We start from the raw sequence: 230,686 nt of genomic DNA, 5'->3' as shown, positions 1-230,686 counted from the left end.
TACAGTTACAACAGCTTCTTTATCACCCAGAGGAATTACTCCAATACCTGGAATTTCATAATCACCGGAGGCTTTTTCGTCCATAGCTTTGATCACAGGATACAGATAGTCATATAGACCACCAACCAATTCTGTAAAGCCTTCCGTATCTTTAGAGATCGATTTCAGGAATCCTTTTAACAATGCCGGAAGCTCATCACCAGTCACTTCGGTATGTAACTTCGTCATATTCACCTGCTGGCCATACACAGCCTCACTAACGGGTGTTACGCTAATTGCGCTTGGATTAGGAAGATTCTTCACCACAAACTTCGTTAGCAGCTTACTAAGATCTTCAGCTTTAGTCAGATCCAATCCAACTTCAGCAAAGACCTCATCATAGCCTTGAACCGGGAAGTAAAACGGTTGTTTTGCTCCTTCAACCGTAAAGACTAAAGTTTTTTTGTCCATAAACAATGAGAATGGAATATTCAATTGTTTATAGCCGATCGTTCCATTGGCAGATACATTACCATTCTCTTGTAACTTTGCATTGCTAATACTCAGGGAAAAAGAATTTATGAGATCGACCATTTCCTTATCTTCTGCGCTAATTCCTTCTGAAGGTTCAGCGTTCATAGAAAAAGTCATACTGGATTCTGATGATTTAACATCGACATCCCCGATCAATGCCTTATTAACATCGAAACCTCCAACCGATTGACAACCGGCCAGAACAAGCAGCAGTGCGACAAAAGGAATAAACCATTTTGCCCTAGCTTTCATTCTCCTCATAGCAAGTCTCCTTTTTTTAAGATTTTTTGAAATCAATCCATTATCTCAGCAAAGGCAACATTTGTAAATCAAAGTATTACTTATTGTAAAAATACTATAGATTCAACAAAGTTCGCCATTCGACAGAAACCCATTCATTGTATATTACGCCTTTAAATAACGCTAAAATCAGTAGATGCGCAGGATAAAAAGACCACCACACCCAGCGTGGTACCCGGTGACGCTCTAAATATCCCCAAAGTGCAGGCGCCAAAGCAATCAACAGCGTTGGTAAAATACTAAGCATTTGCACAACCCAATAATTATAAAACATGTAGAACAGATTAAGTGCCAAATGTGCTACAACAAGCCAATATGACTTCGTATAACGGAATATCAATACTAGCAGCAGGCCGTACGCATTATAATCTATCGGGAAATAATCCATTAACGCGATAGCTGCAATGACGACTGGTATTCCAAGCCATGGAGTAGGCAGTTTATCTAAAATAACCAATACGGTTGCGGATAACAAAAGCGTAAACACCACGTTCCATCCACCAGGATTAATCGCTAAATTGTATGGGATCTGAGCAATAATAGCGATAATGAGCAGTCGGAACAAGTATTTCGGTCTGGATGATGTATGGATATGGCCCTGCACAAGCCCGTAACAGTAGATTGGAAAGGCTATTCTTCCTACATATCTCCAAGCAATATCCTCTGAAAAAAAGATATAGCCAATATGGTCGATTAGCATCGTCAGCATGGCGAGAATCTGCATATCAAACCTCCTTAAAATAAGTTGATATCATACATTCGCCAATGAGTACTTCATCTCCTTCGCCTGTACACAAATGATGACTGCAATAAAAGAGAACTGAATTTCTGGTTTCTTGCCTCTTGACTTATGGGGTGCAATTGAGTACTATGAACGAGCAACATCATATGGCAATGATCAAAGACATGATTTCCTATACGAACTGTCCAGAGAGAGAGGTCTAGGCTGAAAGCTTCTCCAGTACACGATTGTGAAGTTACCCCTTTGTAGCCGTGGCGCTGAATCCGCAGATCTAAATTTTGCGGTAGTATGTGGCACCGACTTATCCACGTTAAAGGATACCAATGAGGTCCTATCCTTGTGATAGGTCGAATTAGGGTGGAACCACGAGCTGAACGCACTCGTCCCTTTCTGGGAGAGATGCGTTTTTTTGCGTTCACCACTAACAATTTTTGAGAAATGGAGGCTAACAATCATGGAGATCAAGGTAACACTGCAAAACGGAACAATTAGAGAGGTACTGCAAGGAACGACGATTAAAGAAGCAGCAGGTGCCATAAGTACCAGTCTGAAAAAAAATGCTGTAGCTGGAATAATCGATGGAAGATCCGTTGATCTAAACCAAACGATCGAACATGATTGCCAGCTCGAAATTGTTACGTTGGATAGCAAAGAAGGCCTGGAAATTTATAGACACAGTACAGCACATATCATGGCGCAGGCCATAAAACGTATATATGGAGACAAGGGTGTCCAGCTCGGCATAGGTCCAGTAATCGAAGATGGCTTCTATTACGACATTGATATTGAGACACCTCTATCCACGGATGATCTTGTAGCAATCGAACAAGAGATGGCGAGAATTATTCAAGAGAATCACCCGATTGTCCGCCGTGTCGTTCCCCGCGCTGAAGCAATCAAGCTTTTTGAAGCGATGAATGAGCCCTTAAAGCTGGAGCTTATCCGTGATCTACCGGAAGACACAGTATTGTCTATTTATGATCAAGGTGAATTCTCGGATCTCTGTCGAGGCCCACATCTTCCCTCAACTGGCTTGGTCAAGGCTTTTAAGCTGTTGAATGTAGCAGGTGCCTACTGGCGTGGAGATTCGAATAATAAAATGCTGCAACGTATTTACGGAACTGCTTTTCCTAAGAAAGCTCAACTTGAAGAGCACTTACTCTTTCTTGAAGAAGCTAAAAAACGTGATCACCGTAAGCTCGGCAAGGAACTGGAATTGTTTATGTTCTCTGAAGAAGCTCCAGGTATGCCCTTCTATCTTCCCAAGGGGATGACTATCCGTACAGAGCTTGAAAATTTCGCACGTGAATTACAAAGACAGAGAGATTACGATGAAGTTCGTACACCACTGATGATGAACAATCGGCTTTGGGAGCAATCCGGACACTGGGATCACTACAAAGACAATATGTATTTCACCAATGTAGACGAAACAAAATTCGCACTCAAACCGATGAACTGCCCGGGTCATATGATGATCTACAAAAATAATCTACATTCTTACCGAGAGTTGCCTATCCGAATTGCCGAATTTGGTCAAGTACATCGCCATGAGTTCTCTGGGGCACTTAACGGGATGATGCGTGTTCGTACGTTCTGTCAGGATGATGCCCATCTCTTCGTATTACCAGAGCAGATTGAGGATGAAATAAGCCGGGTAATCTCACTGATTGACCATATTTATCAAGTGTTTGGCTTTGAGTACAAGATTGAATTATCTACTCGCCCGGCAGATTATATGGGATCAGAAGAACTATGGGATCTAGCTGAACAATCTTTACAAAGTGTATTAGACAATCTCGGAATCGATTATCGTGTGAATGAAGGTGATGGCGCATTCTACGGACCAAAGATTGATTTCCATATCTTAGATGCGTTAAAACGAAGCTGGCAATGTGGAACCATCCAACTAGATTGGCAAATGCCAGAGAAATTCGATCTTACTTACATCGGGGAAGATAACCTTAAGCACCGCCCGGTCGTAATCCATCGCGCTGTTTATGGGTCGATTGATCGTTTTATGGGGATTATTACGGAGCATTATGCCGGAGCATTCCCGCTATGGCTAGCACCCGTTCAAGCGAAGTTATTGCCCGTCTCTGAGAACTACGTTGCTTATGCATTTCAGGTGAAACAATCCTTAGAACAAGCTGGCATTCGTGTCGAGGTTGATATCCGAAATGAGAAACTAGGTTACAAAATTCGTGAAGCCCAACTTGAAAAATCACCCTATATGCTCGTTCTCGGTGAGAATGAGAAAAACTCTGGCAGTGTTTCTGTAAGAAAACGTGGTGAGGGTGATCTTGGTTCAAAGAGTATCCAAGAGATTATTGAACAGATTAGTGAAGAAATAGTTAGTAAAAAATAAAGCTCTGCTTCAAATTAAACGTTAAAGGGCTGTCTATTCGTAGAAATGTACGAACAAGACAGCCCCTTTTTTGATCACATATTAATATTCACAGGGACACTATTTCACGTACAGACGACTGCTTTCATCCCAATACTCGCCTGGTTTGAGACTGAATAAGCCGATCTCATCCGCTGGCAGATCTACCATTGGTGCATTAACCAAGTTGATTTGCGGCTCTGGGCAGAAGAACTGCTCAGAAGCACCATTATTCCAGATCATCCACTGCTTGTATGAAGTCCCAACGTCATAAACTAAAGTGACTCCAGCTTTGCTGTCGGTAAGCTCCATCCGGTTACGTCCATTCTGAGCTACAGCTGTGTAATGGTTGTCCATCGAAGCGAAATAAGGATTCACACCTTCATCACGAAGCTGAGCTTCACCTGGCTCCAGCTCTTGAAATTTACCAGTCGGCAGCATACGGTCGTTCAATTCCCAGCGATTACCGATGGTCGCTTTTACAAGGTAGTCTTGTGGTGTGCTACCTGGTGCGAATGGTGCATTAATCGCGGTATGGAATGCCAACAAGCAAGGCATCTCTTCATCACCATCATTATGGACTTGTACCTGTTGAGATAAGCCACCTTCACCAAGGGTATAACGTAGTTTCATTGTGTATTTAAACGGCAAGTATTGATAAGAAGGATGGTTCTCATCCACTTTGATGAATACGGTTACGAAGCTTTCGGTCTTACCGCTACCGAACTCTTCCACTTCCCAAGCTGCCGTATGTAAAAATCCATGTAAATGGTTGCCTGTTGCGACTTCATTTACCGGGAGTTGATAAGTTTGACCATTCCAAGGAAATTTGCCATCTTCATAACGATTCGGAGGAAATAATACAGGAATACCATGGATGCCTGGACTTGCTTTGAAGGCTTCCATTTCCTCAGCTCCCGGTTCATGCAAGAAACGGTAACCGTTTTCGGTATCACGGAAACAGATCAAGTTGCCACCGAAGCCTGGTAAGATAGCTGCCTCATAACGGCCAGCTTTCAACCAGATGGCTGCTTCTCCTTCATATTGTCCTTCATAGGCTGTGATAGACATAATAATGTGTTCTCCCTTCCAGTGTCTGATAATTGTCTCTACTTGATAGATTACCACATCTGGTCATGACGTGACATGCCCTTTTTTAGAGCTGTTCCACTTCAACGCTCATGACATGATCAATTTTCTTCACATCATAATAAATCTCTGTAGCGTAATCTTTATCCGGCGCTGAGATCACCATATCGATCATTTGTCTTCCATCTTCCAAATCCTTAATTTTCATTCTGCGGATCGCCCGGGATGGACTTCTAGTACTTCGTTGGGTACTAACCTGAGGTCTCTCAATTTTTTGGATCACTTCAGTAAGGACAAAATTAGCTTCCATGATGATTCTCACCGAAACTTCATGCTTGTTAAGCACTTCAGGACCAATCGAACGAATTAAATGAGGAACTAAATTCACCGCAAACATTAGAAGAATAACCGCATATGCTGCTTCAATATAGAATCCTGCTCCCACAGCTATACCAATCCCCGAAGCTGTCCAGATGAGTGCTGCCGAGGTCAAACCTGATATCGCATCACCGCCTCTACGCAGGATAACACCAGCCCCCAAGAACCCTATCCCACTGACAATTTGAGCAGCGAGGCGCATCGGATCCATATTTGGATGCTCAGGACCTGCAAACTTATCAAAGGCATGAATAGACACTACAGTTACAAGACAAGAGGCAATACTAATGACCATACTGGTCCGAATCCCCAGCGGTTTCTGCTTGATCTGTCGGTCAATCCCGATGAACAGCCCGAACAGCATGGCCACTAGCAGCTTAATTAATGATTCAATATGAAAATCCATAGTTCATTCTCCTTTCTCCACAGATACTCCATTATAACGGAAAACGGAGATTATGATTAGCTTTATTTTACAGCAAAAAAACGGCACTCCTATCCTCCATGTATATGCGCAGACAGCTTATATAATCCGCATAACGAAGAGGATAGAATCCGTTTTGGTGAAAGATTATTTAACCATGGAGCAACGATTCTGCACCGTCACAATAAATCTCAGTTCCTGTAATATGATCGGAATCCTCGGAGGCCAGAAAAAGTGCCAGCTTTGCAACTTGATCAGGACGCCCAGGACCTTCCTCTAGCGGTTGATCCCCTTCCGGAAATTCGACAGGGATCTTTACCTCTTTGAGATCCTCGGATGGAAAAGTGTTGTCATCTATATTGGTCTTAATAGCCCCAGGACAGATTGCATTTACGCGAATTTGAAATTGAGCCAGTTCTAATGCTGCCATTTTCATAAAAGCAACCTGACCTGCCTTTGTCGTACTGTAAGCAGAAAAACCGATGTTAGAAAATACACGATTTCCGTTAATGGAGCTGTTAATCAGGATGCTGCCACCGCTTTCTTTTAGATGCGGTATCGCATATTTAACAGTCGCGAAGGTTCCACGAAGGTTGATGTGAATCGTCTGGTCCCAAGACTCAATATCCATCGTTTCAATGGGCGTCATGGCTCCATTAATCCCTGCGTTTGCAAAAACAACATCAAGACGACCCCATTTCGCGGCCGCCTTGTTTATGGCAGCTTCCACTTGTGGGGGTTCAGCAACATCGCATTCAATTACGAGAGCTTCTCCGCCTTCTTTCTCCACTTGTTTTCTAACCTTTTCTGCGTTCTCAACAGTTCTATCCAGCAACACAACTTTGGCTCCGTTACGAGCGAACTCAAGCACAGTTGCTCTTCCAATGCCGGAACCACCTCCTGTTACAATCGCTACCTTACCTTCCAGCTTCTTATCTGCCATGTTTAAGTATCCTCCTTCTTGTCATGCAAGCCTTCCAGTTAAGTTCTTTCCTTAACCTTAACCTCGCATACAGAAGTTGAATCGATAGATCTTTAATACCCCAAAGGATTATTTTTATTCACCCTGCCGAAGATGGATAATGAGATCATTTAATCCGGCTTCACGGATGCCCTCTACAATAAGATCAGCAAGTAGACGTGCTCCTAAAATCTGAAAATGTGTATTGTCTTGTACGCCAACTGGATGCAAGATATATTCTCCCGGATAGGACCACATGAACAGATCCTTCGTTCCTTCCACACCATAGGCTTCAAAAAGCTTACGACTCTTCTCCGCCAAATCGATTAGGGGGATCTGCTCAGTCTCAGCCAACTCTTTCATTGCCGTTAAATACTCTCCATGACTGTCTACTATAGCTTCAGCAGGATCAAATCTCCGCCTATGTACAGCGGTCACCAGTACCGGGTAGGCTCCTGCTTTCCTAGCAACTGTAATCATCCGCAGCAAATATTCTTTATATGTAGTGAAAGGTTCGGTGTGTCTATGTTCATCCCCTTTTGAATCGTTATGACCAAACTGTATGAATATATAATCTCTGGGCCGAAGCACAGTAGAAATATTGTCCAAATGCCCTTCCTCAATAAAGCTCTTGGAGCTACGTCCTGAAATGGCTCGATTATCCACTACAAGACCTGCTTTGAAGCAGCGAGGCAGCAACTGGCCCCAGCCAGCATAGGGATAACCAGCTTCTCCTTGATCGGTCACCGTAGAATCACCAGCCAAATATAAGACGAGCGCTTCGTTGTCAGGCTCAATGTCGAGAGCATTTATTCGAGGCGCAATACCTGAGAAGGAGAGCTTTAGCTGACCACCCATGATTCGCATCGCAAATGATTCTCGTATATACTGACCTGCCGGGACGTTCAATGTATCTAATACGTACTTACCATCACCTGCTCGAATTATTGTACTCGTATCTGCTAAGGAGTCACCAAGTAACAAAGAAATCCGGTAAATCCCATCAGGAATATCTAACAGGAAGACTGCCTTCTGCGGAATGCAGAAATCACTTCTTAATGTATCTGCTCCTCCCCTGGAACGCCCGAATACTGTCGAGTCTGAAGTAAAACCAAATTGCGCATCCGGAGAGTATCGTGAGTCCGGCCGAATTTTGGTGTAGCCGGACGCTGTATCTTTAATCCCAAAGTCAAAATGATAGCTATCCAAATTCAGCCGCACCTTTCTTCATTAGATATTTTATCCTTTCAAACCACTGGTGCTGATTCCTTCCACAATCTGCTTTTGAAAGATAAAGAAAATAATCATGACGGGTGCCAAGCTAAGAACGGACATGGCAAACATGGGTCCCCAGTTGGACACGGACTCACTGTCGAGGAACATTTTCAGCCCCATAGAAACTGTATATTTAGATGGAGAGTTCAGGTACAACACTGGCCCAAGCAGGTCTTCCCAGCGCCAATAGAAGGAAAAGATCGCTGCAGTAGCCATAGATGGACGGATGAGTGGGAGAATGATTCTGAAGTACAGACCAAATTTCCCGCACCCATCAATCGTAGCCGCTTCGTCAAGTTCAACAGGTATTGTCCGAATAAACTGCAGCATTAGGAAAATAAAGAACGGAACACCGAAGAACTGTGGAACCACGATCGGCTTGATACTATCGAGCCATTCCAATTTCGCATAGATGATATATTGCGGGACTAGCACTACATCTGAAGGAAGCATAAGCGTCATCATCATGATACCGAACCATAAGCCATGCCCTACAAACTTATTACGTGCAAATCCGAAGGCTACCAGTGAAGAAGAAACCACCGCTCCTAGAGTGGCTACAACGACAATAATTAATGAATTCTTTATGAAGACACCAAAGGAATATCCGGCAATCCCTTCCCAGCCTTTAGCATAATTCCCCCATACCCATGGATCGGGAAGAAGCTGCTGAGCGGTAACGAATACAAGCCGGCTCTCTTTAAAAGAGCTCATGATCATCCACAAAATCGGATACAGCATAATGATAGCGAGGCCACCGATAAGAATGTGATACAGCGGCCATTTCAGTTTCATTTTCGCCATGGATTATTTTCCTCCTTCCGATTCGTAGAAGACCCACGATTTGGATGTCTTGAACAAAATTCCGGTCATGATGCCGACTAGCAACAACATCACCCACGCCATAGCTGAAGCGTAACCCATGTTATTAAACATAAAGGCCTGACGGAATAGATATAGAGAATACAACATCGTACCGTCCATTGGTCCGCCTTCACCTTTAGAGATAATATAAGCTGGAACAAAGGTCATAAATGCACTGATCGTCTGCATGACTAGATTGAACAGAATAACTGAGCTTAGGAGGGGCATTGTAATCTTAAAGAACTTTCTGAAAAAGCCTGCTCCATCTACACTAGCTGCCTCGTACATTTCACCAGGAATATTCTTTAGACCTGCCAGAAAGATCAACATGGATGAACCAAATTGCCACACGGATAAAGTGATCAACATAATAAGCGCAGCGCTCGGATTACCAAACCAACTTACTGGACCAAGGCCGAAAAAACCGAGCATGCCATTAATAATTCCAGTATCACTAAAAATATTACGCCACATGATGGATACCGCCACACTGCCACCTATAATAGAAGGTAAATAATAAGTTGTACGATAGGCTCCGATCATGCGCGATTTAGTATTTAGAATCATAGCCACAAATAATGCAAAGGTGAGACGTAAAGGCACACCAATAAATACGTAAAGCAGCGTCACCTTTAATGAATGTAAATATTTCGGGTCATTCGAGAACATTTTGATGTAATTATCAAATCCGATCCATTTAGGTGGAGCGAACAAATTGTATTTGGTAAATGAAAGATAAAGAGAAATGATCATCGGGATCAGTGTGAAGCAAAGGAAGCCAATGACGAATGGACTGATAAAGGCATATCCTGTAAGGTTGCTTCGTAAACTCCGGTCTGTTAGCTTCTTTTTCTTAAAAGCCAGCGGATTCGAAGGAAGGGGATTCGTGGATGCCAAGGGTCTCCAACTCCTTTTTATGTGAATAATAAGGGAAACGGACTGCCGCCTAACCAAATGGCATGCCGTTTCCCATGTTAGACGCAGTATAGTTATCTGTTACCTTCTATTACCGGCTGGAGAGAATAGCGTTCGCTTCTTTTCGGAACTGTGCGGCGGCGGCGGCTGGGTCAATCTTGCCGAAGTTCATTTGTTCAGCAAGGTCTGTAAGGAGTGCTACTACCTCTGGCGATCCAACTGGCGGACTCATTGGAGAAGTAGTAGGCTCCATGTCAGCTACGAATTTAAATACTTGCTTACCGGAATCCGTTAATTGTGAAGCTACAGATTCTTTGATTTTGCTTGAAATTGGCACACCACGTTCGCCTTTGATTAAATTGTTGGCTTCGGGATCATTAATCCAGAAATCAACGAACTTCGCTGCTTCTTCCTTCACTTTTGAGTTAGAAGTAACCGACCAATACATACTTGGCTGCATGTAGAGTCCTTTTTCCATATCCGGACCAGGCATTTGTGCCAGTGCCATAGGGCGATTTACAGCGATTTGCAAAGCAACATATTGGTTCGACCATTGCCATACGCCGATGCCTGTTCCTTTAACAATATCAGACTCTTCGATAACGCCTTTGTTTTGGCTCAGTTTGTCTTGGGATGGAACCGCTCCATCTTTAATTAAACCAGACAACATTCCGAAAAAGTCAGTGAACAAGGCATCATCCTCATATCCAAGCGCTGAACCATCATTGTTATAAAGTGCCAGCCCTTTTGTACGCAGATAATAGTTGAAGAATACGTCAGCTGCCATAGAACCGTCGATATACAGTCCAGCTGATTTAGCTTTCGCAGCAATTTCTTTGTATTGATCCCAAGTCCAGTTCTCAGGAATGGAATCCACCCCTGCCTTCTTTAGCAATTCTGGGTCATATTGAAAACCAAGTACGTTAACGCCTAATGGAATTCCGAATTGCTTCTCATTGATTACCCCAGTACTAAGGACGTTCTCATTCACATCGCCGACTTGTATCTGAGAGTTCAAATAAGGCTTCAAATCTTCGAGCTGTCCGTTAGACCCATATTGATTAATATAAGAAATATCCATTTGAACGATATCAGGAAGTCGATTCGCTGCTGCTTGAGGGGCAAGCTTCTTCCAATAATCATCGAATGAAGCATATTCAGGTTCAATCGTTACATTCGGGTATTTGGCTTCATACATATCAATCACTTGTTGTGTATAAGAATGCCGTGTATCTCCACCCCACCAAGCTATACGCAGAGTTACGGGTTCTGCTGAAGTTGTAGCTGCGGGTTTCGTTTCTGAAGGCGTGTTTGTAGCGGAATCCGTAGCGGCAGCACTATTATTGTTATTACCTCCACCACAACCAGCTAACATCGATGACAACAACAATGGTACGGCTAGTAAAGCGAATCTCTTTTTCAAATTCATGTCCCCTTTTCCTATAATAGTATAAAGGCTCTGATCCCTTTAGGTAGCGCTTTCATGTATAAATCTTCTCAAATATTCAGTAATTGTTGAATACAAAAAACCGTCTTGTTTGTTCAATAATCAGTTCCCTTGAGAGGGTTTCATAAATTCTGTGGGTGTCTGCCCAGTTACTTTTTTGAACACTTGACTAAAATACTGTGCATTCCCACCGAAGCCGAACATTTCAGCGAGCTCAAATACTCTTACATCACCACTATGCATAATGTGTTCTGATGCTTTAGTAATCCGGTAATTGGTAACGTAATTAGAGAATTTCTCCCCCGTGATTTTCTTGAATATTTTCCCGAGATAATCAGGATTCATATATAACATCTCAGCAGCGACTGAGCTAAGTGACAGTTCCGCATTCTTATAATCATCCGCAATAATTTTGAACATTTTATCTACGATTAAGGATTGGCGACAGCGAAAATGACGATCATACATCGCTGTCAAACGAGCAGCAGCATCTTTTACATAGGCTTTAAGACCACTTAAAGTCCTGATCTCAGCCAGTTCCACCATACTTGAAGTAAAGGTATTTCTTTCATCAGGGACGGCTAGACGTATCATCGCAGAATACAATTGTAAAACATAAGATCGCGTTACATTAATATCTACACGCTGTTCAGCTAGCAGATTAAATAACCGCTCTAATTCAAATTCTACTGCACTTTGTTCGCCCGCCTTAATCAGCAGACAGATTTGCTCTTCATCTAGTTCAATGTCATTTCTTCCGCTTAATTCATCACTAGGAATATCACTTCCTGTGATCAAACCTCCCTCTTCCATATAAAAACAGTGGTTAAGGCATTGCAGAGTCTGACGATACAATCTCCGTGAATGTATCATGAAGTCCGCATCACTAATCGCAATGGTTACATCCACTTTATAAAATTTGTAGAACATTTTCCTTACATCAGAAATTCGTTCAAGCAGTGTACTATTCAGCGCAGCCTCTCCTTCGACTTCCATTAGTGTCAGAATAAATCCGCCTATCCTTGTACTAAGCAGCGTTTCTTGCAGCATATCCTGTGCAATATTTTGCAAAGCAAATAGTTGCTCATATTCATAAGAACCTTCCAGTCTGAACAAGATCAAACGCACCACTTTGTCATTTAATTCGATGCCTAGCAGCTCCTGATAATACTCTAAATCTTGACTCCCGTACGTTTTGTTAGAGATCCATTCCTTCAAAAATTGTTCCTTTACATGCGGTAGAACTTTAGTAAAACGTTGCTTCATATCATTTACAAATTCCATCCGGCCCTTAAGTTCATCGAGCTCTGCTACCAGTTCAACTAACGCATCATGAATTTGATTCTCGTTGCACGGCTTAAGCAGATAATGTTTCACTCCATGCTGCATAGCGATACAGGCGTAGTCAAAATCCTTATACCCCGTCAACATAACGAACTTTACCTCAGGAAACCGTTCACTGCATTTCTGCACCAAGCCTAGTCCATCCAATCCGGGCATGGAAATATCAGTAATCACTATTTCAGGGCGAAGCTCCTCTATTTTCTCTAAGGCTTCTATCCCGTTTCGCGCAGTACCCACAAGTTCCGTTCCTGCCTGTGCCCAGTCCACTACCTGAGATATGCCTTCTAGTATCAACCGTTCATCATCAACCAGCAGTAACTTATACATTCTCTTGCACTCCTTTTAAATAAGGTATACGTACATGTATTGTCGTTCCTTGACCTGGCTCACTTTCAATCACTGTACCCCATTCTGGGCCAAATACGATTTGAATACGCTCTGCGATGTTCGCTAACCCAATGCCTTCGCCACGTGTCTTAACTCTTCCCTGCTGTAAATCTTTGATGAACTCGGCACTCATCCCCGGCCCATTATCACTAACAAGAATATCAAGGCCCTGTTCTTCCTCACTTACGGTTATAGAAATCGTGCAAGGCTCGATATTAGGCTCCAATGCATATCGGATCGCATTCTCGATCAACGGCTGAAGCGTCAGCTTCGGAATTAAAGCGTCATGCAAATGCTCTGGAAAATCCATGCGAAAATCAAGTCTCTCGTCAAATCGTGTCTTCTGGATAATGACATAATTGCGCACAATGGTGAGCTCTTTTTCAATCGTAATCAACGGGTCTTTAAGACCAATCGAACTGCGAAACAAATAGCCAAGCGCTTCTACCATTTCAGAGATTTTAGCTTGCTTGTTCATCTTCGCTAACCAATTGATCGATTCAAGTGTATTGTACAAAAAATGCGGATTGATCTGTGCCTGCAGTGCTTTAAGCTCGGTCTCTCTAATAATGAGCTGCTTCGCATAATTCTCATCGATAAGTTCTCTGATTCTGCGGATCATCATTTTAAAGGTTCTGTTAAGCTGACTTACCTCGTCCTGCGCAGTTTGTGAAACGACACCTAGCGACTGTTCCTCCAGATTATCCAGATCTCCCTTTTCGATTTGTTTCATTTTTTTGGTCAGCTTTGAAATCGGGCGTACAATACTTCGGGCTAATCGATAGCCTAAGAGCAATCCAATTAGTAATATGAGCGCGAATATGATGACGACCAATTTTTTTACAAAAGTAATATGTTTGAACATCTCATTGAAGGGGGTCGCATTGATATACATCCATTCCATATAAGATGATTTAGTCTTCGTTATAAAATATGTTCCTTCTTCATACTTAGCCGTACGATAAAGTTCGGAACGTTCCGTTTCCGCTTTAAGCTCATTTGGCAGCAACATTGGAGTTTGGGGATAAACCGCTAGCCCTGAAGCCGCATCTGCAACAATCAACTGATCGCCATCCGAAGTGTTACTAGTGCTATCTGCAATAATACGATCAATCCGAATTCGAATGACTAACGTTCCTAAATCGTCCAGCGTAAAGGTTGATCCGGTGTAAGATTTAATCTGCCGAACAGCCAGGAGTGAATTCTTATTCCCTTGGGGATACCACACAATACTACCGCTAGCTTCCTTAGCCAGAGGCTTTAATTGATCCTGGAGATCCTGTGATACACCTTCCCGATTACCCGCAGTCATAGCGCCGCCATTCGTATCCAACAACATCATGGAATAAACGTATTTCTCTGCTCCTGCAAAGGCAACTAACCTGTTAATGATTTTATTATGTAGGACCTGCCGCTCATATGGTTGAGGATCATCCTGCAACTGGCGAAGACATTCCTGAATTTGCTCATCAGAGACCACTGTAAAAGAAAGTTGTTCCAGCTCTCTCAAAGTACTCTCTATACTGATAGATGACATTCCCAGCACTTCAGATGCCTTTTCATAGATTTGCTTGTCATAAATTCGATAAACATACTGCAGGACGGTTAAAGAGAACAGAAAGGACAGCAGCAGCAAAAATGAAATGATCAATATCATTTTATTAAAAATTCCTGAACTCCTGTAAGCGCTAACATTCTTCCAAAACATAAGCATCCTCCAATTCACTCCAAACCCTTATTATGGGAAGTAATATTTATCATCACTATATCCTATCATAAATGATATTGAAGCATTTGGGAAAACTTACAACAAAAAGGACTTAAAGCGAAATCCAGAGTCAGAATTCACTTTAAGCCCCTATCCTGAGCCTAAGATACTCCTATAAAAGACTAACCAAGCATCATTCGATCATCCGCCAGTTTATGACCACTGATGGTCTCAAATTCTCCCAGCAGGCGTTCTACCGTAAGATCCTTTTTCCTTGTTTCATCAATATCAAGGATAATACGGCCTTTATCCATCATGATAAGACGATTGCCAAGACGTATAGCCTGCTCCATGTTATGGGTAACCATAAGCGTAGTCAGCTTCATCTCACGGACGATAGACTCTGTCAGTTTAGTAATCAGCTCCGCTCGTGAAGGATCAAGTGCCGCTGTATGTTCGTCTAATAACAAGATTTGCGGCTGGGTAAAGGTTGCCATTAGCAAACTCAGTGCTTGTCTCTCCCCACCAGATAATAACCCTACCTTTGCTCGCAGACGATTCTCCAATCCAATCCCGAGACGACTTAACTCCTCACGAAACATCGTCCGTCTCGCTGCATTTACACCAAACGATAGTCCTCTACTCTTCCCTCTTTTGTAAGCCATCGCTAAATTTTCTTCAATCGTCATCCGTGGAGCCGTACCTGCCATCGGGTCCTGAAAAACCCGTCCGATCCAGCGACTGCGCTGATATTCTGCTAAATGGCTGATCGAATTCCCTTCAATACTTGCTGAACCAAGATCCGGCTTCATCACACCAGAAATAATGTTCATTAGCGTTGATTTACCAGCACCGTTGCTTCCAATAATGGTAACAAAGTCACCGGGAAGAAGCTCCAAATCAATGCCAAGTAGCGCGATCTTCTCATCCGGTGTTCCAGGATTAAACAGCTTAGATACGTTATCCAGTTTAAGCATCGATGGTGCCTCCTCTCTTGCTGCTAAACGCTTGTTCAGCTAATTCAAGCGAACGTTTACGCGCCATATTCTTCTGCTTCAAGAAACGCTGAATCGATGGGAATACAAGTGCGAAAATAACGATAATCGCCGTAATCAGCTTAAGATCCGAAGGTCTCAACCATGGTACATACAAGGCTAGTGCAACTACGATTCGGTAAACAATAGATCCCAGAACAACTGCCAACGTCGCACGGAATACATTTCCAGCACCGAAAATGGCTTCACCAATGATTACCGAAGCTAATCCGATAACAATCATCCCTATTCCCATTGAGGAATCCGCAAAAGTGGAATACTGAGTGATCAATGCACCTGAAAGTGCCACCATTCCGTTGGATAAACTGACTCCGAGAATTGTCGTATTATCTGTGTTTACACCCAGACTACGGATCATTCTTGCATTATCTCCGGTAGCCCTTAAAGCAAGCCCAAGATCAGTACGCAAGAATAAATCCATTAGAATTTTCACGAATAAAACAATAAAAGGAAGAACAAGAAGTGGATTGATGGACGAGAACAACGTGGTATCACCCATTAGTGACCAGTTAGGTTTACCGCCAAAAATTCTCAGATTGATGGAATAAAGTGCGATCATCATTAGAATCCCGGATAACAATCCATTAATCTTGCCCTTCGTATGTAGTAGACCCGTACACATTCCTGCCAGCATCCCACCTGCAATAGCAGCAAGCGTGGCTAACCAGGGTGCATAACCATTGGTAATCATAACGGCAGCAATAGCGCCGCCAGTAGTAAAGCTTCCATCTACAGTCAAATCAGGAAAATCCAAAATGCGAAAAGTAATATACACCCCTAAAGCCATAAATGCATAGAGCAACCCCATTTCCACAGCCCCGAGCATTGAATCATACATAGAAGTCTTCTCCTTTCAAGCATCAAGGGGCGCCCTCATGGAATCGCCCCTATAGAATGTCTTATTGAATAATATTGTTAGCTTGATCGGTAACTTCTTTTTTCATCGCATCCGTCACATCTATACCTTGTGCGGCAGCGGCTTTAAGGTTAAGGATAAGATCGAGCTTTTCTTGCATCGTTACTTTCATATCTGCTGGCTTTTTACCATTCTTCAGAATGTCCACTGCCATTTGTCCAACTTGGTAACCATGGTCGAAATATTTGAAGCCAACGGTTGCAAATGCGCCTTTTTCAACGGTATCCCGGTCGCTGGAGAAGAACGGAATTTTCTTATCATTAGCTGTTTGAATAATCGTATCAACAGCACTCACTACTGTGTTATCCAAAGTAATGTAGAATGCATCTACACGACCAGCGAGTGATTCAGCAGCTTGCTTCACTTCAGAAGTATTTGTGATGGCTGCCTTCACAAGCTCAATGCCATGTTTATCCAGCTCTTTCTTAGCAATATCCGCCATAATTACAGCATTTGGTTCACCCTCATTGATAACAATGCCCAGCTTCTTCACATTAGGAAATTGAGTAGCAATGAATTGCATTAATCTATTAATAGCTTCAGGATTCGTATCTGATACACCAGAAACATTTCCACCTGGGTGCTCCAGATCAGTTACGATCTTTGCATCGAGTGGATCAGTCACTGCTGCGAACAGTATCGGAGTGTCCTTACTTGATTTACTAAGCGCTTGAACAACCGATTGAGCAGAAGGTGTCGCAATAGCCAATACCAAATCATTAGTGTCAGCAGCAATCTTCTGAGCAATGGTCAAGTTATTCGCAGGGTCAGCTTGAGCATTCTCAAGGTCAACCTTCAGGTTCTCTCCTTCAACAAGCCCGGCATCCTTCAAAGCAGCAAGAATACCTTCGCGTGTAGCATCAAGTGATGGATGTTCAACGTATTGCGAAATTGCGATTTTGTACGTTTTGGAATCAGCGGTTCCGGCATTCGTTGGCGCATTACCAGTGTTTGTTGCGTTTCCTGAATTTACAGCGGCATTATTGTTGCCACAGCCAGCAGCTACTAGCATGAAGCATAAGCTTAAACCTGCAAAAATGTTTCTCTTTTTCATTAAAGTACCCCATTTCATTAGATTATTAACGCGTGCATCAAAGTGAGCGACTCAGCATTATTACTTTTATCGATAAAAGCATTAAAGCATAAGCTTACACGTACCTCACAATAATGATGGAAATCTATTAAACCTATATTATATGGAGGTTGTTTATCCGTCAATCACTTATCCTACTTCCATAGATTACAAATTTTATAGCGCATAACTCACCAATATAGGAAGGACTTGGTTATGTCTTACAGTGATTGCCTTCGGCCTCATTACATAAAAAAAAGCCCCCTGCACAAACTTAAACTACAGTTTGAACATGGAGCGTGTCAAATGCCTAATAACCACAAAAAATTACTATCCACTGCTACTGTATTGCTCGCTGCCGTTTTATCAAGTACCGCATGCGGTTACTCTTCACAATCACAAAAACCCAAGGTAAACGCCGTAACTCCCGATGGCATGCAAGCCTCAAGTTATTATGAAAAGTCCGCCATCACCGATGCTCAAGGAAAGTACTGGATTCCACTCAAACCTGCGATTACATCACTCGGCTATCGAATGAAAGATGATGCAACTCATGGGGGATACACCAAAATTGGCTACAGTGATGTTATGTATATGCTGCGCCCTGGCTCTACTCAAGTCTTCTCCCTAGGTGAGAAAATCACATTACCGCAGGCACCTAGACGACAAGAAGGTCAAATCTATATCACACCGTTAGCTCTATCCAAATTTCTTCAAACGGAGGTGGGTTGGAATCCTCAGTCTGGTGAAATCAACATAGCCACACCGACCGACCATGAAGCTATTATAAAAACACCATCTGCTAAATCATTAAATGAAGCTAAACCATTTCACATTCAAAGTATTTCTGAAGCAGACAAGAAGGAATTAGTTACTTATGCCAAAAAATTCTTAGGTGTGCCTTATGAATTCGGTACCGGGCCTTATGAAGAGACTAAGAAATTTGATTGCTCTTCTTTTACAAGGCATGTATTCAAACAATTCAGTGTAAACTTACCGCGTTTAGCCAAGGATCAAGATAATATAGGTTCTCGCGTGCAACGCAGTGCACTAGATGTCGGCGATCTTATATTCTTCACTGTCCCAGGTCGGTTTGAAAGTGACGCTATACCCGGGCATGTCGGTATTTACATTGGGGATGGAAAGTTCATTCACACCTGGGGTGATCCCGGGGTTCAGATCAGTGAGCTTGACTCAGGGTATTGGAGCAACGTAATCCTGCATATGCAGCGCATTCTGTAACCCACATTCACTGGCTAAAGGCACCTATTAAGAAAGCCTGAATCCTCCACTATGGAAGGGTTCAGGCTTCTTTGTTGCAGCATAAATTGGTATTCTTAATCCCAGTTCTTGCCCTTGCCACTTAAACGTACAAACAGCTTTACAAACTCTACAATCACTATAATCGCCAGTGCTGCAGCAATTACAATTCCCCACTGTAACCCGCTTAAATGTGAGACACCAAACCAGTCATTCAGTCCTGGGATGATGATCACCAGCACCAGCATAAGTGTAGAGATCAGTGATGCCCACAGCATATACCGGTTGCTGAACCAGCCAATCTGGAACAACGATTTCGTATTGGATCTGACGTTAAATGCATGAGAAATTTGCAGCAATCCTAATGTGGCGAATGCCATCGTAACCGCAATTCCCTCATTGTAATGGGTATGTGCCCACTGGTATACAAACAACGTAAGCGCCGCCTCTAATATCCCCTGGTAGATGATCCCGATTCCCACGCCACCAGCAAAGATACTGCTGCTGGCTTTGCGTGGTTTCTTCGACATCAAATCATCCCCCGCCTTCTCAAGCCCAAGAGCTAATGCCGGTAGGGTATCGGTAACAAGATTAATCCACAGAATATGAATTGGCTCGAGTATACGCCAGCCGATCATGGTTGCAATGAATAGCGTAAGCACTTCCCCAAGATTGGCTGAGAGTAGGAACTGGATGGCCTTACGGATATTGCTGTAAACCTTCCGTCCTTCTTCAACAGCAACAACTATGGTCGTAAAGTTATCATCAGCTAGCACCATATCTGAGACGCCCTTAGCTACATCCGTTCCTGTGATCCCCATCCCGACGCCGATATCTGATGATTTAAGCGCAGGAGCATCATTCACACCGTCACCCGTCATGGCAACAATCTTCCCTTTTTTCCTCCATGCCTTAACGATCCGAACTTTATGTTCAGGAGATACACGTGCATAAACCGAATAATTAGTGACTTTCTCAGCAAATTCCTCTTCACTGAATTTATCCAGCTCACTGCCGGTCAATACGCCCGTCTCATCTTCGATAATACCTAATCTTTTAGCAATGGCCGCTGCGGTATCTCGATGATCTCCTGTAATCATTACAGGTCTAATCCCTGCTTTACGGCAGATAGCTACCGCATCCCGTACTTCCTCTCGTGGAGGATCAATCATACCGACTAAACCGATAAATACAAGTTCTTTCTCCGTAGCTTCCGGGGAGAGGTTAGTCGGTAGCTGCTGTTCATCTCTGAAAGCAAATGCCAGCACCCTCAGTGCATCATTCGCAAGCATTGTATTACTTTCCATGATATGTCGTGAATGTTCATCATTAAAAGGAACGATCTCTCCATCCACGAAGATATGGCTGCATTTGGACAAAAGCACATCTGGTGCACCTTTCGTTAATACACGATAACGTCCGTTCTCAACTTCATGAATCGTCGTCATCAGCTTGCGATCGGAGTCAAATGGCAGTTCATTTTTACGTGGGAATTTCTTTTCTAAATCCCTTTTGTCAGTACCTATACTGAGCGCATAGTCCACTAACGCTGTTTCCGTAGGATCCCCGATAATCGCTTTACCACTCTTTGTTTGCGGGTCCTTAGCTCCTTCATTCCCTCCAGGTACTTCAGAGGAATTTCCTTCGTCAATGCTGGAATCATTACAAAGCGTCATAGCCTGAAGCAATAGTTCACCACCCGGTGTCCCTTCAACACCTTCAGCAGCTTCTTTCGTAGTTCCATTGACATGCACTTTTTCGACAGTCATCTTGTTTAGAGTCAAAGTACCTGTCTTGTCAGAGCAAATAATTTCGGTGCTTCCGAGCGTCTCTACAGCGGGGAGTTTGCGAATGATCGCTTTACGTTTAGCCATCCGCTGCACTCCGAGTGCCAAGATAATCGTCACAATTGCTGGCAGTCCTTCAGGAATCGCTGCTACTGCAAGTGAGATCGAGGTGAGAAGCATATCCAGCAGCTCTCTACCCTCAAATATACCGACGGCAAAAATGACTACACAGACACCAAGAATAATAAAGGTGAAATATTTTCCTAGTTCATCCAGTTTCTTTTGCAGCGGTGTTACATCATTCTCTTCCTCCGAGATAAACCCAGCAATCCTGCCGACTTCAGTCTGCATTCCTGTAGCTGTGACGACACCAACCGCTCTACCGTAAGTTACATTGCTGCTCATATATGCCATATTGGTGCGATCCCCGATAACAATATCGCTTCCTTCAAGCACACCTACCTTCTTTTCTGAAGGTAATGATTCTCCGGTTAATGCGGCTTCCTCTGTTTTCAAAGAAGCAGCTTCTAACAGTCTAATATCCGCCGGAACTACATTTCCAGCTTCCAGCAATACGATATCCCCTGGTACGAGATCTTCACTTTTAATCTCTGAGACCTGACCTCCACGTCGCACTCTGGCATGCGGAGAGGACATACTTTTCAGGGCATCTAGCGCCTGCTCTGCCTTATTTTCCTGAATAACGCCAAGTACCGCATTCAGGATGACTACCAACAAAATAATGACTGTATCTGTCCATTCTCCCAAAACCCCAGACAATACTGCCGCCACTAGCAAAATAAAGATCATTACATTTTTAAATTGTTCAATAAATTTTCCTAGCAGAGATTTGGTTTTTGCTTCTTGAAGTACGTTCTTCCCATACTGCTCCAGAAGTTTAGCGGCTTCACCGGAAGACAAACCATCTTTCCTTGTTTCCAGCCTTTTGAGCACTTCTTCCTCACTTAGTGTATGAAAAGGTACCTGCCCCTGCGATTTTGGATCATTTGAGTTCAAGACAATAGCCTCCTTCCGGGATTGAGATTCTGGTAAAACCTCTCATATGAGTCTTACCCAAAAAAGGCATGGTGATTCTAGAACGTTATGTACAATTTTAGAAATTAAGCTGTTCCGTCTGCTTGACTCGATCAAAGCTCTTGAATCTAGTCCCTTGATAAAGGAGTTCTCCTCGATCCCCTTCTACAATCAGACCAAAATCCTGATCTCGAACCTGCAATTCCAAGCGTCCACCATCCTCAAACTCAAACGTCACATAATAACTAGTATGTGCGCTCGATTCACCCGAACCACCCCATACCTCAGTCCGTTTCGTCACAGCTTTAGAGCTAGCTTTTATCAAGGGGCTTGCGTTGTTGGCTATCCAGCTTCTCACTGATTTATAAATTATAAAAACGAAAACACCTAGAATAAACAAAGCAAATAATTTAAAAAATAGGGGCATCTCATGAATGAAACTTCCGAAAAAGCTTCGTTTATCAAAACCGTTAAAATCCTGCCATTCGCTCAAATTTATTCCTCCTGACTGATACAAGATAATAAAAGTCTTCTTTTCTACGAAATACGTCATTTTTCCCGTTCGGTTTCTTGTTTTCATCGTTTTCAAATGAATTTTTTTCACAAAACAATTTGGAAACAAATGAAAAGGTATGGTATGCTTTTTATACTACATACAGTTGGGAGGTGTTATTTCGGTGCAATATATAGCGCGCTTGTCACTACTTTGGTTTCTTCGTATAGTCCTAATTCTAGGAATGATGTTTTCTTTTCCACCGGTTTGGTCTGGCGGATTATTCACTACGGAGCAAGAATCAACGACAACCGAAATTGAACGCTACGAGCGAAAGTTTATAGCTCCCGTAAGGACGGTACCCCAAATAACTCCTCAAATAGGAGCCATCAAAATAATTGAACAGTGGGGAACTAAATCTGTTGCGGTAGCCGCGATACTCCCTGTGCTTTCTTTTGTATTCCGTCCTGTGATCTATAAATTCTTGCTTCGACTGCGACTGTACCTGTTAAAATTCACTTCTCACTTTCTAATATCACGCAATGCGAATTTCATCTCTACCTTAAATGATTGTTACTGAAGGTCATTTAGAACTTCCATTGATAAAAATTCGAAGAAAGCGAAATAATTATAAGACACCTAAATGCAGGCTAGAATTTCATGGATTATAGAGAATCGGATTTACCGGGAATCGGTAAAAATTTGTTATGCAAACTTACTTCTAGCATAGGAATCAAAATGGATCTATAAATTATTGGATACAGTATATAAATTAAAGAAGTGACATGCTGCTAAAATTATCCCAAAAAGCTGTCGCTCTCTACGAAAATGAATAAAGTTGTTTCCCCTGCTAAAGGAGGAAAAACATTGCAGACTAAGACAACACAACATAAACAATTACGTAAAAATTCAGTATTCCGAGTTCTAACCGTTATTGCAGGAGCACTACTTGCCGCAGTAGGATTAGAGTTATTTCTCATACCACATGGGCTTGTAGTTGGTGGAATCACAGGTTTATCGGCATTATTCGCTCATACCACTGAAATGCGGCTGGGATTGTTTCTTTTTCTATTCAATCTACCTTTTATATTCATGTCTCGAAAGCAAGTGAATCTTCGCTTTGCTCTGTATACCGTTCTAGGATTAGCTTGCTTGACCATCGCTTCTCTTGCTCTACACCGTTTTCCTGCAGTGATTAGTGATCCTTTACCTGCTGCTATGGCAGGTGGCATCTGTTTAGGACTCGGTATCGGTATATCTGTCCGATTTGGTGGTGTGAACAAACATGCAAGTGATCAAGGATATTCACTTCTGAGTGGTGGACCGCCAAAGTCAACCGAAGTCGTCATCATGATTCTGAACTGTGCTATTTTGCTTATAGCAGGCACACTATTTGGCTGGGAGCAAGCCATGTACTCCATTATTGCTTACTTATTGGCCTTCGAAGGTGTGAGATTCTCACTCCGAGGGTTATCCGATTCACGCGCTGCATGGATTACCAGCAATTGTTGCATGGATATCCAGGAAGCGCTCGAAAACTCATTAAATCGAGAAGTTGGGCTGGCTGAAGGCTCCGGGCAAAATGGAGAGCTGAGCACATTGTTTTGTCTCATCAACAAAATGGAAGAACATCAATTGCGGACCATCGTCCTTAATTGTGATCCTGACAGCCAAATTGTGCTCAAATCAGCTGCTAGTGATCAAAGATTGAGTAATCTGCCATCCTAACTAATAGGGCAGTATGATGAGCATGGTGAGTAGGCCGATTACGTCTTCTTATGTTTGAAGGTACACTTTATTATTCCACGTAAGATAAATAGCGTTTCTCCCTTGTATGGGGGGAGCGCTACTTTTGCGTTATCAACCGAGGTTCTTTCGCTAGAATAGCGAAATCCTGCAAAAATACATCTTTTGGCTCAGATATCCGCTCCATTAAGCCCAAATACTGCAAATGTACAGGAATATCCTCATTTATAGCTCGAAAGCTTCTTCTGACGCAAGAATTCCTGCTGATTTGCAGGAATCAATACTTTAACCCTCCTCGTATCATCTAAAGATGTACTATTGCAGGATTTTCGCCGGAAAATTATTGGTTAGTCTACATTCGTCAGTCGGCGTTCATTAATCAACGTTAATGAGCCAGTGTTAGTTTGTCTGCTTTTCCCTAGAATTCATCCTTGATTCACACAAAAAAAAGCTGTCTCAAAAGCAGCATTCACTACTTTTGAGACAGCCTCTACTCCTTTAGCTAGCTGAGAATTAGACCTAAGATCTAGCCTATACTCGCTAGCACACTTTCCTAACGGAACATTCCCCACAAACGGATCAAGTGGAAGGTGTTGTTTGGATCAATTTTCTGAGCGATAATAAATTTCACAATTTGGTCTTCCTGCGTCGAGGTCAGTTTCTCGTTCAGTACACCTGACGCATTCCGTACCAACCTGCGAACAACTGCCGTGTCCTGTAGCTCTTGTTTCGAGACGCCGTTAATCATATTTTTAATACGATCTTTGACAGTCGCGTTTTTCATCTTCAGCTTGATGCGTTCCACGAGCTGAGGGCTAATTCCGAATTGTTGATAACCCAAGTGTAGCACCTCCCGTCATATCCAATCTTTCACAGTATATGAGGCTTCGGAGCTAGATGTGCCTACTTAGTCAATTAATTCCCCTTGGAAAATTTGCTCGCCTTGTAAATAATGCCGAAGAGGTGCATATTCAGGAGATGTCCAGAACTTCTCATCCTTAAGCAGCTCTGCCACATCATCACGCGCCTGCTCCAGCACTTCAAAGTCAGCCGTCATATCCGCCAAGCGAAACTCCGGTAATCCACTCTGCTTGGTTCCAAAAAAATCACCTGGACCACGCAGCTCCAAATCTCTCCGCGAAATCTCAAATCCATCATCGGTGTCCGTCATAGCAGTCATTCGTTCACGCCCGATTTCAGATTTCGGATCAGCCACTAGTACACAATAAGAGGCATGCTGACCTCTACCAACCCGTCCACGAAGCTGGTGCAGCTGTGATAATCCGAACCGGTCTGCATCCATAATAATCATCAACGTGGCATTAGGAACGTCTACACCCACTTCTACAACCGTTGTGGATACTAAGAGTTGCAGTTCATTGTTGTAAAATGCTCGCATCACTTCATCTTTTTCAGCTGGAGACATCTTTCCATGCAAAAGCCCAACTTTATAGTTAGGAAAAGCTTGGCTCATTTGAATATGTAAATCTATAGCATTCTGTACATCCAGTTTCTCCGATTCTTCAATGAGCGGACAGATCAGATAAGCCTGACGTCCCAGCTCTATTTCACGCTTAATCAGATTTAGGACACGATCCATGAGATCATGCTTGACCCAATAACTAGTTATTGGCACTCGGCCTTTCGGTCTTTCCGACAGCGTGGATACATCCATATCTCCAAAAACAGAGATCGCAAGTGTACGTGGAATAGGTGTTGCAGTCATCGTAAGTACATCCGGATTATATCCTTTACGCCGCAATACACCTCGCTGGTTTACACCAAACCGATGCTGCTCGTCCGTAACTACAAGACCCAGATCACGGAAAAATACATCCTCCTGAATCAATGCATGCGTCCCTACAACAATATCGAGCATCCCCATTTGTAGTGAAGCTAACAATTCTTTACGTTTCCGTCCAGTTACACTCCCTGTTAACAGACCAACCGTAATTCCAAACGGCTCAAACATCTTCGTAAGTGAACGCATATGCTGCTCTGCTAAAATCTCAGTGGGCACCATAAGCGCACCCTGAAAACCAGATCGCACGGTGGCAAAAAGCGCGACGGCAGCTAGTACCGTTTTGCCGGAACCCACATCACCTTGAAGCAGTCGATTCATGCAATATGGTGATCGCAGATCATGTAAGATCTCCAGCTCCACTCGTTTCTGAGCATCTGTAAGCTCAAAAGGTAAGCTGCGAACAAACTGGCGCACGGTTGCGTTATCTACAGTATGGACTACACCATCCATCCTACCGCGATTAAGTACCCGGAATGCCTGCATCTTCAACTGGAACAGAAACAACTCCTCATACACCATCCTGCGGCGTCCCTGCTGCCCTTCACGCGTATCCTCTGGCCTATGAATGGTTGCAATCGCCCGTTTACGAGGCATAAAATCATATTGCCGCATAATAGAATGTGGTAGTATCTCGGGAATTAAATCTCCATACTGTTGAAGCGCCTGATTAATGCTTTTCCTGATCCACGACTGCGTGATCTTTCCACCGATGGAATAGACCGGCTGTAGAGTCCCTGTCTTCCCTTCCCCACGATCGGGAAATTCAAAATCCGTCACTGTAATTTGATTTCGCTTCTGATCCCATTTACCTGTGAGTACAATTTCTCTCCCCACAGTAAGTTGCTCACGCACGTAATGACGATTAAACCATGTAGCTGTGAACATCCAAGGCTCCGCAACCATTTTACAACTAAGTCGTGACTTGCCTCCAAAACGTTGCAGTACAGGGATACCGATCACTTTAGCCTCTGTAGTCACTTTATCCCCATGTTTGGTTTCACTCAGCGAGCGCGGGCGATAATCCTCATAACGGAACGGATAATACTCTAACAAATCCTTTACTGTAAAGACACCAAAGGCGTGAAGCTCGCTTTGCTTTTGAGCACTCACGCCAGTTATGTTTTTTACTTCAATTTGATTTAATGACAGTGTCATATTCATCCCTCATTTTGCAGGCCAAATGAATACAGCTAACGTACCGTTTCCGACATGGCTGCCCACGACAGGGCCGACGTTCGTCAGCACTTTCTCTTCTAGTGTAAAATGTCCTGACAGCTCTTTCAGGAACTCTTCACCGGAAGCCGGTTCAGCCGTATGACCCACGGCCACATTGATTTTGTCTACACCTTGAATATCCTTCTTAAATAATTCAATCATACGGGCAATAGCCTTCTTACGGCCTCTAACTTTTTCTACCGCATATATTATTCCTTCTGCATCAATAGACAGGATCGGCTTAATATTAAGAAGCGTTCCCAGAATGGCCGAGGCCTTTCCGATTCTCCCGCCTTTTTGTAAATATTCAAGTGTATCTACCAAGAAGTAAAGCTTACGAGATTGGCGCAGACTTTCTACAGCTTCAAGAATCGCTTCGGGACTCTTATCTTCAGCAGCCAATCTGGCGGCTTCCACCACCATAAATCCAAAACCGTAAGAAGCGGAGAGAGAATCTACTACAGTGATCCCTTCTCCCTCTTCCTCCAACATCGATTTAGCCAATAGTGCTGATTGGTACGTACCACTTAGTCCAGAAGAAATATGAAACGAAAGGATAGGACTTCCCGGGTAACGTTCCAAAATATCTCGATACACATTCATGTATTCAACCGGTGAGGGTTGAGAAGTAGTCGGCAACTGTGACGAGCGGGGAAGTCGCTCATAGAACTGCTCCGGCGTCATATCCAGATTGTCCCGGAAAGCCTCTTCGCCGAACATCAAAGTCAAAGGGACGACCTCAATGCCATACGCTTCCGCCATTGCTGGCGGGATATCAGATGTGCTGTCGGTGACGATAATGGTACGATTCATGGATTATCTCCCCCATACTATAATTTTGCCAACTACGTAATTAGCAAGTTGCTCCTGAATTGTTATAGAACCCTCAGCATCTACCTATGGCTCTACGGAGAAAAGATAATAATAAAGGGGTTGGCCACCCTCATGAATCTCTACTTCCACATTCGGGTAAGTCTCTTCCAGCCACTCGCTTAAGGAATCTGTGACCTCAGAATCAGTTTCTGCTCCAATAAGGATCGTAACGATTTCATCGCCATTCTCAAGCATGTTGGACAGCAGCGCCTGACTTGCAGCTAACAGATCATCTGCGGCAGCGACAATTTTGGAGTTCGAAATTCCGATAAATTGCCCGGATTTAATCTCCAGATCATCAAAGCTTGTATCACGGACAGCATTTGTTACTTGTCCCGACTTGACCTGTGAGATTGCTTCTAGCATGTTCCCAGAATTAGTCTCCACGGAATCCTCTTCTTGGAACGCAAAGGCTGCAGCGATTCCTTGAGGAATGCTTTTACTTGGAATAACCGTAATCTCACGTTCGCCCTCCAAGAGATCTTTAGCTTGCTGAGCGGCAAGAACAATATTGGAGTTATTCGGCAGAATGTATACATGCTTCGCAGATATCGAAGAAATCGCGTTCACGAAATCCTCTGTGCTAGGGTTCATAGTCTGACCTCCAGCTAGGACAACATCCACACCGAGGCTTTTGAAAATATCTGCAATCCCAGCGCCTGATGATACTGCGATGAATCCGTAAGGTGCCAAATCATCTGCTGGTGGTTCGGCTGGAGCTGATTGTACCCGGCTCTGTTCATCCGGCATATCGGCGAAAACATCTGGCATAGGTGCAATATCCATCCCTGCAGTTAACAAGTCACGATGTTGCTCACGCATATTGAGAATATGAATCTGCGTAATTTCCCCATAGAGAAGTGCCAGATTCAAAACTTCACCTGGAGCCTTGGAATGCACATGCACTTTAATGGTTTCATCATCCGAAATTACAATAATGGAATCACCATTTACTGACAACGCTTTCCTAAAGGTTTCCTCATCAAAATCCGTTCTCACGTTACCACCTAACTGGCGATTAATGAAGAACTCCATATCATATAGAAATTCTATGTCCTCTGTAGAAAGCTGTGATTGTGCAGAAGACTGTACAGAAGACAGTTCGCTTTCAGGTTTCTTTAACACCGGTACCGGTGTTGGCACGACTGGTGCCTGAGGTTGTCCTTTTACAGGTTCAGACACACCGGAGCTTCCGCTCGTCAGATGCTGGTGAAACCCTTCATAAATATAGACCAGTCCTTGACCGCCAGAGTCTACGACACCGACTTGCTTCAAGACAGGCAATTGTTCCGGTGTATAGGCTAAAGCTTCCTTTGCTTTGGCCAATACCTCTGTCATGAGCTCTGTAACATCTGTAGTTCGGCGAGCATAGTAGACAGCATGTCTTGCAGCCTCTTTAGCCACTGTAAGAATAGTTCCTTCTACAGGCTTTACAACTGCTTTATAGGCTGCGTCAACTCCGCTTTGCAATGCAGCAGCAAATTGCTGTGTGTTTAGCTCATCATGTTGAGCTGCAGATCTGCTAAAGCCTCTGAACAATTGAGATAAAATAACTCCGGAGTTCCCCCGTGCGCCCATTAACAAGCCCTTAGAGAGTACACCTGCACATTGACCGACAGACGTTGTATTATTTTTCTTCAATTCATTCGAACCTGCGGTCATCGTCAAATTCATGTTAGTTCCGGTATCTCCGTCTGGAACCGGAAAAACATTTAGGGAATTGACGTGTTCTGCATGCTGTTGCAGCTTATCCGCTCCAGCCAATACCATAGCGGTAAAATCTGTTCCGTTTATAGAACGCTTACTCAATTGAGAATTCCCCTTCCTAACTTCATGCCTAATCATTCTATGATTAACAGGACATAATGCACTAATTTACATTGTACTATAAGTATTAAAAGAAATAAATGTTTTTGAATCGGTTGACGTAGCAAAATTTGCTGTGATATTATAGATAAGTATTGTTTTATGCAGGTGTTAGGAATAAGGAGGTGTAATCTATGTCCCGCAAATGTGCAGTAACAGGCAAGAAACCGAGCAGCGGCAACCACGTGTCTCACGCCAATAACCGCAACCGTCGTTCTTGGGGAGTTAACGTTCAGAAGGTCCGTATCCTCGTGAACGGTAAACCAAAACGCGTGTACGTCAGCACCCGTGCTTTGAAAGCCGGTAAAGTTGAACGCGTTTAGTCTTTTGCAATTTTAAAGACCGAGCGATCACTCATATGAAGCAAAAAGCACCCTTTACATTTGTAAGGTGCTTTTTTTCATGTTTTCTTTTCTGTTCCAAGCCCAAGATCAACTCTTCTGAAATGTGTTCAAAATCGCTTTAACAAAACCTCCCAAAAACCTTGGCAGCTTAAACGTGTAAAATTTCATGGTTTACCCTCCCATCAATTCATGCCGTACGCAGGAGACTTTCTTCTTGTTCTAACGGTAACGTACTGCAGTCCTCCCTGCCAAAACAAAAAAGGCTACATGAGATTTCTGCTCATGTAACCATATTTATGCGTCGAGGACTTGGCCTATACCTTTAGTCGTAATAGCCTATTTTTTTAACGAAGTGCCGCTTCCGCTGCTTCTCGAATCTCAAGGATCGCTGCAGCACGATCACTCCGGCCAAAAACTGCATTTCCTGCAACCAAAACATCCGCTCCTGCACTGACAACCAATGGCGCTGTAGCTTCCGAAACACCACCATCGACTTCAATAAGTAGATCTGGATTGACTTCATTCGCCCATTCTCTAATTTGAGTAATTTTGCGCAACGTGTTAGGAATGAATGCTTGACCTCCAAAGCCAGGATTGACAGTCATCACGAGAATCATATCCACATCCTCAAGCACCTCACGCACCGCTGATGCCGGTGTGCCAGGATTAATAGCTACTCCTGCCTTAAGACCCAATTCCTTGATCTGATGCACCACACGGTGTAAATGAACGCAAGCCTCTGCGTGGACAGTAATCACACTAGCGCCTGCGGCAGCAAAATCAGAAATATAACGTTCTGGAGACTCAATCATTAAGTGAACGTCTAGTGGAAGCTTGGTATGTAACGAGACCGCTTTTACGATTGGTGGACCAAGCGTTATATTCGGCACAAAATGCCCGTCCATTACATCCACATGGATCCAATCCCCGCCACTGACCTCAGCTTCTGCAACCTCTGAACCTAAACTTGCGAAATCGGCAGACAATATAGATGGTGCAATTCGTATCATGACTTAGTACCTCCGCTTTTTATCTTTCATTTCATTAAAAAATAATTTGTAATGTTCATACCGGCTATCAGCGATATTCCCAGCTTTCCATGCCTCGATAACTCGGCAGCCTGGTTCATGCTGATGACTACAACCACGGAATTTACAATCCCCAGCATAGTTAGCAAATTCACGGAAACAAGTAGAGAGCTCTTCAACCCCAAGCTCAAGAAAATCAAGCTGACTAAAACCAGGGGTATCCGCTACAAATCCGCCCCCGCCAATATCCATCAATTCTACATGGCGGGTAGTATGACGACCACGGCCCAGACGTAAGCTGATCTCACCTGTCTCCAGTTTAAGTCCTGGCACAATACGATTCAATAAGGTCGACTTTCCTACCCCAGATTGTCCGGCAAATACACTAATACCACCAGTAAGCCGCTCTCTTAGTTCATCACTGCCAGCTCCTGTAATTGAGCTTGTAACCATCACTTCATAACCAATATCCTCATAGAGCTCTTTAACATACTTAGTGGCTTCACCATTATCATTAGCCAAATCCTGTTTGGTCAGAACGATTAAGGGTTCCAGTCCCGAGTGCTCAATATGAACTAGGAACTTGTCCAATAGATTCAGGTTCATATCAGGCTCCCGCACAGAAAATAATAGAACGGCAAGGCTTACATTCGCTACAGGTGGACGAATTAACTCAGATTCTCTAGGGAGAAGCTCATCCACCATCCCTTCACCATGCTCAGTCAGCATATAGATCACGCGGTCACCTACAAGAGGAGCGATCCCCTTTTTCTTAAGTATGCCTCGGCCTCTGCATTGAACTGAAACTTCCTCTGTTGCAATTAATCCTTCACGAAGCGGTTTTACGTAATAATATCCGCTTAACGCCTTTACTATTATTCCTTCAGGCATACATAGTGAGCCTTCCTCTCCTGATTTTGCGAAAATGACCCAAGTTTGAAAATCCCCGGGTCACTTCGCTGCCACAACTATTCAAGCACTTCTGCCCTGATTAGTTATCGCTTTTATCTTTAGATTTGTCTTTGTTTTTATTATTATGCTTGTCATCATTTTTATTACTGTTCTTGTTGTTACCACTATTGGTCGATTCATTATTCACCGAATTGTTAGTAAGGAATCCCGTCTGATTGACTGATCCAGTATTAGTAGACCCTTCGTTGTCTGAACTTGGAGGCAGGATCTCAGGCTCAATGGTTGGTTCAGCAGTAGGTGTAGGATCTATCGGTGTCTGAGTCGGCTGCGGAGTCGGAACCGTCGGTGGTTCAGGTTCTTGCACCGTGCCATTCTTGGCATCAATATATGGAATCACATAAGTGTCTAAAAGCACACCATCTCGGGTAACAATAACAGAGCCATCTTTATTCGGAGCAAGCACTAGATTAACGGACAGCACTTGGCTCTTTCCAATGGTACGCGTTCCCCAATCTTGTTTTTCACCATTATTGCGCGCATCAACGAATTCAATTCGAATCTTGCTCTTCTTTCCATCCTGTGCAGGAGCTACTGGTACATTAAAGGTATAATTCAGGGCTTCAGGTGGATAACCTGTACTTAAGTAAATCGTAATCGCTGTTCCAGGTGGAACAGAGGTACCTTTCTCATAAGCCCAAGTTTTCGTTACCTTACCTTCATCAACTGTGAAGCTGGATTCTTCCTTTACATCTCCGAGGACCAGTTTGGATTCTTCCAAAAGCGCCTTAGCTTCACTCTCCGTCTTACCGATGAGGTCTGGCATCGTGACACTTTCTTCTCCTTTGCTAACGTAGAGGGTGATTGAAACCGTCTTTGGATCAAACTCGCTGTCAATGGCTGGGTCTGATTTTACAACCTTACCCACCTCCATATTTTCATCGAAGAGAGGTTCATTCTTAATTTGATTCTGGGGTACACCCTTTGCTATTAGCGCTTTAACCGCTTCGTCAAAGCTTAAATTTGTAACATCTGGCATCTTAGTTAATGGTTTCGCCGTATTCACAGTTAGTATTAGGGAGGCTCCCTTTTTCACTTTGGCGTCCTTTTCCCTACTTTGCTTCATGACCACATTCTCTTCGAAATTCGGACTGTAGTCATACAGTATAGGATCAGCAACCTCAAGCCCCAAATCCTCAAGTTCAGTCTTCGCTTGTTCCAGCTGTTTACCGACCACGTAAGGAACCGATACCTCAGGAACAACTAATTGGGATTTAACGTACCACACGAGACTGGCCATAGCCAGCAGTAACACTAAAGTTAAGCCAATCCATAATGCAGGTTTAGTCCATTGTTTTTTACCTTTTTTCACAGGTACCGGATCGTCATCATCATCTTCATCATTATCCATCCGGTCGTGGCGATGATTACGATTTCCATTGCTTCTTTGGATCGGTTTAATCGCTGGTATGACCCGCGTTCGATCCTCGTCTTCCTCATCGTTAAAAAGAACTTTTGCTTCACTACGGCGTTCCGGCAACAAGCAGGTTTCTAAATCCTGCAGCATTTGCTTTGCAGACTGATAACGCTCTTCCGGATTTTTACGCATCGATCTTAGAATTACATTCTCAACGCTTTGCGGAATAAGTGGATTTATGAGCCTTGGCTCTTCAAACTCTTCTTGCAGATGCTTTAGAGCTACGCTAATCGGACTCTCCCCTAAGAATGGAAGACTTCCTGTAAGCATTTGATAGAGTACAATCCCTAATGAATACAGGTCGGATTTCTCTCCTGTTGATACACCTTTAGCATGCTCTGGTGAGAAATAATGAACGGAACCTACTACAGAGCCTGTCTGAGTAATGGTAGTAGATGTTACCGCGCGAGCAATACCGAAATCTGTTACCTTCACCCGGCCATTGCGCCCGATCAATATATTATGTGGTTTAATATCCCGATGAATAATTTGATTCTGATGAGCGTGATCAAGTGCATCACAGATTTGTGAAGCGATCCTTACGGACTCGTCAACCTGTAATGGCGCTCGTTCTTTTATAATTTCATTAAGATTCTTGCCCTCAATATATTCCATGACAATATAATGAATTTCGTCTTCTTGTCCTACATCGTAAATACTAACCACATTCGGATGAGACAAAGATGCAGCTGATTGCGCCTCACGCCTAAAACGGCGGATAAATTCCTCGTCATGAACAAATTGATTACGCAATACTTTAATGGCGACGTTTCGGTTTAAAAGAATGTCATGTGCTCTATAGACGAGCGCCATTCCACCTCCGCCGATCCGTTCGATGACTTGGTAACGGCCGCCCAGTTCGTGACCGATCATCAATCCCACTCCTTTGTTTCGGGCACAGCGGCCTCTCCATGATGTTCTAACAAAGCGACGCTAATATTATCGCCGCCGCCAGCAAGCAGTGCCAACTGAAGTAAGCGGTCCGCTCTTTCCTCTAACGGTATCTCATGTATTCCCGCTACCTTGCCCAAATGCTCATTGTTAACAAAATTACTTAAACCATCACTGCAGAGAAGCAAAAGTTCCCCAGGTAGCAGGGTAACAGGGGCTAAATCAACCAGCACCTCAGCATCTGTTCCAAGTGCTCTCGTCAGCACATTCCGTCTCGGATGATTATCTAATTCCTCCACACTGATCTGACCGTTCTTGAACAGCTCATTGACTAGCGTGTGATCTTCGGTTAATTGAACTGCTGCACTGTCCTTTATTAAATAGGCTCTGCTGTCTCCGATATGGCCAATATATCCGTTTGAACCATTCATCAGGGCAGCAACGACAGTAGTACCCATATTGTGGTACTTCTCGTCGCTGGAAGCCTCCTTGAAGACAGTGCTGTTAGCTTCCAAAATAGCAGCTGATAACGCATCACGCAGTGCTTCGTCCTGAAGCTCAGGCAGGAGCCCGTCTAGGGTATTCCTCATCGTCTCCAAAGCAAGCCTGCTCGCGGTTTCACCAGCCTGATGTCCACCCATCCCATCGGCAATTATGCCGAGTGTATAACCGTGGCGCGTCGCGCCGATCCAGACCGAATCCTCATTGACAGAGCGCACTCGGCCAATATCGCTGGCATGAACTGTTCTGATCAAATATCCTCACCCCAACTCCATATGTTTGGCACGCAGCTGTCCGCATGCGGCCGCGATATCATGGCCTTGCTCACGGCGAATGGTAACATTCACGCCGTTGTCAGCCAAAATACGTTGAAACTCAAAGATATCATTGCGTGAAGTACGTACATATTTCCGCTCTGGCACGTGGTTTACTGGAATCAAATTGACGTGGCATAGCATGTTCTTAAGCACACCTGCTAATTCCTCAGCATGCTCCGGCTGATCATTCACCCCGCCGATCAATGCATACTCAAAGCTGACCCGTCGCCCCGTCTTAGCTTGATAATAACGTAAAGATTCAATCACATCATCAAACGGAAAGCGACGGTTAACTGGCATTAGCTTCGAACGCAGTTTGTCGTTAGGTGCATGAATCGAAATCGCCAAATTTATTTGTGTATCTTCTTCTGCAAATTTATAAATGCTCGGCACAATCCCGCTAGTGGAAACAGTAATATGCCGTTGTCCGATATTTAGACCTTTCTCATGAATCATAAGACGCAAGAATCTCATTGTTGCATCATAGTTCTCAAACGGCTCACCAGTACCCATGATAACAATACTGCTGACACGTTCACCCCGCTCATCCAAGATCTGTTGAGAGCGTACAACCTGAGCTACAATTTCACCCGCTGTCAAATCACGTTTCAATCCACCAAGCGTAGAGGCGCAGAAGGTACAGCCGATTCGGCAGCCTACTTGAGTTGTTACACAAACGCTATTTCCATAATTATGTTTCATGATAACTGTCTCGATCGCATGATCATCATGCAATCCAAACAGGAATTTTACTGTTCCATCTTTCGATTCCATTTTAGTAATCTCAGTGAGCGCTGCAATGGAGAATTGCTCGTTCAGCTTCTGACGAAGTCCTTTAGACAAATTGCTCATGGATTCGAAGTCACTTACACGTTTTACATACAACCAATCAAAAATCTGTCCACCACGAAAAGCAGGCTCACCGTTATCTTTCGCCCACTGCTGTAACTCTTCTAAAGAAAAATCATATATTAAAGGTTTCATTATTATTAGCACCTGTTCTTTCATAAGGATATGCGTATTATTTCTCATTCTTCCTATTTTAACACAAATTTCAGAGACGGTAAAAGAAAATAGCCCGCCGTACGTTAGCCCGGCGGGCGGAAGATACAACGATTGTCAGTAAATTTGCTATATTACAAGACTCTTTGAAGCTTGGAGATATAGAACCCATCACTGCCATAATGATGTGGCAATAACTGAATCCCCTCACCTACAGCCAGCGCAGTACCTTCCAATCTCCCCCACAGCGGGGAAGCAAATGTTATAGAAGTGAAATCAGGATTTTGCTCCAAAAAGGCAGCTACAACCTCACTATTTTCCGTTTGTTCAGTCGTACAGGTACTATAAACCAGAACACCACCCGGTTTCAACAGTTTAGAAACCGACTGCAGCAGCTGACCCTGCAGTGATGCTACACTTACAACATCCTCAGGCTGCTTACGCCATTTGAGATCTGGCTTACGGCGGATTACACCAAGCCCAGAGCAAGGCGCGTCCAAAAGAATTCTATCGAAGGAATGATGCTCTAAGGTAAGCTCCAGCTCCAGTGCATCTGTACTGCCTGTTACTACGCTTTCGAGACCTAACCGTGCAGCTTGATCCGAGATAAGCTTAGCTTTATGTGGATGCAGATCGTTAGCGAAAATAGATCCTTCATCTTTCATCAGCTCGCCCATGTGGGCCGTTTTGCCCCCAGGCGCGGCGCAGCAATCAAGCACTCTCATTCCAGGCTCAGGTGCAACAGCTTCAGCTACAAGCATGGAGCTTTCATCCTGAACAGATAGATATCCATCCCGGTACCAGGATGAAAGAGCCAGATTACCGCCGCCTTTTACAACAATACCATAAGGACTTACTTCAGAAGCAGAAGCTTGCAGACCTTGTTCAATCATCTGACTCAACAGGGCTTCACGGCTAATCATCGTAGTATTTACGCGTACACTGACAGCAGGTGGCTCATTGTTAGCAGCACAAATAGCTTCCGCAGTGTCAACACCATACTCCGTAATCCAGCGTTTCACTAACCATATAGGATGGGAATACTGAATAGATATCCGTTTCGCAGGACCCAATCCATCAGGTATTACCGGCAGATTTCCAGCGCGCAGCACACTACGAAGCACGCCATTAACCATACCCGAAATTCCTTGATGGCCCTTTTTCTTAGCTATATTAACAGCCTCATTTACAGCTGCATGAGATGGTATGCGATCCAGGTACATAATTTGATATAAGCTTAGACGCAGTAAATTACGCACCCAGGGCTGCAATTTAGCGATCCCTTTGCTAACAAATTCCTCGAGCACATAATCAAGTGTATTCATCCGAGAGATGGTTCCATAGACAAGCTCTGTAACTAGTCCAGCATCTTCTCTGCTAAGTGCAGACTTCTGCAGACTGCTGTTCAGCAATAAGTTGCTGTAAGCCCCTTGTTGTTCGACCTTAACCAGGATATCGAGAGCGATATCGCGGGCAGAAGCTGTAGCAGCATTACCTTTATTTCCGCTACCGCCCTTTTTACCACTCACTGCTTTATGATCGTTACTATTTTTATTACCAGAGTTATGACTTACTCCTGATCGGCCCGCACCGTTACCGCCCGCGCTCAACCTAGCACCATCCCTGGTTTCATGACACCGCCACGGCTAAAATCCGCAGCGCTCATCGCTTTCTTACCAGCAGGTTGAACCGTAGTTAGCAGCAGACTTCCGTCTCCTGTCTTAACCTCGACACCATGTTCAGTGACCGAAAGTACCGTTCCTGGCGCACTATCAGTTGATTTCTGCTCAGCAGGAATTTTTGAAGCCCATACTTTGAAGGTCTCTCCATTCCAAAGCGTAAACGCACCGGAAAAAGGTACTAATCCACGAATTCGATTATAGTTATCACGTGAGCCAGCGTTCCAATCCAAACGCTCATCCTCACGATTTAGGTTAGGAGCAAAGGTCGCTTGACTGTCGTCTTGCGGAGTCGCTTGAACAAGGCCGTTTACTAATCGCGGCATTTCAGACTTCAAGAGATCACGTCCAGCAAGGCTAAGCTTCTCGAACATCGTGCCGGAAGTATCCTCATCCTCGATAGCCACCTCGACGCGCGAGATCATATCTCCAGTGTCAAGTCCTTCAGCCATATACATCAAGGTAACGCCGGTAACCTTCTCACCGTTAATGATACTACGTTGAATCGGTGCGCCACCCCGGTATTTAGGAAGTAGTGAACCATGAACATTCACACAACCATTACGCGGCAAATCCAATACAGCTTTAGGCAAAATTTGACCATAAGCAGCTGTAACAATCAGGTCAGGCTCATATGCAGCTAACTCTGCGACAGCCTCAGGTTTGCGCATCCGTTCAGGCTGGAGCACAGGTAAACCGAGAGATAATGCGGCTTCTTTAACTGGTGAAGGAGCCAAGATCTTTTTACGTCCTTGCGGTCGATCTGGTTGGGTGACGACTGCTACAACTTCATAGCCTTCATCCATCAGCATTTGCAAGCTTGGTACCGCAAAGGCTGGGGTTCCCATGAATACAATCTTCATATCCTCACTCCTCAGTCTCATTGCGTTCAGCTGTCATCTCGTATACTTTTTCAGCGATATCGGTAAACAGTACTCCGTTTAGATGGTCAATCTCATGTTGAAAAGCCCGAGCAAGTAAACCACTGCCGGTAATGGTAATTTCTTTTCCCTCACGGTTAAGACCACGTACGGTTACTGTCTCTGCACGGCGTACATCACCATTTAATCCGGGAATACTAAGACATCCTTCAGGTCCTAGCTGCTCCCCTTCTGTACCGATGATTTCCGGATTAATCATTTTGATCAGCCCGTGCTCTTCATCTGCATCCACCACAATTAGGCGCTTCAAAATGCCAACTTGTGGAGCTGCCAGCCCTACACCTTCAGCGTCATACATCGTATCAGCCATATCATCTAACAATTTTTTAACATTAGGTGTAACTACAGTTACTTCTTTTGCTATTTTGTGCAACACTTCATCCGGTTCCTTAACGATCATACGTATCGCCATTAAAAACACCTTCCCGTTCTGTACATCTCTATATTTAGAGTTTATTGATCTAGCTCTTTTTTTACATTGTAACATGATAACGATTTACATCAACATTTGCGGATCAACATCAATGCTGATCTGAAGCCCTGTATCCCGTACAGAATCCTCCAACTCCTCAGCCACTTGTCGAACAAGCCCTATCACATCGATGGCGCCGCGCCATTTTATCATACATTGGAATCTATATCTACCCTTTAAGCGAGGGATTGGAGAAGCTACGGGACCTAACAGATCTAGTACATCCGTGGTTAGCTTATCTAGACTCCCATACCATCTTAGATTTCTGGCCTTCCCCTGCAGATTCATAGCGTAATTCTCTGCCATCCGGAGTAGTAGCGGTAACTGCTCATGGGATAATGTAACGAGTATCAGTCTGCAATAAGGCGGATAATGTAGCCCTCTGCGATGCTTCAGCTCTTCCCTTACAAAAGAGAGATAGTCATGCCCGCTAGCATGAATAATAGAATAATGCTCTGGTGTATAGGACTGAACAACGACCTCACCCGGAAGCTGATGCCGACCTGCTCTTCCAGCAACTTGTGTAAGCAATTGGAAGGTCTTCTCCGCTGCACGAAAATCGGGCAGGTTCAACGCTGAATCTGCTGTAATTACGCCAACAAGAGTTACGTCAGGAAAATCCAAACCTTTTGCTACCATCTGAGTGCCTAGCAGAACATCCGCTTTTTTGTCTCTGAATTGATTCAGCAGCTTCTCATGCGAACCTTTTTCTGTCGTTGTATCCACGTCCATACGAATCACCCGTATCCCAGGAAACAACTTACCAAGCTCTTCTTCCACCCGCTGCGTCCCCGTTCCGAAGAACCGGATATGCTCACTTCCACACTCTGGACAAAGCTTAGGTGCCGGTTCAGCATGACCACAATAATGACAACGCAAATTGTCACTACGACTATGGTACGTTAATGAAATATCACACTCGGGGCAGCCTGCTACATATCCGCAACTCCGGCACATAACAAACGTCGAGAAACCTCTACGGTTAAGCAATAACACGGTCTGTTCTCCACGTTCCAATCTTTCAGCCAATGCAGCATGAAGCTTTCGACTGAACATTGAGCGATTACCTTCTTTAAGCTCCTCCCGCATATCCACGACATTTACCTTCGGTAGTTCGTTACCAAGCGCGCGGGTAGGCATCTCTAGAAGGACTGGTGAAAAATGAATATCACTCTGCGCTCTAGCAGCATGATAGCTTTCTAACGAAGGCGTGGCGGAGCCTAAAATCACGGCTGCCCCACACTGTTCGGCTCTGCGAATCGCTGCATCACGGGCATGATATTTCGGATTTTCCTCCTGCTTATATGAGGTTTCATGCTCTTCATCCATAATAATCAAACCTAGGTTAGAGAACGGGGCAAACACCGCTGAACGGGCGCCAACGGCAACCGTAGCCTTTCCTTCACGGATTTTGCGCCACTCATCGTAACGTTCGCCAACAGATAATCGGCTGTGCATTACCGCGACACCACTTCCGAAGCGCCCTTTAAAGCGCTCCACCATCTGCGGCGTTAATGCGATTTCCGGGACGAGCACTACGGCCTGTCTACCTTGATCCAGACAACGTTTGATACATTGCAAATAGATTTCTGTCTTACCGCTCCCCGTAACGCCATGTAACAGAAAAACTTCATGGAGCTGTTCTTCTAGCGTTCGTGAAATACGTGTGTATACAATCTCTTGTTCTGCTGTAAGTGGCAGAGGCGTAGTAGGCTTAAAATCACGTCCTTGATAAGGGTCGCGATAGACTTCGATTTCACTGATTTCGATAAAGCCTTTTTCCTCTAAACCGTTCACGGTGCTTGCCGTCACTTGAAGTGCAGACAAGACTTCCTTAAGCGCCATTGGGAGTGTAGCTTCCCTTTCAATCAGAAAGCTAAGTACTTCCTTCTGTCGCGCGGACTTTTTGGGGAATTTATTCAACGCCTCACGAGCAGCGGTGATCCCTATCGCAAGATCTACTGCTTTCAGCTTCTTCTTGCCCATTTTATCTTTAATCGATTGGCTCTCTACAAGAACTCCACGTCTTAGCATGAACTTCACCGTCTCCGCAGCCTCCGGAAATGCACGGGTGAGCTGCTTCATGGAAACTTCGCCATTACGTCCGATAAACTCAGTAATTAGTCGTTCCTCATTCCCTGTATCTGCAAACATAGGGAATAATTCATCATCAGAAAATGCTGCTTCTTCTTCCACATCTCCTAGCGAAATCAGTCGTTCTGCCTTCCCTTTTAGAGCAGTGGGCAGCATCGCTTGCAGGGCTGAAATTCGTCTGCATGCATATCTTTTACTCATCCAGTCCGCTAGCTCAACTAATTCAGGAGATAAAGGTGGAAGCAAATCCAGCACCTCTTGAATAGCCTTAAGACCAGGATTCACTACTGTTTCACCTGACTCCAGAGAAACGACAAAGCCTTGCACCGTGCGGTGTCCAAACGGTACTGCTACTCGGCTGCCCACTTCAATCCATAACTTTAGTGATTCTGGAATACTATAATCAAATGGCCGGTCAGTGCTGCGTACAGGCACATCCACAATGACCTTGGCAATATCCATTATAATGAAGCTCCAGTAATCCGCTCTGCCACGAGCGTCAGCAAGCGGCGAGCGACCTCATCCTTAGACAATTGTGGCAATTCGAGCACCAATCCATCTACATCATAAATCGATACAATATTCGTATCCGATCCGAATCCGGCTCCTGCAGCCGCTACATTGTTTGCAACAATGAGATCGCAGTTTTTGCGGACCAGCTTGTCCTTTGCATAAAATTCTGTGTTTCCCGTCTCCGCAGCAAAGCCGATCAAGAACTGCTTGTCTTTGTTCTTACCTAGCGTTTCCAGAATATCCGTTGTTTTTATAAGCTCAAGAGTCAGTGTATCTCCACTTTTTTTAATTTTGGATGGCTCACTTTGCTTAGGCCGGTAATCCGATACAGCAGCCGCCTTGATCATGATATCGCAGCTATCCCACTGCGCAGTAACCGCATCGTACATCTCTTGTGCAGATTGAACACGAATGACATTCATATCCGGGTCCTGCGGAGGCGCTTCATCTGTTCGCGCAGCAATCAAGGTAACCTCAGCACCCATTGCACGTGCAGCACGTGCCAATGCAAAACCCATCTTACCGGAGGAATCATTGGAGATATAGCGTACCGGATCAATCCGTTCTACTGTACCACCAGCTGTGATGACGATCTTTTTACCCTTGAGTGGACTAGACTTCACACTTTCTTGCAACGCAAAAAAATCCTCAACATTACTTACAATAGTCTCTGGTTCCTCTAAACGTCCTTTACCCACGTAACCACATGCCAGCAGACCTTCTCCAGGCTCAATAAACTGAATACCTCGTTTAGCGAGGGTATCCAAATTGCTAAGTACAGCGGGATGCTGATACATATGAACATTCATAGCCGGTGCCACCATTATAGGTGCAGTAGTAGCGAGTAACGTTGTGGATAACATATCATCCGCAATTCCGTGCGCCATTTTAGCAATAATATTTGCAGTTGCTGGTGCTACTATCACAAGGTCCGCCGAATCAGCCAAATCAATATGCGAGATGGAGGATGGGTCCCGTTCCTGGAATGTATCGCTATATACTCGTTGCTTCGACAGTGACTGTAGAGTTAATTCTGTAATGAACTGCTTTGCCGAAGCTGTCATAATGACATGAACCTCGGCTCCTTTTTGGACAAGCTTACTGGTCAGGGCTGCTGCTTTGTAAGCGGCAATTCCCCCTGTAATCCCAAGTAAAATAGTCTTCCCCTTCAAGCTCTTCAACATGATCTCCCCCCTGTTCCCTTCTCTTACAACGAATGATCTATTTCTTAAACTTCTTATATTTTGAGAAAAAAATAACAACCTTCCGGTTGTCAGAAACAGCCCGGTCTTGGGCTATCAGCATTCATTAAAGACCCATAATTGCTCCATAACCCAAGAAGAAACGGCATCGCCTAATAACAAATAGGCGGTATCCGTTTCTACAAAAGGTCATATCTAAATAGGCTTGAGACTACTCTTCACCACGGGTAAGCGTAATGCGATCTTCGTAAATTTCCTCAAGAGCAACACCGACGAATTTATGCGATCTAGGGTTCTTCACATCTGTCTTGCCACCCTCACGCAATTGTCTAGCACGACGTGCTGCGGCTACAACGAGCGAATACTTACTGTCAACCTTGGTCATCATTTCATCAATTGATGGATATAGCACAGGGACACCTCTTCATAGTTTACTGGTAATACCTTCAGCCTTGCAGCATTCATTATCTAACTTTACAATGTTCGGCGATAATAATGCTTTCTATTCTCTTACAGGCCAGATCAATCTCATCATTTACAACAGCATAATCATAATGCTGCATTAGATTAATCTCATCCTCCGCTACAGTCATGCGGTGATCGATCACATCTGGATGTTCCGTACCCCGTCCGCGTATGCGGTCCTTCAGCTCATCCATAGAAGGTGGAAGAAGGAACACAAAAATACCTTCAGGAAATTTTTCTTTAACTTTGAGAGCTCCCTGAACCTCAATTTCGAGAATAATATCTTTGCCGCTATTGAGAGTTCTCTCTACAAAATCACGTGGAGTACCGTAAAAATTACCTACGTACTCCGCATATTCAAGCAGTTGATCGGCTTCTATCATAGCCGAAAACTCCTCTTTGCTTTTGAAAAAATAATTCACGCCGTCTTCCTCACCCGCACGCGGACTGCGAGTAGTAGCAGAAACTGAGTAGACAAGTTCGGGCATCTTCGGTCGTAGCGCAGTACATACAGTACCTTTACCCACGCCGGAAGGTCCGGATAATATGATGAGCAATCCTTTTGACATAATACACTCCATTTAGTTGTTATTCGTCGTTGTCGTCATCTTTACTGGATAAGCGATGCGCTACAGTCTCCGGCTGTACAGCCGACAGAATGACATGATCACTATCTGTAATGATTACGGCACGAGTCCGTCGGCCATAGGTGGCGTCGATCAACATATGTCGATCTCGAGCCTCCTGGATAATGCGTTTGATTGGTGCAGATTCCGGACTGACGATGGAAATAATGCGATTGGCGGACACAATATTCCCAAAGCCAATGTTGATAAGTTTGATTGCCATGTTCCGGTAGTTCCCCCCATAAAGTTCTATGCTATTGCCTGTTCCCGGTTACTCTATGTTTGCCGCTTGTTCACGAATCTTCTCCAGCTCAGCTTTCATGTCTAGCACAAGACCCACGAGTGTTAAATGATTACATTTCGATCCGATTGTATTCGTCTCCCGGTTCATCTCCTGAATGAGAAAATCCAGCTTGCGTCCTACCGGTCCTTTCCCCTTCAGGAGGGTTCTGCATTGTTCGAAATGACTATACAACCGGGTCAACTCTTCATCAATATTACAGCGATCTGCAAAAATAGCGATTTCCATCCCGAATTTATGCTCATCAAAAGCGAACGTCCCATCATTTAACTCATTTAATCGATGACGAAGCTTGTCACGATATTCAATGATTACAACAGGTGCAAGTTCGACCATTTCAGCATGCATGGATTCGAGATGATTGAGACGCTGTTCAATATCAGCGGCTAGAAAACTGCCTTCACGGGCGCGCATCTCTAGCAGAGACTGCAAACTCTGCTCAAGTCCCGTCTCCAACATTTCAGAGTAGTCTTCTAAGGCCGCGGACACGGCACCCGCAGCCTCATCTTTGCTTTCCATAATACCGGGTATAGAAAGTATATCACGTAGAGTCAACTCACCGGACAAACCATACTCGTTCTTAAGCTGATCTGCTGCCTTAAGATAAGTCATGACAGTAGAGCGATTCAGAACCGGTCCGGAAGACGACTCATCGTGCTCTCTATTGATGGTAACATCTATCCTTCCCCGTTTGACGTGCTGCTGAACCTTTCTTCTCAGCACATCCTCATAACCCGTCCAATCCCGGGGCATCCGCAGTACAACTTCGCAGTACCGGTGATTCACCGATTTCACTTCGAACATAATCTTGTAGCCGCCGAATTGCAGGGACGATTGACCGTATCCGGTCATGCTAAATGACAACGGAATCACATCCATTACACTATTGTAATTGATTATTACTAGCGAAACAAGGGGGACAATTTACGTCCTGATTTCTCCCATACATACTCGATCAACTGTGTACTCATATCATAGAACATAAACGGTGTCATCAAATAGATCCCATTGAAATGGGCAGTTGCAACATCTAACAACTCTTTAGCGATGGCGACCCCTTCAGCTCTTCCTGCTTCTCCTTCAAGTCCCTTCATGCGATTCCGGACATCATCCGTAAGCTGGATTCCCGGAACCTCGTTATGCAGGAACTCTGCATTACGCCCACTAGCCAGTGGCATCACACCAATAAACACAGGAATATCCAGATGTGCAGTTGCCTCAGCGATCTTTACGATAAGCTGCTGATCATAGACAGGCTGAGTCATAATATAATCAGCACCAGAGGCAATTTTCTTCTCCAGTCGCTGTACGGCCTTATCTAAATGTTTCACATTCGGGTTAAAGGCAGCACCAATAACAAAATTTGCTTTCTGCTTCAAAGGTTTACCTGAAAAGGAAATGCCATCATTCAACTGCTTAATCATACGAATAATCTCAAAAGAGGTTAAGTCGTAAACCGAACTTGAGCCGGGAAGATCTCCGAATTTCGCTGGATCTCCAGTCACCGCTAACACATGATCAATTCCTAGCGCATCAAAACCCATCAAATGCGATTGGGTACCAATCAGATTGCGATCGCGACAAGCAATATGCACTAGTGGACGGAGTCCAGTTTTAGCATGCACCAAATGGCCCAAAGCCATATTACTCATCCGTGTAACAGCCAGTGAGTTATCGGCGAGTGTCAGCGCATCCGCACCTGCTCTTCTCAACGCTTCTGCACCCTTCATGAACTTGCCGATATCCAAATCACGAGGTGGATCAAGCTCAACGATCACCGTATGACGTTCCTTGACTAGATCAAGCAGGTTCGGCTCACGACCATCTCTTCCCTCATCTTCGCCAAAATGCTCCTGCAAAGATACACGCTCCACAGTCGGAAGCGTCGGTTCTGGAAGTGGCTGAGGTACGTAATCTTTCAATGCGGAAGAAATTTCAGCAATATGCTGCGGAGTAGTACCACAGCAGCCCCCAATAATTCTGCAACCCATTTCTGCAAAAGTAACTGCCATTTGTCCGAAATATTCCGGTGAGGCTCCATACCGATATTCTCCATCTACATAATCCGCAACGCCCGCATTCGGATAGACCGAGGTAGGCAGAATAAGATTGCCTTGTACCGCTTTTAGTGCTCTCTTAATCCCGTTTGGGCCAGTATTACAGTTAAATCCGATGATATCCGCTCCATCACCTTCTAAGATCCGGAAAGCCTCTGGTAACGTCAATCCATCTAATGTACGTGCCGATTCATCCACAGCAAATTGGCAAATGACTGGGAGAGTACTATGTTTACGTACTGTTCTTAGCGCAAGATGCAGTTCCTCGACATCGTAAAAGGTTTCTAGCATAACGCCGTCTACTTCTTCTTCTAACAAAGCTGTAATCTGCTGTGTAAAATACCTCTTCAACTCTGTCGATGAGAGATTTGCACGCTTACCGGCGCGAATAGAGCCTACAGCACCTAATACATAGCCTGTATCTCCAGCAGCTTTACGAGCGATTCTTACTCCGGCGCGATTAATTTCTTCAACCTTGGACTCCAAACCATATTTGGACAGCCTGTCAAAATTCGCTGAGAAGGTGTTGCTTTCTAGCAGCACTGCTCCTGCATCGATATAGCTGCGATGGACATCTTCGATAACCCCCGGAGAGGTCAAATTTAATTCTTCGTAGGAAATGCCGACAGGGAAACCCTTCTGATATAAATAGGTACCCATCGCTCCGTCTCCGACCAATACTTTGTTTCCCCATGCGGAACGTAAATCCGGCTTCACTGCAAGATCCTCCCCTGTCACATTAGGTTCTACTTTAGTTTCATACTAATGTAACATAAATCGCTATGGATGATAAGCTTTCATAAGAAAAGCAATCAACCCCCCAGTGGTATGAATGATCAAGTATTAAAAGCCTCATACTAACGTTAAAAACAATAAAAGGGGTATTTAAGTGAAGAAAAAAACAAGAAAGTTTCTGATCCGAAAATACACGGTAATTCTACTCTTATGCATTCTCTGCTTATTATTTCTGTATTTGGGAGATTGGATGTACGGATATGGTCTGGGCAATATCGGTTATATTCTAAATTACTTGCTATATACCCCCTCTGAGAAAGTCGCTGCTTGTATTTTATTGCTATGCCTGATTATTCCCGATATCCTAGCCTGGAAGACGGGGCATCAACCAGAACGAGGAGGGGAACTGTGACTTCTTATCGCTGTAATAATAATTAGGAGCAATGGAATCAACACCATAAAGAAGGGAAAGACCGTGTATAGCAGTTTCCCTCCCTCTTCAATATGTTCTGTGAAGCTTCGGGCATTCAGCATCGAACTGAACAGGATTATTAGAGCTACCGGATACACCATTCTTCGGTAAGGAATCTTGAACAATTCTGAAATCCCAATAAGTGCTGCTGCAAAAAAAACAGACAATTTGAAAAAAACACCGATTATTAGCACCATGACAATTAGAATATCTACACGTTGAATAAAATCGGAGATAGAGATCTTACTGATCGTAGGCATTAAGGGGAACGGAGAACGCCTGACAATATCTGTACCAAGCACCGATATATTTAAGGCCATGGTCATACTTAACAGTATACCTGATACAAATATGCCCGCTGCGATTACCCAAGGACCTTTTTTAACGTTATTCAGATAGGGCATAAGCATAGTAAAACAGATCATTTCACCAAAAGGGAAAATGTAGTTTTGATGTAAAACAGAAGAAACAATTGGCTTAATTCCATTCTCAAAAACAGGGAGCAAACGGTTCAAATTAATGGAGCCCGAGAACATTAACATGCTCGAACAAAATAAACCGATTAATATCACAATCACCGCAAACACCAACGAAGTTCGGGACAGCACTTCTACTCCTTTATGCAATACATAAGCACTAGATAATACCATTAACATCGCTACAATGAATAACGGCGTCCTGTGCATAGTAGCCATAACTAGCATAGAGCTACCATCTCGCAGATCACGACCAGCCAAATTAAGAAATATCACGATATAAGCTATGGATATCAACGAACCCACATATTTACCAAATAGTTGCCGGATATATGCCGTAAGGGGCAGATTCGGAAACTTTCTATAAAGATAGGCATATCCTGCAAAAACAATTAATCCTATCAAATTCCCCAGCAATATGGAAATCCAAGCATCCTTATCAGACTCCATTCCAAGATTCACTACCAGCGCCGTCCCTAGTTCAAACAACACTGTCAGGGTGAAAAATTGAAGTAGTCCTATTTTTATATTTCCCATAGCTGCCCTCCTAAATTATCATTTCTTTTTGGACTGAAAGGAATCACTCCGCATGTCGGTATGCCGAATAACTATATCCACATTAAACTTGATCTCACAGGTTGCAAATATGCTATCCCAATGATCTTTTACTTGCTTCCACCCCCGCGGATTCTCTCGTTCTACAACTTCACCAAATCCAAGATAATCGCTTTTTAACGAACGAGCTGCTGAGACAGCTGCATGTAACTTATCATTGATACTCTGTTCTAGAAGTTCCGAAAGATTATTTAAGACCTTGGGATCTGTCAAATCCAAAGCATTAGGCGATTCTTTTAAACCTGCCTGCTCAGTGATATTTATTGTGATTACCGGATGCTCCGCGTCCTTCGCATCAGCATGAATATGTACCTGAGATAAATACACGATGAACGCTACATATTCATCCTCACCAATCGAAACCACTACTGGAATTTGTGTAATTTTATTCTTTAGCAGGGCAGTGCCCATAGCTTCATCACCTCGTAGCCAGCCTTTCAGCTTGTCCTCTTTAAATGCAGCGAAGTCTGTAACTCTAAGAATGGCCTCAGGATCTATATTTTTCAAACTGTCGTTATTATCTTTTTTGTCCAATTCGCCTGTTACCATTACCCCATTGACGATAGGCCCACCACCTGGAATTTGAATACCACGAATTATATCGTCTACTTCCATACGGTAATTATATCCATACTGTTTAGAGGTCGTCTGCAGCTTCTCCACTAGATCATTGGCGGGTATTTTGCCAAACGTAGTCATGGTCGTCATACTATCTACCGCCGGCTGTCCCTTTGATATAAAAATAAAACTGCTTAGCCTAGTTTCACTCTCTCTTTCTAGGACATCCATCATATCTTTGATACCTTCGCGAGCAAACTTCTCCGAAATAACGATCACTCGGATATGTCCTAAGGACAAGAAACGCGCAGTCTGACGCGAGGCATTAGCCAGCGCTTCAAACATTGTACGTCCACTGCCTTTATATACTACGACTGGCGAAGTACCTCTGGCGTTCTCGCCAGAGATTTCGTCAGCAATTATAATCTGAAAAGATAATACATATTTTTCCTCATCTGTAGGACCTCTATCAATAGCCACTCCAGAAACGATTGCCCTTCTATTTAACTCCACACTGTCCCAGCAGCCTGTAAGACTGAGAAATATCAATAAACATAGCAGGACAACCCCAATAAAAATAGTGCGATTACTCTTCATCCTGCGCTCCTTTTTTTGGATGCTTTGCCCCAGTAGATTTTTCAAGGATTTTAGGAGAAACATTCTGTTCATGTCCTGTTGAGATCTTCTTTCCTTCCGAAATGCCTTCTTGCCTCTTTGTTGTAGAAACTCGCTCCGTTCTCAAAGCCCATAAGGGCAGTCTTAAGAACGCATCTTTTTGACCATGTGAGGATATAGGCACAATAGGGGATAGATAAGGGACACCGAATGAACGCAGACTATTCATATGTGCAAGCAAAACAATTAAGCCTAAAGTAATCCCATAAAAACCAAACATACCGGCCAGCACTAAAAATCCGAAACGGATAATTCTTCCTGATATCGCCATGTTATACGCAGGTATAGCAAAGCTCGCAATCCCTGTCAGCGCTACTACAATAACCATAACCGGTGTGATAATTCCTGCTTCCACTACTGCCTGACCCAAAATAAGCGCCCCTACAACGGATACAGTCTGTCCCACTGCACGCGGCATCCTTACTCCAGCTTCTCTAATGATCTCGAACGCTCCCTCCATCAGGAGTGCCTCCACAAAAGCAGGAAAAGGTACATTTTCACGTTGTGATAATAGATTGATTAACAGGGTTGTAGGAATCATCTCATAATGGTAAGTGGTTAACGCTATATAAACGGAAGGCCCAAGAATTAGTACAATAAAACTGATATATCGAACAAGACGCATGAGAATTGTAATATCGAACCTTTGAGCATAATCCGAGGCAGACTGAAAAAACAGTGTAAATACCGCAGGCAAAATCAATACAAACGGGGTGCCATCTATAATGATCACAACCCTACCCTCTAATAGGTTCGTCGCTGCAACGTCAGGCCGTTCACTATTATTAATAGTTGGAAAAGGTGTGAAGGTTTTATCCTGAATCAGCTCTTCGATATAACCTGATTCCATGATGGCATCGACATTAATCTGTTGTAGCCGATTTCTCACCTCTTCTACCAACTTCTCGTCTGCATTGTCTTTAATGTACATGAGGGCCACATCTGTGTGAGTTACCTTTCCGATCTTTAAATGTTCTAGTCTTAGCTTAGAAGACTTAATTCTTCTCCGAATCAAGGAAATGTTCGTAGCTACAGATTCAACAAAACTATCCTTTGGGCCTCGCACGACTAGCTGGGTGGATGGTTCGCTGACGGAGCGAGCTTCTCCTCCCTCGGTCTCACACACAATTGCACTGTCATAACCTTCAATCAGAATGACCGTTTTGCCAGAAAGGATCGCCAGTAGAACCTCATTCCACTCCTCTTGCAGCTGTGCTTGACCTATTTCCAAAGCACGGTTCAATACGAATTCCTTAAGATCATTTGTTGCAGAGATGTTCTCTTTGAGCATTTCGTCTGTGATTCCGAGTAACGAACCGATTACGAATTCATCGACCGTTTCCTTGTTGACAAGACCATTAAGATGAATCGCTGCTGCTTGAACGGGGCTCTCACCTCCGATCTTTACCTGACGAATTTTGAGATCAGGACTATGACCCAACTCATTATCTATTTGGTCGAGCGTTTGGTCCAAATCATCGGTAAGCCTCGGAATTCGAGTATCTTCATGACCTGAGGCTCCTTGTTGTTCCTTAGCGGATTTGTTTCTTCTGTTTATCCCGTTTATGTTCAACAAGGTCCCCCCTTTTTTTCAATCTTAGGGGTATTATTCTCGGTTATCCCTTCCATTATTCGGCTACATAAAGTCGCAAGGATGTGGAAACACAAAAAGACAGCCCAAGAGATTACTCTTAGGCTGCCTTTTTAAGTGTTTTTCTAAATGGCTACACTGCCTGTGAATGCAACCTCGGCAGGACCTGTCATATACACATGGTTATCCTCTTCGTTCCATTCAATATAGAGATCGCCACCCTTTAGACTAATCCAAGCCGCCCGGTCTGTCAGACCATTGAGCACAGAAGACACTAAAGTTGCGCAAGCTCCAGTCCCACAAGCAAGTGTTGGTCCAGCTCCGCGTTCCCATACCCGCATATCTACTCTGCCTCGATCCAGAACCGTCGCGAACTCGACGTTTACCTTTCTCGGGAACAATGGATGTACCTCTAGCTTAGGTCCCCATGTCGCAAGATCGAAAGAAACTGCATCTTCTACATAGATAACGCAATGAGGATTACCCATAGATACTGCAGTAAACTTAAATTCGGTTCCATCCGATTCAATCCGCTCTGAGAGCACGGGTTCTGCATCAATAGCTACCGGAATTTGAAGACCGGACAATACAGGTTCACCCATATCAACCGTTACAGTTTCCACTACACCGTCTTTTACATTCAAGGTAACCTTTTGTTCTCCGGCACCAATCGTTTCAATAACAATCTGCTCGGAGTTTACCAGGCCATGATCGTAGACATATTTGGATACACAGCGAATGGCATTTCCGCACTGCTCTGCTTCCGAGCCATCAGAATTCATAATGCGCATCATGTAATCGCCGCGTTCAGACGGAAGGATGTATACAAGTCCGTCCGCACCAATTCCGAAGAATCGATTGCATAACGTTACAGCAAGATCCGCTGCATTACTTGGTAGCTCTTGCTCGCCGAAAACTACGATGAAGTCATTGCCTAGGCCGTGCATTTTTGTGAATTCCATTGAAAGTCCACTCCTAAAGGTTATGTTAAGTTAGATACGAGCTGTTAACTGCAACAAGTATACCTTTAGGAATGGAGCGTTACTATTAACTTTATGCCGAAATTTTTGTACTTTTTATCATCGAATTACTGCCGCTACGACCTCGATTTCGTTTACCGCCCCAAACACTGCCAGCCCCCATCAAGAAGGTCGGAATTCCCGCTGTTACGAATACTAGACACCATTCACGGAAATTAAGCGGCACTGTTTTGAAGACGGGCTGGAGAAATGGAATATACATAACAGCCAGCATCAAAATCACGGATGACAATACAGCAAGAACTAGGTACTTATTCTGGAACGGATTTCGATGGAACACCGAACGAGAACTGCGGCAATCGAAGACATGAATCAACTGAGCCATAACGAGTGTTGCAAAAGCTACAGATTGTGCTCGAATCAGCTGCGCTGGATTCTCTGGTGCTACACGTAAGGTTAGCCAAAATGCTCCTAACGTACATAAACCGATTAAAAATCCACGGCTTATGATCTTCCACCCTAAACGACGGGCAAAAATATTTTCCTTTGCACCACGCGGCTTATGCTCCATTAAGTCCTTCTCAGGCTGGTCAACACCAAGCGCCATCGCTGGCAGTCCGTCTGTCACCAAGTTGACCCATAAAATTTGAATAGGCACTAATGGCAGAGGCAGACCGAGCATCATGGCAAAGAACATGGTCAAGATTTCCCCTACATTTGATGCGAGCAGGTATCGAATGAATTTACGAATGTTCTCATAGATGTTTCTACCCTCTTCAATGGCGGCAACAATGGTTGAGAAGTTGTCATCCCCTAGCACTAATGAAGATGCTTCCTTGGTCACATCTGTTCCGGTGATCCCCATAGATATTCCTATATCTGCCGCTTTAATGGCTGGAGCATCATTGACTCCGTCTCCGGTCATAGCCACAACATGACCACGGCGCTGCAAAGACTTCACGATACGAAGCTTATGCTCTGGAGAAACGCGGGCGAATACGTACACATTATCCGATACTTTATCCAGCTCATCATCATCCATCCGAGTCAGTTGAGCCCCTGTTAATACTGTGCCCCCACGTTGCAGAATTCCTAATTGGTGAGCAATGGCCTCTGCAGTCGTTCCGTGGTCCCCAGTAATCATCACAGTCTTAATTCCTGCTCGGCGTGTGACGCTAATGGCATCGCGAACTTCACGCCGTGGCGGATCAATCATTCCAGCCAATCCGATAAAGACAAGTTGGCACTCCGCATCCTTTTCACTATCCACATGTTCACTTGGACGCATATCACGATAAGCCATACCTAGGACACGAAGTGCACCTGAAGCCATTTGCTCATTGGCATCAAGTACTTTCTGCCGCAATGTTGGCGTTAAAGGCACGACACCGCCCTCCCAGAGCATATACGAACAGCGATTAAGCAGCACATCAGGCGCGCCTTTCGTACATACCATCCGTCCTCCGGGATGACCAATAATAACTGACATTAACTTCCGCTCGGAATCAAAAGGAAATTCCTTCTCACGGGAGTAGGTTACGGCTAGCGTCTGGGCGGTCAAACCCATCTTCCCTGAAAGCGCTACTAGAGCTCCTTCCGTTGGATCTCCTTTGAGTTCCCAGATCGATGAGCTGTCAGAAGATTTATCAACTACAATGCCCTTATCCTTCCCTTTACGCTTACCTCGCACTTCGGTCGGAAAGGTCTCAATAATCTCCGCATTACTGCACAAAGCACCCACCTGTAGCATCCGTCTTAAACTTTGATCATTTTTGAGATCTACCGGTTTACCTTTCTCCAGAACCTGTCCGTTCGGAGCATAACCTTCACCTGTTACTTCAAGGCCACGTCCGCCCGTCCATAATCTGGTCACCGTCATTTTATTCTGAGTCAATGTACCCGTCTTGTCCGAACAGATGACGGATGCGCAGCCCAAGGTTTCCACTGAAGGTAACTTACGAACGATAGCCTTTCGTTTGATCATCCTCTGCACGCCCAGCGCAAGTGCGATGGTTACAATGGCCGGAAGCCCTTCCGGAATCGCAGCGACCGCCAAGCTTACCCCGGCCAAGAACATTGCTGTGGCAGGCTGTCCATGTAAAATACCGGCTGCTACAACTACAATAGTTAAACCTAGTGATACATAGATCAAAATTTTTCCTAACTGCTCGAGACGATGCTGAAGGGGAGTCTCCTGAGATTCTGTATTCTGGATCAGGTCTGCAATCTTACCCATCTCTGTGTCCATACCCGTACGAATTACGATTGCTTTACCAGTACCCCTGGTTACCATTGTGCCCATGAACCCAAGATTCTTCTGATCGCCGAGCGGAATCTCCTCCGCGCGGATCACATCCGAATGCTTCGAGACAGGCAGTGATTCCCCAGTTAGCGCGGATTCCTCCACATATAGAGAACTGCAATCCAGCCATCGAATATCCGCGGGTATTCGATCACCACTCTCCAGCAAGACAATATCACCTGGTACTAACATCTTTGCTGGAATAACCTCGCTGTTCCCCCCACGCAGTACTTTGGCAGAAGGTGCGGAGAGCTGTTTTAAAGCTCTTAGCGAACGTTCGGCGCGGAACTCTTGAACAAACCCAAGGGCTCCGTTTAAAAGGATAATCGCGATGATCGTGATGGCATCCAAATATTCGCCAAGCAAACCGGATACGAGCGTCGCACCCATAAGCACAAGCACCATGAAATCCTTAAACTGGTTCAACAGCAGGGTAAACGGGGATACGGTCTTTCCTTCGGACAGCTCGTTATACCCATTTTGCTTCCGTCGCTCCGCGGCATCCTCTCCACTGAGGCCCGTCCTCGGATGGACATTGAACATTTTCTGCAGCTCTTCTGCACCGAGCCGGTGCCAACTGTTTTGTTCCATGACTTTTCTTTCCCTCCCGGTCGTTTCTTGACTTCCGGCGGCGCACAGCTTTTCCACCTGTTCATGACCAAGTGTATTCAAGGTCGTCCAATAATATCACCGCCTAACCAATTCCCCTTTTGCGCGAATGTCCCAAAGTATGGCATCATAGAGAGGTAAGCTTAAACGTCTTCGGTGTTCTTATAAGGGCGGTAAGCGTTTAAACAAGAAATATAAGATATAAAGTATGATGTGAAACTTATACTTTCTTATATTTTCAGAAATTCAATTCACGTCGACAGGAGAGCTTTATCATGGCATTAGACGGCATTGTTACCCGAGCTATCGTGCACGAACTGCAATCATTCATCGGTGCGCGTATAGGCAAAATATATCAACCGAGCAATCACGATCTTATCTTCAACCTGCGGGGTGCCGGTGGCGGCGGCAAGCTATTGCTCTCTGCTAATCCGACATATCCGCGTCTGCATCTTACAGAAAGAAGCAGCATAAACCCATCAGAAGCACCTATGTTCTGCATGCTCATGCGTAAGCATTGTGAAGGTGGGGCTATTGAGAGTATCACTCAGGTAGGCATGGAACGAATTATTCACATAAATGTTAAGACTAGAGATGAGCTTGGAGACGTTTCTGCCAAAAAGATCATCATAGAGCTCATGGGACGGCATAGTAATATCATCCTTACTGAGCTCAGCACAGGAACGATCATAGACGGCATTCATCATGTTACTCCATCAATCAGCAGCTACCGGATCGTAATGCCCGGTGTCGCTTACACAGAGCCTCCTCAGCAACACAAGCTGAACCCTCTGGAGATCGATAAAGAACGATTTCTCAATTTGATCTCAGCTGCTGAAGAATCCGCTCTACTGGAAGAAGATGAGAAGGAGGCCGAACCGGAAGAAATCATTGAAGGTGAGCTCGCCAACCTGATTACAAAAGAAGAGGTTGAACAGAAACCTGACGGCTCAGGCGGTCCTTCCCCATCAGCTGACCCGGTAGGCTGGATGGTGCATGCCTTCAGCGGAATGAGTCCACTTGTTGCCGGAGAGATTGCTCTTCGTCTCAGAAATGACCTTGCGATAGGTGTTACACAGGGATCTGCACCAGAATTTCCAACAAAGTTATGGGACGCCTTCCAGTCTGTAATGGGACCTGTCCATAATTGCGAATTCTCTCCTATTTCAGGTGCGAATACGAAAGGGAAAATGATTTTTTCCGCGATTCCGTTATCTCTATTGGGTGAGAATGCGAAGCAATATAACACGATTAGTGAGTGCATGGAGGATTATTACGGGGATAAAGCTGAACGTGATACGGTGAAGCAACGGGTAAGTGATTTGATCCGTTTCCTGAGCAACGAACGTAGCAAAAACGTTAAGAAGCTTGCCAATCTACAGAAGGATCTAGACGAAGCGCAAGACGCAGATCGCTATCGTATTTGGGGTGAATTGCTATTCGCGTCCTTACATGCCGTGTCCAAAGGAGATAAAGAAGCCTCTTTGGTCAACTATTATGACGAAAATCAGGCAGAAATGGTCATCCCACTCGACCCTTTATTAAGCCCATCGGATAATGCACAACGTTATTTTAAAAAGTACAACAAATATAAAAACAGCCTCCTTGTCATTAATGAGCAGCTGATTAAGACCCATGAGGAAATATCCTACATGGAAAGTTTACTTCAACAGCTTGCCCATGCCTCATTGAATGACATTGAAGAGATCCGCGACGAGCTTGTAAGTCAAGGATATCTTCGCGACCGAAGCAAAAAAGGCAAGAAAAAGAAAAAAGCAACCAGACCTACATTGCAGGTCTTCACCTCGTCTGAAGGCATCGACATTTATGTCGGAAAAAATAATTTACAGAACGAATACGTCACTAATCGACTGGCTTCACCTAATGACACTTGGCTGCATACCAAGGATATTCCTGGTTCTCACGTTGTCATCCGTAGTGAGGAATTTGGAGATGCCACACTGGAAGAAGCCGCCCAGCTTGCCGCTTATTACAGTCAGGCGAAGCAGTCAAGCAGTGTGCCTGTAGACTGCACACTGATCCGCCATGTCCGCAAACCGAGTGGCTCGAAACCCGGATTTGTGATCTATGATCATCAGAAAACATTGTTTGTCACTCCAGATGAAAATCGCATTAAGAGTCTTCCAAATACGCTGAGAAGCTAAATAACAAAAAGAACCGGCTGTCGTCCATTTGTGGATGACAGCCGGTTTTCGTTTTTCAGTATATTATGTTCAACTGATTGAACTTAGTTTTGACGTAACATGCCAGCAACCTTCTTCAACTGTTCCAGAGCTTCAACAGAAACCGTAACACTACCGATATCTCCATGGAATACAACACCTTGACGAGCACCATGAAAATCCGAGCCACCGGTTATAATTAAGCTGTATTCTTCAGCCATGGTTAGGTAACGCTCTGAATCAGCGGGTTCGTGATCCGAATGATAAACCTCAATCCCTTTAAAAGCCCCCCGCTCCATAATCCCTCGTACTAACTGGTCGTCACCATATAGGCCTGGATGCGCCAATACTGGAGACCCACCCGCCTCGATAATCCAATCACAGGCTTCCTCGGGCGTGATTCGTGGGGGTGACACGTAAGCCGCTGCACCTTCGGCTAAATACTTATTGAACGCATCTCTCATATCCGTAGCTGCTCCAAGACGAACCAGCTCATCAGCAATATGTGGTCGACCAATACTCTCATCAGGCTTCAGTTCCCGTCCAATTCCCGCGACAACTGCCTCAAGCGTAATTTCAATCCCAAGCCCACGTAATTTTGAGAGGATCGCATCATTCCTTAGTGCCCGGGTTTCTCTTAGCCCTTCCAAACGGGAAAGAAACAACTCATTTGCTGGATCTATGTAGTATCCAAGGACGTGAATATCTTTTCCTCCAGCACGAGTGCTGATCTCTACACCCGGTACAACAGTGATTCCGTACTTCTCTCCTGCTTCGAGAGCTTCCTTCACACCAGCCACAGTATCATGATCCGTAATGGCAACTGCGATTAGTCCCTTCTCTTTAGCGAGACGTACATTTTCCTCCGGTGGCTGCATGCCATCAGAGGCTAGAGTATGCGTGTGAAGATCGCATCGTGAGGCGTCAATATTCTCCGGTCTGTCGCCCTTCAGTTCATCCAGTCTAGTTTCATTCTCCAATTCTATCACCTCTATCGCTAGTTTCTAAGTTTCCTGCCTCTGGTCATATTGCTTTAGTTATCATTCGAATGCTCGCGCAAAAAAGTCAAGAACGTCACTGCAGAAATTGGCAGCAGTGTCGATTTTAGATGAATGGCGTAGAATTGTCTTTTAAATGAGGCATCCGAGATATTCACGATTTTCAGTAGTCCAAGCGCAACCTCATGTTTAACAGAAGAAGTCGAGATAATAGTAACCCCAAGACCTGCCTCCACTGCCGACTTCACAGCACCCGTACTACCAAGCTCCATCACTATTTTCATCGATCCCGGATCAAGCCCCTTCGAGAACAGCTGCTCTTCCATCACACGCCGCGTTCCTGAGCCCTGCTCACGCAGGACAAAAGGGTGCTGAAGCACCTCCTCCAAAGTGACCTCTTGCTGCTCTGCAAGCGGATGATCATAGGGCACAATCAACTTCAATTCATCCCCCATCACCGGCTCAATCACCATATCAGGATGTGTTACCGACGCTTCAATTAAACCAAAATTCAACTGATGTTTTAGGATTTCCTCCATAATTTGCGAGGTATTCATGACCTTCATCATGATTGAAATGTTCGGATATTGCTTTCCAAAAGGACCTAAGAGCCGTGGCAGCACATACTCCCCAATGGTAAGGCTTGCCCCAAGCTGCAAGCGCCCTTCCAACATATGCGTAAACGCCGACATCGCTTGATCCGTCTCCCGCATCAATTGGATACTGCGCAGCGCGTATGGCATTAACGTATGACCTGCTTCGGAGAGCATGATTTTTTTGGTAGAACGATTGAAGAGCTTGGTTCCAAAATAATCCTCTAGCGCCTGTACTTGCATGGTCACTGCTGGTTGAGTCATATGTAATGTCTGTGCCGCTGCCGAGAAGCTTCCTCGCTCTAAGACAGTATAAAAAATATGTAATTGATGAAAGTTCATGCTCTGCAACTCCTTGTGCTGTCTATAAAAGAAACTTAAGTAAGGGATTATGTACGATATGAAGCTTATATATTCTTATTTTCAAAAAGGACATGCAGCCACCGCCGCATGCCTCCTGTTCGCTCTTTATACACTATTTACGTTTACGCTTCTTCTTCGTTAGCTTAGTGCGGCGGGAATTGCGCAGCAGCGAAAAGTAAGTTTTTAAATCTCTCAACTGTGGAGTCGCAGAGATTCTACCAAGAAACGAAACGATGATCATAGAATATAATGGCTGACCTGAAATATCTTTTTCACCTATCAATTCCGTGAACTCAGCGATTACTACAGAGTCATCGTCAATTAAATACGCGTTAAAATCACTGTCTGAAAAGGGCTTGAGCCGATTCTGCATCAGGCACTGCCACATCCATGCGGCGACCTCTTCGTCATCGCTTACACCTTTACCGATCCGGTCCAAATAACGACTCTTCGCATGATTTGTTATAACGATGTCAGCGACCCTGTAGTCGTTCAGCATGATGTGGAAGGGCTCGTAAGAACTGGGCCAATCCGTCCCTTTGTTGCGCATCATCATCACACTCCACCATAAGGGTCTTTGTATGTACTTAATGTTGTCATCTTACCTCATTGCTGAAAGTTGTACAAGTTCCAGAGCACGGAAGAAACCGCGGTTACCCGAGAGCTGCGCATAAAAAAACAGGTGCTACTTAAGCACCTGTTCACCTCCAAGAATTACATACCGTAATTACGGGACTTGTCCGGCCCATTACTGGTATACTCTGTCTTAATTTCGTTTCGATAGGATCTTTCGATCTTACGAACGTAGGAGAGTCTGCGGACATTCTTCATAACTTCCTCGGCACGTTCTGCATTTACATACATCACTGCATAATGCATTTTCCGAGAAACATAATGTAATGTTCCGTATTTCTCAAGGTTACGTGCCGCTTTAACGTCACTTACCCAAATGATGTATCCTGTCCGTTCCGCAAACATAAGCTAAACCGCCTTTCTCTCTCTAAATCCTAAGGGAAGCTTATCCGCAGGAGCATTTTCCCCCGCTACCGCATCCACCTTTAGGGGAAGGATCATTGCTTGGTACTTTAATGCTATCCGATACTGAAAAAGCAATCGCTTCCGACATGGAATGCAGAATGTCATCAAGAGTCTTCTCCGCCTGCTTAAAACGAGCGACCTCTTCAAACTTCTCCAATTCCGCTTCTACTGCCGAAACCTCATCCTTCGCTGAATGATAGTTCGGATGAAAATGTCCGAATCGCTGTGTTTCTTCAAACAACTCCTTCTTGGCTTGAAGCTGTTTGACCATGGCCTGAATTTCTGGGTTCGAATCAACCCGTCCTTTCCAGTATAAGTAATCCGACACTTCGGCGGATTGATTAATCATATCGCCTAATTCATAGGCGTATGTCAGCACTTCAGCCATATCGACCGTATTTAATTCCGCTACGCTCATGAACTCAGCTCTTTTCTACGTTAATGTTCTACCGAATTCAGTAGACTTTTCTATCATACCATAATCACTCGCTTCAGCAGAAGAGGAATTTCTTCGCCTTTTGGGAATTACTAACTTCATTTCCTTCCAGTCTTCAGGGGTCAGCTCTATTTCCTCAACCGTTTCACCATCGTTATACAGCAGATGTCCTGCCACTTTCCAAGGATTACCTTTTATTCTGGAGGGGATGAAATCTAACATTTGGTCCTTTAAGGAAAACCGCACCTTAATTCCCCATTTCAACCCTTGTTCCATTACTTTCTGAGCGGTTGAGCTATGATAATGGCGCCATTCCTTGCTCCAGATCTGTGGTACATTTTCTCCACCTAATAAGATATCCTCCTCCTGCTCAGGAGAAATAACTGGTAGGTTTAAAAAGGGATTCCCTCTGTCGAGTAGCCTTAGTTCAGCATTTAGTTCTGGAAGTGAATACAACGCTTGCCCGGTTTCGGCTTCTTGATGAAAAGAAGTCCATTCAGCATCCACCTCTTCCTCATGTCCTCCAATCATCCTAGAAGGGGCCAATCCTGCTAAGAACAGCTCCTTACGCATCTGCTCCACAGACTCCGGAGATACAAGGAAATGAAGCGGTCCGATACGTTTAAGGCTCTCTTGCAGTCGCGGATGGGCTGCAATAGCCGCTCCGTCCTCCTCCGTCTGACAAGTCAACAGAATCACTTCAGAGAGTGATGTTCGGCCAATGCTCTTTCCCCATTGCTCTAAAGACAGCTCTACCACAGATGGCAGACCACCCAGTGCATGATCTTTAATCCAAGCTATCGCTTCTTCTGGAGGCATCCCTCGCTCTGATGCATGCACTAGCATCTCACGAGTCAGTCGGAAGCTCCACATCGTATCTGTTTGCAGAAGTTCAGCGCATTCAGCTAAAATCCAGCGCACAGTATAGAGAACATCCGGTGGAATCAGGACTTCAAAATCGGGCTGCACAATAAACTGGTCATTCGAATGCTCTGACACAGAATCAGGGGAGGACTCACTACTGTACATTAGCTTCGGTTTTGCAGCAGTCCAGCGAAAACACTGGATACCCTCAGGCGTGCTCCCCAGTTCACACCATCCAAAGCCTGTTAGACAACGAAGCCAGTTCAAGCTTGATTGTTCCAGCTCTTTCCGGGAAACTGTTCCGGTTAAATTCATATCTGCCATCCAGTCCAGAAGCTCAGGCAACGCTGTCCATTTCTCTGATACAAAAGCATTGCTGGATATTAAATAGCGAAAATGCTGATCGGCAGGCCCAATGCTTCCAAAACGATGAATAACAATCCCATACAGGATGTCAGTCATTCTTGTCTCAGGAAGTTGCAACCAACTTCCCAGCATATCCTTGTCCAGTCTATAGCCTGTTTTCAGCCTGGTAATAAGCCCAAGACACAACATGATATCTACTACAAGAGCCGCTGACAGAGCATCCATTTCATTCGAAGGAGTGCCCATAGAGAGCCCCGCTAAATGCTTTTCCTGAAAAGAAAGCTGAGCCGCTAAACGATTTAAATTCTTTTTATGAATAATTCCCTTAGCGGTCAAAGGCAAGCCTTCACGAGCCATGAACAGCAAGGCCCGAAACAGATCTACTGCCAGTCCAGCACCCGCCTCCATGGATAGATTCACTGAATAACCCTCAATAAACTTAGGCTGGTATGGGAAGAATTCTTGTTCTAGCACTAATAATTGTTCAACAGGAATCTGATACAGCTTCTCCCCCAATATTTTATGCCTCGCAGTTAACAACCCCGCGCGCCGCAGTTCATTCATTGCAAGCTTTTGCTCTGCCCGGCAGAGCGTCGTAGGACGCCACCGCTCTTCTTTCCCCTCGTCAAAGGGCTGGGCCGCGTAAGCAGCACATAATCGCTTTAAGACCTCTAAGGCTTCCGCTGATAGCTGGTTCAATGGATCGTTCGCTCCTTTCCGTTCGGCACCATTTTAACGACATATTCATACCCCTGTTCTGTTAAAAACATGCGGCGGCGCATAGCGAATTCCTGCTCCCGGCTATCTTCAGATACCAGCGAATAGAAGTACGCTTTGTTCTCACCCGCCTTCGGACGCAAGATTCGACCCAAGCGCTGGGCCTCCTCCTGCCTGGATCCAAAAGCTCCTGAAACCTCAATAGCAATCGACGCATCTGGCAAATTCACCGCAAAATTCGCTACTTTAGAGACAACAAGCACCTGTATTATTCCCTCGTTAAAAGCTGCATACAACTCATCTCTTTCTCGCTGCTTCGTTTTACCCGTAATCAGAGGTGCACCGATCTTATCCGCCAGTTCAATTAATTGGTCGAGATACTGTCCAATAACCAGAACCGATGATCCCTGATGGGCTTTTAGAATCTCGACTATAACCTCAGCTTTTGCAGGATTGCATGAGGCCATACGAAATTTCTCTTTCGCTTCCGCATACAAATACTTCTGTCTCAGCTCAGAGCTCATCGGTACGATCATCTCGACACATTCTACCTCTGCAATCCAGCCCTGCTGCTCCAGCTCCTTCCAAGGCATGTCGTAACGCTTAGGCCCGATCAATGAGAATACGTCCCCTTCCTTCCCGTCTTCTCTAACCAGAGTTGCAGTGAGACCTAGTCTTCTAGTAGCCTGAATATCTGCTGTAGCCCGGAATACTGGAGCTGGAAGCAGATGAACCTCATCATAAATAATCAAACCCCAGTTGCGTTCATTGAACAGCTTCATATGGAGAAAAGGACCGCCTTTGGATTGACGGTGCGTTAATATCTGATAGGTAGCTATAGTAACAGGCCGCACTTCTCTTTTTTCACCGGAGTATTCGCCAATAGACTCATCAGCCAAATCGGTTCGCTCAAGCAGCTCATCTACCCATTGTCTTACCGAAGTTGTATTTGAAGTTAAGATCAGTGTTTCGCATTGTAGACTTTCAAGAACGGCCAGTCCCACTACCGTCTTACCCGCTCCACAAGGCAACACAACTACCCCGCTGCCTCCCTGCCCTTCTATGCCTTGAAACATCTGGACAGCCTCCTGCTGATATTCACGCAGTCTAAAAGCTTCACCTTTCGCTCCATCCTTTGCGTGATTGTGAGACTCCTTCCAGGTCAAACTTAGAGCTTGTCCGACATGATAACCAGCATAATCCAGTACAGGGTAGCCTAGTCTCATCAGCTCTTGCTTTAAAAGCCCTCGGTTCTCCGCACGGCATGAGCTTTCTAGTGGATTTATTCTCTGCAAACCTAACTCCTTTAGACCTGATTCATTAACTAGTCCATTCAGAATCTCAGCTGTCTCAGCCCTAAGCGTAATGAGCTCATTCGAAGTCTCCTGACCGTGAAGGGTGAGCTTCCCATACCTAGAGAGAAGAGTTGCGATCTCGTCCTCCAGCCCGGCAGGAACACCCCAGCGCGCGAGTTGATGAAGACTTGAAATAATCGTTTCAGCTGTATAATTAAGCGCTGCTGCATTCCATAATGATAATGGAGTGATTCTATAAGTGTGATAAGCCGGAGGACTCTTTACGAGCTCTGCAAAGGTTCCCAGTTCTTTCCTTGCCTTCTCAAAACCAGGATGTGCACATTCCAGTAGAATCGTCCGATCCCTTCGCACAATGCAAGCCCCTGTTTCATTCATAACGTTCCCTCCCCAATCATTAATTTTATTCAAGCCTGCGCTATGTAATCTGCTTACATTCATACAAGCAAAAACGCCTTCGGCATCCCAAAAGGGCGTTAAGCGTTTATGCGAGAAATATAAGGATAATGTATAGTGTGAAATCTATATTTTCTTAGATTTGAACAGGAAAAAGCTCATCCCCGCATAACGGTCATGAGCTTCCCTATCAAACTATTTAATGTAAATGCTGCTGCGAAATATCATGAAGCGCTTCGCCAGCCTCGTCCGCAAAAATGTTGCGCACAGCCAAGTCACCGATGGACACTACACCTATCAGCTTCTGGCCACTAGTCACAGCCAATCTGCGAATTTGCCAGCTCGACATCAGTTCTGCAGCCTCATCTACAGATGCATTCTCTGAGACGGTCTGAATTTCTCTACTCATTACCTTTTCCACAGCTGTTGATCCAGGGTGTTTAGCCGCGTAACCTCTAATCACTAGATCACGATCTGTAATTACACCGAGTAATGTCTTATTGTCTTCATTATCAATGACTGGTATAAATCCAGTGTCATGCTCTCTCATTTTAACAGCGACTTCATACACATTATCCAGTAGTGTAACTGTTACTGGATCCTTCGTCATAACCTCTTTCACTGTCTTCAAGAACGAACCCTCCTAAACGTAATCTCCATGTTATGGAATAGGTTCTCCTCTATGAAACGAAATTATACGATTGTCTTCTCTTGCAAACAGGAATTCGCCATAGCGATCAATAATTTCATCCCATGCAACATAGCATCCTCGTCAAAATCAAACTTGCTATGATGATGCGGGTAAGCTGCATCTTTGTCTGGATTCCCAGCCCCTACGAACATAAAGCAGCCAGGAATTTCTTTTACATAGTAGGCAAAATCCTCAGCTGGCATCAGCTTTTCCATGCGAATCACTTGAACAGCTTCTCCTAGTGCTCCCGGTGCCACCTCGGAAAAACGCTGGTATTCCCCCTCGTGATTTACGAGTGGCGGATATCCCATAACATAGTCTATCTTAGCTTCTGCACCGTATGCGCCAGCTATTGAAACTGTCATTTCTTCGATTCTGCTGCGGATCAGATAACGGGTCTCCTCGTCGAACGCCCGTACGGTTCCTGTAATGCGACAACGCTCAGCTATGACGTTCTGGGCGAATCCCCCTTGAATGGTTCCTACACTGAGAACAGCGGGCTCCAGCGGGTTCACAGAGCGGCTTACGATGCTCTGAAGCTGAGTCACAAGCGCTGCCCCGGCTACAATACTGTCTATCGTGCGATTCGGCATACCGCCATGTCCGCCCCTGCCGATGATATCAATGAAAAATTCATCAGCAGATGCCATAAGAGGTCCTGGCGCACTGCCCACGGTCCCCATTGGAAGCGGAGTCCACAAATGCAAACCATACACCGCATCCGCGCCTTCCAGCACGCCTTCGGCAATCATCCCCTGTGCTCCACCCGGGCATACTTCCTCCGCAGGCTGAAAAAGAAAACGCAGCTCCCCTTCTAACTCTTCAAGGCGGCTGCTATAGTAAAAGGCTACACCCAGCAGTATTGAAGTGTGTCCATCATGCCCACAGGCATGCATAACCCCTTCATTTTGCGAAACGTAGTCATTCTTATTCTCCTCTTTAATAGGTAGTGCATCCATATCCGCGCGAAGGACTACCGTTTTCCCCGGCCGATGTCCTCGCAATATACCTGTTACACCATACCCGGACGTGCTTCTTCTAACTTCGATGCCGAATTCTGCTAACTTGTCTGCTATAAATGCTGACGTTTCCTTTTCATGAAAAGACAACTCCGGATGACGGTGTAAATGGCGTCTCCATTCCACGATCTCCGGCATGAGCGAATCAACCGCTAAGCTCTTCATACGTTCTCCATCCCCTTCTTCATAAACCCGCATCAATAGCATGCGACAGCAGTCCTGTACACTTTGTTCCAGCCGTATACGGCTATAATTCTTTTATTGTAGCAGAAACGCAAAAAACTGGGTATCGTTAGGAGGTGCCTACTCTTGCACAACGTTTAGAAACATACTATCATGAGGTAGAACATCAGCAAACGGATCATGAATTCATCATTATACTTCATAAGGGGGATATGCGTGCTATGATTTTTGAGAACACGGGCCTCGTAGGATTGAAGAGTGATCTTCTCTATCTGGACGAGAGTGCGACAAAGGCTGGCTTCATTCGCTGGCAATGGGAATACTATCGTGCCACTTACGACTGCAAAATTGAAGACCCACAGGATGGTGGCGAATACTTTCTACGCATCAACACTCGCGCTGTCGAGGGGAAGCTGGAGAAAGCTGATGCCGTACTTGCAATTGAAGCCGTATACTTAGGGAAAGCAACATTCCCCCATGGCCTGGAGTATGACTCCCCGGTACCTAAACCAGTATTGGACACTGCTGCTACTCGGATTCTCGAATTAAAGCAGATGTTGGAGGCTTGAGTAACAGAAAGGGAAAGACGAAACAAAATGTCAGCCTGCCCAAAAGAGGAACACCCGATTTCCAACTACTTATCTTAACACTACTACTTGTGGGTTTCGGTCTAGTCATGGTCTTCAGTGCTAGCTCCAGTTTGACCTTAGCAAGCTCGAAGTTCAGTAATGACCCTCTATTTTTCATGAAACGCCAGATGATATGGATCGTACTTGGAATCGTTGTTATGTTTACAGCCATGAACATTCACTACAGTAAATTCAAGAAGTGGTATGTGCCTATCTTTATCATCACCATAATTCTCCTGCTATTTGTAGCCTTTTCCGAAAGAATCAATGGCGCCAAGAGCTGGTTAAGTATCGGGACGCTAGGGATCCAACCTACCGAGCTGGCCAAAATATCAATTATCCTGTATCTCTCTGCACTAATTACCAAAAAAGGTGAACGGTTTAGAGATTTCCGTACAGGATATATCCCTGTAATGGTCATTGTGGGTATAGTTGCCGGACTTATTATGATGCAGCCAGATTTGGGCTCATGCCTTATTCTCGTGGCTACCAGTGGACTTGTCATTTATGCAGGCGGTGCCAGCATGAAGCATATCCTGGGCTCTATTGCACTCTTGGTGCTAGGGGTAGGAATTGTTATGGGGGCTAAAGCAGCGATTGATTCCCTTTCCCCCGCAACCGACAAAGTAGCCGCCAATCAAGACTATAAAAAAGGCCGTATTCAAGCTTTCATAGATCCCTATCAGGATCCTGAAGGCGAAGGATATAATATTATTCAGTCTTTGACCGCTCTCGGACAAGGTGGAGTCAGTGGCTCTGGCTTTGGCAAAAGCATTCAAAAGCTGGATTATCTTAAATACCCGTATACGGACTTTATTTTCCCTGTGATTGGTGAAGAATTCGGCTTTGTAGGAACGGCATTATTTCTGATGTTATATCTGTATTTTATCTGGCGAGGTATTTTAATCGCATTAAGGTGTAAGGATCCCTTTGGCACACTAGTGGGCATTGGTATTATGGGCCTCATTGCCATTCAGGCCTTTGTCAATATTGGTGGTGTAACGAAGACGATTCCGCTTACTGGTGTAACCTTGCCATTTATCAGCTACGGCGGTTCTTCACTTCTTGTGAGTATGCTGTCCATGGGAATTATGCTGAGCATTTCAAGAGAAACTAATCTTCCAGCTAAAGAGGAAGTCACGAAATCTGTAACTACGGTTAGACAAGTTCGTTCCCGGTAAGATTCATAAATCCGGATGTAATGGAATATATAAAAAAGCAGTCCAAGTTAAATATCTTGGACTGCTTTTTTGTGTACAAGCACTTTTGCATTAAGCAATTTCATCGTTCTTAAAGGCTACGCCTTCAACTTTGACATTCACTTCAACAATATGAAGTCCAGTCATGCTCTCCACAGCTTCGCGTACGTTCTGTTGAAGCATCCGGCACACTTCATGTATCGGAGTTTCATAGAGAACTATAATACGCAGGTCTACTGCTGCTTCTAGCTGTCCCACTTCAACGGTAACGCCCTTTTGGACGTTCTTGCCACTAAGACGCTTTGCCCAGCCCTCTGATAGGCCACCTGACATGGCTGCAATACCTGGAGTCTCCAAGGCAGCCAATCCGGCAATTTTCGAGACGACGTCATTTGAAATTCGTATATTTCCCATTTCCAATTGAAGTTGTTCTGCCATGCCATATCCCCCCTTAACTCATTATCAATTATTGTAATTCCTAAACAGGCTAAAAAGCAAATCAGTTTCTCGCTTTCTCGTTTACACTTAGGAATAATTTGGGTATATTGATTATGAATTGATCCTGAATACATAGATTGGAGTGTACTTTACATTGAAAAAATGGATTTCACCAGCTTTGCTGGCAATCACCTTTATCCTTAGTGCCATAGGACATTATGCAGATTGGGACCACACGCTTCAGTTCGTTCTCTCTGCAGTAGCCGTTGTGTTTGTGGCTGGCTTTCTGGGCCGCGCCACAGAAAGTGTAGCACATTATGCTGGACAGCGGTTAGGCGGCTTCCTAAACGCTACCTTCGGTAATGCCGCAGAGCTAATCATTGCCTTTTTCCTAGTGAAGGAAGGACTGTTTGACATGGTGAAAGCCAGTCTTACCGGTTCCATTATTGGCAATCTGCTGCTTGTCCTAGGTTTAAGTATTTTCGCTGGCGGAATGAAGTTCAAAGTACAGAACTTTAACGTAACCCTTGCCGGTATGAACGGCTCCCTTATGATCGTAGCGGTGATCGCTTTATTTGTACCGGCTATGTTCTTCAATACCCATTCCATAACTGAAAAAGATACAGACGTGCTGAGTTTAATCGTTGCTGGGCTGCTCATCGCTTCGTACATGGCCTGGCTGGTCTTCTCCATGATTACACACAAGAAACATCTAGAGGACGTTACAGAAGCCGGTAAGGAAGAAATGGCTCATGAGCATGCGCCTAAGTGGTCCAGAAACAGATCCATCCTTTATCTACTTCTTGCTACCGTGATGGTAGCCTTTGTGAGTGAGTGGCTGGTAGGGACGCTTGAGACACTAACTGAGCGCTTTGGATTTAGTGAACTGTTTGTAGGCGCCTTCCTCGTGGCAATCATCGGTAATGCCGCAGAACATAGTGCAGCCATTATGCTAGCCATGAAGAACAAAATCGGTGCGGCAGTAGAAATCGCTGTCGGGAGCAGTCTTCAAATTGCACTATTTGTAGCGCCTGTACTTATCTTCGCCAGTTATTTCATGGGTGATACTATGGACATTGTGTTTACAACGATCGAAATTGTCGCCATTGGTGTCGCGGTCTTTATTGCCAAATCAATCACTCAGGATGGTTCGACCAACTGGTATGAGGGTCTCTTGCTATTAACGGTTTATCTAATTCTCGGAGTCTCCTTTTATCTAGTATAAATACCTACCTATTCATTCTATAATTCTCAAAAAAAACGCACATGAGTGACGATCTGTCCTCATGTGCGTTTCTATGAATACTATAAATCAAAACTTATTCTTCTTTTGCTTTGTTATTCAATGCCTCATAGAGTACTGCTAAATTCCGCTCCAGCTTACTCAGCACCATTTTACCGGTAATCTCTGGCACCAAACCTGCTCTAACCGCAAAATCGACCTCTCTTGAGAAACCGTACATTTGGGTATCAAGCACTTCCTCATAGAGAGGGCAGTAGCGTGTTGCCAGATTTTCCATCTGCACTTCAATAAGTTGCTGAATTTTATCGGCATCTTCTTGTAGAAGATTGATCGCTTTAAGATTAAACTGTTCCTGTAATTCCGACGAAGTCATGCCTCTTCCCCCCCATGTCCAAAAGTTAAGCTGCTTTTACTATTTTACTTAATATTAGTCGAAATCGGATATCAATACAACAATTCTGTTTATACTAACCATTTATTTGAAATAAGCAGCTATGTTGTTTATAAGGGCTGGCATTAATTCCTCATCTATTTCTAGAAAAAACGCCCCACCGTAAATCGGTAGGACGTCTTTACATACAACTATTACTCAGCTACAACTGTAAAGTTCAAACCGTGTTTAGCAAAAACTTCACTCATTGCCTTCTTAGCTTCTTCTGCATCTGTTCCGTGAACATGAAGCTCGTAGCTTTGGCTTGATACCAAAGTCGTGAACAAACCAAGGATACTCTTAACATCAATGTACTTGTTGTCCGCTTGAAGAACGATTGAAGAGTTGAACTGACCTGCCGTTTGAGCAATATCAACGATTGCCGCATTGTTACTGGACATAGAAATCCCTCCGCAACTTGATTATGAAACATAAGTCATTTGTAATCATTTCTTATGATACCTTGAATCCGCTTACTTGTGCAAGGTGTTTTCTTACTTTTACAGCTTATTTCAAGTTTTCAGGATTCAGACCTTCCAGTTCTGGTAACACGAAGATTCCATCCTTACGGATTAATACATCGTCAAAATAAATCTCCCCGCCGCCATAGTCTGGACGTTGGATTAATACAAGATCCCAGTGAATGGAGGACCGGTTTCCGTTATCTGTAACATCATATGCTTGTCCTGGTGTAAAGTGCAGGCTGCCTGCAATTTTCTCATCGAACAGAATGTCATTCATTGGGTGCAAAATGTAAGGGTTAAAGCCTATGGCAAATTCTCCAATGTGACGTGCGCCGTCATCTGAATTCAGGATTTCATTCAAGCGAGCGGAGTCATTGCTTGTTGCTTCAACAATTTTACCGTTCTCGAATTTGAATTTGATATTTTCAAAAGTCACTCCGTTATAAACGGATGGTGCATTATAGCTGATCGTTCCATTTACAGAATCACGAACAGGAGCGCTGTAAACCTCGCCATCCGGAATATTCTTTTGTCCAGAGCATTTCTCTGCACCGATTCCTTTGATGGAGAACTTAAGATCTGTTCCAGGACCTGAAATATGTACCTTATCTGTTCTGCGCATGAGATCAGCCAATGCATCCTGAGCCTTGTCCATTTTGGCGTAATCCAAATTACACACTTCGAAATAAAAGTCCTCAAATGCTTCTGTACTAATATTTGCAAGCTGAGCCATACTCGCATTGGGATAACGTAATACTACCCACTTCGTATGCTTCACGCGTTGTTCACTATGCACTGGATGGGAATACAAAGAATTATACAATTTCATATTTTCTTCTGGAACATCGGACAGGTCATTTACATTCTCACCTGCACGGATGCCGATATAGCAATCCATTTGCTTCATCCGGTTCAAGTCAATTTCAGCCCATGTCTGAAGACTCTCACGTGTTGCATATTTAAGCATGCTGCGTAGGACTGTACGATCTGTCAACTGAACAAAAGCATGACCGCCAGCTTTACCGATTTCCTCAACAACAGCTTTGATTAAATCTCTTTCATTGCCAATCATTTCTACAAGCACGTTCTCGCCTGGCTGAACATCTACGGAATAACCTACAAGATTTGCCGCCAGCTTTTGAATTCTGGGATCTTTCATTGTGTACTCTTCCTTCCTCTGTCTGAAAAATAAGCATGCTGTTCTATTGTAGCACGCCCTTTATGGAGCGCAAGACCTGCATAACCATGTAAAGATTAACGGTAACCTGTGAAATCCACCTTAGATACATAAGTTTCATTTTCAGATTTATTCATCATTTCACCGGAATAGCTTACTTTTCGATTCAAGGTAAGCCTTCTGGGAAGATTATGCTTCTTATCAACCGTTAGGTGGTAGACCGTTTCTACATTAGCCTGTTTCAGCTTTTGCTGTAGCTCATTGTTTTTCTTCTGCCACAGCTTCTCCAAAGCTTTCATCACTGCCTGATCAGCCTCTGCGTTGTTCTCAGCGGATTCGGGGACTTTAGGACGAAGGTTCTGCATTTCTTTCTCCAATTCAGCTGACAGCTGCTTCCTAGCCTCTGAAGGCGTCAATTCGATTCGCAGCACACTTGTCCCTCTGCCAGCTCCAGCCTCTTCGGTTACACTCGTCTCCATGGACTCAAGCTCCTCGAGTTGCTTTAGCGGATTTAGCGCAGGTAATGGATTTCCCTCCTCCGAGGAATTTTCAGTAGTCTGAAGTTCCCATCTGCCCTCTTTTTTCTCTAACTGACTGTAATAAGGTTTCAGAGCATATGCGCTACTCTTTAAGTCTTTAACGCCATCAGCTGCTGTTTTTTTGGTCATGGATTTATCTGGAAGAAGCGTGTACAGCTTGACCTTTTTATGATCCTCCACTGTGCCTCCGTAGAACAATAAGGATTCAGGGACCGTTGTTCCCCCTTGTTTCAGCACATTTGCCCCTTCAAAAACAACCTCATCACTTCCAGCCATCCCTGCCAACGCCAAACTTAAATCTTCCTTCGCAGGTTTGTCTCTTATGACGCTACATCCGCTACATAACAGGCAATACAGTGTCAGAACTAGAGGGACTCCTCCCTTAAGTAATAATAGCTTTCTCACGGACCTCAGGCCTTTCTCGGAGTATTTTGCTTAAGTACAACCCACGTATAGGGTTCTCCCTTCCTGCAAGCCTTATACCGCAATTAGAGCCAGAATAACTGTGCATATAAAAAAAGAACCCATGAGGCTTACCTCACGGATTCTTAATATTGCTATCATTTTCTTTCGTATCAAAAACAACTTGGTTCCGGCCGTTATTCTTAGCTTTATACAGCGCCATATCCGCTCGATAAAATAATGACTCAACACTTACTCGATCGTCCATCCAGCTCCATTCCGCTATTCCGCAGGATACCGTTACACTAGGTTCAGTTTCTTCCATAACGCGTTTGCGTATACGCTCAGCTACATAACCCGCCTGCTGCATTCCCATTAACGGTAAATAAACGGAGAGTTCCTCCCCACCCCACCTCGCAGCAATGTCGCCTTGACGGATGGAAGATTTCACAATTTCACTAACCTCTTTTAGAATCTTATCGCCTTTTTGATGACCATAGGTATCATTCACGATTTTGAACTGATCAATATCCACAACAATTAAACAACCGCAGAAGTCCGTTGACTGTCTTTCTTTTATCTCTTCGTCCAAATAATGACGAGCATAGAGACCTGTTAGGCTATCTCTATTCGCAAGACGTCTGACTTCAGCATGTAGCCTGGCGTTACCTACTGCTAGACCAATATGTCCCGCCATCGCCTGCAATAGCCTGTAGTTGTCATAGGAAAAATAATGAGAATCTCGATGTGCCAGCATAATCGCACCTCGCACTTCTCCACCTACACTAAGAGGTGTGGCAATCAACGACTGCGAACCGGTAGCATTCATTAGTCGGGAAGTTGTCTTAGGATTATCTATGTAGTCAGACATGATCAGTGACTCACCTGTGGAATACACCTTTCCACCTAAACCTGCCCCTACTTCTAATACTTCATTCTGCAATGACGGATGGTTGCAGGCAATAACTTCTAGGCCACCCTTTTCCTCATTCATATGTAAGATACAGCAGTAATCTGCACCAAACATTTCAAGTAGCTCTTCAAACGCAAATTGAAAAATATCGCCTAAACGCAAGCTTTGATTCAAACGCTGGGTAAGCTCATTACTCATGCGAAGCTCACGGATTAGCTGATTGGAGCGCTCATAAAGCTTGGCGTTCTCAAAAGCAGTCCCTGCCGTATCGGCTACCATTGTGAGAAACCGCAAATCAACGTCAGGGAAGATTGGATTATCCATCACCATATGGAATACCCCATAAACCCCCTGCTTACCACCTAACGGAAGCCCTATTTCTACATTTCGGTGATTTTCATCACTAGTGTGCAGCGCAACACGTCCATCCTTGAACGCCCTGGCACAGACATCATCACTGGACATGTGGAAAGGTAACGGTTTGACCTGCGGATTAGTGCTGCGATGATCTTGTGACATATACAGGTCGAGTCTGGCTCCAGGATACATCGCAGAGATGCTATCAATGACTTCCGAAAGTACAGCATCTACATCAATATTGTCATGCATCCGCTGAACAATCTGAAATAACAATGAACGACGATTGCTTTCACGTTCTGCATGAATATGGGTACTTGCAAGATCAGCTACAAATATATGTTCAAACTTATGATAAAAACAGGTGCGGTAATGCAGCGACATAGCTTCTGCAGTATCTCGTCCACCCATTTCATATTGTTGCGTAGGCATAGAACAGCCCAAAAATGCAAAAATTTTATTGTCGACGCGAGTGAATAGCGGTATGGTAAAAAAACTCAGATCCTTACCTTCTACGGTTAACGGAACGGCAGAGATTGTTTCTGAAATCAAGCTAGAAGCCGCCGCCTGTTCCCACTGCTGCCTCCATAGTTCTTGTTGATCCAAACTATTGTTTATATATTTTCCTTCAAAATTCAGCACACACCATTCCCATGATCTAGAGAATGGAAGGACATTGAGCCCACCAAACCATTCATTGAAACTGTCTGCAATCAAATTTGCTAGATAAGGGAAGTCATGCGTTACTATTTCCGTTTCCCTAAGCCAGGCGGTGGGATCTTCGGAATCTCTACTAGCGTGTAAGTTGTCCTGTAACAGCATACGGCTGTCTTTATGGACGTATGCTTTCTGCTCTGACATAACGAAGATCCCCTTTGCATCTTGATTAAGAAAACTATCTTCCCTAGTAACAACTAATTAACTATATTTTACTCCCTTTCTTTGTGCATTGCATTATATTTTCATCATTTCCGGGACTTTTTTTTAGGACCAAAGAACTATCGACAAAGATTGACAAAAACTCTTTTAATAAGCGCTTGACTTTATATACTGTATTCATATAATATTTATTGTTGAACAAGACTGTAACAAGTCTTACTTGGGCGTAACGTTGTGTCACCCTCACGCATTTCGTTACTGCCAGGGCAGCGGCTGAACTTCCCTGGCAGTGTGGAAGCCATTAATGCTAATCACGGATACGAAATGCGGCGCAAATAGGCCCTACCCTGAAATTTCAATTATAAAGGAGTCTACTATAACATGGCACGTTACACCGGACCTAAATTCAAACTCAGCCGCCGTCTGGGAATTTCCCTTAGCGGTACAGGAAAAGACTTGAAACGCCCTTTTCCACCAGGACAACACGGAGCTAACCAACGCAGAAAAGTAAGTAACTACGGAATGCAGCTTTTGGAAAAACAAAAACTGCGTCACATGTATGGTTTGGGAGAGAAACAATTCAAAACTCTCTTCACTAAAGCACAAAAGCTTCCAGGTCTTGCGGGCGAAAACTTCATGTTCTTGCTTGAAAGCCGCTTGGACAACCTAGTTTACCGTCTTGGATTTGCTAACTCCCGTGCTGGTGCACGTCAGTTGGTATCCCACGGACACGTAACTGTTAACGGCAAAAAAGTCGACATCGCTTCTTACCGTGTAAGCTTGGGCGACGTTATCGGTCTTCGCGAAAGAAGCCAAAGCATGGCTTCCATCAAAGAAGCTCTTGCTAACCGTTCCCACCTTCCAGCTTACCTGGAATCTGCTGAAGGATCTTTCGAAGGTAAATACATTCGTTTGCCAGAACGTTCCGAGCTTTCCCAGGATATCGATGAGAAACAAATCGTCGAGTTCTACAACCGTTAATATCTCGCTTATAGCGAGTATGACCAAAGCCTCCGGATTTATCCGGAGGCTTTTTGTTATTCTAATAGGTAATGAACACTCCGACTGCATTCAAAATCGCCAATTTGTGCTATAATAATTCCGTTAAAAGGAGGAATTATCGTCGATGGTTCAAGAGAACAAGAAAAAAAACGTAAAGAAGCCTTCACCCCGCAGATCTGGGCTTAGCAGGTTCGGTTCTGTAGTTAAGTGGATGTTTATTCTTGGCATAATAGGCATTCTGTTCGTCGGTGGTGCAGCAGCAGGATATGTCACTTCCATGGTGAAAGATGAACCTGTTCGCTCTGAGGAAATGATTCAACAACAAGTCGGACAAAATGCGATCACCGGATTCGCATACTTCCGTGATGGCGCACCGATCGGCCAGCTTCGTACAGAAGAAGATCGAAGGCTCATTCAATACAACGACATCCCCCAGATTATTATTGATGCAGTTCTCGCTATAGAGGACAATAATTTCAATGAGCATAATGGCGTGGATTTCAAAGGCACCTTACGTGCCGTCAAACAAAAGATATTAAATGAATCCGTTCAGACCGGAGGCAGTACACTTACTCAACAGCTCGCAAGACGTGTATTTCTCAATCTGGATCGAACAGAAGATCGTAAAGCAAAAGAAATTCTACTTTCACTTAGACTAGAACGCTTCTTGACCAAGCAAGAGATTTTAACGGCTTATCTGAACAAGGTTCCGTTCGGTAATGGCTCGAATGGCTATAACGTATTTGGGATTAAAGCTGCATCCAAAGGTATATTCGGTCTGGATGATCTAGACAAGTTGAATATTGCCCAAGCGGCGTATTTGGCCGGTCTTCCACAGCTCCCCTCCGCTTATTCAGCATTCAATGGTGTTGGAGAATTCAACGCAAAGGCGTTCAATAGAGCTATGGATCGTCAACAGCTTGTACTTCGTCGTATGCTAGAGGAGAACAAGATCACTACCTCCCAATATGATGAAGCACTCAAGTTTGATATTAAAAGCTCTCTCGCTCCTCACACTAAGAAAGCCTATGCTACATATCCATACCTAATGATGGAGACGGAGCGTAAAGCATCTGAGATTCTTTTGTCACTAAATGAAAAGAATAACAGTACAGCTGATACCACTAGCTCTAGTGATAATGCCGTACTTCTTGAGGAAGCAAGACAACAGTTAATGACCGGCGGTTACCGAGTCTATACCACGATTGATAAGAAAGTATACAGTGCAATGCACAGTATTTCCGAAGATAGTAGTAATTTCACCAAGGACAGCAAAACAAAAGGTGTTGAACAGACGGCTGGCATTTTGATCAACAACAAGACCGGAGCCATTCTCGGTATGATTGAGGGCCGCGATTTTAATATCGAGCAAATGAACTACGCAACCCAAATGGTCCGGCAACCCGGCTCAACGATGAAGCCGATTTCAGCATACTTACCTGCCTTAGATGCAGGACTGATTCAACCTGCTGGAATCTTAGATGATGCTCCAATCATTTTGAAGGATGGCGGGAAAGGCTTCCATATCCCTAAAAATGCTAACAATCGCTATCAGGGTTTAGTTACGGCTCGCTATGCACTTAATAAATCCCTCAACATACCGGCGCTTAAACTATTTAACGAGAAGGTCGGAATAGAGGATGCTTGGGCCTTTACTAAAAAGCTAGGGATCACTACACTCACCGAAGATGATTACAGAGCGCAGACTGGGGTTATAGGTGGTCTTCGATACGGTACATCCGTTGAGGAATTAACCAATGCCTATTCCGCCATTGGCAATAAGGGAGCATTTAATGATGCTTATATGATTGAGAAGATCGTGGATTCGGAAGGCAAGATCGTTTATCAGCACAAGGTTAACCCTGAACAAGTATTCTCTGAGCAAACTGCTTATCTAATGACCGATATGCTGCGTACAGTAATCACAGAAGGTACTGCAAGCACAGTAAGAAGAGATTATAAACACTTTAAAGACGTTCCTATTGTAGGTAAGACTGGCTCCACTCAGAACTATGGAGATGTCTGGTTCATGGGCTACACCCCTGATGTCACACTTGGCATGTGGGTTGGTTATAAGGAACAAATTAATACCCTTACAGGAGATACACAAAAACGACAAGCACAGACCTTATGGGCTAAAGTCATGAATGCTGTTATCGATAAGCAGCCAGACTTGTTCGTTACAGACAAATTCACACAACCTGAAGGAATTACCAAAAAGACAGTTTCCGCATACAGCGGTAAGCTGCCAACGGCTCTAACTGACAAATTCACAACGGATCTTTTCAATGCGAAATATGTACCTAAAGAGAGCGACGATGGGATTTCCAAAGCCAAGTATATTACTTACAATGGCGTCAACTATATCCCACTCGAAGGTACACCGGAGGATTTCCTGAAAGAAAAAATCGTCGTTAAACGTGAAAAGCCGATCCAGGAATTAGTTAAGGAACTCTTGGCAGCCTTCCCTAAGATGAAGGAGCATAAATCCCTGGAGTATTATATGCCAGCCGATGCTAAGACAGATTTCCCTACTGAAGTCGATCCACGCGTGGACGACGGTACTTCGCCTTCTGCTCCTGGAAATGTAAGTGTCTCATACAGCACTGGAAAAGCTGTGATCAGCTTCTCCCCAAGCGGCTCTCCAGATGTAGTAGGGTACCGCTTATACCGTTCTTTAAACGGCGGGTCTTTCCAGAAGCAAGCTGTAATTATGGCTGACGAGAGCAAGGTATTCTCGCCAGGAACTCCTGCGAGTGCCAATGCAACATTCTATGTCAGTGCTGTTGATGTCGCAGGTAATGAGACAGCTTCTGGTAGCGTTGCTGGAGGCACTACACCAACTCCGGAAGCAACACCAACTCCAGATCAGCAACCGGAGACAACGCCTCCTACAGGCTCTGAGAGTACACCAGGAGAGGATATCGAGATTCCTGGAACCATTCTACCTACGCCTACTTCAACGCCATCTGGCGAAGGTAGCAGTAACGGAAACAGTAATAGTGGTACAGCCGGCAATACGACTGGAAACCATTAACCGGTAGTCCGAAGAATAACTTCACACAGCAAAACACCGTTCCCTTGAATTCTTTAGGGAACGGTGTTTTTTTATGATCCATTCTAATCTTCTATCGTTGATAAATCGCCAGTTGGGAGATGAAGCTCCCAAGCCTTTAATACACGCCGCATGATTTTACCTGATCGTGTCTTAGGAAGTTTATCCTTAAATTCGATCTCTCTCGGCGCAGCATGCGCAGACAGTCCGGCTTTAACAAATGCCGCGATCTCCTCTTTGAGAGCAGCTGTAGGAGTATAGCCTTCCCTCAGCGAAATGAAAGCCTTGATAATTTCCCCACGCACCAGGTCTGGTTTACCAATTACACCCGCTTCTGCCACAGCAGGATGCTCTACCAATTTACTCTCCACTTCAAAAGGTCCTATACGCTCACCAGAAGAGTTGATAACGTCGTCAATCCGTCCTTGAAACCAGAAATATCCATCATCATCCATATAAGCAGAATCACCAGAAATATACCAACCAGGAATGCGGAAATACTCCTCATACTTCGCCTTATTGTTCCAGATCGAATTCATCATGGATGGCCAAGGTGTCCGTATTGCAAGATTCCCCATTGAGAATGGTGGGAGAACATTGCCTCGATCATCTAAAATCGCTGCTTCAATGCCTGGCAACGGACGGCCCATAGAACCTGGTTTGATATCCATTCCAGGATAATTACAGATCAGTTGCGCTCCCGTCTCTGTCATCCACCAGGTATCATGAATGCGCTGATTGTAGAACTTATCTCCCCACCGCACCACTTCAGGATTTAACGGTTCTCCAACAGACAGGACATGGCGCAGGCTGCTCAAATCAATTCCCTGAATTGAACTCTCTCCTGCCCCCATCAACATACGAAATGCTGTAGGTGCACTGTACCAAATACTAACCTTATTTCGTTCAATCGTCTTATACCAATCCTGAGGACTAAAGCGTCCCCCTCTCACGACATTCGTTACCCCATTTAACCAGGGAGAAAATATTCCGTAAGATGTTCCTGTCACCCAGCCTGGATCAGCTGTACACCAGTAAATATCATCTGGACGTAGATCCAGCACCACTCTACCTGTATAATAATGTTGAATCATTGCTCTTTGCACATGATAAACGCCTTTAGGTTTTCCTGTAGAACCAGATGTATAATGCATGATAAGGCCATCGTCCAGGTCAAGCCATTCCAATTCGAGCTCAGAAGACGCGTTATCCATCTCCTCAGTGAAACCTAAGTTACCTTGCTCGATATCAGTGGTACCGCCTACTAGAAAAATATGACGCAAATTCGGAAGCTCATCTCGCTTCACACGATGAAGTAGTTCAGGTGTAGTAACCAAAGCAACCGCACCACTATCCTCCAGCCGGTCCTTAACTGCTGTTTCCATAAAGGCTTCGAACAGAGGGCCCGCTATTGCCCCAATCTTCAGAATACCTAGTAAGCTAAAATATAGTTCCGGTTGACGAGGCATAAAAATAAATACCCGATCTCCCTTCCCGATACCATATTTACGCAATACATTTCCGAACCGATTCGACCGTTCCTGCAGATCGGCAAATGTATAGGATTCATCCCGCACCGCATCACTGTAGAGCAGGGCCGTTGCCGCTCCCCGTCCTTCTTGAACGTGGCGATCCACTGCTTCATGTGCCATATTAACCTTTCCAGTGTCATACCATGAGAAGTTACGTTCAACATCCTCCCACTTAAAATTGGCTACTGCCTGGGTGTAATCAGACATATTGGAGCTCTGCACACGGCCAGGCAAAATTTCGCTATGGACTTGACCCATCACTCTTGCCTCCCTCACTCGTTTGATTTAAGCTTTAAGGGTAAGACTCTTCTCTTAGATAATGATGTCAATGCAATGAATGTGAATTTTTTATGTCTGAATTAGTATAACATAGCAAACGTTTACATTCCATATTTTATCATCCGAAAGGAGCACGGCTATGGAGCATCGTAAAATCCCTGTTTCCCATACGCTTTCATATAAAGGTAGAACAATAACAATAAGTGGCCCCCGATCTCCAGAGGACCTTAAAGCCCTCCACATGCATCATGATCTTGACGCCTTCCGCAAGCCGATTGAACAGCACGAAGCTCTCATAGAGATTGCTAGCCTGCCAGAAGGACGTATAATTACAGCTGTAGAAGATGGCACTATAATTGGCTATGTAACTTTTCATTATCCGGATGAAATGGAGCTTTGGTCACAGGGTGGAATGATGGATCTAATTGAGCTTGGAGCTATTGAGGTGAGTAATGATTATAGGGGAGCCGGACTAGGCCGGCTGCTGATTTCCACTGCTTTTGAGCAAGAGCAATTGGAGAATTGTATCGTCTTTACAACAGAGTATTATTGGCACTGGGACTTAAAAGGAAGTGGGCTTGATGTGTGGGCTTATCGTCAAATGATGGAGCGGCTAATGAAAACTGTAAATATGGTTTGGTATGCTACGGATGATCCCGAAATCTGTTCACATCCAGCAAACTGCCTAATGGTTCGTATTGGACAAGAGGTACCTATGTCCTCACAGGAGACTTTCGACAGGGTACGCTTTAGACAGCGCTTCATGTACTAAACGAGTATTAAAGGTGCTGCAGCATATATTCTAAGATAGAATGTGAGCGCCCTGAGGCTTCCACCGTGAACTCCTTAAAACTCACATTTGCTGACCCGTCAGACTTATCAGACATCGAACGAATAATAACAAAGGGAGTGGCGTTCATCACACACACTTGTGCAACCGCCGCCCCTTCCATCTCCACGCACGCTCCGTCCAATTCCTCTCTTAATTTAGCTACAATCTCCGCATTAGAAATGAATTGATCACCTGAAAGTACTTTGCCGACCAAGTACTTTTGGCCTAACTCGTTACACGCCCTCTCAGCAAGTAGCACCAATGAAGGGTCTGCCTGAAAGACAGAATTATCCTGATAAGGTATTTCACCTTTTGAAAAGCCAAGTGCTGTAGCATCCATATCATGCTGAACACAAGTAGATGATATAACAATATCTCCAATATTCAATTCAGGGTGCACAGCCCCAGCAACCCCAGTAAACAACACACGAGACACACCAAAGGAATCAATTAGAATTTGTGTCGTAACTGCTGCATTTACTTTACCTACCCCAGATTTACAGAGCACTACAGACTTTCCTAATATATTTCCTATGTAATAATGAATTCCTGCCTTGACCTTCGTCTCCTTATTCTCCATCCTTTCTAGTAATAGCTTAATCTCTTCATCCATCGCACCAATTAATCCGATTATTTCAGGCAAAGATAACGCCTCCTCCGATGATTTACTCTGTAAAAAACATAAAAAGCTCCAAAAGGAGCTTTTTACGGAAGTACTGTTTAGTTCTTAAATTACTTATTCAGATGATTAACAGACAAGCGGAGAATCGTTTCATGAGGCAAGATAACCCGCGGATTCTCAACCGTCTCTTTCTTCATGAGTTTCGTCAAAAGTCTCATTGCTACCGCACCTAGGTCATACATAGGCTGGGCTACAGTTGTCAACAATGGACGAACCATCGAAGCCATACGGATGTTATCCACACTAATAATGGAGAAGTCATCCGGTACCTTCAGGCCTTCATCCTGAATACTGTGAATTGCACCAATAGCCATCTCGTCGGTTGCGGCAAAAATAGCGGTTGGCTTCTTCTTGAGTCCAAGGAAATACTTCATGGCTTCGACACCGGATTCATAGCGGTAGTTACCGATACGTACCAAGTCTTCTTGATACTCGATTCCAGCCTGTTCAAGTGCCTTCTTATAACCATGGAAACGTGCATATCCATTCGCAGGATCCTGGAGTGTACCACTGATCATTGCGATTTCTCGGTGACCGTGACGAATCAAAGTATTCACTGCATCAAAAGCAGCGGTTTCATGATCGATGTCAACGGAAGGATAAGTTCCCTTCTCATCCCGTGTAGCACATAGGACAATCGGAACTGCAGAAGTCTGGAAAGCTTGAATATGTTCTTCGGTTACCGTACCACCCATGAAGAGCAGACCATCGACCTGTTTCTCCAAAAGGGTATTGATGACACGGATTTCCTTTTCTTTACGCTTATCCGCGTTACACAATATGATATTGTAATGATACATGTTCGCGATATCTTCAATCCCGCGTGCAATTTCTGCAAAAATCGAGTTTGAAATATCAGGGATGACAACCCCAACGGTTGTCGTTTTCTTACTGGCAAGTCCTCTCGCCACGGCATTGGGACGATATCCCAAACGCTCAATCGCTTCAAAAACTTTCTTCCGGGTCTGCGGTTTCACGTTAGGGTTATTGTTCACAACCCGTGATACCGTAGCCATAGATACGCCTGCTTCTCGAGCTACATCGTAAATGGTTACCGTCAAATTACTCTCTCCATTGCGATAAATTTTATCGTTCGACTAATTAAAAATATGATACGACACTTTGTACAATTGTGCAATGATAACGCTTCATTTTCCTTTCAAAATTTCTTTCAAGGCTGAAGACGTAACCCCTAATTACAATTTTTGACTAGTGTAGGTTTCCCTATTCACGAGCACAATCATGTAACTTCTATCTATCGTAACAAAAAGTGAGTGAAAAATCCAACATTCCGTGAAAGTTTTTCATTATTTTCACAGAATGTTTTAATAATTTGCGTTTTTAGTCGTTTGGAACGTTAATTGAGACAGTCTTCGACTAGTTTCTTCCATCCAATTCTGGTCTTTAAGCCCCTCAGCTAGTCGGTATAGATCAAGTAACATATCCACTCTAGCCTGAATTTTCTCTCGGATAGCCAACTCTAATTCTTGAAATCCTCCGACAATAACCTCTGTCAAAGCTTCTTTTAGGACACTAGCTAATTCATTTCTTTGAGTAAACGAAAAATCTTGCCTTGGCACATCCGCGTTCAATTCTTTCACTAACTTTCCTAAATCTGCTTTAATAAACGACAAGGGCTCATAACTAGTACATTTCGGACAAGTATAGACAGGGACATGTGTAATCTTCACCCTCGTATTAAAAATCAATGAATGCATATGTAAGTTCATGAGGCCACCACAGCTACACAACTTCTCCATTAAGTTATCTGTATACATCTTCTACACCTCTTGCAAGAAATGAATTAAGTACAAAGTATGACTTTTCAATTTCTATATTCGACCTCCCTCGATTAAAACCCTCTTAAATTGCATATAATGATTAAATTGGCAATTCATCTATAATTTACAATCCTTTAGATGACTTCGTATTTTAAATTTGATAGAATATGAAGGATCATGTGATACGAAAGGAGCTTAACAAAATGAGACTAGATGGAAAAAAGGTCATAGCACTCGTAGACGATGAATTTGAAGATTTGGAGCTCTGGTATCCCGTGTACCGAGTAAGAGAAGAAGGCGCTGAGGTTCACTTGGCAGGTTTGGAAAAAGATAAAACATACATCGGCAAATATGGTGTGCCTGCAAAAGCAGAGTACTCCTGGGACGATCTTAATGCCGCAGATTATGACGGGATTTTAGTTCCTGGTGGCTGGGCCCCTGATAAAATCCGTAGATACAGTGCCGTACTAAAGCTAGTACAGGATTTCAATGCAGCTAAGAAACCTATTGGGCAGATTTGCCACGCAGGCTGGGTATTAATTTCCGCTAAAATTCTGGAAGGTGTAACCGTCACCTCCACACCCGGCATCCGTGATGACATGGAGAATGCCGGAGCGATATGGAAAGATGAAGCTGTGGTTACGGATGGACATATTATTTCTGCTCGTCGCCCGCCAGATCTGCCGCCCTATGGCAAAGCTTTTTGTGATGCGTTAGCAGGGGAATAAACAGTAGAAATAAAGTTTAAAATCAAACAAGCCCTGTCTCTCAATTTGAGGAACAGGGCTTTTGATTAATCACTTCGCAGTCTCTTTCTGATTATCTAATCCTCACAGAATCCGTCTCCATGATCATATTTGGATAATTTGTAAACCTAAAGGTCAAGGGTTGGGGCAGCTTTTCCTTGCCTACGTTAAGAAAATAAGTTACTGTTGTTCCTTTAGCATCCTCACTATACTCTCTATATCTAGAGTAATTATCAGAATCTCGAACAAGCCAATGTCCGCTTCCAGCGCTATCAACAAAATTATCGTCTATCCCAAAACCGGTTGCTTCATGCAACTCCTCAACTTTTTTGGGAATCAATAAATCCAATACTATAATCCCCTTCTCTTCGTCCGCGGTCCGTTTTGAAATCGTGAGATAGTTATCCGGTACCTTTAGAATTTCCTGTGTTTCGGTGTTAATCACAAGCTCGACCTTTGATTGATCTAGAGCGGAGATTCCTCCAACTTCTAGTTTGATTGGATCATCAGGTCTCATATTGTCATTGTGGTAAACATAAGTTTTCAAGCCCCCGCTTACTGAAGAAACACTATTTGCCCATATTTGTTCCTCTTGATGATCCCCTTTTCCAATAACTAGCTTAGGTGTAAGCAAATTAAAAATCCTCATTGTATTCTCTCTTCCAAAGGTTTCCCGCATATAAATCCCTGTAGGTCCAATATAGACATTATCCATTTTAATTTCCTGTCCAGCGATAGAAATACTTTTCTTCAGATCAACGACCTCACCTTGAAAATAATCTTTTTCAGCACTCATCGGAATGTTAACACTCAAGTTTCTTATATTTTTACTCATTAGAGATTGATCTGCATTTTGTGGCATGATTGTTAATGTAATATTTAGTTCTTCCGGTAGCTTGTCCTGATACTTATCCCATACAATTTGCTCAAACATTTGAGTTGTTCCTGGAGAACCATCCTCCGGCTTCCCATACGTGCTAAATCCACTGTAACCAGTCAGAGAATTAAGATCATTTCTGCCTCTTTTCAACGTTAATCCCATAGTCTGCAACTTCTGATCTGTATTATTCTGGATTGTATAAAGCACAGCAATACCTCTATGATCTGCGATGATTCCGTTAACAGTCCATGTTATCCCATCTACCTCAGCAGAGGAGATATTTACCTCCTTCAACATACCTGCATCAAGTGCTGATTTAATCGTCAGATTATTAGCAATAATGGGTCTAAACACCTCAAGCGATCCCCAGCTTTTTGGTGGTAACTGCGCCCGTACAGGATTGGCCATCTGATTTACCCATGGGACAATAATCAATAAGGCAATAGCTAAGACCGCCAACGTAATAACAGCGTATCTTTTTCTAAAATATAACCCTTTTTGGTTACCTAGCTGCATCCCCTTGCGAATCGCGGCATCTAGTTTAACTTCCGGGATTTCCTCAGCCTCGACATTAATTTTATGAAAATATTCGTTAAGTAGCTTTTCTTCAGACTCAGCCATAAAATAGATCCCCCTTCCGTTTCATTCTGTCACGCAGTTGTTTCAGACCTTTGTTGAGCCATGTCTTTACCGTACCCTCCGGTTTATCGAGCACCTCTGCAATTTCTGCAAGGGTCATATCCTTGTAATATTTGAGTACAAGCACCTGGCGATACTTCGGCTTAACCCCATCCAGCGCTTGTTCCATGTCCAATCTGCGGTCGCTTTTCATCTCCATAATCCCTATATCACTTCGAGTAGCTTCTGTGACAGCATTCCTCTTTCTGCGCTTCAACTCATCATTACAACAATTGATCAGAATGCGTGTTAACCAAGGAACAAACCTTTCGGAGTCCTTTAAGCTTTTACGTTTAATCCATGCGCGGCAGGTTGCCTCCTGCAGTACTTCTAACGAATCCGCCTCGTTTCGCAGATAGCTGTAAGCAATGCTGTAAAGCTTTCTTTTCTGTTCAGCTACCAGCTCGTAGAATGTATCTTCTTCCGTAGCAACTATTTCCATTTCGTCTTTAATAATGTGTTCCATCCTTGTTTTGTCCTCCCCCCTTGCCTTCACGCATAAATCATTCCTGTACAACACGCTCTATGTATAGACTGCGCCGAAGCGGAAACGGTTTTGTTTTTTTATAACAATCTAGTACAAAAGAAAAAGGCTCGGCAAGAATGCCGAACCTTGATGTGGTCTTGATGATGTAGCGCATGATAACTATGAAGAAGCTTTCTCCTTTGTTTCCACGCTCGTTCCAAGCGTAATACCGCTTTTCTGAGCATAAGCACTTAGGATTTCTTCCGTTTCCGAGCTTGTACGATGATGGAAGCAAGCTTTGGCAACCCTTGTAGCGTCTATAGCCAGTGTATTCAGGGTACGGTGCTTAACCTTCAGCAGTGCCTGTGGCGACATGCTTAGATCACTAATCCCTAACTCCAGCCAAAGTGGCAAAGAACGCTCATCTGCCGCCATTTCACCACATACACTAATATCTATTTTTGCATTACGCGCTGCTTCTACAGTCATACGGATCATTCGCAGAACCGCTGGATGATATGGATGATACATATGCGCAATTTGTTCATTCATTCGGTCTACGGCTAGTACATATTGCACCAAATCGTTCGTACCGATACTGAAAAAATCAACTTCCTCCGCCAGTAAATCCGCAATCATAACCGCAGCTGGAACTTCAATCATAATTCCGACTGGAATATTCCGATTAAACGGTATGCCCCGTAGCTCCAGTTCAGCCTTCACTTCTTCCAGTACAGCTTTTGCTGCTTGTACTTCTTCTACGGAAGATATCATAGGGAACATTAGCTTTACATTCCCATATGCGCTCGCCCGCAAAATGGCGGTTAGCTGAGTTTTGAACATATCTTGTCGATTCAAGCTGATTCGAATGGCACGATAGCCAAGGAACGGATTCTGTTCTTCTGGCAGCTGGAAGTAATCCAGATGCTTGTCCCCGCCTATATCCAGCGAACGGATCACAACCATATTGCTGCCTACCTTCTCGACAACCTGTTTATACACTTCGAATTGTTCATCCTCCGTCGGAAAAGAACTGCGATCCATATAAAGAAACTCTGTACGGAATAGACCTACACCCTCGGCTCCATACTTGAGCGCTAAATTCAGTTCTTTGACGGAGCTGATATTACCGGCCAATCGCAGGTTTACGCCATCTTTAGTGACGGCATCGACTGTAGCAAGCAATTCCAGTTGTTCTTTCTTTTTATGCTGCTTATTCCGAAGAGAAACATATTCATTGATCGTTACCTCATCAGGATGAATTTGCACTGATCCGGTGTCTCCGTCTATCACGAGCATGTCTCCGGTCTGAATTGGGTTAGATAAATTATTCTCCAAACCTGCTACGAGCGGAATGCCCAGCGCACGAGCCATAATGGAGGAATGTGAGGTTTTACCGCCCATCATAGTAACAATACCTAGAACATAAGTTGGGTTCAAGTGAGCTAACTGGGAAGGAGACAACTCCTTCGCTACGAGAATATACGGCTGTGTATCCGATGGCAGCGTGACCTCAGGAGCACCTAAAAGATGCTTTAACAGACGGTTACCGACATCCTTGATATCAACCGCCCGCTCCTTCATGTATTCATCATCCAGCAGATCAAACATCGCTACAAAATGATCAATCGCTTCCTTAACAGCCACTTCCGCCGCCTTATATTGGCGTTCAATAATCCCCCGGATTTCGCTCATAAACACCGGATCATCCAAAATCGCCAGATGAGCATCAAAAATGCTGGATTCCTCCGGACCGACTACTTCTCTGAATTCTTTTTTGATGAATTCAATCTCGTCCTTAGAGGTACGGATACCTTCGTATAAACGCTCAAACTCCTTAGCTAGATCCACTGGGTTCACTTGTGTGTCTGGTAAGCTCCACTCCCAGTTCGGTAAGACAAAGGCCTTCCCGATAGCTACACCTGCTGCTGCGCCTATGCCTTGTATCATCCTTCTATCCCTCCAACGTTACTTTCATGTAAGACTACGGACATTACTGAAGATTGCCCCTTTTTAACATTTTTAAATGGAGCATAGCTCCATGATTTTACTCGATCAGGATTCGTAATCACCATTGGTGTAGCGAGTGAAGCTGCATGCTCACGCAAATAAGCGAGGTCGAATTTAACAAGCAATTGACCTGGTTCCACGCTGTCGCCTTCTTTTACAACCGCCTCAAATGGCCCTTTAAGCTGCGAAGTGTCGATCCCTATATGCATAAGTACCTCCAGCCCTTCCGGCGTAGCAATACCAACGGCATGCATTGTAGGATAGACGTGCATAACCTTCCCGAATACAGGCGAAGTCAGCTCCCCTTTTTCCGGCAAAAATGCAACTCCATCACCCACCAGCTTCGCTGCAAAGATGTGATCCGGCACTTCCTCAATGGGCATCATTCTACCCTGCATCGGAGAACTGAACAATACCTGAGGCAAATCACGAAGCATTAGCTTATTAATCTCCTCGCGGATCAACTCTGAATACGTACCAAATACTACCTGGACATTCCCGCCACCGAGCTTGATAATCCCAGCGGAACCAAGACCTTTAAGCGCCCCTGTATCTATAAATCGATCATTATGGACGGTTAGCCTCAAACGAGTGATACAGGATTGTACTTGTACGATATTCTCCTTGCCACCAAGCGCCTCCAAGATCAATGGTGCCTGATAAGGGATATTGCCTGCCCAATCACCAAGTTCGGAACCTTCTTCACGCCCTGGTGTCGGGATCTGAAAACGGCGAATCGCCCAGCGGAACAAATTATAATACACAATCCCATAACCAATACCGATCGGAATCAAAAGCCAAGCCCTCTGTGACAGATGCAAATTCAAAAAGAAGTCAATTGCTCCTGCCGAATAAGAGAACCCGTGATGAATTCCCAGCATATACGTCAGTACCATAGCAAGGCCAGACATTACAGTATGTATCGCGAATAAATACGGAGAAGCAAACAAAAACGCGAATTCAATCTGCTCCGAAACCCCGGTCAGAAAACAGACCAAAGCCGCTCGCATAAAAGTCTTTGTAATCTTAGGCTTCAAGTCCTCGCGCGCTTCCTGAATAATTGCAAAAGCAATGGCTGGCAGTGCGAACATCATAATCGGAAACAAACCCGCCATAAAAATGCCCGCCGTAGGATCGCCTGCAAAAAAACGTGGCAAATCACCCTGAACGACAGTGCTACCATCAGGAGTTGTAAAGTTTCCAAACTGAAACCAAAACACATTGTTGAGAATATGGTGAAGACCGAAGGCTGTTAGTACTCTATATAGCACTCCATAAATAAAAACGCCAAAGCCGCCTGTCTGCAATATCCCTTGAAAAAGATCATCCAGTCCTCTTTGCAGCAGTGGAGAGATCCCTAACATCACCCATGCAAAGCCAGCCGAAAACAATCCCATGAACAGCAAAACAAAACGCGAACCTCCAAAAAACTGTATCGCCTCTGGAAGCTTGATATTTTTGAACCGGTTTTGAGCGATACCGGCAACTATACCCAGCAAAATTCCGATAAGTGTTGCAGGTTGTACAAGCCCGTCTCCCATATGGGTAACAATCCGGTCGTAAGTGAACATTCCAGCCAGTGCTGCAAGACCCGCCGTTCCAGCTTGATTGGATAATCCCCATGCTACACCCACAGCGAACAAATAAGGCATAAAATAAAAGATTCCCTGCCCAGCGTATGTAGCCACTTCGGATACCGAAGAAAGTCCCCATGCAGACCAAGGTAAGCTGCCCAAACTAAGCAAAATGGCTGCCGCCGGCAGTACCATGGTAGGAAGCATTATGGCTCTGCCCAATTGCTGCAATGATCCGAGCCAATTCAAGGCTACCCTCTCCTTTCTTTCTATATTGAATGGTAAGCGCTGCGGGGGTTTTTGTCAAAATAAACTGAAGGAAAAGATCAGGATATATTTAAAACAAATACACACTCACTCCACAATAAAATCACCTAGAAACACCATTCTATGGGCTCAGGATTCCAAAGCACTAAAGCAAACAATGCTAAAGTTGGTTAAAACCGATAAAAGTTACTCTGAATGAATGTGCGTCTCTAATAATACTTCAAGTGTATGAGTTATATTTATTGAATGAAGTTTTGTCTGCTGACTGAGTCTCTTTCTTTTGCTGCCGATGATAAAAGAAGATGTTAGTTGTACTTTGTACAACTATTTATATCCTATAAAAACTGAAATCCATATAAGTGTACTTTGTGCAATTATTTTTAATAATTCCACCATTTTCCTTACCTTTGGTGTGTAATAAGTGTACAAAGTACAACTAAACCACAATAGAATAGAGATATTTCCGATATAGTTGTATATAGTGCAATTATTCTCCCACTCCTACCATATTTGATCTGGTCGCATAGCTTTCACTTCGTATTGTCGAACCCGTTCTCCCGTAATTACAGGCTTTATTAGCCCCTTTTCACTCAACGAGTGCAACAATCTGCGCGCCGTTCGAAAGTTAATGCTGAAATGAGTGGTCACATCCTTTGGACGGATCGCCCTACCCAGTCGCCAAGCCAACCGCAGAACCTCCTTCTCCTCAGACAAAATATCCACGCCTGCAGATTTGCGCGCCAAATGAGGTGCCAGCACCAATTGCAAAAGCATCCGACACACCTCGGGGCGGTGCTGAAGATCATCAACAGAAAAATGAATCATTTTCCACCCCATTCCGGTCAGAAAAGTGTCCCGATTAACTGCGTAGTTGAATCTCTCGCGGTCCATGTCCTTCACATGACTTTGAAACCCGTCGCACTCAATCCCGAGACTGCCGCCGCTCTGCGGAAGAAAAGCGAAGTCCAGAAACTGAGATTTACGATTCCAGTCGTACACTTCGTATTCTGGATGCAAATCATCAAGGCTCTCAAACAATGGCCACCATACATTCTGCAAGAACAACTTCTCCGCATAATTATGCCCTCTAACCAGCCTCCCCCTTCTTTCTCCTGATCTTTCAGTCAAGTGCTTGTTAATGAACATACCATGTGCTTCTTCAAATTCCATTATGGTATCCTCCCCTATAAAAATAAAAAAACGCCCTTCACCGCAAATTATGCGGATAAAGGACGTTCTTCGTCTAACTTCAGTATAACAAGCTCAGTTAGTGATTTGCATTAGAAATTGCACAGTCTGTACAGCGAATCGTAATCAAACGATGCTTTTGATCTTGGCTGTTCTTTAACATTAAATTCGCAACTACTTCAGCGTCAAAAAATTTAGTTCGCTGGTTTGTTAGTTTGTTCTTTTGTCTGTCGGCTCGTATGCTCGCCGGTTCATTGTTCTCTCGTTGTTGGTTCGTTTGTTGATTTGTTTGTCGGCTCGTAAGCTCATAAGCTCGTCAGTTCATCGTTTGCCCGCTCGTCGGTTCGTTCGAAATCCCTTGATACACGCTCTGATCATCATTTTTCAATAGTCAGATAAAGTGTTGAACTACCGAACCTTATGCCCGAGTACGCCCATGCATCGTGATCGCTTCTTCGACCTTGATACAACGGTCCATAATCGCCGTCATACCGTTCTCAGCGGCGATTTCAGCGGCTTCCTGGCTGATTATACCCTGCTGAAGCCAGAGCACACGTGCGCCGATTTCAGCGGCCTCCTGTGCGACCTTTGCGCAGTATTCGCTTCGACGGAACACATTAACAATGTCCACCGGCTCTGGAATTTCCGCTAACGTATGATAGCACTTTTCTCCCAGTATTTCACCATCAACCAATGGGTTTACAGGAATGATCCGATATCCCCGACTTTGCATAGCACCCGCGACCATATAGGAGGTACGGTCTGTTTTGTCAGACAGGCCAACAACTGCAATATTACCAGCAGAAGCAAGGATATCTCCGATCTGTTCCCGACTTGGATTCTCAAAGCTCATACATAGTGCCCCTTTCCATAGTTACACTTTATGATCCTTATTTAACTGAAGCTAAATTCGCTAGCTCCCTTACTTCTATTGTACCCACTCCACATTCGCACCAAGCGCACGCAGGTGATCAAAGTATTGCGGATACGACTTAGCGACATGGTGAGCATCCTTGATCAATAGTGGTTTACGCGCTCGTAAACCTACTACTGACAGCGCCATAATTACACGGTGGTCGTAATGCGCGTTAATCGTCACACCACCTTCGACGCCTTCAGGCATGCCGTGAACGATAATTTCATCGCGGCGTTCCTCAACATTGGCTCCTGCACGAGTCAACTCTGCCAAGTAATCAGTTATACGATCACATTCCTTATACCGAAGGTTCTCAACGTTATAGAATCGTGAAGTGCCTTCAGCAAATACGGCAGCAGCTACCATAGCCAGCACCGCATCGGTTGCAGCATCTCCGTCGAATTCAACAGCTTTTAGAACGCCGTTCCCTTGTACGTGAACTGTTCCCTCTTTATGAGTAAGCGGTACTTCCATCATACGCAACACATCAACAATGGCTCTTTCTCCCTGCTTACTCTGTTCCACAAGTCGATGTACCTTAACATCTGACTTTGTAACCGCAGCTGCTGCTAGAATAGCCGCAGAGCCAGGATAGTCACCTTGAACGGTATACGTTTTTGCCGCATAGGCTTGACGACCTGGCACTTTAAAGGACATATAATCATCCGCCGCATGAACCACAATTCCAGCCTGCTCCAATACTTCTAGCGTCTGACCTACGACAACCTTTGATTTCAAATCATCAAGGACAATAATTTCACTATCTTCTTCAAGCAATGGTGTCAAGAATAATAGAGCACTTAGGAACTGGGAGCTGACAGCACCTGAAACTGTAATTCTACCCCCAACAGGTTTGCCACCGCGGATCGTGATCGGCAACTTACCTTCATTATGCTCTACCTTCACACCAAGCTGTTCTAGAGACACGATCAGGTCGTCATGTGGACGTTTGCCCAAGGAGTCAGGATACGTATTAACGAATGTGACCTCAGGGCTTAAAGCAGCTACAGCCATTAGAAAACGTAATACTGCTCCTGCATTCCCCACATTAAGCTCCTTAACATCCTTAGGTTTGCGACCAAAGCCTTGAATCACAATCTTCTCATCATCTTCTGTGAGTACAGCTCCCAAATCTGCAATACAACGACGGATGGCATCGCTATCTTCACTATGTGCCGGATGATAAATCGTACTTACGCCTTCTGACAATGCGGCAACCAGCAAATAACGAGTGGTATAGTTTTTGGAAGAGAGGGCCCCAAATTCTCCTTGCAGGGATGGCGTTGGCCTAACAATAACGTCCATAATATAAACTCTCCTTAGTAGATATAGTTGTATGTAGTGCTCGTTTGACAGGGTATTCCATGCTTGTGTTATCATTAAACCATTCTTCTGATGAAAAGAGGTCACAACCATGCATAATGTTCCACAAATTACACCGCAAGAATTGCGGCAGTGTCTAGAGACAGGGGAAGACCTTGTACTCATCGACGTTCGTGAAGACGAAGAGGTTGCCTTCGGGATGATTCCCGGTGCACAGCATATCCCCATGGGAGAAATTCCACACCGCACTGAGGATATTCCAAGCGATGCCAAAGTGATCTTTATTTGCCGTTCCGGTGCTCGAAGCCAGCGTGTCTGCGAATATCTACAACAGTTTGGCTATCATGCTACAAATTTAAGCGGCGGTATGATTGAATGGAATGAAACACTCTCTTAAAAGCTCAGCCGCGGTAATGCATTAAAATATATTGCGACACTTCTGCCGCTGTCAGTCCCGTTGTATCGACCGTGTAATGCGCGAACAGGTAAGCTTCTCGACGGTCTTCCATGATACGTCTAACCCGTTCTTCTGCATTGCCGGCGAGCAGCGGACGATTCTGATCTCCACTAACGCGGGCAATAATCTCTTCTTCTGTTGCCGTTAGCGCAACCACATGCCCTTTACTCAGCATTAAATCTGTATTCCCCGGCGCCAATACCGCGCCACCACCAGTAGATATTAATTTATTCTCAGACTCTAGCATACGCTTTAGTACTGCTGTTTCCACGCTTCGAAAGTAATGCTCTCCATCTTCCGCGAAAATTTCTGCAATACTTCGGCCTTCAGTTTCAACAATGACATGATCCAGATCAACCAGCTCGTAACCCAGTTCCTCGGCCAAAATAGCGCCTACTGTTGACTTCCCCGTTGCCATCATCCCTACTAAAATAATGTTCTTATTTCTTTGCTCTTCGTTGAACCCTTTAAATTCTTCTGTATCCCCAGTCATGTCTATCCTCCAACCGCGATATTTGTCATATCATAACACAGGGTCAAAACATTAGACAATCTGCTTCACATAGTAAATACACATCAAAACTTCAACAAAAAAGGCCCGAAAGCCTCCCCATTTCTGGTGAAGCAATTCGGGCCACTTTTTTAAAATATAAGAAAGTACAAGTTTCATGTTATACATTAACCTTATATTTCTCGCATAAACGCTTCTTACCGTCCTTTAGGGACGCCGAAGGCGTTATTGCTTATAACCGTAATAAACTAGATTATTCTGCAGACATCCAGTTGTGGTGGAAAACGCCTTCTTTGTCTACACGTTTGAACGTATGTGCGCCGAAGTAATCGCGTTGAGCCTGAAGCAGGTTCGCAGGCAGTCTCTCTGTACGATAGCTATCATAGTAAGCCAATGCGCTGGAGAATCCAGGTACTGGAACACCCATCGTTACAGCTGAAGCGATAACTTTACGCCATGCGGATTGATAATTATCCATAACATCCTTGAAGAAAGGATCAAGCAATAGGTTCTTAAGATCTGCATTGTTCTCGTAAGCATCCGTGATGTTTTGTAGGAAACGGGAACGGATAATGCAGCCACCGCGCCAAATTTTAGCCAACTCGCCATATTTCAGATCCCAACCGTATTCGTCGGAAGCTACGCGAAGTTGAGCGAAACCTTGAGCATAGGATACGATTTTACTTGCAAACAATGCTTTACGCACGTTCTCGATGAATTCAGCTTTGTCACCATCAAATGGTGTAGCTTCTGGTCCGTTAAGCACTTTGCTTGCTTCTACGCGCTCATCCTTCATTGCAGAGAGAAAGCGTGAGAATACGGATTCGGTAATCATGGACAAAGGTACACCAAGATCCAATGAGCTTTGGCTTGTCCATTTACCAGTTCCCTTTTGGCCAGCGGAATCAAGGATCACGTCAACCATTGGTTTACCAGTTTCTTCATCATACTGAGCAAAAATATCTGTAGTAATCTCGATCAGGTAGCTGTCGAGCTCACCGCTATTCCACTCTTTGAAAATGTTGTGAAGTTCTTTTGCATCCAGACCTAGAACGTCTTTGAGCAGCTGGTAAGCTTCACAGATCAATTGCATATCACCATATTCGATACCGTTGTGCACCATTTTAACATAGTGTCCCGCACCGTCTGGTCCGATATATGTACAGCAAGGCTCACCGTTAACTTTAGCTGAGATTGCAGTTAGGATTGGTTCAACTAGCTTATACGCGCTTTCTTGACCGCCAGGCATAATGGAAGGACCTTTTAGAGCTCCTTCTTCACCGCCAGAAACCCCAGTTCCGACAAAGCGGAAACCTTTTTCTTCTAGATATTTACTGCGACGAACCGTATCAGGGAAATAAGCATTTCCTCCGTCGATAATAATGTCGCCTTGATCAAGATGCGGCAACAGTTGCTCGATGGTAGCATCAGTAGCTTTACCAGCTTGAACCATGATCAGAATTTTGCGCGGTGTTTCCAGCGAAGCTACAAATTCCTCAACCGAAAATGTGCCTACGAGGTTTTTACCTTCCGCCTCAGCAAGAAGATCATGTGTCTTCTCCGGTGAGCGGTTAAACACGGATACGGAAAAACCTTTGCTTTCGATATTTAGAGCCAAATTCTTGCCCATTACCGCCAAGCCAATAACGCCGATTTGTTGTTTTGCCATCTGGTCCTCCACCCTTTGCACCCTATATTTTTGGGAAATCCATTTCTCGCAGTATAAGAATACCACCCTTTATCAGAGACAGCAAAGCCTGCCCTGCGAATAAAGATCAAATTCATCGACAAAACCATTGCCAATATGAAAATGATCACAATGACTATTTTAACGTTTTTAGCGCCAGAAGTGAACCCCTGTCTGCAAGTTCTAAAACAAATCTAAGACACCCCGAAATTCGGGGTGCCCCTAAGCAACTTATTTCGGCACCTTGTTTACCATTCTAACATATACAATTCCTTCGTCAAAAAGGTAAGCTGAGCTCGGCATTTCTCCGCGCGAATCATATCCTCAGCCTTAATTGCATCATTTAATCGATCCAGCTGCTCATCCACTTCAATCCTACGCTGGCGAATTCGTTCCTCTCCTTCAACAGAATAATAGAGCTTGGTCAGCTCCTCATCTGTGAGCATAGGACCCTTCTGGTATAAGACTCGCTGCTGATAACCCGAGATTTCAACAAGACGGATCACTTCACCGAACAAAATATTTTCAATAATAATCTGACGGTCCCGGAAGCGCTTTACAATGGCATGGCCTCGCATGTCCCCAATTAACTTCTCCATCCATTCTGACAAGCGAGCATCACGAATCATATAGTCACCCACGAGTTTATAGCCATCTTTGATCCTTTGAAAACGTAATTTCACCAGTTTACGACCCGTACGGACCGAAATTACAAAGACCTGTTCGTTCTCGCTCCAATATAGGGAATAACCTTTTTGAATCAAATCCTTGATCAGGTCCTGGATATGCTGTCTGTCGAAACGCAGCTCCAGGTTACAATACTCCACCTCGTCGTTTTTGTTCACGGCACTCCCCCCTAACTGCTTCACATCTGCAAAGCCAACTCAATTGTTGAATTCTTGATTATTTATGGCTGCCGGACCTCTTCAAGTAGTAGTTACTTTTGCGTTCGTCTTAGTCTTATTTTATACTTCAGTTTATGTAGCGGTAACTTGGTTTATTGACTATTTTTACCCGCAACAGACTTTCTCCAAACGCTGATTGAATTTTTATTTCTTTTAGTCCTTTTAATTCCTAAAAAAAGCCGCTGACAACTAATTCTCAGGTTGTCAGCGGCTTTTCACATCTAAGGTCAACTAGTTTTAAATTTCAACTTCGTTCTGTGTACAATTAGTAAATGCAGCCCAAAGAGCATCAACATTACAATTGCACTCATCAGAAACGGAACACCGTGACCTACATGGTCCCATAGTCTCCCTGATATCACGGGTCCTGCCACCATCCCTGAGCCTTGCAAGGTCAAGAAAAGCCCCCATACAGTCCCTCGTTCCCCTTTAGGCACTTGCTTAGCCAGAAAGGCATTCCATGCCGGGAGAATAAGCGCGTAGCTTATACCGACCAATGCCACCGCGATAAAAGCAAGCGGGAGCCAGCGTACCTGTGAGAACAGGGCAAGGGAAAAGGCGGCGAGCAAAAAGCCAATGTTCAGAAACACAGTTGTTCCTATTCGGTCTACCAGCTTGCCTGCTGGAATTAGAGCGAGCACCGTAATCCCACCACCGGCAATCAGAAGTAGGCTAAACTGATTTGGACTAACATGAAGCTCCGTACGTGCAAACAAGGTAACTACAGGCGTCATCAAGCCAATGGCAAAAGCCTGAAGAAATAAGGCCGGATATAGTAGGCGACTGACTTTAAGCGTCGTTCTGACCTGATGTAGTGTTCTTTTTATACTTTCTAACGGACTAATTTTTTTACGTTCAACGACTCCACCAAGCCCCTCCATGTCCCTAACAACTGCATGAGTGCCACTTGACGAGATTCTTTTAGGTAGAAATAGGGCAACTACAACTACTACAGCAGCACACCCTAGCAGGACCAAAAAGGCTACACGATAGCTTTGTCCACCCTGATCCATCAAAAAATTCACTACAATCGGACCGATTCCCGTTCCTGCGAGCGATGCCATCTCTACAGCACCCATAGCTGCACCACTGCTGCCGCTTTTAGTAGATCCCGCCAATTCCGTTATTCCGGTCATCACACAAGGCCAAAGCGGGGATGTCCCGATCCCAAGAATAAGACAGGCAATCGAGAGCGTAACTGCTGTTTTGGCATATATTATCATTCCAACAGCTACTAGGATCAACAACAAGGCACTTGTCATGGTCCAGCGAAATCCTATGCGCTCCATAACCCAGCCAGAAGGACTGCGGAATAGATTATCCCCCAAATACTGGAGTGCAAAGGCAAAGCCTACTACCGTAACAGATAGACCCAAAATATTCTCCATATATACGGGTAACAAAGCGACAAGTAGCGACCCTTTAACAAACTCAACTAAAAAAATAATTACCCACATCTCCATGATAAATGGCGACGTCAAACTGATATGTGTACGTTGCGCAGCTTTCGTGGACATTCTATCACATCCAAATCCTAGTATTCTGTAGATTGTTTTGTTATACTGATGCTTGCCTTAAATTTTAATATTCGCGAAAGGTTGTGACAGCATTAAATGAATCAACACCGTACTCCCCTCTTCACAGCTTTAAAAAAGCATGCCGCCGGCAATCCCGTTCAATTTCATATCCCGGGGCATAAGAAGGGGCTAGGAACCGATGCCGAATTCCGTGAGTTTATCGGCGATAACGCTCTATCCATCGATCTAATCAACATCGCACCGCTTGATGATTTACATCAGCCAACTGGAGTAATCCAGGAAGCTCAGAAGCTGGCTGCGAAGGCTTTCGGCGCCGACTATACGTATTTTAGCGTACAGGGCACGAGCAATGCCATCATGACGATGATCCTCTCTGTCTGCTCACCGGGTGATAAAATAATTGTGCCGCGCAACATTCATAAATCTGTGATGTCGGCCATTATCTTCTCCGGAGCCAAGCCTGTGTTTGTCTCGCCTGTTCAGGATGAGAATCTCGGGATAGATCACGGCATAACGACCAGTTCGCTGGAACGAGCGTTAAGGCGTCATCCAGACGCCAAAGGAGTTCTAGTAATCAATCCCACGTACTTCGGTGTATGCGCCGACCTGCGTTCGATTGTCGACCTGGCTCACCGTTACGGTGTACCCGTATTGGTGGACGAGGCACATGGAGTACTGATTCATTTTCATGAGGATCTGCCGGTATCGGCCATGCAGGCCGGAGCGGACATAGCTGCCACTAGTGTGCATAAACTTGGCGGCTCCATGACGCAAAGCTCGGTACTGAATCTTAATGCTAAGACGGGTCTGATTAACCCGCAACGGGTACAGACCATTATGAGCATGCTGACTACAACATCTACCTCATATATTTTATTAGCGTCTTTGGATACATCAAGACGTAATCTCGCGCTGAACGGTCATGAAATGGCGGAAAGAACCATCAGACTGTCCAACTACGCACGCGAAACGATCAATACGATCGAAGGCCTGTACAGCTTTGGAAAAGAGATCCTTGGGACAGAAGCTACATTTGATCATGACCCAACTAAGCTGAACATTCATGTGCGCCATTTAGGGATCACAGGATACGAAACCGAAAACTGGCTGCGCGAGAAGTACAACATCGAAGTAGAACTAAGTGACATGTATAATATTCTTTGCCTTATTACCCCAGGTGATACCCAAGAATCAGTAGATAAATTATTAGCTGCACTTCGGGTGTTGTCCGCCATTCATTACAGCAAGGGTGAAATCTACGAACTTAAGGTTCAGGTTCCAGAAATTCCACAGCTTGCTCTGATTCCAAGGGACGCTTTTTATGCGGATACGCAGTTAGTTCCATTCCGTGAATCTGCTGGCTACATTATTGCAGAGTTTATATATGTATATCCGCCTGGAATTCCTATTCTTCTCCCTGGCGAGGTTATCACTCAGGATAACATCGATTATATTATTGACCATGTGGAGATCGGACTTCCGGTTAAAGGTCCTGAAGATCGCAGCATCACGAACATAAAAGTGATTGTAGAAGCCGATCCTATTTCCTAAGATCCATTATTTTCCTAAAAAACTTCATTCATTTATACAAAAACCCGATACCATAATAAGTATCGGGTTTCTGTATATAAACATCAACTGTCATATACACAATAGAACAGCTTAATTTAGTCGCTAAAATCTATTCTTGCTGAGCAAGCAGATTGTTGTAAGCTTCTTCAACAGCTTTCCATTCTTCTTCATCTTCGATATTGTACAATACCATTTCTTCGTCTTCTTCTTCCATACGCAGAATAATGCCATCCGCTTCAGGATTTTCCTTTTCTAACAGCAGCGCGTATAGTTTCTCACCGATGTCGAAAGTTTCAACCAATACCATTTCAACATCTTCGCCCTGCTCGTTCGTCAAGGTCAGCACAAACTCCTCGTGCTCATGGTCGTGATCATGCCCGCAACCGCATGCTTCACCATGCTCATGTTTGTGATCGCTCATTGTAATACCTCACTTTGAATTGTATTATCCTACATCTGGTATACTACCACGTTAGATTAGTTCAGGTCAATTTAGAACCCTTAATTAAGAGCTGTAATTACCTTTTCTGACACAAGAACGTAATCCGCATTTTTGGAAGCTTTCATGTAGAAGCCTACCCGATATTTGCCGGTTTCTTTAAAATCATAAGTAAACTCCGAGGTCGGAAACCAGAAATTATCCTTCTGCGAGCCTTCAAGCTCCTGCGACTGAATATCCTTAACATTACCAGAGGGGTCCGTTATTGCTACTTTTACAGCTGAAACCTCTTCTGTTAAGCTATCTACCTGGGTTAATATTTTAATCTTAAGCTTGCCTACGTTTACGTTACCAAAGACCGTATTATCCTTAAAAAGAACAATATGAACATTAGGCTTAAGAATCGTCACTTTTCCAGATCCATCCCAATTCACTACCCCGCCCGCTTCTCTTGCGGGAATATATGTTTTTCCATCAATCAAATAACCGCCGTCTACAATTTCCGTCCCGTTGTTCCATACCCTGATTTTCTTACTCACAGAATCGGCGAACAATAAGGAGCCACCCATCAAGGAAAAAGCAAACACACATAAAGTGACTTTTTTCCATCTATTCATTTGAAACCCTCCAAATAATTCATGCTATTAATGTATACTTACTTTGTCTCAGCAAGTTGCGCTAATTGTAGGTAAATATTTCATTCATCTTCCGAAAAATGATATTATGTACTTGTTCAAAGTTGATATATTAGCTAACAGCGATTTCAGGAGGGTACTTTCTTATGAGTCTGAGCCTACAAATGCTAGGAACTGGCAATGCTTTTGCAAAAAACTATTTTAACAATAATGGCTTGCTACTAGCTGATGATTATACCCTACTGATTGATTGCGGGATTACAGCCCCACTTGCCATGCATACCATCGGGAAATCCTTCCGTGACGTAAACGCTACTCTAATTACGCATATTCATGCGGACCATGTTGGAGGTCTGGAAGAGCTAGCACTTACACTAAAGCACGTATACGGGAAAACTATGAGATTAAATTTACCTGAGACGCTTGTTGAGCCACTTTGGAACAACACCTTAAAGGGTGGATTATATCAAAAAGATGCAGTAGCCTCCCTGACCGATATCTTCGAGGTTAAACCTATGAAACCCGGAATTACGTACAAGCTCGCTCCTTCTCTTACGCTCGAGATCATACATACGCCGCATATTCCTGGCAAAGATAGCTATTCCCTTCTAATAAATAATGAGATTTTCTACAGCGCGGACATGACTTTTCAGCCGGATCTACTTATACGCCTTGTCCGTGAGCACGGCATCCGTATGATTCTGCATGACTGTCAGCTTGGTGGATCAGGTGTTGTTCACACCACACTGGAGGAGTTAATGTCATTACCTGAAGATGTTCGACGTATCATCAAGCTCATGCATTATAGCGATGAACAACCTCAATTCGTCGGGCTTACTGGAGAGATGGAGTTTATTGAGCAGCATGTAATTTATAAACTCTGATTATGATTAAAAAAAGACCGTACATTGACGTCCGATGACGTATGTACGGTCTTTGCCTTTAGAACTATGAGAAACTCGGAAGATTATCCAAATTGTTGGTTGGATCCCCATCCGCGTCGCCGCGAATATAAGTTCCTCCGTCTTTACCTTTAAAAGCATTCACTCCGGCAATATTTCCGGCCTGTACTTCTTGAAGCGCTTGATCATACGCCAGGACACGTCCTGTAGAGGTCTGGAAACTGGTTAAATCTCCGTCTCCATTTTTCTGTACAGCTACGAAACTTTCGCGTTCGTTATTTGGCACTTCAGCTCGCCCCTTGCGCTTGGATTTGCCATCATATGGCACATCCTAGCTTGCTTCATGGAACGGTAAATTATGTGCACTATTTTTAAAGAGTTTTCTGCATCCGTACATGTAGAATACCTGCGTCATAAAAAGGTTCCGTAGAAATCACTTCATATCCTAGCTTCTTGTAGAAATTCTCAGCTTGGCACTGTGCATCAAGAATCGAAGCTTCCAGTCCAAGCTCCCGAGCAAGCTCTTCCATAGCTAGCAACAGAACACGTCCGTATCCTTTGACTCGATAATCTTTCAGTACGGCGATACGCTGCATTTTGGCTGTACCTGCTTTGTAATAAATCAATCTTCCCGTAGCCACAGGTACACCTTCATCTATAATTAGAATATGGTGCGCATTCGGACCGATAACATCGTATTCATCAATTTCTTCCTCAGCCGGTACCATTTGTTCCTCTACAAATACTTTGGTACGAATATCCAGCCCCATTTGAAGCTGTTCCTCTGTAGTTACCCGTAAGATTTCTGCCGCCATGTTAGTCCCAAACTCCTCTCTCTATGTATCCAACGATAGTTGTCTATTATATAAAAATTCGACTAGAAAGAAAAGCCTGAGCATGAGAAATCGTCTTCTACGCTGCTCTAATCTGCAGAATATACTTCTTCAGGAATCGAACGATTGTATGTGTCTTGCATCACTGGTGACAATGGAGGGTACTGACCTTTTGGCTTTCCATCTAGGTTGGTCATTTCTTTGATTTCCATGACTTTTGTTGGCTTCGCCTCGGAACATCCTCCCAAAACCATCAGTAACAGCAAACAAACGCCGACTTCCCATTTCAAAAATTTAGGCATGGTTTTACTCCTTTCACCGTTCAACTGCGGTTATTCTCATTACAGCTTTGACGGTTCATGAGTTTTATAAACCATTGGATCACTTCATTGCCCGATTCTAACCCTTATAGATTCACATTTCCAACGACATGGACCATGTACATCATTCCTGCCAGAAAGCCAGCTAATACAAAATAAGCGATACCGTATTTCCAGCGTGAGCTAACCGGCACATCGTAATACTTATCGTTCTCGTAGACCGAATAGCTGATATCACAATTCATCTTAAGATGAAGCCCATTCTCTAAGGTCACAGGCTCTAGCTGCGAGATACGTACCTTTTCAATGATGCATTGTTGCGGAAGCGTAGCTCTACCAATATAGTTCAGTTGATCCCATCTCACCCCTACATACTGCTGTCTTTCCAAATCACTGTAAGTAGTAAAAGGTAAATCTCTTCTATGCTCTGGTCCTGGAATCATGTAGCCTGCATCTCTAAGTGGCTCTACTGGAATTAAGAAACTCTTCGTTACAGAATAAAGGCGATTGTTAGTGCGTCTCTTCACATATTTGTTATACAGATCGTAAGCAAATAACGCCCAAATAATAAAGAACAAGATCGAACGCATATAGATGATGATGGCTAAACCACCCACGAGCCCCACAAGCCACAGCCAGCGCGTCACCGCGGTTGCAATACGGCCACCGTCAAGCGGGTGAATCGGCAGCAGATTGATCAGATTAAGTAAAAAACCTATGTAAGCCAAGGAATAGAGAAGTGGACTATCCATGTAATAAGCCGCCCCAAAAACGGCTGTAGCCCCAATGGTTCCTAAGATCGGACCTCCAAAAGCAATATAAGCTTCCGTCTGGGCATCCAGCGGCTGTTTTTTCATTGTAATTAAAGCTCCCAAAAACGGTATAAATAGTGGAGCGCTGACTGGAAGCCCGATCCGTTTCGCTGCTATTACATGTCCTAATTCATGGACTAGCAAGAGCAGGACAAAGCCCACGGCAAACCCCCACGGGTAAATCAAAGCATAAGCCCATATTGAAATCATCATTGATATTAACGGCCCGGCAATTTTACCTATTTTCAGAAGAGACAAAATCGCCTTTCCTTTAAACAGGAGCATCGCCGCCCCGCCCCCCAACCATTTCCATGGCGTGGAAGAATTCTTTTTCTGCTCATTTTGCGGCAAGATCTCAAGCTCCTTTTTCTTTCAATTTTTATCTAACTGCTGTACATTACCCTCCATTTTATCATAAGTGCTTAAGGAGTATTTCCATAAAAAAGCACTCGGCTAAGTATACGACGCAACTTTTAGAATCGTTTCAAGGTCAAACAAACAGATAATGGATAATTTTCACTATTATTTAAGGGAAGAAAGTGATTCCGCTCCAATACACAACCACCACCTCACACAAAATAACCCAAATTTTATGGTTACCTTATGGGCTAACGCCGTGAACGTTATAGGCTACGAACCATAAACTGTTATCAGGGTTATTCAATTGAGGAGGTTATTTATGGATACAAATGCAAATTTACATCAACAGGTCAGTTGGAATTGTATGAACAAATACGTTGGTATTACAACGACTGACGGTCAGTCCTTTGATGGCTTTATTGCCCATGTAGATCAAAACTATGTTACTCTTGCGGTTCCTAGCAACGAAATGGTAGAACGTTTAAACGGAATGCCTACACACGAATCGGCGTATAGACAATTTGGTTTCCGGCCTGGCTTTTTCCCAAGACGTCGCTTCTTTCCACGACGCATCCCTTTTTTCGGTATAAGCGATATATTTCTACTCCCGTTCTTTATCTGACGTGGCTCATGGGGATGGAGCGGCATCCCCTTTTCTTATTATTTTAAAGACTATGTAAACTATCATCCCTATAGATTGTAAAAAAAGAATTGCCATCCTACTCTATCGTATGGTATTATGAAATTCGTCGCAGGACGGTAGCTCAGCGGGAGAGCACTATCTTGACAGGGTAGGGGTCATGGGTTCGAACCCCATCCGTCCTATACTGAAAAAGCCTTATTATATAAGGCTTTTTCTTTTGTTTAGGGATGTTTAGGTTTTGAGTAAAATACGAATTGGTGCCATTATGGTGCCCTGTAGTTGACTAAAGCAAAAGTGGTGCCATAATCGGCACCACTTTTTCTATCCTTGTAACCATTTAAGAAATACATCTTTTGAGACTTTTATCATCTTACCTACCCGCACGATATGAAATTGACCCGAGTTTAATAGTTCATATGTTTGACGCTCACCTATACCAAGTATTTGTTGTATTTCCTTCGCTGTAAGTACAGAGGGATAATCAGAAGTAGTCTTATACATTTGTTCAACCATCTTTTTCTTCCTCCTTCTCGATCACTAGATTCAAATCCAAAGCCAGCTTATAAAAAGCCTTCCAACGTATCTTGCTATATGTTCCCGAGCTAATCGGCGGCTGAAATTTAAAATTATACACTTTCTCATGAGTAATATAATCATGCTCTGTTGTCATATATCGTTCTTTAATCAAGAACCCTTCCATCTTTGGCATGCGATTCACCACTCGTTCTATCCGTTCACAAAAGTTCTTTCGGTGTGCTTGAGTATCTACATTATGAATAGCTATGTTGGAGGTCTGATCAGTTGTAACTCCAGTAAATCCTTTTGGGGAGTCTGACCAAGCTGCGGTTGTCGCTGCCTCTCTCTCCTCGAAAGACAAAAACTTAAATATCCTATATTTTTCAAGAGCCGCCTCAACGGCAGCTTGCGTCTGTTCTCTATCTATCTCAGGCAAAAAACTCTGTTGCACTGGGCAATCACCCCTTTATTAAGAATCCCCCGACCAAAGCCGGGGCGTGTACCATCTTAGAACGGCAGATCATCGTCACCTTCAGGTATCGGCGGACCGTTTTCACCAGCGGCAGCGATCTCCTCAATGGTGAGTTGATCTTTGTCTTCCAGTTCAATCGTACCGTCTGGATTAACCTTGCCTCGTACTCCCTCTCTTGGCTCTTCATGATCCTCTTCGTCGTCATCACCTCGGAACTCTTCAATGCTCATTTGAGATTCAGCGATTTCCAAGACTACATCTGATCCGGCCTTCCGATAGAATTCATAGGAGTTTTCAGAGGATGTATCGCCCTTGACAATGAACTCCAGTACTGTCTTCTTGGCATCCTTCGTGCTCTTGCTGAACTCCGTGGTCAATGCCTGCTCAACACCGTCAATACTCAATACAACTACCGATCTCGTCATTGCATTGAGTTCTGGCTTCTTCTCGTCTTCGCCCTTTACGTGGAACTGTACAAGTTCCTTTTTTGAATCCTTCGTTTGCTTATTGAAATGTGCTGCTATTTGAATTTTCATAGTAAAATATCTCTCCTCGCAAATTTTTTTTAGGCTCCGCGTGGGCGCGCCTCATCGTTCCGCATACACCTCTCAGATGTCTGTAGTGACTTGATTGTGGGTTATTTTTTGAGTATAAATAAATAGAATTCAATATGATTAGGAGGAAACGGCATGGCTAAACGTACCGAAGCTATTCAAAAAACGAAGACTCAACTGAGCAAAATGAAACCACAGCAATTACTAGTAATCGGATCTCACAGAAGAACTTATGCTAATCTCCTAACTTTTGTTGATCTTTTGGAGACCGCAACAAATTGTAATGGACAATTTGGTGGGTTCGATGAAAAGGCGCACTCACACGATACAGTTTTGGCTACATGGGCAGGAATTAGGTAGAAGATGTGCGGGCTACTTTCTATGTTTTCGTAGCCCGCCTTTTATTATTTGTTCATCCCTCAATATCCGTTGGATTGACGTTCATGGTTTACTTGGTTCTTGGCTGCATAGGCTTCTGAGATCTGCTCGAAGGTAAATCCTAGTCGTTGCTCCCCGAGGCTATAAAAGACGAATAGAGCCGACCGGAAATGTTCACGTTGAAACTCAGCGTTATCATTAGGAGGTGTTGCTAGCAACTTGTCTCCGAGAATCAACCCAACATTGTGCAATAAATCCGTAAATAAGATTGCTGTTTCTGCTTCAACCACATCTTCCATTACATACAGATCATCAGCTGGAAGTTCGAGCTGTGCGCGATACTCAGAAAGAAATGTAGACAATCCACGTATTCTTCAATTAAAGGATAAGTTACATATTCGAATGGTCCGCCCGGATTTGCAAAAGCGATTGAATATTTCTCTCGGCGTGGCTCCTGGTCATTGCTCCAATGCTTGAATCCGCGCCATTCATTTGCTAGTTCTCCGATTTCTACCTGAAGAGCTAAGACTGTGTTCGGCAGCAGGTCAACACCTTCAAGATCCTTTTCTTTGATGATCCGTGCATCCAATACTTTCTGCATTTCATACATTTGATTGAGTGTTAATGTGCTCATACTGGTTATGCCTCCCTATGGTATAATTATGAAAATTTCAAGAGGTGATAATTAATGAATCGCAAGGTACTAATCTGGCTCGGTATAGTAACAGTTGCTCTATTAATTCTCTTTTTCATTGGACTCAACTATATGTTTTATTATTCGGGGAAGTAGAGGATGGTTAACCCTCCACCTTCTTCAGATATTCAGTCGCAAACCCACCACTAAAGCCTTCAAGCAACACTACCTCTGATCCGCACAAGTCCCACGGTTCCGATTTCACCGTCCATACCTTATCCTTGTATTTTTCCTTCCGAGCTTCGTAACATGCATGCATCATTACTTTGTCTTCCGGTTTCAGTCCTGATTTTTTGAACTTTGGTTGTTTTGCCATTTCGTTTATCTCCTTATGGGCTATGCTTTAAAATATTTATTTCTCTCCCCAACCAAATTGATAGATACAGCGATAGTTAGTGTGACCATGGAAATTACCCATGGATCTCACATTGTCAGGGAGAGTTTAAATGAATAATAAAATTACTCAAATTATTAAATGGATCGAAGGACACCCAAGAACCGTGGCTCTAATAAAGGACGCCACTAAAGCTGCGTGGAGAATTTTTATTTGGTTCAACTTATAGGCTAAACTCCATCTGTCCAACTGCTGACTTATATCGTTCAAGTGAGAACAACTTCCCAGCGCCTACGCACATTTCTGGAAGATTAGCCTTAACCAGTGCTTTAGCAAAGGGTGGAGGTACAGCATTTCCACAACGGGCAACCTGTGCGCTTTTTGAATAACGCTTGCCGTCGGCATCCACATTAATGATGTAATTGGATGGGAATCCTTGAGCTGCGAATAGTTCATGAGGCTCAAGCATTCTCATTCCAATGTCTATAATTTGATATTCCACACCGTGGATTGTGATAAGCCCAAATCTATCTTTGGTAACTACCGTTTGCAAGGGATCTGATAGATCCTGTCCTACGCTAGAACCGTAATAAGCAATCAGGAAGGCTCTAACCTCTCCGATATGCAACCCTCCAGCTGTCACTGTGTGAACTGGTTCATCTGTTGCATGTCCGATATTAGTTCCCCGTAACTTGACCATGTGGCTTGTAACTAAAGCACTCTTTCCACCTCCGCCAGCTGTCACTGTTCCGATCGGATCATCCATCGCACTACCAACTGACTCTCCGAAATGACGTGCAACGTGAGCTGTAACGATGGCATTATGATCCACCGTTGTGACAGTGGAAAGCGGTTCGTCTACTGCGTTACCCGGTCCTTTATATCCGCCACCGTAGTGCTTAATCAAGCAAGCTGCGGCAAGAGCAAACTTATTACCTCCAGCTGTGACGGTTCCGACTGGCTTATCAAGGTCTAGAACTCGGCGCCCTTCCGGATCTCCATAACCCATTTGAATCAGTGTAGGACTAACCAGCATATGATGACTTCCAGTTGTTATCGTCCTGAGTGGTTCATGTGGTGGACTTCCGGGATGACCGGTAGTATTGACCCCCAAAATCGGAGTCACAAGCAAGTGTTCTGCTTTGGTAGTGATTGTAGTTAATGGATCTTCCACTTCGTATTGCAGGCGGTCACCACCAAATCCAGTCTGTCCAATCCGAGCAATATAAGGAGTCACTACACCCCAACCATTCTTTGACGTGATGGTTTTAAATGGCTCTTCGATAGAATCGCAATAATGATGATTAGATCCACTATGATTCACCCGCACTATAAACGGATTAGCATTATTGATTACAAACTTCTGAATGCCCCGAGCGATTCGACGTAAAGTGTTATCTGCCAATGGCTTTTTACGTTCAAATATGGATGGGCAAGGAAGAGACCAATCTATGATCTCGGCAGCCGTTCTCCATGGATTACGCTTGCCGGCTAACACTTCCGGACTGTCCGGTGCTCCGTGCGTGGGCTCCGGCCAGACTATAGGGAGACCATCGCGGCGAGCTATTAGAAACAGTCGCTTCCGAATTGTAGGTGCTCCGTAATCACACGCTCTCAGCTCGCGCCATTCCACGTTATATCCTTGACGGCGTAACGCATTGACGAAGCAGTTAAATGTCCGTCCCTTTTGGTCAGGATCTGGGTAACCATTTTTCATCAATGGACCCCATGTTTTGAATTCCTCAACGTTCTCCAACATGATCACTCTTGGCCGGACGGTAGCTGCCCATCTTACTGCGATCCATGCAAGCCCTCGAATGGTCTTTTCTACAGGTTTTCCACCCTTGGCTTTACTGAAGTGCTTGCAGTCTGGTGATAACCAAACCAATCCTACAGGGCGACCTGCTGCAATCTCTCGGGGATCTACATCCCAAACCGATTCGCAGTAATGCTCTGTCTCAGGGTGATTTGCTCGGTGCATAGCTATAGCTGCAGGATCATGGTTAATGGCTATGTCCACGCTCCGTCCAGTTGCGAGCTCTATTCCTGTTGAAGCACCGCCGCCCCCAGCGAAGTTATCAACTATGATCTCTTTCACTCGCATTCGTCCTTCCCCTCGCATTTTTGCTCTTGTATTTCCGCATTGGTCCGCCAAAGTAGCTACTTAGATCCTGCAACTCCTTGCCCACCGGACAATCGTTAATACAGTAGGTTTGTAGCAGGCCGTATTTAGTACCAGCATCGTTTATCTTCTCGCGACGATCACAATTGCGGCATTGCTGCTCGATTATGTCGCCCACTGCATACGTTGCTCCAAGGCGGTTCATACCCTTTGCCCAGCCTTATGCCGCCATATTGTATTCATCTTGGATACACCGCCTTGATAATGTGATTGACCTTACTCTTGGGTCTTTCCCGCCGCCGCTGGATCTCAGCAAGAGCATTGCGTTTATAAATAGGTGCAGCCCCGTCATCGTTATAGGCAATCTCGTAAAGCTGTCCAAGCGTTGCTTTTTTCCAATTCACCCCTGCACCTCCCTAAAATAAGAACTGTTGTTCCTTCAAATGGATGTGACTACCCGCCGCCACAGGCTTCCCTGGGCGTTTGTTCGTTTGTGATTTAGGTTTCTTCTTCTTTGGTGGCTTTACTGTTGGGCTGATAATCGCCTGTATGACTTCCTGCTGATACGGTTCATATGAGTTCAATTCCTGACCGTTTTGGACCCTATATACCGCTTCAGCGATCTTTGCCATGATATAGGCATCAGTTACGTTGTCGCTCTTGTGAGAGTATCCGAAGTGGCTTAGAACACCAGCAGCTACATGAGCTTTCTTCTCGGATCCTTCCAGACGCCTCTTCTTACCAGCCTCGATTATCCACCCAGTAACACCAACATATTTTTTGACCGTGTTCGGCATTAGGAATACCGGCTTTATCTTCCGACGGTGGATCATATAGCGCAGAACCCCATGTATCATTCCTGTTGTGATTCCTCTCTGAGTTCCCGGTGCAGCATTCTCCATTACTGCAATATCACCCGGCTGCAGGTGGTTGTATAGGCTGTGTCCAAGGTTTGCTAGTTGCTCCTCAGATATTCCCCCGGGAACCGTCTTTCCTGTTCCTCGTAGGTCTTCTTCAACCAAAACATTCCCCTCTTCATCCAGCGCCACAAATCCGGTTGTAGTGGCTGGATCAATTCCTAGAAATCGCATACCCCCACTCCTTCCGACTCCAAGGAATCAAGTACATGATGCTCAAGTAATTAACTCGCGCCGCATAAGCGATCCGCTTTTTATAATAGAGTTCTGTTTCCTTTTTTACTGCCTCGAAGTGTTCCTGACACAATGGTACAAGTGCCCATGTATGTGTAGCTACTGAACGGTAATCAGAACATTTACAGTGTTCCATTTACTTATTCCTCCTTTCAATCGTCCAGCCAAGCTGAGAGATTAACCACAGTCTTTGGCTTCTCATTTTGGGATGCTATTGCCTTCACTGGCGGCGTTTTTGGCTCAGGCGGTGTACTTATGACTGGTGTTTCTATTGGCGTTGTATCAGTCTCAGATTCGCTAGTGATCGGTTCGTGCTCTTGAACTGCCCAACCGAGAATCTTATAGATGTCCCATAGACCAGGAAACAGTTGAACCAACTCACCGCGTCGATATTCCAGTAATCTCTGTTCAACAAAATCATAAGTCCGCTGAAGCTTAGCCTTTTCCTCCGGATCAATAAGAGGGTCTTCCAAGATCACCGCTTTCTCTACTAGCCAGCCGAGTGATTTTTGATACCCTGCCTCATCGGTTATTCTTCCGTTGCTGCTCATGTGCTTTCACCTTCTCCGCCAGCTTGTATTTATCATCAGGCGTTAAATTTACGAATCTACCAATATCCATTAAGAAGGCCATTTCAAAGGTTCCCGTTCCAATATCACGACCTTTGGCAACGATGAATTCCACAATGCCTTTCTTTGGGGTATCTGCGTTGTAATAGTCATCCCGGTAAAGGAAGACCACTACATCAGCGTCAGACTCAATGTTTCCCGACTCTCTCAAATCCGACATCATAGGTCGTTTATCCGGTCGCTCTTCACATTTCCGACCAACTGCTGAAATAGCAACCACACAGACATCAAGTTCCTTAGCGATTCCCTTTAGTTCTTTGGTGATGTACCCAACTTTTTCAGTGTTCTTCGAAAAGTTTTGTTCCGTCTCTATGAACTGGAGGTAATCGATATATACGATGATATTAGGATGCTTTTTTCGCAGCGCTTTGACCTTTCGGCGGATGTATTCGACTGTAGCCCCATGTTTGTCATCGATGTATAAGCTACGCCCCGTGATGATAGTGATCGCTTTGCTATAGGAATCCCAGTCATTGTCTGACATCATTCCGGACTTAATCCTTTTACTCTTGATCCCTCCGACAGCAGATACAAGTCGCTCCACAACTTTCAAGGAGCTCATTTCAAGGGAAAACATTACAGCGGTCCATCCATCATCCGTCACAGCATCAATATCGTTCATGACGTATTGAGTTTTACCAATGCTGGGTCTTGCCCCCCACACCTCTAAATCACCTTTTTGGTGACCTCCGCTAAGCTGGTTGATATCTTCACAGGCCATCCTTGCTCCAGTAATCCCACTGATGCTGGCACGAGAAGCGACTGTATGAGGGTGTCCTTCCAATAAAGAAGACACATGGACAGGACCATCTTCGTCTCCTCCATGTTGCAGCTCTGCAAGCTCAACCATCTTGGCTTGTATGTCTGCTACATCCCCACCACTTGTAGCGATCTGCTTACCAAGCTCCACCAAATCAGCCTGTACCCTATCGACACGTACTGCTTTTTGATAATAGGCAAAGTTCGAGGCATGGGGAGCAGATTCTCTTAGTTTGACGAAATGAGAAATACCACCGATCTGCTGCAAGTTCTTACCCCACTTATTTGCAATTAGCACCATGTCATAAGGGTTCGAAGCTTCTTTAAAATGCTCCTTCGCATACTGAAGGACAGTGAATATCTTTCGGTTATGCTCTTCTTCGCTGAAGTCCTCTTTATTTAAATAGCAGTCGTCCATTAACTCTGGATCTTTCAGCAGAGCCCCTAGCACAGCACGCTGGGCTTCAAGGCTCATCGTCGTTCAACCTCACTTTTGTAAAGAAATTCTCAAGGTACTTACTAACACGTTCGGGCATCGGCTTTACATTTTCAGTCGCATGATACTCCATCAATTCCAATGTGGCTTGTTCTTGCTCCTGGCGTTGAATCTCGTAAATAGTCAACGGCTGATGCAAATCCTCACGGATCACATCTGCAATTCGTGGAGCAAAACGTGATGTGGCTATATGATCTCTAAGATTGCGCTGTGCTCTGTCATAAGGAATCTCTTGAAGGAATAGGTACCAGACCTGAATAACTTCATTACTAATTGCGAACTCAGGAAACGCCGTTTTGATTACCGCCAGTAAGCTGGAGGTCTCCTGATTGTTCATGTGGCATCCCTCCTCCTTGGCTGAACTGTTTCAGTAGCTCCATTTCCTCTAGCTTCTTTTGCTCTTTGGTTTTAAAGATGGGCTTTTTCTGATCCTTTTTGATCCAAACACGAAGCGTCTTATTATGATCCTTCTTGTGCTGGCTGGGTTTTTTATTGCTTTGCCATTCATCTAAAGCTTCTATCGTGTCATCCACTGTTCTTTTCCCGAATTCTTCACAGAGCTTTTCATACTGCTCTTGAGTAAGAAATACAGTGTCATGAAACTTGATCTTTTCAGAAGGGATGTCCATATCTTTTATCTCTTCTTTCTTTAAAGTTTTCTTTTTAGTTATCTTAGGTGGAGAACTCTCCCCCACTAATGGGGTACTACTCTCCACCACCATGGGGTGTGATTCTCCACCACAAAGTTTCTTTACTACTGGTGGAGAATAGTCCCCCACAATCCATTGATCATAATTTTTGTTGAAGGATAAAGTCCGTGGCCGTGCTCCATGTCCTTCTTTTATTACTAGTACAACTTTCCATTGGATCAGCTTTGCTAGTTCCACCTTCACACCTTTTATATCTGCTTCAATTGCCTCTGCAATAAAAGAGGCGGCTAATTGGTGTGACTTTCGTTTGAATCCGTAAGTGTACCGCCATACAATATCGATTATTGAACGTTGAATGCCATTAAACCGTTGCCTAGCTACTTGCTCCAAAATCTCATGAGCAATACTTGTATAGCCATTTTCAGTTTGTGGACTTGCCATTTACCTCACCTGCTTTAAAATGGTAGATCCTCGACCTGAATCTCGATTGCCATTCAAACTACCTCCAAATGATAATGAGTTCCTTCTATATATCCACGCTTCCGAAGTGCTGCTTTTACAGTCGCTTCTGCCAACGCTGGCATATTGTTAATGCTTGATAAGTGAGTAAGATAAATACGTTCACCTTTGCCTTTAATCAGCTTCTGGAGCGCCGTTGCTGTCTGCTCGTTGCTAAGGTGTCCCAAATCACTCAGCACACGATCCTGCACACTAAGCGGATAATTAGATTCTCGCACCATGTCACGATCGTGATTGGACTCAATGATATAAACACTACCTTCCATCATTTCTAGCATTTCGGAATCTACCTTCCCAGTGTCGAAGACTACGCAGGTGCGAGGTCCTTCGTCTGGCTCAATAGCGTACCCTACTGGCTCGTAAGCATCATGATGGGTTTTAAATGGGTAAAGGTGCATGCCATCCAACTCAATCATTTCGTATCGTCCGAACCGTGTTTCTGCGACCCGCTGTAATCGCATGTCTACACCGGATATGCCCTTCCACTCTCCATTAGTAGCCCATACGGGAATGTCGTACTTATTAGCGAGCGGTAAGCCTTTGATATGGTCACCATGAGCGTGAGTAATGAAGATTGCTGATATGCTGTCTGGGCGTATACCAACTTCTAGCAGGCGTTTCTCGATCTTTGTTTTTGCCACACCTGCATCAATTAGGATCGTCTTACTTGAAGATGTCAGCGCGATGCAGTTACCAGCGGAACCGGATGCTAGTATGTTAATTTCCATTCGGTTCACCCACTCTTTCTAGCCACTTTGAAGGCACAAGGTAGAATCCGGTCAAGTTTGATGCAATCAGATAAATGTCGATACATTCTGTCTTCGTTATCGCGAAAATCCATTCATCACACTCAGGGTTAAATCTATTGGCTCCGTGCTCAAATGTGGACTTGTATGCTCTCCGACGCTTACCACAGACAATACCTTCGATCGTTTTCTCAAAAGCATGCTCTGAAAGGCGGTTCAACACTATACAATCATTCTCGTCGAGCTCTTTTTGTTGGTCTTCAGTCAAGTTGTTTTCATCAATCGATTCACCAGACTTTTTATAACAGCGATTGAAAGATACCTTCTCCCCAAGCTTCATATCGCTCGCTCCTTCTTCGTCTTCTCCTGCCATTCCTTATCGAAAGTACAATTCTTTGCTGACCACTCGTAATGCCGCCTCCCGAGTACGAATGATACGAACTTACCTGACGCTTGCTCGTAGTACACTCCGTTCAGAACTTCAACTACTGGAGCGCTGAGATCAATACCGCCGAACAAGTCCATTTGCTCGATACTTTCGTGCTTTACGATCACCGCCGCCTCCTGTCAGCTCTCCATAACAGCGAGGACACACGCGCTTTAGTTTGATATATTCCTCGTGTCCCGGATTGATCTCGCTGCCACAGAACTCACAGTCTGGGCAGCGAACGTGTATTTCTACTTGCTGAACATCATTCCGGGAGATCATCGTCTTGGGCTTGAGCCGCTTGCATTTCAGCAATTTGCAGGTCCATCGTCTTGTTTAACCCAATCAGCTCAGCTAATGTAGGCTTGTCTCCTTTGATTTTTACATTGCTGGAGATATATGCAGCTATATCTTCCGGTTCAGTTATCCCAAGCTGACTAAGTTTCTTCTTCATTTCGTCTCGCGCTTGTTTCAACTTGGCTGCTTCATCAGGCTTATCTCCACCGTTGGATAGCGGCTTCCCTCCAGCAGTAATCACTTCCGGTTCTGAAACATTATTTTCAGTGGCTTCTTCTGTGATATCTCGGCGAGTAAGAGGATCATATGACGGTGCTGCAGTAGCTGCATTCATAGTTTCCATACCTTCTTCCACAACAGCGGCGATATCATATTGAGCCTTAATTGCCCGAATACCGACGTGTTTTTTGAACATATCCGGGTCAATAGTTCCGTCATCAAGCTTCCAAAAGTTCGGGTTTTTCTTGACCCATTTCCCTACCTCAGCAGCGTCCATGAGTACGATGACATTCTTTTTACCTGATCTTTTAGCAATGGCATAGGCACCAACTGCTTTGCCTCGTGGGAATTTGATTTTGTGCTTAATGGAAGTTATTAATCCCTCTTCATCTGTTTCTGCCTCGAAGTCATCTGTTTCGTTATCGCAGATAACTTGCGTGAATACTCCTTCGTATCCTTCAGACTCTTGCGCCTTGGCGTGATAGCCTTCATAAGATACACGAATATCAATGGTGTCTCCGTAAGGAATAGCAAATGCATGTTTTAAAGAAGGATCAAGTTTCATGCGGTTCATTTGGTACATGAACAGGTTGAACTGCGGGATAGACAGTTTCTTACAGAGTGTTTCTTTCATTGTCAGGAGCTCAGGCAATCCGAATTCTCCGATGGCTTGAATTTGGGAAAGGTCAACTTTCTGGATCTGCGTATCTGTTTTGCTCATATGTTATTTGCCTCCTATTTGATATCTAATTTTTGATCTTCAACTGCTTTAACAAGAATCAGCTGACCTTTTGGCTGTTTGATGCGAAACACGCTTTCGCTGTCATCCACTGCTAACGGTGCTATGATCTCACCCATCTCACTGAGGACTGCGGCTAATTCAATACCAGCATGAGCACGTTCTGAACGCGAGAGTTTACTGTATGGCTTGTTGTCACGTTCTATCTCGAATTTTGGTTCCCGTTCCCCTGTGCTTTTAATCTCCTTGAACAGGCTTATAGTAAGTGTGGTAAACATCCCCTGAACCTTTGCGGCTTGAAGTTCTGCTTCTTTTGCCTCGTATGCCTTGAGAGCATCAAGGATAAAGATGCTGTCGTTGCGGCTTGCGAGTGTATCAGTTTCCTCAGATCGTGCTTTATCCAGATCGGTTTGTAGTGGTGCGCGAATGCTTTGGGCGTGAATAGCGGTCGCAGTTACGTCTCTTAGCTTTTCAAGAGCGTTGCGTTGCTCAATCAACTCAGATACATCAATCAGCTCTACCGCTGCAAGATTTGCCTCAATTGCCTTTCGCTCTGTTACAGCCTGATCGTGTTCGGCACGAAGTGGCGCTTTACGTTCTTCTTTATTGGCTTTGACAGATTCGATAGATTCAGGATCAAGAGCCCGTTTGCATGTGGGGCATTCTTCTGAGATAACTTCACCATGAACGTTCAGATAACGTTCCTTAGCCGCTGCTACCTTCTGTTGTGCTGAGGCAAGAGAACTCTCAAGAACCATGCGTTTACGCTTTGGTTCATCTGCCAGTTCAATCTTTTGTTGTAAGGCTTCTATTTGCACGTACAGTTCGGCATCTTCTGCCTTCACTGCTTCGATATCCGTTGGTGCTTCCGTTAGTTTTAACAGTTGGCCTTCTAGCGCCTCAACTTTGCCTTGGGCCCGCTTATATGCCGTGTCCTTGTCTGCTTTGTTCTTCGTATGGATTTCTTTGAGTTGAGGTCTGGTATGTTTCTTGGTCAACTCCTGTAGCTTCGCAGCTTGCGGGTTAAGTGTGATGTCTTTAAACTTCTGTTCAGGAGCCAACCGGCTCATTTCCACAAATACTTCCTTGGCTGCTGGTGGAGTTGTAAATCTCATCATCAATTCGCGTTGCTTGCTCCAGTGCAGAGTAAAAAAGTAAGTCGGATTAAAAAGGGATAAGAACAGATCTCTATCAAACAGGGATTTAACAATTTCTTCGAAATCTCCAGCCTTTGCCGGAACCTCGTTAATGTAGTAAGTAGCCTTGTTTTTCTCAATTCCGCGACCTAGAAGGAACTGATTACCGTCCACTTCCAGCAGCAGCTCTGCCTTAACAATGTCGTATTTGTAGTTTGTCGGTGTAGGATCAAGCTTGCTGCCTAGTACATCCGTGCCGTATAATGTCCATGAAATGAGTTCGAGGATTGATGATTTCCCTTGAGCGTTGTCTCCCGTGATCTCTGTTCTCTCGCCAAAGGTAACGATGAGGTCACGGTGAGCTTTAAAATTGTGAGCTGTTGCCGATATGATTTTGATAAGTGTCATGTACTTTTTCCCTCTCTTTCATCTATTTTTGTGGTCAAAACCCCGATTTTGGCAAAAAAATAATAGACCTTCGAGATTTCACCTAATTCCAGACCTGCCAATTAAACCTTGTTCACCTCCCTTTACTCCTAGTTGATCTCCTATCTTTCGCAAACCTAGAATCACTAGGGTAGCCTATGTTCACCTTCTGAGCAGGCACATGTCCCTCTAGGTTTTTGTTTGCAGCTTGCGGATCGTATCCTATACTTTGCGGCTTTCCGTATTTACCAAACAGTTCCTTGCGTTCCATAGCGTGAGCCGTACGGCAATGATTGACTGTGATTACATCACCGTATGACCACAATTTGGATAAGGGCATCTGACTGTGCTGCAAATGATTACTGTCATACGCACACCGCCAGATGCTCCGTAGAAGAAGCCCAGATTGCGAGTACAACGTCACGATGTTTGCGGTATTCTTCTGTTGCAAGCTGCTCAGTAGCTACATCACCACGGGATTTTGCATCCTTCTGATACATGAGCCAGAAAGCCATTTCGTCACGGTGATACGTGATTTCATCTTTTGTCTCGTTCATATCAACTGCGCCTCCAATTCTTCGATTTGTTTACAGATATCCATTTGCCAATCCATTTCGTTCATTTCGTGAGCAAGGAATGCGAGTTCTTTCAAGCTGTCGAGCTTTGCTACCAACTCAAGATTCTTCATAAGTAGTGGCTTAATAAACTCCAGTTCAAGGCGGCCCATTTCGAGTTTGCCTTCTTTGTTAATGTTCATAGCTGCGATCAATGCCAACTGGCGGTGTAACGGGTGTATTGCGATCATCTATCCGTTCTCCTTTCAATGAGCATGCTTACTATAAATCGCTTGACTTACAGACAATTCCAAACCAAAGCGGTCTACCGCGGACATTAGCACTACTGTATCCTCCAATATAGGTTGTCTCTCAACTAGCATGTCTGGAGTCATCTGGTCTTTTTTTAGCATTTTTGGGTGACCAAATTTTGTGGAAACTGCTTTGTCTGCAATTACATTTGCTTTGATAAAATGAGGAACTTTTGGCTCTTGTAAAGATTTACTAAGTCTAGCCATTGCATCACGTTGATGCTCTTTATCAAGCATTCGAAATATTTGAAATCCTTCAAAACCACTGGATTGGCGTAGTGATTTCAACATATCGAATATCCAATCTTCAAACTCCTCCGCTTCAGGTCTTTGAGAACGAGTGATTGCTTTATAAATGCCTTGTTCACTGATAGCTGTGAACTTCTGGTTCATACCCGTCAATTTGACGGATGTGAGATATTTGCTTTTCAAATGGCGAGTCATCGCGTTTGTTCCGCTGTACTGTAGAGCATCTGATACATCCTTCGCTACTCCGTACCATTCACCTGTAGAGAACTGTACAAAACGTATCTCATAACCGTTCCAGTCTTCAGTTCGGATATTCATACTCTCGTCATCCTTTCCGGCTTAAGCTTAAATTGTTGACACTGCGAGTTCAGTGTGGCGTTTACTACGGATATTTAGTGAGAGCAATCAACCTGATTTATTACCTCCACGTTCGACTCAGTTGTTTGATAATTGACCTTTATTCCGAGCACATCACAGACCTTGTTCATTGAATCTTCATTCCACCTACGATCTCCAGACAGCAAATCGTGAATGTGCTGTGAGCTATATCCGGCTTGCCTTGCAAGCTCCGCATTCTTCATACCGTTTTGGGAAAGAATGTTTTTTACAGTAGATGTAAAGTCCATCGTGTTCACCTCCATGACTAAATAATAAGCAAATAGCTGTCATTGGACAAGTAGCATTTGTAAGCAAATAGCTTCTAAACAAAGTATTTCATGCATACAATAAGCTATTTGCTTCAAAATACGTAAATTTTCTCATTTTATCAGCTATTTGCTTGTTGTTTATGAAAATTCTTAGTGTTATTATTTATATAAGCTATTTGCTGAAAAATAGGAGGTGTTATTGGAATGAGCACACCACACCGCTTAAAAAGCGTTAGGGAAGGGTTCAGAACAAAGGATAATAAGAAGTTAAGCGGCATCAATGTCGCAAAGCAATTGGGCATAACACCGCAGTATTATTACGATATCGAAAAAGGTGAGCGTACATTAAGCGCAGAGACAGCTAGTAAGCTTGCAGATATATTTCACACAACTACGGATTACCTGTTAGGGAAAACTGATGTGAATATTTACGACTGGGTAGGAATTATTGAAGAGGGAGAATTTCACGGGGTTAAAGAAAGCTCCGTCCCGTATATGCACGAGAAGGAGCTTTTTAATAAGTCGTTAGAATTATCTAATGAAGATATTAAGGACACGTTTGAGTTTAAGATTGATGGTCGAGAGTTGACGGAGGAAGAGTATCAACGGATGATTGCTGCTGTTCGTGCCGAACGTCTATACCGGGATCAGAACCAGAAATAATATTTTTTAAGAAGTCAGGGTCTCGTCCAAGAACAATAGAAAGACTGGATAAATCAATTTGTTTTTTTCGGATAAAGCATCACTCTCCAGTTGTAATATATTTCCGCCGCGATATTGAAACGAGTATACCATAAAAATGAGAACAAATATACGAACGCTTTCCATATAAATTCCATATAAAAAAGAACTGTATGGCATTCCTGCTTGAGGAGTGCCTTTTGTTGTCGCTAATTGCCGAACACGCAACTTGTAATAATACAATCACCTCCATGATAGAATAAAATGAGAACGCAAAAAGGCCGCTGCAATCAGTTTGATAGATTAGTCAATCACAAAAGTATTTTAGTAACGTATCTATAGCGTACGCCCTAAAAATCCTTTTTTTTAAAAAATGTGATTGAACTTTCTTCAACTGATTACAGCGGCCTTGGACATCTTTAAGCGATAGGCTTTGCCACTGTTTTTATATTATTTCGTTCTTAGTTATGACAATAGATTATAACAACTCTTTAAAAAAAGCAATATTTCAGTTTCTCTAAAATAACAGATTAATTAAATCACATCAGAGTATTATATATGCTTCCTAAAAAACACTAATTATTACCCTTTTTTAATCGCTGAGGTTCCTTAGGGTCTAGTTGTTTCCAGTCAGATGCATCTCTATCTGTGAAAATGTAGCTAGTATCAGGGTCATCAGCAAATCTTACATATACAGGAAATTTCGGCATTGAACTAAGCTTAGCTTTAATACTCACTAAATCAGATTCAGAGTACCCTTCTACAGTAATCAAGTATTCTTTCAGGCTTTTTTCGAGCGTATTATATTTATACTGAAGTGCTGCATAAATTCCAATAACGAGCAAAATAATAATTATTGCTGTAATAGCCATGAATTTTCTAATTTTAGAAGCACCTCCTGTATTAAAACTAGATAAAAACTGATAAAACTTCAATTCCCATACATATTAACATAGTTCAGTGATATTTTTAATATTACTTTTTTTAAAAAATAAGTTTTAGACACAAAGTGTAAAGACTGACCAGAGTATTACGTTTTTGAAACTAGCAGGAATAATCATAACCCCCTGCAAAAAAACAGGGGGCACTCAACAGCTTAAATCTGATCTACCGCTGGCAGTTAATTATTAAATAGCTTTAAATGATGTCATATAGATTAAGAAAGGAGAGTTTATAACCATTGATGGAGTAACAAATCCTCTAAGATCAGGAGTATTATTAACGTTAGTCAAGTCTATTCCTTCTCCATAATAAAATGCTTGCCAAACAAATTTAGAGCAGTAGTTTGGGGAAAGGGTACCTAATAACGAAAAAGGATCTATAGAATATTGTTTAACATACTGGAAGTTCCATGTAGCCCATTTAGCGGCACTTACTCCCATTCCATTTGTAGGCCGATAGACTTTAATAGTTTCTCCTGCACCATGTCTATTCATGTATCCCGTCATATTATCTATTGTCCCACCATTTACTGGTAATGTTACATGAACAACTTTGAAGTCTGAATTCACAATTCCTGTATGCCCTACTATTTGAGAAGTTGTACCTAAAGTTTTTGTGGAATAAAGAACATCTCCAATTCTCATCTGAACATTAGTTCCAGGATATGTAGGACCGATTTCTGCAAACGGCTGAATTAACCCTTGATCACTGTAAGTATCCGTTGTTACCGTAACCTGATTACTGTTAAGACTTTCTTGAAGATCAATTGAATTTGCACTAGCTTCAGATTGTCCGACTGGCATAAAACCTACTATCATAAAAACAAACGATAAAATAAGAATACTCCTCAATAATAACTTTTTCATTTTCTTCCTCCTTCTGGTTTATAGTATATATTATTATATAAATAGGATATATTTTACAATGAGTCACTAGTCTTATATTTTTGGTAATCTATCATTTTAAATACTCAGGACTTTTAGTACTTCAATTTAGTTTTAATTTTTAGGATGGAAGCAGATTCGTTAGAATTAAGGCAAGCCACTGAGAATGCTCTTAATGATCTTAGACAGGAGTTCCCTGATTATAAATTTAGCGCTACCTTTGGAGGAGGGATATGAGAAATGGCAATTAGTGTAATAATTAACAACCCTCAAAATGATTTTGAAGATAAGTTTTACATTCAGGTTGCGTATTTATCTTTTTTCAGAAGATGCTGGATACCTGGTATTAACGAACTAGGCTTGAGATGGGTTGAACTTTTTGAGTCAGGCGTTAATGTAACCGAGGAAGATTTGCCTATCATTCTTGAGGAATTAAGTCAATTAAAAAAATGGGCAGCCATCAATTTAAAGGATACTGACAAAGACTATTTCTTTGAAAACTTCGATCCACTTGTGGAAGAATTACCTACTGCATTTCAACGTAAAAATACCACTGTCTTTATTGGATAATTGGTTCCCATACACGAAATAAAACTACGGAATGTTACAGAAGTCAGTATTAACAGAGTTCATCCCATAACAACAAAAGACCCGTCAGGTACAAGCCCTGAGGGTCTATTTTATTTCTGTTCTGAATTCAAACCGCCGCCGCACAAAATGAGCTCCAGCGAGCTTAATAGAGTCTGGCGTATATCCCTCTACGAAGCCGCCGTAATCCATAAGGTGACAAATTGGGTCCGGTTCCATGCGAAACCATACGGATACCTTGGATTGAGCTAGGGCTGCTATCAGGAATTCAGCATCGCTCTCTAAAACTTTGTATGTAGCGCTCAAAATAATCTCTCCTACAAAAAAAGCATCTAAAAATTATCCACCTTATGTTTCTCAATCAATTTGTCTATCGTTAGATATTTTTCGTCTAATACTTTTCTTTCCTCTATATTTCTATTGAATAAATCTTTAAAGACAAAATTTTGGACATTAGTATTTACGTCCATTAAGCATGCAAAAAAATCTAGAAGTCGATCATGCGTAATTGCAATAGAATTAACAAGTCCCGCCCGTTGTTCCTCTTTAAATACTATCCCTTCACTTAGGGAATAAAGGAATGCATTGTATCCCATGTAGCTATTATTAATAATCATGATCATTTCTTTAAATTCTTCCTGTAGAGCATATCTTTGTTTTACAAGTGGAAGCAATACAATTTCATATTGTTCCCATGCATAAGAAAACTCTAAGTACGAACTACTCGCAATGTTTTTAAGGTTTTCAAACTCTCTCTCATTATATGATTTTAGTAGTAAATAGTTCATATCAGCTTGGTACAATATTGATTCCACTTGTAAGCCTCCTAGATGTCTCCTTGTAGTATCAAGATACGTACAAAAATCGGAATTTTTTCTAATAGCATTATAAAGTGGATCCTTTATGAAATTGAAGGCACTAATATATGTAGTTATTCGCTTATCTCTAATTACATTTTTCTGACCCAATTTATATACATAAATCCAACCAGTTACTGTAACAGTCATTGGTATAATTACTCCTAATAACCATTTAATATTATCTCCAGTTATATACCCTAGCATCTCATATATCCCCAACCTTTCCTAATGCAGAATATTCATTTGTATAATCTGAATATAATAGTTTTGGAACATTCTGTAAACGATAAAAAACAAACATCTGAAGTCACGGGCTTTTTTCTCCCCACTTAATAATACGTGTTATTAATACGTTGACACGTGTAATAAATACGTGTATAATTTAAGTGTAAGGAGGGTTGAGATGAAGGCTTACAGTTCGAGGGAAATCATAAAAATTATCGAAGAAGATGGTTGGTACATAGTTGGAGTACATGGTAGCCACCATTACTACAAACATCCAACGAAGGCAGGGAAAATAACAGTCCCGCATCCTAGAGCAAGCTTTCCTCCCAAGACACAAAAGAGTATCCTAAAATCAGCAGGGTTGTAGGGGCGCAAGCCCCTCTCCACCAAGGAGGTTAATATAAATGAGTAAGAAAGATGTTTATCGCTACTGGGCATTGCTAGACACGGCAGACGAAGGAATCTCTGTTCGTTTTCCCGATCTGCCCGGATGTCTGACTTCTGGTGATACAGCTGAAGAAGCACACGCCGCAGCACGTGAAGCTCTTGAGGGGTTTATGTATGTGATGGAGCAAGACAATGACCCTATTCCTTCACCATCTGTGCTCGGTGATATCTTGAAGCAAGCAGATCCGACAGAGGCTGCCTGTGAAGTGCAAGTCTATATGCCTACTGTTAGGGATGCAATGGAAGCCAAGGCTGTTAAAAAGACCCTCACGGTGCCAAAATGGTTAAATGATGAAGCAGAAAAACAGCATCTGAACTTTAGCCAAGTATTACAAGAGGGTTTGAAACGAAGTCTTGGGATCGACAAGCAACGCATTTAATTAGACAACTCTTTGCGAACATCCCTATCCTATAGGGTGCTTTGCTGGACTGCCTGATGAACTCGCCTGAAGATACCAGCCGAAACCATTTTGCGCTACAGCGCAGGATGGTCGCGGGAACCCGCATCGAGCTAACAGCCCGATTATTTGTATATTGGTACTGTCGTTGTATCGTTAGCATCGGGGCATCTCTGATGGGAAGAATTAAAGCCTGGTAGCTGTAGGAATCACAATAGCGGATTTGTTGGATGGTGTTGAAGAGTTGTAGCGATTGGTACTTTTATTGGAATCAGCGAACGTATAGGTGCGTTAATTGACATACACGAACCGCTACTAGTAATTATTGAACCAGAAGCAATCGAGGAATTTGACTTCGAATCACTGCCGCCAGGCTGGGCTGAATTTGATATATAAATTATCTATTTAAAATGCCCCGTCAATATATTCACTGACGGGGTTTATTTATCCAGTCCGTACCTATTAACATTTTTGAATAAGCACAAGCATTCGATATTTCCTCTCATAAAATATATTATCTCCTAAGAGAGGTTAGGTGTATTTAATGAGTATTCAGTTTTTGGATATGCGCATCTCACAGACTAGTGTAGTGGATACACCTGGTATTGATTTGGTCCGTTCAGGTGCAGTTTTTGGTGATATTGGACTCCAAACCTCTAGTGTTACACCTGAAAATGCAAACTTAGTAAGAGTCACATTAAATGCTTATGTAAGGCTTAGTGTTGATGTTAGCGTTATAGTTCAAAACGATGTTACTTTTAGCATTTACCGCAATAATGTATTAATCTTTAGTACAACCTACCCAGGAAACATTAATAATACAGTGACCCAATATGAAATGGTAGGAATAACCGCTGTAGACTTCCCACCGGCTAGTGATGTGCTTGCAGGCCAAATTCAATATACTATCATTGCATCAGCCATTAGAACTGCAACTCTAGGAGCACGAAGTTTTAGTGGGATTGCAGTAGCAGGTAATGGATAAATAATAATTGTTCAAAGTAGTGTCCCCGAAAACTTCGGGGATGTTTTTTTCAACCCATTAGATGACCTTTAAGAATCCCACCGAGCTCATTAGTATATTTAGTCAATCTTAAGCTAATTTCAGTGCGCATTACATCACGGGTTAGTCCAAAGCGTTCCTGATATCCCCGGCAAAAGATTTTGTAATACGTGATAAATTCGTCTTGCTCATCCGCCAGCATTTTGATATTCCGCTGCTTCAGCTCTTTCTGCAGTCGATAGGTATCTTGCACGATCCGGCGCTGTATGGCTTCGCCAGCCATCAAAAAGGTACGTTTAAGTATACTGCTGGAGTGCTCGAGCTCTTTCAGGCTCTTGCCGACCATCGTATCTATATAGGGAAGCAAAATGAGGTCTCGAACCATCGTACGTTCCTCCATAGTTATCATGTTATCTCGTTTCTCACGCTGCTGTTCCTCGTACTGCTCAACATGCTCGGTCATGATCATTTTCGTTTTCCAGCGTTCATTACCGTCCAATTTGGTCACAGTGACCCCTCCTAATGATAAAGCCAGTAATCAATATTAGTACAGCCACTGCCGCTCTCTGCGCCTTGTTGTGGCGTTTTTTCGTACGACACGTTACGTTCCCATCCCTCGATAATAATTGTTGTCTCGATAGGCGTAGACACATCCCAAACTATATATTGCTCCTCAAACAACACCTTAAACCCCTTAATTATCTCCGCTGGGTGGCGTCCGCTCAATCGTCCCAACTCTTTGATGTTTGGCATCCGCCTGAAGTGATATCTAAACTGCGATATAATCCGCAGCAGCTTGCGCGAAGTATCATCAAGCATGACGCTTATTCGATACAGGCTGCCACGAGAGGATACTCGCTACCAAGAACACTCGCGGCGCCCCGGTGGTCAGGCAAGTAGCCCTAATACGGCCGGCACGAATGCCGAGGATCTCGATCTTGCGTTGCGTGATCTTCCCCGCTTTATCCATATATACAATTTCAACTATTTGGCCAACACTCATTTTCATGTGATCGCCTCCAAAAAATAAGAACATTTGTTTGTATTATAACCAAACGAATGTTCTCTAAACAACCTAAAAATTATTACTAACATGTAGAAATATGGATAAAATATGAAATGATATATTTAATCCCATATATAGCACTTACTGTTTAGACTATTTCCACCATCTAACTTAATATTTACTAATTAAATTCAAAAAAAGGTGGAATATTCAAGTGTCAAAAAAAGCTCGTATTATTTTTTTATCTATGGTTGCTATCTTAATAATAACTATAGCTACGTCTTTTGTACCTACATCATTAACTTATGCTAATGAATCTGAAACGCCATCACCTACAATTTCACCAACGCCAACACCAATTCATAATGAAACAGGTCTTTTGTTTGGTAAGATGATTAATTACGGTGATTATCAATTCAATCACTCAGGTAATACTGATGTACTAACAGATGGTAATAAAAATACAGGTAAATTGTTTAACGGTAAAGATCCGTCGACGGCATGGTATATTTTTACGGAAGATAAAGATATAGATGCAGTCAAAGTGCTGCTGTCTGATAAGCAGTATCTAGCTGTCAGATTTTATGACTTAAATGACAAAGAAATTATTGCTTATAATGTAACTGGTGCAGGAGATAAATTTAATTTTCCCTACACTATACGTAATGTTAGAAAAATTTCCTTTACAATAAATAATAGAACAGCCTATGAACTTGATGTTTACGGTCAAAATAGTACATCTCCAACACCAGGAGCTACACCAACACCAACACCAACAGCTACACCAACAGCTACACCGACTCCAGAAACACCTTCGGGCGATCACGCCATTCTAACGATAACTCTTACTACAGGTTTAGTAAAAGAATTTGATCTTCCGATGTCAAAGGTCAATAGTTTCCTTGCCTGGTATGATAGCTCATCAGGATCAATAAAATATGGAATAGACAAACAAGAGAACAACAAGGGCCCTTTTAGCAAACGTACTGAATATGTTGTACACGATAAGATACTTACCTTTGAAGTAAGTGAGTACACAACAAAATAAAATAAATTAAACAACCCCGACGACCACTTAAGGTTGACGGGGTATTTGTTAAGCATCCGCGACTTTAACACTAACTGGACTCCATCTCTAGATTGGACACTTACAATCGATTATACTGCCCGCTAGAACACCGCGACGTTCAAGTTATCTACCTGTGACTGTTTAAGGCGGCTGTTAGAAATTCAGAGTCTGTCATTAGACTTTGTATATATTACTCAACATGATCACTCCTATTTATTAAATTGGAGTACTACCTTATGTATGTTCTAAATCCAAATCGTTCTCGGATAAACAGGACTCCAACTATCTTGATTGTCTCTGGAGAATTGGCTTCTATAAATCCACCATAATCCATTGGGTAACCTTCCAAGTCTAGTCCCTGTCGGTATAAATACAGAGGTATAACTACAAACTTAAATGGTTATTCTAACTTAATCTAATTAGGGAGGGATATACTAATGGTTTCGCTAAGGGAATTAAGTGATAACGAATATTTTGTCAAAATCTATGTAGTCCCACTGGAAAGTGAAGTTAGCCCACAAGAAATGAGTAATGTCTTCGGTTTAATTGAATATGTAGGCAGTGGATCCACACTTAATGAACTAGTGGTCTATCGTTTTTTAGGAATCGAAAAAGAGCACTTAAATTGTAACAGTACAATTTTAATATCAACAAAGTTGAAACCTGAACCTGAAAACATCGACTGCAACAATCAAAACGTGTTATCAATAAGCGTACCGTTCACAGATGCAATTCCTTATGCAGATGTTACTTATGGAAATTCACTTCTAAAAGACTTCGAAGCCGTATTTGGTTCAAGACGGCATCTAACTATTCAAAATAATTCAGGAATGGATCTTTGGTTTGAATGGTTTAGAGATGTGCATGAAGACCACGCCATTGACTTTATTCAAAACAATAATCACGCTACGCGAAAATCCAGAAAAGTGAATACAAGCGCAAGTTTTCCAGTGAAAGTTTATAAAAATGATGCAGGGAACATGGGAGAATATCTTGGCGCGTTTTCAGCGGAGGTGTATACTCATGACCGAGTTGTTTGTGTTGTAGCAACAATAAACGGAGAACAATATCTTCAGGTGATATCTATTGTTGAGTTGCCAGGGAAAATATTATTGTCGATTTTAATTGGCTAAAAAATAATTGAAATAAAAAAAACCTCGCCGACCACTTAAGGTTGACGGGGTATTTTTATGCCCAATACTTCCCTGCCCTTTCCTCTTCCATTGGCATTTATAATTAGGTAGAGGTGAAACTATGTTTATATCCCCAATGCTGTTGCAAACGGCTCCCGAGCAATTTTCGCACAGTGATTATATATTTGAACCAAAGATAGATGGTCATCGTCTTATTTACTCTCAAATTTCCGGCAAGATCCAGTTATATACCAGACACGATAATGATTGTACTCATCAGTACCCTGAGCTACACCTTCCGTTTGCTGAGGATATTGTATTAGATGGTGAGGTCGCTTGTGTAGATCCTGAAACTGGCGTGTCTGATTTCGAGTCTGTTATGAGTCGATTTCAGGCGAGACGAGCAGATAAGATCATACAACTTACCAGAACGCTCCCCGTGTATTATGCCATCTTTGACATCTTGATGTACAAAGGTCAGGATGTACGTGGTTTGCCCTTGATGAGCCGTAAGGAGATACTGGCGGGGTTAACTCTACCGTCTAATAGCTTTGGAGTAGTACCACACGTAGAAGGTGCTGGAGAGGCATTATTTGAACAGATCGAAACACGTGGTATGGAGGGTGTAGTAGGTAAGCGTAAGAACAGCTTATACGAGACTGGCCGCCGCTCTCACGCATGGCAAAAGGTCATCAATTGGACTTATGCGGATGTATTTATTACAGGTTATCGCAAACAGGAATTTGGTTGGCTGGCTGCTGTTCCATCCGGTACGTCCGGAAAACTACGTCCAGCAGGAATCATTGAACTCGGTGCGTCACCAATTCATAAACAGGCATTCCGCGGTGTGGCTCAGCAACTTATTAAAAGTGAAGATAAAGAGTTTGTACATCTGGAGCCCCACCTGCGAGCAAAGGTAAGAATGAGGAACTGGACCAAATCTGGCATGCTTCGGAGCCCGGTGTTTACTAATTTCATTGTTTAAAAAAGAGATCCCGCAAAAAAATGCAGGATCTCTTTTTTTCTAAGCTTCAACTGTTTCTGGTCGTTTAATTTGTAAAGGTGGGGGAACAAGCCAACCTTTTTCTTTAGTTATTTCAAGTATTTTAACCCCTAATGCCGCTTTCGTTAAATGATACTTAGCAAATAAGGCTCCAATATCCACTCTAATGGATTGACCCATTACTTGGCTACAAGCCACTAAGCCTGCGGCAATATCAGCAGCAATATGTGCTGCTATTTCAGGATCTGAAAATCTTGCACCGACTGGGATATCCTCAAGCTTTGCATCTGGTCTTTTTGGCATTATGGGTGCTGGGATGATACCATTATCGGTAAGAAGTGTATCGCATTCTTTAATTTCTAACTCAGCTTGATCGATTAGGCTGTTAAGAACCTTTTTCAAATCCTTATCACCCGCATGGTTTAAAAATGCTTGGTAACAAGACACTGCACCTCTTGCCATCACGGAAGTTTGCCAAACACTAAAAATCTCACCAAAGTGCATAGGTTCATCTTTTGAATTACCATTAAGAATACCTGACATCGGATTATCCACTCCTTTATTTATCTTTCAGAATTTATAGTATCCACAAATTCTTTTTTTCATGTAAAACATACTCTCGCCAATGATCCTAAATGAAATTTACGAGTAAAGTAAAAACACCCCGCCGACCAATTAAGGTTGACGGGGTGTTTATTATGCATACTTAGGCCAAAACCATTCTGAATTCAAATTCACTTCTCATGTAATAAGCGTCCGCGACTTTAACACTAACAGGACTCCATTTCTGGACTGGACCTCCACAATCAATAATACAGCCTGCCAGATCACCACGGCGTTCGAGTATATCCACTTGAGCCTGTTTTAAAGCTGCAGTAAGAAATTCAGAGTCTGTATTAAGAACTTTGTATATATTGCTCAACACGATCACTCCTATGTACTAAAATACCCTGCCATTATTGACAGGGTACGGTGCTTCCGTTAATACAATCATAATAGATAGCGCATGTATCTGTAAATCTATCTCTCGTTGTTTTTAAAACTAAAAATCAGCAGTAGCAATTTGAATTGTACCTGTAGCAGCACCAGCAGCTGTGGTCTGGAGAGCGGCTACCAACAGCAAAGCAACTTCCAACGTGAGACTATTGGTTGGAGGTATTACATAAGTGATGACAGGAGCATTGACACGTATAACTACAAGATTGATCGGAGCCGGACCGTTATTATTAACGGTAATTGTAGCATTTGCTCCACCGTTCAAGTTTTCAAAATAAGATTTACCAATATTGGCAGCCAGAGAGTAAAACTGCTGAGGTAAGAGAATCGACATAAGAATCACCTCCTAAAACTAGATATTGTATTCTATTCTCCCAAAAAATAAATGTAATAGTTAAGTGAATCAGTGTTAAAACACATTTTACTATTATTAAATAGTTACTATGAATGTTTTTAGAATGCTACAGCATAAATAAAAAAAGCCCACCAGCTGAAGCCAGTGGGCATAATTTAAAATTCTTGTTTTAATCAGAAACCAGAATAGCATCAAAACTTTCTGGACCTACACGAACTGTTCCCAGCAAGTTAGATGAAACAAAAGCAGTATAAGTCAATTGCGGTGTTACTGGGGGATTAAAATCATCAGCAGAAAACGCAATAACTTGTGGAGCAAGAATACTTAATCCAAAAGTTGAAGTGGCTGAGTAAATTAATGGATCTGTAGGCAAGGTTCCTCTTACAATCCTAATTGTAATACCCACTAAAGCTAGCGGAAGCGTAACGGATATCGTTCCTTTAAGTAGCACACGAGGATTAGTAGTAACTCCTTGCGATATAAGCCCTACTTGTCCGAATAATTGTGGAGTGTTTAGTAAAGTAATTGGAATTGCAATAGAATTTGCATAGCTCGCATTCTGCGACGTTCTTCCATCAAGATAAGTTCCCAAATGAACAACCTCCTTTCGATAAGATGCAGTATTATATGTCCTACGAGGTTTTACAGCTTGGACAATTCATCTGGGAACAACGTTTGATTTCAACCATTTATTTCCGAAGGAGAAATAAACCCCGCTGACCACTCCAATTTAACTACAGACTTTTCCCTTCTAGTTTATTTAATCAAGTACTTTCAGAATAAGGTATTCGAACAATCTATCACCAGATAAAATGCATAAAATACTGTAGGAGTATTTATTCAGAACGAGGTGTGTGAAGATGGATATGATTCTAATAGATATTTTCTGCCCAGTTTGCAAACAAATAAAGGCAAAAGTAAAAGACTATTCGATAAGGGATATTGAACATCTACTATTGAATAATCAAACGTATCCTATGTTAATTTGTAGTAATTGTGAAGAACAAATTTTAAAAAGCCTTAAGAAACATATTGAAAAAAATGAATTGTAAACGACAAAAAAATCCCACCAGCCGAAGCCAGTGGGCTAATTTCTTTATTCTTTTGTAGTCCCATCCCTCTTACTAAACGCTAATTCAAATAGTCCAGTTGCTGATAGCCCAGCCAACCCTCCAGCCCACAATCGAAGCACAAGTTCTAGCTCCGTAAATGGATAAGTAGCAGCGCCAACCAGTAAGCCGATAACCAAACCAATCAGCGGCAAAATATTTTTAGGCACGTTAAATGTAGTCTTCACGAACTGTACGCCTGCCAACACAAAAACAGCGATCACCGAGGCGAACGCCAGAACATCTGTTAAGTTTTGATTTCCCATACATTAATCCCCCTTATTCTACTGGCATACCAGCTGCTCTACGCAAGTGATTTGCAAAATTATTAAAGAGTACCATCCCCGATTTATCCCCATTAGACTTGGCAGTATACCATTCAGGCGAGAGCCAACGGAATATAATTTCTTGGGCATTACTTTTATGCAATTGCTTAAATGGCGCTGTTGAACCTGGCTGTAAGGGGATACCCGAAGCCATTCTAAGATTATCAGCAAGGTTGTGAAAGTGCGTTAAACCCACCTGATCCTTTTCCTTATGAGCCACAAACCATGCTGGGGATACATAATCATCGATTAGCCTTTGAGCTACACTGGCAGGCATCTGTACAGCAATAGGCGGTATAACGGACACTGGCTGTTCCTTAATCTCTGATACCACATCATAAAGCAAATCTTTAAGTGTTTTACCTACAGAAGTTAATGCTTGATCAATGTCGCGTTTACGCGCAGGATCTAGCTGCTTATGACTTGGAATATGTGTCAGTGGATTTAGACCCCACTTGTCACAGCAGTAGGCCATATACCAGACAAAGCGCTTGTATGCTTCAAGGGTATTTATCTTGCCGCCATAACATAGCTCCACACCTAGAGCGATATCATTAGCATCGTCTCCATAAAGCTTATTGTCTGTTGTAACACTGTAGAGGACATGCCAAGCCTTTTCTGCTGGATCGGAACCAGTACCTGCTGGGATGACCTCTAGGATTTTTTTATCGTCAATGAATGTCTGAGCTGAGGCTGAGCGGTCCTTGAGGTTTTGAAAATAAGTAAAATGGTTATCCGCGGTTGCTCCCGGATTACCTGTATCATGAGCAACTAAAAAGCCCGGCGTTCCCGAGGTTAATCGGGTGCCGGGCCGTACATTTTGGCGCTTGTCGATGTAACGCCGTTCGATGATGTATTTATTCTTGATCATTATTACAAACCTCCTTTGAATAAGAAAGCTATGATTGCAAATACCGTACCCGCCAATACATATTTAAGTAGATCAATAAATACTTTTCGCTCAGATTTACTATCTGTTTGCGACTGCTGTAACAATTGGAACATGCGTGCATCCAAAGTATCCCACCGCCGCATAATCTCGTTAAATTGGATTTTCATTTCAATAGTAGATTCCTTTATTTGCTTTACATCTTCTTCGTGCCGAGACTGTTTTTCTTTCAGCAATCGCAATTCCGTGGAAAAGTTAAGATGTTCTGCACCAAAGCGCATAAGCTCATCCTGCATACCTGTAAGTCTGTTCTCGACATCCTCCAACCGATGCAGCGGCATTACATCATCAGCCCCTCCTCCTTGATTGACTCCCCCAATGGACATATAACAACTCCCCTCTCTATTTATTGATCAATATAAATAGCCCCCGTAATAGCTACGAGGGCAAAATAAAAACGCCTACTATATGGCGCTAGCAATTTAATCTATTCTTTTAGCTCTGCTGCGACATCCTCACGGATAATCTCCGGTACCTGCTCTAACTTCTTAAGTCCTTTACGGATCAAGCTTGCATATATTTTAGCCATTATCTATTTCACCTCCCACTACAGGTTCTGTAGGTGCTACGGGTTGTCCGGCAAGTACCAGCTCATAAAGCTCTGTGAGCGCCAATTGTGCGTCTGCCGCCTCTTGTTTGGCAGTCTGTAACTCTTCATAATTTTCTGTAAGAGCAAGCTGCGATTCTTGCAATTGGGTTTCAGTTTGCCCCAGTCTCTCCAACGACTTAGCAAGTTGCGTTTCTGTCTGCTTGAGTTTCATATTGGTTTGCTCTAGCTCCTGTGCAGTCTGAGCACTTTCTTCCTCTACCATTTCGATACGTTTAATTAGCACCTCTGCTGGAACCTCGCCAGGATAGGTAAACTCTAAATCTTCCGTATCAGGATTAACGCGGTAGCCATTGCACTCAGCGAACTCTCGACGAAACTGACCGTATTTGAGCTTTACTACGCCAATGGTATCACGGACCCGTTCAGCCAGTGCCTTGTATGTTGCAAAGTCCTGATCCTCTGTTGTTTCAACTACCAACCTTCCAACTTGTTCTCCTGTATTTACTACCACGTTACCTGTTGCTTTTTCAAAGTATATTTTCATTCCGATTTCCATCATAAAACCTCCTTTTATCTCCATGCATTCCACAATATATTTACTGATATTCCACTGAAATTTAAATAAGCAGAAAATCCATTGCCCCATGAACTCGGACTTGGCATTTCACCGCTCGAAATTACTGTTCCATATGGATTAGTTCCTGCATACTCTACAAAATTCCATCGTTCAGTATCTGTCCCAAGATATACAAAAGTGCTTTGGCTATTTTCTTTAAAGAAAGTAAAACGTACAATTCGAGGTTTAAATGACAACCCACTGATTTGATACACTCCGTTACTGTAGTGGGCACCTGTATAGCCTTCGGCGTACATTCGCTCTACTAGTGTTCCTGTAACTCCAAATACTTCTACACCGCTACGAATGTTAGCAGGGGCTAGGTCGCCCTCTACAGATCGTAGTTGTGCTGTTGTTACTTTTATTTCACCCGCCCCAGGGCCACCTTTGCGGTAGCCCTCTGTTGGGTACACCGCTAAGCTACCATCACCCCATTTCCCTACACTAAGAGCCGGATCTTCGCCAGATGTGATAACGGGCATGGTTCCCTGTTTACCGAACATCGTCCTGTCACTTCTCCAATTGCTAGGATCAGCTAAGTTGTCTTCTCTCACACGAATAGAAGAAACTGAATTATAGTGTCCTTCCGGTGTATTTAGGTATAAATCATAACCACTTAAGGTCACGCCCACTGCATCCGTGGCAATGCCGCGCTTGTCCGGCATTGTCCCATTCACCAGTCCGTTTTCTGTTCCTATCGTTTTTCCCGCCAGGACTTCCGCTGCTGTAGCTGTCCCATATTCACCCCCTTCACCCTGTAAGATAAAAGCCGTGCCATCGTACACAACCGTATAGACACCACCAAGAGCAAAAGGCGGGTTATTGCCGTTTGGCTTTTTGATAGATTTTGCGCCTAGCCCATTTACATTGAGTGTAACCGGACCTGTTGTAGCTGCATGTGTTTTAATGGTTACTCGTAGACCAGCTGATAGGGCTGCAACTGCTGGATTGAAAGTAGCTACCAGAGTTGGTGCAGTACCAGTGGTAATTGCATAGGCAAGTGTACCTTGCGTAACCTGTGCAGCAGAATATCCCCCTAATGTACTTGCATTACTTCCTACTTGATTAAGTTCAGGGGTTACAATGTTGGTGATTCCCGTTTCTGAGGTGATTAAAGAGATCACCCATGCTCCGCCGAGCCCAGAAGCTCCCCCGTGGCTTGCTAGAACTTCCGATACCTCGATACTAGGGAAATTCCATACAGTTGTAACACCACCAAGCAGTATACAGCACTTTGTCCCATCAAATGCGAACCTTACAGACGAAAATGGTAGGATACCCTCGGCGAATGCGGATGTATGCGCCCACCCATTGGTGAAGTTATACCCCCCAAGGGTAAGCTCCCAAGCCCCACCCGGTGTCTTGTAATCGTAACCACTTATTTTGATACACATCATAGCGAGCGTCCACGCTACAGGCAGAGTGATCTTGATAGTACCTGTTGCCTGTGCACCCTGATAGTAGGAGGCTACACTGGTGTACTTATACGAGGTTCCTGTGTACCTTCTAGTAAGAGGGGCTTCCAGTACCCCTACACCACCGCTGGTTATATTGGCTACCCATGGTGTCCAGACGTTAGACCCATTCCTAAAGCGTGTTTGGGTGTTCCCCGTTGTGACATCTGTAGCCTCTTGTTTTACAAAAGGGGAACTCCCGTCAGTTCTCGATACGATCACTACCCCGAATGATACATTAGGTGGAGGATTTAGCAGCCCCGTAGCTTGACTCATGGCGTAGACACCATTCGTTGTTAGGGAGTTAAAATCTGTGCCATTAGCGACTGCGCTTCTCGTCACGAGTAGCGCAGAATCATTGTAACCACTCCACAGAGGAACCCAAGGCTGCCAAGCACTGTTATTTATCTTACGGCGTACAAATGTGCTACCAGATGTTCCGTAGTACATCTGCCATATCCAGTTAGTTGCGCTATCGTGGGTTTCGCTGTTGCTAACATGTACAAGAACTTGCCCGTACTCTCCTGCGGAAGGGTTCCCTGATGCTGTATTAGCCACTGGATATGTCCCAGCAGTAAGGAGGGTATCTAGATTAGAGATAGTGGTAGTCGTACCAGCTAAGGAATTGTACGTGTTCGCTCTTGGTAGCTTAGCGAGGGAGTCCAGACCGCCATAACCACTAGCTACGTTCTTCTTGCGGGTAGTCTCTACCTCTTCCCATGCTCCCCATGTAGCCTGATATTTGTTTCGCATGAATATACTTAACTCACCAGTGCCGGGTATTCCGAAGGTGGTTACAGTTTGGTTTATTCCATTATGTTTAGCAACCCGTAAGTGAAACGCTATACTGGTTGGTCTATTGCCAAGAGTGGCGGCAATAGTTGAGGTAAACGCGTAGTACTCTCCCTCAGATGTGTAGTTATTTAGGTCTTCATTAGCAAGAATCTCTACAGCCTTACGTGCGACGTTTAATGGTACTAGAGCATCAATAAGTTTAGCGCTAGAGTCCAGTCCTGCATAACCATTAGCTACGTTCTTACGACTGGCGTTTTCTTCTTCTGTCCACTCTCCCCAAACACTGTTATAGCACTCCCGAATGTATGATCTTGGTACAGTGGAGAACGTAGTAGCCCGTTGGAAGAAGATGGTGTCTGGGTTCTGTGAGTGCGAGAACACCTCAATAAAGAACCAAGCCCCGGTATTGCCTCCCGGTGCATTTACAAGGGGATACCCATCATACTGCCCGTTGCGATTAACCGTGTTTAGGTCGGTATTAGGTGCAAGACGTATAACCTTTCCGTCGTTCTCTGTTAGCTTGTGCTTCTGAAGTAAGTACCCGGACTGAGTTACTGTATCGTCTGGTATAGCCTGCACTGCTACAGGGAGGGTGGTTGCAGTGCCCGTGTAAACAGCGCTCAGCGTTGGAGCAGCCCCCATCCCACCACCACTCGCAATCCTTGCAATTACAGTGAATGGGTTTGGTGCCGTTGTACGCGATTCTAATGTAACTCGCCATTTCAAGTCTGCGTCAAAAAAAGGTTCACCAATAGATATATGGTTTTTAAGTACGCCTGTTACTTCTGTATACTGTGAGCCCGTTGGGTAAGATGCCGGGTTCGAATAAGTACCATTGAATCGTTTAACCAGCTTCCCGGCGGTGTTAACCGTGTTGAAAGAACCTATGACTTCAATCTCATAAAGACCACCGTTGACAGGGAAAATAACATCGATTTTTTGGTTGGCAACCCCGTTAGCAAACGAGAAGTTGAACACTCTTTCAACAACTCTACTACCTAATATGGTACCGTCCGATAGCATGAGCTTCGTGGCGTCTAAAGCAGCTACGCCACCGGATACACCCTTCTCTGTCTTGGGAATGGAAGCATTCTTTGCATTGGTCTCGGCGGCGTTCCAAGCAGTACGTTCTGCGGTTGTGATGTGTACTAAGGTGTTGTCTACGTGAGTCTTAGTAGCAGCTAGTGTAATGTCAGGTACATCGAAGGGGTTTGCTTTACCTGTAATGGCTTTAAGGTACTTAGTGATCCATGAGAACCATTGAGTAATAGAACCCTTTACTCCGTAAGCAGTAGCAGTAGCCGGATCAGCTGTGCGATCGCCTATAACAGTATCAACAGCAGCACCTGCGGCAAGTCCTGCTGCTGTGATCTTAGGAGCATCGCCTGCAGCTCCGGTATGTTTATGACCCGCAGAAGCATCGAACTCCGCATCTATCTTGTCTAAATTTTCGTTGATCATCGTTTCAATGTTGAATGTGTCTTCCCCGTCAGTCTGCGGGTTCTTTTTATATAGGTTTAGATTCTTGGTATTACTTGGCATGATTGTCCTCCCTTCATTCTTCCAAGAACGGCGCGAAGTCGGTCAGCTTGCGCTGCTGTAGTTGGTTTATCGTCATGGTGTTTTGGATCTCACGAATTAAGAGGTAACGATATTTATAATCAACTAACATATGAGCTGGTTTGATTTCTTCAATGGCAGCCTTCAAGTCGTCAAGGTTTGGCGGAATACCGAGAGTATCAATAAAGCGAACCGTAAAAGCATACTCTGCAGGGCGGAACGAAACATCCACGGTTCCGCCGTCATATACTTCCGCCACATTTTTAACCAACTGCCCCGAGAACTTACCCGCTCCTCTAAGCTTGGATTCGACTACAGAGCGCCTCTGTTCAATAGGCTTTGAGGTGTCAACAGTAAGATCGAGCTCTTTCTCCCATATTTCAATCCCCCAAGTAGCGGTACTAACGAAGAACTGATTTAACACCTCATTTAACGCCTGCGTAAAATAATCCAACTCCACTCCCTTAGCGTTCATGTCCACTTGTATGACACGTGACTTTTCATAATAGGCTGGCAGATTAGCGAACATCTTTTGACCGTTTGCGCTAGTAATAGGGAAATCACTCACTGACACTCACCGTCCCTAGTACCGCTACTTGTCCCGGGTTGATTTGGACGTTTATATCCGAAAGTCCGTTGACTGTCAGGTCTGAAAAATCAATAATCGGAGGAATATCCAAGAGAACCGCCGCAATCCGTGTATACCGTACAAGCGAATCTACGAATGCGAGCTGCTTTAAGTAGGCAGTTACACCCGATTCAATCAGGGTTTTTACTGCTAGCAATGAAGCTCCGGAAGCCAGGGTTAGTTTTACGGAAATATTAATGGGTACCTCTACTGCCGGCATGACTGTTACCACAGGACCGCCTGGAGCCGCCCCTTCTCCTTGTCCATCCTGGGTGGGGTCGATAAATTTTTGAACCGCTGCTACAATGCTAACGTTCGCAGCGCGCTTGTCCGTGTCCAAGAGGTAAATACCTACCGTTCCCGGTCCCTGCCATAATGGCTTAACCTGTACCGCTCCAACACCAGGGACTTCACTTGCCCATAGCATATAATGAGCTTTGTTCCCGCTTGTCCCGGGATTGCGCACCCGGAGGTAATAGCGTTCAAGTAGCGATGTGTCTGTTTCCATATCTGCACCGCCAGTAATAGCTGCCTGGTTCCTTACAGCCGTCACTCCACTGATTGGCGTACTAATAATTTCAATTACGCCAGCGGGGACGATGCCGGCAGCTCCAGCCACTACTGCACGGATCGATGCAGTACCCGCTCCGGTTGATCCTATTGTTACGGCTGCGGTGGTCTCATACTCAATACTTGACTCACCGGATGCTTCATCTGCTGGTGTAGCTACAATCGTCCCGGCGGGAATAACCTTCCCGGGAGTTCCGTTAAACGTCACTTGTCCCACTGCTGCCACTGCATCGCGGCGTGTGACGCCATGCTCGGCCGCCCGCAGCGTCAGCTCATCTGAACGATATGCCGGATCAGTGCTGGCAGCCGTGCTGGCGAAGCCGCGGCGCAGTATCTCACGAGCCCATATAGCCGCTTCCGCCAGTGCAAAGGCTACCGGCTCTTGTGCATCCCAAATAAAAGAGCCCTCGGACTTATCAATGTCCTCGGGCACTCGGTTCAGCATGCGCTGCATGATTTCTTCTTCGGTTTGGTCTTGCAAGTAAAGAGGTAAATCAGACATCAGGCATCAGCCCTCCCGTCTATTGTTTCTGATTCTTCTCGTACATTCGTAATTGTGCATGAGAAACTACAGGTATCATCCACCCAAGTAAACGCGAAATTACTTACTGAAGCCGTTCGCGGGTCCACCATAAGCGTCTCCGTTACAATCCGCTGGATTTCACTCTCCTGGACCGCCTTGCTGTAGCCCCTGCCGATAAGATCATCAAATTCCTGTCCATGATTGCGGGAGTAAATGACATACCGGTATCGCGGAGTAAGTAGTGCTTTTCGACACCACTGTACCCAGGCCTCCTTTTCTCCAGCAGCGGCAACTTTCCGGGTAGGTGTCATAATGAAATCACCCGCTTCATAGTCAAAACGCCAGCTTCGGCCGAATTTCACTTCCGAATCTGTCGATGTACCGGAGTCCGAACTGCTCCACCCGATGTCGTCCGGAAATAGATTAGCCACCGGTATCCACCACCCTGCATATGACTACAACGTCATTCCCACCGTTTACAGGTATAGTCAGTACTCTGTCACCTGGCTGGAGACCGGCGGCCATATTCACTTGTACATCTTCGATTTCCTTCGCAGGCACGTTGAAGGTGGCCGCCCCGCTCCCACTGCCGGTGTTTATAGTCCCAGATAAGGTATAGGAGGGCATTCCAAGCGTTACCGTCCACCCAGCAACGAGATAATCCTGAATCTCATGCTTGAAACTGTCCAGTTTGAGACCAGAAGCTGTGATGGTGCCCATTTCCGCCGGAACGCCAACTAATGACTCCCCAATCTTTTTACCAAACGCTTCGTGAAATGCGTCGTGTAGTGCATCATATGCATCAACCATATTTCAGAAAATACCTCCTTTTGACATAATCGACGCTCGCCAGATCCAAATTCATATGCCCAGGGTCTCCCAGCATGTGAGTGATGGACGTCACGATCTGCTCCACTCCGTTCAGCTTTACTGAGTCCCCAGCCCGCAGCGTGTTGATATCCAGCCCGGTGTAAGATATGGTCTCTTGTATCCCGGTCAACATCGATTCTGCCAGCTTCTTCCCGGCTGCCGCTGTCTTTACATCCTCGTCCTGCACCATGCGCTGTAGCGTGCCGTATTTCTCAGTTTCGCCAGTTGCAATAGCGAGGATCGGGGACGGCGATTCCTCTTTGCTTCCTGATCCTTTAGTACGTACTGTCTTCTTGCGGTCCTCCGTGCCGATTACCTTTACTTTGGTTATAGTCCCCTCTAATGTACGGCGGCGGGATATGCTCTCTGTCGCCTCTAAGACCCAAACTGTTGAATTGCTACCGACTTTAAAGAGTTCCAGGCCCGTAGTCGTCATGCGAGGGATATACATGTCCCCGCCCGCTTTAACTGTTTCCTGCAAATCGGATGTTATCATGTTGTAAATGGCCTGCGAACGGTAAACAGCCTTTTTCAGCTTAGTCTTGGTATCCGGGATAGTGGAGAGTTTTATACCCCAGTCTGTCGCATACTTCCGGAGCCGCTGGCTGGCCGTTTGCCCTGCTGGAAACAAGTATTCGTCTTCGGATTTAGCTATATATATAGTCCGGTCATAAATCGTTAGATCCAGTGTTTTGATGTCGCCAGTGCCGCTGTTTACCTCCCAGACTACCCCAGGATCAAGGAGAGGTTTCCAAACGTTTTGACCATACGGCACGCCGCTGACCCGGATAATGTCTGCAGGGTTAATTACTTGCATGGAAGCAGGAACCGTGATCTTTACGCTAGCTGTATATGATATCTGGTCAAGAGAGTCTTTCAACAAAATACTCTCGATCAGCTCCCGAAGATAGTACTTATCCAGGTGGACAACCTCATAGCTCATGTGGGCATCACCAGCTTCTGACCGGGCTTGATCTTATTGGCATCCGGTCCGATGGTACTTTTATTCAAGGCATAAATGGCTCCCCACTTCGCGCTGTTGCCCAGCTCCAGCTTCGCAATTTTGGACAAGGAGTCTCCTGACTTCACCGTATACGTTTTTGGCGTCTTCTTGGTGTCTGGTCGGCTTACAGCCGTACTTGCGGTTGTGCCGTTTTTAGTGGTTGCCGCTTTTGTCGCTCCTGCCTTCGTATGGACTACCGGCTCTCGCCAGGTCCGCATAGTCAGGTCAAAGTAAACATCCCCCGGTTCGCCACCTCTAAAGGTCGTGTCATGTACAGAGAGAATCACCAGATTGTTTACGAATGTATCTGTGATGATGAAACGTACCGGCTGCTTACTAACCGTATAGGTAGTTAAAAGGTTCATGGCCTCCTGGGGCTTGGGTATATTTTGTGTGACACAGTACGTATCTGGCTCTATGGGAAAAAAAGAAGAGAAGGTGATTTCCTTCACCTTCTCCCCGCTCGGATAGTCAAACTCTCCGAATCTTACTATGTTAACCGTTTCGATACCTTTCCCACGGTTAATTTTGATTTCTTCCGGATTGACCGGGAAGACGAAGTTTTTGCCCGCTCCATCTATAAGGTGTAGTTCCATATGGATCACCCCACTTATTTCGCTTATTTAAAGAAAAACAGAAAAAATATAATCACAAAACCACTTAAAAAAGTTCGAAATAACTCTTTAGAGAACTTTTTTTTGTCATTTTCTTTATAAGCCCATATTGCATCACGAGTTGTAACGGCGAAAGTCAAAGCTATGAGTATTAGAAAAGGATAGTATACCCAGGGATTAAGCATTTTCGTTCCGATCCATAGAAGAATATCCATTAATATCACCCCTCATATGATTGTATTCTCCTTATGAGGGGAATTTCCTTTTATGGCTTGAAATTTTGCGTTCTTCTCCGCATTTCTGCAGCGATTGTGCCTCCAACTCTCTGTCCAATGACATCATAATCAATTTCCTCGTTTTGGACAGTTACTTGAACGGTTCCGGGTGGCAGAGTGATATTAAACTGATTTGTGGTCTCAGCTTTGATATTACGAATACCATTTTCCATACTACTGATCTGTTCTGGAGAAATCCGGACAGTTTGAGTTTCTGTACTGTTTTTGGTATTGTTCATTCTTCCGGTATATGGATCTGGATTGCGCCCTAATACAGCATCTACTCCCACCGGAAGTTTACTACCAAGTACCGCATCAATAACAGGAGCAGTTTGCTTCTTTTTGCCGTACATTTTATCCATGTACAAGTCGCTCAAACCACCACCTACCCAACTACCTCCCAAACCGCCACCAATACCGCCGACAATTGCACCTATAGCAGTACCAGGCCCGGGTATAACAGAACCGACTGCGCCGCCAGCCGTAGCCCCTGCCCAAGCACCAGACCATCCACCGAGTGAAGACCCAACTTTTTCAGCTCTGTCTCTTCCGGGATCTGCCGTAGCTATAGAGTAAGCATCAACGGCCGCAACTAACGGCAAGGCTACTTTTGAAGCTACTTTTAATCCCGGAACAGCGAAATCCTTCGGAGGATTGACTAGCTTTCCACCAGGACGATACCGCGGATCTCTCCTCAACTCATTCCAAGGGATTTTTGACTGAGAAGCATCTGCTACACCCGCAGCCGCTCCCCTAGCAGCGGATTCCCCGGCAATTATTGCACCTTCTGAACCCGCAACAACAGCCGGAGCTTTACCCGCTAACGTTTGTACTACATTTTTACCTGTACCTAAAACGCTCTTTGCGATGTCAATTGTTGGTTTTAAGACTTTTGTATAGATTGGTTTTCCCAACGCAGCAGCAGCTACTGTTATGCCGCCTGCAAGTCCTAAAGTTCCAGTCGAAGGTTCTGTGATAGCATTACCGTACACATTGCCTATTGCGCTTGCTGCCTTTTTAGCTATAACTCCTGCATCAAACGACTCAATAAACCCTGTGAAAAACGCTGCACCCGCAGATTCTCCCGCTGTCTTATACGGTGAATCATCCCCATCATCTAACAGTCCCAAAGCACCCATAAAGACGCCCTTCAGCGCTCCTCCTAATCCCGCTCCGATCTTGCCGGCCATATTTGCCACAACACCTTGTCCTGTACTTCCCCACCATGTATCAAATTGAGCCTGGAGGTCATCAAAAACAAATCCAATTTTCCCTTTAAGGCTAAGATTCTGGAATTCCGTATTATTTAAGAAATGAGTTTTGACATAGGATTCAGCTTGTGAGGTCATTTTCTCCATGGCTGCAGTAAGCTCAGGTGTATATCGAGTAACTACTTCAGATAATTTCGTTACAACCTTCTGAATAATCGGCATTGTCGGAAGCAAGGCTGAAATTTGGAGTGTTTCTACCGCTCCTTTGAACATCTCAACCGCCCCGGTCGCTGAATTCATCTTATCTTTCGCCACTTTGAGTGCTGTTACATTGGACATTTCTCGCTGGAAGTCCTTGATACCTTTGGCGCCTTCCTTATACAGAATATTCGCTGCCCGGATAGCATCCGTGCCAAACATCTGTTTAAGGTAGAACTGTCTTTGCTCATTTGTCAGCCCTTTCAAGCTCTTCTGAAGGGTATCCGCAATAGAAGTCATATCCTTGATATTCCCCTGATCGTCATAAAACGCAGAGTGAATGAGCCCTTGTGACATCAGGAACTGCCTGGTTGCTTTTGCCGCCCGGGCTGTACCTGTTTTAATACCTTCTTGTTTAGCCACAAACTTTTCCATGGCCTTTGAGATCTCATCGAACGATGATGATGCTGGCTTAATACCATTCTTCTGCATAAACTGTATAGATTTCGTCGCGTCCATCGTTAACAAACCGAAATCCTCAAAGAGCCCATAGGCTTTAGCTGTCTCAGGAACTAAGTTGAGGAGCAATGTCTTCAAGGAAGTACCCGCATCACTACCCTTTAAGCCGTTGTTACCTAATACCCCGAGAGCTAAGTTAGTATCAAGGAAGGACGCTCCAACCCCGTCTGCTACCGCTCCTACCATAGATAAGGAATACCTAAGGTCATTCAGGTCAACCGCTGAAGCATTCGCTGTACCTGCCAGGATATCAGATGTCCTCGCCGCGGATAGAGCGTCCTTTTTATAGGCATTTAAGGATGTAGACATGAGCTCAGCCGCTTCGACCATCTGCATACCGCCTGCAGTCGCTAGATTCAGCGCCGCGCCGAGACCGCCGTCTTGAACCTGGCTTACTGACAAACCGGCTTTAAGTAGCGCCTCTTCTCCTTGAGCCGCTTCCAGTGCGTTATACTTCGTCCGCATACCTTCAGAAAGCGCTAGTGCCTGCATTTTACCCAGATCTTCATCGGATATTTGGGTCAGGGCTTGAATCGATTTCATTTGGTTCTGAAAGTTCATCGCTTTCTGCGTTGATTTTACGCCTGTATATACGGCTGCTCCAGTAAGTATTGCCGCACCTGTAACTGCTGTATTGACCGTAACCCGGAAAGCCTTTCGAGTGAGATTACCCAACATAGAGGATAACTTACCTATCCCCGCTGAAGCACGATCAAGCAGCCTTACTTCCGGTTTGGCATTCATACGGTCTAACCGGTTCATAGACGATGTGATCCGGCTAGCTGAGGAGGTTAGACGGTCATTAAGTTGAACCGTCGGATTCATCCGGGTTCGGCCCAATGCTGCAGCTCGTCGCTGAGTTTGTTCCATCAAACGTTCAACAGCACGAAGCTGCTGTTCTGTTCGCTCCACGCCACTTGTGCCGATCACAAGGTCTAACTGATAAAATTCATTAGCCATTTGTCACCCGCCTTCCTCGGCGACCACTTGGCATTGCTGGCATCCCCGGTGGTGCCTTTGAAATAATCTCAAGCTCTCGCTCCGTGAATGCCCGCAAGAGCAACTGTTCACCTTTGGGCAAAGACCAAAACGCCCCGGGGCGTAGATCATGCTTTGTCCATAAATGGAACAGCAGCGTGACCATTCCCCCGGAGCGGGTTAGTTTTTTACTTCTTCGATATCTACACCGAATCCGGACAATTCGAGCACCTTATCCCCTACAGCATCCATTTCCCCGGCTAGTAGCAGCCGACGGACAGCTTGATCGCCACCAGAAAGTTTCAATTGGCTGGTAATCCGCTCGTCTCCCCATCCCTTCAAGCTCACTTTCTGCTCGTTCTTCTCCCCATAATTCTTTACAACTTGAATTTCCTTTGTCGCTTCCTGAATAAGCGTGGAGTTAAACATTTCGTTGTCCAGCTTCTCGGTTTGGATGCCCTTTACGTTTTTACGAGATGTGCATCGTTCCCGGATGCTGTCCACACGACTGGAGGTCAATCCATTCAGTGTGACACGCAGGCCCAGCCGCTTGATAAACACCGATTCTTCTGGTGATGTGGCTGCAGTTTCAAAGAGTTCCGCCAAAATCTGTTGTTCGGTCATTTCGCTCATTGTTTAATACCCTCCATTTTTATAATTTATTAATTAGCGACAATTGGATCGAGAAGTTCATAACCCTCAAATGTGAAGGATGTTTCTTCCGTTACTTCTTCCCCTGCCGTCCAATTAGCAAGTTGGATGCTATCCGGCATACAACGGATCAAACGAACCCTTTCGAATCCATAAGCTTCGGGATCTTCCAACTTTGAAATGATATCGAATTTTGAAAATCCGCGCTGGATCATACCAGAGGTTATCTTATAACCACTGATTGTGCCGGTGCCGCTTTGAGCCCCGATCTTAAATTGCTTCCAGTTATAACCGACTAAGTTCAGTTCCCGCTTGTCCACATCAATCTTAGCTTCCAAGTGGTTAATATTCGTTTGCCACACTCCATCAATAAAAGCCTGTCCAAACGTCCCGAGTATCGCCCGGGTTGGGTCCATTGCCATAACATCTCACTCCTTTATTGCACGTTAAACGTGCCGAATATTTGCTCCATCACGTCGGTATCATCCGCCGTCCAAGTGAGGAATACCTGATCGTCGTCCGGCTTGATCGCTGGTGAGGATCCATAAAACCGTGGATCAAGTGATACGTTGTAGCCTGTTGACTCGATTACGCCTTCAGTAGCCAGTGTCCTGAGGTAATCTTTGCCCGCTCCAATAAGAGCGAGACGACCTTCAGCGGTGTTATTGACCTTGCCGATGTAATTATCCTCTGCTGTCTGCATCAGATCGTAGGTAATCTGATCCATCACGCGAATCTTCCGGATTTTCTTCCATCCTTTGTTCTGACCGGACCGCAGTGAGACTAAGCTGTTGATACCCTTCAGTACCTTCACCTTCCGGCCATCATGTATAAGGAGGAACACCCCGCCTTTGACAGCTGCCTCTTGCTCAGAACGTGTCCAGCGGCGGGTGACGTCTTCAAACGGGGAAGCGGCATAAGTGGTAGAACCACTAAGTGCAGTTCCCGCAACAAGTCCAGCCACCCATGCAGCTGTTTGTGCGGAGCTGTAAGAAACACCATCCAATACGCCACCATCGCCGACATTAATAACGCCCTCAAAGTCCACTGTCGCGCTTCGGGTAAGAGCAACGCTCACTGCTGTAGCTCCTGTGTCCTCCGCTGCGGAACCTCCGAGTGCAACTGTGATTCCTTTACCCTCTGCCCGCAATCGTTTCACCCAAGCTACTACGCTGGTTCTAAGGGCCGCATCGAAAACACCGTCCAAGGCGAGCACATGAAAGTCCTGAGTCTCAAACGCACCAAGAGCGGCGATATAATCCGCATTGGTAATGCCCGATATCCCAGAGTTACCGCCAGTCAGTGCGATGTTCGAAGCATCAGCCAGTATGCCATTGCCAGGGAGCAGAACGGAAGCGGAAATCCATATGTTTCCGGCGTCCTCATTGATAGCCGCCGCTGCCGCCGCAACGGTGCCGCTGGTAAATGTAAAGATTCGCAGCAGGGTCGTACCGTCATACAGCTTGATATCTTTCTTGTTGTTATCTACCAAGTTTGTAGCAACGGTCAAGCGGAAGTTATTTCCACGGGCTCCCTTGTACTTGGCATCAATCCTCAGGGCGTTTACCGGAGTTGATGTCGTATCCTGAAGTGTTTTGGTTGCGATGGCTGCTGAAGAATCTCCAAGGCGATATGCCAGCACCTTCTTAGGTTGAGCCAGTAAGGCCAGCCTCAAGGTAGTTCGAGCCGTGGCGCTTCCAGTCTCATCATCCGTAAACAGAGCAGTAATCGCCGCTTCGCTACCGACTTCTACAAATTCATTCATCGGGCCCCAGTGAGCTTTAACAGGCAAAACGACAGTGCCGCGGGCTCCTGGCTCAATGGCTGCCAGTGCAGCAGCCTGAAAAATCATATAAAGACCTGGCAATGCCGGCATATCTGTTGCACTCCATGTTCCTCCTGCCATTTACAGCACCTTCCTTCCTAAAAATTCATCAATAAGACTTCGCGCCTGATCCACAGTCAATTCGGTTTTTCCACTGCCATAAAAAGCGCCTTCCAGTACCTCCGGACCGCATGAAAAAAGAGCCCCGGCATGCGCCAAAAGCTCTTGAACAGGTACGGAGGGTTTAACCGGCTGTGCTGCAGCTTCTGATTTCACTGCCACGCTTACCACCTTACCTCTCATATTCGTTTATAGTTTACTTCAGCCATCAGTGGACCTTCATCTGTCAGCTTCTGAACCTTTCGGCTTAAACTGATGGTAATCTGTCCCTCTTTTATGGCGTCCGCTTCGATATTCGCCTTCAGATCGGCAACAGTCATGTATCTACGGTCCAGTAGATCGAGGGGTATCTTAGGTACGCTGCCTATCGCCTCAATGAGTTTAAGCACACTGTAATGCTCTTGATTGCCATCCGGACCAAGGACATGCGCGGTGAACCGCTTCGTGATCTGGAACATTCCAACTCCGAGCGGCTTAGCTTCCATGCCGGTGATCCGCCACATGATAGAGGAACGGGTATATCCAACGGGCCAAACGCCCTTATACACACTCCACTCCCGTCCGAATAGCGTTTCAGTCCAGGAAGCAAGTGCATTAAGCCATGGATCTGATGTCACCGGAACACCGGCACCCATAGGCTGCAAAGCCATTACAGCAAACTGCATGCCGCGCGTAATGGCGTCCCAGTCCTCATCAACGGTATCCTGAGATGAACCCATATATGAACAGGTGAATACCTCTCCTGCTTCCGTTACAAGCGGCTCAGCCACCAGAGCGGCAGCTATCTCCTGTTCTAGATCGTCAACAGCCTCGAAACTGGTACGCGACACATAGGGCCATACCTCAATGATCCGCCGGAAGCCTGCCCATGCAGATTCGTTATCATCGTCACCTTGGAGAACAACAGCATATGGTTTTACGCTGTCTTTACTCGCAGCATGCGGTTCAAACACATCTGTCAACGATGGGACAGCTTCAATGATACGATTTCGAATTGCATTCCTCATTGCATCGCCCACCATTTCGCAAGAGCCTGCTTGATTTTACCTTTGTACTTCTTCGCAGTCGGTAAGACAACGGGCCGTGCCTTCGTGCCGGGATGGTTTACCTTCTTCACCGGATGAGCCGCACCCCGCCAGTACAGCGCCTTCTTATTCTTCGGCCGGATTACATGTGGCTTCGTACCTAATTCCAAGTACGTGCCGTATTTAACGCCATGCGCCAGGTACATTACAATTTTGTTCTTGCCCATCGGCTTCGCTCCGGCGTGCAATGACCTGCGAGCGGTTGAGGTGCGGTCAGTCCAGGTGGCTTTCGTCTTCATTTCGCCTTCTGCAGTTTGTGCAAGGTTCTGAATAATCGCAAACGCCCCGGCCTGCTTGCGCCTCATGTGGGCGCGGGCATTATCCCCAAGTTTCGGCACGATTACCTCACCCTCTCCAGATCTGCCTTGTAGCCCACAACAGTACCGTTAACGACATGCGGCATAACCTGCAGAACTTTGAACTTGTCTCCCAAATGGTTGAACGAATCAGATACCTCGGTGCCCGCTTGGATATCTGCATATTCGTCTGCCAGCAGGCTGTATGCCCTATCAATCTGAACGGTACCAATGGTGCCCGAGTCAACCTGCGGAGATTGGGCATTACCGCCGATAAAAATCCGGACGGTAATGGACGGCAGGTCTTCCTGAAATTCTTCATACCCGCCGCCCTTTCTCCGCTTCCCCTTCCGGTGGATAGCAATGGAAGAAGGATTCTGACTGATATTCCAGGCGATATGCTTACGGCGAAGAGCTACAAAGTCCATCACAGCACCTCTGGAGGCTGGACGCTGAACATATAGCTACCGTAATTCGCAATTTCCTTTACAGCGTCAGCTGTAGCTCCATATTGTTTAGCCATCGCCAAAGTATGATTCAAACGGTCTTTCAAGGAAGTGAGATCATATTTTTCAGAGCCGATGCTGTAGCTCTCAATGTCCGCCTGCAACAAGCCGGCTTTCTCCATCCACCCTTTCGCTACTGCAGAATCTAAAATATCTGATTCGGTCAGCAGCGTATCTAGGTCAAAGTCGGTGAAATTCGTACTTGCTTCCGTCCCGCCTTCGGGAATCCGCTCATTCAGCAGTTTCCGGAGGCGGGTGCGGAGCTCAGTTGTAGCTTCCATAAAATCACCTACTTAAGAGAATGAGATTTCCTGAACGTTTTCTTCCACCGCTGCATAGACGCCGCGGTAAGACCATCCGACAATCTGTGCTTCGATTAAACGAGACAGATCAGCTGCTGTGGACTCAATGCGCAAGTCTTGCTTTTCGAGCTCTTTGAACCCCCGCTTCGGACGGATAAGGTAAGCCTTACCTTGCTGGACTCCCGGATATGCAAATTCTTTCTTGCCTACAGTTACTTCCCAGCCATCATAGTAAATAATTGTATCTATCCCGGACACGGCAGGATAAGTGGTGCCGTTGATGGTGTACCCGCCTTTGAGAACCATATCGATATTCTCTTTGTCCAAACTGGACGCCAGCAGGATATTCCCAGCCCGTTTAGCTGTGCGGGCATCACCCTGTGCCTTAGTAAGTGTTTTATACATCCGCACCCAAGCTGGATCGGCTGTTTCGCCTTGATATGCAGTCTTGTTGGTTGGTTTGTACGTATAGGTAATGATAGGTCCCAAGTGCATGTGATTCACTTTGGCATTATAGGCTTCGCCCATCGCCTTGTTCATGATTTCAACAGTGAAATATTCATTGAAATCCTTCATTTCTTTGGTGTATTCGAAACCAGCGGCCTGTGTCAGAATACGTGCAATAGGACCCGCTTCTGCGGACAAGGCTCCAAATTTCACCTCTTCCCCTTCCATGTGGTCAGTGAACACAACTACACCGTAAATCGCCCATTTAACATCAACCACTTTTGGCAGGGTGGAATCGGAAATAGTCTGGTAAATGGGCTTATACAGCACCGGCACTTCTTCACGGCCCAGTTCGACATCCAATACCACTTTTCTCATCAAATCTTTGAATTGATCCAAGCTGCCACTAGTCAACATTTCACCAACAGGCTTAGTGAATTCCAGTGTTTCCATTTCTCCGTTTACAATGTTCTTCGCAACGGCAAGAACTTCCCCATTTACAACAAAGGCCACATCCGTTTTGAATGTGCCCTTACGGCGCTCTTCGCGCAATGTATCAATGCTGATTACTCTTGTCATGTGATGTTATCCCCCTTTATACTTGCGGCCCAAGAATGAGCCAGATTACGTTGTTTGCATCCTTACCGACAGTTATACGACCAACTTGACGATTATCAGTAGCCGTTTCAGTAAATTTACTGGTACTGGCTGACCAGTAAACAGCAGTGCCAGCAGCAAAAGCCTGGCTGGTGCTGATTTGGTCCGTTTCAAATTCTGCTTGTTCAATGTCCAAAATGACCTCTCCAGTTTGCCCAGCTCCAGTTGTGACGGATTGCTTTGCAACACCGAAGAAACCACCGAGCAGATAGAACTTTTCAGCTTCGATAACAGTATTCTGAGGCACTATCACCCGAACAGATTTACCGTCACTGACTTTGGCCCGAGCTACACTGGTTCTGGTTGTTGGTACTGGTTGTCCTCTAAATGACATATTCTTTTCACTCCTTCTCTTAGATGCTGGTACGGCGTGTTTTCACGCTGGAGCCAGCATTATTGTTATTGTTGAATCCGTTCCCTGTAGCCGCTGCCGGGTCAGTATGATAATTGCTGACAATCGCTTTAACAGCTGTGTCCGCCAAAAAGGCATCCATTTCACCGGCAATCTGCTCTTTGGTCGCTGTAGCAGCGATGGAAGAAGAGTGATATGACCAAAGCTTACCGATTGCTGTCGCAGGGTCCTTGATGTCCTTGCGGACCGCCTCAGAAGTAACTTTCTCTGTAATCATTTCGCCAACAATTTGATCGCGGCCCGCTCCAGCATCTTTTTCAGATGCCGCTTTAAGCGATTTAAATAGGTCCTCGACGTTCATTTCGCCAGTTACACCGAGAATATCCTTAGCTTTACCACTAATCTCAAGCGCACGTTGAACTTCTTTAGCGAATTCAGGTGTAAGTTCTTCAACAACCTGCTGATCAGTCAAGCCCATTTCACCAGCCAATGTACCAATAGTGACGCCTTTAAGACCATGTTTCTTTTTTACTTCTGCTATTACCTGAGCCCATTCCACTTGCCCATCATCTCCCTTCGAATGTTCGGGGCCTCCCCCATCTAAATCCCACATTTCACCACTTACTGCAACAATTCGGGTCGGCATCCCCATTCGATCCAATGGAGTCCAGTCAATACTAAGAGGGTCATACCCTACGACCTGTGTTTCACCCGATGCCGTCTTAAGTGCCGGCCTACCGAAGATACTTACTTGCTTAATTCTTCCTGTTCGCAAGTACCTCTTAAGGTCGGGCTCTTTTTGATCAATGATCCCACGGAAGTAAGCAGCCTTATCAGTCATCTTTGCCCCGATCCAGTGAGTTGCTGGGTCAATAAATTGGTTTGACACATCTTCAGCCTTTTGGTGCCCCTTAAATCCAGCAAGGGTACGTGTATTGACTGCATCAACAATGTCCTGCAAGGACTTGTGAGTGTAGTTCCAGCCTCGTTTCGACTTGCCAACCGGTATTTCTACCACAACCTCATATGGGTCCGTATCGCCCTGCTTGATTGCTTCAACATCCACTCCTGGAGCCGAGGGGATGTCCTCGACACTCATTTCGCCAGCAACTCCACCAAAAAGACGAAACAACCTGTCTTCCTCAGCCATCTCACCGTAATACATGATTTTATGCATTTGCATTCACCCCCTTTCGTGCCAGCCCAACAAGGGCTCCAGCAATCATATTAATGGCCTGCTCTTCGGCCGTTGCCAAATATCCCTCGTAATCTTTGGTCATTGGGAAAAGGTGTATGTGCAATAATTCATGAATCAGTATTTTTTCCATATCTTGTGGGTGGAGTTCATCAGGCGAATAATCCAAAGGGTCCAGAATACGAATATTTGCGGACCTGTGTTCCTCTTGAACCGTGATTACACCGTTGGAATTAGGTAGGTTCATATCCCTTCCACGCTCAATGCTGGTCTTAACATCCCAGTCCTGTAACCGAAGCACCTTTTGCCACTCAGCACATTTCTCTTTCAGTTGTTCCTCTGTAAAGATCACTGATTTCAATACAATTCCTCCTTTTCGCACGACAAATAGGCCGCTTCACTAAGCGACATTCGAGTACACATTTTGATACCAATCTTCCAGGTCTGGCTGACTCGTCGGAGTCTTAGCCCATTGGTTGAGACGGTGCATGAACAAATCAAGGTCTTCATGAACAGAAATCAGAACACACATGCAATTAGGGTGCGCCGGCATATGAGGTTCTTGACCTACCGGCCATACGCCGCGGCCCATTCCGTGGTCAGCTCCTGCCAGTTCGTCGCAGATATCAGGCTTAGGGTGGGCACCAGAGAGCACCCATTTCATGCCGGCATAGCTTGGACTTACTCGGGCAGCTGCAATCGTGCCCTCTCCAAACGCCGCAGCAGTTTCCGTTCGGACCAATCGCAAGGCTTCATAGGATAGATCGCTCGGAATCCGACCGCCCATCCGCTCCATCATTTCCGGATAATCTCCAGCTAACGTCTTCTTCCCGCGGCGAACATACTGCTCCAAGAAGCGGGCAGTCTTTACCGGATCTTCCCCGTTTTTGATACCGTCCTGAATGATCTCAGTCATGCTATGACGGGCTTTGATCCCCTTCTGCCATATCCGGTCTGATAGCATCAGTCCGTTCTCGCTCCGTGCCCACATGGCATCGACAGCCTGCTTGTTGGTTCGAAATATCATTCGTTCTAACGGCTCTATCGGAATCTTAGCACTGCTAATATGCAGCTTCGTGATATCAAAAGAGTAACTTGTCCCGGCATCAACGCCCTTAATGATGTATTGATTCATTTTCTCGCGAAGTGATTGGGGAATGTTTGTTTCTCGCAACATCTTCATCAACGGATCAAGATAGCGCTCGTTTAATTGGCTGCCGTATCCTCGGCTCCGCAGACTTCGAATTTCTCTGGCAACTTGATCTCCGGTCCGAATGAATATCCTGCGTACTTCAGGTTCCTGATTGAGCAGAACGGAGGTGTACTTTTCCCGAGCAGCAAGTGCGAAGACTGCATATTTACCAGCAGACATCTTCAACTCCTGTAGTAGCTTCCGGGCTGACTCCGTTGCATAATCTGCCATAAGCTACACCGCCTCGTTCTTTTCTGCATCCAAAATCTGCCCGTCCTCCAAGCGTCTAAGGAGCAACTTTGTTTTTAAGATGCGATCCTTCTCTCCTTCTACGTCGTCACTGCCTTCATAGCTATGCATAGTATCAACCCAGTACGCCAGGTATTCTACTGCCGCCGGTTCGCTTATAAGACCGCCAGCGAGCGCCTTATCCAGGGCTTCAACGATCGTTTTAAGCTCCTCCGCTACATCCTTGGAATCTCGCTGATCCACAGTCTCCCAAACAAGAGAAGTTTCAAAGGTATCAAATGTGACTAGCCCCGATTGGGACGTCATAGAAAGGACCATTCTCGCCAGCATCTGCCACGAGTCAGCGAATGACTTCCGTTTCCGCTCTACTTTCTGAATGAAGATAGGCATTTGCTCTTTCACACTAGATAGGCTGGACGGCGTATGGACCCCAAAAACAAACTCTGGTGTCTCAGAAGCCGATACGATGCAGTAGAATACAAATTCCAGCAATGCCATTGCATCCCCGGTGGCAGACTTGGCTTCAATGAAACCAGCATCTTCGTCGTCCTGAAACAAAAGGATCTCTTTACCGTGTAAATTGAGTTGCCCACCGTTTGAAGCAAACTTCTTCGGATCGGTAACTCCGAAATTATTAAGCAAAAAAGCAGGGACATTCTTAAGCTTCAGCTTCAGCCTTGGTGTACTGTGCATTTTAGATCCTTGCACTGAAGCAAGTAGCACATCATGATAGATTTTCAGAAACGGTTCTACTGATTCCAGGTCACTTTTACCGAATTCTGTAGTCTCATCTCCGTCATTCTTAAAATGAACAATAGGTATGAAACCCCACGGATTGTCGTGATCTCCTGGTTCTGCATTCGGTGGGTTCTCGCCGTCAATCTCAATAACACGACGCTCTGCGCTTATTTTCTGCCGAATTTTGCATGTTCTTTTGCTCCCTGATTCGTCATGCCATGAATGCTGAGATTCTAGAACATATTGAATAACTTCACCAGTAAGAGGATCAAGGTCTATACGAGTGACCTGCTCAGGAGGGATGATGTTATAAACAATGCGTACTTCGTTTTCTGGAAAGAGTTTGGATTTCTTCTCTTCTCTTGTTAACCAAACAAAGCAGTCGCCCTCCTTGATCGCGTTCAGATGTGTTCTTTGTGCCTTTGACTCGTTCTTCTTCATAAAGTCATTCAAGGTCTTTTGGGCGTCCTCATCAGATGACTTAAACTCAGGCAACCCCATGTAACCAACTGGTGCATTAACTATCTTCTTGGCAAAGCCAGCCCCGATTTTATAGCTTTCTTCAGTGTTGTCATATAGTGCTCGCGCCTTGGCATAGTCCACACGGCTTGAATCAAGCGTATACGTCCCTCCCAAGGTACCCGTAACCACTCCCCATAGACCGCTTAGCCCTTGGCGCAGCTTGGACATTTCCCCGAAGACTTTATCCATCCATATCCATTTAGGCATATACCCGCCCCCTTCCGAACAATGCAGCAACTTCTGGGTCTACCGTCACGCGACCATTCTTAGCAGCATGCGTTGCCATCTCCAGTGCATCTGGTCCGTCATCCTTCTTTGCCTTCGGGAATGACTCCAATTGCTCAATGAGCACGCGCTGTAGCCCCTTTGCAAAGCGAAGATAGTGGTTCTTGATGTCCGGTTGCAAACGTGTAATCCGTAACACTTTATCTGATGTTTGCTTGAGCTCAGAGATAGGCAGGTAGATGCCTTTCTCAGCAGACCGCTTTTTCACTTCACTTGCAAAAAACTCTTGGAACTGAACAGTCTCAACTACAAAATCCTCATACTCAATCCCGTTATCTTTGTAATACAGTGCCCGTCCAAATATATCGTCGATGATCTTGTCCGGATGTCGTACTTCCAGATCGGCATAGACACACCACAGTTGACCTGTGTGCCTGTGACGTGCAACATCAACGATAGCGGAATAGTCTCCGCCTTTCGCTTTTTTCCCAAGCGATGGATCACAGGCTCCAAAAATAATGTAGTCTTCTCGCAACTCTTCCATAGTAGGCCCACTCTCAAGCTCTACAAGCCCGTTGAAGAGGCATTGTGCTTTATCTATAGGTTCATTCTGCAACTCCGAGTTAAACGCCATCTCGGAGGCTAGGCGAGCTACCATGAGGCTGTAATAGGTATGCTTCTCAGGCCACAGCACTTCTGAACCTCGAAGCATCTCTTGCTCGTTGGATTTAAAGAAGATCTCAGCATCCCGAATGCGGTCATGGTTCTCAAGATTGAGCGCTATCCGTGTCCACTCATCCCATAAATCTTCACGCTCTGCGAACGCAATGACCGCCTTGTAAATCTTGCTATCAAACAAGGGATTGTCGATGATTCGCTTAAGCACAGAATCAGACTCAAGGATTGTGCCCATTACGACGATGTCCGTCAGGGACTTACCACCAAGGCCGGTACCACCTGCCCTAAGTACGGCCTTCATGAACCATTCGTCATACGTCCAGCGCTTGTTCTCCTCTGACTTAACGTTTTTATCGTTCTCGATATCATCAAGCACGATCAAGTCAGGCCTGTGGTTCTTGTACTTTAGACCGCGGATCTTGCCGCCGATACCTTTTGCAATGAGACAAACTCCGTTGGAAGTGACCATTTCCGTTACGTTCCAAGTTACGCCCCTCAGTTGACCAAAATCCTCGATGATGGCAACATTCTCGTCCATCTCCTCTTGGATTGCTTCAAGATACCCGCTGGCTTGATCCTCTGTATCCGAAACAAGCACAATGAAGTGTTTAAGACCATAAAGAGTACAGTACAGCGGCAACCCGAGTGTTAGCTGTGTCGACTTGGCATGTTCTCGAGGAGCTGCCCGGCACATCTTCGTACCACCGCTGCTATCTATAAGCTTCTTAAGGTCGATAAACATTTCGTGGTGATGCTTGGAAAACGGTAGGTTAAAGTAATGCGGCAGGTAGGCTTTGCAAAAATACTCTTGATCGATCTCGGCGAGCTGCCTTCGTAATCCATCCTTACCTGTGAGCTGAGTGCCCTCGTCAAGAAGATTGCTTATTTGGTCTGTCGGAAAGTGTCTTTGCAAATACTCCTGCATCAGTTCCAGTTCCCACTGTTCCATGTGCATCACCTCCAAGGCAAAATAAAAAGCACTCCTGAATGGAATGCTTTGGCTAAATCTTGTATTGAATTGTCTTATGCGCTGTACCTACTCACGACCCTCGTACTCCGCCACACGACGATACCACGTAGCTCTGTTCATTCCGACACTCTTCATAGCAGCGACAGCCGTAGACTGCCCAGCCTTCCAAATGGTATATGCAGCGATGAACGAATCATCGATCTCAATCTTTCTACGGCCAAACTGAACGCCCTTTCCCATCGCCACTGCTATGCCCTCGGCTTGTCGCTGCTTATTCTTCTTACGCTCTTGGTCTGCAACGTAAGCCAGCATAGAAAGGAACTGATCCTCAAGCAGCTTGCCGAGGTCGCCCATTTCACGAAACTTCCGGCTATCAAACAAAGTCTCGTTCTCAAGAACGACAATGTCAGCACTAATCTCGCGGGTGATCTCTTTCCATTCTCTAATGATTCCGTCGTAATCGCGGCCCAATCGATCTAGCGCATCCATGTACAGCAGATCGCCTTCGCGGAGCGTTCTCTTCATTGCCTGGTAGCCGTCGCGTTCGAAATTCTTCCCGGTTTGTTTATCAGTAAAGATGAACCGCTCCTCAATGCCGAGCTTTGCAAATTTTATGAGTTGCCTATCCAGATTCTGATCCTTCATGCTAACTCGTGCGTACCCCAACTTAATAACCACACAGATCATCTCCCTCGTCATCGCACCGTCTCATAAAGTATATACAATAATGAGACATATCACAATAAGGAAATGATACTTTATGTGTCATTAAAAATGATACAAACAAGGTTAAATCGAAGTGACACACAAATGAAGGTTTTTGAGACTACTGTTCTGGCGGTGATTCGGACTGTTCCAGCATCTTCTTCAGCTGATTGACGGCAGCTTGCTTGTCGTCGTCTGTTTTCTCGATTTTGATCTCCTGCTTGTCTGTGAACATAGCAAGGTGCCTGCCGATGAGTTCCAAGGCCTTCATCTTGTCGTGCAACTTGACCTTCCTTGTCCGGCCGTTTGTTGTAACCGACTCGCTGATCTCTGATAGCACGGTTCCGTCCAGCTGGTTGCTTGGCTTAACGGTTATCTTTCCATCTTCAGAAACCTCGACGAAAGCGTTCAAATCGGAGAAGGCGATTTTACCCAGTTCGCTCAGCACCCGTTCAGCCGTGATGTCCGTCCTCTTCTCTCGCCTTGCCATAGCCTCCTGTACGGCCTTTTGAACCTTAACATTAGCTAACAGCCTACTAGACTGTTCTGTGGCTGTATTAGCGCTATAGCCCGCCCTGATGGCTGCCTGTGTGGCGTTCAGGTCGATAAGGTACTCTTTTACGAATAATTGCTGCATTGCCGTTAAACAACTCTTAGATTTGCTCATACCACATCCCTCCAAATTCCTTTATTTTAGTCTTTCTTAATCAGTGATGATGAGGAGTCTTGCCGGGCCCTCAAAGTCTCTAGGAGCCTTTCCTACAACTTCAATCCGAAACTTTGCATGAGCATCGATTACAATCTCTTCGACACCTTCACGCCGACACAATTCTTCTGTTATCTCTTTTGTATTAAGTAGCTCTATAGTCTTTTGATTCTTATCCAAATCATTCACCCCTTCACTTTGTAAAAGTATGGTCAGATCGTTGTCGTGTTACCGTAATATTACTGTGTTATTACCGTAACGTTTGAGTGACGTTACATGCGTTCTTTTATGCAAAAAAGCCACTCTCTATTAGCAGTGACCTCAGCGTTGTATATTTAATTAAAACTGATTATACATATGGACTTCGAAATAACGATGTGAAGCATGTAGGAATGCTACGATACTCCCATTATTACTCTTAGGTAATACAGTAAAGTGATCTACAACCTGTTCTTTCCAATTTTCCTCTGTTACATCGAAGGACTTTAGGTGTTCTATCTGATTTATGACAAATGCATAATTATCTTCGCTTACCCTCGGGTGTTTCTTTTTCATCTTTTCAGAGAAATAGTTAAGATATATATTTATAAAATCAGAGTCGTCGATTGTTAAATCGATGTAATATTTTTCTTTATCTTTTATTTCTTTAATATCTTTCTTTATATAGGGGTCTAACGAGTCCTCCTTATAGAGGTCTAATGAGTCCTCTACATAGGGGTCTAACGAGTCCTCAATTTGATTCTTTAATTTAGGGTTAATGCGCAAATGCCTTTTCTTATCCTCTTTCCGTTCGAGGATAATTTGACGATCAATCATACGTTTCAACTCTCTCCTGACTTGCCGTTTATCACACCTTGTGAGTTGAGAAAGATAGTCGAGAGATAACCAACCTTCCTGCTTGTTGTACCCAAATGTATAACGGACTACAGCGTTGAAAATACGAGACTGCGTCATATTTAACTCAGCGGTCATAAGATATTCTACTACCCAATGGGGAACTTTAACAAAAGGTTCAGTCATACTCTATACCCGCTGCTTCAGAAGTTCACATGCTGTCATGTGATCATCACATTTACGTAAATCTCCTAGCAGTTTAGAAGATATTCTCTCACCAGGCTTAGTCGTATAAACAAAGTGTCCGTTAAAAAACACTGCGCTTCTTGGCTTGAGTGTCTCCCCGACTAAGTTAGCCATTTCAAAAACTTGAACCATATCTTCGTCTCGAAACACTTCCCTCATTGCTCTTACCGAGATTGCCCATTCCGTCGATCCATGCTGTGTAAACTTCTTAACCTCGCTACTATCTAAATAATCGTCAAACCTCCCTCTGTTTAGTGCCGCTATCAAGGTATTACGTTTAACACCCCATCGATAAGCTGCTTCAGATGGAGTTAAAAAATCAGTTTCTTTCATGTATTTATCTGTCAATATGCCCACCCCTTAATCATCATATGATGATATTGTATCGTCACCGAATGATGATTGTAAAGTGAATTATAAGCTTAACTATACTCATAGAAAAAGCACCGATTAAGGTGCTAGTAATGTTTAAATATTGTTTCCAGCAAACTTTATGCCACTCTTTATCTTTTCGATTTCAAGAGTGTACCTATCATTAAGATATAGATAATCAAGGATAGTTATATATTTGCTTTCACTAATCCCTTCTTTCTCTAAACTTAATTGAATCGTTTTAGAAGAAGGGATTTCATCCAAGCTTATTTCTTCTTTATAAAAGGGATCAAATACATCAGAAACTTTATCTATATCCTTCTGACTAATGAACCCTAAGTTTTCAATCTCGCTTTCAACATCCTCTTCGACTCCGTTTAACAATCCAAATATTCTTCCATCGGTTCCGTTATAAATACCCTGTGACTTTTGTATCCGATACATTTCTCCTAACAACTTTGCAAAAACCAGCTTTTCTTCCATTACTCCATCTCCTTTTTCGGTTTAAAAAGCTCTAACATTATATCCCTTTTGCAAAGTCTTCTTGAACATCCACTTTTGAAGTCACCTTTATATACGCGTCTTTCTCGTCATCGCCATAAGCATTTTCACGGAACGCTCCCTTTGTTGCAGTTGCTTCCCATGTTCCTCGAACGCGTTGATATTGGATATTCCAACCACGATATGTTTTCTCTGCTGCCAAAACATTCACCTCCCAGCATCACATTTCGACACAAGGCGGGCGATTCCTTTATTTGTAACTCAACTAAAAAAGCACCGGTTAGGGTGCCTCCAGATTACATCTCTCCGAACAGTATTGCTCCAGTTTCTTCGTTAATACTATCCACTTTATAAGTTATGGATGAATTTACTGGTGTAAGTTCGCTTGTCTTGAAGTTATAGTAAGTTGTTTTACCTTGAACCTTGTCCTGCTCATACCAATCTCTTATTTGTTCGAGTAATTCAGATTCAGATTCACTAATACTTTTAAACCATAAGTGCCCCGTTCTGTTAATGGTTAACATTTCATTCTTGAAGACATGTCTATTCTCTTCTTTTCCTATTTTCACAACGACTTCTATATTAGTTTTGTAATCCAACATGATCCCCTCCCTTCGACATTACGATTCGACATCTAGAAAGGAGTTTCCTGCTGAGTTACCCATGTACCTTCACCTCTGCAGCATTTGGTGTTTAGAATATGGGTTAATCTGATCTAATCGTTCCTGGAGTTCCTGTTTCGTATGCGTACTGACATGTTCATGTGCTTAATCAGATCGTTCACTCCTTTCTTTGAAATATAAAAAGACCACTCTTTTAAGAGCAGCCTTTATACATGTTTTTATGAGGTTGTATATCCATAAGAATATGTGTCTCTTATATATCTTTATATATTACTTTCTTTAATGTTTCTTTTAGTTATCTTAGGGGGAGAACTCTCCCCCACTAATGGTGGAGAATCATACCCCACGGTGGTGGAGAACTCTCCACCAAAGATGTATATGCTTAGTGGTGGACAACTCTCCCCCAAGAGCATTCATGATGTATGTATATTGTGTATAAGTATTCAAGAGTATTGGCATAGAAAAAGCCACCCGTGTATGGATGGCTTTTTGTAAAGCTATAAACTTCCAGAGACTCTACAAACTTATTTAGTGTAGATAATTATTGCGGAGAACAATCTGCTGCCCGCAGACTCACTGATCGCATATTTTATATCGATTAGGTGTTCACCAGGGATACTGGATAGTTCCGCATTAATTTTACTTTCTACCTCGTGCGCATTACTCGTAAACACTACCTTTGTGTGTACTTTGCTCATAATCATCACCTCCCAGCATCAAACTTCGACACTAGGCGACTGATTCCTTTATTTGTAACTCAACTAAAAAGCACCTGTTAAGGTGCTTAGTTTCGAATATATTCGATCAAGTTATCTTGATGACATTTAGGACATATGATTTTGACAGAATATTTATTATCTAATGTTTCAATGATCCTACCTGTTGGTTTATCAAACACTTCGACTTCAGGCGCGCTGGAGTGCGTAGCAATTTGAACCATCCATTCATATGTATGATCACAATCCTTATACGTACTGTTGCATTTATGCGTCCCTTCTATCTTCATAAAATCACCTCCTCCAATATCAGAGTTCGATGATCAATTAAATGATCACGATTCATCTAGTAAAGTCGAGTCTCGCTAGGTAACTCGCAGGATTCTTCAATATTTAGTCATTTTTATCTTGCATGTGTCGACAACGATCACAAAGTCCGCGTTCTACTGCGAAAACCATATCACTCCATCGGATTTGGATGTAATCCTGTTCACAATTTTCCAAGTAATTATCAGCCAATAACCCGTAATTAATGAAAGTCTCAAGTTGAGCATCACTCAAACTAGGAACCCCATGAGAGACGATTCGCTTTGCAATACCAATGACCGGATCACTCTCAAGACGATTACTATCTAACAACTCCTGGACATACTCTTCAAAGTCTTTGTCTCTTTCGCCTCCGTTTAACACTCTTTGAATAAGCCTCTTTTTATAATCGATATTCATAACTTACCTCCATTTCTTGGTAAGCTATTTCGCCACTGACCTTTAAAAAACCTTTTTAGATGCCCTTACCACATTCAATCTACCATTGTTCCAATGTACATCCCTCCAATATTTTTAAGCGGAGAAGAGGATTCGAACCTCCACTTTCGGTCGTTACTCAGGCGAGGACATATAACCCATTGCTCAACTTTAATTACTACTTCCATTATTGTATCATTACACCAAAGAGGTGGAAAATAATGAGAATAAATAAAATCGGTATCCTTTTTCTCTCGTGTATCATCTTATTCTTTGTGTATGGTTACAATCCCCGTAGTACAGTAGCAATTGTTAGTGTATCCGAGATTAAAGAAAACAGTATTGTTTTAATAAATCAACTGGGTGAAAAAACTAAGGTAAACGTCCCTTCTCGATTTGATACAAGCAAGTTGAATGAAGAATCTGATTACTTTGTTAAATACGATTCTAGTATATTTCGTCGGAATACTCTTAAGAAAATTGAGGAATCAAAATAAACCTTCTCTTTAATAGAAAACAAAAAGAACAGCTATCCCGCAAATGATACCCTTGTGACTCTCTGTAGGATTCTTTACGCTAAGGCCACCTACCGCCGTCAAACAGGTACTGGTTTGTGTCGGGTGCTGCTCTTTCTTGATTTCCTATGCTATAAATTTACCACGTTTAAAACCTAATGACTGATACGTTCTTCTTATTTTACAGGGATATTTTTCGCATTTTTTTAGTTTGTGACATCTTCTAATTTAGGCAACTTAATTCCGCTATTTTCGCTTTTTTTTAAAACACGCATTAACTCTTCTTTTAGGTTTGAATCGAATTCAGTAACATTAATGTCCGAAAACGCTCCCTCAGCATAAATAATGTTGTTAAAAGAATAGCGATAGTATACACATTCGAAATATCCAATATTTCGAGTTCTCAGATCTATTTTCGACTCTTCATCCAAGCTATTAAAGTCGTCTAAGTCTTCTAACCCCACGTAATAATTCGCTTCAACACAAAAATCAAATAATTTATTGAGATTTAATTTTTTGTCATTATCGTATGCCAAAAATAATGAAACTAAAGTAACAAACTCTCTTCCAGAAACCCCCGTTAAATTAAGAATGCCTAACTTATCTATATTATCTTCCACAATGACTTCTTGATCAGACATTTTAAAGTTATTCAAAAAAACATCCATTTTAGTTATAGCAACCTCTTGTGACGCTCTTGAATTTTCAATATGAGATATTCCTTCTTGAAATAGTTCTGTTACATTATTCATATTCGAACTTATTAAGTTTAACGCGCCTAGTGATTCTTCAAGCTTTTCAGTAATATTTGTTATTTCATTTACCTTTTCTAAACTTTTAGTGACATTTTCGATTCTCATTGCCGAATCCTCAAGCAAAGCTGTTGTATTCCCACTTGCGGCGGTCTGAAAAAAAGAATAAATCAATGCAACAACAGCCAATAAAATACTCGCAATGGTCCCCCCAAAACCTAAATAATCGATTACATCAGGGTTATCCCCTAATTTAACAGTCAAGACACCTATCAATACTAAGACTAGTATAACGATCCAATAACCCATATCTTTTTTCTCTATAACTGGCTTCCAAAATTTCATTGAATCTATCCCCCAATTTATGTAATAGGTAAATATTACTATGAGTTCCCTTGATATATCTATGTAATATTTTTTATGATTAACTTCTTGATCATTTCCATAAACTTCTATATGATACTAATCATTAGGAGGATGATAACGTGATTGAAAACAAATTAAGTGAGATTATGGGACGTAAGCGCTTGAAGATATCTGATGTTATTGAAAAAACTGGATTAGCCCGTAATACGGTAGCTGAGCTCTATCACGGTCGAGCTAAGCGCGTAGATTTGGAGACTTTAGATAAACTATGCAAGGCTTTAGAATGCGAGAGTCTATGTGAAATTATAGAGTTTCGACAGGAGGTTGAAACGAAGATATGACAGCATTCAAAGATGATTCGCTGAAGAAAAACAAATGGTATTTTGTCATTGAAGATGGTGTGGGCAAAGATCGCAAGCGTATTAAACGTAGAGGGTTCAAGCGCAAGCAAGACGCTGAAGAAGCTGAACGTGAGCTACTCAACCAGTTGAAGGGTGGCCTTGATTTAAAAGCTTCTAAAACACTGTATAGCAATTTCATGGAGGATCATTTAAACGACAAGAAGACCAGTGTCAAAGAGAGTACTCTTAAGATGTACAAAGCCTTGGTAAACAATCATATCCTACCAACTCTAGGCGATTTAGAACTTGGAGAGATCAAGCCACGCCATATTCAAAATTTATACAATAAACTCTTTGAATCTGGGAAACTCTCCGATGAGAATATTCAGAAGGTCCACTCCATCATCAACGAATCTCTAAATAAAGCTGCTGGACACGACATGATTATTAAGAATCCTGCTTTGGCCGTAAAACGACCGAAAGCAGAGAAAAAAGAAATGCTTTATTGGTCAGAGGAAGAATCACATAAGTTTCTCCAGTCAGCAGCCAATGACCGATATTATTACGCCTTTCTACTTGCATTGACTACCGGCATGCGGCAAGGTGAAGTTCTTGGCCTACGCTGGAAGGATGTTGACCTGGACAAGCGGACTATCTCTGTCGTGCAGATTCTAAGCCATGATGGAAAGACTTTTCAAACCGGAGCTAAAACGGATGCTGGTACACGGTCCATCGGTATCGATATTACAACCGTTACAGCTCTCAGGACGCTTAAGCATCGTTGTAATGAGGAGAAGATCGGAGAAAAGCACATTTACCAGGATAATGATTTGGTAATATGTACAGCTTTGGGAACTCCAGTGTCTCCCCGTAACCTTAACCGTTCATTCACTAAACTGGTTGAAAAAGCTGAGGTCAAAAAAATCAGATTTCATGACTTACGCCATACCCACGTAGTCATGCTGTTGAAAGCTAGAGAAAATAACAAACGAATTGCGGATCGATTAGGCTGGTCAAGTGTAAAAATGATAGATCGGTATGCTCATGTAATGCCTGATATGCAACAAGAGACAGCCGATCTCTTTGGTAGTGTTTTCTTCAAAAAAACTGGTGCCATTATTGGTGCCGCAAAAGAGGTAAATTGAGGATTTTAGAGGAAGAACCGAACGGTGTACGAACACTAAAAAACCGCACAACAGTAAGGGTTCGGAGGTTTGAGGAAGTTAAGGAAAGTACGCGCCGTGATCTTGACAGGGTAGGGGTCATGGGTTCGAACCCCATCCGTCCTATATCGAAAAGCCTTGAATTTCAAGGCTTTTTTTGTTTTCTATTCACTTATCATTCTATTAAAAACCCCTGTGATACGAATTTGATACGAATCGCGATTACTTTTCGTATCAGTTCATCTGATCCTCTGGGAAATATCATCGCTTCTACCCTTCAACCAATTCCTAAATACCGCTTTACTGGTATATAATTCCCTTCCCACTTTTGCAACATGAAATACGTGGAAGCCTGTTTACAATCCTTTCAATTCTATCGCTGTCCATGCCATCTTCAGGCTCATGGAATCAGAACCAAAAGAGAAAGAAGCCGCTACTGAAAGCAGCAGCAATATTCCTAGGAGTAAAAACAGACCGAAATACGATTACCCTCTTAAATTAGGGATAACAGCTGTTTTATCATCTAGCTTTCTATTTTTTTCATACGTTGACACTAGCTTCTCAACTACAAAATCTAGCTGCTTATCAAGAGATTAGATATCGGAATAATATGAAAAATCAATATATAGCCTTGCAGCTTGTCCCCAGGTTCCATCACAGCATGTCGAATATCCAGCACTTTAACGGCTGCATAATTCCATGCGGCAATATGATCTTCCAGCTTCATCTTGCATTTCACTCCGATCCGTTACACAATCTATTTAAGTTAATTACATCTTAAACAATGATAATGATTATCAATTAGTATTAGGCAGCTCTTCTATTTTGTCAATCGCTGTTTATTATCGTGCTTGCTGATAGCTTCGCATAAACTTCGAAAAGTCAAAAATAACATCGCCATGAATCTATAAACAACCACGAAAACCACTGGTCTAAGGTGTCCCCAACCTTTCCAATAACCTTCTTTGATGACATCAAATTCGCACAGCGTTGATTTCCATTCTTCTGGAACCGTTTATCTCTCCTTATGGGGTCTCATCCCTATGATTCCTTATCTAAACGTTACTTGAACTAAACAGGAACAATCTCTCAACATTGCATCTCCTATAATTTAGCATTAATATAAAATAATGAGACTTACTGAAAATCGTCAATGAGTATCGTTTTGAGGATTATTGCATTTTCGCAAACTCACTAAGGAGTAGGAGTGTTTTTTATATGTTATAGGGGAAAACGAATATTGGGACCAATGACTGAAGCTGATGCTCTACGTGAATGGTTTACTCTTTCCGGTACAGTGAAGGACATTTATATTATTGAGGTTGATGAGAACAATAAAGTAAGGCGCCAGATTGGACCTACAAAGAAGAAAAAGAAATAAGCATAGCCTGCAGCAACCTACTATAACTTGATTGAAAAAGAGATAAAACGTAAAAAAGCCCCACCGACCTTTATAGGTTGATGGGGTGTTTTATTAAAATGGAAATTTAGTAAGCGAGAATATTAAGAGTACCATCCCAACAATCGAAGATAGAGCAGCCATTTTATCTTTAGTTTTAAAATAGGTAGCTCCTCCATTAAAAATCAGAGCTCCACACATCCCCATCATTGTCCAAGACATGATCACTTGATCCTGACCGCTGAAAAATAGTATTGCCAGAATGATTGTTGCTGCACTAAATAGAATACCGAACAGCCTTAGTGCTTTCAGCAAAAAATCCCCTCCCGAAATATAATGGGCTAATGAATTTGCAGCTTACTCGATATTACAAGAAAAAATGTAGCCAATGGGCCACAAAGCAAAGAAATTAAAAACCAGTTTAATCCACTCCTATTTTTACCTTGTGCTAACCCGGCATTTATTAATGCTAATGTACCCCATCCAACAAAATACCCGTTATCCATCACGCACACGACCTTTCAACATCATTTTATAGGAATACGAATATCCAATATAATGGTTTCATCATAAGCAAATGTTGCAGGGATTTGTTATACTTGCTGAGATTTCAACAACTACTTTATTCTTGTGGCGATAAGCTGGATCGTTTCATCAGAGTCTTTTACCAGACATTTCAAAGTAATGCCCAGGGCAAGTGAAAATAAAGAGATCATAAAACTAATGACTGTAATCATTGCTCCTCTTAAGTCATTTGTGAAATTATAACGCAAGATTTCTGAGAAGCTGCTAGTAGAAAAGAAAATTATAGTCAAAATAAAAAACAATCCAAAAACACAAAATAAAATGTTTGATATTTTATTAACTCTTTCAAAATAGCTCACATACTCAACTCCTCTGATCAAGATAATAATCCACCAAGACATAAATGGAACCGGCAATACCAAAAAGGATAATGGCTATACTACTATTCAAATGATATTCCTGTATAAAGCGTTCATCGTATGCCTTGTAAAAGAAAACATATCCCCCGATACCACTCAGAAGCAATATCATTATGTGGCTAATCAAAGGATTTGCAATCATTCGAACAACCCAAGAGAAAGGAAAAATTATGATTGGGTAAAGAACGGCTGAAAAAAGAAATGCTAAGAAAATAAAAACAAACCCTATATTTTGAAACCCATAGTATTCAGTCGTACTGATCTTATTTCCTTCCCATAGCTCTAATCCAAAAGTGGCCAAGGTGAATAAAATCATCGAAACAAACCATAACATAATATGCTTAACTACACGCAAAGTAATCCCACCAACTTTATGCTTTATATATCAGCCATTTTATTCATAAGTTCTATTGTTAAATCTGCTTCCAATAATCATTTAGCACTTGGTTCTATTGAAGTTAAAAAAGGTTTTTGCCCTATTCTACTATTATAGGAAACAAAGTACTCCTCATTTATATTAATCAACTTAAATATTCCTTTTGGGATTGTGACTGTAGTTTGATCACCGCTCATATTTTGTACTACTATTTCTCTTTTATCTACTGACACTACATTAACAACAGCAGATGTACTTGCCATCAAAAGGTACCATATTATAAATAAAAAAATGATCAAAGGAAGAAATGAGAAGATTTTACGATTATTCATATCTATCACCTCAGAGTAAGGATCATCTAATGCCATTGCCGAACAATTCTTGTATGTATTTTCCCGACATATATTCTCTAAATTCTTTATCTAATAAGTATATTTCATCTTGTTTTATCCACTGGTAGTTAAAAACAGTTCCACAGTCCTCTCCTTCACCCTCTACAGTGAATCTCCACTTTTCAGGTAATCTTGTTTCTGGAATCAGAAGGTAGTCATGTCTTTCAACATTTGCATCTATATAATCCTTATAATAATATTGTGTTCCTATTTTCTTTACTAATTTAAATTGTTTAAGTCCACTTTCTTCTTGAATTTCCCTGAATAAGGCTTCTTCTTCTGTTTCCCCGGCATCGACATTACCACCTACTAATCTAAAGGGTACTTCTGGTACATTAAGATAAACTAATAAGGTCTTTTCTCCAACTTCATTGTCTTGCAAAATAAATCCGTATACCTTCTTTCTAATCGGTTTCCCTATCTTCATCGTGTCCCCCTATTTAGCTTCTTATAAACGAAAATAAAAAAGTATTTGATCATTGATCAAATACTTGCTCAGTCGTACGGTGTTATGAATATATGCTCCCTTGTGGTCATCTACGTTTACGCCATTCGAAAATCCCATAAATTTACTTTATTGTATTCTGAAAACCTAAATTAAACAAGAGTAACTCTTTAATTCTCACCGCTGATCAAAATAGCACTCCGCTTCTGTTTAGCACATTACAATCTATTGTGCATTTTATATAGAGAAGCTTAATAGAAAGGGGTGGATCAGAATGGCAACTCGTCAACCTGATTTGGTATTGATCACTTGGAGCAGAAATCCTTTGGTTCGTGGCTCTGCACGTAGGATTATTTCTGTCCGCATCATTGGAAATGCTGAGCCTTGCCGACCTAGCTTAAGACCCAATAGGCTACTCGACACTGCCTTAGCTTGTTTATTAGATAATGACATTGGTTTTAAAGTGGTGTTTCGTAAAAAAACTTCAAGGATTAGCGGCTATTTGCTGTTACAACGCCATTAATATTTTCAGAGGGCAGCTAAGTTGCTGCTCTTTTTTAACGTTGAATAGAACCTGAATCTGATCGAAATTAGGTGAGTCCATGAACTTACAAGATGTAAAGAAGAGCTATGATTTAATCGTAAGCTTAGGTATGTCTTGTGCTCCTGCTATAAATATGCAAAGAAATAACTTGAGAACATTCTCCATGCCTCTCGACTGGATGATTTCTTATTCATTAACTGATGTAAACAGACTTTATAAAAATAGATTTCATAATTTCATGGAGTTAACAAATCTGCAAATGCTCGAAGAGACACATTTTTTTCTAGAGGATGGAGTGCCCGCTTATCCTAATGGAAACAAGAATGCGTTAGTGAAATCGTATTTTATTCAGGATACCTTTTATAACATTATCTCTGTACATGATTTTCCTATCACCTTGGGTAAACATTGGTCTACGACCTATCCATCTTATAAAGCAAAGCTGGATTTACGAATTAAGAGATTTTGGGACAAATTACTAAGCAGTAAAAAAATTCTATTCATTAGATGGTTCGCCACATACGAACAGACTGTAGAGCTACAAGCGATTTTGTCTGATATATTAAAACCGAACGAATTCACTGTCCTTACCCTTTATCCCGTTCGTGAATTAACATCAGTACGAGAAATCCATTGGAATATTAATCATATTTTTGTGTTAGAATTTCCTGATGATATGAACGATTATGATAGCTGGGATTATATTTTGAAAGATATACAAATAACGCGCGATTAATTTATCTCTTATTAAAAAATGACCCTCACATGGGTCATTAATGTTGACGGTTTCGGTCGATCAAATGATTAATCATTTCTTGCGCAGCAAAAGCATATGGATTCAGATATAACCTACTGATACTTACAAATATAGCAATAGGGTTACTGACTCCAAAATCGCTTTGGCTCCAAAGTGATTTTGGATTTGTAAGTTCAGGCTCTACAAGATCATACTTTTCCATCAGCCTTTCCTTTGTTCCACTATCCATTACAGCTCCGTTTCCTTTATCCGCAAAGACTGCTCCTGATGAAAAACACGCCATGATCAGAACAAAGGAAAAAATGAGTATTGCTAGTTTCTTTTTACACATAATACAGCTCCTAATTCTTTCTATGGTCTACACTAAACTCTAAACCTTGTACCAACTCAAATATTTCTCGGGTAATCGCAGGAAATCTATGTATTCGACATTCTTGATCAGTTCTAGATCATATTCTATAAAAATAATGGGATAAAAAGTATTAAATTCTATAATACACCTTTCTCCATATAAAAACAAAAGCACCCCACAGCTATAATTAGTAGGGTACTTTTGAATAATTCTCCATATTTACAATACCAACATCCCAATAAATATTCTATGGGGTTGGAGTTCCGCCATTGGCATTTAGCGTTTCGCCACTAATATAGCTCGATTCCTGGCTAGCAAGAAATACATAAGCCGGAGCCATCTCTGCAGGCTGTCCCGGACGGCCTAGTGGTGTGCTCGCACCGAACTCCTTCAGCACTTCCTCTGGTTGCCCACCCACCACCTGAAGAGGTGTCCATACGGGACCTGGCGCCACTACATTGACTCGAATCCCCTTACCAGCGACTTGCTGAGCGAGAGATTTACTGAATGTATTGATCGCAGCCTTGGTCGTCGCGTAGTCCAACAGGATGGGCGAAGGGTTATAGGCTTGAATGGAAGAAGTGTTGATGATGGCGCTACCCGGTTGCATATGTTTCACTGCCGCTTTACACAGCCAGAACATAGCATATACGTTCGTTTTAAAGGTATCGTCAAAATGCTTCGTAGTAAGATCAGCAATATCGGGGACGAATTGCTGTTTGCCCGCTACATTGGCTAAAATATCAATCCCACCCAGCTGCTTGACCGCAGTATCGACGAGCTGTTCACAGTACTCCTCGTCCTTAAGATCACCTGGGATGGCGATTGCGGTTCGTCCTGCTTCCTGCACCAGCTTGAGAACCTGCTTTGCATCTTCTTCTTCCTCCGGCATGTAGGATAAGACAACATCTGCGCCTTCACGAGCAAAAGCAATCGCAACAGCTCGGCCTATCCCGCTGTCTGCCCCTGTAACAATCGCTTTTCGTCCAGTCAGACGTCCGGTGCCTTGATAGGTATCTTCACCTGTATCAGGCACGGGATTCATCTTCTTCTGAAGCCCCGGCTCTTGTTGCTGCTGTTGAAATTCTGGTCCTGCCTTGGTGTACTGAGTGGTAGGATCTTGCATCGTATATTGGTTAGACATCGATCAATTCCTCCTTTATTTTTAAAAAACCATTTTTTATTTAACGAACTCTTTTTTATGTAAACACAACAGTACACCGCTAAACATACCTCATCGATAGCATAGTCCTGAATATTTCCACAAAAAATACCCCAACTACCTGTTAAGGTGGCTAGGGTATCTCATACTTTAAGTATCATTAATCATTTAATGGCCTTAAATTTCCTCTGACCTGTCTGGAACCGACTCATAACGAGTACGTATTTCACGATTTTTAGCGTAGATGTATAAATCTAAAGCCACTATTCCTCTACGTGCCAATTTTACTAGCAGGACGAAGAAGTAGATTCCCAAGCCAATTGATATCAACCAAATTAAAAAGAACAAAACACCTACTCCCCCTCCGAAAAAAAGACCTGTGTGTTCCATACGATTTATCCGCTCCTTAAGCAATTTTCATTTTTTATCAGTCTATATTGCGTAAGCTTAAATAAATATATGGAAACTCACACATGAATCGGGACACCCTCCATACAGTTTCGCGTATACATTACATAAAGGAGTGATAAATCATGGGCTTTTTTATTTTCCTCTTTGTTCTGTTAGCGCTACTTAACATCTTTTTCCCACGATTCGGATGGTACATGAGATACGGATGGATGGTCAAAGGTGACGTTGAGCCAAGTGAGGCTTATTTATTAATGACCCGCGTCAGCAGTATAGTGGCACTTATTGTCCTCTTTTTTATCTGGTCTAGTTTCTGACTTATCCTAACGCTCTTAATACATCCTCAATCTTACGCTGATGCGACAATACGCCGTAATTCATCCAGGCCATGAAATCCACCTCATATACGCTGCCGTTACGTACAGCAGGCAAGTTGCGCCAGAGTTGTGTATCCAGCAGTTCCCGTCCTCCCCCTTCAAGCTGATCAAAGGTAATAAACAAATGATCCGCAGTCAGATTGGCAAGCTCTTCTTTTGTCAGGTTCACCCGATTCTTTCCACGGGTCAACTTCCGAACCAAGCTATGGGGTTGCAAGCCCAAATCATGATGAAGCACGCTTCCTGTATACCCCAAATCCTCACATCCATAGAGAGTGATTCCGTAGACTGAGATTCTTAAACAAGCTATGGTCTGACTATAGACGGAACTGGTAAGCAGCTGCTTGGCTTGCTGTGCCTGATGCTCATAATTGTCGATCACTTCCTGGACACGTTCCGTTCTGCCAAAGACTGCTGCTGCGGAATACAATGTGGCACGCCAATCCTCTTGATGAACAGGCAGCTTGAACAACGGAGCGATCCGGCTGCACTCCTCCAGATGCCAACGATGAAAGCCATTATCCAGCAAGATCAATTCGGGCGTATACCGGGAGAGCTCCTGCCAATTACGAGTCGAAATATCTACCTCAGGCACATTGTGGAGAGCCAAGTACTCTTGTTTCCCCCACTCGGCGTGAGAATATTGCGCCACAGGCGTAATATCCAGAGCCAATAGATAATCTTCCAAAAAAGGAGCAAACACCCTCAACCCATCCTGATGGAAGCTTCTGTATTGGCCTGGAGTAACACCCACCGATCTTTTAAAACGCCGATTAAAATAATACTCATTACTATATCCGACGGATACCGCGATATCATGCATACGGTCATTCGTCAGCAGTAGCTGCTGCTGCGCTCTTTCGATACGAAGCCCGTTCAAATGCTCCAAGGGAACCCTCCCTGTCACCTCTTTAAATGTTTGTGTGTAACGCGCACGTGTAATACCTGCTACTTCAGCCAACTGATCGACGGTTACGGCTTGGTTATAATGCTCCTCCATGTAGTGAATGGAACGCTGTATTGCCTCATGATCACCCGTGACCTGAACGAAAGAGGAATTTGCACGCATGATTAGCAGCAGCAGCTCCTGAAAGCGCGTATGGCCTGCGAACCATTCGATCTCATCTGTGCTTCTACGGCTATTGTAGATAGCCTCTAGCAGTAATTTACATTGTGAAAAGGGTCTACAGCTTAACAAACCAGATCGAAGGATGTCCTCTTTAGTCCTTCCTTCTATTTCACTCTGCCTGTTTTCCCCGGTTTCGATGATTTCAAAAGTAAGCCGATAAAAGCTAAGCCCCCGCTCCTCGGCATTGATTTTGCTTAATAACCCTGGTTCGAACAAGAACCCAGTACCTTTTTCCAGTGGAAACTGCCTCAACTCAGCCTCAACATACCCCTGTCCTTCCGATACAATGAGTAGTGTATGATCCTGAAACACCTCACACTGTCCGCTTCCTGACAGGGATAGGGTTTCTATATTTATCAAGCTATAGAATAGCTTCCTTCTATTGCTGTCTTGCAAATCTTTTGCCATTCTCCCGCCCCCAATTGAGAACCATTTTCATTCACTTCAGTGTAAAACAAAAAAGAAGGTCTATCAAGGGTGCTGATAGACCTTCTTTTTGCTATTCCTTCAAGGCAGCTGCCATTTATTTCACCATAGCTTCCAGCAGGTCATCAAGCTTCATCGAATTGGCCGTGATGGCACCAGTCTGCCAGTGGGAACGTTCCATTCTATAAACATTCCCGTTCTTCACTGCGGGTAGGCTCTTCCACAGCGGCCCATCAAGAATTTGGATCGCTTCCTGATTTCCTTCAGTATCCCAGCCCCCGTTGTCAGGGAATACGATGATATGATCCGCTTCGAGCTGAGGAATAAGTTCTTCGGAAATAATAGATTGATATTCGGTCATTTCTGCAGCCATAGGCACGGGTGTCAGGCCAAATTGAGAATAAATCACACCGATAAAACGGTTTTTAACACCGAACAAAGCAAAGGTCTTATCCGCTACGTTGAGCCGGATCACTGCTACTTTTTCTTGCCCCAGAGCCTGTTGCAGTTTAGCTTTTCCATCTGCCACTTTCTGATCATACTCGGCGAGCACAGCCTCAGCCTTCTCCGGAATACCGAGCGCATCTGCAATCGCTGTAAGCACTTGTCTTGAGTCCTGCAGCGCCGCCTCAGGGAGACGATACGTTGGTGCTATCTTGGAATATTGTTCATACCTCGTCGCATCCGCGCCTCCGTCCGCAATAATCAAGTCAGGGTCTTTCTCCAACAACGCTTCCAAGCTTCCGGTGATATCAAATTCTGGCACATCGAGATTTAAGTAATCCTGTTTGCCCCAGCTTGGATGATACCACTGAACCACCGGGGTAATCCCCAATGCCTTCAAATAATCTTCAAGGTAAATCCCGGCCACCCGTTTAGGGTTGACTGGAATCTCAACATCTCCGAATTCCCCTGTAATCGTCCGAGTTGCAACCTCTTCCGAAGCATTTCCACTTCCTGCGCTCGGTGTGCTGCTAGCTGAGGTTGATTCCTCTGCATTCTCTGTTTTAGCAACATTATCTTTCGTAGTATTGCTATTCGTTCCGCATGCCGCCAGCGCGGTCAATGCCATAATAAGTACTGCTGACCATAAAAACTTCCGACCCCATCTTACCATTATCCCTTCACTCCAATGCTATATTTTCATTGATTATCATTCTCAATAATCATTATCACAATAGTAGCATGACTTTTATAGCTTTCAATGCACTTTCTCTGCAAAAATCTTATACAAACTATTAACTAGTTTCTTCCCTTCTTCACAAATTTCTTATTATTTACGATTGATTTATACAATGCTTTCGCTTACAATAAACTCATAAACGCGCGTTTATGAAAAGAGGGGAAACATGCGCAGCGAAGATATAGCTAAGTTGGCCGGGGTTTCCCGAAGTACGGTATCCCGCGTGATCAACAATTATTCCAACGTCCCTGAAGAAACCCGGGCCAAAGTGCTGCGGGTGATTGAGCAACATCAGTACGAACCGAACAGCTTTGCAAGGGCTTTAGCCGGTAAGAAGACCGATACGATCGGACTCTTCGCCATCAGTATGAACGAGAAGGAGAATACTACCCGAATTTATCAGAACAATTACTTTGCTCCATTCGTTGATGCCGTAGTCGACACCTCGAATGCCCGCGGATGTTATGTACTGATTCATACGGTTTACTCTCCCGACGATTTCATCAAGGTAAAGCAAGCTTTTCTTCAAAAACGGATTGACGGCGGTATCATTGTCGGCACTCAGAAGGATATTAATATCGTCCGAGAAATGGTAGGGCTCGACTCTCCTCTCGTATTAATTGATTATGATATTTCTGAGATTATGTCGGAGCATCTTGACCGCAATCATCTGGCCATTGTGAACTCCAAAGATTACGAGGGCACCACAGAAGCGATTGAATATTTGATCTCTCTGGGTCATCAAGAGATTGGCATCATCTGTGGGCAAATGAATACGTACTCTGGACGAGAGCGTTATACGGCTTATGAAGATACGCTGAAGAAACATGGCCTGCCTGTAAATGAGAGATTTATTCTGAAAGGTGATTTTCTGAAAGAGACTGCTTACGAAGAGGTTAAGAAGCTCCTTGCTTCTGGAGATCCTTTGCCAACGGCATTCTTCTCCTCCAACGATGATATGGCTATATCAGCGATGGAAGCGTTCTCCGAACACGGAATCATTGTCCCTGAAGATCTCTCCATGGTCGGATTTGATGACATTCAGCTAGCATCCCGTATTCAGCCTAAGCTGACCTCTGTACGCTTGCCGATCTATGAAATGTCTAAGGCTGCAGTTGAAAAAGTAATCGAGCTGTGTGATTCACAGCAGCCGACGTTTAGCACGATCAGCTTTCCAGCTCGTTTAGTGGAGAGAGATTCCTGTCAACCGCCGAAGAAATAGCTTAAGATCAATCCTTCGCTGAAGAAATCTACATATTTTTCCGTGAAGCTGCTATTTGATTCGGTATCGAAACTACTGCTTTAATTGTCCTGCTTAAAAGCATTGAAAAAACTCCCTTCCCTCGAGGGAATTTTTTCTGAAACTTATAAACGCGCGTTCACAATCGAAAGGAGACTTTCTCACATGAAATTCGGAACCTTTGACGACACTCGAAAAGAGTATGTAATTAACACACCTAAAACCCCTTACCCTTGGATTAACTATCTTGGTAATGAGCAATTTTTCGGACTTATTTCCAATACAGCTGGTGGCTACACCTTCTATAGAGATGCTCGTCTCAGAAGATTGACCCGTTACCGTTATAACAATATCCCACTGGATACCGGCGGCCGCTACTACTATCTTTATGATGATGGTGATTTCTGGACCCCAGGCTGGATGCCAGTAAAACGTGATCTCGACTTCTACGAATGCCGTCACGGTCTTGGCTACACTTCCATTACTGGCGAACGGAACGGAATTTCTGTGAACCAGCTTGCTTTTGTCCCTATGGGTCATAATGCAGAAGTACATCGTCTTGTAGTGAAGAACACGGGCTCTGCTAAAAAATCCGTGAAACTGTTCTCTTTTGCAGAGTTCTGTCTCTGGAATGCACAAGATGATATGACTAACTTCCAACGCAATCTCAGCACCGGTGAGGTTGAAGTGAAGGATTCCGTTATCTATCACAAAACTGAATATCGTGAGCGCAGAAATCACTATGCTTTCTACTCCGTAAATAAAGAAATCGCTGGTTTCGATACTGATCGTGAAGCTTTCGTAGGGATGTACAACGGTCTGGAAAGCCCACAAGCTGTAGTTGCAGGTGAACCTACTAACTCCGTAGCTAGCGGCTGGTCCCCTATCGGATCACACGCACTTAACATTACGCTTGAACCAGGTGAAGAACAAAGCTTCATCTTTGTACTCGGCTACATCGAGAACCCTGAAGAAGATAAATGGGAATCCCTGAATGTAATCAACAAAAAACCAGCAGAAGCTATGATCGCACAATTTGCTACAGATGCTCAAGTAGATGCTGCACTCGCTGCACTTGCTGCTCACTGGGATAACCTGCTGTCTAAATATCAAATCCAAAGCGGTGACGAGAAACTGGATCGCATGGTTAACATCTGGAATCCATATCAATGTATGGTTACCTTCAACATGTCCCGTTCTGCTTCCTACTTTGAATCCGGTATTGGCCGTGGTATGGGCTTCCGTGATTCTAACCAAGACTTGCTCGGATTTGTTCATCAAATTCCTGAACGTGCTAAAGAACGTATTCTCGATATTGCGGCTACACAATTTGAAGATGGCAGTGCCTATCACCAATACCAACCACTCACTAAAAAAGGGAACAACGAAGTCGGCACCGGCTTTAACGATGATCCGCTTTGGTTGATCCTAGGAACGGCTGCTTACATTAAAGAAACTGGCGATACCTCGATTCTTGATGAGCAGGTTCCTTTTGACAGCGATCCGAATAACACCGCTACTCTGTTCGAGCACTTGAAACGTTCCTTCGAGCATGTGACTAACAATCTCGGACCTCACGGCTTGCCACTGATCGGGCGCGCAGACTGGAATGACTGCTTGAACCTCAACTGCTTCTCTACTGAGCCAGGTGAATCTTTCCAAACTACTGCCAACATCGAAGGTCGCGTTGCGGAATCTGTATTTATCGCGGGTCTGTTCGTCTTCGTTGGACCGGACTATGCTGAAATCTGCCGGATGCGCGGACTTAACGATGTAGCTGTGGATGCTGAAGCTAAGATTGACAACATGAAAGAAATCACATTGACGCACGGCTTCGATGGCGATTGGTTCCTGCGTGCTTATGATCACTATGGCGACAAGATCGGTTCCAAAGAAAATGAAGAAGGTAAAATCTTCATCGAACCACAAGGGATCTGCGTAATGGCCGGTATCGGTGTGGAAAATGGTCAAGCTGAAAAAGCTCTATCATCCGTACAAGAGCATTTGGATACTAAATACGGTATCGTATTGCAACAGCCACCGTATTCCAAGTACTATCTGAACCTGGGTGAAATTTCTACGTACCCTCCGGGCTACAAAGAAAATGCCGGTATTTTCTGCCATAATAACCCTTGGATCATGATCGCTGAAACTGTACTTGGACATGGCGACAGAGCGTTTGAAATTTACGCAAAAATTGCTCCTGCTTACCTGGAGGATATCAGCGAAATTCACCGCACAGAGCCTTATGTCTACTCCCAAATGATCGCAGGTAAAGATGCCGTTCGTCACGGGGAAGCTAAAAACTCCTGGTTGACTGGTACTGCTGCATGGAACTATGTAGCCATCACTCAATCGATCCTTGGCATCCAAGCGGATTTCAATGGTCTGAAGATCGATCCTTGTATTCCTACTGAATGGGATAGCTTTGAAATCACACGCGTCTTCCGTGGAGATACTTATGTGATTCAAATCAAGAACCCGAACCATGTATCCAAAGGTGTAGTTAGTCTTACCCTGGATGGCACAGCTGTCGAAGGTAACATCATTGCTCCAGTTGGAGACGGTGCAGTACACCACGTAGTTGTAGAACTGGGTTAAAAAAATCCGCTCAACCGTTCACTTGAACGATTGGGCGGATCTATAATTAACGCTGAATGACTCCTGAACTCTTCAGGGGTCTTTTTTTTACCCTTCCACAACATCTGCTCTTAAATCACTCGCAACCTCAAGCATTCTCGGGATCACAGCTTCATTATTTCCAGAAACGTAAATATCCCCTTGATAATGCCTAAATGGGATTGTAGTATCACCAAAGCTCCACATAAAGAAATCTCCCTCAATAGACATCGTAGTGGCGCCTGCTACTGTATAAACTGATGTATAGGTGAAATCAGGTTTTGATGCGAAATACTGCTTGCACTCTTCTAAAGATATGGTTTGTGTTGAACCTCCATCATTTTGCATAGCTCGTGTAATTCGATAACGTTTGCTCATTGTGATGCCTCCAATATTTTCTGTAAAATGATCAGCTACCTTGTCCCGATCAAATATAGCATACAATAAAGCGTAAATCCCAGCTATCCTAAACCTTAAATTACTTCGCCTGTCCCATAACTCACATACTACCTTCCGGAATCCATACCTTCATTTCACCACTGCCACGATTGCCCCACAAGTAATATGGAACAGCTTTGACCTTAACGGATTGAAGAGGTGCTTTCTCTCTGCTGTAAAGTCCACCACTCCAGCTCTCTTGATCAACACGCAGTCCATCTGCCTCGACAACAACAGCGCCACCAAGCAAAGTCTCATCAAAAGCCGCCGTAAGTTCACCGTCTTCTTTTAAAGAAATAGAGCTTAAAGGCTCACCATTATCGATACTTTCAAGGCAATACACAAGCGGTCCGCGTTGAATCGTTACTTTTTGAGCATCTGCACGCAAATTGGGATGAGCGTAAATGCGATGTGCCTCCATTGGGTCATTCACTTCGATTATGTCTCCTGCTCTCCACATTCTCCGAATAACGAGGTATCCCTGCTCGATGTTCTCAGCAGTGTTCAGCGCTTCACCATTGACTCTGATTTCCATTCCTAGACTCCACGATGGAATCCGTAAAGCAATCCCAAACTCCGCTTCCTCTTTCGGATTGATCTTCATCGAGACTATACCTTTCCATGGATAGGTACTTTGTTGTTGAATGGCGACATCCGTTCCGCCCAGCTTTGTTCTCAGCTCACTGCCAATATACAAATTCGTATAGAGTGTATCGCCATGAACCGTGTAAATATATTGATTGAGCGAAGTAAGTAGACGCGCGACATTCGGAGGGCAGCAGGCGCAGCCAAACCAGCCTTGACGTTCAGACTTCACATGATGTTTCTCCGGGTTGCAACTGCATGCCTGAGGCCATACTTCTAGTGGGTTCACATAAAAATAGTGCTTGCCATCCTGTGCCATCGAGCCCAGTACATTGTTGTAAAGCGCCCGCTCCATGACATCGGCATAACGTGCATCCGGTGATATTCTCAGCATACGCTGTGCAAAAAAGATCAACCCAATAGAGGCACAAGTCTCTGCGTACACCGAATCGTTAGGCAGATCATAATCGAAGGTGAACGCCTCCCCTCTATGTGTAGAGCCGATCCCGCCTGTAATGTACATTTGCTTGTTCGTAATGTTATTCCACAGTCTCTCGCATGCTTCACGAAGTGATTCATCTCCAGTAATAGCGGCAAGATCAGCCATAGCAGTATACATATAAACCGCACGTACAGCATGGCCTACAGCCACCTTCTGCTCTCTTACTGGAAGATGACTCTGGTAATATTTTAAATCAAGATCCTCCTTCCGACCTGTGAAAAAATTGATCTTCCCCAGATTATCCCATTGTTCCTTTAAGAAATTCGGCTGTTGACCTCGCTCATTAATAAAAAAGCTGCTGAGCTTCAAATATCGTTCCTCACCTGTCAATCGATACAGCTTAACGAGCGCGAGTTCAATCTCCTGATGCCCATCATAGCCCTGCATTTTGCCTTCTTCCGGTCCAAACACAGAATCGATATGATCAACCATTCGGCACATGATGTCGAGCAGTTTTCTTTTGCCAGTAGCTTCATAATAAGAAACGGCAGCTTCTATGAAATGTCCAGCACAGTACAGCTCATGACAATCGTTCAAATTGGTCCAGCGTTTACCCGGTTCTTTTATCGTAAAATAAGTATTTAAGTATCCATCTTCCTGCTGCGCCTCGCCAACGAGGTCAATCACTTCATCCGCTTGACGCTCTAGCTCAGGATCACGTGTAATGCTTAAGGAATAACCAACAGCCTCCAGCCACTTAGCCACATCACTATCTTGAAATACCCAGCCGTAAAACTCGCCAGTCTTCCGGCCCGCAGCAATCTCAAAATTAGCAATGGCATGACTCGGTTCAGCTCCCAGAGCTCTATCGTGCAATGCCTCATATTGATAGGGGATAACAACGTTCTGGACCAGCCTAATGTATCCGCCCCAGAAATCATCTTGAATGGTAACAGTTTGATCTTTTACAACTTCTTGATCCTGTATAATCTTGTTCATCCTCATCTTCCCCTCAGCCTTATTTCATACTCGCTAATAATAATTATAGGGGGTAGAATAGATTAAAAATACGATCAGAAGCAACCCCTTTTTTGTACTATTTCACACTTTAGAAAGGAGGGATAATTACAAAATGGGCCTTTCATTTATACATTTCGCTGCGCCGCCATTTCCTTATTTTCTAGAATGCAATCGCACGGTTTATCAACCCGGAGATCAGCATCCGAATAGAAGCCATATTGGAATATTTGATCTACTTATTGTAGAACAAGGCTGTCTATTTATCGGGGAGGACCATAATCAATGGGAGGTTTCGGCGGGACATACACTGCTATTGCTGCCCGATCGCTATCATTACTCCGTTAAGCCATGTGATGAGACCACTTCATTTATATGGATTCATTTTCATACCCTTGCAGATTGGTCTAGCTCTGAGGGTGGACCCGTGTATATCAACCGTGAAACACATTTTCGGCAGTTTCTTACTCCTCCGTATACCATTCGAGTGCCACAGTTCGGCCCTCTCCCTGACCCTTTTGAACGGAGTGGACAAGCTGAGATGCTATTACAGCTGTCTACGGGCCGGCGTTCCAGCGCAGTTTGGCAGCAGCAACGGATATTTGAAGAAATGCTGCGGATGATGGATCTGGCACAGCATGATACTTCAGAAAGTCACGCGGTGGAAATTGCAGAGCAGACGGAGACTTATATCCGTAATCATTATGCGGAGCCTCTCTCCAATGCCTCACTAGCGGACGCACTGCATTTTCACTATAACTACCTTACTCGCTGCATGAAACGAGTATATGGGCTGACTCCGATGGAGTATTTGACGGATTACCGTTTGGAACAGGCTAAGCTATTGCTGCTTAAGACTGAGCTTTCTATAGCCGGAATCGCAGAACGTACCGGCTTCGAGAGTGCCGCCTACTTCTCGCGTCGATTTGCTCAGCAGATCGGAATCTCTCCGCTTCGCTTTCGTAAGCGTTACTCCCGTTAAAAACACAAGCAGCACGTCTCCGATTATTGGACACGTGCTCCTTCCTCCATACCGTTACATTCATACTTTCATTTCTGACTTGCTTACGCTTAGTTACTTGGTGTCTTTTGAGCGTTAGGAACCGTCTATTCCTCACACACTATGTAATATAAGACTTTTTAACCCTGATTCATAATCAGGTTTTTTTGTTCAACTGCAATTTTTTGGAAGTGACAAGCATATTTATAGACATGCCTTTAATGTGGAGATGTTAAATATGCGGCCATTAAGATACCTTATCATTCTTTTAGGAAGCTTACTCGTTGCTGCGGGAACTAATTTTTTTCTCGTACCATATAAAATCCTGGATGGGGGAATAATAGGGATAGCCCTCATTATTAATTATTTATCCGACGCTAAAATTGGCGTAGCTATAATTCTCTGCAGCTTTCCTATCTTTCTGCTCGCTTGGTTAAAGGAACGCGATATCTTTTACAACAGTGTACTCGGCCTATTGATCTCATCATTTCTGATCGAGCTTCTCGGTCCTTTCCAATATCACTTTCTATATTATTTTGAGTTTGGTTCCATTTCTAGCGCCATTATTGGCGGTTTTTTGATGGGAACGGGACTTGGGATTATGCTGCGGTTTAAAGCAAGTACGGGTGGCACCGATCTGCTCGCTCAATTTATAAAAAGGTATGTCCCGCTGAACCTTGGATTCATCATTTTTTTGACCGACTTTATGATTATCGGCGCGGGAGGACTCCTGATTTCCAAGGAAACCTTCTTCCACTCCATCCTCACGATTATCTCTGGGGGCGTGGCTACGGGTCTATGCACACTTGAGACGAAATAAATGGAAATAAATAAGAATATACACGATCATACGTTCGCATTATAATAAGGAGAAAAAATATAAGGTATCTCTACCTCACCTGGAGCGTGTGAACCTATGAATAAAGAGCGTGTCATTATGCTATCTGATTGCCAAAGCTTCTATGCCTCCGTGGAAAAAGCCTCTAATCCGCAGTACAGCAATAAGCCGCTGATCGTTGCTGGAGACCCAGCTAGACGGAGCGGTATTGTGCTGGCTGCCTGCCCTATAGCCAAATCCTATGGCATTACTACCGCTGAGACGTTGAAGGAAGCGCTGGCAAAATGCCCCGAAGTCATCGTGGTCAGACCACATATGCAGCAATATATCGATGTCTCCTCTCAAATCACAGATATTCTACGTAAGTTTAGCGACCAGGTAGAGCCCTATTCTATCGATGAACAGTTTATTGATGTCAGCGGTAGCCTCAGCTTATTTGGCAGTCCAAGGGAGATCGCTACCGCCATTCAGGATCTAATTCGTAGAAACACAGGTGTGCGTGCGCGCATCGGCATTGGATATTCCAAGGTTACCGCCAAAATGGCTTGCGACCTGTGGGCCAAGAAGAACGCGGATGGTATATTCACCCTCGCTCACGAGGAGCTTCCGAATGTGCTCTGGCCTCTCCCCATTAGCGAGCTGTTCATGGTAGGTCGCCGCATGTCCGCCCATTTCCAAAGTATGGGTATTACGACGATTGGCCATTTGGCACAGATGCCGCTAAGCGAGCTAAAATGGCGCATGCGGGAGAAATTTCACAAAAAATGTGATATCGACGCCGAGCTATATTGGCGGATAGCCAATGGCATCGATGACAGCCCCGTGAGCCCAAGCACCTATGAAGTCGCACCCAAGAGTGTCGGGCACCAAATGACGCTGCCCCGGGATTACTATAAGCTGCAAGATATTAAGACTATCATTCTTGAGCTATCTGAGCTTGTATGTAGACGTTGCCGCAAATTGAAAGTGCATGGTGCAGTCGTGTCTATCGGCTGTCAAGGTGCCAGCTTTGATGACCCCACAGGCTTCTCAAGACAGACTACAATGAGCGATCCTACGAACGCCACCCTGCTGGTATATGAAGCAGCTCTTTCTCTCTTCAAACTCCACTGGGACGGTCAGCCTGTGCGTAGAATCCACTTAAGCCTGTCCAATCTATCTGACGAAAGCCAGTACCAGCTAACCCTATTTGAGTCTCGCCCTCGCTATCGTGAACTCGAACGGGCGACCGATGCCCTCAAGAATAAATACGGGGAGACGATCATTGGGCGAGCAGCTTCTTTTACAGATGCCGGGCAGCTTAAAGACAGATCTGGAAAGATCGGCGGACACTATAAATAAAAACTATATTAAATTACACACCATATCGTTTATAATGCTATATTGGGATTGTTATTTTCACGTAGATGAAGCGACAATCGAAATATGTAAACATAGATAATTACATTCCAGAGGAGGACCGGAGAAGTTGGATAGCACGAGCAACACTAACACTACGTATTATGAAATCGTTGATCTCTGTCTTCTTGCTGGCAAGATCATGCTGCAGAATGGTGCAGAAACATCCAGAGTTGAAGATACGATGACACGAATGGCAGGATCTCTCGGGTTCCCAGGAGCTCATAGCTATGTGACGCCAACCGTTATTATGTTCACCACAAATAGAATAGAACCTGTTAAGTTATACAGAATTGCGGAGCGAACAACAGATCTGCAGAAGGTATCGGAGGTCAATGACATTTCTCGGCGTCTAAGCGAACGTCAGATTACAGCTGAGGAAGCTCGTGCAAAATTAGGAGAAGTCGATGAAGCCTCACCTGTCTATCCCGTATGGCTGCAGATCTTAGCAGCCGCCCTTACTGGTGCTTGCTTCACCGTTATGTTTAAAGGCAGTTTGTGGGATGCTCTCCCCGCCTTGCCGATTTCCGGACTAGGCTTCGCTGCGGTCATTTATCTGCATCGTTTAGTGCAGACTAAATTCTTCGCAGAGTTTACTGCTTCCTTCCTGATCGGACTTCTAGCCTTCTGTTCTGTAAAGCTGGGGATTGGTCAAGAGATGGACAAAATCATTATCGGCTCCGTTATGCCTCTAGTACCCGGACTACTCATTACTAATGCCGTTCGTGATCTGATGGCCGGTCATCTGGTCTCAGGCATATCCAAGGGAGCCGATGCCTTTCTAACTGCATTTGCGATCGGTACAGGTATCGGGCTTGTACTATCACTATTTTAATATCCATGTGAAAGAGGTTAGCCCTTCATGATTTTGCAACTTATAACCAGTTTTATCGCCGCGGCAACCTTCTGTATTCTATTTAATGCGCCTAAGCGCTCACTACTACAGTGTGGTTTTGCCGGAATGGTGGGCTGGATGGTGTATGTGCTTCTTAATGTAGAGTTCGGACCTGTTGTAGCTACGTTTGCAGCTAGTGTAATAGTGGGCATCGTCAGCCAATTTTTTGCGCGATCCTTCAAAATGCCGGTTATTATTTTTAGTGTAGGTGGTATTATCCCGCTTGTTCCGGGTGGTCTCGCTTACGATGCTATGCGTAAATTTGTGGAAGAGGACTATACTCTGGCTGTAGAAATCGCAGTTCGGGCATTAATGCTCTCTGGAGCCATTGCAGCTGGACTCGTGCTAAGTGATGTAATTGGACAAATGTTCCGTCGTCGTGCAATCAAATAACAGCATACTTCTTCAAAAAAAAGAAATCGCCTGTTGGTACAATGGTGGTCACCCATCCATCTCCCAAGGAGCGATTTCTTTGTTCATCTCTATGCAAATAACGCTTCAGGGAAGACTAAAGGCGCAGCACCCGGATGAATACTATTGATACTAGTGTTCTTGATCCAGGACAGCCCTACAGTACCCTCACCCGCATGAACAGCCACAGCAGGAATATAGGTCATAATCTCAGTTCGTATGTCAGGCGCCATTGCTTTTATGTCCTCTTCTAGCTTGAGTGCCATCTCTAAATTATTCGAATGCATGATACATACATCACTAACAAGCCCTACATCCTGTTTAAATATCTCCAAAAGCGCTTGTTGCGTTTTCTTCATTGTACGGATTTTCTCCACAACAACGACCTTCCCTTCGTCAAAACGAAGCAGCAAGTTTATACGCAGCAATTGGCTAAGTACAAATTGTGATCCAGAAACACGTCCACTGCGATGAAGCTGTGTCAAGCTTGCAGGAATTAAGTAAAAGGACATATTCTGAATAATATTTTCAATCTTCGCTTTAATTTCTAGTCCAGAAAGACCCTTCTTCTGCCAATGTATACCGCGCATGATCATTTCTCGGATTGGATAAGCGCCAACCTTGGCATCAATTCCAATTACATTAGCCTCCGCTATTTCGGCGCCTTGCATCGAAGCATTGTAAGTGCCACTGAGCTCTGAAGAAAGATGTACAGCAATAATTTCATCGTATTCTTCCTTCAACCGTTCGTATAGCTCAATAAACTCACCGATTGGAGGCTGTGAGCTGCCTACCTTTTCATGCTGGCGCATTTTCTCATAGAAGTCATCGATCGTAATATCTATATTCTCTTTATAACATTCGTTGTTAATAATAATCCGTAACGGAATAATATATACATGATTATTCTTAGCGAACTCCGGATCTATGATACTTGTACTGTCGGTTACCCAGGCAATTGATTTCATGGTCATTTGTCACTTCTCTCTCTCATAAAAAGGAATAGTAGAATGAATGAGGAGACAAGGGCCAATAATTTCTGACCAGTGAATCACACGCTCACCCTGAATAATCAACTTAAGAATTGAACAGCGGTTAAGTAATCCGCGTATTCGTAAATTATACAGGATAACAAGCGTTAATATAGGCAAAACAGGCCTTTCAAGCAAATTTCAATCCATTTAATTCAACATTATTCGACATTTTTTCACATTATATATGACGAATATACCTATCCTAATAGAGCCACTTCATGTTATGAAAAAGCTAAACCACAGCAAAAATATCCCTGCCCCCGGCATCTGTCAGTTTTCCAACTTCAACTCATCCATCTGCTTCTGAATCTGAGCGACATCTACTGTTCTTTGAAAACGAACCTCCGAGCGACTGAAGCGATCCTGAGTAATGGAAGTCTGTTCAAGCAAATCGCTAAACAGCTTGCGTAGCTGTAGCATTTTGTCCCGTTCCGCTAGCGCATCGGCGATCGATTGATCACTCGGATCAAAATCGTCTGCTCATTCACAGCTCTTTCTAACTCCTGCAAAAGAGCTTCAGGTTGTTCAGCCGGCTCCTCACCCTCTTGAACTTTAACGACTCGCTCCAGCCGCTGCTTTAGCTGCGCGATTTTACGGGTTAGATCACTTCGCTTCACTAACGCTTCCGCAAGTTTCAGATCTGGATTCCCCCTAAAATTTTCTGATAGCTAGCGAATAAAGCTCGTGTGAAGAGATGCCGTGGTGTTCAGTACAGCTAATCCTCCCAAATCGATGTCTCTAAATGATCTACGAACTTGCGTAATTTACCAGCTAGCTTGCGGTTAATGGTTCCATCCTGATACATTTGCTGCACCTTATCCCGCTGCTCTTGAATGGCTTTCAGCTTCATTTCAAGCTTTTGATCATCAACAAGCCCATCCTTTGTCCAGCCTTTCCCTTGCTCCAGACGAGAAATTAACTGCTCATAACTGCATGCAACCTTCTCGGCTGCATTTCGGTTGTTCTCGTTCTTACAGACATTAATAGCAGCTATAGCAGCATGGGCCATGGCAATTTTCGCTTCTCTAGCACACTCAGCCTGTTGCAGCATTTGTTGGCTGGCTTCCCCTTCATTCTGACCTGAGAACATTCCCGCAAACAGCCGTCTGATCTCGGTAATCGATATTCTAATTTGTGAATTTAGACTTCTGGCCAGAAAGACCTCACTATGATCCAAGAATCCTCCCAGCTTCTGAGCCACTGAGGCGGGAATCTCATTGTTCTCTAGCAATCGGTTCAGTTCTTTACGTTCAGCTTGCAGACCCACAATCCTCGCTTCAACACCCAGTCGGCGGAAGTTCTCGAGTGCTGGATCATTTGATTGGTCCTCACGGTTTAGACTATAAACCTTTTCTCTAAATTCACTCAAAGCCGGTTGTGCGGATTCCTTACTTTCTTCTGTCATCATACTTTGCAGCATGGTTAAACCGGCAGCAATAACTTTAGACTTGGCCGCCTGCTCGGCTCCTGTCTCACCTGATTCAGCAACTGGCTCTTCTTTACCTGCTAGAATTGGCAAAAAGATACTAGCGATCAGCAGCGACATTAGAATAACACCTGCGGCGATAAAGATGATTAAATCACGCTCAGGAAATGGTGATCCATCCCCAAGAAAAAAGGGAATCGAGAACGCACCGGCTAAGGTAACCGCTCCACGCACTCCTGAAATCGTGAGGATTAATAGTGACTTAACAGATGATATCTCCATTTTTCGCAGACGAGATCCTACTAAAGAGAACACATACACCCATACAAACCGTAATACAAACAGCAGCATAGTAATGGCTAATACATAACCTACAACTATAAGATTATCCACGGCCGTATCACGGTAGATCACTTCAATAACGTCTGGAATAGATAAGCCAAGAATAAGGAAGACCAGCCCATTCAATATATAGAGCAGAACAGACCATGTACTAGCGGATACCAGTTGTAGCTTATACTGCGGAGATACGGCACGGTCCTTCTCAACCGCATGAATAATCCCCCCGGCAACCACTGCCAAAATGCCAGATACCCCTATCTCTTCACTGATCAAATAAATAATAAAAGGAGTTAGGATTTGCAGCAGCACATGCACTGTGATATCCTCCATCCCCAGTCTGCGAATAATTACGCTTAGCCGAATCAGAAGAAAAGCCAATAATGCCCCAACGATCAACCCGCCTGCAGCTATAACTACAAAGCTAATCGAGGCTTTCGGTAAAGAAAACATACCCGTAACTGCTGCAGCAATGGCAAAGTTAAAGGCAACAAGCCCGGAAGCATCATTCATTAATGATTCGCCCTCTAGAATGCGGTGAATACTCTTAGGAAGATGCACTCTTCCAGCGATTGCGCTGACCGCGACCGCATCTGTAGGTGACAAGATCGCTGCCAGAGCAAATGCAACTGCTAGCGGGATCGTTGGAATCATCCAGTTTATCGAATATCCAGCAATAAGCACCGTAGCAAAAACCAATCCCAGCGCCAGCATTAATATCGGACCCCGTAAGTTCCATAATTCATTTCTTGGCGTCCGTTTCCCATCATTGAACAAAAGCGGTGCAATAAACAATACGAAAAACAGCTCTGGTTCCAATGTCATATGTATTCCCAAAGGCATTAACACAACCATTACACCCAGACCAATTTGTATTAACGGTATTGGCACAAAGGGAATAAATCGGTTTATGATGTTGGAAATTGCGATAAGGCCCAGTAGGACGAGTACAACTAGAAAAGTCTCCAAACCACATCAACTCCCTTTTTTATTTGGTTATTATATCGTAAAGCTTCGGGTAAGGGAAAAATATAGAAATAGAAGTTCTCAACAATAATGTCCCCTAGAAATTACACAAAAAATACATCAGATATATATTGACAAAAATATTTATTTATGTTATAATAATAAATTACGCTATTGAAATTACATTTTATTTTAAGTATTATATGCATTAGCCTAACGGCATCGCTCTTATCATCAATCATGGAGGGATCTTATGCATATTGCTAGTGGAATAGAAATGTTAGAGATTACAGCACAGGTTATGGGCGGGAGTGACACGATTTACCCCACGCTGCTCTGGGATCAAAATTCTGCTGTACTCGTAGACACCGGATTTCCGGGCCTGCTCCCAAAATTCAAAGAAGCTCTAAAAGAAACCCATGTGCCTTGGGAACAACTGCGCACCGTAATCATCACACATCAAGATCTAGATCACATCGGGAGCTTACCTGATTTACTATCAGAAGAATGTCTAGAACTGACAGTTCTGGCTCACGAAATCGAGCAGCCTTATATTGAAGGAGAGCGAATGCTCCTTAAACACACCCCCGAAGCTTTAGCTGCGGCAGAAGCCATGATCCCCCCTCATGTACCAGAGGAATGGCGCCGCGCTTTTCTATCCGTGTTATCTCATCCCCCTAAAGGAAGAGTAGATCAAACCATAGTGGATGGGGAAATACTGCCTCTTGCCGGTGGAATTACGATTATCCATACACCAGGACATAGCCCTGGACATCTGAGTCTATACCATCATGATAGCCGTACGCTAATTGCCGCGGATGCTCTTACCGTTCAAGGCGGTGAACTGCACGGCCCCACTCCTTCGGCAACGCCTGACATGAAGCAAGCTTTAATCTCTCTGACAAAGTTCGCCGAGTATGAGATTGAAACGGTCATTTGCTATCATGGCGGAATTTATCGCAGAAACGCAAACAAACGGATTGCTGAAATTGCGGAAGGAAGAGAATAAACTGATGCAAGAAAGCAGAGCCCTTATCTGGCTCTGCTTTCTTTTTATATATATTCCCTACTCGTTATACTCACTTATGATTCCGAAACAACTGTAAACCGTTCACGAATATGCTGCGGCTGTTCAATTTCATCTACAATAGCAATCGCATAATCTTCATAGCTGACATAGCTCTCACCTTTGGAATTCACAAGCAGATGATCTTTGCCTTTCACATAAGAACCCGTTCTAGTCCCAATTGCAAAATTAGCGGATGGACTAACGAAGGTCCAAGACAGCGAGTCTGTACCTTGCAGGATCTCCAGGTTCTTCCCTTGATTCGTAGCCGTTGGCTTGATAAAGTCAGGGAAATCAGGGGTATCTACCACTTTAAGCGTCTTAGCTTCATCTACATATAAACTTCCCGCACCTCCAACTACAATCAATCTTGTATTAGGGGCATCCTTTAATGCTTCAATAAGCACATTTCCGGCATCCACATGCAGATACTCTTGTCCAAATGGTGCTCCAAAAGCATTCACAACAACATCAAAACCCTTCAAATCTTCAGCGGTAAGTGCAAATACATCCTTTTCGATGACCTTGGCCTTACGATTTGCAACTTTCGATGCATCCCGTACAATGGCTGTAACTTCATGGCCTCTATCTAGCGCTTCCTGAGTGATTCGGCTTCCGGCTTTTCCACTTGCTCCTACAACTGCGATATTCATATTATTTCCTCCTGTATATGTTTACGATGTTTTTACTTTAGTATTTATATCAAGGAGATCCTGAACGATGCTTCTGTCGATATCGAGATCAAACTTTCTCCCCCAAAAGCATTCTGTACCCGTACGAGTGATCCGGTCATAATCTTCTATCGTTAGTGTTCTAGGATAATCCGGTCCTGTTTCCCAGTCTGTATACCTCTTAATTTCACTCCGTACATTGTACTTAAACGCACTATTCAAAATAATCGTATGGAAGAAGATTTCATCTCCACATAATGTGTTCTTAAAAAATCTAACATACTCTGGAGAAGTAGAAGTAAACTCCATGATGTATTCCATACATTCACCTGTAATAGACATCCAGTTAGAGCCTTTATACAGCGATTTTGGCAGAACACCCAACCTTCTTTGCAAGAATGGAACGTTCATTACTGCTTTAATATACCTCATCCTAATGGCAGCCATACGCCTGGTTCTTGAGATCAGGAATCTAGGATAATAAACCGACACCCGCTCATAACATCCCCACGTTTCAGAAGTATTCGGTAATTGCTGATACTTCACAAATTCGTCCCCCTGATTCTTCTTAAAGAAATCAAGAATAACTTCGTTGGAAGCTAAGGGCAGATCCTGACCACTTATGATGTGGATATAATTGAATTTCCCATGTTCTTTGATCAGCGTAAAACACTTCAAAACACATTCAATCTGACTGTAATGTCCCCACCGTACATCAATAGGCTCTTTCACAAAATGAATATCGTTACGATGAGTAATGTCAGCTTCAATACCACTCTTCTGATCGACATGTAGGAAAAACCCGACGGAGTCATTAGTTAAACTATCGATTAGCATATTGATCTGCTCAGGATTTTTGTGACAAAGGATCACATACGCCATTTTGAATGATTCCAACAACCTTCACCCTTCCGCCCATCTTTTTCCAAATATTATAAAATAAATGGACAAAAATGGATAGTTCTTTCTATCCAGAAAAAGGTGAATTCGATTGGTGATTAGTTATTTCGTATGACTTTTCACTATAAGTCTGATTCCAATGTTCCATGGATCTTTGAATGTAGGGGCTCCATTCTCTTCAACAACGGTGTAACCCGCCTGCTTAACACGCTCCACTACAGACGTACGCTCCTCTTCATTCGGAAGAAGTAAGGTGAAATAATCAATTCCTACTGCATCAGCAGGTGCCACAGGTGCGCCTTGCCCTGCCCATATATTCAATCCAATGTGGTGATGATACCCACCTGCTGAGATAAACATTGCCGCACTGCCATAATTAGCTACTAGATCAAAACCAAGCAAACCAACGTAGAACTCCTTCGCCTTAGTTAAATTACCCACATGAAAGTGTACATGTCCGATCACCGTTCCAGCTGGCAGCCCGTTCCATTGTAAACCTTCAGAAGCCGCCAACAAACCATCTACATCCACTGGGTCCGTTGTCATCATTACATGCCCTTCCGCATCATACTTCCATGTATCCCTAGGACGATCTCTATAAATTTCGATTCCGTTGTTATCCGGGTCCTGAATATACAGTGCTTCACTCACCAAATGATCTCCCTGACCCACTTCAATTCCCGACGCGATCAAATTGCGTACAACGAGTCCCAAGCTAGGACGATCCGGAACAAGGATAGCAAAATGATACAATCCAGCCACTGAGTTCGGACGAAGAACCTTTGCATTCTCAATCTCCCGCAGAATCAATAACACATTCTGACCGTCAGCAGTCATTTCCACCTCACGGCCAGATTGCCGCAAGACACTTAGCCCCACCACGTTCTGATAAAAGGTGAGCGAACGCTCTAAATTACTTACTCTAATTTGTACCAGACCAATCTCTACGTCCGGATGAAGTGTTGTTTTAGTTGTCATTATATTTCCTCCCACTATTCCTGTAACTTGATCAGTTACAAATTAACTATCTTTAGTATAGTTACCTTCTATATGTTTGTCAATTACCAACAAAAAAATCATGCTGACTGATTCACAGCCAAACATGATTCATAAGAACACCTCATCCTTAGGAGTGCCATTCCTGTAAATATTCAGATACACTGGATTCAAGAAGTCCAATTAAGTCTTCATCCATATACTTATAATCATCTGATATATTCAAACAAATTATTCTTTTGCCGATTACACCGTCTCTGAATTTATCTTGAATTCTTCGAACATGCTTCTTCTCCATCACAAAAATAACATCCGCCCAGCCCACATTTCCTTCAGAAAGTTTGATCCTGGCATGATCCTCTGTTCCAGCAGATCTCACTTCATGACCATCAATTCCTTGAAATATCTTCTCCGCAGTTAAACTCCGCCAGCGATTCTGGCTGCAGACAAACAGTAGTTTAATAGAGAGCACCTTCCTTATCCGATTAATACCTTATTTCGTTTGTCGGTTTAGATAAACCCTCCTATTTAAGGAGGCATCCGAAACCCATGTTGTTAATAAGTCTTTGTTAAAAAGATATTCATTACCAACTCTGATATAAGGGAACATAGTCCCTTCAAAAATGCCCGATCTACTTAAATTCTCATGCTCCGTTTTAATAATATTCATCACTTGATCTTCAGTCAGATTTAAGTATAAGGCCGTCTCTTTAATATCCATCAAAAGCTTATCTGCCGTTACTATGGATGGAGTCTGGTCTTGATCAACTTCCAACTCTTTATCGCCATTAGTTATTGAACATCCAATAATAAATGAAATCCCTAGAATAAGACTCGCCACGATAATTGAGATTTGATTAGACTTCATTGATCACCTCCACCGTACACTTCATGAAGAGGTCTGTAGCTTGGGTGTTCTTCGATTTGCGTAACGACAACACCTTGCTCTGAGTCCATCACACGGTAGGCTTTAGCTTCTTCTCTGGTCGACATCACCTTATATTCATTATCCTTGTAGATGATGGCACAGTTATTATCCACTGCGATTCCGAGCAAACCTCCGTCTTTTACCATACGCGAAAAATCCTCAACCCGAATATCCTCATTATAATGCGGACAATGAATACCTGGCAGAATCCCCATCGCTTCAAGCTTAATATACTGCCAGTTCCCTTGGTCGTCGAACGCTTCAGAGTCACTATGCCCATATTCAAACCAGCAAATGGAACCTGCACTCAGCCCTGCCAAAATAGTCCCCGAGTTGTACGCTTCTTTTAGAAGAGCATCTACGCCGGTATTTTTCCAAATCTCCAGCATCTTTCGGGTATTACCACCACCAACATAAATCAGATCAGCGGATATAATTAACTCTGCGATTTCTTCATGGGTATAGGTTTGGCTCACAAGCAATAAATGACTTGTTTCACATCCTAGAATCTCGCCGTACACTTTGTTGAACGTATCACAATAACCTGGTGCATCACTACTAGCTGTTGGAATAAATAACGCTTTCGGATTAGCTTTCTGGGTTAACTTCACAACTTCACGATCCATTTCAAGCGTTTCTAGATCGATTAGCTCTCCCCCACCGATTACCACGATAGTCCCCATAATCTCCCCTACTTTCACTAGGATCTATTTTCTCCCTTTCCGTATTCCTCAGCAAGAATGCTGTAAATCTCCAAATCAATGAGCCCTTTACCTGACCATACATGGGCTTGTCTTAACGTCCCCTCTTTCATAAAGCCACTTTTCAAAAGGACCCGCTTGGACCGCTCATTAAAAGGCATGACTTCAGCTTGGATTCGATTGACCTCTGCCGTCTCAAATAAATATTTTTTCACCATTTCAACGGCCTGAGTTGCAATCCCTTTTCCCCAATAAGACTCCGCCAAAAAATAACCAATCGTGACCATATCCACTTTTTGATTAAAATCCATAGCTTCGATGATACCTAGCAGTATGTACGGATTATTTTTACGGAAAATTCCCCACTTCACTCTTAACCCTTTATTAAAATCACGTTCGAAATGTCCGATCATATTCTTTACTGTATCTTTATTATGTTTCGGAATAATTCCGCAGTACTCAAACACTTGATCATTGCTATAAATTCCAAATACCTCTTCAAGGTTACTAACTTCAATTTTTTTCAGTGTTAGTTGTTCGGTTTCCAAAGTAGGGAATTGCTCAAATACATGACTAAGCTTCAATTCGTTCCCTCCGTTACTTTTTGATGTTGTGAATCAAGGTTACCGCTCGAAAGCTCATCTTCTATCCCCGCGCATTCCCTCTATACTGCGCAGTTCTAAGCTCTCGAATATAGGGCTCTGTAGCTGGCATAACTGCATCTATGGCTTGTTGAATGGCTAACTCAATATCATAAGGAACTCTTACAAATTGTATATTCAAAGATGCTGTTGTCAGGCCTCCATACTCCCCCTCCAAAATCACATAAGATGCCTGAGTGACATCTAGAGGATTCCCCACACTGCCAACATTAAATAAAGTCTTCCCTTCTAAATGTTGTATAAAAGCATTGTGAATGTCCCCATAACCTACGATATCCGCTTGTCGCTTCTCCTGGCAGTGATCAGAACAACCAAACATAGACAACCGCTTCTCATAATCATCCCAAGGCTGAATCCGTTCATAGTAGCTTCGTGGTGAAGCATGAAATAATCGGATAAACTTACCACTCATCATAAACTCAATCGAGAACGGTAATGTACCTAAATAAGCGAGGCGGTCTTTACCTAACAAATTCCGACTCCACCGGGCCATTTCAAAATCAACATCCTGATTCATTAAATCATCCCAGTTTCCCATAACACTGATTTCACAATTGTTCTTAATGATATCAACGGCTAGATCTGAATTTGGTCCTTTACCAACAATATCACCTAGGCAAAATATCCTGCTAATTCCACGCTGCTTAATATCCTCTAATACGGCTGTCAAAGCCGGGATATTTCCATGAATATCTGAGATTAATGCGATTTGTTCCACTGTAAATCCTCCGTTCATTTTCCACTTCAGCATATTAGAGTTTCCCTATATGAAGTATTATCTGTTTTATGCCTTCTAAATACAGATTCTATGATTACGCCCTACTTCCCTTCTTTAAGTCACTACTCTCCTGACCCGAGCCATTCGGAGCCTCTTGATATGTTTCCAATAAAAAAAAAGACCACAATCACGTTAGCACATGTTGTGGTCTTCATTCTACGTTGCGATATGGAGTGGTTATACTTCAGGCATTTCATTCACAATCTGCTCCAAAGTAACCTCCTGAAGGACATTCTCCATCGCCTTTTGCGCGAGCGAGAATACCGGTACAATGGCGCTGGCTATATTTTTACCGACTGGACAATCTGGGTTAGGGTGCTCATGAACCGAGAACAACGAATCCTCCTCCACCGCGTTAACTGCCTTATAAATCTGAAGTAGTGTAATCTCAGCGCTACTACGTGAAAGTGAGGCTCCTGCGACTCCGGGGCGAGCCGTTACCAGTCCTGCTTTTTGCAACATACTAGTTAGCCGGCGGATAACTACAGGGTTGGTGTTCACACTACCAGCTATCCACTCCGAGGTACTTTTACCCTCTTTATTACTGTCGATTAACGTTAATATATGAATGGCTACCGCAAATCGGGTGCTGATGTTCACTATAAATCTCTCCTTTTGCCATACTACCCGGCTAGCAACAAGTGCATTAATCAGATGCAACAATAATAGTTACATTTTATGCATTTGTCAAACACTTAAGGAGATGCACTTCAGGATCGTAATTAGTGAATATTATGCTTTTTGAAATTACCACCCTTAACTTCTGCTACATCATATACTACGACAAAAGCGTTAGGGTCAATTTCATGAATGATTTCCTTGATTTTGCTTTCTTCCAGACGGTTAATTACACAGGTAATTTCTTTGAATTGTTCATTGGAGTAACCACCGTATGCGTCAGTATAGGTTGCCCCACGTCCCAATCGGTCACGAATCGTTTCCACCATAATTTCCGGTTGAACGGTGATGATTTTGAAAGTTTTAGAGCCGCTCAAACCTTCTTCAACGATATGAATCACTTTAGAAGCAATAAAATAAGCAAGTGCGGATAGAATCGCCCCTTGTAGCCCAAATGCAGTTGAAACAACAATAAAGACAAACATGTTTAGGAATAAGATTAGATCACTTGTCCCAAAAGGTATTTTTCGTGAAAGCAATACAGCCAACATGTCGATCCCATCTAACGCCCCACCATTACGTAACGCTAAACCCATACCAAAACCGATGATAATCCCGCCTACAACAGTAATTAATAATGTATCTCCTTCAATAATCGTTGGCACATGGTGCATAAGGCTTGTACCAATGGCTAATGAGGCAATACCGATAATGGAATAAATAGCAAAGCTTTTACCAATTTGCTTATATCCTAACCAAACAAATGGGATGTTAATTATAACAATTAGCAGCCCTAACGGTAATCCAAACAGCTGTGAGCCAACGATACTTAGGCCTGTTACACCACCATCTGAAACGTTGTTAGGTATTAATACGGATTCCAGGCCATATGAAGTTATAAGTGCCCCTATAATAATTAATATGACTTTTGAAAATATCTTCAGCTTATTTGATTTTTGATGCTGTCTTATTCCATGCATTCCATTTCCCCACTTCAAATTAGTTTTTTATATCACTGCAAGTGAAAAACATCCACTGGACAAAAGCCGACAAAAAACAGTCTATAATAAATGTCACCACTTTGGCAAATCAGACGCCGCTAGTATGATATCTATTATTTTACCCATATGACTTAAAATAATCTTATCGTTCCATAAAAAATGAAAAAACCAGACTACGAAAATTCGTAATCTGGTAATCTTCTCTATCACACCTTCATGTATTCGTTATACAATTCCTCAAAAGTATCGTATCGTTCAACTTTCCTTCCCACCTTATTATATTCTTCCAGATATTCATCCATGACCTGCAGGAACTGCTCTTTAAATAAATGCAGATGATCTGAATCAAAATACTGCATAATATCAAACTTTTTTGTTCCCCTTGATTCTGTCATTTCATCAAGAAAATTTTGTATGCCCATGGCTGCATAATAAGCATAAGATTTATCATTTAATTCCACACTTGCTATAACCTTATTGCGGCAGTTACACCATAATTCCTCAAAGGTGCCACCAAGATTATCATAGGTAGGGACAGGCTGAATCACAAAATCCTTATACATTTTATTATATAAATCATTGACGCTTTCTAAAAATCTATATGATGCACTTCTGATTTCAATAATTGTCTTCGCATCGATCACAGCCATATATATATTTTCAAAATCATCAGGAACATAACGATACGTAGCTATTTCCTCCAGATATCTCTTAAGTCCCCTTTTAAAATAGGTATTGTTCAAATGTGTTAGAGCATTTACCAAATTGTATACAACTTCACATGAAGCATACCTCACTGCTCCGATATCTTCAGAAAGTAATGTATTCGTATATTCTTGTTTTGCTATGTCTATATTCTTTTTCGCTCTACTAATACATTCACTCCCTATAGGCTTAGCCAAAGCATCGAAAGCTCTCTGTTTATATAAATTTAGCTTTTCCAGATATTCGGGTTTCGCACAATATAACAGCTCTAAATCTATCAGACACGAAATCATTGGGCTCTCTAGATTCGCTTGATCTTCTATCCTTGTTTCCCATGGCGTACAATAGATGTCGTATCCAACATCCTCCAGAATAAAACACGTAGATATCCCCCAGCCTTGGGCCGTGTTATTAATTATAATTAGATCAAGATCGCTTTTTTCATGAAAATCTCCGGTACTGAAAGAACCTGTAAGCCCAATGATTGCAATGTCATCAGGAAAATCTCTCTTAGCACGTTCAATAACCATACTAATAAGTCTGTCATTTTTATTTAGAATTTTTTGTCTAATATCAGCATCCATATCCAATTCTCCTCTTACTCCATTTTAATTTCATTGTATATGGATATAGCTCCAGTAAGTATTCCGACTTTATATATATTCAATCTATACCAAGAAAATTTCATCTAAAGGTCTTCCGTCACAAGGATTAAAATCAATCCCTAAAATCTTTGCCATCGTAGGAGCTATATCTACCATTTTAAGATCCCCTATGGGAAAATCACTTTTCACCTTGTTCCCTGAGATCACCAAGTTGCATCTATAATCCTCTTTATCGGGAGAGTAGCCATGCGTAGCATATTTAATCCCTTGTTTGTCCAAATCAACAATCGTAGGTTCATCCATGCTCTCATCGAAACAATAGCCTCTCCTAGCTTCAAGCATATATTTAGTAGATGGGCCCACATGAAGTTGATTCAGCCGCTCTCTAGTATACATTTCCTCTATACCTGAAGCGTCATCATCCATATATTCCTGAATAACAGCTAACGCTAATTGTTCAGCTTCTTCATCACCTTCTTTAATATGCAGATAAGCGGATCCGCCCTCACACTGAAAGTAAGCTCTCCACTTCATTTCGCCGTTCTCTTCATAGATCAACCCTTTTTCCTGCAAAAGGTTGTTCAAATGCACTTTGTACCGAACATTGAACTGGCCATGGTCACCCAAAACTAAAAAAACCGTGTCATCCTTTATCCCGGCTTCATCCACTGCTTGCATAATATCACCTAATCTCTTATCCATACGTGTGATTACCCGCTTCACTTCATCGCTGTCAGTGCCGTAGACATGCTTGGCGTCATCCAGATCAATCAAATGCATCATAAGAAGATTAGGCTTTTTACGCTTAATCGTTTCTATCGCACACTTTGTCGTGAAGTCATCCAGATAAGGCTGTTCAATCCCTTTTCGAAGCCGTCCATATTTCAGCTCCATTTCAATGCAATATAACGGGCTCCCGCTTTTTAACACCTTCAGTGCCTGATTTTCGTTGTTGATGGCTCTGATTTCAGGGATATTATATTGGATTGAGGATTTCCCTGATACCGGCCAGAGGATTCCTGCGGTACTCATGTTATGCTCGCGCGCAGCATCATAAATCGTGGGCACCTTTATCGCATTTCTGAACCAGAACCAGCTTTGCTCCTTTTCCTTCACAAACGGCTGAAATGGATTGTTATGGTGGATACCATGCTTATCTGGATATACACCGGTTGCTATCGTAGTGTGTACCACATAAGTGAGCGTGGGATATACACTTTTTAATTGATTACTATGCGCTCCGTTCTTAATCAATTTCGATAGGTTTGGAAGACGGCTGGCCATTTCCCATTGGTCTTCTGAAAAGGCATCGTAAGAGATGACAATCAGATGTTTGGCCATTGCCGTTTGTTCTTTGCTTGACTTCATAGGATAAGTCCCTTCGGTTCATCTTGTTCAAGCTTCTCTTTTGGTAAAGTTATAAATACGAAGAATCCAATAATGAATAGTGGGATAATCGCTAAAATACTAAATTTAGCGTTGCCTGTTAGGGTAGTTGTTAATGACATTACAGCAGGACCCACAATCGCCGCAAACTTGCCAAAGATATTATAAAAGCCAAAGAATTCATTGGATTTTTCCTTAGGAATAATCTTCGCATAATAAGATCTGCTAAGCGCTTGAATCCCTCCCTGGGCAGATCCAATTAGCGCTCCCAGAATAAATATATGCCACACTGAAGTAATAAAGTAAGCCGCGATACAAGAAATGATATATGTAAAAATCCCCACGATGATCATTGTTCTAGCTGAGTATTTTTTGGCAAGATTACCGTACAGGATAGCACACGGAAATGCGATGATCTGGATAACTAATAAGATCCCCAGTAAAGTAAAGGTATCAAAAGCATCCGCACCCAGTACCGATGTGGCATATGGCACTACCATTTTAATAATCGTATCTACCCCATCAATATAGAGAAAGTAGGCGATCAAGAATACAAATACTACTTTATGCTGTCTGACATTTTTAAACGTGTCTCCCAGTCTTTTAAAGCTATTAATGACCGGTTTGGGTTCAGGTTCTATGTAATATCTTTGCTGCACATCCTTGATCATAGGCATGGTCAGCAGTCCCCACCAAAGGGCAGTGATTATAAATCCAATCTGATAGCCGATTGATTTATCCATCCCCATAAACAGAATCAGCAGTAGGCTGATACCGAATGGAATAACGCTGGCGATATATCCAAAAGCAAACCCTTTTGAGGATACCTTATCCATCCTTTCATCCGTGGTTACATCCACCAGAAAAGAATCATAAAAAATATTGGCTCCTGCAAAACCTATGACTGACAAAATATAAAATACAATCAATAACTGCCATTGCCCACTTGCAGGTGCAACGAAAGCCAGCGAAGCAGTAGCTATCACGCCGATCAATGAGAAAAATATGAAGAAGCGTTTTTTCTTATCCTTATAATCTGCCATCGTTCCTAAAATCGGGCTAAGGATGGCCACCAGAATACTCGCTATGGAATTAAAATACCCCAAATCCATGCTGTTGTTAACATTCGAAAACATCCCAAATACAATAGGCAGTAAAGCCGTTGTAACCGCCATCGAATAAGCCGAATTTCCACAGTCATATAAAATCCATGATTTTTCCTCTTTACTTAGTTTCATCTAACAGCCACCTTTTCACCTAGTTCCTTCTGTTATATCACTTAAGCATATGTGGCATGTTAAATGCATGTAAAACTACACTTCATAATTCCAATGGAGAGCTGATCCTCATGTCCTCTCCTGTATTGTCAAACTCTTAAGGATCTCAGCAACCTGTAGAGCATACTTTTTACTCAATCGTGACTTACCAAGATTACTCTTCACAATCTTAATCATTCGGGTATCTCGGCTCTTAGCGAATTTCTCTAGCATGGCAAAACCCGCTTCAGGTTCACAAGCCACAAATACACTTAAGCTGTATTCAAGTCCCTTAGATAATACACGAAAATGCTCAGCGTCCTCATATTGTACTTCCCCACTACCCAAACTCTCCATAATTCGAGTAGCCAACTGAAGACAATAAAGCGTATTCTCTTTCTTTTTTAAAAGAGGAGGATGCGCTAACGCTGCTACAAAGGCTCGTTGTTCAAGCCTATTCGCACCTTTCCCCCACATGTCGATCAGCTGCCTGACAAGAGAAAAACCATCCTCCCCTATACTTTGCAGCGCCATAGCAGACGCTTCACGCATCCTCCATCTGGAGTCGTTCATAGCTGTCTTAATGATGTTCTGAATCACAATTCGCTGCTCTTCTTCAGCGTAGCTGTAATAAGCGCCCAGCGCTCTAACCGCACAAAACGGCAGAAACTCACGGGGATCATTCACCCCAGCTTCTGCCTCTGTAAGATTAGCCCATGAATTAAGAAACTCCCAGTCTGTCTCTGTTAGTTTAGGATGGGCAAAATGTTTGGCAAAATTGCCTGATAGCTCCAAATTCACTCGTGGTCCGGGAAGATTGCTCTCCTTCATCAGCAAATCTCTAAGCTGTACCCACTGCTCCTTATCGCTTACCCATTGCTGAAACAGCATATCCATCATTTTTTGTCCAGCCATCTCTGGTCCCTCCGGTATTTACCTTCAGATTCGAACAATCCCCTGCATCTCGTATGGATAATCAATCTGCTTTTTTACCGAAATCATTGCTGCTTCTCCAGCCAAGTATGAAATCAGATATAATCCCAGATCAATGGAAGTGGAAACTCCACCACCTGTAATCACATTACCATCATGCACAATACGGGTCTCCACAACTTCTTCACAGTAAGGTTTTAGTAATTCATAGGCAGATGGATGGGTAGTGGCTTTTTTACCTTCTAGTAACCCCGCAGCCCCAAGCAGCAGTGAGCCGGTGCAGACGGATACCTTATAAGGAACATTGTGAGCGCCAGCAATCCACGAGACAAAGGCTTCGTCATGCCGGAGTTGACGTGTCCCCATTCCTCCAGGTACAAATACCATGTCATAATCCGAGAGCTCTGGCAGCACTTTTCCAGCTTTAACTGTGAAACCTAACTCATCCGTCACTTCCTCCGACGCTGCACATATATCCCAAGACAAATTTTTGCCGATTTCAAATTGCCCCAATCGATAAATAACATCATAGAACCCCGCAAAATCTAAGAACGTAATCCCGTCAAAAAGTATAAAGGCAATTTTCAATTTCGCACTCTCCTCTTTATGGTTTGGTTAGGATAATAGGCTCACCTTTAGTCACAATAATCGTATGTTCAAACTGCGCTACCCGGCCATTGTCTACGACACTCAGTGTCCATCCATCCGACTGCTGCTCCACGTAATCTGCTCCAGTAGAAAGGAAGGGTTCAACCGTAATCACCTGTCCCTCTTTTAACACTGTAGTCACTCTTGGATTGTAGAAAGGTAAGATTTCAAAAGGCTTCTCATGGAGTGATTTGCCAATCCCGTGGCTACACAGATTACGTACCACCCTATAGCCGCGTTTCCGAGCTTCGAGTTCCATCATTCTGCCAATCTCATTGACCTTCATCCCTGCTCTCAGATGATTGATCACGCTCATCATAGTTTCCTCTGCACTCTGGCATAGACGAAGAATGTCATCATTATAAGGTGGTAATTGAAAAGAAACTCCGGCGTCCCCATAATAACCATTCAGTTCAGCAGATACATCAATATTGATCAAATCACCAGCATTAATCACTCTAGGACCAGGAATCCCATGAGCAACCTCTTCATTCACACTGATGCAGGTGCTGCCTGGAAAATCATACGTTATCATCGGGGCTGAAGATGCTCCGAATTCCGCTAGAATTTCAGCTCCAATCTTATCAAGCTCCGCTGTTGTCATACCTGGAGTTACTTTCTTTTTCATCTCGGCGATGGTATGTCCTACTACTTTCCCTATGGCTTTTAGCCCTTCTAAATCTTGTATGGTATCACTCGTCATCTATCACACATTCCTCTCACTTCTGGTATGAATCACTTGTCTAACTTCTGAAATGCACTTCCATTCCACTGAAAAATATCTTCCATCTGTTTACCCGCTACATTATCGTAATAACTTCTCTTGAAGCTATGATCATCCACTTTATCAAGCTTTATCGAATACCCCTTAGGACTGCTGATAAATAAATCAGAGTCGGGTTTGATCCCTAATTCCTCTATAACGTTATTTTTTCTAAGCGTAAATAGCTTGTAGAAGTAACCGTTACTGGATCCGTACTGACCAATCGTAAAATCCGGATCGCCGTCGCCATTATAGTCCTCAAACTGAATTTGAAAAAAATCATTAAATATTATGGGATCCTCAAAATGTTCACTGAGTGGAAAGCTATTCAAAGTTCTCCCTTGATTATCGATAAGAACAAGCCCAAATCTGCCACTCCAATTCCTTCCCATCAACGGACCTGGTATTGTCCAATCCTCACTGTAGGTTCCATCTAAAAGCTGCAGATTCAAGAATCCAGTTCTATTAGTTAAGGGATAGAGATCATTATGTGATATCGTTACTGGACCTGTAACCTTAACAGAAGACTCCAGCGACTCCGTCTGTTCTATGTTCGCCTGATCTGCTGTTCCATAGATGAGTTGTCTTATTTGATCTGCGTTTTTCACCGGAATAGAGTAGCCCTGACCACCATTCTCAGCTGTAGTAAATAAACCTTTATAGCCAAGTTCATTACCTATTGCTATGTAATAATCCTCCGAGTAGCCATCACCATAAACAAGCTCCATATCGAAATCAGGAGCCCAATCTAGCTCACCTGATAATTTTTCACTCTTGTTCATAGCCTCCGAAAGCGCCTTAATCAGAGCGGAGTCCTTCAGTATTAGGGTCTCAAAATGTTCGGGTCGATCAACTTGGTTCTGATCACTAGTTGTTACAGGAGTTAAAGACACTCCGGCGATCCACCTTGCATTGATGAAGCCCACATCATTCTTACACCCGCTTAAAAGAGCAACCAAGAACAAGGGTACAACCCATAGTAATTTCCTAATGCGAACCACCTCCAAGAAAAGAAACATAACCTAATTATAACAGCGTCCATAAATATAAAGAAATCGACTTTCCGAAGTGTTTAAGCGAGAAATATAAGGATAATTTATAGCATGGAGCATATAAATTCTTATATTTAAAAAAAAGACTACAACCTGCTCCTTCAATGAGTGGTTCTAGTCTTATAGAATCAAGTAAATATGTAGTGATATGATCAGACGATTAAGCTTGAATTGCGCTAACCGTCTTAAGCCAAGCCTCTGCAATAAGTGCATGGCCCGCAGGTGATGGATGTACTCCATCCGGAGCCCAATAAGCAGGCTCTGCTTTCACGGATGCCGCAGCAAACAGGCCATCCAACGGAACAAGTAATGCACCATATTCACGTGCCAATTCACGAACAATGTGAATTTTAGGGTCCAAATCCTGGCGCCAAGTTCTACGATCTTCTGGGACAGGCAACACAAATGGCTCGATTAAGACTAAATTAGCAGCCAGCGAATGCTGCGTGCGTTCGATCAGGTCACGATACGCAGCTTCAAATTGTTCAGGCGTTGTTTCCTGACCAGAATCAAAGCGGCGCCAAGTGTCATTTATCCCAATATATATGGACACCCAAGTCGGCTTCAGATTCAGGCAATCCTTCTCCCAGCGTTCCTGCAAATCTACTGCACGGTTGCCGCTAATTCCACGATTATAGAACGTAAGATTCTTCTCAGGATATAAATGCCCCAGACGAGCGGCGACCATCAATGCATAACCTACACCAAGCGATGAAGCATCATCATAATTACGACCCCAATCCGTTATACTGTCGCCTTGAAACAGAATGACATCGTTTTGTCGGAATAACATCACGTAATCCTCCCCTATTTTCCCCTGTTAATATTAGCCAATATAGTATATCAAAAATGAATACTACGTACTAGGACAATCATTAACAATTCATGGTAGAAACCACTAGAGATCAACAAAAAAACCTGCTCAAATTAGAGCAGGTTTTCCAATAATACAATTAATAAGCTAAGCTAAACAATCCTTTAATGTGGGACAAGTAACGAATATTACTTGCTTCCTTCATCAAGGTTGCAGGTAATCCTTTTAGCGGAGTTGAGCTAGCACCAACGATGGCTACACCGTCTTTACGACCTAAGCTCGCAAGCGTACCTGAGTTGATCGGACTAAAGGATTCAAATGATTTATCCTTCAAGTATGCATAAAGATTGTACCCGATCAATTCGCCCATTTGCCAAGCGATTTGTGCAGTTGGTGGATATGGACGACCATCTTCGGCAAAGACAACGGCGCTGTCACCAGCAACGAATACGTCTTTGTGTGATGTGGATTGCAAGAATTCATTTACCGTTGCACGACCACGGTTCACTTCAAGACCGGACTCACCAATCAGTGGATTTCCTTGTACGCCGCCAGTCCATACGAAGGTGTTAGCAATAATTTTTTGACCATCTTTCAAGTCAATGACATTATCCGCTACATTCGTAACAGGTAGTCCTGTCAAGAATTGAACACCACGTTTTTCTAAGCTTGCCACTGCGCGTTCGATCAATGCATCTGGCAATACTGGTAGAATCTTAGGACCTGCTTCAACCAGCATCAGTTTAATTTCTTTAGGATCCACGCCATATTTCTTAGTGAGTGTTGGCAACACATCAGCGATTTCACCAACAAGTTCAACACCTGTTAAGCCACCGCCACCGATTAGGATGCTTGCATCCGCTGGATTTTTAGACTTCGCATATTCACGGATACGCTCATCAATATGACGGTGAATTCTGTTAGCATCTGCTGCCGATTTCAAAACCATACTGTATTGCTCAAGACCTGGAATGCCAAAATAAGCCGTAGTGCTTCCAAGACCCACAACTAAAGCATCGTAGGACAATGTCACACCATCAGATAGTGTAATTTGTTTGTTTTCAACAGAAAAAGAATTCACCTTTGCAATTTTCAGGTCGATATCTTTACCTGCAAAAAGCTTAGCTAGTGGCATAGCAACAGCACCTTCTGCAACACTACCCGCTGCAAGACGATGCAATTCTGTAATAATTTGATGTGTAGGATATTGATTAACGACTGTAATTTTAGCTTCGTCCTTCTTCAGGTACTTGCGTACAGTTAAGGCGCTTAGTAGACCACCATAACCTGCTCCTAGAATGACAATATGTTTAGACATGATGTTTCCTCCGTCCTTACGAATGAGATATAAAAAATATTATTTCTGTTGACTGCGTTCGCCGGCAACTTGAAGATAAGCATTTACGAAACGGAAAAGCTTCTGTGCTTGTGGATCTTTCATCATCTTCATAAGACCAAATACACCGATCACATCGCTATTTTCATTCGCACGATCTTGCGCTTCGATCACTGTAGCTGCCATATTCTTCGCCGAATGCACCACTGGTTCAGCAAGTTCTTTAATTGCACTTACCGTATCACTTTTCAAGACTTCATCCGCAGCAACAGTTTGAACAAAGTCATATGACTTTGTGAGCACGCCGACAAGCTCTGTTAATTTTGGCAACTGTTCCACTAAGACAGTTAACGACTCCTGAACTTCAGGCTTCAATAGCTGCTCTAGAACATTCATTTGTTCTTGAGTGACAGCTAATTTTGGTGATTCTTGCTCAGGTTGTGTTTGAGTGATTGTTTCTGACATATCCGAATCTCCTCTGCAAATAAGCTTTGCTGCTTAATAGTAATAAAAAAATAAAAACTTATAACGCCATATTTCTATTATAGCACTTATCAAGTTATAAATGTCACAAAGTTTTTGATTTTTTCTAAAGTTTTGTGATTTTTATTACATTAAAATAAATTAGTCATAATTTTCGATATTTTTTATACATGCATAGATGATTAAATGCTTATTGTGTAAATTCATTCAAATTCATCTCCGCTTTCAATAAAACCTCGACCATTGCCGGATTGTTCTTTAATGGTAGCAATCTAAAATACAGAGAACGAACGAAATTTTTGGTGTTCACACGAGCAACGTACTGGCCACGGCTTCTCGGCCACCCCCCACATTGCTCCAAGTTGCGAATCCAGTCGACAATAGATTGTTGTGGAAGTAAATGATGATCTATCATTGTAGCTACAATCGTAGCGATCCGTTCATCTTCTTCGTCGCTAAATATGTGCTGATCGTTGTAAAGCATCCTTTGGATGACTGCCAAAACCTCTTCTCTTATTGCAGCATCACTCTCCGAGCAGAGTACCAGTTCATCCAAGGCATCTGCGCCATGGGCTGCAGCATGTGCCCAGCCTTCTTCTGGCATAAATCCTCGTAAATCCAGTTCTTCCTCATAATATCTAATCAGCGCTTCCTTCACATTTGTAAACTCTGCGCTAGCTAAAAAAGCCTGTTCCCTATGCCGCTGAAGAATCAGCGCAACGATCAGTACCGAAAACGTTCTTGTGAACACAGCCTGATCTTCTTTGCTGCCAATGTAATAGAACAAATGCTGCTCATCAAGGAGAATCAAAAGTAGTTCACGAAGCTCCGCATCACTAAACCATTGTTTCTCGTTAATCCATTTGTAGAAGGTGGAATAGATCAAGTCATCTCGTAGCTTCGGCTGTGGATCTCCTATGTACTCAAGCATCAATTTCACATAATCCCTTAATTGCTCCCCACTTTTAAGCTCGTAATCGTTCTCTTCAATTCTTTGCAAGTCAATTATCAACTGCTCTCTAGTATCGTTCAACATTCCCACCCTTTCATTAATAAAAGCAATTTAAATTTTTCGTATCCTAATATCCTAATTTACATCCCAATATTTTACAACATAGTAATTATTCTTCGACATTCCAAAGTACTTAGAGAGCTGAATGTAAATGAAGTGAATTTAATCATTGACGAATATAATTAACTGTGCTATTTTGAGTTAGTAACTAATAGTTAGTTCATTTATAAATATCACTTATTTATAATTAACAAGCAAATACATAACATATGGAGGAATAACTCATGAGCGCTTTTACAGATTTGATTGAATCCCGCAGGTCTGCTATGAATTTTGTTGAAGGGGTGAAGATCCCTCAGAATGAACTAGAGGAAATGTTCTCTTACGCCAGATTGGCTCCATCTGCATATAATCTTCAACATGCCAATTATAAAGTGGTTTCTGATGAGAATTTAAAAGATGAGATTCGTAAAGCGGCTTACGGTCAATATAAAATCCACTCCGCCTCAGCGGTAATAGTGGTACTCGGGGATAAGAATGCTTATCTGAAAGCCCCAGAAATCTTCGGAGGACTTAAAGCTTTAGGGGCTATGAGTCAAGAGGATTATGATGCAGAGATAGAAACGATTAACAATGCATACAAAGGAAATGATGCTTTCCAAAGAGATGAGGCTATTCGGAATGCTTCACTCTCTGCCATGCACTTCATGCTGATTGCCAAAGATAAAGGCTGGGATACCTGCCCGATGATCGGCTTTGATCCGGAAGCAATTCAATCCACTTTAAATCTACCCGATCATATGGTACCTGTTATGCTGATCACTATCGGCAAAGACAAGAAACATAAAATCAGACCACGTGGCTATCGTAAACCGGTCAATGAATTCGTTGAATTTATCTGAGGGTTATTGGAAGATATCGATAGATACAACAAAAGCGTTTCATCCGATATTTGAAGTTCGGATGGAACGCTTTTTTACTAAGGATGTGGAGCTTAAATCTTTCTTCACTACTTAGCATACTGAAGAATTGCAATTGCTGCTCGTTCCCGTCGTTCGGCGTTCTCACTAACAAGAGCTTCCTTCAAAATATCGAGCGCCATTGATAATGTCTCTTCATCCACATGCATTCGATTACTCATCGCTTGCTCTGAATCAGAAGAACCTGTAATCCACAGATCCACACGAGCACTAGGCATCGGCCCCTTATACTGTTTGACCACTCCACTACTGCTAAGAAACTCTTTTATCCCTGCGTTTAGATCGGTTATAGGAAGACTTTTCAGCCAAGTTACACCACGTCGATGGCATGTACCGATGTCTGGTGCGTCAAATAATTCATTGTAAAAATAATCGCCAAGATCACCTAGATGTACCCAATCGCCATCACACACCAGCACATAATCGCCATCCTGCATCGTATGTACGAACAGATGAATGGCTTGTATATGTTCAATAAGCTCCAACTCACTGTATTGGTATGTGTGAATCATCCGATCACGGAGCTCCACTTTACTGATGTTCTCCAAATCCCCTATTCCGGGATAGCCGATACTCACATAATTATCCTCTAAAAATGCTGTGATTCGTTCGGTCCCAAGCGGCTTTGATCCCATCTGAAACAGATTCATAGATCATCCCTCCAAGTAATTAATATAATATTTTTCAGCAAAAAGAACTCTTCTTAGCAAGCTCATATGCCTATCCTCCATCCTGCGTCCTCATTGGTGTAATTAAAAATAGTGTGGACGAAGTCATGTCTACAGGCTGTATCACCAGTGGTCTTTCTTTTCCAGCAAACCTTATTCTAAGCGTCTCACTATCGATCGCCCGAAGGATGTCTCTGAAATATTTTCCGTTAAAAGCTACTCGAAAATATTCACCTTCTAGATACTCCAATGGAATCTCCTCTTTTGCCTCACCCACGTCGGCGGTCCTGGATATTAAATGAAGTATACCGGAGGGATGTACACCAAGCGTTACACTTTCACCAGCCAATATAGCAATACGTTCAACCACACGTAACAACCGCTCTGTCTTAACGATCATTTCGGATATATATACCTGTGGAATTAAATTATCGACATAGGGATAAGTGCCCTCAAGTAGCGCAGACTGAACCCTCAAGCCATCAGAAATAAATCTGATTTGTTTCTGACCTATCTCAATTTGGGTGCTGCTGCCCTCATCATCGTTTATTATTTTTAAAAGATCCTCAAGGGTGCTGCCCGGTATAATGACATTTAAAGGACTTGCTCCGTTATCTTCTACGTTTTCAACAACATGCTGAGCGAGGCGGATGCCATCAGTGGCGACTACGCGAATGTTTTGATTATCTATTTGAAGTGAAACACCTGTGAGCACAGGTCTAGTTTCCAACGAAGAGACCGCAAAAACCACATGTTTAAATATTTGCTTCAACAGTGTGTTCTTCATGCGTATCTTTTTGGTGTTTGGATGATCCACGTAATGAATTCTCGGAAATTCTGCAGTGTCCATCCCGCATAAACGAAACTGAGTATAGCCCGATTGGATATTTAGAATCAATGTCTCTGCGATTTCCAGCCTAATTAATCTAGGGTCAAGCTTGCGGATGATCTCATAAAAATAACGTGCGGGCACTACGATCTCACCTGGTTTGTGTACAATCATCGAATCCATCTTCACAGGAAGCTTATATTCAATGGTCATTCTTATATTGCTGGCTGTTAAAGTCAGACCCTCCGCTTGCGCCTGAATATGTATTCCGGAAAGAACACGGGAGGAACTATTCGCGGATATAGCTTTTAAGGCTGCTTGTAGTGCAGTGCTAAGAGAATCTTTTGACACATGGATTAGCAAAGACCTCACCTAACTCTCCTTAGATTCCTTTGCAAAATGTGCCTCAATAATGTTCCGAAATACCTGGGAGCGAGATACGTTCTGTTCCTCACAGGCCTGCTCTATCTCCTGCCAGATGTTTTCTGGTAACGTCAAAGATACCTTTTTAGTTATACCGGTGCTTTTTCTGCCAGCCCCTTCCCGAAGACCTCCCCTCGTAAAAAGAAACCCTAACTGCCCATCTTTAGTCGCTACGCCTACCTTAACTTTATCCTTAGAGCTGCTTGTGATATCGCTTGTGATTTTAGAATTGAATTCACTTAAAATTTCATCTCTGTGTTCGTCTTCGAATTTATGATCACTCAATCCTCACACCTCATAATTTGAATTTAGTAACTAAAATCAATAAATCCACTATTTTCATAATACCATACATGCCAATAATCCACCACCATTCTAGACACAAAAAAAACACCCCATAGATCGGAGTGTGTGGTTAGCTGGGTAAGCGTTCGAAATTGTGATTGTAAGAGTTAATTACCACACTATCTCAAGATATTCTGGTAATTTGGTGTAAGGTCAGACTTTCGTGGGTCTCTCAAATGCTTGAATGATTCTAACTTCACCTTAGGACCAGGAGTGATTCTAAAAGTCATAGTATCCTCTCCAACGGAAAGATGTGGACCCACTGTAGGGTGTATATTGAGTGTAATTAAGAAATCAAACCGACGAAATCCATTCACTCGCTTTATATCTGTAACATCTACTAAATAAGGATACACTGTAGGAGTTACCGTCAGAAGTGGCGCATAAATCTCAGCCATTTTTTTCTCAATATGGGGTAAAAGAAAGAGCATCATTGTGTCTTTGTACATGAGCTCGCGGGAATCCTGATCTGGAAGCTTCGGTTCCGAATCAGCTCTGGACGGAGCCTCGGCTTGCGGTTGAACTAACCCATTAGCGGAGCAAGGTTGTTGCCCCAGCAAGAACATAACTACGATAAGAAGAGGAGCAATCCAGCTTTTTTTCATCAAAATAGCCTCCTTAGGGAACTTTTTATAAATTCCCCAATGAAGCCCTATTTTTATACGCTAAATCTCAATTGTGTTAAAAAGAAAGGGATCTCCCCTAAGATAATTCCTTAGAATCGCTTGTGCATAAGGCTGTTCTGCTTTCAGTCCCTCGGTTTCTCTAGGGTCGGGTGCGTGATGGCAATAATTTTCGATCATAACCATGACCGTAAAATTCTCTAAAGTCTGAAACCACTCCCCATCAAGCTTGGCCACACTTTCGTAACCCTTAATGACCAGTTCTCTTTGTAAAGGATACAACCCTAGAATGGTATGTGCCACATCATAAAGATAATATCCCCAGCCACATCTTCCGAAATCAATCGGTCGAGGTTCACCCTCTTTAAATATGATGTTCCCTTGATGTAAATCACCATGGATGAGCCCATATGTCCTTCTGTTCTTATTTTTATGCTGCTTGCTTAACCAGCCGTATAATTTCTCAGCCGCAGACTGATACAGCACGAACTCATCATCCGAAAGAAAACTATGGTAGTGCAGCTTTAATCGGAGCATTGCTTTTCTAAAGCTATGTTCATCCCACACAGGACGATTAAAGCCTGGAGGTAACTCAAGCTGCTGTGCCGCTTTATGTAGCTTGGCTAATAGAACGCCTTCTTTGTAAATTTGTTCTTCGGTAAGTCTTTCGTTCGCATGTTCGCCTTCAACCCAGCGCATTAACGATGCATATATACCATCCTCATTACCTTGCTCCACTTTGAACGTAACAGAACCCGTTCGATCATGAACGCCTTTTGGCAGGGGGACATCGATTTTGCTCTTCAAAAGCTCCAGCCAAGCGATTTCGGAGTTAATTTCTTCTTTAGATCTCCCTGAGTGAAGACGCAGCAAAAAAGTCCCCTCTTTATTTGTCTCAATTACAAAAGTGCAGGTGTCCGATCGTTGGATAAAACGAATCTGTGTCCAATCGAGGTCAAAGTGCCGGAGCGCCATTAAAGCTGCTTGCTTATAATTATTTCTCATCGCAATGGAATGTACACATCAACCTCATCAGGCCACGTAGGATTAGCAAACTGATAGACTTCAATAGCCAGTGCACGATCATACTGCTCTCGCTTCATCGCTTCTACTCTTTCCGTCTCGTGCCCTACAAAAGAAGAAGTAATACTCAAGCCTATTAGCTTCATTTCTGGTAATTCGAGCACTTGGACTACACCTTCATCCATCATGAATAATTCATCCCTTCTATGATTATTTAAAATGAAAATATCTGAAATAAATATTTCTCTTGAAAATAATTTCAGAAAACTAAATAATATAAAGCAGTACTACATGTCGGATCTATCATCTTAATAAGGGTGGAGCTTCATTACAGACAGAAGAAAGGTTGAACATCGGCACCATGAACGCAATTCCAAACCTCAACAAGGAACCAGCCCGTGTGGAAAAAACACGCAAAGAACCTTTCCCCATCTCTATTCTATCGCTTACGGTAGGCGCTTTTGCCATTGGAATGACTGAATTTGTCATCATGGGTATTTTACCAAATGTCGCCAAAGATTTACAGGTTAGTATTTCTACTGCAGGTCAGCTCATCACGATGTATGCCCTTGGGGTAGCTGTCGGTGCTCCTATTCTAACCATCCTTACACAACGAATTCCGCAAAAGAAACTGTTATGCCTGCTCATGGTATTATTTATTCTGGGTAACGGAATCTCTGTATCTGCTCCAAACTATACCATTCTTATGGTTGCTCGTATCATCACAGCTTTAACACACGGGACTTTCTTTGGCGTTGGTGCAGTGATCGCTTCTAATCTGGTCAAGCCCAATAGGCGGGCCGGAGCCGTATCCATTATGATGGCTGGTCTAACGATTGCTAATATCGTCGGTGTTCCTCTAGGAACATTTATTGGGCAAAACATGGGCTGGCGCGCCTCATTTGCTGCGATAGCAGTCATGGGCGTCGCTGCACTAATCGGCATTCTTATTTTCATTCCAAAGATTAAACAAGACAAACCTGCTAGTGTAATCCAGCAAATTTCTGCGCTAGCTAATCCTAAACTGCTTCTATTCTTACTGATCGGTGCGCTTGGTAACGCCAGCTTGTTCACGGTGTTCACTTATATAGCGCCACTGCTAATGGAAGTTACCGGCTTTGCCGAGCATAGTGTGACATGGATTCTAGTTCTCTTCGGCTGTGGTGTAACCATCGGGAATATCGTTGGCGGGAAGCTTGCAGATTGGAAGCTGATGCCTTCTATCGTGGGACTTTATTTCGCGGTTAGTGTCATTCTTACGATCTTTTCCTTCACAATGCATAGTCCAGTAGCTGCGGTCATCACAATATTCTTCTGGGGTTTGGTATCCTTTGCGGTCATGCCAGGACTACAAATACGGATCATGAGTCTGGCTCAGGCCGCTCCTGCACTCGCTTCTACAACCAGTCATTCCGCAGGTAATCTCGGAAACGCAACAGGTGCCTTCATCGGCGGATGGGTCATTTCTCATCTTGCGATTACTTCGCTGCCTTGGGTCGGTGCCGTTCTGGTAGGACTCGGTCTGGTACTGGGGATTGCTTGTTATGTAGCAGAACGTAAAGAGAAAGTGGCGTAATTTTTTATAGGGTTATATTAAAAAACGAGGGTGTCTCCAAGTGATGAAAATAGCTTAGGGACACCCTCGTTTTTTATTTTACAAACTATAGCTATCTACTATCTTATGGCTTCATTCTTCTAATGCTTAGCATCTGATTTGCCCCTTTTTGAAATTCATAAGGAACCTCCATCTCCTCCACAGCGAAACCTTGTTGAACCATCTCATCTATAAGGCGATCTAGATGCTCATATCTTTTGCAAGACAGATCAACTAAAGGGAAAATACGAAGCTCTCCGCTAGTCACCCGCATAAGTTCATTAACAGTCCTTAGATGAAAATCATAATCCAGCCGATCACTATACATAAATAGGAAATGCGCAGACAATGTCAGATCAAAATCCTCATCATTGAACGGCAGATTAGGTAAAATCACAGGAACATATCGCTCCGGGGTTTGTCTCTGATCCCTGATGTTATCGTTTAAAGCCCTACTCCTCGCTTGTGTCAAATCCTCTATAGACTTAAAGTAGTCCCATACAAAATTGCCCTGTACCTTAACCAGTTCAGACATAGCATGCTCAATATCTTGAATACCTTTATCTTCAAGCTCATCCGCAGAGTAATAATAAGCGATATCCGCAGCAGTCACTTCACTCCCTAACTGATTCGATATCGCTGTAAAAGAGCAGGCACCTGCAGGACAATCCAAAATCCGCCTGCCTACAAGATCCTTTTCTTTCAATTTGAACATCTGCAAATACTCCTCAAAGGTCCTTCCTATAAAAACAATCCTCTCCAACTCAAGCTTTCCCTCTGCTCCGCTCATCTCATCTCACCTTTCCTCATCTCGGCTAATACTGCTCGCTTTTTACTTCTGTTTAAATATATGTATAAGATAATCTATAAGAAGTCCTAAAATTAGGAACGTCCCAAAATGAATTACATACGTGGGAAATCTGACGCTGATTAATATACTGCTTGCAGCCCATTCCGTATTATTAACATCAACCATCCAGTTTGCAAAGGGCTTCATGAAGATCAGCGTATCTATAATTGGATTAAGTCGTACAAGAATGATGTTTGCGATCTCAATCCCCAAATAATCACCCAGACAGATGATGATACTAATAATCGAAAACCAGAAACTGAATTTTCTCCTTAAAAACATCAAGCACCGCCCTCTCTTTTTTTCCTAATACATACAATTCGTTTAAAATTCAAAATATCCTTGTCGCGGATAGCTCCTGCTTTAAAAAATGATACAATCTGGAGCTCGCCAGCTTCAAGGGATAATCCGAAAGTTTACATAGGATACCGCAGGTCATATCGATAACCTTTCCCTCCAGTTTTCGCACTACCGTTCCTGCAGGGGCCGGATTCAAGACTATCTCAGGGACAAGAGCGACGCCTAAGCCACTTTCTACAAAATATTTTAGAGCCGACATGCTTCCAATCTCCATAGTATCGAACGGTGCACCACCTGATTCCTGTAGCACACTTTCTAATTTTTTGCGATAAGGACAGTTTGCTGCCGTAATAAGTAACCTATGATCCTGTAAATCCTCTGGCGTGATATTCTCCTTGGAAGCTAGCGGATGCTCTTCTGGCATAAGTAACACAAATTCCTCCGTAAATAAGGGTTCAAAATAAAGCTCCTTACCCAGCTCTGGAGCTGAACATACAGCCATATCAATTTCGCCTCGCAAAAGCAGTTCACTGAGTGCAGCGGTTCCCGCGATCTCCACGGAGACTTTCACTTTCGGAAACTGCGTCATAAAGCTGCTTAACAGCTGCGGCAAACGATAGCTCGCCGTCGGATCCGTTACCCCTATGCGGATGTTGCCAGCTTCACCTATCTTCAAATCGGCCAAACGGCTCTGTAACCGCTCCATATCCTTAACAATATGTAAGCTCTCTTCATAAAACAATCTACCAGATTCTGTTAAACAGATTTGTTTTCCCCGCTCAAGCAGTTGACACCCTAAGTCGGATTCAAGCCTCTGCATTTGCATCGTGACCGTGGATTGGGCATAATTCAATTCCTCAGCTGCACGGTTAAAACTTCCTGAAATCACAATGGTTTGAAAGGTTTTTATTGTTTTCAGATCCATTCCTGAGCCCTCCACTACTTAATTCAAATAAATTGAACCAAAGCTTCAATTAATTCAATTATACGAAATCCGATAATCACTATAGAATACTCTATATCAACAACATACGCCAACCAAAGGAGTGAATAAGGATGGATCTTAACAATAAAGTAGCCTTAGTAACTGGTGGAGGTACTGGAATTGGCAAAGCTGTAAGTCTGGAATTAGCCCGACGCGGAGCCCTTGTTGCAGTGAACTATTCTAGATCCGAGGCAGAAGCTTATGAAACCGTGAATACGATTATAAATCAAGGTGGGCAAGCGATAGCAGTACAAGCCGATGTTTCTAAGGATCAGGAAGTGCGAAGTATGGTCCATTCGATTATTCAGCATTTTGGAACGGTAGATCTGCTGGTGAATAACGCCAGTATTACTAAACATATTGCGCTGGGTGATCTGGAAAAAGCAACGGAGGAAGTCTGGGATGAACTCTATGATGTGAATGTGAAAGGAATGTTTTTCTGCGCCAGAGCAGTTGCTCCGTATATGAACCATAGCGGTTCAGGCACCATCGTCAATCTCGGCAGCATCGCCGGACAAACTGGCTTAGGCTCTTCCCTTCCTTATGCGGTCTCCAAAGCTGCTGTTCATGGCCTCACGAAATCTCTATCCCATGCGCTAGCTCCAACTATTAGAGTGAACTGTGTCGCACCGGGAGCTGTTGCTACTAGATGGTGGTCTGGTCGAGAAGAACAGATGCATAAATTAGCACCTAATCTGCTGCTCCAGCGTCTATCATCCACTGAGGATATCGCTCAATTCGTCTGCGCGACACTCGAACAGGAAGCAATGACCGGACAGATCATTACGGTAGATAGTGGACAAACGTTGTAACAACTAAACAAATGGCATATCAATTGAAGCGCCGATTGAATAATTAGGGGATTTCTCCCTATAATTCTGATATATCTACTCATCCAAATAGTAATTACGGAAAACCTCCCTATAATTTAGCTGATTTGCTGGAAAATAAAGAAATTCCCCTGATTTTTAGGGAGGAATTCCCTGTTTTCGTTCATTTAAGGCTAAAATCGGCTATTTTCAGGGAGTTATTCCCTAATTCCTCTCTAGCTCACACGATCGTCGTTTGGTCTATTTTATAAAGATAGAAGCTGCCCCAAAAGTAGAATTCTCTACTTCTAGGACAGCCTCTATTGCATAAATATTGGTGATGTCTTTAGTTAGGTTCACTACCCCAAATCAAGTTTCCTGACACGTATGCTGGTGTTTTGCTCCAGTCCACATAATTAGTATCCACCGCATTAAAAGAAAAATCTCCGGTTTGAGTGTAATTCGTCCAATCCTCTTTAGACACACGCACCTGAATGTCGATACTCGCACCCGCCGCAAGTGAACCTGCTGCACTTGAGAAACCAACCTCCAGATAATAATCCGCATTTGCTTTAGCTGTTGGCAATTTTACAAATGTTCCTGTTACATTCGCGCTTCCCACCTGTGACCAGTCGCAGAAGAAGCTTTGTGCCTTCTCACCATCAATAGTGTAATAGTATCTCACTTTCACATCAGAGAGTGTCACAGCACTTGTGCTCGTATTCACCAGCTTAAACTTTGGATTCAACGTATTTCCGGAAGCAGACAATGAACTATTATACATCTGTACTTTCAATGCTGCAGTAGGAGCTACTGTCGTATCCGCAATCGTGACAACCAAGGATTGTGTGGTTCCTGCACTAAACTCAAAGGTAAGCGTAGTGCTTCCCAACGCTTGGGTTGCCAGATACTCTTTCTTGATCGTTACTGTAGAACCACTCACTGTATAATCTGTGCTTGCTACGAGGGTGGCTGTTCCGTTTTTGATCGTGCTGAGCGTATTTCCGTTCAACGTCATAGTTACTCCTACGTCTGCTTGATTCGCAGTTTTCTTATCAAAGCCTGCCATTGTTGGGGTTATCGTGGAGTTAGTTACTGGTGTTGTCGTATCCGTTACCGCAACCGCTAAGGATTGCGTCGCTCCTGCGCTAAAGCTGAACGTCAGCGTGGTCGTCCCTACCGCTTGCGTCGCTAGATACGCTTTTTTAATGGTCACAGTAGATTCACTGACCGTGTAATCTGTACCAGTAACCAATGTCGCCGTTCCGTTTTTGATCGTGCTGAGCGTGTTTCCGTTCAACGTCATAGTTACTGCTACGTCTGCTTGATTCGTAGTTTTCTTATCAAAGCCTGCTATTGTCGGGGTTATCGTGGAGTTGGATACTGGTGTTGTCGTATCCGTCACCGCAACCGCTAAGGATTGCGTCGCACCTGCGCTAAAGCTAAACGTCAGCGTGGACGTTCCTACCGCTTGCGTCGCTAGATACGCTTTTTTAATGGTCACAGTAGATCCACTGACCGTGTAATCTGTACCACTAACCAATGTCGCCGTTCCGTTCTTGATCGTGCTGAGCGTATTTCCATTCAGTGTCAGCGTTACTGCGACGTCGGCCTGATTCGCTGTTTTCTTATCAAAGCTTGCGGTTGTTGGTGTTATCGTGGAGTTAGTTACTGGTATTGTCGTATCCGTCACCGCAACCGCCAATGATTGATTAGCCCCTGCGCTAAAGCTAAACGTCAGCGTGTTTGTTCCTACCGCTTGCGTCGCTAGATACGCTTTTTTAATGGTCACAGTAGATCCACTGACCGTATAATCTGTACCAGTAACCAATGTCGCCGTTCCGTTCTTGATCGTGCTGAGCGTATTTCCATTCAGTGTCAGCGTTACTGCGACGTCGGCCTGATTCGCTGTTTTCTTATCGAAGCTTGCAGTTGTTGGAGTAATGGTTGAGCCTGTAGCTGGTAGATTGACAGGATCAGCATACAATGTGCCTCGGCCATTCGTTCCGAGATATACACGTCCGTAAATTCTTGGGTCACCAGTAATCGCCATATTAATCTTGGCGTATTGGTGGGCATCGTCATTAATACGAACCCAAGTTGCGCCAACATCATCGGAACGGAAGACACCCCGCACGCCATCAATCTTCGCTACCGTGTACAGTGCCATATAAGTTTGACCCGGCGCAGCCTTTCCATAACCAATGAGATCAGCTTCTTGTACGTTGGTTAACTTCGTGAAGCTCGCACCAGAGTTCGTGGAGTGCCACAAACCATACTTATTCTCAGTCGTATTTCCTCCTGCAAACCAGATGTCACCTTCAATACCTGGTACTGCTTTCATGCTGATCTGAGCTTCATTCGGCTGTAATCCAGCTACATTATTGGTTGGGAAACCTGAAGCTGAAGTGGCAGTAAATGTAGCTCCGCCATCCACACTAACATAGAAGACCCCAGCAAAAAAACCATAAAATTTGTTAGCATTCACTCGGTCAGATGCTACTTTTGCTCCTGCAGGTAATCCGGCGCTTGCTGTCCAAGAGTTACCTGTTGTTTTGGAGTAGTACACACCAATATCCGAGGTGCTCCACAAAATAGAGTTCCCACTTGCAGACACAGCTACTTGTCCATGCCCTACTGTTGTTTTGGTGCCATTTGACGGTTCTGAATTTGGCATGTACCAGTTCACACCACCATCGTTAGAGATACCAATGGATTTCATACTTGGTGTCTTCTCTTTATCTGCACTGCCTACCCGTACCATATAAGATGGACTCAACTCTGCATAATCGATACTCATTGTTGTTGCCCATGAAGGACTGGTCTGGAATTTAGTTGGAGCTACCGACAAATCCTCATGACGGAAACCAGAAACGTCACCAAGTGCAGTGATCAAATGGGAGGTTCCCGTTGGCGGGCTTATCAGTCCGAGCACAGCCGTTTCCTCCACACCCTTGGCCATAACCGAGATATTCACCTTGCCTCCGGTATCCCATGAGGTCAAATTGTTCGAGCCATAAATGGTGGCCCCCGTACCATACATCATCCGGTTAGAGTTGAAAGGGTCAATTTCCAGATCGCCCATCATCCAGCCCAGTTTCGGTGAAGGATCAAGCGAGGTCGAAGTCGTTCCATGATCGAGCCAAGGTGCTGCTGTGATATCCATACTGAACTTATAAGTTCGTTCTGGATAGTTGCCCCAGTCCCAAATTCGGCTCCATGTTGCACCACCGTTAGTACTGCGGAAAATCACTTCATCAGGCCACCAAGCGTTTAAACTGGATACCATAACTGTGTTAGGATTCTGTGCATCCACAGCTAAACCACCGAAGCCATACCAATTATCCGTTCCGGTTGAAGGACTGATGTTCGTCCATGCACCGCTTGTTTTATTGTATTTCCAAACCTCACCTTTACTTCCGTCATAAGGACCTACACCATTGCTATAAGTAATATACAGATCGCCTGTAGATGAAAGCACGCCATGATGTGGCAAGTAGCCTGAAGGTTGTCCTGCCAGAGCTGTCCAAGTTACGCCTCCATCTGTACTGCGATAAACGCTGCTTGCTGTGTCGGCAACCCCTACATATATCGTTTGAGTCGCATTGCCAAGTGTTCCTGTGCTTTTATCAAACGTAATCCAGGATAAGCCAACGAGATCATTTCCATAATCCAGTGTCGGATTCTGAATATATGTTCCTACATTCGTAAAGGAGGTTACCTTCGACCAAGTAACACCGGAGTCCGTACTTTTCCAGAGCCCATTGCCACTTCTGGCTCCGAAGAATAAAATATTATTCTTATTCGGGTCGATGACGAGGCGTTCACCCGCAGAGCGGCCCGGCATATTGCCACCTACTTTAAAAGGCAGTGGAGTGGTTTGCCAGGTGTTTCCCCGGTCACTAGAGCGCATGATCTGACCGTTATTATCCCAGGAGTTAGTATAAGTACCTGTTGCCATATAGACTTTGTTCGGATCAATAGGATCTGTAGCAAGGGCATCTACACCATTCTTATTCCAATCGACCCAGCCTACGGAGTCACTAATCGAAGTCCAACTAGAGGTAGCCTGATTCCATCGATACGCACCACCAATATCTGTTCTGGCATAAATTAAATTGGGTTCGGACTGATTAAAAATAATTCCGGGTACAAAACCACCGCCGGCTCCCGTTACAACACTCTTCCAATTGTAAGGTTCACTTGCAGCCGCATGAGTAGTAGCTGGGAATGCAGAGAATAAAGAGCCTATCATCGCGCCAAGCAGGATTAACAATCCAGTTTTTCGGATACGATTACGAATCACGTTTTACGCCTCCTACAATTTTATTGGTTTGCTTTTGCTTTCCTCCTACTCTGTATCCCTGCTTTCCCCCCCCCCCTTAAACTCGACTATTTAAATTTTTCTGATAACGCTTTCATTATAATGGTAATGTTTTTCATTATCGAGAGAAAATGGTTGTATTTTCATGAAGTTTGTCTCTAAAAATCGTACCATTTTCACACCATAGATTACATTTCACAACCATAAACGCCTTAGGCGTCCTATAAGGACGGTAAGCGGTTAAGCGAGAAATAGAAGGATAATTTATAGCGTAAGCATATACATTAATCTATTTCAAAAAAAACAGATGCCTCCTTTTGAGATGGCATCCGTTTCTCGATTAACTTTATTGATTTATTGCCGCAAACGACTCTGCTGCTGCAGAAAGATAATAAGCCAACCCCGTTTGCTGATTCTCAAGCATTTTAAGATGAAAGTCATCACTTAAGAAAAATTGAGTCTGCGCTGCAAAGTCTTTCACAGATATGTTATGGCCATGTTTGTTCATAAATTCAAGATGACATCGAATCAAATTCTCTATTTCCTTATCGTTATGTTTTAACCCTTCTCTTAATGAACTTGCTATTTTATTCATAAATGTCATGCCTTCAAGTGCTTGTTCATTCATATCCGGAACATCTTCTGGTAAAACTTCAATAGAGTCCATCCCATACGATTCCTTCAAATATTGATTTTGCTCGATCAGCGCTTCTTTCCATTCTCTTTCGCTTTCAAATCCTTCGAACATTTCCTTATTATCCATGCGCTCCCCATCCTTTAAATAACCAATAGATTTACGTAATGTCTGAACAATCGTATCCAGTCTGGCTTTGCGGCCAAGGAGTAGCTCCTCCTGCTGCGAAAGAATAGAGTACCTGTCCGAATGATGATCCATCATTTCCTTGATTTGATCTAAAGAAAATTCTAATTCTCTGTAAAATAGAATCTCTTGCAAACGTTCCAGCTCTTTCGTTCCATACAACCGGTATCCAGCATCACTTATCCTGCTTGGTAAGAGAAGACCGATCTTGTGATAATGATGAAGCGTTTTGATTGTAACCTTGGACAGTTCCGATACTTCTTTTACCGTGTACAATGTTGTTCATTCCTCCTTTCCTTAAGTAGCTTAATGCCTCCCCTAAGAGGAGTGTCAAATCAAAAATCCAGAAGAATCCCAAAAAAGCCCTCTCCACCCTAACGGTGAAGAAAGCTACTACTGGTTAATGCGTAAGCACAAATTCATCCAGCATCTTACCATCCACATCATAAGCCTGATAAGTCAAACTATCCTTGGTAACACTAATCCCTGCGAACATTTGCTTGTAGTTTTGAAAATGCACCGCATGATAGAACTGATCTTCTTTTTTCTCATTAAACTTCCCACCAGATGCATTGGTCACCACATATACCGTACCTTTTTTAGCACCTACCGGATTCTCACCTTCAGGAACGATTTTTCCAGCCCGCAAAGGGTAGGATCTGGAGTACTCATGATTATGCCCCTGCAGCACCAGATCGACCTTATATGCATCAAAAATATCCGTCCAATCTTCAACCTTCTTATATGAATTGCCCCCGTATGCCGGACGGTGCATCGCAACAATCTTCCATTCCTTATCCGTGCTCTTCAAATCTTGCTTCAGCCACTCAGCTTGCTTTTTCAAATTGCTCTCCGTATTCAATACAGACACATGTACAGGACCGTAATCGAAGGAATACGAGGTGCCCGCAATAGAACCTTTTGCCCCGTTATCTGGCAGGTTGAAATGAGAAGTAAAGTCTGTCGCATCGTCATCAACCTGATCATGATTTCCCGTAACAGGCATTAATGGTGTCCCCGAAAGCAAGCCTTGCACGTTACCAAAAAATTGATCCCAGCCCGCCGAATCCTCCGGGTTCTCCGTTAAGTCACCATTATGCACAATAAATTTCGCCTCTGGAAAGGTCTGAACGGCCTTGCTCAATGTCTTCCCCCACAGCTTAAAATCATCCGCCCTCTCCCCTTGAGAATCCGCGACGTTGATAAACGTAACACTATCTAGTTCAACCTCTTCCGTGGTGAATTCCGCAACTGAACTCCATCCTCCCTCAAGCCCGCTGCCCACTCTGTAAGAATATAACGTCCCAGGTTCAAGTCCTGTAACCTCCGCTTTGTGAACACCTCTGGGACCATGGTCCGTTTTTATGGTGCTACTATTTGCTTCTACCCTTAGTACATCCGATTCTACAAAAGAGGACATCTGTCCCTTTACTAACTCCAGAACTCCTGCGGCATTGGAATCGCTAGTATACCAAGTAAACGCACGACTCGTTCCCGCATCTCCCTTAAAGGTGGTAACAAGATCATACGGGGCTGATGATTTCTTGGAGCTCCCGGATTTGGACCACTCCATCCCAACAGCCACCAAGATCAGAACAATCACTACTATCCCTAGGATGATGGCGAATTTATAGTCTTTCATCACGGCTCCTCCTTCATTTTTCTCTCTAGTCTTCTAACTAAGATAGCCTTCCAGAAAGTCAGAAGTCAAATCTATAGATCTATACTTTTGTTAACGCAGTGTAAAACATTCAGCTAACATTCAGTCTATTTTAAGTTAAGCATAAGGTCTGTCTCCTAGAATTAGTTGTGCAAGAAGGTTAGCCAACGACAGAGATAGAGATAGAAACGAGGTGGGAAAATGAGTAACAAGCTTCAATTCCGGCATGAACTAAAATTCTTCATTAACTATCATCAATACCTTGTATTACGCCAACGATTACAGAGTTTGATTGATACAGACCAGCATGCCAATGAAAGTGGCGAATATCATATCCGCAGTTTGTATTTTGACGACATCAACAACTCGGCGCTTGCCGACAAACTCGGAGGTCTCAGAGAACGCGCCAAATATCGTATTCGTATCTACAACATTCAAGACAACATCATTCACTTTGAGAAAAAAATCAAAATGGACGATTATATCGCCAAAATTAAAGAGCCGCTGACCCGTCAAATGTACGACGAGATCATGGCAGGTAACTATGAGGTCCTGAATGTCCCGGACAGTCCACTGTTCATGGAATTATACAATCAGATGCGCCATAACCTTCTTCGGCCGAAGGTCATCGTGGATTATGTTCGCGAGCCCTATGTTTGCCACAACGGCAACGTGCGGATCACGTTCGATAAAGAATTACGTACCGGTCTGCATTCGACGGATATTTTTGATAAGGATTTGCATCCGATTCGGGCGATTGATGAGAACTTTATTATTTTTGAAGTGAAATTCGATGAGTACATTCCGGAATACATTAAAATTGCGCTGCAGTTAGAGGGGCTGAACAGACAGTCCGCTTCAAAATATGTGATCTGCCGCAAATTCTTAAAAACTAACACTTGGGAGGATTATTGATTATGAATGCATCACTAGCAACAATGGCAGCAACCGCAACAACAGATACAACCACAAATACTTTTTCAGATATCATTAAAAACTCGGTGATAGACAACTTTGTCTCCGATATAAGCATCTCGAAAATGCTAATCACGTTAGGTGTGGCTTTTCTGATTGGCTACTTTATTTACCTTCTCTATAAACGTGTATTTAGCGGAGTGTTATACTCCAAAAGCTTCAACGTCTCGCTAATGGGCATGACCATGATTACAGCCACTGTCATTATCGCCATAAACTCTAATCTTGTGCTGTCCCTCGGTATGGTCGGCGCATTGTCCATCGTTCGTTTCAGAACGCCGATCAAAGATCCAACAGATCTGATCTTCTTGTTCTGGGCAGCAGTCGCAGGCATTGTAACTGGCGCAGGATTCTTCACTTTGGCTATTGTGGGTTCAATCATCATTGGTCTAATTCTGTTTCTGTTCATCAAGCATTCTTCTATCGAAACACCATACTTGCTGGTCATTAACTGTGATGGCGATGAGAGTGAACGTGAAGTCCACAACCATATCACAAAATCCGTGAAACGCTACAACGTGAAGCAAAAAACAGTATCTGCAAACAATATCGAATTAACACTGGAGCTTCGTCTGGATGATAAAGTAGGTGGCTTTGTCAATACTGTTTCCGACTTAAAGGGCGTTAAAAACGCACTTCTGATCAGCTACAGCGGTGACTATGTATCCTAAACATAATAAGATGAAAGGCGGTGCCCCAGATGAAAGCAAAAGGTAAATCTATCCTGCTGAGTCTTTGTTGCCTGCTGCTGGTCATCGCTGTAGCTGGGTGCCAGAACGCAAGTCCATCGGCAACAAACGAAACTGCAACAGATTCTAAGGATAAGGTAGTCTCGAGCGACGAGAAAAATCTAGACGAGCAGGTCTTTCCAAAAGATAAGGTTGTCGATGTCAAAATTACTTTAGACCCGGATGATTTTCAGGATATGCTGGATAATGCCAGCGCGGAAGAATATAAAACCGCATCGGTTGAGTACAACGGCGTTAAATTCGATAACGTTGCCGTGCGGACCAAAGGAAATCTTAGTCTCAGAAGTGTAGTACAGATGACGGACTCTGATCGGTACAGCTTTAAAATTTCTTTTGATGAATATGTGAACCAGAATTTATTCGGCATCACTAAGATCAACCTGAATAACAATTACAGCGATGCTTCTTATATGCGTGAATTTCTGACCTATGAGCTCGCTGAGAGTGTCGGACTCCCGACGCCGAAATATTCCTTCGTTAATGTATACGTCAACGATGAACTGAAGGGCTTCTACCTCGCGGTGGAACAGATCGGCGATGCTTATCTGGAACGTAACTTCGGAAACTCTTATGG

The 230,686-nt window shown here is 43.6% G+C and carries 247 protein-coding genes, 1 tRNA gene and 2 pseudogenes (2 of these 250 running past the window's edge); 48 read left to right on the top strand and 202 right to left on the bottom strand.

Translation table 11 applies throughout. The features are described from left to right. Together NST34_RS12735 and NST34_RS12730 are read right to left on the bottom strand one after the other, a co-directional pair. Positions 1 to 774 carry the 5' portion of a copper amine oxidase N-terminal domain-containing protein gene (locus NST34_RS12735; RefSeq protein ID WP_081392959.1) on the bottom strand. It extends 747 nt beyond the left edge of the window, so the window shows 774 of its 1,521 coding nt (coding positions 1-774); it begins with the start codon at positions 772 to 774; its stop codon lies off the left edge, out of view. Between the two features lie 94 nt (positions 775 to 868). Further along, positions 869 to 1,537, bottom strand: coding sequence for a TraX family protein (locus NST34_RS12730; protein WP_341127928.1), 669 nt, complete (start codon positions 1,535 to 1,537; stop codon positions 869 to 871). Positions 1,538 to 2,009: 472 nt separating this feature from the next. Between NST34_RS12730 and thrS the strand changes: the two genes are divergently transcribed. Further along, the gene (gene thrS, locus NST34_RS12725) at positions 2,010 to 3,923 is read left to right on the top strand and encodes a threonine--tRNA ligase (RefSeq protein ID WP_341127927.1); all 1,914 of its coding nucleotides are present in this window, start codon (positions 2,010 to 2,012) and stop codon (positions 3,921 to 3,923) included. Between the two features lie 99 nt (positions 3,924 to 4,022). Here the strand turns inward: thrS and NST34_RS12720 are convergent, their stop codons facing one another. The 12 genes from NST34_RS12720 to NST34_RS12665 all read right to left on the bottom strand — a co-directional run bounded on the left by NST34_RS12720 (position 4,023) and on the right by NST34_RS12665 (position 17,758). Continuing rightward, a complete protein-coding gene (locus NST34_RS12720) occupies positions 4,023 to 5,012 on the bottom strand; it encodes an aldose 1-epimerase (protein ID WP_341127926.1) in 990 nt (329 codons plus the stop codon). Positions 5,013 to 5,097: 85 nt separating this feature from the next. Continuing rightward, positions 5,098 to 5,814 carry an MgtC/SapB family protein gene (locus NST34_RS12715; RefSeq protein WP_042126933.1) on the bottom strand — a complete coding sequence of 239 codons (717 nt, stop codon included), beginning with the start codon at positions 5,812 to 5,814 and terminating at the stop codon, positions 5,098 to 5,100. Between the two features lie 169 nt (positions 5,815 to 5,983). Further along, a complete protein-coding gene (locus NST34_RS12710; protein ID WP_042187431.1) occupies positions 5,984 to 6,775 on the bottom strand; it encodes an SDR family oxidoreductase in 792 nt (263 codons plus the stop codon). Positions 6,776 to 6,889: 114 nt separating this feature from the next. Further along, a complete protein-coding gene (locus NST34_RS12705; protein ID WP_341127925.1) occupies positions 6,890 to 8,002 on the bottom strand; it encodes a rhamnogalacturonan acetylesterase in 1,113 nt (370 codons plus the stop codon). Between the two features lie 30 nt (positions 8,003 to 8,032). Beyond that, the gene (locus tag NST34_RS12700; protein ID WP_042126927.1) at positions 8,033 to 8,872 is read right to left on the bottom strand and encodes a carbohydrate ABC transporter permease; all 840 of its coding nucleotides are present in this window, start codon (positions 8,870 to 8,872) and stop codon (positions 8,033 to 8,035) included. Between the two features lie 3 nt (positions 8,873 to 8,875). Continuing rightward, a complete protein-coding gene (locus tag NST34_RS12695; RefSeq protein ID WP_340974822.1) occupies positions 8,876 to 9,796 on the bottom strand; it encodes a carbohydrate ABC transporter permease in 921 nt (306 codons plus the stop codon). Positions 9,797 to 9,938: 142 nt separating this feature from the next. Next, positions 9,939 to 11,276: an extracellular solute-binding protein gene (locus NST34_RS12690; RefSeq protein ID WP_149644202.1), complete on the bottom strand. Its 1,338-nt coding sequence runs from the start codon at positions 11,274 to 11,276 to the stop codon at positions 9,939 to 9,941. A gap of 120 nt (positions 11,277 to 11,396) precedes the next feature. Beyond that, on the bottom strand, positions 11,397 to 12,965 hold the full coding sequence (locus NST34_RS12685) for a response regulator transcription factor (RefSeq protein WP_076282897.1): 1,569 nt from the start codon (positions 12,963 to 12,965) through the stop codon (positions 11,397 to 11,399). After that, positions 12,958 to 14,733, bottom strand: coding sequence for a sensor histidine kinase (locus tag NST34_RS12680; RefSeq protein WP_081382864.1), 1,776 nt, complete (start codon positions 14,731 to 14,733; stop codon positions 12,958 to 12,960). Before NST34_RS12680 ends, NST34_RS12685 begins: the two co-directional genes overlap by 8 nt. Before the next feature lie 182 nt (positions 14,734 to 14,915). After that, the gene (locus NST34_RS12675) at positions 14,916 to 15,710 is read right to left on the bottom strand and encodes an ABC transporter ATP-binding protein (RefSeq protein WP_076282899.1); all 795 of its coding nucleotides are present in this window, start codon (positions 15,708 to 15,710) and stop codon (positions 14,916 to 14,918) included. After that, a complete protein-coding gene (locus NST34_RS12670; protein ID WP_076282900.1) occupies positions 15,703 to 16,626 on the bottom strand; it encodes an ABC transporter permease in 924 nt (307 codons plus the stop codon). The genes NST34_RS12675 and NST34_RS12670 overlap by 8 nt, the downstream gene beginning before the upstream one ends. Positions 16,627 to 16,687: 61 nt before the next feature. Then, positions 16,688 to 17,758, bottom strand: a complete 1,071-nt coding sequence (locus NST34_RS12665; RefSeq protein ID WP_341127924.1) for an ABC transporter substrate-binding protein — start codon at positions 17,756 to 17,758, stop codon at positions 16,688 to 16,690. Positions 17,759 to 18,082: 324 nt separating this feature from the next. On the opposite strand from NST34_RS12665, the gene NST34_RS12660 reads away from it, so the two are divergent. Next, a complete protein-coding gene (locus NST34_RS12660) occupies positions 18,083 to 19,018 on the top strand; it encodes a C40 family peptidase (protein WP_341054148.1) in 936 nt (311 codons plus the stop codon). Between the two features lie 95 nt (positions 19,019 to 19,113). Here NST34_RS12660 and NST34_RS12655 read toward each other — a convergent pair whose 3' ends face one another. Continuing rightward, positions 19,114 to 21,840: a calcium-translocating P-type ATPase, SERCA-type gene (locus NST34_RS12655; protein ID WP_076282903.1), complete on the bottom strand. Its 2,727-nt coding sequence runs from the start codon at positions 21,838 to 21,840 to the stop codon at positions 19,114 to 19,116. A 97-nt stretch (positions 21,841 to 21,937) separates the two neighbouring features. Then, on the bottom strand, positions 21,938 to 22,351 hold the full coding sequence (locus NST34_RS12650; RefSeq protein ID WP_231573434.1) for a DUF2500 domain-containing protein: 414 nt from the start codon (positions 22,349 to 22,351) through the stop codon (positions 21,938 to 21,940). 184 nt (positions 22,352 to 22,535) lie between these two features. Here NST34_RS12650 and NST34_RS12645 point away from each other — a divergent pair, with 184 nt between their 5' ends. Both NST34_RS12645 and NST34_RS12640 read left to right on the top strand, forming a co-directional pair. Continuing rightward, positions 22,536 to 22,931 (top strand): hypothetical protein, encoded by a 396-nt coding sequence (locus NST34_RS12645; protein WP_076282905.1) that lies wholly within the window; start codon positions 22,536 to 22,538, stop codon positions 22,929 to 22,931. Between the two features lie 287 nt (positions 22,932 to 23,218). After that, entirely contained in the window at positions 23,219 to 24,079 is an 861-nt protein-coding gene (locus NST34_RS12640) for a YitT family protein (RefSeq protein WP_341125461.1), read from the top strand. A gap of 571 nt (positions 24,080 to 24,650) precedes the next feature. Here NST34_RS12640 and NST34_RS12635 read toward each other — a convergent pair. The 4 genes from NST34_RS12635 to NST34_RS12620 form a co-directional block, all read right to left on the bottom strand. Continuing rightward, positions 24,651 to 24,938, bottom strand: coding sequence for a stage VI sporulation protein F (locus NST34_RS12635; protein WP_042187408.1), 288 nt, complete (start codon positions 24,936 to 24,938; stop codon positions 24,651 to 24,653). A gap of 66 nt (positions 24,939 to 25,004) precedes the next feature. Next, positions 25,005 to 27,056 carry an ATP-dependent DNA helicase RecG gene (gene recG, locus NST34_RS12630; RefSeq protein ID WP_149644193.1) on the bottom strand — a complete coding sequence of 684 codons (2,052 nt, stop codon included), beginning with the start codon at positions 27,054 to 27,056 and terminating at the stop codon, positions 25,005 to 25,007. Between the two features lie 9 nt (positions 27,057 to 27,065). After that, the gene (locus tag NST34_RS12625) at positions 27,066 to 27,929 is read right to left on the bottom strand and encodes a DegV family protein (RefSeq protein WP_076282908.1); all 864 of its coding nucleotides are present in this window, start codon (positions 27,927 to 27,929) and stop codon (positions 27,066 to 27,068) included. An 84-nt stretch (positions 27,930 to 28,013) separates the two neighbouring features. After that, positions 28,014 to 29,798 carry a DAK2 domain-containing protein gene (locus NST34_RS12620; protein WP_341125463.1) on the bottom strand — a complete coding sequence of 595 codons (1,785 nt, stop codon included), beginning with the start codon at positions 29,796 to 29,798 and terminating at the stop codon, positions 28,014 to 28,016. Between the two features lie 191 nt (positions 29,799 to 29,989). Here NST34_RS12620 and rpmB point away from each other — a divergent pair, with 191 nt between their 5' ends. Further along, entirely contained in the window at positions 29,990 to 30,178 is a 189-nt protein-coding gene (gene rpmB, locus NST34_RS12615) for a 50S ribosomal protein L28 (protein WP_036686205.1), read from the top strand. Positions 30,179 to 30,286: 108 nt separating this feature from the next. Here rpmB and spoVM read toward each other — a convergent pair whose 3' ends face one another. The 16 genes from spoVM to NST34_RS12535 form a co-directional block, all read right to left on the bottom strand. Continuing rightward, positions 30,287 to 30,367, bottom strand: a complete 81-nt coding sequence (gene spoVM / locus NST34_RS12610; protein WP_020431362.1) for a stage V sporulation protein SpoVM — start codon at positions 30,365 to 30,367, stop codon at positions 30,287 to 30,289. Positions 30,368 to 30,543: 176 nt separating this feature from the next. After that, positions 30,544 to 31,209: a ribulose-phosphate 3-epimerase gene (gene rpe, locus NST34_RS12605; protein ID WP_076282910.1), complete on the bottom strand. Its 666-nt coding sequence runs from the start codon at positions 31,207 to 31,209 to the stop codon at positions 30,544 to 30,546. A 3-nt stretch (positions 31,210 to 31,212) separates the two neighbouring features. Further along, a complete protein-coding gene (rsgA, locus tag NST34_RS12600) occupies positions 31,213 to 32,118 on the bottom strand; it encodes a ribosome small subunit-dependent GTPase A (RefSeq protein ID WP_042187397.1) in 906 nt (301 codons plus the stop codon). Between the two features lie 100 nt (positions 32,119 to 32,218). Then, positions 32,219 to 34,486 (bottom strand): Stk1 family PASTA domain-containing Ser/Thr kinase, encoded by a 2,268-nt coding sequence (gene pknB / locus NST34_RS12595; protein WP_341127923.1) that lies wholly within the window; start codon positions 34,484 to 34,486, stop codon positions 32,219 to 32,221. Beyond that, on the bottom strand, positions 34,486 to 35,259 hold the full coding sequence (locus NST34_RS12590) for a Stp1/IreP family PP2C-type Ser/Thr phosphatase (protein WP_076282912.1): 774 nt from the start codon (positions 35,257 to 35,259) through the stop codon (positions 34,486 to 34,488). The genes pknB and NST34_RS12590 overlap by 1 nt, the downstream gene beginning before the upstream one ends. 6 nt (positions 35,260 to 35,265) lie before the next feature. Then, positions 35,266 to 36,306, bottom strand: coding sequence for a 23S rRNA (adenine(2503)-C(2))-methyltransferase RlmN (gene rlmN, locus NST34_RS12585; protein ID WP_042187390.1), 1,041 nt, complete (start codon positions 36,304 to 36,306; stop codon positions 35,266 to 35,268). Between the two features lie 152 nt (positions 36,307 to 36,458). Next, entirely contained in the window at positions 36,459 to 37,853 is a 1,395-nt protein-coding gene (gene rsmB, locus NST34_RS12580) for a 16S rRNA (cytosine(967)-C(5))-methyltransferase RsmB (protein WP_341129537.1), read from the bottom strand. A gap of 77 nt (positions 37,854 to 37,930) precedes the next feature. Next, entirely contained in the window at positions 37,931 to 38,866 is a 936-nt protein-coding gene (fmt, locus tag NST34_RS12575; RefSeq protein WP_341060550.1) for a methionyl-tRNA formyltransferase, read from the bottom strand. Between the two features lie 4 nt (positions 38,867 to 38,870). Continuing rightward, positions 38,871 to 39,356, bottom strand: a complete 486-nt coding sequence (gene def / locus NST34_RS12570) for a peptide deformylase (protein WP_042126884.1) — start codon at positions 39,354 to 39,356, stop codon at positions 38,871 to 38,873. 84 nt (positions 39,357 to 39,440) lie between these two features. Beyond that, entirely contained in the window at positions 39,441 to 41,972 is a 2,532-nt protein-coding gene (gene priA, locus NST34_RS12565; RefSeq protein WP_341127922.1) for a primosomal protein N', read from the bottom strand. Beyond that, positions 41,972 to 43,207: a bifunctional phosphopantothenoylcysteine decarboxylase/phosphopantothenate--cysteine ligase CoaBC gene (gene coaBC, locus NST34_RS12560; protein ID WP_076282915.1), complete on the bottom strand. Its 1,236-nt coding sequence runs from the start codon at positions 43,205 to 43,207 to the stop codon at positions 41,972 to 41,974. The genes priA and coaBC overlap by 1 nt, the downstream gene beginning before the upstream one ends. A gap of 229 nt (positions 43,208 to 43,436) precedes the next feature. Next, positions 43,437 to 43,637, bottom strand: coding sequence for a DNA-directed RNA polymerase subunit omega (rpoZ, locus tag NST34_RS12555; RefSeq protein WP_036686188.1), 201 nt, complete (start codon positions 43,635 to 43,637; stop codon positions 43,437 to 43,439). A gap of 52 nt (positions 43,638 to 43,689) precedes the next feature. Then, on the bottom strand, positions 43,690 to 44,259 hold the full coding sequence (gene gmk / locus NST34_RS12550) for a guanylate kinase (protein ID WP_076282916.1): 570 nt from the start codon (positions 44,257 to 44,259) through the stop codon (positions 43,690 to 43,692). Between the two features lie 19 nt (positions 44,260 to 44,278). Beyond that, a complete protein-coding gene (gene remA, locus NST34_RS12545) occupies positions 44,279 to 44,539 on the bottom strand; it encodes an extracellular matrix/biofilm regulator RemA (protein ID WP_006209218.1) in 261 nt (86 codons plus the stop codon). 48 nt (positions 44,540 to 44,587) lie between these two features. Further along, positions 44,588 to 45,481, bottom strand: a complete 894-nt coding sequence (locus NST34_RS12540; protein WP_042187381.1) for a YicC/YloC family endoribonuclease — start codon at positions 45,479 to 45,481, stop codon at positions 44,588 to 44,590. Between the two features lie 38 nt (positions 45,482 to 45,519). After that, positions 45,520 to 47,391, bottom strand: coding sequence for a bifunctional homocysteine S-methyltransferase/methylenetetrahydrofolate reductase (locus NST34_RS12535; RefSeq protein WP_341127921.1), 1,872 nt, complete (start codon positions 47,389 to 47,391; stop codon positions 45,520 to 45,522). 172 nt (positions 47,392 to 47,563) lie between these two features. Between NST34_RS12535 and NST34_RS12530 the strand changes: the two genes are divergently transcribed. After that, complete coding sequence (locus tag NST34_RS12530; protein WP_143759425.1) at positions 47,564 to 47,821, top strand: hypothetical protein; 258 nt, start codon at positions 47,564 to 47,566, stop codon at positions 47,819 to 47,821. On the opposite strand, the gene NST34_RS12525 is transcribed toward NST34_RS12530, so the two are convergent. From NST34_RS12525 to NST34_RS12505, 5 genes are all read right to left on the bottom strand, one after another. Continuing rightward, a complete protein-coding gene (locus NST34_RS12525; RefSeq protein ID WP_076299456.1) occupies positions 47,794 to 48,894 on the bottom strand; it encodes a GerAB/ArcD/ProY family transporter in 1,101 nt (366 codons plus the stop codon). The two genes, NST34_RS12530 and NST34_RS12525, sit on opposite strands and share 28 nt — an antisense overlap. Before the next feature lie 18 nt (positions 48,895 to 48,912). Beyond that, positions 48,913 to 50,127, bottom strand: coding sequence for a Ger(x)C family spore germination protein (locus tag NST34_RS12520; protein ID WP_341127920.1), 1,215 nt, complete (start codon positions 50,125 to 50,127; stop codon positions 48,913 to 48,915). After that, the gene (locus NST34_RS12515) at positions 50,117 to 51,781 is read right to left on the bottom strand and encodes a spore germination protein (RefSeq protein ID WP_445667660.1); all 1,665 of its coding nucleotides are present in this window, start codon (positions 51,779 to 51,781) and stop codon (positions 50,117 to 50,119) included. Before NST34_RS12515 ends, NST34_RS12520 begins: the two co-directional genes overlap by 11 nt. Before the next feature lie 140 nt (positions 51,782 to 51,921). After that, entirely contained in the window at positions 51,922 to 52,758 is an 837-nt protein-coding gene (gene dapF / locus NST34_RS12510) for a diaminopimelate epimerase (RefSeq protein WP_042187374.1), read from the bottom strand. 91 nt (positions 52,759 to 52,849) lie between these two features. Continuing rightward, the gene (locus tag NST34_RS12505) at positions 52,850 to 55,669 is read right to left on the bottom strand and encodes a calcium-translocating P-type ATPase, SERCA-type (protein ID WP_076282923.1); all 2,820 of its coding nucleotides are present in this window, start codon (positions 55,667 to 55,669) and stop codon (positions 52,850 to 52,852) included. Between the two features lie 293 nt (positions 55,670 to 55,962). Between NST34_RS12505 and NST34_RS12500 the strand changes: the two genes are divergently transcribed. Next, positions 55,963 to 57,852 (top strand): Rqc2 family fibronectin-binding protein, encoded by a 1,890-nt coding sequence (locus NST34_RS12500; RefSeq protein WP_341127918.1) that lies wholly within the window; start codon positions 55,963 to 55,965, stop codon positions 57,850 to 57,852. 83 nt (positions 57,853 to 57,935) lie between these two features. On the opposite strand, the gene NST34_RS12495 is transcribed toward NST34_RS12500, so the two are convergent. The 9 genes from NST34_RS12495 to NST34_RS12455 all read right to left on the bottom strand — a co-directional run bounded on the left by NST34_RS12495 (position 57,936) and on the right by NST34_RS12455 (position 66,829). Then, positions 57,936 to 58,850 (bottom strand): PHP domain-containing protein, encoded by a 915-nt coding sequence (locus NST34_RS12495; protein ID WP_445667659.1) that lies wholly within the window; start codon positions 58,848 to 58,850, stop codon positions 57,936 to 57,938. Positions 58,851 to 58,903: 53 nt separating this feature from the next. After that, on the bottom strand, positions 58,904 to 59,803 hold the full coding sequence (locus tag NST34_RS12490) for a selenium metabolism-associated LysR family transcriptional regulator (protein ID WP_076282925.1): 900 nt from the start codon (positions 59,801 to 59,803) through the stop codon (positions 58,904 to 58,906). 133 nt (positions 59,804 to 59,936) lie between these two features. Continuing rightward, on the bottom strand, positions 59,937 to 60,374 hold the full coding sequence (locus NST34_RS12485; RefSeq protein WP_076283371.1) for a hypothetical protein: 438 nt from the start codon (positions 60,372 to 60,374) through the stop codon (positions 59,937 to 59,939). A gap of 164 nt (positions 60,375 to 60,538) precedes the next feature. Next, a complete protein-coding gene (locus tag NST34_RS12480) occupies positions 60,539 to 60,802 on the bottom strand; it encodes a YlbG family protein (RefSeq protein WP_042126853.1) in 264 nt (87 codons plus the stop codon). Between the two features lie 40 nt (positions 60,803 to 60,842). Beyond that, positions 60,843 to 61,280, bottom strand: a complete 438-nt coding sequence (locus NST34_RS12475) for a YlbF family regulator (protein ID WP_076282926.1) — start codon at positions 61,278 to 61,280, stop codon at positions 60,843 to 60,845. Positions 61,281 to 61,295: 15 nt separating this feature from the next. Next, complete coding sequence (locus tag NST34_RS12470) at positions 61,296 to 63,227, bottom strand: helicase-associated domain-containing protein (RefSeq protein WP_076299459.1); 1,932 nt, start codon at positions 63,225 to 63,227, stop codon at positions 61,296 to 61,298. After that, the gene (locus NST34_RS12465) at positions 63,224 to 64,936 is read right to left on the bottom strand and encodes a DNA repair helicase XPB (protein ID WP_076299460.1); all 1,713 of its coding nucleotides are present in this window, start codon (positions 64,934 to 64,936) and stop codon (positions 63,224 to 63,226) included. Before NST34_RS12465 ends, NST34_RS12470 begins: the two co-directional genes overlap by 4 nt. 217 nt (positions 64,937 to 65,153) lie before the next feature. Continuing rightward, on the bottom strand, positions 65,154 to 65,585 hold the full coding sequence (locus NST34_RS12460; protein WP_076282929.1) for a CBS domain-containing protein: 432 nt from the start codon (positions 65,583 to 65,585) through the stop codon (positions 65,154 to 65,156). A 62-nt stretch (positions 65,586 to 65,647) separates the two neighbouring features. Continuing rightward, a complete protein-coding gene (locus NST34_RS12455) occupies positions 65,648 to 66,829 on the bottom strand; it encodes a M20 family metallopeptidase (RefSeq protein ID WP_076299508.1) in 1,182 nt (393 codons plus the stop codon). A gap of 239 nt (positions 66,830 to 67,068) precedes the next feature. Between NST34_RS12455 and NST34_RS12450 the strand changes: the two genes are divergently transcribed. Beyond that, positions 67,069 to 67,416, top strand: a complete 348-nt coding sequence (locus NST34_RS12450; protein ID WP_076282930.1) for a YugN family protein — start codon at positions 67,069 to 67,071, stop codon at positions 67,414 to 67,416. After that, on the top strand, positions 67,413 to 68,657 hold the full coding sequence (ftsW, locus tag NST34_RS12445; protein WP_076282931.1) for a putative lipid II flippase FtsW: 1,245 nt from the start codon (positions 67,413 to 67,415) through the stop codon (positions 68,655 to 68,657). The genes NST34_RS12450 and ftsW overlap by 4 nt, the downstream gene beginning before the upstream one ends. A gap of 90 nt (positions 68,658 to 68,747) precedes the next feature. On the opposite strand, the gene NST34_RS12440 is transcribed toward ftsW, so the two are convergent. Then, on the bottom strand, positions 68,748 to 69,113 hold the full coding sequence (locus NST34_RS12440) for an Asp23/Gls24 family envelope stress response protein (RefSeq protein ID WP_042126837.1): 366 nt from the start codon (positions 69,111 to 69,113) through the stop codon (positions 68,748 to 68,750). 154 nt (positions 69,114 to 69,267) lie between these two features. Between NST34_RS12440 and cax the strand changes: the two genes are divergently transcribed. Next, the gene (gene cax / locus NST34_RS12435) at positions 69,268 to 70,338 is read left to right on the top strand and encodes a calcium/proton exchanger (RefSeq protein WP_042187348.1); all 1,071 of its coding nucleotides are present in this window, start codon (positions 69,268 to 69,270) and stop codon (positions 70,336 to 70,338) included. Positions 70,339 to 70,432: 94 nt separating this feature from the next. Here cax and NST34_RS12430 read toward each other — a convergent pair whose 3' ends face one another. The 5 genes from NST34_RS12430 to NST34_RS12410 form a co-directional block, all read right to left on the bottom strand. After that, positions 70,433 to 70,729 (bottom strand): YlaN family protein, encoded by a 297-nt coding sequence (locus NST34_RS12430; protein WP_042126833.1) that lies wholly within the window; start codon positions 70,727 to 70,729, stop codon positions 70,433 to 70,435. A gap of 212 nt (positions 70,730 to 70,941) precedes the next feature. After that, a complete protein-coding gene (locus tag NST34_RS12425) occupies positions 70,942 to 71,187 on the bottom strand; it encodes an HPr family phosphocarrier protein (RefSeq protein ID WP_042126831.1) in 246 nt (81 codons plus the stop codon). 106 nt (positions 71,188 to 71,293) lie between these two features. Then, on the bottom strand, positions 71,294 to 72,409 hold the full coding sequence (locus tag NST34_RS12420; protein WP_076282932.1) for an aminopeptidase: 1,116 nt from the start codon (positions 72,407 to 72,409) through the stop codon (positions 71,294 to 71,296). A gap of 95 nt (positions 72,410 to 72,504) precedes the next feature. Then, entirely contained in the window at positions 72,505 to 73,257 is a 753-nt protein-coding gene (locus NST34_RS12415; protein ID WP_341127917.1) for a hypothetical protein, read from the bottom strand. 247 nt (positions 73,258 to 73,504) lie between these two features. Continuing rightward, positions 73,505 to 75,499, bottom strand: coding sequence for a sensor domain-containing diguanylate cyclase (locus tag NST34_RS12410; RefSeq protein WP_341127916.1), 1,995 nt, complete (start codon positions 75,497 to 75,499; stop codon positions 73,505 to 73,507). Between the two features lie 399 nt (positions 75,500 to 75,898). Here NST34_RS12410 and rpsD point away from each other — a divergent pair, with 399 nt between their 5' ends. Beyond that, positions 75,899 to 76,498 (top strand): 30S ribosomal protein S4, encoded by a 600-nt coding sequence (gene rpsD / locus NST34_RS12405; RefSeq protein WP_042187338.1) that lies wholly within the window; start codon positions 75,899 to 75,901, stop codon positions 76,496 to 76,498. A gap of 145 nt (positions 76,499 to 76,643) precedes the next feature. Continuing rightward, on the top strand, positions 76,644 to 79,556 hold the full coding sequence (locus tag NST34_RS12400) for a transglycosylase domain-containing protein (RefSeq protein ID WP_076299463.1): 2,913 nt from the start codon (positions 76,644 to 76,646) through the stop codon (positions 79,554 to 79,556). A gap of 83 nt (positions 79,557 to 79,639) precedes the next feature. Here the strand turns inward: NST34_RS12400 and acsA are convergent, their stop codons facing one another. After that, on the bottom strand, positions 79,640 to 81,364 hold the full coding sequence (acsA, locus tag NST34_RS12395; RefSeq protein WP_076282936.1) for an acetate--CoA ligase: 1,725 nt from the start codon (positions 81,362 to 81,364) through the stop codon (positions 79,640 to 79,642). 160 nt (positions 81,365 to 81,524) lie between these two features. On the opposite strand from acsA, the gene NST34_RS12390 reads away from it, so the two are divergent. Next, the gene (locus NST34_RS12390) at positions 81,525 to 82,157 is read left to right on the top strand and encodes a GNAT family N-acetyltransferase (RefSeq protein ID WP_341054087.1); all 633 of its coding nucleotides are present in this window, start codon (positions 81,525 to 81,527) and stop codon (positions 82,155 to 82,157) included. A gap of 7 nt (positions 82,158 to 82,164) precedes the next feature. Here the strand turns inward: NST34_RS12390 and NST34_RS12385 are convergent, their stop codons facing one another. The 3 genes from NST34_RS12385 to NST34_RS12375 all read right to left on the bottom strand — a co-directional run bounded on the left by NST34_RS12385 (position 82,165) and on the right by NST34_RS12375 (position 84,677). After that, positions 82,165 to 82,860 (bottom strand): 5'-methylthioadenosine/adenosylhomocysteine nucleosidase, encoded by a 696-nt coding sequence (locus tag NST34_RS12385; protein WP_076299465.1) that lies wholly within the window; start codon positions 82,858 to 82,860, stop codon positions 82,165 to 82,167. Between the two features lie 89 nt (positions 82,861 to 82,949). After that, complete coding sequence (gene ccpA / locus NST34_RS12380; RefSeq protein WP_042187330.1) at positions 82,950 to 83,960, bottom strand: catabolite control protein A; 1,011 nt, start codon at positions 83,958 to 83,960, stop codon at positions 82,950 to 82,952. Positions 83,961 to 84,224: 264 nt separating this feature from the next. Beyond that, positions 84,225 to 84,677, bottom strand: a complete 453-nt coding sequence (locus NST34_RS12375; RefSeq protein WP_341060540.1) for a hypothetical protein — start codon at positions 84,675 to 84,677, stop codon at positions 84,225 to 84,227. Between the two features lie 206 nt (positions 84,678 to 84,883). Between NST34_RS12375 and NST34_RS12370 the strand changes: the two genes are divergently transcribed. Beyond that, positions 84,884 to 85,408 (top strand): type 1 glutamine amidotransferase domain-containing protein, encoded by a 525-nt coding sequence (locus tag NST34_RS12370; protein WP_339270601.1) that lies wholly within the window; start codon positions 84,884 to 84,886, stop codon positions 85,406 to 85,408. A 91-nt stretch (positions 85,409 to 85,499) separates the two neighbouring features. On the opposite strand, the gene NST34_RS12365 is transcribed toward NST34_RS12370, so the two are convergent. From NST34_RS12365 to aroA, 7 genes are all read right to left on the bottom strand, one after another. After that, positions 85,500 to 86,927, bottom strand: coding sequence for a DUF4179 domain-containing protein (locus NST34_RS12365; protein ID WP_341127915.1), 1,428 nt, complete (start codon positions 86,925 to 86,927; stop codon positions 85,500 to 85,502). Further along, positions 86,920 to 87,450 (bottom strand): sigma-70 family RNA polymerase sigma factor, encoded by a 531-nt coding sequence (locus tag NST34_RS12360; RefSeq protein WP_076299467.1) that lies wholly within the window; start codon positions 87,448 to 87,450, stop codon positions 86,920 to 86,922. The genes NST34_RS12365 and NST34_RS12360 overlap by 8 nt, the downstream gene beginning before the upstream one ends. A 180-nt stretch (positions 87,451 to 87,630) precedes the next feature. Then, positions 87,631 to 89,400 (bottom strand): phosphoenolpyruvate--protein phosphotransferase, encoded by a 1,770-nt coding sequence (ptsP, locus tag NST34_RS12355; protein ID WP_042187321.1) that lies wholly within the window; start codon positions 89,398 to 89,400, stop codon positions 87,631 to 87,633. Continuing rightward, positions 89,397 to 91,283, bottom strand: a complete 1,887-nt coding sequence (locus NST34_RS12350; protein ID WP_341127914.1) for a glucose PTS transporter subunit IIA — start codon at positions 91,281 to 91,283, stop codon at positions 89,397 to 89,399. The genes ptsP and NST34_RS12350 overlap by 4 nt, the downstream gene beginning before the upstream one ends. Positions 91,284 to 91,802: 519 nt before the next feature. Continuing rightward, on the bottom strand, positions 91,803 to 92,471 hold the full coding sequence (locus tag NST34_RS12345; protein ID WP_339247382.1) for a hypothetical protein: 669 nt from the start codon (positions 92,469 to 92,471) through the stop codon (positions 91,803 to 91,805). A 436-nt stretch (positions 92,472 to 92,907) separates the two neighbouring features. After that, positions 92,908 to 93,342: a CoA-binding protein gene (locus NST34_RS12340; RefSeq protein ID WP_076282945.1), complete on the bottom strand. Its 435-nt coding sequence runs from the start codon at positions 93,340 to 93,342 to the stop codon at positions 92,908 to 92,910. A 75-nt stretch (positions 93,343 to 93,417) separates the two neighbouring features. Continuing rightward, the gene (aroA, locus tag NST34_RS12335) at positions 93,418 to 94,710 is read right to left on the bottom strand and encodes a 3-phosphoshikimate 1-carboxyvinyltransferase (RefSeq protein WP_042187311.1); all 1,293 of its coding nucleotides are present in this window, start codon (positions 94,708 to 94,710) and stop codon (positions 93,418 to 93,420) included. A gap of 109 nt (positions 94,711 to 94,819) precedes the next feature. Between aroA and NST34_RS12330 the strand changes: the two genes are divergently transcribed. Then, complete coding sequence (locus tag NST34_RS12330; RefSeq protein ID WP_042187309.1) at positions 94,820 to 95,125, top strand: rhodanese-like domain-containing protein; 306 nt, start codon at positions 94,820 to 94,822, stop codon at positions 95,123 to 95,125. A gap of 4 nt (positions 95,126 to 95,129) precedes the next feature. Here NST34_RS12330 and NST34_RS12325 read toward each other — a convergent pair whose 3' ends face one another. The 4 genes from NST34_RS12325 to NST34_RS12310 all read right to left on the bottom strand — a co-directional run bounded on the left by NST34_RS12325 (position 95,130) and on the right by NST34_RS12310 (position 99,805). Then, on the bottom strand, positions 95,130 to 95,678 hold the full coding sequence (locus NST34_RS12325) for a shikimate kinase (protein WP_339270595.1): 549 nt from the start codon (positions 95,676 to 95,678) through the stop codon (positions 95,130 to 95,132). 271 nt (positions 95,679 to 95,949) lie between these two features. Then, positions 95,950 to 97,365 (bottom strand): NADP-dependent phosphogluconate dehydrogenase, encoded by a 1,416-nt coding sequence (gene gndA / locus NST34_RS12320; RefSeq protein WP_042187305.1) that lies wholly within the window; start codon positions 97,363 to 97,365, stop codon positions 95,950 to 95,952. 266 nt (positions 97,366 to 97,631) lie between these two features. After that, positions 97,632 to 98,228 (bottom strand): hypothetical protein, encoded by a 597-nt coding sequence (locus NST34_RS12315; protein ID WP_076299470.1) that lies wholly within the window; start codon positions 98,226 to 98,228, stop codon positions 97,632 to 97,634. A gap of 287 nt (positions 98,229 to 98,515) precedes the next feature. Further along, complete coding sequence (locus NST34_RS12310) at positions 98,516 to 99,805, bottom strand: MFS transporter (protein ID WP_076299471.1); 1,290 nt, start codon at positions 99,803 to 99,805, stop codon at positions 98,516 to 98,518. Between the two features lie 96 nt (positions 99,806 to 99,901). Here NST34_RS12310 and NST34_RS12305 point away from each other — a divergent pair, with 96 nt between their 5' ends. Then, a complete protein-coding gene (locus NST34_RS12305) occupies positions 99,902 to 101,377 on the top strand; it encodes an aminotransferase class I/II-fold pyridoxal phosphate-dependent enzyme (protein WP_042126789.1) in 1,476 nt (491 codons plus the stop codon). 130 nt (positions 101,378 to 101,507) lie between these two features. On the opposite strand, the gene NST34_RS12300 is transcribed toward NST34_RS12305, so the two are convergent. Further along, positions 101,508 to 101,819 carry a DUF1292 domain-containing protein gene (locus tag NST34_RS12300; RefSeq protein ID WP_042187300.1) on the bottom strand — a complete coding sequence of 104 codons (312 nt, stop codon included), beginning with the start codon at positions 101,817 to 101,819 and terminating at the stop codon, positions 101,508 to 101,510. 80 nt (positions 101,820 to 101,899) lie between these two features. Beyond that, complete coding sequence (locus tag NST34_RS12295) at positions 101,900 to 102,454, bottom strand: copper amine oxidase (RefSeq protein ID WP_042187298.1); 555 nt, start codon at positions 102,452 to 102,454, stop codon at positions 101,900 to 101,902. A gap of 164 nt (positions 102,455 to 102,618) precedes the next feature. Between NST34_RS12295 and NST34_RS12290 the strand changes: the two genes are divergently transcribed. Beyond that, complete coding sequence (locus tag NST34_RS12290; RefSeq protein ID WP_341127913.1) at positions 102,619 to 103,356, top strand: MBL fold metallo-hydrolase; 738 nt, start codon at positions 102,619 to 102,621, stop codon at positions 103,354 to 103,356. A gap of 64 nt (positions 103,357 to 103,420) precedes the next feature. Here NST34_RS12290 and NST34_RS12285 read toward each other — a convergent pair whose 3' ends face one another. From NST34_RS12285 to NST34_RS12270, 4 genes are all read right to left on the bottom strand, one after another. Further along, positions 103,421 to 103,660 (bottom strand): DUF3892 domain-containing protein, encoded by a 240-nt coding sequence (locus NST34_RS12285; RefSeq protein ID WP_042187294.1) that lies wholly within the window; start codon positions 103,658 to 103,660, stop codon positions 103,421 to 103,423. A gap of 85 nt (positions 103,661 to 103,745) precedes the next feature. Further along, positions 103,746 to 104,189 carry a GNAT family N-acetyltransferase gene (locus tag NST34_RS12280; RefSeq protein WP_042187292.1) on the bottom strand — a complete coding sequence of 148 codons (444 nt, stop codon included), beginning with the start codon at positions 104,187 to 104,189 and terminating at the stop codon, positions 103,746 to 103,748. A gap of 107 nt (positions 104,190 to 104,296) precedes the next feature. Continuing rightward, on the bottom strand, positions 104,297 to 104,509 hold the full coding sequence (locus tag NST34_RS12275; protein WP_076282950.1) for a hypothetical protein: 213 nt from the start codon (positions 104,507 to 104,509) through the stop codon (positions 104,297 to 104,299). Between the two features lie 104 nt (positions 104,510 to 104,613). After that, positions 104,614 to 105,690 carry a site-2 protease family protein gene (locus NST34_RS12270; protein ID WP_076299473.1) on the bottom strand — a complete coding sequence of 359 codons (1,077 nt, stop codon included), beginning with the start codon at positions 105,688 to 105,690 and terminating at the stop codon, positions 104,614 to 104,616. 328 nt (positions 105,691 to 106,018) lie between these two features. Between NST34_RS12270 and NST34_RS12265 the strand changes: the two genes are divergently transcribed. Both NST34_RS12265 and NST34_RS12260 read left to right on the top strand, forming a co-directional pair. After that, a complete protein-coding gene (locus tag NST34_RS12265; RefSeq protein ID WP_042187286.1) occupies positions 106,019 to 106,321 on the top strand; it encodes a hypothetical protein in 303 nt (100 codons plus the stop codon). Positions 106,322 to 106,452: 131 nt separating this feature from the next. Then, positions 106,453 to 106,524 (top strand) — tRNA-Val (locus NST34_RS12260). Positions 106,525 to 106,663: 139 nt separating this feature from the next. Here the strand turns inward: NST34_RS12260 and NST34_RS12255 are convergent. The 3 genes from NST34_RS12255 to NST34_RS12245 are packed head-to-tail and all read right to left on the bottom strand — an operon-like array spanning position 106,664 to position 107,866. Then, positions 106,664 to 106,855: a helix-turn-helix domain-containing protein gene (locus NST34_RS12255; protein WP_038570242.1), complete on the bottom strand. Its 192-nt coding sequence runs from the start codon at positions 106,853 to 106,855 to the stop codon at positions 106,664 to 106,666. Next, the gene (locus tag NST34_RS12250; RefSeq protein ID WP_341127912.1) at positions 106,848 to 107,309 is read right to left on the bottom strand and encodes an ArpU family phage packaging/lysis transcriptional regulator; all 462 of its coding nucleotides are present in this window, start codon (positions 107,307 to 107,309) and stop codon (positions 106,848 to 106,850) included. Before NST34_RS12250 ends, NST34_RS12255 begins: the two co-directional genes overlap by 8 nt. A gap of 56 nt (positions 107,310 to 107,365) precedes the next feature. Continuing rightward, positions 107,366 to 107,866 (bottom strand): hypothetical protein, encoded by a 501-nt coding sequence (locus NST34_RS12245; RefSeq protein WP_341127911.1) that lies wholly within the window; start codon positions 107,864 to 107,866, stop codon positions 107,366 to 107,368. Positions 107,867 to 108,019: 153 nt separating this feature from the next. Here NST34_RS12245 and NST34_RS12240 point away from each other — a divergent pair, with 153 nt between their 5' ends. Further along, the gene (locus NST34_RS12240; protein WP_341127910.1) at positions 108,020 to 108,244 is read left to right on the top strand and encodes a hypothetical protein; all 225 of its coding nucleotides are present in this window, start codon (positions 108,020 to 108,022) and stop codon (positions 108,242 to 108,244) included. Positions 108,245 to 108,303: 59 nt separating this feature from the next. Here the strand turns inward: NST34_RS12240 and NST34_RS32120 are convergent, their stop codons facing one another. The 21 genes and pseudogenes from NST34_RS32120 to NST34_RS12140 all read right to left on the bottom strand — a co-directional run bounded on the left by NST34_RS32120 (position 108,304) and on the right by NST34_RS12140 (position 121,346). Beyond that, positions 108,304 to 108,561 carry a dUTP diphosphatase gene (locus NST34_RS32120; RefSeq protein WP_445667658.1) on the bottom strand — a complete coding sequence of 86 codons (258 nt, stop codon included), beginning with the start codon at positions 108,559 to 108,561 and terminating at the stop codon, positions 108,304 to 108,306. A 157-nt stretch (positions 108,562 to 108,718) separates the two neighbouring features. Beyond that, positions 108,719 to 108,896, bottom strand: a pseudogene (locus NST34_RS32115) (dUTP diphosphatase); the annotation flags it as partial. 163 nt (positions 108,897 to 109,059) lie between these two features. Continuing rightward, entirely contained in the window at positions 109,060 to 109,272 is a 213-nt protein-coding gene (locus tag NST34_RS12230; RefSeq protein ID WP_341127909.1) for a hypothetical protein, read from the bottom strand. A 241-nt stretch (positions 109,273 to 109,513) separates the two neighbouring features. After that, on the bottom strand, positions 109,514 to 111,394 hold the full coding sequence (locus NST34_RS12225) for a DNA cytosine methyltransferase (protein ID WP_341127908.1): 1,881 nt from the start codon (positions 111,392 to 111,394) through the stop codon (positions 109,514 to 109,516). Beyond that, positions 111,369 to 111,617 (bottom strand): zinc-finger domain-containing protein, encoded by a 249-nt coding sequence (locus NST34_RS12220; RefSeq protein WP_341127907.1) that lies wholly within the window; start codon positions 111,615 to 111,617, stop codon positions 111,369 to 111,371. Before NST34_RS12220 ends, NST34_RS12225 begins: the two co-directional genes overlap by 26 nt. A 34-nt stretch (positions 111,618 to 111,651) precedes the next feature. Beyond that, the gene (locus tag NST34_RS12215; protein ID WP_341127906.1) at positions 111,652 to 111,816 is read right to left on the bottom strand and encodes a hypothetical protein; all 165 of its coding nucleotides are present in this window, start codon (positions 111,814 to 111,816) and stop codon (positions 111,652 to 111,654) included. Between the two features lie 12 nt (positions 111,817 to 111,828). After that, a complete protein-coding gene (locus NST34_RS12210) occupies positions 111,829 to 112,503 on the bottom strand; it encodes a hypothetical protein (protein ID WP_341127905.1) in 675 nt (224 codons plus the stop codon). Then, positions 112,484 to 112,699 carry a hypothetical protein gene (locus NST34_RS12205; protein WP_341127904.1) on the bottom strand — a complete coding sequence of 72 codons (216 nt, stop codon included), beginning with the start codon at positions 112,697 to 112,699 and terminating at the stop codon, positions 112,484 to 112,486. Before NST34_RS12205 ends, NST34_RS12210 begins: the two co-directional genes overlap by 20 nt. 16 nt (positions 112,700 to 112,715) lie before the next feature. Next, complete coding sequence (locus NST34_RS12200; RefSeq protein WP_341127903.1) at positions 112,716 to 113,114, bottom strand: hypothetical protein; 399 nt, start codon at positions 113,112 to 113,114, stop codon at positions 112,716 to 112,718. After that, a complete protein-coding gene (locus NST34_RS12195) occupies positions 113,086 to 114,426 on the bottom strand; it encodes a replicative DNA helicase (RefSeq protein ID WP_341127902.1) in 1,341 nt (446 codons plus the stop codon). Before NST34_RS12195 ends, NST34_RS12200 begins: the two co-directional genes overlap by 29 nt. After that, positions 114,416 to 114,784 carry a replicative helicase loader/inhibitor gene (locus tag NST34_RS12190; protein ID WP_341127901.1) on the bottom strand — a complete coding sequence of 123 codons (369 nt, stop codon included), beginning with the start codon at positions 114,782 to 114,784 and terminating at the stop codon, positions 114,416 to 114,418. The genes NST34_RS12195 and NST34_RS12190 overlap by 11 nt, the downstream gene beginning before the upstream one ends. Next, positions 114,729 to 115,538 carry a replication protein gene (locus NST34_RS12185; protein ID WP_341127900.1) on the bottom strand — a complete coding sequence of 270 codons (810 nt, stop codon included), beginning with the start codon at positions 115,536 to 115,538 and terminating at the stop codon, positions 114,729 to 114,731. Before NST34_RS12185 ends, NST34_RS12190 begins: the two co-directional genes overlap by 56 nt. 53 nt (positions 115,539 to 115,591) lie before the next feature. Next, positions 115,592 to 116,344, bottom strand: a complete 753-nt coding sequence (locus NST34_RS12180; RefSeq protein WP_341127899.1) for an MBL fold metallo-hydrolase — start codon at positions 116,342 to 116,344, stop codon at positions 115,592 to 115,594. After that, positions 116,334 to 116,702, bottom strand: a complete 369-nt coding sequence (locus NST34_RS12175; RefSeq protein WP_341127898.1) for a hypothetical protein — start codon at positions 116,700 to 116,702, stop codon at positions 116,334 to 116,336. Before NST34_RS12175 ends, NST34_RS12180 begins: the two co-directional genes overlap by 11 nt. After that, positions 116,699 to 116,917, bottom strand: a complete 219-nt coding sequence (locus tag NST34_RS12170; RefSeq protein WP_341127897.1) for a hypothetical protein — start codon at positions 116,915 to 116,917, stop codon at positions 116,699 to 116,701. The genes NST34_RS12175 and NST34_RS12170 overlap by 4 nt, the downstream gene beginning before the upstream one ends. Positions 116,918 to 117,054: 137 nt before the next feature. Continuing rightward, complete coding sequence (locus NST34_RS12165; RefSeq protein ID WP_341124191.1) at positions 117,055 to 118,026, bottom strand: recombinase RecT; 972 nt, start codon at positions 118,024 to 118,026, stop codon at positions 117,055 to 117,057. A 14-nt stretch (positions 118,027 to 118,040) separates the two neighbouring features. Then, a complete protein-coding gene (locus NST34_RS12160; protein WP_341127896.1) occupies positions 118,041 to 119,588 on the bottom strand; it encodes an AAA family ATPase in 1,548 nt (515 codons plus the stop codon). Positions 119,589 to 119,971: 383 nt separating this feature from the next. Next, positions 119,972 to 120,163 (bottom strand): hypothetical protein, encoded by a 192-nt coding sequence (locus NST34_RS12155; RefSeq protein WP_341127895.1) that lies wholly within the window; start codon positions 120,161 to 120,163, stop codon positions 119,972 to 119,974. Then, complete coding sequence (locus tag NST34_RS12150) at positions 120,160 to 120,411, bottom strand: DUF7667 family protein (RefSeq protein WP_341127894.1); 252 nt, start codon at positions 120,409 to 120,411, stop codon at positions 120,160 to 120,162. Before NST34_RS12150 ends, NST34_RS12155 begins: the two co-directional genes overlap by 4 nt. Positions 120,412 to 120,426: 15 nt before the next feature. Then, a complete protein-coding gene (locus NST34_RS12145) occupies positions 120,427 to 121,038 on the bottom strand; it encodes a BRO-N domain-containing protein (RefSeq protein WP_341127893.1) in 612 nt (203 codons plus the stop codon). Between the two features lie 74 nt (positions 121,039 to 121,112). Beyond that, entirely contained in the window at positions 121,113 to 121,346 is a 234-nt protein-coding gene (locus NST34_RS12140) for a helix-turn-helix domain-containing protein (RefSeq protein ID WP_341127892.1), read from the bottom strand. A gap of 225 nt (positions 121,347 to 121,571) precedes the next feature. Here NST34_RS12140 and NST34_RS12135 point away from each other — a divergent pair, with 225 nt between their 5' ends. Further along, positions 121,572 to 122,030, top strand: a complete 459-nt coding sequence (locus NST34_RS12135; RefSeq protein WP_341127891.1) for a helix-turn-helix domain-containing protein — start codon at positions 121,572 to 121,574, stop codon at positions 122,028 to 122,030. A gap of 593 nt (positions 122,031 to 122,623) precedes the next feature. On the opposite strand, the gene NST34_RS12130 is transcribed toward NST34_RS12135, so the two are convergent. Next, positions 122,624 to 122,920, bottom strand: a complete 297-nt coding sequence (locus NST34_RS12130) for a DUF3139 domain-containing protein (RefSeq protein WP_341127890.1) — start codon at positions 122,918 to 122,920, stop codon at positions 122,624 to 122,626. A gap of 255 nt (positions 122,921 to 123,175) precedes the next feature. Continuing rightward, positions 123,176 to 123,856 carry a hypothetical protein gene (locus NST34_RS12125; protein ID WP_341127889.1) on the bottom strand — a complete coding sequence of 227 codons (681 nt, stop codon included), beginning with the start codon at positions 123,854 to 123,856 and terminating at the stop codon, positions 123,176 to 123,178. Between the two features lie 258 nt (positions 123,857 to 124,114). Between NST34_RS12125 and NST34_RS12120 the strand changes: the two genes are divergently transcribed. Further along, positions 124,115 to 124,444, top strand: coding sequence for a hypothetical protein (locus NST34_RS12120; RefSeq protein ID WP_341127888.1), 330 nt, complete (start codon positions 124,115 to 124,117; stop codon positions 124,442 to 124,444). A 105-nt stretch (positions 124,445 to 124,549) separates the two neighbouring features. Here NST34_RS12120 and NST34_RS12115 read toward each other — a convergent pair whose 3' ends face one another. Both NST34_RS12115 and NST34_RS12110 read right to left on the bottom strand, forming a co-directional pair. Then, on the bottom strand, positions 124,550 to 124,768 hold the full coding sequence (locus NST34_RS12115; protein ID WP_341127887.1) for a hypothetical protein: 219 nt from the start codon (positions 124,766 to 124,768) through the stop codon (positions 124,550 to 124,552). A 26-nt stretch (positions 124,769 to 124,794) separates the two neighbouring features. After that, on the bottom strand, positions 124,795 to 125,469 hold the full coding sequence (locus tag NST34_RS12110) for a hypothetical protein (protein WP_341127886.1): 675 nt from the start codon (positions 125,467 to 125,469) through the stop codon (positions 124,795 to 124,797). A 256-nt stretch (positions 125,470 to 125,725) separates the two neighbouring features. Here NST34_RS12110 and NST34_RS12105 point away from each other — a divergent pair, with 256 nt between their 5' ends. The 3 genes from NST34_RS12105 to NST34_RS12095 all read left to right on the top strand — a co-directional run bounded on the left by NST34_RS12105 (position 125,726) and on the right by NST34_RS12095 (position 127,377). Beyond that, a complete protein-coding gene (locus NST34_RS12105; RefSeq protein WP_341127885.1) occupies positions 125,726 to 125,914 on the top strand; it encodes a type II toxin-antitoxin system HicA family toxin in 189 nt (62 codons plus the stop codon). Between the two features lie 37 nt (positions 125,915 to 125,951). Then, positions 125,952 to 126,374, top strand: a complete 423-nt coding sequence (locus NST34_RS12100; RefSeq protein ID WP_341127884.1) for a type II toxin-antitoxin system HicB family antitoxin — start codon at positions 125,952 to 125,954, stop codon at positions 126,372 to 126,374. Between the two features lie 562 nt (positions 126,375 to 126,936). Beyond that, a complete protein-coding gene (locus NST34_RS12095) occupies positions 126,937 to 127,377 on the top strand; it encodes a hypothetical protein (protein WP_341127883.1) in 441 nt (146 codons plus the stop codon). Between the two features lie 49 nt (positions 127,378 to 127,426). On the opposite strand, the gene NST34_RS12090 is transcribed toward NST34_RS12095, so the two are convergent. The 3 genes from NST34_RS12090 to NST34_RS12080 all read right to left on the bottom strand — a co-directional run bounded on the left by NST34_RS12090 (position 127,427) and on the right by NST34_RS12080 (position 128,404). Next, complete coding sequence (locus tag NST34_RS12090; RefSeq protein ID WP_341127882.1) at positions 127,427 to 127,903, bottom strand: hypothetical protein; 477 nt, start codon at positions 127,901 to 127,903, stop codon at positions 127,427 to 127,429. An 11-nt stretch (positions 127,904 to 127,914) separates the two neighbouring features. Beyond that, positions 127,915 to 128,130, bottom strand: coding sequence for a hypothetical protein (locus tag NST34_RS12085; protein ID WP_341127881.1), 216 nt, complete (start codon positions 128,128 to 128,130; stop codon positions 127,915 to 127,917). Between the two features lie 76 nt (positions 128,131 to 128,206). Next, entirely contained in the window at positions 128,207 to 128,404 is a 198-nt protein-coding gene (locus NST34_RS12080; RefSeq protein ID WP_341127880.1) for a hypothetical protein, read from the bottom strand. A gap of 211 nt (positions 128,405 to 128,615) precedes the next feature. Here NST34_RS12080 and NST34_RS12075 point away from each other — a divergent pair, with 211 nt between their 5' ends. The 3 genes from NST34_RS12075 (at position 128,616) to NST34_RS12065 (ending at position 131,588) form a co-directional block, all read left to right on the top strand. Next, positions 128,616 to 129,449 carry a hypothetical protein gene (locus tag NST34_RS12075; protein ID WP_341127879.1) on the top strand — a complete coding sequence of 278 codons (834 nt, stop codon included), beginning with the start codon at positions 128,616 to 128,618 and terminating at the stop codon, positions 129,447 to 129,449. A gap of 458 nt (positions 129,450 to 129,907) precedes the next feature. Next, positions 129,908 to 130,603, top strand: a complete 696-nt coding sequence (locus NST34_RS12070; RefSeq protein WP_341127878.1) for a hypothetical protein — start codon at positions 129,908 to 129,910, stop codon at positions 130,601 to 130,603. Positions 130,604 to 130,724: 121 nt separating this feature from the next. Continuing rightward, complete coding sequence (locus tag NST34_RS12065) at positions 130,725 to 131,588, top strand: ATP-dependent DNA ligase (RefSeq protein WP_341127877.1); 864 nt, start codon at positions 130,725 to 130,727, stop codon at positions 131,586 to 131,588. A 39-nt stretch (positions 131,589 to 131,627) separates the two neighbouring features. On the opposite strand, the gene NST34_RS12060 is transcribed toward NST34_RS12065, so the two are convergent. The 44 genes from NST34_RS12060 to NST34_RS11840 form a co-directional block, all read right to left on the bottom strand. After that, entirely contained in the window at positions 131,628 to 132,149 is a 522-nt protein-coding gene (locus tag NST34_RS12060) for a DUF3231 family protein (protein ID WP_341127876.1), read from the bottom strand. A gap of 163 nt (positions 132,150 to 132,312) precedes the next feature. Further along, the gene (locus tag NST34_RS12055) at positions 132,313 to 132,528 is read right to left on the bottom strand and encodes a hypothetical protein (protein WP_341127875.1); all 216 of its coding nucleotides are present in this window, start codon (positions 132,526 to 132,528) and stop codon (positions 132,313 to 132,315) included. A gap of 120 nt (positions 132,529 to 132,648) precedes the next feature. Then, positions 132,649 to 132,936 carry a hypothetical protein gene (locus NST34_RS12050; protein WP_341127874.1) on the bottom strand — a complete coding sequence of 96 codons (288 nt, stop codon included), beginning with the start codon at positions 132,934 to 132,936 and terminating at the stop codon, positions 132,649 to 132,651. A gap of 190 nt (positions 132,937 to 133,126) precedes the next feature. Continuing rightward, positions 133,127 to 133,549: a hypothetical protein gene (locus tag NST34_RS12045; protein ID WP_341127873.1), complete on the bottom strand. Its 423-nt coding sequence runs from the start codon at positions 133,547 to 133,549 to the stop codon at positions 133,127 to 133,129. A 504-nt stretch (positions 133,550 to 134,053) separates the two neighbouring features. After that, positions 134,054 to 134,332, bottom strand: coding sequence for a holin (locus NST34_RS12040; RefSeq protein WP_339245337.1), 279 nt, complete (start codon positions 134,330 to 134,332; stop codon positions 134,054 to 134,056). Positions 134,333 to 134,345: 13 nt separating this feature from the next. Continuing rightward, positions 134,346 to 135,263 carry a peptidoglycan recognition protein family protein gene (locus tag NST34_RS12035; RefSeq protein WP_341127872.1) on the bottom strand — a complete coding sequence of 306 codons (918 nt, stop codon included), beginning with the start codon at positions 135,261 to 135,263 and terminating at the stop codon, positions 134,346 to 134,348. A 2-nt stretch (positions 135,264 to 135,265) separates the two neighbouring features. After that, complete coding sequence (locus tag NST34_RS12030) at positions 135,266 to 135,667, bottom strand: hypothetical protein (protein ID WP_341127871.1); 402 nt, start codon at positions 135,665 to 135,667, stop codon at positions 135,266 to 135,268. A gap of 101 nt (positions 135,668 to 135,768) precedes the next feature. Then, the gene (locus tag NST34_RS12025; RefSeq protein ID WP_218640545.1) at positions 135,769 to 135,870 is read right to left on the bottom strand and encodes a CD1375 family protein; all 102 of its coding nucleotides are present in this window, start codon (positions 135,868 to 135,870) and stop codon (positions 135,769 to 135,771) included. Next, positions 135,863 to 136,450, bottom strand: a complete 588-nt coding sequence (locus tag NST34_RS12020; protein WP_341127870.1) for a hypothetical protein — start codon at positions 136,448 to 136,450, stop codon at positions 135,863 to 135,865. Before NST34_RS12020 ends, NST34_RS12025 begins: the two co-directional genes overlap by 8 nt. An 11-nt stretch (positions 136,451 to 136,461) precedes the next feature. Next, a complete protein-coding gene (locus NST34_RS12015; RefSeq protein ID WP_341127869.1) occupies positions 136,462 to 140,298 on the bottom strand; it encodes a pyocin knob domain-containing protein in 3,837 nt (1,278 codons plus the stop codon). A 13-nt stretch (positions 140,299 to 140,311) separates the two neighbouring features. Beyond that, positions 140,312 to 140,884 (bottom strand): YmfQ family protein, encoded by a 573-nt coding sequence (locus NST34_RS12010; protein ID WP_341127868.1) that lies wholly within the window; start codon positions 140,882 to 140,884, stop codon positions 140,312 to 140,314. After that, positions 140,877 to 142,016, bottom strand: a complete 1,140-nt coding sequence (locus tag NST34_RS12005) for a baseplate J/gp47 family protein (RefSeq protein WP_341127867.1) — start codon at positions 142,014 to 142,016, stop codon at positions 140,877 to 140,879. The genes NST34_RS12010 and NST34_RS12005 overlap by 8 nt, the downstream gene beginning before the upstream one ends. After that, the gene (locus NST34_RS12000; protein WP_341127866.1) at positions 142,016 to 142,468 is read right to left on the bottom strand and encodes a DUF2634 domain-containing protein; all 453 of its coding nucleotides are present in this window, start codon (positions 142,466 to 142,468) and stop codon (positions 142,016 to 142,018) included. Before NST34_RS12000 ends, NST34_RS12005 begins: the two co-directional genes overlap by 1 nt. Next, positions 142,461 to 142,847 carry a hypothetical protein gene (locus tag NST34_RS11995; protein WP_341127865.1) on the bottom strand — a complete coding sequence of 129 codons (387 nt, stop codon included), beginning with the start codon at positions 142,845 to 142,847 and terminating at the stop codon, positions 142,461 to 142,463. The genes NST34_RS12000 and NST34_RS11995 overlap by 8 nt, the downstream gene beginning before the upstream one ends. Continuing rightward, on the bottom strand, positions 142,840 to 143,850 hold the full coding sequence (locus tag NST34_RS11990) for an XkdQ/YqbQ family protein (RefSeq protein ID WP_341127864.1): 1,011 nt from the start codon (positions 143,848 to 143,850) through the stop codon (positions 142,840 to 142,842). The genes NST34_RS11995 and NST34_RS11990 overlap by 8 nt, the downstream gene beginning before the upstream one ends. Further along, complete coding sequence (locus NST34_RS11985; protein WP_341127863.1) at positions 143,847 to 144,506, bottom strand: LysM peptidoglycan-binding domain-containing protein; 660 nt, start codon at positions 144,504 to 144,506, stop codon at positions 143,847 to 143,849. Before NST34_RS11985 ends, NST34_RS11990 begins: the two co-directional genes overlap by 4 nt. Positions 144,507 to 144,789: 283 nt before the next feature. Then, positions 144,790 to 147,687: a phage tail tape measure protein gene (locus NST34_RS11980; protein WP_341127862.1), complete on the bottom strand. Its 2,898-nt coding sequence runs from the start codon at positions 147,685 to 147,687 to the stop codon at positions 144,790 to 144,792. Positions 147,688 to 147,885: 198 nt separating this feature from the next. Continuing rightward, a complete protein-coding gene (locus NST34_RS11970; protein ID WP_341127861.1) occupies positions 147,886 to 148,338 on the bottom strand; it encodes a phage tail assembly chaperone in 453 nt (150 codons plus the stop codon). Between the two features lie 29 nt (positions 148,339 to 148,367). Beyond that, positions 148,368 to 148,778, bottom strand: coding sequence for a phage tail tube protein (locus tag NST34_RS11965; protein WP_341127860.1), 411 nt, complete (start codon positions 148,776 to 148,778; stop codon positions 148,368 to 148,370). A 14-nt stretch (positions 148,779 to 148,792) separates the two neighbouring features. Beyond that, a complete protein-coding gene (locus tag NST34_RS11960; RefSeq protein WP_341127859.1) occupies positions 148,793 to 150,262 on the bottom strand; it encodes a phage tail sheath family protein in 1,470 nt (489 codons plus the stop codon). Continuing rightward, on the bottom strand, positions 150,263 to 150,463 hold the full coding sequence (locus NST34_RS11955; protein ID WP_341127858.1) for a hypothetical protein: 201 nt from the start codon (positions 150,461 to 150,463) through the stop codon (positions 150,263 to 150,265). Positions 150,464 to 150,480: 17 nt separating this feature from the next. Beyond that, a complete protein-coding gene (locus NST34_RS11950) occupies positions 150,481 to 151,308 on the bottom strand; it encodes a hypothetical protein (RefSeq protein ID WP_341127857.1) in 828 nt (275 codons plus the stop codon). After that, on the bottom strand, positions 151,305 to 151,553 hold the full coding sequence (locus NST34_RS11945; protein WP_341127856.1) for a hypothetical protein: 249 nt from the start codon (positions 151,551 to 151,553) through the stop codon (positions 151,305 to 151,307). Before NST34_RS11945 ends, NST34_RS11950 begins: the two co-directional genes overlap by 4 nt. A gap of 173 nt (positions 151,554 to 151,726) precedes the next feature. After that, on the bottom strand, positions 151,727 to 152,110 hold the full coding sequence (locus NST34_RS11940; RefSeq protein ID WP_341127855.1) for a hypothetical protein: 384 nt from the start codon (positions 152,108 to 152,110) through the stop codon (positions 151,727 to 151,729). Continuing rightward, positions 152,110 to 152,469: a hypothetical protein gene (locus NST34_RS11935; protein ID WP_341127854.1), complete on the bottom strand. Its 360-nt coding sequence runs from the start codon at positions 152,467 to 152,469 to the stop codon at positions 152,110 to 152,112. Before NST34_RS11935 ends, NST34_RS11940 begins: the two co-directional genes overlap by 1 nt. Before the next feature lie 12 nt (positions 152,470 to 152,481). Continuing rightward, complete coding sequence (locus NST34_RS11930; protein ID WP_341127853.1) at positions 152,482 to 153,516, bottom strand: phage major capsid protein; 1,035 nt, start codon at positions 153,514 to 153,516, stop codon at positions 152,482 to 152,484. Positions 153,517 to 153,532: 16 nt separating this feature from the next. Then, complete coding sequence (locus NST34_RS11925; RefSeq protein ID WP_341127852.1) at positions 153,533 to 153,928, bottom strand: DUF2190 family protein; 396 nt, start codon at positions 153,926 to 153,928, stop codon at positions 153,533 to 153,535. Positions 153,929 to 153,947: 19 nt separating this feature from the next. Next, positions 153,948 to 155,123, bottom strand: a complete 1,176-nt coding sequence (locus tag NST34_RS11920) for a hypothetical protein (RefSeq protein ID WP_341127851.1) — start codon at positions 155,121 to 155,123, stop codon at positions 153,948 to 153,950. Continuing rightward, entirely contained in the window at positions 155,116 to 155,502 is a 387-nt protein-coding gene (locus NST34_RS11915) for a hypothetical protein (protein ID WP_341127850.1), read from the bottom strand. Before NST34_RS11915 ends, NST34_RS11920 begins: the two co-directional genes overlap by 8 nt. A gap of 39 nt (positions 155,503 to 155,541) precedes the next feature. Next, on the bottom strand, positions 155,542 to 156,564 hold the full coding sequence (locus tag NST34_RS11910) for a retron-type reverse transcriptase (protein ID WP_341127849.1): 1,023 nt from the start codon (positions 156,562 to 156,564) through the stop codon (positions 155,542 to 155,544). 3 nt (positions 156,565 to 156,567) lie between these two features. Next, the gene (locus NST34_RS11905) at positions 156,568 to 158,049 is read right to left on the bottom strand and encodes a phage portal protein (protein WP_341127848.1); all 1,482 of its coding nucleotides are present in this window, start codon (positions 158,047 to 158,049) and stop codon (positions 156,568 to 156,570) included. Next, positions 158,042 to 159,694: a phage terminase large subunit gene (gene terL, locus NST34_RS11900; protein WP_341127847.1), complete on the bottom strand. Its 1,653-nt coding sequence runs from the start codon at positions 159,692 to 159,694 to the stop codon at positions 158,042 to 158,044. Before terL ends, NST34_RS11905 begins: the two co-directional genes overlap by 8 nt. Positions 159,695 to 159,781: 87 nt before the next feature. Next, a complete protein-coding gene (locus NST34_RS11895; RefSeq protein WP_341129534.1) occupies positions 159,782 to 160,387 on the bottom strand; it encodes a recombinase family protein in 606 nt (201 codons plus the stop codon). A 154-nt stretch (positions 160,388 to 160,541) separates the two neighbouring features. Next, a complete protein-coding gene (locus NST34_RS11890) occupies positions 160,542 to 161,087 on the bottom strand; it encodes a terminase small subunit (protein ID WP_341127846.1) in 546 nt (181 codons plus the stop codon). Between the two features lie 36 nt (positions 161,088 to 161,123). Then, the gene (locus NST34_RS11885; RefSeq protein ID WP_341127845.1) at positions 161,124 to 161,306 is read right to left on the bottom strand and encodes a BC1881 family protein; all 183 of its coding nucleotides are present in this window, start codon (positions 161,304 to 161,306) and stop codon (positions 161,124 to 161,126) included. Between the two features lie 159 nt (positions 161,307 to 161,465). Continuing rightward, entirely contained in the window at positions 161,466 to 162,146 is a 681-nt protein-coding gene (locus tag NST34_RS11880) for a replication protein (RefSeq protein ID WP_341127844.1), read from the bottom strand. Between the two features lie 3 nt (positions 162,147 to 162,149). Continuing rightward, entirely contained in the window at positions 162,150 to 162,554 is a 405-nt protein-coding gene (locus tag NST34_RS11875) for a hypothetical protein (protein WP_341127843.1), read from the bottom strand. 120 nt (positions 162,555 to 162,674) lie between these two features. Beyond that, positions 162,675 to 163,061, bottom strand: a complete 387-nt coding sequence (locus NST34_RS11870; RefSeq protein WP_341127842.1) for a hypothetical protein — start codon at positions 163,059 to 163,061, stop codon at positions 162,675 to 162,677. A 37-nt stretch (positions 163,062 to 163,098) separates the two neighbouring features. Further along, positions 163,099 to 163,281 carry a hypothetical protein gene (locus NST34_RS11865; RefSeq protein ID WP_341127841.1) on the bottom strand — a complete coding sequence of 61 codons (183 nt, stop codon included), beginning with the start codon at positions 163,279 to 163,281 and terminating at the stop codon, positions 163,099 to 163,101. A gap of 94 nt (positions 163,282 to 163,375) precedes the next feature. Then, entirely contained in the window at positions 163,376 to 163,681 is a 306-nt protein-coding gene (locus tag NST34_RS11860) for a hypothetical protein (protein WP_341127840.1), read from the bottom strand. 545 nt (positions 163,682 to 164,226) lie between these two features. Then, positions 164,227 to 164,400: a sporulation protein Cse60 gene (locus tag NST34_RS11855; protein WP_341127839.1), complete on the bottom strand. Its 174-nt coding sequence runs from the start codon at positions 164,398 to 164,400 to the stop codon at positions 164,227 to 164,229. An 86-nt stretch (positions 164,401 to 164,486) separates the two neighbouring features. Next, complete coding sequence (locus tag NST34_RS11850; protein ID WP_341127838.1) at positions 164,487 to 164,708, bottom strand: hypothetical protein; 222 nt, start codon at positions 164,706 to 164,708, stop codon at positions 164,487 to 164,489. Positions 164,709 to 164,811: 103 nt separating this feature from the next. Further along, positions 164,812 to 165,144, bottom strand: a complete 333-nt coding sequence (locus NST34_RS11845; RefSeq protein WP_341127837.1) for a hypothetical protein — start codon at positions 165,142 to 165,144, stop codon at positions 164,812 to 164,814. A gap of 739 nt (positions 165,145 to 165,883) precedes the next feature. Next, positions 165,884 to 166,774 carry a hypothetical protein gene (locus NST34_RS11840; RefSeq protein WP_341127836.1) on the bottom strand — a complete coding sequence of 297 codons (891 nt, stop codon included), beginning with the start codon at positions 166,772 to 166,774 and terminating at the stop codon, positions 165,884 to 165,886. Between the two features lie 140 nt (positions 166,775 to 166,914). Between NST34_RS11840 and NST34_RS11835 the strand changes: the two genes are divergently transcribed. Beyond that, entirely contained in the window at positions 166,915 to 167,136 is a 222-nt protein-coding gene (locus tag NST34_RS11835) for a helix-turn-helix domain-containing protein (protein WP_341127835.1), read from the top strand. Then, the gene (locus NST34_RS11830) at positions 167,133 to 168,281 is read left to right on the top strand and encodes a site-specific integrase (protein ID WP_341127834.1); all 1,149 of its coding nucleotides are present in this window, start codon (positions 167,133 to 167,135) and stop codon (positions 168,279 to 168,281) included. Before NST34_RS11835 ends, NST34_RS11830 begins: the two co-directional genes overlap by 4 nt. Positions 168,282 to 168,873: 592 nt before the next feature. On the opposite strand, the gene NST34_RS11825 is transcribed toward NST34_RS11830, so the two are convergent. Continuing rightward, positions 168,874 to 169,026, bottom strand: a complete 153-nt coding sequence (locus tag NST34_RS11825; RefSeq protein ID WP_340968957.1) for a hypothetical protein — start codon at positions 169,024 to 169,026, stop codon at positions 168,874 to 168,876. Between the two features lie 513 nt (positions 169,027 to 169,539). Between NST34_RS11825 and NST34_RS11820 the strand changes: the two genes are divergently transcribed. Beyond that, positions 169,540 to 169,680 (top strand): hypothetical protein, encoded by a 141-nt coding sequence (locus NST34_RS11820; RefSeq protein WP_156113100.1) that lies wholly within the window; start codon positions 169,540 to 169,542, stop codon positions 169,678 to 169,680. Positions 169,681 to 169,773: 93 nt separating this feature from the next. On the opposite strand, the gene NST34_RS11815 is transcribed toward NST34_RS11820, so the two are convergent. The 5 genes from NST34_RS11815 to NST34_RS11795 all read right to left on the bottom strand — a co-directional run bounded on the left by NST34_RS11815 (position 169,774) and on the right by NST34_RS11795 (position 171,837). After that, positions 169,774 to 170,013, bottom strand: coding sequence for a hypothetical protein (locus tag NST34_RS11815; RefSeq protein WP_341127833.1), 240 nt, complete (start codon positions 170,011 to 170,013; stop codon positions 169,774 to 169,776). Positions 170,014 to 170,315: 302 nt separating this feature from the next. After that, positions 170,316 to 170,582 carry a hypothetical protein gene (locus NST34_RS11810; protein ID WP_076282964.1) on the bottom strand — a complete coding sequence of 89 codons (267 nt, stop codon included), beginning with the start codon at positions 170,580 to 170,582 and terminating at the stop codon, positions 170,316 to 170,318. A 4-nt stretch (positions 170,583 to 170,586) separates the two neighbouring features. Continuing rightward, positions 170,587 to 170,997 carry a hypothetical protein gene (locus NST34_RS11805; protein ID WP_081382869.1) on the bottom strand — a complete coding sequence of 137 codons (411 nt, stop codon included), beginning with the start codon at positions 170,995 to 170,997 and terminating at the stop codon, positions 170,587 to 170,589. 77 nt (positions 170,998 to 171,074) lie between these two features. Beyond that, positions 171,075 to 171,386 (bottom strand): hypothetical protein, encoded by a 312-nt coding sequence (locus NST34_RS11800; protein ID WP_076282965.1) that lies wholly within the window; start codon positions 171,384 to 171,386, stop codon positions 171,075 to 171,077. After that, on the bottom strand, positions 171,373 to 171,837 hold the full coding sequence (locus NST34_RS11795) for an NUDIX domain-containing protein (protein WP_076282966.1): 465 nt from the start codon (positions 171,835 to 171,837) through the stop codon (positions 171,373 to 171,375). Before NST34_RS11795 ends, NST34_RS11800 begins: the two co-directional genes overlap by 14 nt. Before the next feature lie 292 nt (positions 171,838 to 172,129). Here NST34_RS11795 and NST34_RS11790 point away from each other — a divergent pair, with 292 nt between their 5' ends. Both NST34_RS11790 and NST34_RS11785 read left to right on the top strand, forming a co-directional pair. Then, positions 172,130 to 172,378, top strand: a complete 249-nt coding sequence (locus NST34_RS11790; RefSeq protein WP_341127832.1) for a hypothetical protein — start codon at positions 172,130 to 172,132, stop codon at positions 172,376 to 172,378. Positions 172,379 to 172,457: 79 nt separating this feature from the next. Then, positions 172,458 to 173,135: a DUF1796 family putative cysteine peptidase gene (locus tag NST34_RS11785; protein ID WP_076282968.1), complete on the top strand. Its 678-nt coding sequence runs from the start codon at positions 172,458 to 172,460 to the stop codon at positions 173,133 to 173,135. Between the two features lie 37 nt (positions 173,136 to 173,172). Here NST34_RS11785 and NST34_RS11780 read toward each other — a convergent pair whose 3' ends face one another. Continuing rightward, the gene (locus NST34_RS11780; protein ID WP_076299477.1) at positions 173,173 to 173,487 is read right to left on the bottom strand and encodes a hypothetical protein; all 315 of its coding nucleotides are present in this window, start codon (positions 173,485 to 173,487) and stop codon (positions 173,173 to 173,175) included. A 268-nt stretch (positions 173,488 to 173,755) separates the two neighbouring features. Then, entirely contained in the window at positions 173,756 to 174,652 is an 897-nt protein-coding gene (locus tag NST34_RS11775; protein ID WP_076282970.1) for an SDR family oxidoreductase, read from the bottom strand. Between the two features lie 551 nt (positions 174,653 to 175,203). On the opposite strand from NST34_RS11775, the gene NST34_RS11770 reads away from it, so the two are divergent. After that, complete coding sequence (locus NST34_RS11770; protein WP_042187270.1) at positions 175,204 to 175,395, top strand: DUF6199 family natural product biosynthesis protein; 192 nt, start codon at positions 175,204 to 175,206, stop codon at positions 175,393 to 175,395. Position 175,396: 1 nt separating this feature from the next. On the opposite strand, the gene NST34_RS11765 is transcribed toward NST34_RS11770, so the two are convergent. Next, positions 175,397 to 176,992 (bottom strand): helix-turn-helix domain-containing protein, encoded by a 1,596-nt coding sequence (locus tag NST34_RS11765; protein WP_076282971.1) that lies wholly within the window; start codon positions 176,990 to 176,992, stop codon positions 175,397 to 175,399. Positions 176,993 to 177,107: 115 nt separating this feature from the next. Further along, complete coding sequence (locus NST34_RS11760; protein ID WP_076282972.1) at positions 177,108 to 178,127, bottom strand: ABC transporter substrate-binding protein; 1,020 nt, start codon at positions 178,125 to 178,127, stop codon at positions 177,108 to 177,110. Positions 178,128 to 178,359: 232 nt separating this feature from the next. On the opposite strand from NST34_RS11760, the gene NST34_RS11755 reads away from it, so the two are divergent. Further along, positions 178,360 to 179,415: a LacI family DNA-binding transcriptional regulator gene (locus tag NST34_RS11755; protein WP_341060515.1), complete on the top strand. Its 1,056-nt coding sequence runs from the start codon at positions 178,360 to 178,362 to the stop codon at positions 179,413 to 179,415. Between the two features lie 183 nt (positions 179,416 to 179,598). Next, positions 179,599 to 182,034 (top strand): GH36-type glycosyl hydrolase domain-containing protein, encoded by a 2,436-nt coding sequence (locus NST34_RS11750; RefSeq protein ID WP_076282974.1) that lies wholly within the window; start codon positions 179,599 to 179,601, stop codon positions 182,032 to 182,034. 87 nt (positions 182,035 to 182,121) lie between these two features. Here NST34_RS11750 and NST34_RS11745 read toward each other — a convergent pair whose 3' ends face one another. Continuing rightward, the gene (locus tag NST34_RS11745) at positions 182,122 to 182,430 is read right to left on the bottom strand and encodes a hypothetical protein (protein WP_042187261.1); all 309 of its coding nucleotides are present in this window, start codon (positions 182,428 to 182,430) and stop codon (positions 182,122 to 182,124) included. Positions 182,431 to 182,551: 121 nt separating this feature from the next. After that, positions 182,552 to 184,516, bottom strand: a complete 1,965-nt coding sequence (locus tag NST34_RS11740) for a glycoside hydrolase family 127 protein (protein WP_076282975.1) — start codon at positions 184,514 to 184,516, stop codon at positions 182,552 to 182,554. Positions 184,517 to 184,649: 133 nt separating this feature from the next. Between NST34_RS11740 and NST34_RS11735 the strand changes: the two genes are divergently transcribed. From NST34_RS11735 to NST34_RS11715, 5 genes are all read left to right on the top strand, one after another. Continuing rightward, entirely contained in the window at positions 184,650 to 185,516 is an 867-nt protein-coding gene (locus NST34_RS11735) for a helix-turn-helix transcriptional regulator (protein ID WP_076282976.1), read from the top strand. A gap of 247 nt (positions 185,517 to 185,763) precedes the next feature. Further along, the gene (locus NST34_RS11730; protein WP_076283375.1) at positions 185,764 to 186,354 is read left to right on the top strand and encodes a YitT family protein; all 591 of its coding nucleotides are present in this window, start codon (positions 185,764 to 185,766) and stop codon (positions 186,352 to 186,354) included. 96 nt (positions 186,355 to 186,450) lie between these two features. Next, entirely contained in the window at positions 186,451 to 187,713 is a 1,263-nt protein-coding gene (locus NST34_RS11725) for a DNA polymerase IV (RefSeq protein WP_341127831.1), read from the top strand. Positions 187,714 to 187,912: 199 nt separating this feature from the next. Next, positions 187,913 to 188,605, top strand: coding sequence for a threonine/serine exporter family protein (locus NST34_RS11720; protein WP_445667690.1), 693 nt, complete (start codon positions 187,913 to 187,915; stop codon positions 188,603 to 188,605). 27 nt (positions 188,606 to 188,632) lie between these two features. Further along, positions 188,633 to 189,058, top strand: coding sequence for a threonine/serine exporter family protein (locus tag NST34_RS11715; protein ID WP_042126727.1), 426 nt, complete (start codon positions 188,633 to 188,635; stop codon positions 189,056 to 189,058). A gap of 89 nt (positions 189,059 to 189,147) precedes the next feature. Here the strand turns inward: NST34_RS11715 and NST34_RS11710 are convergent, their stop codons facing one another. From NST34_RS11710 to NST34_RS11695, 4 genes are all read right to left on the bottom strand, one after another. After that, on the bottom strand, positions 189,148 to 190,050 hold the full coding sequence (locus NST34_RS11710) for a DegV family protein (protein WP_076282978.1): 903 nt from the start codon (positions 190,048 to 190,050) through the stop codon (positions 189,148 to 189,150). A 330-nt stretch (positions 190,051 to 190,380) separates the two neighbouring features. Beyond that, positions 190,381 to 190,530, bottom strand: coding sequence for a DIP1984 family protein (locus NST34_RS11705; RefSeq protein ID WP_179085711.1), 150 nt, complete (start codon positions 190,528 to 190,530; stop codon positions 190,381 to 190,383). A gap of 14 nt (positions 190,531 to 190,544) precedes the next feature. After that, positions 190,545 to 190,748 carry a DIP1984 family protein gene (locus NST34_RS11700; RefSeq protein WP_256716297.1) on the bottom strand — a complete coding sequence of 68 codons (204 nt, stop codon included), beginning with the start codon at positions 190,746 to 190,748 and terminating at the stop codon, positions 190,545 to 190,547. 77 nt (positions 190,749 to 190,825) lie between these two features. Beyond that, complete coding sequence (locus NST34_RS11695; protein ID WP_341127829.1) at positions 190,826 to 192,844, bottom strand: Na+/H+ antiporter; 2,019 nt, start codon at positions 192,842 to 192,844, stop codon at positions 190,826 to 190,828. 250 nt (positions 192,845 to 193,094) lie between these two features. Here NST34_RS11695 and NST34_RS11690 point away from each other — a divergent pair, with 250 nt between their 5' ends. Beyond that, the gene (locus NST34_RS11690) at positions 193,095 to 193,850 is read left to right on the top strand and encodes an MBL fold metallo-hydrolase (protein ID WP_076282980.1); all 756 of its coding nucleotides are present in this window, start codon (positions 193,095 to 193,097) and stop codon (positions 193,848 to 193,850) included. A 74-nt stretch (positions 193,851 to 193,924) separates the two neighbouring features. On the opposite strand, the gene NST34_RS11685 is transcribed toward NST34_RS11690, so the two are convergent. The 21 genes from NST34_RS11685 to NST34_RS11585 form a co-directional block, all read right to left on the bottom strand. Further along, complete coding sequence (locus tag NST34_RS11685; RefSeq protein WP_341127828.1) at positions 193,925 to 194,560, bottom strand: NAD(P)-dependent oxidoreductase; 636 nt, start codon at positions 194,558 to 194,560, stop codon at positions 193,925 to 193,927. Positions 194,561 to 194,581: 21 nt separating this feature from the next. Further along, complete coding sequence (locus tag NST34_RS11680) at positions 194,582 to 195,460, bottom strand: beta-1,6-N-acetylglucosaminyltransferase (RefSeq protein ID WP_341127827.1); 879 nt, start codon at positions 195,458 to 195,460, stop codon at positions 194,582 to 194,584. Positions 195,461 to 195,580: 120 nt separating this feature from the next. Then, positions 195,581 to 196,456 carry a VOC family protein gene (locus NST34_RS11675; RefSeq protein ID WP_076282982.1) on the bottom strand — a complete coding sequence of 292 codons (876 nt, stop codon included), beginning with the start codon at positions 196,454 to 196,456 and terminating at the stop codon, positions 195,581 to 195,583. A 148-nt stretch (positions 196,457 to 196,604) separates the two neighbouring features. Further along, positions 196,605 to 196,937: a low molecular weight protein tyrosine phosphatase family protein gene (locus NST34_RS11670; protein ID WP_076283377.1), complete on the bottom strand. Its 333-nt coding sequence runs from the start codon at positions 196,935 to 196,937 to the stop codon at positions 196,605 to 196,607. Between the two features lie 30 nt (positions 196,938 to 196,967). After that, positions 196,968 to 197,342: a hypothetical protein gene (locus NST34_RS11665; protein ID WP_076282983.1), complete on the bottom strand. Its 375-nt coding sequence runs from the start codon at positions 197,340 to 197,342 to the stop codon at positions 196,968 to 196,970. Then, positions 197,339 to 198,085 (bottom strand): Type 1 glutamine amidotransferase-like domain-containing protein, encoded by a 747-nt coding sequence (locus tag NST34_RS11660; RefSeq protein ID WP_076283378.1) that lies wholly within the window; start codon positions 198,083 to 198,085, stop codon positions 197,339 to 197,341. Before NST34_RS11660 ends, NST34_RS11665 begins: the two co-directional genes overlap by 4 nt. 17 nt (positions 198,086 to 198,102) lie before the next feature. Beyond that, on the bottom strand, positions 198,103 to 198,687 hold the full coding sequence (locus tag NST34_RS11655) for a GNAT family N-acetyltransferase (protein WP_042187237.1): 585 nt from the start codon (positions 198,685 to 198,687) through the stop codon (positions 198,103 to 198,105). 61 nt (positions 198,688 to 198,748) lie between these two features. Then, positions 198,749 to 199,483: a metallophosphoesterase family protein gene (locus tag NST34_RS11650; protein WP_076283379.1), complete on the bottom strand. Its 735-nt coding sequence runs from the start codon at positions 199,481 to 199,483 to the stop codon at positions 198,749 to 198,751. Positions 199,484 to 199,720: 237 nt separating this feature from the next. Further along, positions 199,721 to 200,143 carry an Rrf2 family transcriptional regulator gene (locus NST34_RS11645; protein ID WP_076282984.1) on the bottom strand — a complete coding sequence of 141 codons (423 nt, stop codon included), beginning with the start codon at positions 200,141 to 200,143 and terminating at the stop codon, positions 199,721 to 199,723. A gap of 122 nt (positions 200,144 to 200,265) precedes the next feature. Then, entirely contained in the window at positions 200,266 to 201,141 is an 876-nt protein-coding gene (locus NST34_RS11640; protein ID WP_179085712.1) for a YitT family protein, read from the bottom strand. Positions 201,142 to 201,368: 227 nt separating this feature from the next. After that, positions 201,369 to 202,451, bottom strand: a complete 1,083-nt coding sequence (locus NST34_RS11635) for a nucleotidyltransferase domain-containing protein (RefSeq protein ID WP_076282985.1) — start codon at positions 202,449 to 202,451, stop codon at positions 201,369 to 201,371. 84 nt (positions 202,452 to 202,535) lie between these two features. Beyond that, complete coding sequence (locus NST34_RS11630) at positions 202,536 to 203,840, bottom strand: alkaline phosphatase family protein (RefSeq protein ID WP_076282986.1); 1,305 nt, start codon at positions 203,838 to 203,840, stop codon at positions 202,536 to 202,538. Further along, positions 203,837 to 205,096: an MFS transporter gene (locus NST34_RS11625; RefSeq protein ID WP_042187227.1), complete on the bottom strand. Its 1,260-nt coding sequence runs from the start codon at positions 205,094 to 205,096 to the stop codon at positions 203,837 to 203,839. The genes NST34_RS11630 and NST34_RS11625 overlap by 4 nt, the downstream gene beginning before the upstream one ends. A 108-nt stretch (positions 205,097 to 205,204) precedes the next feature. Then, positions 205,205 to 206,029, bottom strand: a complete 825-nt coding sequence (locus tag NST34_RS11620) for a hypothetical protein (RefSeq protein ID WP_076282987.1) — start codon at positions 206,027 to 206,029, stop codon at positions 205,205 to 205,207. A gap of 24 nt (positions 206,030 to 206,053) precedes the next feature. Next, positions 206,054 to 206,635 carry a DJ-1/PfpI family protein gene (locus NST34_RS11615; protein ID WP_341127826.1) on the bottom strand — a complete coding sequence of 194 codons (582 nt, stop codon included), beginning with the start codon at positions 206,633 to 206,635 and terminating at the stop codon, positions 206,054 to 206,056. A 16-nt stretch (positions 206,636 to 206,651) separates the two neighbouring features. Continuing rightward, entirely contained in the window at positions 206,652 to 207,398 is a 747-nt protein-coding gene (map, locus tag NST34_RS11610; RefSeq protein ID WP_076282989.1) for a type I methionyl aminopeptidase, read from the bottom strand. A 32-nt stretch (positions 207,399 to 207,430) separates the two neighbouring features. Further along, positions 207,431 to 208,351 carry a hypothetical protein gene (locus tag NST34_RS11605; protein WP_076282990.1) on the bottom strand — a complete coding sequence of 307 codons (921 nt, stop codon included), beginning with the start codon at positions 208,349 to 208,351 and terminating at the stop codon, positions 207,431 to 207,433. A 319-nt stretch (positions 208,352 to 208,670) separates the two neighbouring features. Next, complete coding sequence (locus NST34_RS11600) at positions 208,671 to 209,303, bottom strand: SGNH/GDSL hydrolase family protein (protein WP_076282991.1); 633 nt, start codon at positions 209,301 to 209,303, stop codon at positions 208,671 to 208,673. A gap of 160 nt (positions 209,304 to 209,463) precedes the next feature. After that, positions 209,464 to 210,642 (bottom strand): NAD(P)/FAD-dependent oxidoreductase, encoded by a 1,179-nt coding sequence (locus tag NST34_RS11595; protein ID WP_042187216.1) that lies wholly within the window; start codon positions 210,640 to 210,642, stop codon positions 209,464 to 209,466. A gap of 39 nt (positions 210,643 to 210,681) precedes the next feature. Further along, complete coding sequence (locus NST34_RS11590; RefSeq protein WP_042187214.1) at positions 210,682 to 211,125, bottom strand: DUF1641 domain-containing protein; 444 nt, start codon at positions 211,123 to 211,125, stop codon at positions 210,682 to 210,684. Between the two features lie 208 nt (positions 211,126 to 211,333). Then, positions 211,334 to 212,176 carry a DUF2785 domain-containing protein gene (locus tag NST34_RS11585; RefSeq protein ID WP_076283380.1) on the bottom strand — a complete coding sequence of 281 codons (843 nt, stop codon included), beginning with the start codon at positions 212,174 to 212,176 and terminating at the stop codon, positions 211,334 to 211,336. Between the two features lie 263 nt (positions 212,177 to 212,439). Here NST34_RS11585 and NST34_RS11580 point away from each other — a divergent pair, with 263 nt between their 5' ends. Continuing rightward, positions 212,440 to 213,057 (top strand): nitroreductase family protein, encoded by a 618-nt coding sequence (locus NST34_RS11580; RefSeq protein WP_042187213.1) that lies wholly within the window; start codon positions 212,440 to 212,442, stop codon positions 213,055 to 213,057. Between the two features lie 107 nt (positions 213,058 to 213,164). Here the strand turns inward: NST34_RS11580 and NST34_RS11575 are convergent, their stop codons facing one another. From NST34_RS11575 to NST34_RS11550, 6 genes are all read right to left on the bottom strand, one after another. Then, positions 213,165 to 213,785 carry a hypothetical protein gene (locus NST34_RS11575; RefSeq protein WP_341127825.1) on the bottom strand — a complete coding sequence of 207 codons (621 nt, stop codon included), beginning with the start codon at positions 213,783 to 213,785 and terminating at the stop codon, positions 213,165 to 213,167. A gap of 70 nt (positions 213,786 to 213,855) precedes the next feature. Beyond that, a complete protein-coding gene (gene dnaN, locus NST34_RS11570) occupies positions 213,856 to 215,004 on the bottom strand; it encodes a DNA polymerase III subunit beta (protein ID WP_341127824.1) in 1,149 nt (382 codons plus the stop codon). Continuing rightward, positions 215,005 to 215,340: a hypothetical protein gene (locus NST34_RS11565; RefSeq protein WP_231573432.1), complete on the bottom strand. Its 336-nt coding sequence runs from the start codon at positions 215,338 to 215,340 to the stop codon at positions 215,005 to 215,007. Positions 215,341 to 215,519: 179 nt separating this feature from the next. Then, positions 215,520 to 216,005: a DUF3888 domain-containing protein gene (locus tag NST34_RS11560; protein WP_341127823.1), complete on the bottom strand. Its 486-nt coding sequence runs from the start codon at positions 216,003 to 216,005 to the stop codon at positions 215,520 to 215,522. Between the two features lie 60 nt (positions 216,006 to 216,065). After that, positions 216,066 to 217,028 (bottom strand): phosphotransferase enzyme family protein, encoded by a 963-nt coding sequence (locus NST34_RS11555; RefSeq protein WP_341127822.1) that lies wholly within the window; start codon positions 217,026 to 217,028, stop codon positions 216,066 to 216,068. After that, positions 217,025 to 217,234, bottom strand: coding sequence for a hypothetical protein (locus NST34_RS11550; protein WP_341127821.1), 210 nt, complete (start codon positions 217,232 to 217,234; stop codon positions 217,025 to 217,027). Before NST34_RS11550 ends, NST34_RS11555 begins: the two co-directional genes overlap by 4 nt. Before the next feature lie 173 nt (positions 217,235 to 217,407). Here NST34_RS11550 and NST34_RS11545 point away from each other — a divergent pair, with 173 nt between their 5' ends. Continuing rightward, positions 217,408 to 218,622, top strand: coding sequence for an MFS transporter (locus NST34_RS11545; protein WP_341127820.1), 1,215 nt, complete (start codon positions 217,408 to 217,410; stop codon positions 218,620 to 218,622). 103 nt (positions 218,623 to 218,725) lie between these two features. Here the strand turns inward: NST34_RS11545 and NST34_RS11540 are convergent, their stop codons facing one another. The 3 genes from NST34_RS11540 to NST34_RS11530 are packed head-to-tail and all read right to left on the bottom strand — an operon-like array spanning position 218,726 to position 220,715. Further along, positions 218,726 to 219,430, bottom strand: a complete 705-nt coding sequence (locus NST34_RS11540) for an SAM-dependent methyltransferase (protein ID WP_341127819.1) — start codon at positions 219,428 to 219,430, stop codon at positions 218,726 to 218,728. 42 nt (positions 219,431 to 219,472) lie between these two features. Next, positions 219,473 to 219,772, bottom strand: coding sequence for a hypothetical protein (locus NST34_RS11535; RefSeq protein ID WP_076282998.1), 300 nt, complete (start codon positions 219,770 to 219,772; stop codon positions 219,473 to 219,475). 49 nt (positions 219,773 to 219,821) lie between these two features. Next, positions 219,822 to 220,715 (bottom strand): LysR family transcriptional regulator, encoded by an 894-nt coding sequence (locus NST34_RS11530; RefSeq protein ID WP_341060482.1) that lies wholly within the window; start codon positions 220,713 to 220,715, stop codon positions 219,822 to 219,824. Positions 220,716 to 220,846: 131 nt separating this feature from the next. Here NST34_RS11530 and NST34_RS11525 point away from each other — a divergent pair, with 131 nt between their 5' ends. Beyond that, positions 220,847 to 221,587 (top strand): SDR family NAD(P)-dependent oxidoreductase, encoded by a 741-nt coding sequence (locus NST34_RS11525; RefSeq protein WP_341127818.1) that lies wholly within the window; start codon positions 220,847 to 220,849, stop codon positions 221,585 to 221,587. A 343-nt stretch (positions 221,588 to 221,930) separates the two neighbouring features. Here NST34_RS11525 and NST34_RS11520 read toward each other — a convergent pair whose 3' ends face one another. From NST34_RS11520 to NST34_RS11500, 4 genes and pseudogenes are all read right to left on the bottom strand, one after another. Next, complete coding sequence (locus NST34_RS11520; protein WP_341061125.1) at positions 221,931 to 222,653, bottom strand: X2-like carbohydrate binding domain-containing protein; 723 nt, start codon at positions 222,651 to 222,653, stop codon at positions 221,931 to 221,933. 63 nt (positions 222,654 to 222,716) lie between these two features. Further along, positions 222,717 to 225,839: pseudogene (locus NST34_RS11510) on the bottom strand (X2-like carbohydrate binding domain-containing protein); the annotation flags it as partial. 415 nt (positions 225,840 to 226,254) lie between these two features. Further along, a complete protein-coding gene (locus NST34_RS11505) occupies positions 226,255 to 227,004 on the bottom strand; it encodes a MerR family transcriptional regulator (protein WP_076298418.1) in 750 nt (249 codons plus the stop codon). A 124-nt stretch (positions 227,005 to 227,128) separates the two neighbouring features. Continuing rightward, positions 227,129 to 228,370 (bottom strand): purple acid phosphatase family protein, encoded by a 1,242-nt coding sequence (locus NST34_RS11500; RefSeq protein WP_341127817.1) that lies wholly within the window; start codon positions 228,368 to 228,370, stop codon positions 227,129 to 227,131. 219 nt (positions 228,371 to 228,589) lie between these two features. Between NST34_RS11500 and NST34_RS11495 the strand changes: the two genes are divergently transcribed. The 3 genes in view from NST34_RS11495 to NST34_RS11485 are tightly spaced (at most 29 nt apart) and all read left to right on the top strand, a layout consistent with a single transcriptional unit that may run on beyond the window. Then, on the top strand, positions 228,590 to 229,303 hold the full coding sequence (locus NST34_RS11495) for a polyphosphate polymerase domain-containing protein (RefSeq protein WP_076298420.1): 714 nt from the start codon (positions 228,590 to 228,592) through the stop codon (positions 229,301 to 229,303). 23 nt (positions 229,304 to 229,326) lie between these two features. Then, the gene (locus tag NST34_RS11490) at positions 229,327 to 230,034 is read left to right on the top strand and encodes a DUF4956 domain-containing protein (RefSeq protein ID WP_149644558.1); all 708 of its coding nucleotides are present in this window, start codon (positions 229,327 to 229,329) and stop codon (positions 230,032 to 230,034) included. Between the two features lie 29 nt (positions 230,035 to 230,063). Next, positions 230,064 to 230,686 carry the 5' end (the start) of a CotH kinase family protein gene (locus tag NST34_RS11485; RefSeq protein WP_341127816.1) on the top strand. It continues 1,240 nt past the right edge of the window, so 623 of the gene's 1,863 nt are visible here — the first part of the coding sequence; the start codon lies at positions 230,064 to 230,066; the stop codon falls past the right edge of the window.

Origin of the sequence: Paenibacillus sp. FSL H7-0714 (assembly GCF_038003765.1) — a bacterium.
Classification (GTDB): Bacteria; Bacillota; Bacilli; order Paenibacillales; family Paenibacillaceae; genus Paenibacillus_AQ.
Note: the sequence above shows the minus strand (reverse complement) of the source record. Positions and strands in the feature narration are given on the sequence as shown.

Coding starts and splice junctions, on each gene's coding strand:
- NST34_RS12665 (WP_341127924.1), bottom strand. CDS start 17,758: ATGAAAAAGAGAAACATTTTTGCAGGTTTAAGCTTATGCTTCATGCTA.
- NST34_RS11855 (WP_341127839.1), bottom strand. CDS start 164,400: ATGAGCAAAGTACACACAAAGGTAGTGTTTACGAGTAATGCGCACGAG.
- NST34_RS12505 (WP_076282923.1), bottom strand. CDS start 55,669: ATGGAACAAAACAGTTGGCACCGGCTCGGTGCAGAAGAGCTGCAGAAA.
- NST34_RS12165 (WP_341124191.1), bottom strand. CDS start 118,026: ATGAGCAAAACAGATACGCAGATCCAGAAAGTTGACCTTTCCCAAATT.
- NST34_RS12060 (WP_341127876.1), bottom strand. CDS start 132,149: ATGTCAGGTATTCTTAATGGTAATTCAAAAGATGAACCTATGCACTTT.
- NST34_RS11940 (WP_341127855.1), bottom strand. CDS start 152,110: ATGGACTTTGTAGCTCTTCGCCGTAAGCATATCGCCTGGAATATCAGT.
- NST34_RS11825 (WP_340968957.1), bottom strand. CDS start 169,026: ATGAAGCTGGAAGATCATATTGCCGCATGGAATTATGCAGCCGTTAAA.
- NST34_RS12715 (WP_042126933.1), bottom strand. CDS start 5,814: ATGGATTTTCATATTGAATCATTAATTAAGCTGCTAGTGGCCATGCTG.
- NST34_RS12300 (WP_042187300.1), bottom strand. CDS start 101,819: ATGAGCGATCACAAACATGAGCATGGTGAAGCATGCGGTTGCGGGCAT.
- NST34_RS12135 (WP_341127891.1), top strand. CDS start 121,572: ATGAGCACACCACACCGCTTAAAAAGCGTTAGGGAAGGGTTCAGAACA.
- NST34_RS12160 (WP_341127896.1), bottom strand. CDS start 119,588: ATGACACTTATCAAAATCATATCGGCAACAGCTCACAATTTTAAAGCT.
- NST34_RS11660 (WP_076283378.1), bottom strand. CDS start 198,085: ATGGGGACTATCGTGGTAATCGGTGGGGGAGAGCTAATCGATCTAGAA.
- NST34_RS11770 (WP_042187270.1), top strand. CDS start 175,204: ATGGGCTTTTTTATTTTCCTCTTTGTTCTGTTAGCGCTACTTAACATC.
- coaBC (WP_076282915.1), bottom strand. CDS start 43,207: ATGTTGAAGAGCTTGAAGGGGAAGACTATTTTACTTGGGATTACAGGG.
- NST34_RS11715 (WP_042126727.1), top strand. CDS start 188,633: ATGATTTTGCAACTTATAACCAGTTTTATCGCCGCGGCAACCTTCTGT.
- NST34_RS32120 (WP_445667658.1), bottom strand. CDS start 108,561: ATGGAAGATGTGGTTGAAGCAGAAACAGCAATCTTATTTACGGATTTA.
- NST34_RS12680 (WP_081382864.1), bottom strand. CDS start 14,733: ATGTTTTGGAAGAATGTTAGCGCTTACAGGAGTTCAGGAATTTTTAAT.
- NST34_RS11880 (WP_341127844.1), bottom strand. CDS start 162,146: ATGACTGAACCTTTTGTTAAAGTTCCCCATTGGGTAGTAGAATATCTT.
- NST34_RS11540 (WP_341127819.1), bottom strand. CDS start 219,430: ATGAGCGGAGCAGAGGGAAAGCTTGAGTTGGAGAGGATTGTTTTTATA.
- ptsP (WP_042187321.1), bottom strand. CDS start 89,400: ATGATACAAGGCATAGGCGCAGCAGCAGGTGTAGCTATCGGGAAGGCC.
- def (WP_042126884.1), bottom strand. CDS start 39,356: ATGGCGATACGTATGATCGTTAAGGAACCGGATGAAGTGTTGCACAAA.
- spoVM (WP_020431362.1), bottom strand. CDS start 30,367: ATGAAATTTTACACGTTTAAGCTGCCAAGGTTTTTGGGAGGTTTTGTT.
- NST34_RS12365 (WP_341127915.1), bottom strand. CDS start 86,927: ATGGCTGAGTCTGAAGAAAAGCTACTTAACGAATATTTTCATAAAATT.
- NST34_RS12360 (WP_076299467.1), bottom strand. CDS start 87,450: ATGGAACACATTATTAAAGACGAAATGGAAATAGTTGCTACGGAAGAA.
- NST34_RS11790 (WP_341127832.1), top strand. CDS start 172,130: ATGGCAACTCGTCAACCTGATTTGGTATTGATCACTTGGAGCAGAAAT.
- NST34_RS11545 (WP_341127820.1), top strand. CDS start 217,408: ATGAACGCAATTCCAAACCTCAACAAGGAACCAGCCCGTGTGGAAAAA.
- NST34_RS11490 (WP_149644558.1), top strand. CDS start 229,327: ATGGCAGCAACCGCAACAACAGATACAACCACAAATACTTTTTCAGAT.
- NST34_RS12095 (WP_341127883.1), top strand. CDS start 126,937: ATGAGTATTCAGTTTTTGGATATGCGCATCTCACAGACTAGTGTAGTG.
- NST34_RS12410 (WP_341127916.1), bottom strand. CDS start 75,499: ATGTCAGAGCAGAAAGCATACGTCCATAAAGACAGCCGTATGCTGTTA.
- NST34_RS11990 (WP_341127864.1), bottom strand. CDS start 143,850: ATGAGCTATGAGGTTGTCCACCTGGATAAGTACTATCTTCGGGAGCTG.
- NST34_RS11850 (WP_341127838.1), bottom strand. CDS start 164,708: ATGAAGATAGAAGGGACGCATAAATGCAACAGTACGTATAAGGATTGT.
- NST34_RS11550 (WP_341127821.1), bottom strand. CDS start 217,234: ATGATGGATGAAGGTGTAGTCCAAGTGCTCGAATTACCAGAAATGAAG.
- NST34_RS12670 (WP_076282900.1), bottom strand. CDS start 16,626: ATGTATGATTCAATGCTCGGGGCTGTGGAAATGGGGTTGCTCTATGCA.
- NST34_RS12130 (WP_341127890.1), bottom strand. CDS start 122,920: ATGGCTATTACAGCAATAATTATTATTTTGCTCGTTATTGGAATTTAT.
- NST34_RS12475 (WP_076282926.1), bottom strand. CDS start 61,280: ATGAGCGTAGCGGAATTAAATACGGTCGATATGGCTGAAGTGCTGACA.
- NST34_RS11760 (WP_076282972.1), bottom strand. CDS start 178,127: ATGGTAAGATGGGGTCGGAAGTTTTTATGGTCAGCAGTACTTATTATG.
- NST34_RS12310 (WP_076299471.1), bottom strand. CDS start 99,805: ATGTCCACGAAAGCTGCGCAACGTACACATATCAGTTTGACGTCGCCA.
- NST34_RS12030 (WP_341127871.1), bottom strand. CDS start 135,667: ATGTCCATTGGGGGAGTCAATCAAGGAGGAGGGGCTGATGATGTAATG.
- NST34_RS12155 (WP_341127895.1), bottom strand. CDS start 120,163: ATGAACGAGACAAAAGATGAAATCACGTATCACCGTGACGAAATGGCT.
- NST34_RS12485 (WP_076283371.1), bottom strand. CDS start 60,374: ATGCGCAACAAAGGGACGGATTGGCCCAGTTCTTACGAGCCCTTCCAC.
- NST34_RS11845 (WP_341127837.1), bottom strand. CDS start 165,144: ATGAATATCGATTATAAAAAGAGGCTTATTCAAAGAGTGTTAAACGGA.
- rsgA (WP_042187397.1), bottom strand. CDS start 32,118: ATGCCTGAAGGAATAATAGTAAAGGCGTTAAGCGGATATTATTACGTA.
- NST34_RS11595 (WP_042187216.1), bottom strand. CDS start 210,642: ATGTCTAAACATATTGTCATTCTAGGAGCAGGTTATGGTGGTCTACTA.
- NST34_RS11765 (WP_076282971.1), bottom strand. CDS start 176,992: ATGGCAAAAGATTTGCAAGACAGCAATAGAAGGAAGCTATTCTATAGC.
- NST34_RS11735 (WP_076282976.1), top strand. CDS start 184,650: ATGGGCCTTTCATTTATACATTTCGCTGCGCCGCCATTTCCTTATTTT.
- NST34_RS12500 (WP_341127918.1), top strand. CDS start 55,963: ATGGCATTAGACGGCATTGTTACCCGAGCTATCGTGCACGAACTGCAA.
- NST34_RS11925 (WP_341127852.1), bottom strand. CDS start 153,928: ATGTCATTTAGAGGACAACCAGTACCAACAACCAGAACCAGTGTAGCT.
- NST34_RS12450 (WP_076282930.1), top strand. CDS start 67,069: ATGATTTTTGAGAACACGGGCCTCGTAGGATTGAAGAGTGATCTTCTC.
- acsA (WP_076282936.1), bottom strand. CDS start 81,364: ATGGGTCAAGTCCATAGCGAAATTTTGCCTGGCCGTGTGCAGAGCTCC.
- NST34_RS12440 (WP_042126837.1), bottom strand. CDS start 69,113: ATGGCAGAACAACTTCAATTGGAAATGGGAAATATACGAATTTCAAAT.
- NST34_RS12205 (WP_341127904.1), bottom strand. CDS start 112,699: ATGGAACACTGTAAATGTTCTGATTACCGTTCAGTAGCTACACATACA.
- NST34_RS11630 (WP_076282986.1), bottom strand. CDS start 203,840: ATGAAGTCAAGCAAAGAACAAACGGCAATGGCCAAACATCTGATTGTC.
- NST34_RS12200 (WP_341127903.1), bottom strand. CDS start 113,114: ATGAGCAGCAACGGAAGAATAACCGATGAGGCAGGGTATCAAAAATCA.
- NST34_RS11575 (WP_341127825.1), bottom strand. CDS start 213,785: ATGAATCTGTTTCAGATGGGATCAAAGCCGCTTGGGACCGAACGAATC.
- NST34_RS11935 (WP_341127854.1), bottom strand. CDS start 152,469: ATGGAAGCTACAACTGAGCTCCGCACCCGCCTCCGGAAACTGCTGAAT.
- NST34_RS11945 (WP_341127856.1), bottom strand. CDS start 151,553: ATGGGCAAGAACAAAATTGTAATGTACCTGGCGCATGGCGTTAAATAC.
- NST34_RS11795 (WP_076282966.1), bottom strand. CDS start 171,837: ATGAAGATAGGGAAACCGATTAGAAAGAAGGTATACGGATTTATTTTG.
- gmk (WP_076282916.1), bottom strand. CDS start 44,259: ATGTCAAAAGGATTGCTCATCATATTATCCGGACCTTCCGGCGTGGGT.
- NST34_RS12425 (WP_042126831.1), bottom strand. CDS start 71,187: ATGTCCAGTAACAATGCGGCAATCGTTGATATTGCTCAAACGGCAGGT.
- NST34_RS11860 (WP_341127840.1), bottom strand. CDS start 163,681: ATGTTGGATTACAAAACTAATATAGAAGTCGTTGTGAAAATAGGAAAA.
- NST34_RS12100 (WP_341127884.1), top strand. CDS start 125,952: ATGAGTAAGAAAGATGTTTATCGCTACTGGGCATTGCTAGACACGGCA.
- NST34_RS12175 (WP_341127898.1), bottom strand. CDS start 116,702: ATGAAGCTTGGGGAGAAGGTATCTTTCAATCGCTGTTATAAAAAGTCT.
- dapF (WP_042187374.1), bottom strand. CDS start 52,758: ATGGAATTCACAAAAATGCACGGCCTAGGCAATGACTTCATCGTAGTT.
- NST34_RS12520 (WP_341127920.1), bottom strand. CDS start 50,127: ATGAAGAGTAATCGCACTATTTTTATTGGGGTTGTCCTGCTATGTTTA.
- NST34_RS11640 (WP_179085712.1), bottom strand. CDS start 201,141: ATGCATGGAATAAGACAGCATCAAAAATCAAATAAGCTGAAGATATTT.
- NST34_RS11800 (WP_076282965.1), bottom strand. CDS start 171,386: ATGGCATTAGATGATCCTTACTCTGAGGTGATAGATATGAATAATCGT.
- NST34_RS12675 (WP_076282899.1), bottom strand. CDS start 15,710: ATGCTTAAACTGGATAACGTATCTAAGCTGTTTAATCCTGGAACACCG.
- NST34_RS11725 (WP_341127831.1), top strand. CDS start 186,451: ATGAATAAAGAGCGTGTCATTATGCTATCTGATTGCCAAAGCTTCTAT.
- NST34_RS11720 (WP_445667690.1), top strand. CDS start 187,913: ATGCTGCAGAATGGTGCAGAAACATCCAGAGTTGAAGATACGATGACA.
- NST34_RS11675 (WP_076282982.1), bottom strand. CDS start 196,456: ATGACAACTAAAACAACACTTCATCCGGACGTAGAGATTGGTCTGGTA.
- fmt (WP_341060550.1), bottom strand. CDS start 38,866: ATGAAGATTGTATTCATGGGAACCCCAGCCTTTGCGGTACCAAGCTTG.
- NST34_RS11705 (WP_179085711.1), bottom strand. CDS start 190,530: ATGCTACAGCTACGCAAGCTGTTTAGCGATTTGCTTGAACAGACTTCC.
- NST34_RS12150 (WP_341127894.1), bottom strand. CDS start 120,411: ATGATCGCAATACACCCGTTACACCGCCAGTTGGCATTGATCGCAGCT.
- NST34_RS11950 (WP_341127857.1), bottom strand. CDS start 151,308: ATGAGGAATGCAATTCGAAATCGTATCATTGAAGCTGTCCCATCGTTG.
- NST34_RS12420 (WP_076282932.1), bottom strand. CDS start 72,409: ATGAAAGATCCCAGAATTCAAAAGCTGGCGGCAAATCTTGTAGGTTAT.
- NST34_RS12375 (WP_341060540.1), bottom strand. CDS start 84,677: ATGTATACAGATAACTTAATGGAGAAGTTGTGTAGCTGTGGTGGCCTC.
- NST34_RS11680 (WP_341127827.1), bottom strand. CDS start 195,460: ATGGCGTATGTGATCCTTTGTCACAAAAATCCTGAGCAGATCAATATG.
- NST34_RS12275 (WP_076282950.1), bottom strand. CDS start 104,509: ATGCCTAAATTTTTGAAATGGGAAGTCGGCGTTTGTTTGCTGTTACTG.
- NST34_RS11635 (WP_076282985.1), bottom strand. CDS start 202,451: ATGGATGCTGATATTAGACAAAAAATTCTAAATAAAAATGACAGACTT.
- NST34_RS12185 (WP_341127900.1), bottom strand. CDS start 115,538: ATGGCAAGTCCACAAACTGAAAATGGCTATACAAGTATTGCTCATGAG.
- NST34_RS12390 (WP_341054087.1), top strand. CDS start 81,525: ATGGAGCATCGTAAAATCCCTGTTTCCCATACGCTTTCATATAAAGGT.
- NST34_RS12455 (WP_076299508.1), bottom strand. CDS start 66,829: ATGAAGAGCTTAGCGGTTGATTCGCTCATGCCGGAGATCGTGGAATGG.
- NST34_RS12180 (WP_341127899.1), bottom strand. CDS start 116,344: ATGGAAATTAACATACTAGCATCCGGTTCCGCTGGTAACTGCATCGCG.
- NST34_RS12015 (WP_341127869.1), bottom strand. CDS start 140,298: ATGCCAAGTAATACCAAGAATCTAAACCTATATAAAAAGAACCCGCAG.
- NST34_RS12105 (WP_341127885.1), top strand. CDS start 125,726: ATGAAGGCTTACAGTTCGAGGGAAATCATAAAAATTATCGAAGAAGAT.
- NST34_RS11625 (WP_042187227.1), bottom strand. CDS start 205,096: ATGAAACTAAGTAAAGAGGAAAAATCATGGATTTTATATGACTGTGGA.
- NST34_RS11970 (WP_341127861.1), bottom strand. CDS start 148,338: ATGAGCGAAATGACCGAACAACAGATTTTGGCGGAACTCTTTGAAACT.
- NST34_RS12070 (WP_341127878.1), top strand. CDS start 129,908: ATGGTTTCGCTAAGGGAATTAAGTGATAACGAATATTTTGTCAAAATC.
- NST34_RS11690 (WP_076282980.1), top strand. CDS start 193,095: ATGCATATTGCTAGTGGAATAGAAATGTTAGAGATTACAGCACAGGTT.
- NST34_RS11905 (WP_341127848.1), bottom strand. CDS start 158,049: ATGCCTAAATGGATATGGATGGATAAAGTCTTCGGGGAAATGTCCAAG.
- NST34_RS11590 (WP_042187214.1), bottom strand. CDS start 211,125: ATGTCAGAAACAATCACTCAAACACAACCTGAGCAAGAATCACCAAAA.
- NST34_RS12210 (WP_341127905.1), bottom strand. CDS start 112,503: ATGCGATTTCTAGGAATTGATCCAGCCACTACAACCGGATTTGTGGCG.
- NST34_RS12265 (WP_042187286.1), top strand. CDS start 106,019: ATGGATACAAATGCAAATTTACATCAACAGGTCAGTTGGAATTGTATG.
- NST34_RS12710 (WP_042187431.1), bottom strand. CDS start 6,775: ATGGCAGATAAGAAGCTGGAAGGTAAGGTAGCGATTGTAACAGGAGGT.
- NST34_RS11995 (WP_341127865.1), bottom strand. CDS start 142,847: ATGGTTGATGCATATGATGCACTACACGACGCATTTCACGAAGCGTTT.
- NST34_RS11775 (WP_076282970.1), bottom strand. CDS start 174,652: ATGTCTAACCAATATACGATGCAAGATCCTACCACTCAGTACACCAAG.
- NST34_RS12240 (WP_341127910.1), top strand. CDS start 108,020: ATGGCTAAACGTACCGAAGCTATTCAAAAAACGAAGACTCAACTGAGC.
- rlmN (WP_042187390.1), bottom strand. CDS start 36,306: ATGAAACCTTTAATATATGATTTTTCTTTAGAAGAGTTACAGCAGTGG.
- NST34_RS12220 (WP_341127907.1), bottom strand. CDS start 111,617: ATGAACCGCCTTGGAGCAACGTATGCAGTGGGCGACATAATCGAGCAG.
- NST34_RS12490 (WP_076282925.1), bottom strand. CDS start 59,803: ATGAACTTTCATCAATTACATATTTTTTATACTGTCTTAGAGCGAGGA.
- NST34_RS12690 (WP_149644202.1), bottom strand. CDS start 11,276: ATGAATTTGAAAAAGAGATTCGCTTTACTAGCCGTACCATTGTTGTTG.
- NST34_RS12225 (WP_341127908.1), bottom strand. CDS start 111,394: ATGCGAGTGAAAGAGATCATAGTTGATAACTTCGCTGGGGGCGGCGGT.
- rpmB (WP_036686205.1), top strand. CDS start 29,990: ATGTCCCGCAAATGTGCAGTAACAGGCAAGAAACCGAGCAGCGGCAAC.
- NST34_RS11500 (WP_341127817.1), bottom strand. CDS start 228,370: ATGAAAGACTATAAATTCGCCATCATCCTAGGGATAGTAGTGATTGTT.
- NST34_RS12305 (WP_042126789.1), top strand. CDS start 99,902: ATGAATCAACACCGTACTCCCCTCTTCACAGCTTTAAAAAAGCATGCC.
- NST34_RS12065 (WP_341127877.1), top strand. CDS start 130,725: ATGTTTATATCCCCAATGCTGTTGCAAACGGCTCCCGAGCAATTTTCG.
- NST34_RS12110 (WP_341127886.1), bottom strand. CDS start 125,469: ATGACTGTTACAGTAACTGGTTGGATTTATGTATATAAATTGGGTCAG.
- NST34_RS12255 (WP_038570242.1), bottom strand. CDS start 106,855: ATGGTTGAACAAATGTATAAGACTACTTCTGATTATCCCTCTGTACTT.
- NST34_RS11830 (WP_341127834.1), top strand. CDS start 167,133: ATGACAGCATTCAAAGATGATTCGCTGAAGAAAAACAAATGGTATTTT.
- NST34_RS11960 (WP_341127859.1), bottom strand. CDS start 150,262: ATGGCAGGAGGAACATGGAGTGCAACAGATATGCCGGCATTGCCAGGT.
- NST34_RS11710 (WP_076282978.1), bottom strand. CDS start 190,050: ATGACCATGAAATCAATTGCCTGGGTAACCGACAGTACAAGTATCATA.
- NST34_RS11750 (WP_076282974.1), top strand. CDS start 179,599: ATGAAATTCGGAACCTTTGACGACACTCGAAAAGAGTATGTAATTAAC.
- NST34_RS12730 (WP_341127928.1), bottom strand. CDS start 1,537: ATGCAGATTCTCGCCATGCTGACGATGCTAATCGACCATATTGGCTAT.
- NST34_RS11580 (WP_042187213.1), top strand. CDS start 212,440: ATGAGCGCTTTTACAGATTTGATTGAATCCCGCAGGTCTGCTATGAAT.
- NST34_RS12325 (WP_339270595.1), bottom strand. CDS start 95,678: ATGACTGGGGATACAGAAGAATTTAAAGGGTTCAACGAAGAGCAAAGA.
- map (WP_076282989.1), bottom strand. CDS start 207,398: ATGACGAGTGATACCATACAAGATTTAGAAGGGCTAAAAGCCATAGGG.
- NST34_RS11890 (WP_341127846.1), bottom strand. CDS start 161,087: ATGAGCAAATCTAAGAGTTGTTTAACGGCAATGCAGCAATTATTCGTA.
- NST34_RS11755 (WP_341060515.1), top strand. CDS start 178,360: ATGCGCAGCGAAGATATAGCTAAGTTGGCCGGGGTTTCCCGAAGTACG.
- NST34_RS11780 (WP_076299477.1), bottom strand. CDS start 173,487: ATGTGTAAAAAGAAACTAGCAATACTCATTTTTTCCTTTGTTCTGATC.
- NST34_RS11555 (WP_341127822.1), bottom strand. CDS start 217,028: ATGAGAAATAATTATAAGCAAGCAGCTTTAATGGCGCTCCGGCACTTT.
- NST34_RS12145 (WP_341127893.1), bottom strand. CDS start 121,038: ATGAATATCCGAACTGAAGACTGGAACGGTTATGAGATACGTTTTGTA.
- NST34_RS12120 (WP_341127888.1), top strand. CDS start 124,115: ATGGCAATTAGTGTAATAATTAACAACCCTCAAAATGATTTTGAAGAT.
- NST34_RS11525 (WP_341127818.1), top strand. CDS start 220,847: ATGGATCTTAACAATAAAGTAGCCTTAGTAACTGGTGGAGGTACTGGA.
- NST34_RS12020 (WP_341127870.1), bottom strand. CDS start 136,450: ATGATGGAAATCGGAATGAAAATATACTTTGAAAAAGCAACAGGTAAC.
- NST34_RS12720 (WP_341127926.1), bottom strand. CDS start 5,012: ATGTCTATCACAGCCTATGAAGGACAATATGAAGGAGAAGCAGCCATC.
- NST34_RS11840 (WP_341127836.1), bottom strand. CDS start 166,774: ATGAAATTTTGGAAGCCAGTTATAGAGAAAAAAGATATGGGTTATTGG.
- NST34_RS11665 (WP_076282983.1), bottom strand. CDS start 197,342: ATGAAGTCTAATCAAATCTCAATTATCGTGGCGAGTCTTATTCTAGGG.
- NST34_RS12245 (WP_341127911.1), bottom strand. CDS start 107,866: ATGAAAATTCAAATAGCAGCACATTTCAATAAGCAAACGAAGGATTCA.
- aroA (WP_042187311.1), bottom strand. CDS start 94,710: ATGGACGTTATTGTTAGGCCAACGCCATCCCTGCAAGGAGAATTTGGG.
- rpe (WP_076282910.1), bottom strand. CDS start 31,209: ATGATACGAATTGCACCATCTATATTGTCTGCCGATTTCGCAAGTTTA.
- NST34_RS11910 (WP_341127849.1), bottom strand. CDS start 156,564: ATGGCAGATTATGCAACGGAGTCAGCCCGGAAGCTACTACAGGAGTTG.
- NST34_RS12290 (WP_341127913.1), top strand. CDS start 102,619: ATGAGTCTGAGCCTACAAATGCTAGGAACTGGCAATGCTTTTGCAAAA.
- NST34_RS11785 (WP_076282968.1), top strand. CDS start 172,458: ATGAACTTACAAGATGTAAAGAAGAGCTATGATTTAATCGTAAGCTTA.
- pknB (WP_341127923.1), bottom strand. CDS start 34,486: ATGATCGGTCACGAACTGGGCGGCCGTTACCAAGTCATCGAACGGATC.
- thrS (WP_341127927.1), top strand. CDS start 2,010: ATGGAGATCAAGGTAACACTGCAAAACGGAACAATTAGAGAGGTACTG.
- NST34_RS12400 (WP_076299463.1), top strand. CDS start 76,644: ATGGTTCAAGAGAACAAGAAAAAAAACGTAAAGAAGCCTTCACCCCGC.
- NST34_RS12480 (WP_042126853.1), bottom strand. CDS start 60,802: ATGTTTGCGGAACGGACAGGATACATCATTTGGGTAAGTGACGTTAAA.
- NST34_RS12345 (WP_339247382.1), bottom strand. CDS start 92,471: ATGGAATTTGAAGAAGCACATGGTATGTTCATTAACAAGCACTTGACT.
- NST34_RS11980 (WP_341127862.1), bottom strand. CDS start 147,687: ATGGCTAATGAATTTTATCAGTTAGACCTTGTGATCGGCACAAGTGGC.
- priA (WP_341127922.1), bottom strand. CDS start 41,972: ATGGATATTGCCAAGGTCATTGTGGATGTGCCTGTACGCAGCACTGAC.
- NST34_RS12700 (WP_042126927.1), bottom strand. CDS start 8,872: ATGGCGAAAATGAAACTGAAATGGCCGCTGTATCACATTCTTATCGGT.
- NST34_RS12430 (WP_042126833.1), bottom strand. CDS start 70,729: ATGACTTCGTCGGAATTACAGGAACAGTTTAATCTTAAAGCGATCAAT.
- NST34_RS11730 (WP_076283375.1), top strand. CDS start 185,764: ATGTTAAATATGCGGCCATTAAGATACCTTATCATTCTTTTAGGAAGC.
- NST34_RS12125 (WP_341127889.1), bottom strand. CDS start 123,856: ATGAAAAAGTTATTATTGAGGAGTATTCTTATTTTATCGTTTGTTTTT.
- NST34_RS12340 (WP_076282945.1), bottom strand. CDS start 93,342: ATGAGCTTTGAGAATCCAAGTCGGGAACAGATCGGAGATATCCTTGCT.
- NST34_RS12005 (WP_341127867.1), bottom strand. CDS start 142,016: ATGTCTGATTTACCTCTTTACTTGCAAGACCAAACCGAAGAAGAAATC.
- NST34_RS11520 (WP_341061125.1), bottom strand. CDS start 222,653: ATGGCAGGCTTTGATAAGAAAACTGCGAATCAAGCAGACGTAGGAGTA.
- NST34_RS11600 (WP_076282991.1), bottom strand. CDS start 209,303: ATGTTATTCCGACAAAACGATGTCATTCTGTTTCAAGGCGACAGTATA.
- NST34_RS11920 (WP_341127851.1), bottom strand. CDS start 155,123: ATGCATAAAATCATGTATTACGGTGAGATGGCTGAGGAAGACAGGTTG.
- NST34_RS11985 (WP_341127863.1), bottom strand. CDS start 144,506: ATGGAACTACACCTTATAGATGGAGCGGGCAAAAACTTCGTCTTCCCG.
- gndA (WP_042187305.1), bottom strand. CDS start 97,365: ATGGCAAAACAACAAATCGGCGTTATTGGCTTGGCGGTAATGGGCAAG.
- NST34_RS11870 (WP_341127842.1), bottom strand. CDS start 163,061: ATGGAAGAAAAGCTGGTTTTTGCAAAGTTGTTAGGAGAAATGTATCGG.
- NST34_RS12525 (WP_076299456.1), bottom strand. CDS start 48,894: ATGGGAAATATAAAAATAGGACTACTTCAATTTTTCACCCTGACAGTG.
- remA (WP_006209218.1), bottom strand. CDS start 44,539: ATGGCAATCAAACTTATCAACATTGGCTTTGGGAATATTGTGTCCGCC.
- NST34_RS11620 (WP_076282987.1), bottom strand. CDS start 206,029: ATGGCTGGACAAAAAATGATGGATATGCTGTTTCAGCAATGGGTAAGC.
- NST34_RS12370 (WP_339270601.1), top strand. CDS start 84,884: ATGAGACTAGATGGAAAAAAGGTCATAGCACTCGTAGACGATGAATTT.
- NST34_RS12140 (WP_341127892.1), bottom strand. CDS start 121,346: ATGGACTTTACATCTACTGTAAAAAACATTCTTTCCCAAAACGGTATG.
- NST34_RS12465 (WP_076299460.1), bottom strand. CDS start 64,936: ATGAATGAAACAGGGGCTTGCATTGTGCGAAGGGATCGGACGATTCTA.
- NST34_RS11535 (WP_076282998.1), bottom strand. CDS start 219,772: ATGTTTTTAAGGAGAAAATTCAGTTTCTGGTTTTCGATTATTAGTATC.
- NST34_RS11560 (WP_341127823.1), bottom strand. CDS start 216,005: ATGAAAAAAAGCTGGATTGCTCCTCTTCTTATCGTAGTTATGTTCTTG.
- rpsD (WP_042187338.1), top strand. CDS start 75,899: ATGGCACGTTACACCGGACCTAAATTCAAACTCAGCCGCCGTCTGGGA.
- NST34_RS12050 (WP_341127874.1), bottom strand. CDS start 132,936: ATGTCGATTCTCTTACCTCAGCAGTTTTACTCTCTGGCTGCCAATATT.
- NST34_RS12330 (WP_042187309.1), top strand. CDS start 94,820: ATGCATAATGTTCCACAAATTACACCGCAAGAATTGCGGCAGTGTCTA.
- NST34_RS11495 (WP_076298420.1), top strand. CDS start 228,590: ATGAGTAACAAGCTTCAATTCCGGCATGAACTAAAATTCTTCATTAAC.
- NST34_RS12230 (WP_341127909.1), bottom strand. CDS start 109,272: ATGGCAAAACAACCAAAGTTCAAAAAATCAGGACTGAAACCGGAAGAC.
- NST34_RS11740 (WP_076282975.1), bottom strand. CDS start 184,516: ATGAACAAGATTATACAGGATCAAGAAGTTGTAAAAGATCAAACTGTT.
- NST34_RS12190 (WP_341127901.1), bottom strand. CDS start 114,784: ATGAACAATCAGGAGACCTCCAGCTTACTGGCGGTAATCAAAACGGCG.
- NST34_RS11745 (WP_042187261.1), bottom strand. CDS start 182,430: ATGAGCAAACGTTATCGAATTACACGAGCTATGCAAAATGATGGAGGT.
- NST34_RS12035 (WP_341127872.1), bottom strand. CDS start 135,263: ATGATCAAGAATAAATACATCATCGAACGGCGTTACATCGACAAGCGC.
- NST34_RS11965 (WP_341127860.1), bottom strand. CDS start 148,778: ATGGCAATGGACCCAACCCGGGCGATACTCGGGACGTTTGGACAGGCT.
- NST34_RS12660 (WP_341054148.1), top strand. CDS start 18,083: ATGCCTAATAACCACAAAAAATTACTATCCACTGCTACTGTATTGCTC.
- NST34_RS12025 (WP_218640545.1), bottom strand. CDS start 135,870: ATGGCTAAAATATATGCAAGCTTGATCCGTAAAGGACTTAAGAAGTTA.
- NST34_RS12685 (WP_076282897.1), bottom strand. CDS start 12,965: ATGTATAAGTTACTGCTGGTTGATGATGAACGGTTGATACTAGAAGGC.
- NST34_RS11930 (WP_341127853.1), bottom strand. CDS start 153,516: ATGACAAGAGTAATCAGCATTGATACATTGCGCGAAGAGCGCCGTAAG.
- NST34_RS12625 (WP_076282908.1), bottom strand. CDS start 27,929: ATGAATCGTACCATTATCGTCACCGACAGCACATCTGATATCCCGCCA.
- recG (WP_149644193.1), bottom strand. CDS start 27,056: ATGACACTGTCATTAAATCAAATTGAAGTAAAAAACATAACTGGCGTG.
- NST34_RS12295 (WP_042187298.1), bottom strand. CDS start 102,454: ATGAATAGATGGAAAAAAGTCACTTTATGTGTGTTTGCTTTTTCCTTG.
- terL (WP_341127847.1), bottom strand. CDS start 159,694: ATGGAACAGTGGGAACTGGAACTGATGCAGGAGTATTTGCAAAGACAC.
- NST34_RS12040 (WP_339245337.1), bottom strand. CDS start 134,332: ATGGGAAATCAAAACTTAACAGATGTTCTGGCGTTCGCCTCGGTGATC.
- NST34_RS12080 (WP_341127880.1), bottom strand. CDS start 128,404: ATGAAAATGAGTGTTGGCCAAATAGTTGAAATTGTATATATGGATAAA.
- NST34_RS11530 (WP_341060482.1), bottom strand. CDS start 220,715: ATGGATCTGAAAACAATAAAAACCTTTCAAACCATTGTGATTTCAGGA.
- NST34_RS11685 (WP_341127828.1), bottom strand. CDS start 194,560: ATGAATATCGCAGTTGTAGGAGCAAGTGGAAAAGCCGGAAGCCGAATC.
- NST34_RS12195 (WP_341127902.1), bottom strand. CDS start 114,426: ATGAGCCTTGAAGCCCAGCGTGCTGTGCTAGGGGCTCTGCTGAAAGAT.
- NST34_RS12280 (WP_042187292.1), bottom strand. CDS start 104,189: ATGGCGGCAGAAATCTTACGGGTAACTACAGAGGAACAGCTTCAAATG.